The following is a 227,045-nucleotide window of genomic DNA, read 5'->3' as shown; positions in this document are numbered from 1 at the left end:
TGACCTTGCCGACGAGGATGTCACCGGCGACGACCTCGGCGCCGATGCGGATGATGCCGCGCTCGTCGAGGTCGGCGAGGACCTCCTCGGAGACGTTCGGGATGTCCCGGGTGATCTCCTCGGGGCCGAGCTTGGTGTCACGGGCGTCGACCTCGTGCTCCTCGATGTGGATCGAGGAGAGGACGTCGTCCTGCACGAGGCGCTGCGACAGGATGATCGCGTCCTCGTAGTTGTGACCCTCCCACGGCATGAACGCCACGAGCAGGTTCTTGCCCAGCGCCATCTCGCCGTTCTCGGTGGCCGGACCGTCGGCCAGGACCTGGCCCTCGATGATCCGGTCGCCCTCGTTGACGATGACCTTCTGGTTGACCGAGGTGCCCTGGTTGGACCGGGCGAACTTGGCCAGGCGGTACGTGATGTACGTGCCGTCGTCGTTCGTCGTGGTGATGTAGTCCGCGGAGACCTCCTGGACCACACCCGCCTTCTCGGCCTTGACCACGTCACCGGCGTCGGCTGCGGAGCGGTACTCCATGCCGGTGCCGACGAGCGGGGCCTCGGACTTGATGAGGGGCACGGCCTGACGCATCATGTTCGCGCCCATGAGGGCACGGTTGGCGTCGTCGTGCTCCAGGAACGGGATCATGGCGGTCGCGACCGACACCATCTGGCGCGGCGAGACGTCCATGTAGTCGACGTCGTCACCGGGGACGTAGTCGATCTCTCCGCCACGACGGCGGACCAGGACGCGGGACTCCTCGAAGCGGAACTCGTCGGAGAGCGGCGCGTTGGCCTGCGCGATGACGAAGCGGTCCTCCTCGTCGGCGGTCAGGTAGTCGACCTCGTCGGTGACCGTGCCCTCGACGACCTTGCGGTACGGCGTCTCGATGAAACCGAACGGGTTGATCCGGCCGTAGGAGGCCAGCGAGCCGATCAGACCGATGTTCGGGCCTTCCGGCGTCTCGATCGGGCACATGCGGCCGTAGTGCGACGGGTGAACGTCACGGACCTCGAAGCCGGCCCGCTCACGGGAGAGACCACCCGGGCCGAGCGCGTTGAGACGACGCTTGTGCGTCAGACCCGACAGCGGGTTGTTCTGGTCCATGAACTGGGACAGCTGGCTGGTGCCGAAGAACTCCTTGATGGAGGCGACGACCGGCCGGATGTTGATCAGGGTCTGCGGCGTGATCGCCTCGACGTCCTGGGTGGTCATGCGCTCACGCACGACGCGCTCCATACGGGCGAGACCCGTACGGACCTGGTTCTGGATCAGCTCGCCGACGCTGCGGATACGACGGTTGCCGAAGTGGTCGATGTCGTCGGTCTCGACCATGATCGAGCGACCGGACTCGGCCACCGTCTCGGTCTCGCCGGCGTGCAGCTTCACCAGGTACTTGATGGTGGCGATGATGTCGTCGGTGGTGAGCACACCGGCGTCCAGCGGCTCGTCCGCGCCGAGCTTCTTGTTCACCTTGTAGCGGCCGACCTTCGCGAGGTCGTAGCGCTTGGGGTTGAAGTAGAGGTTCTCGAGCAGCGTCTGCGCGGCCTCACGCGTCGGCGGCTCGCCCGGACGCAGCTTGCGGTAGATGTCGAGCAGCGCGTCGTCCTGGCCCTGGGTGTGGTCCTTCTCCAGGGTGGCGCGCATGGACTCGTACTCGCCGAACTCCTCCAGGATCTGCTCGGTCGTCCAACCGAGAGCCTTCAGGAGAACGGTGACGGACTGCTTGCGCTTGCGGTCGATGCGCACACCGACCATGTCGCGCTTGTCGATCTCCATCTCGAGCCAGGCACCCCGGGACGGGATGATCTTGGCGGAGAAGATGTCCTTGTCGGACGTCTTGTCGATGGAGGAGTCGAAGTAGACACCCGGCGAACGGACCAGCTGCGACACCACGACACGCTCGGTGCCGTTGATGACGAAGGTGCCCTTGTTGGTCATGAGCGGGAAGTCGCCCATGAAGACCGTCTGGGACTTGATCTCGCCGGTCTCGTTGTTGGTGAACTCGGCCGTCACGAAGAGCGGGGCCGCGTACGTGAAGTCGCGGTCCTTGCACTCGTCGATGCTGTTCTTCGGCGGCTCGAAACGGTGGTCGCGGAAGGTCAGCGACATCGACCCGGAGAAGTCCTCGATCGGGGAGATCTCCTCGAAGATCTCCTCCAGACCGGACTTCGTGGGGACGTCCTGACCGGACTCCAGAGCCGCCTCGACCCGACTCTGCCAGGCGGTGTTCCCGAGCAGCCAGTCAAAGCTCTCGGTCTGCAACGCGAGCAGGTTGGGAACCTCGAGGGGCTCCTTGATCTTTGCAAAGGAGATGCGCAGCGGGGCGGTGCTGGCGCCGTTGTTCGTATTCGCGGTCGAGGCGTTGCGCGAGGCGGCCAAGAGGGGGTCCTTCCGAGGGCTCGGACTCACTACGCGCGTACCGGCCCCTCTCTCGCGCACAGAGACAGACATTCCCAATCTGGCAAAAGGCCAGGTGAGACATGGTCTGATCGTCCGGGCTAAAGGGAGGGCATGCCCCTGGTGACGGGCAGGGGACAGCTAACAGGCAGCGCAAAGGGTCAGTGTAGCCACTTGGCACACTGATGTCCAGTGCGGGTTCTTCGAGACCCTCGTGGTTCTCAACGCCCTCGGTCCGGTAAGCCCTCAACGCACGGTCATACTGCCCACTTCGCCGTCGATCCATGCCTCGGATTCGGATCCTTGTGACGACGCGTCCTGAGAATTGCGCGCTGCGTGCGGTTCGTCAAGGCCCCCCTGCGCTTACCAGGGCGCTCGGAGACACGACGAAGATCACCATACCCCCCGGTCAGGGGGGTGCAAGGCAACCGCGGCCGCGCTCCCAGGAACGACGAAGAGCGACCACCCAGATGGATGATCGCTCTTCGGTGCGTGGGCGTTACAGCCCCGGAGGGACTCTTTCAGCCAACGCGTGCGGTCGTCGCCGACCGCGCAGTGTTACTTGACCTCGACGGAGGCGCCGGCGGCCTTGAGGGACTCGGCAGCCTTCTCCGCGGCCTCCTTGGCGACCTTCTCGAGAACGGGCTTCGGGGCGCCGTCCACGAGGTCCTTGGCCTCCTTGAGGCCCAGGGAGGTCAGCTCACGCACGACCTTGATGACCTGGATCTTCTTCTCGCCGGCACCGGTGAGGACGACGTCGAACTCGTCCTGCTCCTCGACGGCGTCGACGACAGCGGCCGGGCCGGCGGGGGCGGCGGCAACCGCAGCGGCGGCGGTGACGTCGAACTTCTCCTCGAACGCCTTCACGAACTCGGAGAGCTCGATGAGGGTGAGGGACTCGAACTGCTCGAGCAGCTCTTCCTGGGACAGCTTCGTCGCCATGTGGGCGATCCTTCCACTAATTCGGCTGGTGCCGGTATGTACTGGTGAGGCGGGCGTACGTTCGGCCCGCTACGACCGTTGCCTCAGGCGCGGAGCCTCAGGCGGCGGTCATTTCGCGAGCCGAGTTACTCGGCACCGCCCTGCTCGGCGAGCTTGACCCGAAGCGCCTCCGCGGTGCGGACGAACTTCGAGGGGAGCGCCTGGAAGAGCGAGGCAGCCTGGGACTGCTTGCCCTTGAACGCACCGGCCAGCTTGCTGAGCAGAACCTCGCGGGACTCGAGGTCCGCGAGCTTCTTGATCTCGTCGGCGGACAGCGCCTTGCCGTCAAGGACACCGCCCTTGATGACGAGGTTCGGGTTGTCCTTGGCGAAGTCACGAAGACCCTTCGCCGACTCCACCGGGTCACCGGTGATGAAGGCGACCGCCGTCGGACCGTTGAACAGGTCGTCGAGCGTAGAGATCCCGGCCTCGTTGGCCGCAATCTTGGTCAGCGTGTTCTTCACCACGGCGTACTGGGCGTTCTCACCGAGCGAACGACGCAGCGTCTTGAGCTGCGCCACGGTGAGACCCCGGTACTCGGTCAGCACAGCGGCGTTCGAGCTGCGGAACGCGTCCGTGAGCTCGGCTACCGCGGCAGCCTTGTCGGGCCTTGCCATAGAGCGTCGGCCTCCTTCCGGGTGATGAGGACCGCTCAGAAGGGGCTGGGACAAACGAAACGCCCCGGCACAGGTGCACGGGGCGTAGCTCGACCGAACGAATTCCGTGAGCGGATTCCATCCGGGAGCAATTCCACGATCACCTGCGCGGGTCGTCCGCATTGCAGCGGATCCTTCGGCCACCGCACTCTCCTGTGAGGGCACGGCAACGACCAGCGGTCTTTGGCTTCTCGAGGAGAGTACGTGAACGGGCCACCACCAAGCAAATCCGCCCGTACGGGGACGCCCGTAGAGGGACCGCGGTGAACCCCTGGGGCGCTCAGTCCCCGGTGGTCTTCAGTGCCTCGGCCATGTCCATGGTGTCCGAGGCGGGCGGCGCCTTCACCGTGACGGGCTTGCCGAAGTCGAAGAACGTGAGGGTGAGGTCGAGCTCGCCGTGCCGCCCGAAGCCCTGCATGCGCAGCCGCCGCGTACGGTCCTCGGCGTCGATCCACAGGTCCATGGTCAGCTCGTCCACGCCCAGCTTCTCGTACTGGGCGAGGCTCTTCTCGGTCCGCTGCCGGACCTTCGTCGCGTCGTCCTTGTAGGAGGCGCGGATGTCGTCGACGGTGGCCGTGCCCGTGTAGTGGGTGGTGCGGACGCCCTCGACGGTCTCGGCGCCGGCCTTCTTGAGGTCGTCGGCCGCGGCGAGGAAGCCGGTCTCGTGGGAGGGGTTGTCACGGACCTTGTCGGCCATCCCGGCGTTGGCGCCGTGCTTGCCGAACTTGATCCAGTGCTTGCCGTCCTCCCCCGCTTCGTCGGTGCCTATGTACAGCACCCCGTCGACGAACCGGAACTCGCCCGTCCCCTTGTCGGGGCCGCTGAGCACGGTGGACTTCAGACTCATGACCTGCGGCTTGACGCCGATCGCGGCCTCGCCCTCGATCCGCCCCTCCTCCGGAGTCCGGCCGGTACTGCGGTAGCGCAGGGACACGGGCTGCTCCGCCTTCTCGGCGGCCCGCGCGACGGCGGCCGCGGCGGCGGCCGAGTCACCCCCGCTCTCCGTACCGCCCACCGCCGCGCACCCGGCGACGAGCAACGCGGACAGCCCGAGGACACCCACGGAAGACCTCATCCAATTTCCCCCAGAGAACCAGCCGGAGAACCGGCCAGAGCACCACCGACCCGGCGGGTCCATGGCGAACACATGGTCTATGCACAGCAAGACCGTGAAGGTATCCCAGGGAGGCGGGAGAGGTCCCGTGAATTAAGAGCCGGCGTCGGCCCCCTGCTGCTTCATCAGCTCCGTGAAGTCCGCGGTGTCGCTCGCCGGGGGCACATCCGCGAAGACCTCGGTGCCGTAGTCGCTGTAGTACGCGGTCTGCTCATAGGCCCCCGCCGTCGTCTCGCCCTTCTCCACCTTCTTGACCAGCAGGTCCTGGTCGTCGACCCAGATGTCGACGGTCTCGGTGGTGACGCCCGCCTGCTCCAGCGTCTTCTTCAGGTCGTCGAGCTGACTCTGGCTGAGGTTGGAGTTCTTCTCGGCGAGGTCGCTCACCTCGACCGTCCCCGAGTAGTGCGTGGTCTGCCGGCCCCGCACCCGCTCCTCGCCGACCTCCCGCACATCCCCGGAGGCCAGCAGCAGCTTCACCGACTGGTTCGGGGTGGTGTTCTGCATCTGGTCCTTCAGATACGCGCCGGAGCTGCCGCCGAGGCTCTCCAGGTCGTCGTACGCGTACTTGATCCAGTGCTTGCCGCCGGCCTGCTCCGCGAAGGTGTCGCCCATCTTCGCGTAGTAGGCGTCGGGCAGATAGCGGGCCTCCATCGACGTGGTGCCGATCTGCCGCATCGTCTCGGCCATGGTGCCGCCGGTGTACGTGATGGTGAGGGTGCCGGTGAGGCCGTCGCCCCAACCGAGGGCGCCGTCGGCCGTCATCGACATCAAGGAGCCCATGGTCGTCGTCGACTCGACCTTCGCGGAGTCGGCGCCGTCGGTGGACTTCTCGGCGGTGAGCAGGGCGGCGACGGGGCTGAGCCGCGGGCTGCCGTCCCCACCCTTGTCGGAACTGCCGGACCCGCCGGAGCCGCCGGAACCGCTACAGGCGGTCACCCCCGCCACCAGCGTCATCGCGCCGATCGACAGGCCCACGCGGCGCACAGTCGCACGCTTCATTCGCCCCTCCCCCAATATTTTCCCGTGACTGCACGCTAACGCACAGCACTGACAACCGGTCGAAGACAGCTGTACGAAAAAATCGCCGTACGACAAAAAGGGACGAGCCCCGCACCTCGAAAGGTTGCGGGGCTCGTCGCCGACCGATGCGAACCGTCAGGTTCAGACCGCGGCCGGGTCCTCCTCGACGAGAAGGTTCCGGGTGCGGTTGGGGTCGACCGGGATGCCGGGGCCGATCGTGGTGCTGATCGCGGCCTTCTTGATGTAGCGACCCTTGGCGGCGGACGGCTTCAGACGAAGGATCTCGTCCAGGGCCGCGCCGTAGTTCTCCACCAGCTTGGTGTCGTCGAAGGACGACTTGCCGATGATGAAGTGCAGGTTCGAGTGCTTGTCGACGCGGAACTCGATCTTGCCGCCCTTGATCTCCGTGACGGCCTTGGCCACGTCGGGGGTGACCGTTCCGGTCTTCGGGTTCGGCATCAGACCACGCGGACCGAGCACGCGGCCGAGGCGGCCGACCTTGCCCATGAGGTCCGGGGTGGCGACGACGGCGTCGAAGTCCAGACGGCCCTTCGCAACCTCGTCGATCAGTTCGTCGGAGCCGACGATGTCGGCGCCCGCGGCCTCTGCGGCCGCAGCACGGTCACCGGTCGCGAAGACCAGGACCCGGGCGGTCTTGCCGGTGCCGTGCGGCAGGTTCACGGTGCCACGGACCATCTGGTCGGCCTTGCGCGGGTCGACACCCAGGCGGAAGGCGACCTCGACGGTGCCGTCGAACTTGCTCGTGGAGGTCTCCTTGGCGAGACGGACGGCCTCGAGCGGGGCGTAGAGCTTCTCCCGGTCGATCTTGGCGTCCGCAGCGCGGAGGGACTTGCTGCGCTTGCTCACTACTGCTCCAGTGTGTCTTGAGGAGTCGTGGTACGGGCCGAGCAGGCCCTGCCACGGTTCTGCGAAGGTGCTACGAGGCTGAGGTTCAGCCCTCGACCGTGATGCCCATGGAACGGGCGGTGCCGGCGATGATCTTCGACGCGGCGTCCAGGTCGTTGGCGTTCAGGTCGGGCAGCTTGGTCGTGGCGATCTCACGGACCTGCGCCTGAGTGATCTTGGCGACCTTGGTCTTGTGCGGCTCGCCCGAGCCCTTCTCGACACCAGCGGCCTTGAGGATCATCTTCGCGGCCGGCGGGGTCTTGGTGATGAAGGTGAAGGAGCGGTCCTCGTAGACCGTGATCTCCACCGGGATCACCCAGCCACGCTGCGACTCGGTCGCGGCGTTGTAGGCCTTGCAGAACTCCATGATGTTGACGCCGTGCTGGCCGAGCGCGGGGCCGACCGGCGGTGCGGGGTTCGCCGCACCGGCGTTGATCTGGAGCTTGATGAGCCCCGTGACCTTCTTCTTCTTGGGAGGCATTGCTCTCTCCGGGTCCTAGTGAGAGTTTTTCAGCCGTCGCATCCGGATGATCCGGATGGAGGCATACCGCACAACAATAACGGGTATCTCTGCGCGGCCAAAAACCGAGCAGGTCAGGCGAGCTGTGACAGCCCGCCTGACCTGGTCGGAGGCGTGTGTTCCAGAAGGAGCTAGTTCTTCTGGATCTGGTCGAAGCTCAGCTCGACCGGGGTCTCGCGGCCGAAGATCTCGACGAGGCCCTTGACCTTCTTCGAGTCGGCGTTGATCTCGTTGATCGTGGCCTGCAGCGTGGCGAACGGGCCGTCGGTGACGGTGACCGAGTCGCCCACCTCGAAGTCCAGCACCTGGACCTCGACCTTGCGGGCCGGAGCCGGCTTGCCCTCGGCCTCGGCGGCCTCACGGGCGGCCTTCTCCTCGGCCTCCGGGGCGAGCATCTTGACGATCTCGTCCAGGGTCAGCGGGTACGGGTCGTAGGCGTTGCCCACGAAGCCGGTGACGCCGGGGGTGTTGCGGACGACGCCCCAGGACTCGTTCGTCAGGTCCATGCGCACCAGCACATAGCCGGGGAGCTTGTTCTGACGGATGGTCTTGCGGTCGCCGTTCTTGATCTGGACGACCTCTTCCTGCGGCACCTCGGCCTGGAAGATGTAGTCCTCGACGTTCAACGAGACGGCGCGCTGCTCCAGGTTGGTCTTCACGCGGTTCTCGTAGCCGGCGTACGTGTGGATCACGTACCACTCGCCGGGGAGGGTGCGCAGTTCCTCGCGCAGGGCGACGACGGGGTCGACGGGCTCGGCCGGCTCTTCTTCCTCGGCCTCTTCGACGACGTCCTCGTCGGCTTCCTCGTCCGCGGCTTCCTCGTCCTCATCCTCGACGTGGAGCGCGGCTTCCTCGGCGGGCTCGCCCGCTTCGGCTTCGGCAGCCTCGAACTCGTCCAGGTCATCGTCCGCGCCCTCGACGATGTCGAGCTCGTCGTCCACGGACTCGACGTCCTCGTTCAGGTTCTGGTCAGACACGGTGGCTGCTTCTTCCTGGATACATAGGGGTGGAACATGCGAAAGGGGCGCCGGATACCTCGGCGCCCTTCGCTCTTGGTTCAGCCGAAGACGTACTTGGCGGCGTGGCTGAGTCCATAGTCAATCACGGTCACCAGGCCGATCATGATGACCACGAACACGATCACCACGGTCGTGTACGTCGTCAGCTGGCCGCGCGTGGGCCATACGACCTTGCGGAGCTCCGCGACGATCTGGCGGTAGAACAGCGCGAGTCGCTTCAGCGGGCCCTTCTTGGCGCGCTTGCCGCCCTTGCGGGTCTTCTTCGTCGCCTCAGGCACTTCGTCCTGGGCATCAGGCGTATCGATGGAGCCCACGGCGTCCGCCATTCGTCCTCACCTGTTCCCGGGTCGTGGCCGTGCCGCGCCCGGTCTGAGCCGCACGGCGAGTGCATTGCTGTACGTACATGCGCTGCGCACACATCCTGGCGAGGTGTGTGTAGCAGGGCCGGAGGGACTTGAACCCCCAACCGCTGGTTTTGGAGACCAGTGCTCTACCAATTGAGCTACGACCCTTTGTGTCTCCCCCAACTTACCGCATCCGCCCGGGTGCTCGGTGTGCACCTGTGACGGCGCGGCTGTTGAAGGCCAACGACGTGTGAGTGTACGTGGTCTTGAGCGCCTCGTCGAACGGAAAGTGCCCGTGGAGGCTTCGTCCGTGAAAGATCGTCCGGCGGGAACGGGGATGGAGCGGCGAATCCGGACGGATGTTCAGTGCGCTGCCCCTACATGTTCAGTAGATGAAACCCGTGTGCCGTGGTGGTTTCCGGTCTGAAACCATGGGCCCCATGAGCGCTGCAATCCCTCCCACCGAGCGCCGGGTCTCCGCCCGCGTCGGCGCGATCTCCGAGTCCGCCACTCTCGCCGTGGACGCCAAGGCCAAGGCCCTGAAGGCCGCCGGGCGTCCGGTGATCGGCTTCGGCGCCGGAGAGCCCGACTTCCCGACCCCGGACTACGTAGTCGAAGCCGCCGTCGCGGCCTGTCAGGATCCCAAGTACCACCGCTACACGCCGGCCGGCGGCCTGCCCGAGCTGAAGGCCGCGGTCGCCGCGAAGACGCTGCGCGACTCCGGCTACGAGGTCGAGACCTCGCAGATCCTGATCACCAACGGCGGCAAGCAGGCGATCTACAACGCCTTCGCCGCGATCCTCGACCCGGGCGACGAGGTCATCGTCCCGGCGCCGTACTGGACCACCTACCCGGAGTCGATCCGGCTGGCCGGCGGTGTCCCGGTGGAGGTCGTCGCCGACGAGACGACCGGCTACCGGGTCTCCGTCGAGCAGCTGGAGGCCGCGCGCACCGAGAACACGAAGGTCGTGCTCTTCGTCTCCCCCTCCAACCCGACCGGCGCGGTCTACAGCGCCGAGGACACCGAGGCGATCGGCCGCTGGGCCGTCGAGCACGGCCTCTGGGTGATGACGGACGAGATCTACGAGCACCTCGTCTACGGCGACGCCACGTTCACCTCGCTGCCGGCGATCCTGCCCGAGCTGCGCGACAAGTGCATCGTCGTCAACGGCGTCGCCAAGACGTATGCGATGACCGGCTGGCGGGTGGGCTGGATCATCGGCCCGAAGGACGTCGTCAAGGCCGCGACGAACCTCCAGTCGCACGCCACCTCGAACGTCTCCAACGTGGCGCAGGTCGCCGCGCTGGCCGCCGTCTCCGGTGACCTGTCGGCCGTCGAGCAGATGCGCGAGGCCTTCGACCGCCGCCGCAAGACCATGGTCCGGATGCTCAACGAGATCGACGGCGTGCTCTGCCCGGAGCCCGAGGGCGCCTTCTACGCCTACCCGTCGGTGAAGGGGCTGCTCGGCAAGGAGATCCGCGGCAAGCGCCCGCAGGACTCGGTCGAGCTGGCCGCGCTCATCCTGGAGGAGGCCGAGGTCGCGGTGGTGCCGGGCGAGGCCTTCGGCACCCCGGGCTATCTGCGGCTGTCGTACGCGCTGGGCGACGAGGACCTCGTCGAGGGCGTGAGCCGCATCCAGAAGCTGCTGGCGGAGGCCAGGGACTGAACCTGCTCGCGTGGGCAGATCGCGGGCCGTCTCCTTCGGGAGGCGGCCCGCTGCTTTGTGCGAGCAAGACCACTATCGGGGAAAGCGCTACCGAGACCACGCGCGCGTGCGGCAGGATCCTTGGATGGAGCGTGTACGTGATGTCTCTGAACTGCCGAAAGCCCATCTGCACCTGCACTTCACCGGGTCGATGCGGGCCACCACCGTGCTGGAACTGGCCGACAAGTACGGCGTGCGCCTGCCCGAAGCGCTGATCGAGGCGCTGACGAGCGGCGAACCGCCGAAGCTGCGGGCCACGGACGAGCGGGGCTGGTTCCGCTTCCAGCGCCTCTACGACGCGGCACGCTCGTGCGTGCGGGAGCCCGAGGACATCCAGCGGCTGGTGCGGGAGGCCGCCGAGGAGGACCTGAAGGACGGCTCGGGCTGGCTGGAGATCCAGGTGGATCCGACGTCGTACGCGCCCCGGCTGGGCGGGCTGATCCCGGCGCTGGAGATCATCCTGGACGCCGTCGAGACGGCCTCGCGCGACACCGGGCTCGGGATGCGGGTGCTGGTCGCGGCGAACCGGATGAAGCACCCGCTGGACGCCCGCACGCTGGCCCGGCTGGCCGTCCGGTACGCCGACCGTGGGGTGATCGGGTTCGGACTGTCGAACGACGAACGGCGGGGCATGGCGCGGGACTTCGACCGTGCGTTCGCGATCGCGCGGGAGGGCGGGCTGCTGTCCGCCCCGCACGGCGGCGAGTTGACGGGCCCGTTCTCCGTCCGCGACTGCCTGGACGATCTGCACGCCGACCGGCTGGGCCACGGCGTGCGGGCGGCCGAGGACCCCCGGCTGCTGAAGCAGCTCGCCGACCGGGGCGTGACCTGTGAGGTGTGCCCGGCGTCGAACGTGGCCCTGGGGGTCTACGAGAAGCCGGAGGACGTCCCGCTGCGCACCCTGTTCGACGCGGGGGTGCCGATGGCCCTGGGCGCCGACGACCCGCTGCTGTTCGGCGCCCGCCTCGCGGCCCAGTACGACATCGCCCGCCGCCACCACGCCTTCACGGACGAGGAGTTGGCGGAGCTGGCCCGCCAGTCGGTACGCGGTTCGGCGGCCCCGGAGGAGGTACGGGCGAAGCTGCTGGCGGGCGTGGACGACTGGCTGGCGTCCTGAGCTATCGGCCGGCGATGCCGGCCAGCAGGGTACGGGCCAGCCGTACCGCGAACTCGTCCGCCTCCGGTCGCTCTTCCGCCGCGGCGTAGGCGAACGCCCGCTGCGCACAGGCCCCCATCAGCAGCGAGGCGGCGGCGAACGGGTCCGCGTCCGCCCGCACCCGGCCCACGCCCTGCTCGGCCCGCAGATACGACGCGAGCTGTTCGATCGGCACGTGGGGGCCCACGCCGAGGTCCCGCATGGCCTCGTCGTGCCGCCGCTTGAGCTGGGTCTCGGCGTACAGGGAGGCCGCGATCGGGAAGCTCTGCTCGTAGAAGTGGGCAGCCTGGCGGGCGATCTCCGTGAGGTTTCCTTCCAGCGTGCCCCGGCCCGGCTCCGCGGCCAGGCTGCTCAGCAGCGGGCTCAGCCGGGGCAGCCGTTCCGCGAGGACGCGGATGAACAGCTCCTCCTTGCTCGCGAAGTACTTGTAGAGCGCCGCCTCGGAGCAGCCGGCCGCCTTCGCGATCTGCTTGGTGGTCGCGCGGGCCAGTCCGACGGTGAGCATCAGCTCGTGCGCGGCGTCGAGGATGCGCACGCGGGCCGGTCGATCCATTCGGGTTCCCCTCTTGACGGGTGAGTGAACGCTTACCCACTATAGGTGAAGCAGGGGTGAGTGAATACTCACCCACCCAACGGGGAGTGGGAGCTCGTCATGAAGTTCACCGTTTTCGGCGCCACCGGAGGCATCGGCCGGGAGATCGTCCGCCAGGCCCTGGAGGCGGGCCACGAGGTCACCGCCGTCGTACGGGACCCGGCCGGGCTCGCCGTCACCGGCGCCCGACTGGAGGTGGTCCGCGCGGACCTGACCGATCCGGAGGCGCTGCGCCCCGCCGTGGCAGGCCGGGACGCCGTCCTGTCCGGGCTCGGCGCACGCGACCGCAAGGCCGCCGGGGTCGCCACCCGGCTCACCCGTACGGTGCTGTCCGCCCTGGAGGCCGAGCACGTACGCCGACTGCTCGTGGTGAGCGCGGGCCCGGTCGGCCCCGAGCCGGCGGGCGACGGATTCCTGGACCGCACGGTGCGCGGGATCGTCTCGGCTGCCCTGAAGGACGTGTACGCCGACCTGCGCGAGATGGAGGCGGAGCTGACGCGCAGCGCCACGGACTGGACGGTCGTCCGCCCGCCGCGGCTCCAGGACAAGCCGGTCACCGGGTCGTACCGGACGGTGGTGGGCGGCTTCCCGCTCAAGGGCCGCTTCATCGGACGCGCCGACGTGGCGCACGCGATGCTCGCCATGGTGGCGGACACGGGGACGGTGAAGCAGGGGGTGGGGGTGGCCTACTAGCCAACGGGCCGAACGGGCCCTGGGGTCCCGTCCGGACAGGCCGAACGGGCCCTGGAGGCCGGACGGGACCCCAGAGGCCGGACGGACCCTAGAGGCCGGACGGGACCCCAGAGGCCGGACGGACCCTAGAGGCCGACGCCCACCATCACCGGCTCGTTGACCAGCGTGACGCCGAAGGCCTCGCGTACCCCCGCGACGACCTCGCGGGCCAGCGCCAGCAGGTCCTCCGTGGTGGCCGCGCCGCGGTTGGTGAGGGCGAGGGTGTGCTTGGTGGAGATCCGGGCGGGCCCACTGCCGTACCCCTTGGTGAAGCCCGCCTTGTCGATCAGCCAGGCCGCCGACGTCTTCGTGTGCCCCTCGCCGGCCGGGTAGGCGGGCGGCTCCACGCCGTCGCCCAGCCGCTCCCGCACACGCGCGTGGAACACCGCGAAGTCGGCGTCGGTGAGGATCGGGTTGGTGAAGAACGAGCCCGCCGACCAGGTGTCGTGGTCCTCGGGGTCCAGGACCATGCCCTTTCCGGCGCGCAGCTTCAGCACGGTCTCGCGGGCCTCGGCAAGCGGCACCCGGTCCCCTGGCTCGACGCCCAGCGCGCGTGCCGTCTCGGCGTACTTCAGGGGCGCCGACAGCCCGTCCGCGTCCTCCAGTTCGAACCGGACGCGCAGGACGACGTACCGCTCGGGGTCGGCCTTGAAGCGGCTGTGGCGGTAGGAGAAGGCGCACTCGTCGGCGGGGAGCGCGACCGTCTCGCCCGCCCGGCGGTCGTAGGCGATGACCTCGGTGATCGTCGAGGAGACCTCCTGGCCGTACGCCCCGACATTCTGGATCGGGGTGGCACCCGCCGATCCGGGGATGCCGGCCAGGCACTCGATGCCGGCGAGCCCGGCCTCCACGGTGCGGGCGACAGCATCGGTCCACACCTCGCCGGCCGCCAGTTCCAGCCGGGTCCCGACGAGTTCGCACCCACGGGTGGCGATGCGCAGTGCGGTGCCCTCGAAGCCCTTGTCGCCGATGACGAGGTTCGATCCGCCGCCGACGATCAGCAGCGGCGTGCCGTCCGCGTCGGCCTCGCGCACGGCGGCGATCACCTCGGCGTCGGTCGTCGCGGTCACCAGCCTCGTGGCGGGACCGCCCAGCCGGAAGGTGGTCAGCGGGGCGAGCGGGGCGTCCTGGAGTTCCTGCACGCGCCCAAGCCTACGAGACGGCACCGACAGCCCTGTCCGCCCGGACCGACAGCCGCGCCTGCTCTCACCGCACGCGCGCGTACAGCCCCGCCGAGGTGGACGGGGCCGTACGCGTGCGTGCCGGGTGTCTCAGCGGGCGGCGGTCTCCAGGACGGGCGCCGGCCGCTCGGTCTCGGTCCCGGCATCGGTCACGACCTGGGCCGCTCGCCGCCCGGCCGGTATCAGCAGGGCCGCGATCCCGGCAAGGGCCACCACGGCCGAGCCGGTGACCAGCGCGGGCCGCAGTCCGTCGACGAAGGCCTGGCCGGACTCGTAGCCGCCCTGCGCCGAGAAGATCGACGCCATCACCGCGACGCCGAGGGCGCCGCCGACCTCCCGCAGCGCGTTGTTGGCGCCGGAGGCGATCCCCTGTTCCTGCGGGCGGACGCTGGACATCACCAGGTTGGCGGCCGGGGCGAAGTACAGCGCCATGCCGATGCCGCTGACGATCAGACCGGGCAGTTGGACGGCGTAGGAGGCGTCGACGGTCGCCACTGCGGCCATCCAGCCGAGTCCGGCGGCCTGGAGGAAGAGCCCGGCGGCGACGACCGGCCGGCCGCCGATCCGGTCGGAGAGGATGCCGGCGATCGGCGCGACGAGCATGGGCATACCGGTCCAGGGCAGCATCCTGAGTCCCGCCTCGGTGGGCGAGTAGCCGAGCACGCCCTGCATGTACTGGCTGAGCAGGAATATCGAGCCGAACATCCCCAGGAACATCAGCAGGCTCGCGGCGTTGATCCCGGCGAAGGCACGGGAGCGGAACAGACGCATCGGCAGCATGGGGTTCTTGGCCCGCAGCCCGTGCAGGACGAAGGCGACGAGCAGGACGCCGCCCGCGATCAGACCGGTGAGCACGAGCGGGCTCGTCCAGCCGTCGGCCGGCCCGCGCACCAGGCCGTAGACGAGCCCGAAGAGGCCGCCGCTGGCGAGCAGCGTGCCGGGGATGTCGAGCGGGGAGCCGGCGCCGTACGACTCGGCGAGGCGCAGCCGGGCGAGCGGCAGCAGGGCGAGGCCCAGCGGAACGTTCAGCCAGAAGATCCAGTGCCAGGACACGTGTTCGGTGAGGCTGCCGCCGATGAGCGGCCCGGAGGCGACCGCGAGCCCGTTGACGGCCCCCCAGATCCCGTACGCCATCCCGCGCTTCGCGGCGGGCACCGCCGCCGTGAGCAGGGTGAGCGTCAACGGCATCATCACGGCCGCACCGACGCCCTGGACCGCGCGGGCGGCGATGAGGGAGTCGATCCCGGGCGCCATGGCCGCGGCGGCGGAGGCCACGGTGAAGACGGTGAGCCCGACGAGGAACATCCGGCGGCGGCCGAACCGGTCACCGAGCGCCGCACCGAACATGAGCAGCACGGCGAAGGTGAGCGTGTAGGCGCTCACGGTCCATTCGAGGTCGCCCAGCCCACCGCCGAGGTCCTCGCGGATGGACGGCAGGGCGGTGGTGACGACGAGATTGTCGAGGGCCGCCATGAACCCGGCGACGCTCGTGATGACGAGGGCCCAGACGGCTCCCCCACGGCGTTCGGTCGAACGTTCTTTCTGCTGCGACATCGCTCCCCCAACGGTTGGTCGATCTTTGGTTAGTAATGGATGACTAACTTCTGCGGTCATGGAAGTGCGCCGAAACCCCACGCTCCCCGACCGCCTACTTCTCCAGTCGGCCCTTCCGCCGAGCCGACGGATACAACCCTTCCCAGACCCGGTGCTCGGGCGCGAACCCCATGGCCACCAGGCAGTTGATGAGCATGCCGTACGCCATGAAGGTCGTCGTCTCGTTCACGTCGGCGCCGAGCGGCAGATGGGCGGTCTCCCACAGCCGCATCCATCCGGCCCGCACGGCCTCGCCGAAGGCGTGGTCACCCTCCGCCTCCGCCGCGGCCACCGCGACGTACATCTGCATCTGCATCATCAGCCGCTCGGGCTGCTCCGCGATCATCTGGGTGTACGCGTTCGCCATGGCATGCAGTGCCTCTTCGCCGCTCAGCCCCTTGCCGGCCTCCTCGAACGTACGGACCGTGTCGTCCATGCAGCGCGCCGAGGCGGCGAGGAAGATCGCTTTCTTGCCCGAGAAGAGCCGGAAGAGATACGGCTGCGAAACGCCCACCCGCTTGGCGATCGCCTCGGTGGACGTGCCGTGATAGCCGCCCCGGGCGAACTCGCTCGTCGCCGCGCGGATGACGCTCTCGCGCCGCTCTTCTGCACTCATCCTGACCACGCGACTAAGTTAGTACTCAATCACTAACTAGGTCAAGGGGTAGCTGCCGCCCCTGCAGGCAGTAAGGGGCGCCTCGCAATGGAGAGCGCCCCTTACCGCGTGCTGCGTTCACTTGTGCCCGGTATGTGCCCGGTATGCACTCGGCCCTCAGGCCAGCCGTACGACCGCCCGGGACATCCCGAGAACCTTCAGCCCGCCGCTGGTCACCGTCAGGTCGACCCGCACGGTGTTGTCGTCGAGCTTGGCGCCCACCTTGCCGGTGACCTCGATCACGGCGCCCTGGTCGTCGTTCGGGACGACGACGGGCTTGGTGAAGCGGACGCCGTAGTCCACGAGCGCACCCGGGTCGCCGCTCCAGTCGGTGACGACGCGGATCGCCTCGGCCATGGTGAACATGCCGTGCGCGATGACGTCCGGCAGGCCCACCTCCTTGGCGAACTTCTCGTTCCAGTGGATGGGATTGAAGTCCCCGGAGGCACCCGCGTACTGCACGAGCGTGGCGCGGTTCACAGGGAAGGACTGGGCCGGCAGCTCGGTGCCGACCTCGACGTCGTCGTAAGCGATCTTCGCCGTCATCGGTTCCTCACGCCTCTCCGTCGGCTGCCGCCGGCTCCGCGGCACGGGCGACGAGCTTGGTCCAGGCGGTCACGACGTGCTCGCCGGTCTCGTCGTGGACCTCGCCACGGATGTCCAGGATGTCGTTGCCCGCCATGGACTTGACGGCCTCGATGGTCGAGACGACCGAGAGCCGGTCACCGGCGCGCACCGGCCGCTTGTAGGCGAACTTCTGGTCGCCGTGCACCACGCGGCTGTAGTCGAGCCCGAGCTGCGGGTCCCGGACGACCTCTCCCGCCGCCTTGAAGGTGATCGAGAACACGAAGGTCGGCGGCGCGATCACATCGGCGTACCCGAGCGCCTTGGCGGCGTCCGGGTCGGTGTACACCGGGTTGGCGTCCCCCACGGCCTCGGCGAACTCGCGGATCTTCTCCCGGCCGACCTCATAGGGATCGGTGGGCGGGTAGCTCCGCCCGACGAAGGACTGGTCGAGTGCCATGGGCCTCGGCACCTCCTGATTGCTGTGCGTCGCTCTGCGTCGGCGTCGCTCTACTGACCGGTACGGGTCGCTCAACGACACGAGGCCGCCCCCGATCACTCGGGGACGGCCTCGTATACGAGCCTGATTTATCGCGTTTCGCGGTGCGCGGTGTGCGCGTTGCAACGCGGGCAGTGCTTCTTCATCTCCATTCGATCCGGGTTGTTACGCCGGTTCTTCTTGGTGATGTAGTTCCGCTCCTTGCACTCCACGCAGGCCAGCGTGATCTTCGGGCGGACGTCGGTGGCAGCCACAGGAGTGCTCCTTGACGAACGGATGGGACGATTAACGCATAGAAGAGTAGCCGATCGAAGGACCGACCCCACAATCGGCTACTGTCAGTAGCGGTGACCGGACTTGAACCGGTGACACAGCGATTATGAGCCGCTTGCTCTACCGACTGAGCTACACCGCTTTGATGAGATCGGGCCCCGCCTCGCGACGGGAACCTCACCCACCAGAGCCCCAATACGGAATCGAACCGTAGACCTTCTCCTTACCATGGAGACGCTCTGCCGACTGAGCTATTGGGGCGAGCGATGAAGACATTACACGGTCCGCAGCCGTTCACCCAAATCCGTTTGGCAAGGCCCTCCGGGGCCGCCCGCGGGCCCGATTCTCCAAGGTCCCGGCGGTCTCCCGAGCCCCTCCCGCACGGCTGACCACACCGGTACGACTATTGCGCTCCTCCCCGCTCGCGCCGAACCGCCCCCCTAGGCTCGACTCACTCTGCGTGATCTTGCGTCCCCCCGCGTGGCCCGCCCGATCTCGCAGTGGACCGTCGCCGAGCCCCGGGAGCGCGATGCCCGACAGCCAGCCGCAGCCGCCCCCCTCGTGGTCGTCCTCGTCCGGCACCCCGGGAGGCTCGCCGGACCCGGCCGCCCTCCTGCTGTGCGGGGCCCGACTCACGGACGGCCGGACCGTGGACGTACGGCTGGGCCACGGGCGCATCGAGGCGGTCGGCACGGCCGGCAGCCTGGCGGCCGTCCCGGTCCGCGGCGGCGCGCGCGTGGACCTCGGCGGCTACCTCCTGCTCCCGGCCCCCGCAGAGCCCCACGCGCACGCCGACACCGCGCTCACGGCCGACGCCGACGGTCCCGTCTCGTACGCCCCCGAGGACGTCCAGCGCCGTGCCACCGAGGCCGTCCTGCTGCAACTGGGCCACGGCGCGACGGCGCTGCGCGCACACGTGCGCGTGGGCGACGTCCAGGGGCTCCGCGCGCTGACCGCAGTCCTGCGGGCCCGGCGTTCGCTGCGCGGGCTCGCCGAGCTGACGGCCGTCGCGATGCCCCGGGTGCTGACCGGAGCGGCCGGGGCGGACGGCCTCGCGATATTGCGGGACGCGCTGAAGATGGGCGCCTCGGCGGTGGGCGGCTGCCCGGACCTGGACCCCGACCCCACCGGCTACGTGGAGGCCGTGCTCGAGGTCGCCTCCGAGCACGGCTGCCCGGTCGACCTGCACACCGACGCCGCCGACCCGGCCCGGCTCGCCCGCCTCGCCGCGGTGGTCGGCGGTCTGCGTCCCGGCGTCACCCTCGGCCCTTGCGCCGGCCTCGACCGTCTGCCCGCCGAGACGGCCGGCCGCACCGCCGACCAACTGGCCGCAGCCGGCGTGACGGTGGTCTGCCTCCCCCAGGGCGGCTGCGGTGCCGTCGAACACCGGGGCACGACACCCGTACGGCTGCTGCGCGCGGCCGGGGTACGGGTGGCGGCGGGCAGCGGGGCGCTGCGGGACGTCTCCAACCCGGTCGGCCGCGGCGACCCCCTGGAGGCGGCCTACCTCCTCGCCTCCCGCCACGGCCTGCGCCCCGAGGACGCCTACGACGCGGTGAGCACGCACGCGCGTGCCGCCCTGGGCCTGCCCGAGGTCCGCGTGGAGGCGGGCTTCCCGGCCGACCTCCTGGCCGTCCGCGGCGACCGGCTGGCAGGCGCCTTGTCACTGGCGTACAGCCGGATCGTGATCCACGGGGGACACGTGGTGGCCCGCACCAGCGCGGTCCGCGAGTACTGCAACTCGGCGACCACGTCCGCAACCGCGACTGAACTGGGCCTGCCGCGACAGGGGAAGCGAGGCGATCGGGGGGAGCGGGGGGAGCGGGGGGAGCGGGGGGAGCTCCCGTAACGCGCGCCGATCGGGTGACGAGTTGGGGCCGGTGCGACGGGCGCGGGGCGGGTTGCCGCAGTGCCTGGAGTGCGCGTCGAGGGCCGGCCGAAGTCGTGCGGCGGATGCGGCTGTCCGGGCGTACGGTCGGAGGCATGCGCATTGTCATCGCTGGTGGTCATGGTCAGATCGCGCTGCGGCTGGAGCGCCTGCTCGCCGCACGCGGGTACGAGGTCGCGGGGATCATCCGCAAGGCCGAGCAGGGCGACGACCTGCGGGCGGCCGGCGCCGAACCGGTCGTCCTCGACCTGGAGTCGGCGTCCGTCGACGAGGTCGCGGAGCGGCTGCGGGGCGCGGACGCGGCGGTGTTCGCGGCGGGCGCGGGACCGGGCAGCGGGGTGACCCGCAAGGACACCGTGGACAAGGGCGCGGCGGTGCTCTTCGCCGACGCGGCGATCCGTGCGGGCGTACGGCGCTTCGTCGTCGTGTCGTCCATGGGCGCGAACCCCGCCCACCGGGGCGACGAGGTCTTCGACGTCTACCTGCGTGCCAAGGGCGAGGCCGACGCGTACGTGCAGGGCCTGGACTCACTCGACTGGACCATCCTGCGCCCCGGGGCGCTCACGGACGACGCCGGCACCGGTCTGGTCCGTCTGGAGGCCCGTACCGGCCGCGGTCCCGTCCCTCGCGACGACGTGGCCGCCGCGCTGGCGGAACTGCTGGAGACCCCGGCGACGTCCGGCCTCACCCTGGAGCTGATCAGCGGCTCGGCACCGGTGTCGGTGGCGGTGAAGGCGGTGGCGGGGAACTGACGGAGGCCATCGGAAGGCCCCTCAGGAGGGCGCTAGAAGAGGGGCAGCTGGCCCGGGAACTCCGGGACTGCATACCCGTCCAACGACGGCTGCACCGCGCCCAGTTGCGCCGTCCTGCGCGAGCCCGGGCAGGAGACGAGATCCCCGCTCCCCCGCGCCCCCGGCGGGTCGTGCCGGGCGAACCGTCCGGCGACGACGGCGATCTCGCGACGGCACTCAGGGCAGGTTCTACGACGGCTGGACACGCTGGACATGTCGCCAGTGTGCCCCAGTGGGCCACGCGGGTACCCCCTGGCGGGACGCGCGCCGCTCGCCGCGCGAAAGCGCCGCCGCCTCCTTAGCATCCGTACACGTGGCACATACCTTCGAGGAACTCGTGCAGAAGCAACGCGCGGCCGACGAGGCACACGCGAGGGTCGAAGAGCTGCGGGACGCGTACGGCGCACCCACGGCCGCCCCCTGGTCGGAGCTCCAGACCGACACCTACGAAACGGCCTGGCGCGCCTGGCGCGACCTCGCCCGCGACGTCCAGTCCGCGGTGACCGAATACGCCAAGGACGAGGGCAAGGCCCGCAACGACGTGGAGGCGGAGGTGAAGAGAACGGCGAAGGGCCCGTCACCTACTGCGTAAGCAGGTGACGGGCCCTTCGCTCTCAGCGTGGCGGCGCCAGGATTCGAACCTGGGAAGGCTGAGCCGGCAGATTTACAGTCTGCTCCCTTTGGCCGCTCGGGCACACCGCCGGGGTCGCTGCCCGTTCGAACCGCTTTTCGGCGGTGCTCCCTGGCAACGACGTAAACGATACCCGATGCCCAGGGGTGCTTCGCCACCTGATTCCGCGCCGCCCGGAGGGAGCGGGGTGGCTAGGCTTGTCCGGATGCGGCCCGGGATCACGCCGGGCTCGGCGGCCACCCCCACGTACGCCGATACGCACCCGACACGCACCCCGATACAAGGAGCCACAGGACATGGCCGACTCCAGTTTCGACATCGTCTCGAAGGTCGAGCGGCAGGAGGTCGACAACGCCCTCAACCAGGCCGCCAAGGAGATCTCCCAGCGCTACGACTTCAAGGGCGTCGGCGCCTCGATCTCGTGGTCCGGTGACAAGATCCTGATGGAGGCGAACTCCGAGGACCGGGTGAACGCCGTCCTCGACGTCTTCCAGTCGAAGCTGATCAAGCGCGGGATCTCGCTGAAGGCGCTGGAGGCGGGCGAGCCCCAGCTCTCCGGCAAGGAGTACAAGCTCTTCGCGGAGATCAAGGAGGGCATCTCCCAGGACAACGCGAAGAAGGTCGCGAAGCTCATCCGCGACGAGGGCCCCAAGGGCGTGAAGGCCCAGGTGCAGGGCGAGGAACTGCGCGTCAGCTCCAAGAGCCGCGACGACCTGCAGGCCGTCATCTCCCTGCTCAAGGGCCAGGACTTCGACTTCGCCCTGCAGTTCGTGAACTACCGGTAGTCGGACGCCGGTCGGCCGACTGTCCAGTCGGCCGGCCCGTCAGCACCTTGTTCAGGGCGATGCGAGCAAGGACCGCGCTCAGTCGCGCGAGTTGCCGAACAGCAGGCGGTAGGCGATCAGGAGCACGAGCGATCCGCCGACCGCCGCGGCCCAGGTCGCGCCGTCGTAGAAGTCCTTGGCGATCGGGTGGTCGAGCCAGCGGGCCGATATCCAGCCGCCGATGAACGCGCCCGCGATGCCGATGAACGTCGTACCGATGAAGCCGCCCGGGTCACGACCCGGCAGCAGGACCTTGGCGATGACTCCGGCCAACAGCCCCAGAATGATCCAGCTGATGATGCTCATGCCCTGAACCTGCCCTTCCGTGCTGTGCCCGCACTGTCCGGGCACTGTGATGTCCCTCGCTCCGGACGGGCTGTGCTCGTCTCCGACGCGCCCCACGTCCTACGTCGCACGCGGGCTCGTGTCGTATCCATGAGGACGACGTCACTGCGGCACCCGGCGGTTCCGTCGACGACCAGGGCGATCAGTAGGGTGCGGCACATGACACAGTCCGGACCGCCCGCCGAACTGCGGCGCACTCTGGGCGTGGGCGACGCCGTCGTGATCGGGCTCGGCTCGATGATCGGAGCCGGCGTCTTCGCGGCGCTGACTCCCGCCGCGCACGCCGCCGGCTCCGGGCTGCTGCTCGGACTCGCGCTCGCCGCGCTGGTCGCCTACTGCAACGCCATGTCGTCGGCGCGCCTCGCCGCGCTGTATCCGGCCTCGGGCGGCACGTACGTGTACGGGCGCGAGCGGCTCGGCCCGTTCTGGGGGTACCTGGCGGGCTGGTCGTTCGTGGTCGGGAAGACGGCCTCCTGTGCGGCGATGGCTCTGACGGTCGGGGCGTACGTCTGGCCGGGGCAGGCGCATGCCGTGGCGGTCGCGGCGGTGGTGGCGCTGACCGCGGTGAACTACGGCGGCATCCAGAAGTCCGCCTGGCTGACGCGGGCGATCGTGGCGGTGGTCCTGGCGGTCCTCGCTTCCGTGGTGGTCGTGTGCCTGGGGTCCGACGCATCCGACGCGGGTCGGCTGGACGTCGGGGTCTCCGGTGGCGTCGGCGGCGTGCTGCAGGCCGCCGGTCTGCTGTTCTTCGCCTTCGCCGGGTACGCCCGCATCGCGACCCTCGGCGAGGAAGTGCGGGACCCTGCGCGCACCATCCCCCGCGCGATCCCCCTGGCCCTGGGCATCACGCTGGCCGTGTACGCGTGCGTGGCGGTCGCTGTCCTTTCTGTGCTGGGAGCGGGCGATCTCGGGCGGGCGGACGCGCCGCTGGCGGATGCGGTGCGGGCAGCAGGGGCGCCCGGGCTGGTACCGGTGGTGCGGACCGGGGCCGCCGTGGCCGCGCTGGGCTCGCTGCTCGCCCTCATCCTGGGCGTCTCGCGCACCACGCTGGCCATGGCCCGGGACCGGCACCTGCCCGGCGCCCTGGCCGCCGTGCACCCGCGCTTCCAGGTACCCCACCGGGCCGAACTGGCCGTGGGCGCGGTCGTCGCGGTCCTGGCCGCCACGGTGGACGTCCGAGGCGCGATCGGGTTCTCCTCCTTCGGTGTGCTGGCTTACTACGCGGTGGCCAACGCATCGGCCTGGACGCTCGATTCGGCTCCGGTGAAGCGTGCGCTGCCCGCCGTCGGGCTCCTGGGCTGCCTGATGCTCGCGTTCGCGCTGCCGGGAACTTCGGTGGTGACGGGGGCGGGAGTGCTGGCGGTGGGGGTGATCGCGTATGGAGTGCGACAGCGGCTCGGCGCCCGATAGCCGTACCCACGGCTGACGACTTACGGCAGACGGCAGACGGCAGACGGCAGACGGCAGACGGCAGACGGCAGACGGTCGCACAGTTGCGCGCGCCGATGGCCCCGGCCCCTACTGCGTCGGCATCCGATTCACCGCCGTGCGTATGCGGAACTCGGTCCAAGGGGTCATTTTCAGGTCCTCGTCCATGACGTCGTACCAGCCCGTGCCGTCGAGCCAGGTGTGCAGCCAGTCCGCGAGGCCGGGGGCGTCCACGAACCAGGCCTGGTCGGGGTCGCCGGGGTTCGGCTCGAAGAGCAGGACCGTCGCCTGTGGAGAGTGGCAGTCCACGCACGCGTACATGGCACAGCCCCAGTGGGATATCGGCAGGACGCCCTCCGGCCAGGGCCAGTCGGGATCGTCACGAACGCTTTCGCGGTTCGCTAGGTACTGGGTCACGGCGGCGGGCTCGTCGGCCGGAGTGCTGTCGAACAGGGGCAGCAGTCCGTACTCCGGGCCGAATCCGCCGTCCCCTATGCGCAGGTAGAGGTCGGCGAGCAGGGGCGGCAGGCGAAAACCGAGGGCGGCCTCGGCCCGGGCCACGGTGTCCTCGCCCACGGGATCGGGGAGCGCAGGCCGGCCCCACGGGCGGGTGGTGGCCGCCTTGGCCGCCACCCCTGCCAGCAACTGCTCGTTCTCGGTCATGCGTTCATGATGCAGGCCGCCACTGACAATCGGGTCGGCCTGTGGACAACCTGCCCGTTGTGGACAACCCGCACGATGTGGAGCGGATCGGGCGCGCCTCGTCAGCGCGACGCGAACGGCTGGTCCGTGGGCACGATTTCGCGGCCCAGCGGGAACAGCGAGACCGGGATCAGCTTGAAGTTCGCGATGCCGAACGGGATGCCGATGATGGTCAGGCAGAGGAGGAAGCCGGTGACGATGTGCCCGATGGCCAGCCACCAGCCGGCGAGGATCAGCCAGAGCAGGTTGCCGAGGCAGGAGGGCGCGCCCGCGTCGCGGCGCTCCACGGTCGTGTAGCCGAAGGGCCAGAGGGCGAAGATCCCGATTCGGAATGCCGCGATGCCGAACGGAATGCCGATGATCGTGATGCAGAGCAGCGCACCTGCGAGCAGGTAGCCGAGGAACAGCCAAAAGCCGCTCAGGATCAGCCAGATGATGTTCAGGATGGTCTTCACTGGTGTCGACCTGCCATTTTCTCGAGCCGGGCGATGCGCTCCGCCATCGGCGGATGTGTCGAGAACATCTTGGAGAGCCCCTGGCCCGGGCGGAAGGGGTTGGCGATCATCATGTGGCTCGCGGTCTCGATGCGGGGCTCCGGGGGCAGTGGAAGCTGCTTGGTGCCCGTCTCAAGCTTGCGCAGGGCGCTCGCGAGGGCCAGTGGGTCGCCGGTGAGCTGCGCGCCGGAGGTGTCGGCCTCGTACTCCCGGGAGCGGCTGATGGCGAGTTGGATGAGGCTGGCGGCCAGCGGGCCCAGGATCATGATCAGGAGCATGCCGAGGATGCCGGGGCCGTCATCGTCGTCGGAGCGGCCGATCGGGATCAGCCAGGCGAAGTTGACCAGGAACATGATCACGGAGGCCAGCGCGCCGGCGACCGAGGAGATGAGGATGTCGCGGTTGTAGACGTGGCTGAGCTCGTGGCCGATGACTCCGCGCAGTTCACGCTCGTCGAGCAGGCGCAGGATGCCTTCCGTGCAGCACACGGCGGCGTTGCGCGGGTTACGGCCGGTCGCGAAGGCGTTGGGCGCCTCGGTCGGGGAGATGTACAGGCGGGGCATGGGCTGACGGGCCTGGGTGGAGAGCTCGCGGACCATCCGGTACAGGGTGGGGGCTTCGAACTCGCTCACCGGGCGGGCGCGCATCGCGCGTAGCGCGAGCTTGTCGCTGTTCCAGTACGCGTACGCGTTGGTGCCGAGTGCGATCAGGACCGCGACGACGAGCCCCATGCGGCCGAAGAAGCTGCCGATGACGATGATGAGTGCCGACAGCCCCCCGAGGAGTACTGCGGTCCTGAGCCCGTTGTGCCGGCGGTGCACGGTACGCCCTCCAAGTCGTGCAGCAGGGGAACCCTTTGCTTGCGGATCTTGCTGTTCTCCGGTGGCACTGGTGCCGTGGTGCACCTCCAGTGCACCCTCCCGTACTGGTCAACGCCAGGCGGGAGGCACTAGTTCCCTTGTGCCTTCGGGCAGGCGTGTGGGCCGTCCGGGTGAGGGCGGATGCGTACGCGCGCGTGAAGGCTCAGAACAGGCCGGTGTCGGCGAAGCGCAGGACCAGCTGGGGTGCTCCGGAGAGGACGATGCCGAGGGCGGCGGTGAGGGTGATCGCGGCTGTCAGCGGGGCGGGGACGCGGTGTTTCTCCGCCTGGCCCTCGGGGGCACGGAAGAGCAGGGCCGTCCACTGGAGGTAGTAGTACAGGGCGATGACGACGTTGACGGCCATGACGACCGCGAGCCAGCCGAGGCCCGCGTCGACGGCCGCCGAGAAGACGGTGACCTTCGCGAAGAGGCCGATGATGCCCGGCGGCAGTCCGGCGAGGCAGAGCAGGAAGAAGGCCAGGACGAGGGCCGACAGGGGGTTTCTCGCGTACAGGCCTCGGTAGTCCGCGATCCGGTTCGTCGTGCTGGTACGGCCCACGAGGGCGGCCACCGCGAAGGCGCCCAGGTTCACAGCGGCGTACATGAGGGCGTACGCGACCGTGGAGCCGATGGCGTGCTCGGCGTCGTCGGAGTACGCGGCGGCGGCGATCGGTACGAGGAGGTAGCCGGCCTGGCCCACGGAGGACCAGGCGAGGAGTCGTACGGCGCTGTACGCGCGCGTGGCCTGTTGGCGGAGGGCGCCGACGTTGCCGACGGTCATGGTGAGGGCGGCCAGCGCGGCCAGGGCCGGGCCCCAGACGTCGGCGTACGAGGGGAAGCCGATGACGGTGACGAGGATGAGGCCGGAGAACCCGACCGCCTTGCCGACGACCGACAGGTAGGCCGCGATGGGCAGGGGGGCGCCGACGTAGGTGTCGGGAACCCAGAAGTGGAAGGGGACGGCGGCCGTCTTGAAGGCGAAGCCGATCAGGGTGAGGACCACGCCGGTCTGGGCGAGGGTGTGGAGTTGGCCGTCGACGTGCTGGATGCGGTCGGCGACCTGGGTGAGGTAGAGCGTGCCGGTCGTCGCGTACACGAAGCTGATGCCCAGAAGGCTGACGGTGGTCGCGGTGACCGACGACAGGAAGAACTTCAGGGCCGCCTCGGAGGACCTGCGGTCGCCGTGCCGGATTCCGACGAGGGCGAAGGCCGGGAGGGAGGCGACCTCCAGGGCGACGACGAGGGTGGCGAGGTCGCGGGAGGCGGGCAGCAGTGCGGCGCCTGCGGCGGAGGACAGCAGCAGGAACCAGAACTCCCCTTCGGGGAGCCTCCCGCGCGCGTCCTTCAGGGCGGTGACCGACAGAAGGGCTGCCAGCAGCGCTCCGCCGAGCACCAGGAACTGGATGACGAGGGTGAAGCGGTCGGCCGTGTAGCTGCACACGCGTGTGTCGCCGGTCAGGCAGAAGGTGGAGCGGTCGCCGTCCAGGAGGGGCAGCAGGAGGGCGGTGGAGGCCGCGAGGCCCGCGACCGAGAGCCAGCCGAGGAGCGGCTTGCGGGCGTCAGCGACGAAGAGGTCGGCGACGAGCACGACGAGGGCGACGACCGCCGCGAGGGTGGGCGGTGCGATGGCCAGCCAGTCGACGGACTGGACCATCGACTCGGCGAGGGGTTGGGCCAGGGGCTGGGCCAGGGAGCTCATCGGGTGCCTCCTGCGAGGAGCTGCTGCACGGCCGGGTCGGTCAGGCCGAGGAGGGCCTTCGGCCACAGGCCCGCGACGACGGTGAGGGCGACGAGCGGGGTCCAGGCCGCGAACTCGTAGGTCTGCACGTCGGCGAGGTGGGGGGCGTCCTGCGGGACGGCGCCCATGCAGACACGGCGGACCACGACGAGCAGGTACGCGGCCGTCAGCAGGGTGCCGAACGCGGCGATCGCGGTGAAGGTGAGGAAGGCGGGGCGGCTGAGGTCGTCGGCGGGGTCGAAGGCGCCGAACAGGGCCAGCATCTCGCCCCAGAACCCGGCGAGGCCCGGCAGACCGAGCGAGGCGACGGCGGCGAAGGCGAGGAGGCCGCCGAGGCGGGGTGTCCTGCCGTACAGGGCGGCGCCGGTCTGCTCGGCGAGGGTGTCCAGGTCGGTCGTGCCGGTTCGGTCCTTCAGGGCTCCGACCAGGAAGAAGAGCAGGCCGGTGATGAGGCCGTGGGCGATGTTGGCGAACAGGGCGCCGTTCACGCCGGTCGGGGTCATGGTCGCGATGCCGAGGAGGACGAAGCCCATGTGGCCGACGGAGGAGTAGGCGATCAGCCGCTTGAGGTCACCCTTCGCGCCCTGTTTGGCGAGTGCCAGGCAGGCCAGGGATCCGTAGATGATCCCGACGACGGCGAAGGCGGCGAGGTAGGGCGCGAAGACGCGGAAGCCGTCCGGCGCGACCGGCAGCAGAATCCGGACGAACCCGTACGTGCCCATCTTCAGCAGCACGCCGGCCAGCAGGACCGAGCCGACGGTCGGGGCGGCGGTGTGGGCGTCGGGCAGCCAGCTGTGCAGGGGCCACATCGGGGTCTTGACCGCGAGCCCGAGACCGATCGCCAGAACGGCGATGACCTGCACGGATGTGGTCAGCGACCGGCCGTTGTCAGTGGCGAGTGCCACCATGTCGAAGGTGCCCGCCTTGATTCCGATCAGGAGCAGGCCGAGCAGCATGACCACGGATCCGAGGAGCGTGAAGAGGATGAACTTCCAGGCCGCCTGGGTCCGGCCCTCGCCGCCCCAGCGGGCGATGAGGAAGTACATCGGGATGAGGACCATCTCGAAGGCGAGGAAGAACAGCAGCAGGTCGAGGACAGCGAAGGTCGCGAGGGTGCCGGATTCGAGGACGAGCACGAGCGCCACGAATGCCTTCGGGGACGGGCCCGCCGGCATCTTGAAGTAGGAGTAGAGCGCGCAGAGGAAGGTCAGCAGCGCGGTCAGGACCAGCAGGGGGAGGGAGATGCCGTCGATGCCGAGGTGGATGCGCACGTCGAGTGCGGGGATCCAGCTGATGTCCGTGCCGGCCTGCATCTTCGACGGACGGTCGTGGTCGAAGCCGAGCGCGAGGACGATCGCGGCGATGAGGATCACGCCGGTCACGGTCACGCCGTGTCGCAGCACGGCCTGCTCGGGTGACTTCCCCTTCAGTCCGGGCGGGGCGGGCAGGAGAGCGGCGACGGCCCCGAGGAGCGGGCCGACCACGATGAACGCCAGAAGGAACTGCATCACGGACTCGTTGATATCGATCACGCCTGCTCACGCTCCCGAAGCGACGAGAAGGGCGGCGACCGCCAGGACGACGGTGCCGGCGAGCAGCGCGCTCACATAGGTCTGAAGGTTGCCGGTCTGGGCGCGCCGTACGGCGGCTCCGAGCCAGCGGGGCAGCGCTCCCGCGCCGCGTACGTAGGTTTCGACGACCTCGCGGTCGAGGAACCGCACGAGGCTTGCGGCGGCCTGGACCGGGCGGACGAACAGCGTCTGATAGACGGCGTCCAGGTGGAAGCCGACGGCCGCATGGCGGTGCAGCGGGCCGAGCAGGAGCCGTCCGGGGTCCGCCGGGTCGGGGGCCGAGGCCACGTCTCCGTAGGCGGGCGCGTGCGTCGCGATGGCCTCGGCCTCGACCTGGCCCGCGTCTCCCTGCGGGTGGGCGGCGACCGCCCCGAGCGGCACGCGCGCGGCGAGCCCGGCGAGATGGCGCCAGGCGGCGTACGTGAAGAGTCCGCCGGCCAGCGCCACGCCGGTGCCGAGGACCGAGGTGGTCAGGGTCGGCGCGAGGTCGTTGCCGTCGAACCAGTCGGGGAGCGTGCGGTAGGCGAGCCCGCCCAGGGCGAGGGAGGGGACGGCCAGGACCCACAGCACCACGGTCATGGTCAGCGGCTGGCGGCCGTGGTCGGGGGCTTCGACGCCCCGGCCGCGGAAGGTCAGCAGCCACAGGCGGGTCGCGTAGGCGGCCGTGAGGAGGGCGGCGATCAGGCCGGCGACCAGGGTGATCCAGCCCGCTGCGGCGGGGGCGTGCTCGGTGTGGCCGGCGGTCACGTGCTCGGCGGCGCCGAGGACGGACTCCTTGGAGAAGAAGCCGCTGAACGGTGGGATCGCGGCGAGCGCGAGGAGCGCCACGGTCATCGTCCAGTAGGCGTCGGGGACGCGGTCGCGCAGGTGGCTCATGCGGGACATGGCGGCCAGCGAGTTGGTGCCGGCGGCGTGGATGATCACGCCGGCCGCGAGGAACAGCAGTGCCTTGAACGCGCCGTGCGAGAGGAGGTGGAAGACGGCGGCCCCGCGGTCGCCGACGGCGAGGGCGCCGGTCATATAGCCGAGCTGGCCGATCGTCGAGTAGGCGAGGACGCGCTTGATGTCGTCCTGGGCGAGGGCGGCCAGGCCCGAGCCGACCATCGTGACGGCGGCCATCGCGGCGAGGACGACCATCGCGGCCGACGAGGCCTCGAAGACCGGGAGGAGACGGGCGACGAAGTAGACGCCGGCGGCGACCATCGTCGCTGCGTGGATCAGCGCGGAGACGGGCGTGGGGCCTGCCATCGCGTCGGGAAGCCAGGTGTGCAGCGGGAACTGCGCGGACTTGCCGGCCACACCCGCGAGGAGCAGCAGGGCGACGAGGGTCGGGTGGTCGAGGCCGCCGTGCGCGACGGTGGCGAGGACCTTCGTGATCCGGAAGGACCCGGCGTCGGTGGCGAGGGCGAACAGGCCGATGAGGAAGGGGACGTCGCCGAGCTTGGTGACGAGGAAGGCCTTGATGGAGGCGGCGCGGGCCTCCGGGGTCTCCCAGTAGTGGCCGACCAGGAAGTAGGAGCAGATGCCCATGACTTCCCAGCCGACCAGCAGCACGATCAGGTCGCCGGAGTAGACGACCAGGAACATCGCGGAGGTGAAGAGGGAGACGAGCGCGGCGTAGGAGGGGTAGCGCGGGTCCTCGCGCAGGTAGCCGGTCGAGTAGATCTGCACGCAGGTGGCGACGACACCGACCAGGACGGCGACGAGGGCGGCGAAGCCGTCGATGTACAGGGCCAGTTCGATCGGGATCGAGCCGGTGGGGGTCAGTTCGGTGGCCGCGGTGACGGAGGCGCCTCCGCTCTGGCGTACGGCGACGATCGCGGCCAGTACGAGCGCGGCGAGGGTCGGCAGGACGGCGAGCGGGCGGACGAAGCCGGGTGCGGTGCGGCCGAGGAGCAGGCCGGCGGCGGCACCCAGGAACGGCAGGAGGGGGACGAGGACGGCGAGGGTGGTCGTGGTCACGCGGTGGCCTCAGCCTTCTCGGCGGCCGTTCCGGTCGCGGGGGCGTCGCTGTCGGGGCCGTCGGGCGCGGGGCTTTCGTGGCCCTCGGCGGTGTCGCGGAGCCGGTCGATGTCCGCGGTGCCGCGATTGCGGTGGACGGCGAGGACGATCGCCAGGCCGATGCCGATCTCGGCGGCGGCGATGGCGATGGTGAACAGGGTCAGGGCCTGGCCGGAGTGCAGGGTCTCCACGGCGGCTTTGCTGAGCCAGACGTCGAAGGCGACCAGGTTGAGGTTGACGGCGTTGAGCATCAGCTCGACCGACATCAGGATCAGGATCGCGTTGCGGCGGGCGAGGACGCCGTAGAGGCCGGTGCAGAAGAGAAGGGCGGAGAGGACGGCGGGATAGGCGAGGTGCATCAGCGGGTGCCTTCCTGCTCGGCCGGGTTCTTCCGAGCGTCCGGGGCGGACGAGGAGCTCCCGGAATTTCCGGAACTCTCTGTGACCGATCGGGAACTCTTGGTGGCGTCTCGGGAGTTCGAAGGGGGAGAGCTCGACTCCGTCCTCGCCTTGCGGGAGAGGACGATCGCGCCGACCAGGGCCGCGAGGAGAAGGACGGAGAGGGCCTCGAAGGGGAGGACCCAGTTCTGGAAGAGGCTCGCCCCGGTGACCTCGGTCGAGCCGGCGGCCGGGCCGTCCAGGTCGATCCAGGTGGCACGGAAGGCGTCGACGACCACCCAGATCAGGGCGGCGGCCGCGGCGACGGCGACCGTGAGCGCGGCCCAGCGGTTGCCGGAGTCCGCGTCAGGTGAGCGGCCGATGGGGGCCTTGGTGAGCATCAGACCGAAGAGGAGGAGCACGACGACGGAACCGACATAGATGAGGACCTGCACCCAGGCGATGAACTCGGCGGTGAGCAGGAGGTACTCGACGGCGAGGCCGCCGAGGGCGACCACCAGCCACAGGGCCGCGTGCACCAGCTGCTTGGTGGTGACGGTGACGAGGGCGGCGCCGAAGGTGACCAGGCCGACGAGCAGGAAGGCGATCTCGACGCCCGTCGGGGAGAGGAAGCCGTGCGCGGCCTCGGCGAGGGTCACGACTCTCCTCCCTGGGGGTCGGTGGGCTCGGCCTGGGCGGCGACTTGGGCGGCCGTCAGCTTCTCGGCGGTCTTACGGGCGGCCGCGATCTCCTTCGGCTCCTCGGCGGCGGGGTCGAGGGCGGGCGGGGCGGGGACGGTCCACATCCACTCGCGGAGCTTGTCGCGTTCGTGGGTGAGCTCGTGGATGTCGGTCTCGGCGTACTCGAACTCCGGGGACCAGAACAGGGCGTCGAAAGGACAGACCTCGATGCAGATACCGCAGTACATGCACAGCGAGAAGTCGATGGCGAAGCGGTCGAGGACGTTACGGCTGCGCTCGCGGCCACCGGGGGCGGCGGGCGGAACCGTCTCCTTGTGGGAGTCGATGTAGATGCACCAGTCGGGACACTCACGGGCGCAGAGCATGCAGACCGTGCAGTTCTCCTCGAACAGGCCGATGACGCCACGCGTGCGGGGCGGGAGATCGGGCTGGGCGTCCGGGTACTGCTCGGTGACGGTCTTCCGCGTCATCGTGCGGAGGGTGACGGCCAGGCCCTTGGCGAGGCCACTACCGGGAATGGGGGCCATGGTTACTGGATCACCACCTTGACGACGCCGGTGAGGGCGATCTGGGCGAGGGAGAGGGGGACGAGGAGAGTCCAGGAGAGCTTCTGGAGCTGGTCCTCGCGCAGCCGGGGGTAGGTGACGCGCAGCCAGATCACGACGAAGGCGAGGACGGCGGACTTGAGCAGGGTCCAGACCCAGCCGAGGCCGTCCGCGCCCCAGGGGCCGTGCCAGCCGCCCAGGAAGAGGACGGTGGTCAGGCCGCACAGGACGACGATTCCGGCGTATTCGGCAAGGAGGAAGAGAGCGAAACGCAGGCCGGTGTACTCGGTGTACGCGCCGAAGATGATCTCCGAGTCGGCGACGGGCATGTCGAACGGGGGCCGCTGGAGTTCGGCGAGACCGGCGACGAAGAAGACGATCGCGCCGGTGATCTGCCAGGGCAGCCACCACCACTCGAAGGCGTCGACGATGCCCGGCAGGGAGACCGTGCCGGCCGCCATCGCCACCGAGGCGGCGGTGAGCAGCATCGGGAGTTCGTAGGCGAGGAGTTGAGCGGCGGTGCGCAGGCCGCCGAGAAGGGAGAACTTGTTGGCGCTGGCCCAGCCGGCCATGAGAGAGCCGAGTACGCCGACGCCCATCACGGCGAGCACGAAGAAGATGCCCGCGTCCAGGACCTGGCCGACGGCTCCCTCGCCCGGGCCGACGGGGATGGCGAGAAGGACGAGCAGATACGGGAGGAGGGCTACGGCCGGCGCGAGCTGGAAGATACGGCGGTCCGCGCCCGCGGGGACGATGTCCTCTTTCTGCGCGAACTTCACGCCGTCCGCGATGAGCTGGGCCCAGCCGTGGAAGCCGCCCGCGTACATCGGGCCCAGGCGGCCCTGCATGTGGGCCATCACCTTGTGCTCGGTCTGACCGACGATCAAGGGGAAGGTGAGGAAGACGACGAAGACGACCAGAAGTCGCAGGGCGACGTCGAGAGCGTCGTTCACTGCGGACCTCCTGTGGGGTCTTCGGGGGCGAGGGCCGACTGTCCTGGGGCGGGCTGCCCGGAGGCGGGCTGTCCCGGGGCCGGCTGCTCGGAGGCGGGCTGCTCGGGGCTCGTCCGTGCGGGATCCTGCTTCGGCTCTGATCCCGACCTGGGCTCGGGCTTCGAGTCGGGCCCCGGGTGTGGCTCGGGCTTCGAGTCCGACTCCCGCTGCTGCTCAGGCCCTTGCAGCTCGGGCTCTTGCTGCTCGGGCTCAGGCTCCCGCCGCTGCTCAGACTCGGGCTTCTTCTGCGGTTCGGATTCGGGCTTCTGCTCGGGCTCGGGCTCGGCCGGTTCCCGTTCCAAGTCCGGCCTTGACGCCGACTCCGGCCCTGGCACCAACTCTGGCGTCGACTCCGGCTCCGGCTCCGGCTCCGGCTTCTGCTCCGGGGCGTCGAATGCCGGGCGGGCGTGGTGCCACGGGGCGTCGGAGCTGCGGGGGGCTGTGGAGGGGCGGGTGGGGGTGTCGGGGGATGCCGTCGGGGGCTGGGTGCGCTGGGAGGCCGAGCCCTGGGAGGCGCTGCGCGCGCGGCGCGGGCCTGCCGGGGGCTGCGGGGTCGGCTGGGTCGTCGCACCGGCCTCACCTCCGGAGGCTCCCGCGGAGTCCGAGGCTCCAGTCGTTCCAGCCGCTCCCGTTGTTCCAGCCGCTCCCGTCGCTCCCGTTGCTTCCGTCGCTCCCGTTGCTTCCGCGGGCTTCGGGTCCTCCGGTTGCTGGCGCTGTGACGTCGAGCCGGCGCTTGCGCTGCGGGCGCGGCGCGGGCCGGCCGGAGGTGAGGGAGACGGTGAGGTCGGCGTGGCCGCGCCAGGCGATGCGGCCGCCTCGGTTTCCGTCGCCGTTGCCGCCGCTGCTGCCGGTGCCTGCGCCGCCGTCGGTGCCTGTCGCGACGTCGGTGTCGTGGTCGCCGTCGGGGTCTCGGTCGGGGGCTGGCTGGCCGAGCCCTCTGCTGTTGTGCGGGTGCGGCGGGGTGGGCGGTCGGCTGTTGCTCGGCCTGCCGCTGCTCGGGTCGGGCGGGTCGGGGCCGGGGGGAGTTGGCCCTTCAGGGGGCCCCATTCGTTGGGGTCGGGGACGCCTGGGGGGAGCATCTGGCGACGCTTGGGGCCACCGTGCTCGGACTCGCCGGGCTCCTTCGCGCCGGGCCAGGCCTTGGCGACGCGGGCTGCGAGGACGAAGTCCTTGCGCAGGGGGTGGCCTTCGAAGGTCTCCGGGAGGAGGAGGTGGTTCAGGCCGGGGTGGCCTTCGAAGGTGACGCCGAACATTTCGTGCGTCTCGCGTTCGTGCCAGGCCGCGCCGGCGTAGACGTCGACGGCGGAGGCGAGGGTGGGGGCCTCGTGCGGGATCGTCGTGCGCAGGAGGAGACGGCGGACCGGGGACAGGGCTACGACATGGGCCGAGACGCGGAAGCCCGTGCCGGGTTCGTCGACCGCGCTCAGCCAGTCGAAGTAGGTGCAGGAGAGGTGGTCGCGGGCCACGCGCAGGGCGTCGGTCCAGGACGCCGGGGGGACGTCCACCGTCAGGACGTCGTACGACTCCTCGGCTGTGGCCTCGGGGCCGAAGAGTTCCGCGGCGGGGGCCGGGAGCCAGCCGATCGTGGTCATCGGGCGTCCTCCGCCGGGGACCCGGGGGCCGGGGGCCGCACCAGGCCGCTCTGCAGCGCCGCCGCCGACGGGCGGGCGGAGGTGCCGTAGCGCTCGTCCAGGGACTCCCGGGCGATCTTCTCCTGGAGCTTGAGGATGCCCTGGAGCAGCGCTTCCGGGCGCGGCGGGCAGCCCGGCACGTAGACGTCCACCGGGATGATCTGGTCGACGCCCTTGGTCACCGAGTAGGAGTCCCAGTAGGGGCCGCCGCAGTTGCTGCACGCGCCGAAGGAGATGACGTACTTCGGCTCGGGCATTTGCTCGTAGAGGCGCTTCACGGCCGGGGCCATCTTGTCCGTGACCGTGCCGGAGACGATCATGAGGTCGGCCTGGCGCGGACCCGGCGCGAAGGGGATGACACCGAGGCGGATGAAGTCGTGGCGGGCCATCGACGCGGCGATGAACTCGATCGCGCAGCAGGCGAGGCCGAAGTTGAAGACCCAGAGCGAGTAGCGGCGGCCCCAGTTCAGGATCACCTTCATCGGCTCGGGGGCGAGGCGGGCCAGGGTGCCCAGCCGCTTCGGCTCCGGGAGGAGAACAGGCTCCGACGGCGTCACGTCCATGTCAGGACGCCCTTCTTGTATGCGTACAGCAGGCCCACGGCCAGGAAGCCGAGGAAGATGAACATCTCCACGAGGGTGGTCGCGCCGTAGCCGGGGGCCGCGAAGACCGTCGCCCAGGGGAAGAGGAAGATCGAGTCGACCGCGAAGATCACGTACAGGAAGGCGTAGACGTAGTAGCGGACCTGGGTGTGGGCCCAGCCCTCGCCGACCGGGTCGACTCCGCACTCGTACGTCAGCAGCTTCTCCGGGGTGGGGACCACCGGGCGCAGCAGGCGTCCCGCGCCGAAGGCGACGGCGACGAACAGCACGCCGACGACGGCGAGCACTCCGACGACGGAGTAGGACTCGAAGTAGTCCGCCGCGAAGTGGTCGGCCGCGAAGTGGTGGTCAGCCGCGAAATCCGCCGCGACATCGACGGTCGGTTCCCGCACGTCCGTCCCTCGCTCCCCTTCGACGATCTGTATGCACTGGAGTCTAGGCCCTGATAAAGGCACGGTAAGCAGCCCGTCACAGGTCGGAATGCGGGACGGGATGCGGACGGGATTCGGGACGGGGGTTTTCCCCCGGACGAGCAAGGCAGCAGACCTCATGGCGCGCCACCTCGCAGCGCGGCAGGCTAGCCCATATGACCGCTTCCGCCAGCCACTCGGCCGCCCCCGGCGATGATCGTCCGCCCCCGGCCCGCTTCGCCTACGACCGGCAGACCTGGAAGGAGATCGCTCATCTTCTGATGAATCTGCCGATGTCGTTGATCGGGTTCACCTATGTGATGACCGTGATCGTCACCGGGGCCGCGATGACGGTCACCGTGGTCGGGTTTCCGTTGCTCGCGCTCGGGTTGGCCGGATCGCGTCTGCTGGGCCGGTTCGAGCGGGCGCGGGCGCGGCGGCTGCTGGGTGTGCGGATCGACGAGCCGAGCCCGCTGCCGTTGCGCAGGGCGGGCGGCCTGTTCGCGCGGATGTGGCTGGCGCTGAAGGATCCGGTGGCCTGGCGGGCGGTGCTGTACGACCTCGTCCGGCTGCCCTGGGGGGTGCTGACGTTCGCCGTGGTCGTGCCGTCCCTGTTCGTGCTGTGGCCGGTGCTGCCGTTCCTGGCGCGCGGGCTGGCCAACGCGGACCGGGCGATGGTGCGGGGGCTGCTGTCCCCCTCGGACGAGTTGGAGCGGCGGATCGCGGAGTTGGAGTCGGACCGCGGGATCGTGGTCGACACGGCCGCCGCCGACCTGCGGCGCATCGAGCGTGATCTGCACGACGGCGCGCAGGCCCGGCTGGTCAATCTGGCCATGGGGCTGGGCCTGGCGAAGGAGAAGCTGCTGGAGGGGCAGGCCGACGACGTCGTGGCGGCGATGGTGGAGGAGGCGCACGGCGAGGTGAAGCTGGCGCTGCAGGAGCTGCGCGACCTGGCCCGCGGGATCCACCCGGCCGTCCTGACCGACCGGGGCCTGGACGCGGCGCTGTCCTCGGTGGCCACCCGCTGCACGGTGCCGGTGAAGGTGACCGCCGATCTGACGTCCAGACCGGCGCAGGCCATCGAGGGCATCGCCTATTTCACCGTCTCCGAGCTGCTGCAGAACATCAGCAAGCACAGCCGGGCCCGGACGGCGTCGGTCGATGTGTGGCGGACGGACGACCGGCTGCTCATCCAGGTCTGGGACGACGGCCGCGGCGGCGCTCGGATCGACGGCGGGACGGGCATGCGGGGGCTCGCGGAGCGGCTGGACGCGGTCGACGGGCTGTTCGTCGTGGAGTCGCCGGTGGGAGGTCCGACGACGGTGACCGCGGAACTGCCCTGGCGGGACCGGGGGTAGGACCGGGGACAGGCCGGGGGTAGGGAAAACCCCCCTTCCAGGACGCCGACGGACTCCATGGTCCCCGTGCCCGCCGCCGAGGAGGGTTGGAGGTACGGATCGACAGCTGCGCGAGACGCGATGAGCAGTGACGAAGAGGACGGACGACGCCGATGGCCACGCAGTACGGGCAATACGACCGGTACGAGAAGTACGACGGGTACGAGCACGGCGGGTACGACGGACACGGCGGCTACGAGGAGAAGCGCGAGCGTCGGCATCTGTTGCCGACGGGGCTGCGGGAGCCGCTCACGGCGCGCCACCTGGGTGAGTTCGTCTACGTCCTGCTCGGGCTGCCGATCGGCGTCGTCCTGTTCTCCTTCGCGGTCACGATGCTGTCGCTGGGGGCGGGGCTGCTGGTGACGTTCCTCGGCATCCCGGTGCTGGCGGCGGGGCTCGCCGCGTGCCGGGGCCTCGGCGCGCTGGAGCGGGCCCGGGCGCGCGGGCTGCTCGGCCTGGAGGTGGCCGCCCCCGAGCCGCTGCGGCCGCGCGGGAGCGGCGCGATGGCCTGGATGGCGGCCGTCCTCAAGAGCGGCACGTCGTGGCGGAGCGTGCTGTACGCGGTGCTGCAGCTCCCGTGGGCGGTGTTCTCCTTCGCCGTCGCCGTGACCGTGTGGACGTGCGGCTGGGCCATGCTGACGTATCCGCTGTGGTTCTGGCTCTTCCCGATGTACGGCGGTCAGGGCGGGCTTCAGCTGTACGGCGACGAGCAGCACAGCGTCTACCTGGACAACCCTTTCGAGATCACCGTGACGGCGCTGGTGGGCCTGCTGATCACGCTGGCCACGCCGTGGATCGTGCGGGCGCTGACGACGGTGGACCGGCTGCTGGTGCACGGGCTGCTCGGGCCGTCGTCGCTGGGGGCGCGGGTGGTGGAGCTGGAGTCGGACCGAGGGGTCGTGGTGGACACGGCGGCCGCCGACCTGCGACGTATCGAGCGTGATCTGCACGACGGCGCGCAGGCCCGGCTGGTGGCCCTGGCCATGGATCTGGGGCTGGCGAAGGAGAAGCTGCGGGAGGATCCGCAGGCTGCGGCTCGGATGGTCGGCGAGGCGCACGGTGAGGTGAAGACGGCGTTGCAGGAGCTGCGGGACCTGGCGCGCGGGATCCATCCGGCGGTGCTGACCGACCGGGGCCTGGACGCGGCGCTGTCGGCGGTGGCGTCGCGGTGCACGGTGCCGGTGCGGGTGGACGTGGATCTGGTGGAGCGTCCGGCGCCGGCGATCGAGGGGATCGCGTACTTCACCGTCTCGGAGCTGCTGCAGAACATCAGCAAGCACAGCCGGGCCCGGTCGGCGTCGGTCGATGTGTGGCGGGTGGAGAACCGGCTGATGCTGCAGGTGGAGGACGACGGTGTCGGCGGGGCCGATGCCACCGCCGGGGAGTCCTCCGGGCTGGCCGGGCTCGCCGGGCGACTGGACGCGGTGGACGGGATCCTCGTCGTCGACTCGCCGGTGGGCGGGCCCACGCGGATCACCGCGGAGCTGCCCTGGCGGGGCGGCGGCCGAATCTGAGCGTCCGCCCTCGCCTCCCCCTCCTCCCCCTCCTCCCTCTCCCCCGACACCCTGCGCAGCCGTGGATCCCGCCTGCTTCTCTCTTCCTCCCGCCTGCTTTCCTCTTCTTCCCGCCTGCTTTCCTCCTGCTTCCCGCCTGCTTCCCTCCTCTTCTCGCCTTCTTGCCGCTTCTTCGCGCCTTCCTGACCCTCGACCCGCCCGATGCCGGGTGCAGACCAGCCAGATGCTGGAATGCTTGACTCGTTGACTGGTTCGACCAACGGGTGGACGGCTGGGGGGCCGAGGATCGTGGAGGACAGGGTGCGGGTGGTCATCGCCGAGGATTCGGTGCTGTTGCGGGAGGGACTGACCCGGTTGCTGACCGACCGGGGCCATGAGGTCGTCGCGGGGGTGGGGGACGCCGAGGCGCTGGTCAAGACCATTACCGAGCTCGACGACGAGGGTGCGCTGCCCGACGTCGTCGTCGCGGACGTGCGGATGCCGCCCACCCATACGGACGAAGGAGTGCGGGCCGCCGTACAGCTGCGCAAGGCGCATCCGGGGCTCGGGGTGCTGGTGCTGTCGCAGTACGTGGAGGAGAGGTACGCCACCGAACTGTTGGCCGGTTCCAGCCGCGGGGTCGGGTATCTGCTCAAGGATCGCGTGGCCGAGGTGCGGGAGTTCGTGGACGCCGTGGTGCGGGTCGCCCAAGGCGGCACGGCCCTCGATCCGGAGGTCGTCGCCCAGTTGCTCGGGCGGAGCCGGAAGCAGGATGTGCTGGCGGGGCTCACGCCACGGGAGCGGGAGGTCCTCGGGCTGATGGCCGAGGGGCGGACGAACTCCGCGGTCGCCCGGCAGCTGGTCGTCAGCGACGGGGCGGTGGAGAAGCACGTCAGCAACATCTTCCTGAAGCTCGGACTGTCGCCCAGTGACGGGGATCACCGTCGCGTTCTCGCGGTCCTCACCTACCTCAATTCCTGACGGGATGGCACTGTGCCAGGCCTCAGGTCGTCGTCAGGCGTCGCCACTCTCGTGGGCGGCGGCCGGTGCGTCTGCCGGGGCGGCATGGTGGGACGGGAAATCATGACAAGTCCGGGTGCCGGGCCGTCTCGGAGGCAGTGACGTCTTACGAATGGCCGAGGGAAGGCGACCCTTACAGACGTAGGGTTGATCCGGGAGCGCCTTGGGGAAGGCCGCTCCCGGGACAGCCGCCTCGAAGGAGGTCCAGTTCAGTGACCAGTCAGGTCAGCAGCGCAGCGGAACAGGCCGGGCAGGACGAGCAGGCCGACGGAACCGTAGTGGGAGAACAGCGCAAACCGGGCGGTGCGACGAAGGACGTACGTCGTCTCGACCGGGTGATCATCAGGTTCGCGGGTGACTCGGGTGACGGTATGCAGCTCACCGGTGACCGTTTCACGTCGGAGACGGCGTCGTTCGGGAACGATCTGTCCACCCTGCCGAACTTTCCCGCCGAGATCCGTGCGCCCGCCGGGACCCTGCCCGGCGTCTCCTCGTTCCAGCTGCACTTCGCCGACCACGACATCCTCACACCCGGCGACGCGCCGAATGTGCTGGTCGCCATGAACCCGGCGGCGCTGAAGGCGAACATCGCGGATGTGCCGCGCGGCGCGGAGATCATCGTCAACACGGACGAATTCACGAAACGCGCGATGCAGAAGGTGGGGTACGCGGCCTCGCCGCTGGAGGACGGTTCCCTCGACGGTTACCAGCTCCATCCGGTCCCGCTGACCACACTGACCGTCGAGGCTCTGAAAGATTTCGACCTCACCCGTAAAGAGGCCGAGCGCAGCAAGAACATGTTCGCGCTCGGCCTCTTGTCGTGGATGTACCACCGGCCGACCGAGGGCACCGAGAAGTTCCTGAAGTCGAAGTTCGCGCGGAAGCCGGACATCGCGGCCGCGAACATCGCGGCGTTCCGGGCGGGCTGGAACTTCGGGGAGACGACCGAGGACTTCGCCGTCTCCTACGAGGTGGCTCCGGCGTCGAAGGCGTTCCCCGTCGGCACGTACCGGAACATCACCGGGAACCTGGCTCTGGCGTACGGGCTGGTCGCCGCGTCCCGGCAGGCGGATCTGCCGCTGTTCCTGGGTTCGTACCCGATCACTCCGGCTTCGGACATCCTGCACGAGCTGAGCCGGCACAAGAACTTCGGGGTGCGCACCTTCCAGGCGGAGGACGAGATCGCCGGCATCGGGGCGGCGCTGGGCGCGGCCTTCGGCGGCTCGCTGGCGGTGACCACGACGAGCGGCCCCGGGGTGGCGCTGAAGTCGGAGACCATCGGTCTCGCGGTCTCGCTGGAGCTGCCGCTGCTGGTGATCGACATCCAGCGCGGCGGGCCGTCGACCGGGCTGCCGACCAAGACCGAGCAGGCGGATCTGCTGCAGGCGATGTTCGGGCGCAACGGCGAGGCCCCGGTGCCGATCGTGGCCGCCCGCACACCCGCCGACTGCTTCGACGCGGCACTGGAGGCGGCCCGGATCGCCCTCACCTACCGCACCCCCGTGATGCTGCTCTCCGACGGCTATCTGGCCAGCGGCTCGGAGCCCTGGCGGATCCCGGAGGTCGCGGAGCTGCCCGACCTGACGGTGCAGTTCGCGCAGGGCCCCAACCACACCCTGGACGACGGGAGCGAGGTGTTCTGGCCGTACAAGCGCGACCCGCAGACCCTCGCCCGGCCGTGGGCGGTCCCGGGCACGCCGGGCCTCGAGCACCGCATCGGCGGGATCGAGAAGGAGGACGGGACGGGGAACATCTCCTACGCCCCGGCCAACCACGAGTTCATGGTCCGCACCCGGCAGGCCAAGATCGACGGCATCGACGTGCCCGACCTCGAGGTGGACGACCCGCACGAGGCGAGAACGCTGGTCCTGGGCTGGGGCTCCACCTACGGGCCCATCACCGCTGCGGTACGGCGGCTGCGGACGGCGGGAGAGGCCATCGCGCAGGCCCATCTGCGGCACCTCAACCCCTTCCCGCGCAACCTCGGCACGGTGCTGGGGAGCTACGACAAGGTCGTCGTCCCCGAGATGAACCTCGGCCAGCTCGCCACCCTCGTCCGGGCGAAGTACCTGGTCGACGCCCGCTCCTACAACCAGGTCAACGGCATGCCGTTCAAGGCGGAACAGCTCGCCGCAGCGCTCAAGGAGGCCATCGATGACTGACGCCACGAACGGTCTGCTGCAGCTCGTCCCCAAGGCCGAGGCCAAGCAGTCCATGAAGGACTTCAAGTCCGATCAGGAAGTGCGCTGGTGCCCCGGCTGCGGTGACTACGCCATCCTGGCGGCCGTCCAGGGCTTCATGCCGGAGCTGGGGCTGGCCAAGGAGAACATCGTCTTCGTCTCCGGCATCGGCTGCTCCTCCCGCTTCCCCTACTACATGAACACCTACGGCATGCACTCCATCCATGGGCGCGCGCCGGCGATCGCGACCGGGCTGGCCGCCTCCCGGCGGGACCTGAGCGTGTGGGTGGTGACCGGGGACGGCGACGCGCTCTCCATCGGCGGCAACCACCTCATCCACGCCCTGCGACGCAATGTCAACCTGAAGATCCTGCTGTTCAACAACCGTATCTACGGACTGACCAAGGGCCAGTACTCGCCCACCTCCGAGGTCGGCAAGATCACCAAGTCGACGCCGATGGGGTCGCTGGACGCACCCTTCAACCCCGTCTCGCTGGCCCTCGGGGCCGAGGCCTCGTTCGTGGCGCGGACCATCGACTCCGACCGCAAGCATCTGACGGAGGTGCTGCGCCAGGCCGCCGCCCACCCCGGTACGGCGCTGATCGAGATCTACCAGAACTGCAACATCTTCAACGACGGCGCGTTCGAGGCGCTGAAGGACCGGCAGTCGGCGGAGGAGGCGGTGATCCGCCTGGAGCACGGGCAGCCCATCCGCTTCGGGGCGGACCGCGCGCGGGGCGTCGTGCGCGACCGGCGGACGGGGGATCTGAAGGTCGTCACGGTGACCGCCGACAACGAGGCGGACATCCTCGTCCACGACGCGCACGCGGACTCGCCCACGACCGCGTTCGCGCTGTCGCGGCTCGCCGATCCGGACACGCTGCACCACACCCCGATCGGCGTGCTGCGCTCGGCCCGTCGGCCGGTCTACGACACCCAGATGGCCGAACAGCTCGACGCGGCCGTCGAACAGCACGGCAAGGGCGATCTCGCCGCGCTGCTGGCGGGCGGGGACACCTGGACGGTCGTCGGCTGAGACAGTCGTCGCGGCACGGATCCGCTGCGGTTCACGAGGCCCGGGACTGGATTTCCCGGGCCTCGTCGTATGCCTGGCGGGCCTTCTCCACGTCGGCCATGCGGGTGTACGTCCACTGGGCCAGCCCTCGCACCTGCTCCGCGGCCTCGCGGCCGAGGTCGGTGAGCGAGTAGTCGACGCGCGGCGGGATCACCGGCTTGGCGTCGCGGTGGACCAGACCGTCGCGCTCCAGGGTCTGCAGGGTCTGGGTCAGCATCTTCTCGCTGACCGACCCGATCGCCCGGCGCAGTTCGCTGAAGCGGTGCGGGCGGCCGAGGAGGTGGATCAGGACGAGGACGCCCCAGCGGCTCGTCACATGTTCCAGGACCAGTCGGGAGGGGCACATCGCGTCGACGACCCGTGGGGCCGTGAGTGACGTGGCTGCCATGACGTCTTCACTTACTGCCATGCCAGTACCTTACTTCAAAGTGGGTACTTTCGCTGAGTTAGTGCCGCCCGTAGGGTTAGTACCAGACCCGCTGACCCCCACTAGGAGTTCCTGAGCCATGAGCATCGTCGTCACCGGAGCCACCGGACACCTCGGCCGTCACGTCGTGGAGCAGTTGCTGGAGAAGGTTCCGGCGGAGCAGATCACGGCCGTCGTACGCGACGAGGCGAAGGCCGCCGACTTCGCGGCCAAGGGCGTGAAGATCGCCGTCGCGAACTACAACGCCCCCGAGACCTTCGACGGCGTGCTCGCGGCCGGCGACAAGGTGCTGCTGATCTCGGGCAACGAGTTCGACAAGGGCCGCCCGGCCCAGCACCAGGTCGTCATCGACGCCGCGAAGGCGGCCGGGGCCGCGCTCCTCGCGTACACCAGCGCGCCGGGCAGCCTGAGCGCGGCACTGGCGGACGACCACCGCGCCACCGAGAAGGCGCTGGTCGCGTCCGGTCTGCCGTACGCGCTGCTGCGCAACGGCTGGTACCACGAGAACTACACCGAGCAACTCGCCCCGGTGCTGGAGCACAACGCGGTCGTGTCCGCCGCCGGTGCGGGCCGGGTCTCCTCCGCCTCCCGCGCGGACTACGCGGCCGCGGCCGTCGCCGTGCTGACCGGCGAGGGCCACGAGAACAAGACGTACGAACTGGGCGGCGACGAGGCGTGGAGCTTCGCCGAGTACGCGGCCGAGCTGAGCAAGCAGACCGGCAAGGAGATCGCCTACAACGCCGTTCCGGCCGAGGCGCTCATCGGCATCCTGACCGGCGCGGGACTGCCCGAGCACTTCGCCGTGATCCTGGCCGGCGTGGACGCGTCCATCGAGAAGGGCGAGCTGGTCGTGTCGAGCGGTGACCTGTCCCGGCTGGCGGGCCGCCCGACCACTCCGCTCGCCGAGGCGATCACGGCGGCCCTGAAGGGCTGACGGGCTGAAGCGCTGACGGGCTGAAGCGCTGACGAGCCGGCGAGCTGAAGGGCTCGCGGGCCGGCGGGCCCTGTAACGGGCCTTGCTCCCACCCCACCCCTGTCTGTCATGACCGTATAGCGATACGGGCATGACAGACAGGGGTGCTCGGCGTTACCTTCGTCCACGCATGCCTGACGGTGAAAGGGAGGGGCCCCGTGGCCGGGACGTCGAGGAGTGAAGGCCGGATAGGCCTGCTGAACGGCATCGCGGCGTACGGGATGTGGGGCCTGGTGCCCCTCTTCTGGCCGCTGCTCAAGCCGGCCGGTGCGACCGAGATCCTCGCCCACCGCATGGTGTGGTCCCTCGCCTTCGTCGGCGTCGCACTGCTCGTCGTACGGCGCTGGGCATGGGCCGGTGAGCTGCTGCGGCAGCCGCGCCGACTCGGTCTCGTCGTGATCGCCGCGGCCGTGATCACCGTGAACTGGGGCGTCTACATCTGGGCCGTGAACAGCGGCCATGTCGTCGAGGCGTCGCTCGGCTACTTCATCAACCCGCTGGTCACCATCGCGATGGGCGTGCTGATCCTCAAGGAGCGGCTGCGGCCCGTGCAGTGGGCGGCGGTCGGCGTCGGCTTCAGCGCGGTGCTGGTCCTGACCATCGGCTACGGCCGCCCGCCGTGGATCTCGCTCTGCCTCGCCTTCTCCTTCGCCACCTACGGGCTGGTGAAGAAGAAGGTCAACCTCGGCGGGGTCGAGTCGCTGACCGCCGAGACCGCCGTGCAGTTCCTGCCCGCGCTGGGCTATCTGCTGTGGCTGTCCGCGCACGGCGACGCCACTTTCACGACCGAGGGCACCGGGCACGCGGTCCTGCTCGCCTCCACGGGCATCGTCACCGCACTCCCCCTGGTCTGCTTCGGCGCGGCGGCGATCCGCGTGCCGCTGTCCACGCTGGGGCTGCTGCAGTACCTGGCCCCGGTCTTCCAGTTCCTGCTCGGCGTCCTCTACTTCGGCGAGGCCATGCCGGCCGAGCGCTGGGCCGGGTTCGCGCTGGTGTGGCTGGCGTTGGTGCTGCTCACGGGGGATGCGTGGCGCTCCTCGCGGCGGCCGAAGAAGGTGGAGGCGGTGCAGACGGTGGAGACGGTTCCGGTCGCGGCCTCGACGCCGCCCGCCGCAGTGGACGTCTGACCTGGGGCCTGGGGGCTCTGCCCCCGGACCCCCGCTCGGCACGCCTTGGGGGCTCCCGCTTGTCCGGAATGTGAACCCCGTGTCCTGATAGCGCTCTTGACGTGGCGTCAGTGGCGAGTTCACCATCCTGGAACCCCATTCACTGTGGAGTCTCTGTGATCCGGAGATTCCCGAGGAATTCGGAGCCCCCCACATGCAGTCACCCAAGCTCCCCAGACTCGCCAAGCGTCCCGTTTCCGGGCGTACGGCGGCTGTCGGCATCGTTTCGCTTGTCATGCTCCTGACTGGTGGATCGATAGCCGGCGCGGCTCCCGCACCCCTGGACCCCGCACCCCTGGCCGCCGCTCCCGACATCCCGCTGGCCAACGTCAAGGCTCATCTGACCCAGCTGCAGTCCATCGCCACCGCCAACGGCGGCAACCGCGCCCACGGCCGGACCGGCTACAAGGCCTCGCTCGACTATGTGAAGGCCAAGCTGGACGCCGCCGGGTACACCACCACGATCCAGCAGTTCACCTCGTCCAGCCGCGTCGGCTACAACCTGATCGCCGACTGGCCCGGCGGCGACGCCAACCAGGTGGTCATGGCCGGATCCCACCTCGACAGCGTCACGTCGGGGGCCGGAATCAACGACAACGGCTCCGGCTCGGCCGCCGTGCTGGAGACCGCGCTGGCCGTGGCCCGGTCCGGCTACGCCCCCACCAAGCATCTGCGATTCGCCTGGTGGGGCGCGGAGGAACTGGGCCTGGTCGGGTCCAGGTACTACGTCAACAACCTGTCCTCCGCGAACCGCGCCCGCATCAGCGGCTACCTCAACCTCGACATGGTCGGCTCGCCGAACCCCGGCTACTTCGTCTACGACGACGCCCCGGCCATCGAGCAGACCTTCAAGGACTACTTCGCCGGCCTCGGCATCCCGACGGAGATCGAGACCGAGGGCGACGGCCGCTCCGACCACGCCCCCTTCAAGAACGTGGGCGTGCCGGTGGGCGGCCTGTTCAGCGGTGCCGACTACATCAAGACGGCGGCGCAGGCGGCCAAGTGGGGCGGCACGGCCGGGCTGGCCTTCGACCGCTGCTACCACTCCTCCTGCGACACGACCGCCAACATCAACGACACCGCCCTGGACCGCAACGCGGACGCGCTCGCGTACGCGATCTGGAACCTGTCCGCCTGATCGCCCGGACGGGACCGGACGGACCAGACGTGCCCGACGGACCAGACGTGCCGGACTGGCCGGACTGACTGGACTGGCCGGACTCGCCGGACTCGCCGGACGACGAGGTTGCTACGCGCCTGCCTTACGGGCGCGTTCCGCCAGGCGGAGCATGCGCGCGCGGGCCGACTCCAGCTGCTCGACGTCGTCGGCGGCCGGGCCTTCCTCGGTGCTGAGCTCCGTCCACAGGCCGAGGAGCTCGGTCCCCAGGTTCAGCCCCTGCAGGGGGTCCCGTACGGCACGCCAGGCCGCCGCCGCGCTCTGGACGTTGCCGTACGCGGCCTCCGCGTCCCGGGCCCGGCGGCGGATGCGGGCCAGGTCGAGGGAGACATGGAAGGCGCGCAGCGGGTCGCCTGCCAAGTAGGCGATGTACGCGGTGAGTTCGCGTAGCCGGAGTACTTCGGGGTGCTCCGGCCCCAGCGTCCCGGACGCCTCCAGCACGGTCCGCTCCGCGAGACCGGCCGCGGTGTCTATCCGGCCCGCCCGCACGGCCTCGTTGATCTGCGCCACCGGTTCCCCGAGGAGTGCGGGGACGCCGTCGTCGCCGTGCAGGGCACGGGGATCGTCTCCCAGCACCGCCTCCGCGACGGCGTCGAAGCCGCGGGCGGGGGTGGGCTTGAGGTCGGCCTCGGCGGCGGAGACCGAGTCCGAGATGACCTCGTCGGGGACGAAGGGGGTGGGAGCAGAGGCCGTAGGGGCTGAGGCAGGGGTCGGGAGTGGGAGTGGCAGTGGGATCGGGGTCGAGATGGGGGTGGGGGTAGGGGCAGTGTCCGGGTTCGGCTGCTCGTCCATCCGCGGGGGCGGGCCGAACACGCCCGTCGGAGCGGTGACCGTGCCGAGGGCCGGGACGTCGTCCCGGGGTTCCGGCTTCGCCTCCGGCTCCCGTTCCGGCTCGGGCACCGCGCGCAGCGGGAACGTCGGGGTCGCATCGCGCACCGGCTCGGACGCCGGGCGCAGGAAGTGCGTGGGCTTGTCGTGCCGCGGCTGGGCCGGCGGCTGTTCGTCTTCGAGAGACGCGTGGGCTTCGGGGGCGGGCGCGGGGGCTTCAGGCGCGGGCTCCTCCCGTACCGCCGTCGCCGTCGCTGTCGTCACCGCCGCCGTCGCCGCCGCTGTCGTCACCGCCGCCGTCGCCGCCGCTGTCGTCACCGCCGCTGTCGCCGTCGTCACCGCTGCCGTCGCCGCCACCGCCGGGGTGCGCAGGGGCTCCGCCGTGAAGTGGCTGGAGCCGTCCGGTTCCACGCGCAGGGGGACGACGTAACCGATGCGTTCGTCGTGGACCGTGGCGAGGACCGGGTGGCCGGTGGCGAGGGCGATGCGGTGGAGGTGGCTCAGGACGGCGCGCTGGATCTCCTCGCCGTCGACCGCCGTGACCGGTACGCCGCCTATCGTCGCCGTCCCACCCCCGCGGACATGGACATCGAGCGGTGCCACCACGGCGGCCGGGCGGCCGGGGTGCTGCTGTTCCCGCTTCTTCTCGCGGCTGAGTCGAGACATCGGTTCCTCACTCGGATGCGTCGCCACGATCCGGTCGTCCAGGTACGCGTGCGTGGCACGTACTGTTGAGTCTCTCCGAGCGCTCCCGGTCCGCGCGTCACCACGACGTCACAGCCTCGTTCCAGGAACCCACGCCCCGCTCCCCGGGGCCGCCCCGGGACCACCAGGATCAGGGCGTCCCGGAGGGACGGCGACGACTGGGAGGAACACGGGGATGCGGACGACGGACGGGCAGCGGGGGCCGGAGATCTGGATCCGCGGACCGGTGGCCGCACCGGATCCGGTGCCCATGCCGTACGCGTCCACCGCCACGCCCCGACGCTTCTCGTGGGTCGCCACGCACGGCGGGGCCGGCAGCTCCACCCTCGCCGCGGTCTACGGCGGCCACGACTGCGGACGGGAATGGCCCGGCGCGGGTGATCCCCCGTCCGTGTTGCTCGTCGGCCGTACGCATGCGGCCGGGCTGGAGTCCGTCCTGCGGACCCTGGAGGTCTTCCGGCACGGGGCGGCTCCCCAGGGGCTCGACCTCGACGCGGTCGTACTCGTCGCGGACGCGCCGGGCCGGCTGCCGCGCCCGCTCGTCCAGCGGGTGCGGGTGATCGAATCGGTGATCGACGTGTACCGCGTCCCATGGGTGACGAACTGGCGTCTCGGCGATCTGGCCGGAAGCCCGCCGAGGGAGACGGAACCGCTGTCCCGGCTCACGGGGGCGGTGAGCGGGAGGGTTCGCTGAGGCCGGGCACCGGAGGCGGGCTCGTGGAGTGGCCTCCGGCCGTCGAGATCGCCGCGGGCGTGCGCGCGGGGCGGATACGGGCCGTGGACGTCGTCGGCGAGGCGCTCGCACGGATCGCCCGCGTCGACCGTTCGTTGTGCGCCTTCACCGAGGTGTGGGAGGAGCGGGCGGAGGGGTGGGCGCGTGCGGTCGACGAGCGGGTCGGCTCGGGCGGGTCGCCGCCGCTGTCGCTGCCGCTGGCCGGTGTGCCGATCGGGGTGAAGGGGCGACACGGGCTGCGTGCGGCGGCCCCGTTGATCGCCGCCGGATGCGTGCCCGTGGGGGCGACCGCCGTACCCGGCCCCGGCACCCCCTGGCAGACCTGGGGCCTCGGAGCCCACGGCCGTACCGTCAATCCCTGGCGCGCCGACCGCACACCGGGCGGCTCCTCGGCCGGCTCCGCGGCGGCGGTGGCCGCCGGCCTGGTCCCCCTCGCGACCGGCAGCGACGGCGCGGGCTCGGTACGCATCCCGGCCGCGTGGTGCGGCGTGATCGGCCTCAAGACGACCAACGGACGACCGCCGCCCGGGGACGGCACGGGGCTGACCGGGAACGGCACGGGGCTGACCGCGCCCGGTGTGCTCGTGCGGTACGCGGTGGACGCCGAGGCGTGGTGGCGGGTCATGGTTCCGGGGGCGCAGGCGGGGGCGGGGGCGGAGTTCCCGGGGCGGGCCTCGGGTTCAGTGGCGGGTTCAGTCGCGGGCTCCGCAGCGGGCGAAGGGGCGGGCTCCGAGGTGGGCGGAAGGGCGGGCTCCGCGGCGGGCGGAAGGGCGGTTCCGGTGCCGCCGCCGACCGCCGTCTTCTCCCCCGACCTCGGCTTCGCCGATCCCGACCCCGAGCCGCTCGCCCTCGCCCGCGCCGCCGCCGAGCGCCTCGCCGAGGCCGGTGTCGTCCGACTGCTGCCGTCCGACGCGCCCCTGCGGCTGGCGGACCCCGGCCCGGCCTGGCTCGCGCTGCGCACCCCGGGCTCGGACCTCCGCGCGGCCGAACGGGTCCGGAAGGCGAACGACCTGCTGCTGGCCGACCTCTTCTCCGGCGCCGACCTGCTGCTGACGCCCACGACCCCCAACGCCGCGCACGGTCACGAAGGCCCCGGCGACCGGTACTCGACGGCGCTGACCTGGGCGTTCAACCTGAGCGGGCACCCGGCGATCAGCCTCCCGGCGGGGGTCGGCCCGGACGGCTGTCCGTTGGGGTTGCAGATGGTCGCGGCGCACGGCGGGGAGATGTCGCTACTGGCAGCCGCGCGAGCGTCCCGAGCCGAGCCCGCCCGCCCCGAGAGCCCCCAGAGCTCCCGGAGCTGACCGAACCCACCGAACCCACCGAACCCACCGCGATAAATGATTGCGTGCACATTTAATGCAGAGGCATAATATCGTCGTACGCCGACTATCTGGGGGATCGGATCATGACGACGCACCGCAGCTTCCTGTTCGTACTGGGCAGCAGCCGGCCGGACGGCAACACCGAGTCACTCGCCCGCAAGGCCGCCGAGCAACTGCCCGCCGACGTCGAGCAGACGTGGATCAGCCTGGCCTCACATCCGTTGCCCGACTTCGCGGACCTGCGGCACGACAGCGACCATGTCCGCCCCACGGAGGGCAGCACGGCGCTGCTGCTCGACGCCACGCTCGCCGCGACGGACATCGTGATCGCGTCCCCGCTGTACTGGTACTCGGTCTCCGCGCAGACCAAGCGCTACCTGGACCACTGGTCGGGCTGGCTGCGCACCCCCGGCCTCGACTTCAAGGCGACACTCACCGGGCGCACCCTCTGGGGCGTCACCGTGCTCGCGGACGACCAGCCCCTGGTCGCCGACCCGCTCGTCGGCACGCTCAACAACTCGGCCGCGTACCTGAAGATGCGGTTCGGCGGGGTGCTGCTCGGCAACGGCAGCAAGCCGGACGACGTCCTGAAGGACACCGAGGCGCTGGCCCGCGCGAAGACGTTCTTCGCACAGGAGACGCCGATGGCCCGTTTTCTGTACGAGAGCGAGCAGTCCCGCTGACGCCCACGCAGTGACGCCCACACCGTGATGTCTTACGCGGTGATGTCCTTCGTCGTGAAGCGCGCCCAGGCCGCCGAGCCGAAGACGGCCGCGTAGAGGGCCTGGAGGCCGAGGTTCTTCTGCAGTTCGTCCCAGTAGACCGGCTCGCGCATGAGGTCGGCGAAGGACAGCCAGTAGTGCGAGAAGAAGTACGGCTGGAGCGCGTGGAGTTGGGGGATCTGGTCGAGGATCTGGATCGTGATCAGCAGACCCACCGTCGTGGCCATCGCGGCGATACCGCTGCTCGTGAGCGTGGAGACGAACAGACCGAGCGCCGCCACGCCCATCAGGGACGCGGCGACGACCAGGGCGATCAGCAGCGCCCGGAGCAGTCCGTCGGCGAAGTCGATCCGGGTGCCGGAGATCGTCGTCAGGTCGCCCAGTGGGAAGAGCAACGCGCCGACCGTCAGCGCCGACAGCGCGACCACGAGTGTGGCCGCCAGACAGAAGGTCATGACGGTCGCGTACTTGGCCAGCAGGAGGCGGGTGCGGCCGGCGGGGGCGACGAGGAGGTAGCGGAGCGTCCCCGCGTTCGCCTCTCCGGCGATCGAGTCGCCCGCGACGACGCCGATCGCCATCGGCAGGAAGAACGGCAGCGTCACGGCCAGCGCGGTGAAGACCAGGAACAGGCCGTTGTTGGTGACCTGCAAGATGAACGCGGGACCCCCGCCGCCCCCGCCTCCTCCGCCGCCACCACCGGGGCCGGCGGACGAGCCGTCGCTCGTCTCGATCTTCACCGCGATCCCGACCAGGATCGGCACCGCCGCCAGCACGCCCAGCAGCGCGAGCGTGCGCCAGCGCCTGAAGGTGGTCAGCAGTTCATTGCGGAGGATTCCGAACGTCCAGGTCCAGGTCCAGGCCTGGGTCGAGGTCCGGGTAGAGGCCCGGGCCGAGGTCGGCGTCAGCGCGGAGCTCCGGCTCTCCGCTGCCCCTTCCAGCTCCTCCATTTCAGCCCGCGACATCGAAACCCTCCCCCGTGAGCGCCACGAACGCGTCCTCCAGGGAGGCCCGTTCGACGGCGAAGCCACGGACGCGGACGCCCGCCGTCACCAACGCGGCGTTCAGGTCGGCGAGATCGCGGTCCGGCGGCGGAGCCTCCGCGCTCACGAGATCCTCGCCGACGACGACGTCGCTCACTCCCTGCTCCTTCAACACCCGGGCCGCGTCCGCGGGGTCCGGGGTCGTCACCACCAGTCGGCCGCGTGTCCCCGCCGCGAGGTCCGCCACCGGGCCCTGGACGATCAGCCGGCCCTGCGCCATCACCGCCGCGTGGGTGCACACCTGCTCGATCTCGTCGAGCAGGTGCGAGGAGAGGAAGACGGTCGTGCCTTCCGAGGCCAACTCCCGGATCAGCGAACGGATTTCGCGCATTCCCTGTGGATCGAGGCCGTTGGTCGGCTCGTCGAGGACGAGCAGGCGGCGGGGCTGGAGGAGGGCGGCGGCGAGACCCAGGCGCTGTTTCATGCCGAGCGAGTACGCCTTCGCCTTCTTGCCGGCGGCGGCTGTCAGCCCAACCCGCTCCAGCGTCGCCGTGACGCGCGCACGCCGGGTGCGCGGGTCGGCGGTCGGGTCGGCGGCGTCGTAGCGGAGCAGGTTGTCGCGGCCGGAGAGGAAGCCGTAGAGGGCGGGGCCCTCGATGAGGGCCCCGACGTGCGGCAGCACGGTGCGGGCGGCCCTCGGCATGGGTTGCCCGAGGACGCGGGCCGAGCCGGCCGTGGGCTCGATGAGCCCCATCAGCATGCGGATGGTGGTGGTCTTGCCGGAGCCGTTGGGACCGAGGAAGCCGAAGACGCTGCCCGCGGGGACGGTCAGGTCGAGACCGTCGACGGCGAGTTGGCCGCCGCGGTAGCGCTTGGTGAGAGCGCGGGTGTGGATGACGGCGTCGCCATCGCCGTTCTCGCCGTCATCGTCCATGGACGCCCTCACCGAACCCCCGATCCCAGTACCCGGAGTCCCCCCGTAGTACCCGTAGTACCCGTAGTACCCCTACTTCGCCGCGTTCGCCGCCTTCACAAGGGCGTCCTTGGTGACCGCGCCGACGTAGACCTTTCCGTCGTCCGTCATCAGGGCGTTGATCAGGCGGGTGGAGAAGACGGTTCCGGAACCGAACTTGCCGCTCACCTTGTCGCCGAAGGAGTCGAGGAAGCCGCCGAGGTCGCCGCCGACCTCGGAGCCCGAGGGCACGCCCTCGCCGCCGGTGTCGAAGGTGGCGATGGAGGTCCAGCCCTCGCCGATGACGGTGGGACCGTCGGTGCCGTCGAGATCGGCCTCGAGGTCCTTCCCGAGGTCCTCACCGAGGTCGTCGGACTTGCCGGAGTGCCCGGGCACCGGCTTCACCGCGCCGCCTTCGTCCCACGCGCCGCCTTCGTCCCACGTGCCGGCCTCGTCGGCCGCGTCGGCCTCGGTGACCTTCGCGCCTTTGGGGACGGTGAAGTCGAAGGTGGAGGCGGCGGGCTTGGCAAAGCTGACCTGGGTGAAGCCCGCGTCCACGACGGCGGCGCCGCCGCTCGCCGGGGTCAGCGTGAACTTCAGCGGCAGGCCCGTCTTCGCGTCCACGGCCACGCTGATGGCACCGACCGTGGAACCGGACTGCTTGGGCTTCACCAGCAGCTTGTAGGCGTCGCGGCCCGCGACGTGGACGGTGCCGTCGACGGTCACGGACGTCGTGTCGTCGACCGCCTTCAGGGCGTCCTCGGTGAGGTCCTTGGGCGTGGCGGGAACGGGGGTCTCGGCCTCGTCGGAGCTCTCGTCGACGTTGGAGTGATAGACCTCGTTGGAGGCGCTGTCGTACCCCCACACGTCCTTGCCGTTGTGGATGAGGCTGTATTCGGCGGCGTTCTCCAGCAGCGAGAGCTTCTGCCTGTCCGGGCCGTCGGCGGCGACGCGCAGGGTGTGCGTGCCGGAGACGAGCTCGGTGAGCTTGGCGGACGGATCGGCGGACGATCCGTCACCGCCCTGCTGTGCGACGCCGGAGAGCAGACCGCTCTCCAGCCCGCCGAGGTCGGGCAGCCCGAGATCGGTGCTGACCTTCACGGTCCCGGACAGCTGCTGTACGTCCGAGGCGGCGATCTTGTCGAGGAGTTGCTGTGCGGTGATCTTCGGCAGGTCGGGGTCGCCGGAGTCGGCGAGCGCCGGGACCAGCCCGATCGTCGCCGCCGCGACACCGATCACGGTGACCGGGACGACGTACCGCAGTGCCTTGCGCCGCCCGAGGCGCAGCTCGTCGGCGTCCCCACCGGTCGCGTCCCCACCGGTCGCGCCCACGCCGGTCGTGGTGTCGTCGGATGCCTTCGGTGCCATGTGTGCCTTACCTCCGTCGTCGGCGGCGGCTGGTCATCTCGCGCTGAAGTTCCCCACCCCAAGCCGCCATTCTCACCCGAATCGGTGAGGAGTGGTGTTTTCCGTGGTTCCCATCTGACCAAATCCACTCTTCGGAAGCGTCAACCCGGGGACTCAACTCCACGTACACCTCCGGTATGACACAACGCGCCAGGACCACGCCTGTCCCGTAGGGGTTGGCGGGCCGAGACGGGGCGGAGACCGGTGGGTGGGGTCAGCCGGCTCGGTGCACCACGGCGTCGCAGAGTTCCATCAGCGCCGCCTTGGAGTCGCACTCCCGCAACGGCGCCAGCGCGGCCCGCGCGTCCTTCGCGTACCGCACCGTGTCCCGGCGGGCCTGCTCCAGCGCCGGGTGGGCCCGGAGCGCCTCCAGGGCCTCGGCGAGCCGGGCGTCGTCGCTCAGGTCGGAGTCCAGCAGCTCGCACAGGGCGATGTCCTCGGGCAGCGACAACCGCGCCGCCCGCTCCCGCAGCCGCAGCACCGGCAGCGTGGGAACGCCCTCGCGAAGATCCGTCCCGGGCGTCTTTCCCGACTCGCGCGAGTCGGAGGCGATGTCCAGGACGTCGTCCGCCAGCTGGAAGGCGACGCCCAGCCGCTCGCCGTACTGCGTCAGCACGTCGACGACCGTCTCGTCGGCGCCCGACATCATCGCCCCGAAGCGGCAGGCGACCGCCACCAGCGAGCCCGTCTTGCCGCCGAGCACGTCGAGGTAGTGCTCGACCGGGTCGCGCCCGTCCGTCGGCCCGGCCGTCTCCAGGATCTGCCCGGTGACCAGCCGCTCGAACGCCTCCGCCTGCACCCGTACCGCCTCCGGCCCGAGGTCGGCCAGGATGTGGGAGGCGCGCGCGAAGAGGAAGTCACCCGTGAGGACGGCGACGGAGTTCCCCCAACGGGCGTTCGCGCTGGGCACCCCGCGCCGCACGGCGGCCTCGTCCATCACGTCGTCGTGGTACAGCGTGGCCAGATGGGTGAGCTCCACGACCACGGCCGACGGCACGATCCCCGGCGCGTACGGGTCCCCGAACTGCGAGGCGAGCACCACGAGCAGCGGCCGGAACCGCTTCCCGCCCGCCCGTACGAGGTGCTGGGCGGCCTCCGTGATGAACGGAACCTCACTCTTGGTGGCCTCGAGCAAGCCTTCCTCGACAGCCGCCAATCCGGCCTGGACATCGGCTTCCAGAGCCTGGTCCCGCACGCTCAGCCCGAACGGCCCGACGACGGTCACGAGGGGTCTCCTGTCTGCTGGTGTCTACTGGCGGTTACGCGGTTTGTCGATAGGTCGCTGCCATCACTCAAGTCAGCGTATCCGGTCACGTTTCGATCACCGATAGCCCCCACGTCCTGCAGGCTCGAATGGGCCCGCCGAGGAGGCGTCCCGCCGGGCCGGCCGACGCCGGATCCGGCCCGAAATGTTTCTGATCAGCCCATATGAACGAACGCCTATCGAGTTACCAGGTAGTAGTGATCCATACGGTCGAGCGATCCGGGGACGTCCCACGACCGTTTCCCGCCACGCGCGGACAGGCGCGCCGCCCGGCGCCCCGCGCCGCGAGGCCTCCCGCATCGCCGGACCGGCGAAATCCATGAGCGGCAAAATGGACACAAGGGAACACATAGCAGCAAAGTAAGGCTAATTCCAAGCCTGCCTCTTTGCCGTTTCCTTTAACTATGAGTTGGGAATAATGCCCGATTCGCCAGTCTTGTGATTGCTGGTGAGTTGGCTCACTCCCGACGCCATGCCGCCTCCCGCACGTCACTCGCCGTTTCCCCGCGCCCCCCAAGCAAGTTGGGGCTTTGCACCCACAAAGGATCAAGCACCCCATAGGCCACAGACCAAGGTCAATAGGGGTGATCTGTGAATCCGCTACTTGTTCCGGACATGTGCTCTCGCATACGTTCCCGGCCTGTCGGGCGGACGCCGAATCCTGCCGCCGCCCGAAACACCCATCGAGAACCGCACGGCAGGAGCGGGGGAACCAGGTAGGCCGCCGAGCCGAAATTCAGGACGTCTTGGATTTTCAGGATGTTTTGGACACTTCGGTACGGCTTGGGGTGAAGTCGCATCCGTCAGGACGCGGCCGGGCAGCTCCCGCCCGAACCCGACAGCTCACCTCGCAGGCGCCGGAGAGGAACTTCGTCATGTCCGCTGCCGCTCAGCCGCGCCGCACCCGCCGTACCCGTCTCGCCCGCACCATCGCCGTCGCCGCCACCGGCGCGGCCGTGCTCGCCCTCCCGATCATCGGCTCCACCACCGCCTCCGCGGCGACGCCGACCGTCGTCACCGCCTCCAGCCTCGGCTACGCCAACAACCTCGACGGCTGGATCCGCGCCTCGCTCCATGTCATGGCGCAGCACGGCATCCCGGGGACGTACAACGGCATCTACCGCAACGTCATCCGCGAGTCCTCCGGCAACCCCTACGCCATCAATCTCTGGGACTCCAACGCGGCCGCGGGCATCCCGTCCAAGGGGCTGCTCCAGGTCATCGACCCGACCTTCCGCGCCTACCACGTCGCCGGCACGTCGTGGAACTCCTACGACCCGGTCGCCAACATCACCGCCGCCTGCAACTACGCGGCCGCGCGCTACGGCTCGATCGACAACGTGTTCGGCGCGTACTGACAGAACCCCCTACGGGCCCTACGGGACCTACGGGACCTACAAGGAGCTACGAGCCCTACGGGAACATTCGTTCGAGGACGACGGCCACGCCGTCGTCCTCGTTCGACGTCGTCACCTCGTCGGCCACGGCCTTGAGCTCGGGGTGGGCGTTGGCCATGGCGACACCGTGCGCGGCCCAGTCGAACATCGGGATGTCGTTGGGCATGTCCCCGAACGCGACGGTGTCCTCGGGCCGCAGACCCAGGTGCTCGGCGGCCAGGGCCAGGCCCGTCGCCTTGGTGATCCCGCAGGGCTGCAGCTCGACCGTGCCCGGCCCCGACATGGTGACGGTGGCGAGCGAGCCGACCACCGAACGGGCCGTCGCCGCCAGCTCGTCGTCGGACAGGGTGGGATGGCGCAGCAGCACCTTGCTGATCGGCTCGCACCACAGGTCGTCGCGTCGGTCGACGCGCAGAGCGGGCAGTGTCGGGTGCGGCATCCGGTAGCCCGGCTCGATGAGCGTCAGCCCGTCGACGCCGTCCTGGTCGACGGCCGCGTACAGCTGCCCGACCTCCGCCTCGATCTTGCCGAGCGCGGTCTCCGCCAGCTCCCGGTCCAGGGTGACCGACCACAGCAGACGGTCCGCGCCGGCGTCGTACAACTGCGCGCCCTGTCCGCACACCGCGAGCCCCCTGCTGTGCAGGCGGTCGAGGAGCGGCCGGACCCGGGGCGCGGGCCGTCCCGTCACCACCAGGTGGCGTGCGCCGGCGGCCGTCACCCGCGCGAGCGCGTCGAGCGACCGGTCGGAGAAGGTGTCGTCGCCGCGGAGCAGCGTTCCGTCCAGGTCGGTGGCGATCAGGGCGTACGCGGTGCGCGCGGCATATGCGAGGGGTGCGGCCATGATCAGAGAATACGGATCCCGCGCCCCCCGGGTTCGACGCAAACCGAACGACGGCCAGGTCCTGCCCTGTTCTGCCAACTCCCCTTTAAAAGAAACGGCTTTCTGGCGCGTTGCCGGGTAGCGGACGGTTAAAGGCCTCTGCACCGATTGGCAACAACATGGGACGCTACCTACCGCGACGCCCGGGTGGAGCGGTACCGTCCAGGTGTCCAGGGGGGACTTGATCGGGGGGTCAGGTTGAGCAGTGGGCGCATTCGTGTGCTGAGGCCACAGGACCTCGGCCAGGGGGAGAGGGAGCGGTGGCGCGCGCTGCGCGCCGCGTCGACGCTTCCACGAAACCCCTTCATGGAACCGGAGTTCACCGACGCCGTGGGCCTCGTGCGGCAACGCGCACGTGTGGCGGTGGTCTATGAGGGGCGCGAGCCGGTCGGCTTCCTGCCCCACGAGCGGGGCAGGCTCGGCCAGGGCCAGGCTCTCGCGTACGGCGTCTCGGACGCACAGGGCGCGGTGCTGGCCCCGGGCCTCGGACTGAACGCCGCCGAACTGATGCGGGCGTGCTCCCTGACGAGCTTCGCCTTCGACAACCTGGAGGCGGAGCAGGGGCTGTTCCTCCCGCACGCGGCCGAGGAGTACGCCGCCTATGTCATCGACGTCGAAAAGGGTTACGAGACCTACGAGTCCGTACTGCGCGCGCAGTCGCCGAAGTTCCTGAAGACGACCCTAGCCAAGGAGCGCAAGCTCGGCCGGCAGGTCGGGGAGCTGCGGTTCGTGTTCGACGAACGCGACCCGGCCGCGCTGCGCACGCTCATGGCCTGGAAGTCCGCGCAGTACCGCAGGACCGGCCGCCGGGACCGGTTCGCCCAGGAGTGGATCACCCGGCTCGTGGCCGCGCTGGCCGAGACACGCGCACCGGACTGCTCCGGCACGCTGTCCGTCCTCTACGCGGGTGAGCGGCCCATCGCCGCGCACTTCGGACTGCGTTCGTCGACCGTCCTGGCCTGCTGGTTCCCGTCGTACGACCCGGAGTTCGCGAAGTTCTCGCCCGGTCTCGTGCTGCATCTGCGGATGGCCGAGTCGGCCGCCGCGGAGGGCATCGGCCTGCTCGACCTGGGGCGCGGCGCGGCCGAGTACAAGGACTCGCTGAAGACCGGGGAGATACCCGTGTTCGAGGGGGCGTGGACGCGTCCGGGGGTGGGCGCCGCGCTCTACTGGCTCAGCCGTGAACCGTCCCGCCGTGCGCACCACTTCGTGCGCAACCGGCCGCGGCTCGCCGCGACGGCCGCACGGGCCTTGAAGGGCGCGGGCCGGCTGCGCCGGTCATGACGGTCATGGAACTAGGGGGGTTCGTGTTCCGCGCAAGAGGTGTGCCGCACGCGATCGTGCAGCAGGAGATCGTGCAGCAGGAGATACAGAGGTTCCTCGACATCCGGCCGGTGCAGATCGCCGAGCTCGAACTGGGCGAGGGGGGCGTGCTCAGACCCGGCCCGGGCAGCCCGCCCCTCACGCACGGCGAGGTGTTCGTGCTGGTCAGGAGGGGTGGGCGACCGGTCGGAACGCTGCTCGGGCATGTGTCGGAGGGCGCCGACCCGAAGGCCGTCCTCATGGATCTCGCCGCTCGTGAAACAGCCGAGGCCCCGGCGTGGCCCGCAGACCCGCCCGCCCCGACACCGATGTCGACGCCGATACCCACCTCGATGCCGATACCCACGTCGACGCCGACGCCCGTGCCGTCCACCACCGTCGTCGTCGCCACGCGCGAACGCGCCGAGAAGCTCGCCCACGCGCTCGACTCGCTCCTGGCCCAGGACCACCCCGACTTCGAGATCCTCGTCGTCGACAACGCGCCCGTCACCGACTCGACCCGGGACCTGGTCGAACACAAGTACGCCGAGCGGGTGCGGTACGTGACCGAACCGGTGCCCGGTCTCGCCGTCGCGCACAACAAGGGCGTCGAGGCCGCGCACGGCGAGGTGATCGCCTTCACCGACGACGACGTCGTGGCGGACCCGCGCTGGCTCACCGAACTCACCGCGCCCTTCGTCGCCGATCCCGGTCTCGGCTGCACCACCGGCCTGATCCTGCCGGCACGGCTGCGCACCCCTGCCCAGGTCCTCCTGGAGAGCCACGGCGGCTTCGCCAAGGGCTTCACGGCACGCACCTACGACCCGCACGACCCGCCCGCCGACGAGCCGCTGTTCCCCTTCACCGCGGGCCGCTTCGGCTCCGGCGCCAGCATGGCCTTCCGTGCGGAGGTGCTACGGGCGGTCGGCGGCTTCGACCCGGCGACGGGTGCCGGCACGCGCGCGCGTGGCGGCGACGACCTCTACGGGTTCGTCCGTGTCCTGGCCGCGGGCCACCGGCTGCACTACACCCCGCAGGCCCTGGTCTGGCACCACCACCGGGAGACCTGGCGGGACCTGGAGACCCAGGCGTACGGCTACGGCGCCGGCCTCACCGCCTATCTCACGGCGATCCTCGTCAACCGCCCCGGCCTGCTGCCCGCCTTCCTGGCCCGGCTGCCCCGCGGGCTGGCCTACGCCCGAACGCTGACGGCGAGCCGGGAGGCGGAGGGCTCCTCAGGAAAGGCGGAGGGCTCCTCAGGAGATACGGGGGGCGCACCCGGCGGCCACGACGACCGGACGCACGCCTGGCCCGGACGGCTGTCCCGGCTCCAGCGGCGCGGCATGCTCTACGGGCCGGTGGGCTACCTACGGGCCCGGCACGCGCTGCGAGGCGCTGCACGATCGAGCGGTGCGGGCTGATGGCGGGGGCCGCGCACAGAGCCGGTGCGGGCAGCGAGGACGGCGCGGGCCGCGAAGACGGCGGAGTCGGCGGAGTCGGCGCGGGCCGCAAAGGCGACGGGGTCGGCGGAGTCGGCGCGGGCCGCAAAGGCGACGGGGTCGGCGGGGTCGGCGGGGGCCGCAAAGGCGACGGGGTCGGCGGAGTCGGCGCGGGCCGCAAAGGCGACGGGGTCGGCGGAGTCGGCGCGGGCCGCAAAGGCGACGGGGTCGGCAACAGCATCCCCGTGTTCCTGTACCACGCCGTGATGGAGGATCCGCCCGACTGGATCGCCGAGTTCACCGTCAGTCCGAAGCAGTTCGGCGCGCACCTGGACGCCGTCGTCGACAGCGGCCGTACGCCCGTCACGATCAGCGCGCTGGCCGACCACCTCGCGGGGCGGGCGCCGCTGCCGCCCCGGCCGGTGCTGCTCACCTTCGACGACGGCTTCGCCGACCTGCCCGGTGCGACCGCCGAGGCGCTGGCCGGTCGCGGGCTGTCGGCCACCGCCTATCTCACGACCGGCGCCATCGCCCCCGGCGGGCGCAGTCTGCTGCCGCCCGCCCCGATGATGACGCTGGCGCAGGCCCCGCGGCTGGAGCAGTACGGGATCGAGGTCGGCAGCCACACCGTCACGCACGCGCAGCTGGACACACTCGCGCCCCGGGCGCTCGCGCACGAGCTGAGGGAGTCGCGCTCGGTGCTGGAGGACGCCCTCGGCCGCCGCGTCCGCCATCTCGCCTACCCGCACGGCTACAACAGCGGCCGGGTGCGGCGCATGGCGGCCGCCGCGGGCTACGACACGGCCACCGCCGTGCGGCACGCGCTCAGTTCGGACCGCGACGAGCTCTACCGCATCGCCCGGCTCATCGTGCGCCGCGGCCACACCCTCGCCGACGTCGAGGGCTGGCTTGCGGGCTCCGGCGCCCGGGTCGCCCCGTATCGCGACGGGCCGAAGACGGTCGGCTGGCGGTGGTACCGCCGCGCCCGCGCCGTCGTGCAGGGGCCGATGTTCGCAGGTTGAGCAGGGTTCGACGATTTTGGTGTGAAAAGAAGAGAAAATTCCTATAGTTGACTTGAGGGAGGGGAGCCTCGACGTGCCACAACACGTGCCCGTACCGAGCACCGAGAGCAGCGAGCTGCCCACCCCCGAGCTCTCCACCGGACCGGGCGGTCCGGCCCCGGTCGGACGCAACGACCGCGGTTCGCGGGGGAGGTGGCGGATCCCGCGCCGACCGCCGGACGCGGCCCTGCTGACCCTGCTGCTCGCGACCGGGCTCTGGGTGTACGCGCTGCCCCGCATCGGCTTCCGGGAGATGGGCGACTACGGCCTGCTGGACCGCCTCCCGGCCGCCTACTACCTCTCGCTGCTGGTCCTCACGGCGGGCTTCGTCCTCAGTCTGCGGCGGGCGGGCACCGCGCCCTGGTGGCCGGCCGCGCACTGCGCCGCGCTGCTGTTCGCGCTCAAGGCGCCGCCGGCGGTGCTGTACGACGCGGTGCGCTACCCGTGGGCCTCCAAGCACGACGCGATCGTCAACACGCTGCTCGCCAACGGTGAACTGCGACCGGGCGCGTCGCTCTCGGGCAACATGTCCGCCTACGACCAGTGGCCGGGGTTCTTCACGCTCAACGCGGGCCTGGTGCGGGCCTTCGGCGTGCAGAGCGCCGCCGCCTACGCCAACTGGGCGCCGATCGTCGTCGGCCTGCTCATGATGCCGGTGCTGGTCCTGATCTACCGCACCTTCTGTGAGGACTGGCGGCTGATCTGGGCCGCCGTCTGGATCTTCCAGCTCGCCAACTGGGTGGGCCAGGACTACTTCGCCCCGCAGGCGCTCGCCTACCTGCTCCATCTGACGGTCCTCGCGGTGGTGCTGCGGCACTTCGTGCGGCCGGGCTCCGCCGGACGGCTGCGGGACCGCACCTACCTCGACCCGGTAGCCGCCCCCGTCCCGCCGCCCACGGGGCCCCGGCAACGCGCGGTGTGCGTGGTGATCCTGGCTCCGCTGATCGCCGCCATCAACGCCACGCACCAGCTCACCCCGGTGATGCTCACCATCTGTCTGCTCGCGCTCAGCTTCACCCGCCGCTACCGCAACTACGGGCTGCTGGTCGTCGCCGCGCTGCTGATGCTCACCTGGGACCTGACCATGGGGCGGCCGCTGTTCGTCGAGACGCTCTCCACCATCAAGAAGTCGATCGGCGAGCTGACGGAGAACTCCCGCGCGGGCTACGCGGGGCAGCTCACCGGCCCCGGCCCCGAACTCGCGGGCACCGCCAACGTGGCGATGGTGCTCGCCATCGCCGTCCTCGCCGGGGCCGCCGTGGTGCTGCGGCGCCGACTGACCCGTAGCGCACTGCCGCTGCTGCTGGTGTCCGTCGCCCCGGTGCCGCTGTTCGCCGTCAACGACTACGGCGGCGAGATGCTCTTCCGCGTCTATCTGTTCGCCCTGCCCGGTGGGGCCTTCTTCGCCGCCGCCGCACTGGTGCCGGCCGTCGCGGGGACCCACCGCAGCAGGGCGAAGGCGCTGCGGCGCAGGATCGCGGCCGTCGCCCTGCCGGCCGTCCTGCTGGTGCTGCTGGCCGGCTTCCTGCCGTCGTACTACGGCAAGGAGAAGATGTTCTACACGCCGCCCGAGGAGACCGCGCTGGTCACCAAGACCCTGGACGACGCGCCGGACGGCTCGCTGATCCTCGCCACCAGCGGTTCCTTCCCACAGGCGCTCCACCGCTACGACCGACTCGACCACTGGTTCTTCGCCGAACAGGCGCTGCCGGAGAACGAGAAGATGCTGAAGGATCCGGCCGCCTACCTCGCCGCAGGAATCCCGCCGGGCGAGAAGGCGTATGTCGTCCTCACCCGCACCCAGGACATCTACACCGCCGGAGAGGGTCTGCTGCCGCCCGGCGGCTTCGAGACGCTGCGTCGGAAGCTGTCCGTCTCGCCGCTCTTCCGGACCGTCGAGAGCCATCCGTACGGCGTCGTCCTGGAGTACCGCCCAGCCACTCCGTGACCGACCCCGATGACTGACCCCAAGGTGATCGAAGTGACGACCCCGAACTCCGCGGACATCGACAGTGCCGACGGCATCGACAGCGCCGAAGAGAACAAGGGCGCGATGGGCACCATGCGCACAAGGGTCACCTCGACTCACCTCAGAGTCCTCGTCGCGGCCTCGGGCTGGCTCGCGCTGGCCGCCACCGCCGTTCCCGGCCCCTCTCCGCTGCGCTGGATCCCGGTCCTGCTCTTCGTCCTGTTCGGCCCGGGCTGCGCGGCGCTGTATCCGCAGCCGGGCGGGCTGGCCTCCGGCGCCAGACTGGAGGCCATCGCGCTCGCCGCGCCCGTCAGCCTCTCGCTCGGCGTGCTCACCGCCACCTCGCTGTTCCTGGTGCAGGGCTTCTCGATGACCGCCTTCCTCGTCTCGCTCGCCGGCTTCACCACGGTCACCGCGGCCCTGCCGGGGCTGCCGCTGCCCGCCGCCCGGCGCGGCGCGGTCGAACGGGCCAAGGTCAGGCGCAGGCCCTCCGCCGGCAGTGACATATGACAGGACGACACCGGCTGCGCGGACCACGCAAGCCGTCCGAGTCGTACGGGATGAGGGGCATGGGCACCGGTCCGGGGAGCGGGATGGACTCAGGGGGTGGCATGGGGGGTGGCATGGGGGGCTCGAGGCGCACCTACACGGCCGTGGTGCTGGTGGCGGTGGCCGCGCTGATCGCCTGGCTCGGCATCTGGGCCAGCCGGACCGAGGACCCGGAGTCCCGCGTGGACGCCCTGCCCGACAACGCGGCCTCGGGTGAGCTGCCCACCGGTCCCTGCGCTCCCACCGACGCTCTGATCCCGCCCTGCGGCGCCTGGTGGGGCGCCGCCGTGCCGTACGCCGAGAACGGCTCGCTCGAGGACGCCGTGCTCGGCTTCGAGAAGCGGATCGGCCGAAAGCTCGACCTCGTCTACAACTACCACGACATGTCGGGCACCAAGCTCGACGGGGAACTGCTCACCCCCGAGGAACAGGAACTCGGCAAGGACCGGCTGCTGATGCTGGCCTGGGAGTCCACCGTCTGGACCGAGCCGCACCACGAGAACTGGACGGAGACCCAACTCGGCTGGAAGAACATCGCCTCCGGGAAGCTCGACAAGAAGATCCTGGATCCGCAGATCCAACGCATCAAGGCCTACGGCAAACGGGTCTTCCTCTCCTTCGACCAGGAGACCGACGCCCGCATCAAGGAGGGCGCCGGCACCCCGGCGGAGTTCGTCGCGGCCTACCGCCATGTTCGCGACCGGTTCCGTGAACTGGGCGCCGACAACGTCGTGTGGGTGTGGACCGTCTCCGGCTACCTCGGCAGCGCGGCCGACATGAAGGCGCTCTACCCCGGCGACGAGTACGTCGACTGGATCGCCATGGACCAGTACAACTACTACCAGTGCCACGGCACCACCGACTGGAAGGACTTCCTGCGCAGCCAACAGCCCAGCTACGAGTGGCTGCGCGAGAACATCAGCGACGAAAAGCCGGTGATGCTCGCGGAGTTCGCCACCGCGCCGGACGCCGGCGCCCCGCAGCGCCAGCGTGACTGGTACACCCAGATCCCCGCCGCCGTGAAGAAGCTCCCCGAGGTGAAGGCGCTGGTGCACTGGAACCGGCCGACCTCCGAGCAGGCCGCGTGCGATCTGACCGTCAACAAGGGCCCGGGTCTCGAGGGCTACCGCGAAGCGGGCAAGAACGGCTACTTCCACCAGCCGGTCCCACCCCGCTGACAGCCTTCCCTCCGACAGCCCTCCCGCCGGCAGCAGCCCTGGCCCCCCTGACAGCCGTCACATCACGACCGTCACACCGGCGGCCGTCACACCGGCGGCCGTCCCGCCGGTAGCCGTCTCGTCGGCAACTCTTCCACGGTCCCGCTCCTGCTTCCGCTCCCACTACCGCTCTCGTCGGCAGCTCTCCGTTCGGCGCCGACGGCTCTCCCGTCGGCAGCGGCAGCGCTCCCTTCGACAGCGCTCCGCGCCCGGTCCGCCACGGCCGCCTTGGCACGGGCCCGGGCGGAAAGCGACGCGGCCACTGCGGCGACCCCTGCGGCAAGGACCAGGACGACGAACGCGGGCACGGCGACCGGCGCAAGCTCCTGCCGCCACACCCAACCGCCGAGCGCGAGGAGGTAGAGGACCCCCCAGCGCCCCGGCCACGTCAGGCGCCTGCCCACGCGCGTGAGCAGCAGCCACAGCGGTATGAGGGACAACAACTGCGCGACCGGCGGTGCCCAGCGCAGCAGCGGCTCGGGCCCGTCGAGCCCCACCCCCTCCGCGAGGAAACGGGCCGTCTCCGCGTACAACGTCCCACCCACCGGCGTCGGTTCCCAGCCGAAGGCCACGGGTACGGCGTACAGGGCGAGCAGGACCGAGCCCAGCGCCGTCCCCGGCAGCCACGCGCCGCGCGCGGACCGCAGCGTCACCGAGCCGACGAACACCACCAGCAGCAGCCCACCCGCGACGAGCCCCGCGAGCGGCAGAGCCGCCAGCAGCTGCCGCCCGGTCAGTACGTCCGCGGACGGGCCGTCGAGCCACGGCAGATCGCGCAGCGCCGTCCAGTAGACGCCGGTGGCCACACCGAGCAGCCCCCATAGGACGCCTGCCGTCCACCGCTCCCTGGCCGGGGCCGTGGCCCGGGCCCCGGCCGACGAGTCACGGTCCACCGCGGCCTCCCCGATCAGCCCGTCCTGCCCCTCGCTCTCCTCCTCCGCCCCGGATCCGTGCGGCCGCACGATCAGCGCCAGCGTGTCCGCCTGCAGCGCCTCGCGTTCGTACCCTGGCCGCCCTATGAACAGCGTGACCGTGTCCTCGTCGACGCCCTCACGCTCGTACGCCGCCCGGCGCGCCCAGTTCGTGCCGTATCCGGCGGTGGCGTTCAGCCGCGCCCAGCGGGTGCCGTAGGCCGGGGCTGCGCCGGACCGGCCGGCGGGCACGCGGTCGGTCCGGCGCAGCGCCGAGCGCAGACCGAAGGCGGAGACGACGGCGATCAGGGTCATGCTGAGCAGCACCGCCCAGCCCGCGCCCGCGATCCCGGCCGGGGCGAACAGCACGGCCGCGCTGCCCAGCACCAGCGTGCACATGGCGCCCTGGAGCGCGGCGAGCACTCCGGTCCGGCCCTGCACGCGCAGCACCCCGATGTAGAGCTCGACCACGACCCGGGGCAGCGCCCCCGCCGCCAGCAGCCTCAGGACGGTGGTGCCGTGCTCCGCGTAGTCCTCGTTGAACGGCAGCAGGATCTGCGGGGCGAACAGCACCAGCACCAGCACCACCGGCACCAGCAGCAACGTCATCCTGCGCAGCGCCCCCCGCACGCCGTCGGCGAGATGGCGCGGGTCGTGCGAGGCGTGCGCGGTGAGCGAGGAGGCCATGTTGATGGCCATGAACTCCATCGTGCCGCCGACGGTGTACGCCACGTAGAAGTAGCCGTTCTCCGCCGCGCTGAAGCGCACGGCGACCATCACCGGCAGCAGGTTGATCATCGCGAGGCTGAACAGCGCGCCCAGCGAGTCCCCTGCCAGGAAGCGGCCCATCTCGCGCAGTTGCGGCGGTTCCAGATCGCGGTCGGCGGCGGCCTGGCGCGGGATCAGCCGACGGAAGATCAACCAGCCCAGCGGGAGCGTCGAGAACGCGATCGCGACGGCCCACGACACGAAGATGCCGAGCACCGGCAGCGCGGTCGCGAAGAAGACCAGCAGGATCAGCTTGCCGATCGAGAACACCGCGTTGCCGACGGGCACCCACCCCGATCTGCGCAGCCCGGTGAGCACCCCGTCCTGGAGCGTGAGCAGCGCCCATGCCACGCACGCGACGACGAACGTCGCCCCCGCGGCCGCCGTGCCGAGCGGCGCGTACGTCGCCCCCCACAGATCGAGAGTCAGCAGGAAGACGAAGGCGGCGACGGCGACGACGACCGAACTGGCCGCGTACGCCCGCCACACCAGCGAGCCGGTGGCCCGACCGGCACGCGGCACGAAACGGACGACGGCGCCGATCATCGTCGTCGCCGTGATGCTGGCGAGCAGCCGCATCGCCGCGATCGCGGCCGAGCCCTGCCCGACCGCCTCCTCGGAGTAGTAGCGCGCGGCCACCAGCCAGAAGCCCAGGCCCAGCACGGCGGAGACGCCCGTGCTGAGCATCAGGAAGTAGGCGTTCCGGAACAGCGAGTCGGAGCCGCGGCCACTGTCGGCCGGCGCCGGACCGGTCGTCTCCTTTCCGGCGGCCGACGCCGACGGCTCGGGTACCTGGATCTCGGCCTGCGTCTCAGCCACGGGTCGGCTCCAGCCCTCCCGGCGCCTCGGCCGGCCGTATACCGGATGCCTGGAGCACCTCGACGACCTGTCTGGCCCGCAGCGGATCCACGGGCAGCGCGTGCCGGGCGAACCAGCGGGCGCCGGCGGGATCGGGCGAGGGGTCGGTGAAGGCGGGACCCGCGTAGTCGTCCAGCGGCGGGTCATAGAGATACCCGACGACGATGCCCCGCCGCGCGAGTGCCGCCCTCGCGGCATCCCGGTCGGCGACGAACAAGGGCACCCGGAACAGGGGTTGGACGCGGTCGGCACGGGGTGTGCCGGGCTGTGCCCACGGTGTGGACGACAGCAGCTCCGTGCCCGCCCGGCAGGCGGCCAACACCTCGTCCAGGTGGTCGAGCTTGCGGGCGATGCGGCCCGCTCTCAGCGGTCCTGAACGCAGCCGGTAGTCGTGCATGTCGACGCGGATCCACGAATCGTGTGCGGCCAGGTCCGGCGCGGCCTCGACTGCTCTGGTCAGCTCGGCCGACCGGAGCGGCATCCGGATCCCTTCCCGTTCCATCAGCCCGAGCAGTCGCATCGTGGCCCAGGCGGCCCGCCGCAGCCGCAGCCCCCGCACGGTCGCCTCCGCGTAGGGCCGGACGGTGTAGGCGAGTTCCGCCGTGAACCGCCCCGGCAGCAGCAGGTCCTCGCAGGTCTTCTCCAGGGCCTCGCGCAGCCCCGGGTCGGCACAGGCAAGGAACCCCCCGGCCTTGGCGCCGACATGCTTGGACAGGCTGAAGGCGGACGCGTCGCCCCAGGCCCCGACCGGCCGGCCACCCACCTCGCTGCCGATCGCGTGCGCCCCGTCCTCGAACAACGGGATGCCCAGCGCGTCGCACTTCTCCCGCAGGCGCGGCGTGTCGTCCGGATTGCCGTACAGATTCGTCGTGAGCACTCCGGACAGCGAGCCCCACACCTCGTCGGGCACCGCATCGACGTCGATCGACGCGTCCAGCGGGTTCAACGGCGCCTGCACGGGCCGCAGTCCGGCCGCAAGCACGACGAAGAAGATCACGTCGTCGTTGACCGGCGACATCAGCACGCGTCCGCCAGGCGGGCACCAGTGGCGCAAGGCCACGAAGAGCCCGAATCTGCACGACGGCACGTACACGCATTCCCGGCCGAGTCTGTCGCGCATGGTCGCTTCCAGCCGCTTCGGCCGTGAGCCACGCCGCGCCGACCCGAGGCCGGCCTCCCCTATGGCCATCCGTCCCCCAGTTGTGCCTGGGGAAGGCCCCCTCCCCGAGGCCTTCCAGCACCCGCCCAGAGTCTCCCCTTTCGCACCGCTCCGTCAAGAATGCGACCCGGCCCGTGGACGGCTTCCGATGAGCGTCCGGACGCGGCGCGCTGCGGGCCGAACCGCCTCGCCGGCCCGGCACCCATGTCACTTCCACCAGGTCAGCCGTAACCTGTGGCGCGGCTCGGCGCACCCGCGCGACATCCGCTCGGCGTCCGGCGAGCACAACCTGGCGAGTTTCAGAGAGCGCACGAAAGAGAGGCAGTACCCGATGCCCCCCTTCGACCTTCCCGAGGGCGATCCCTTCGGTCCGCACAATCTCCCGTACGGCGTCTTCTCCCTCCCGGGCTCCGCGGCGCGGACCGTCGGCGTCCGGCTCGGCGACCATGTCCTGGACGTGGGCGCGGCGGCCCGCGCGCTCGGCTCGCCCCACGCCGAGCTGCTCACGGCGCCGACCCTCAACCCGCTCCTGGCGGCGGGCCGCACGGTCTGGTCGCAGGTGCGCCGCGACCTGACGGAGTGGGTGACGGACCCGGCCCACCGCCCCACCGTCGAACCCCTCTTCCGCCCTCTCTCCTCGGTGACTCTGCACCTCCCCTTCGAGGTCGCCGACTACGTCGACTTCTACTCCTCCGAACACCACGCCCGGAACGCCGGCGCGATCTTCCGCCCGGACGCCGCTGACACGCTCCTGGCCAACTGGAAGCACCTGCCGATCGGCTACCACGGCCGGGCGGGCACGGTCGTGGTCTCCGGCACGGACGTCGTCCGCCCGTCGGGCCAGCGCAAGGCGCCCACCGACCCGGCCCCCGTCTTCGGCCCGTCCGTGCGGCTCGACATCGAGGCCGAGGTCGGCTTCGTCGTCGGCGTGCCCTCGCGCCAGGGCACACCGGTCGCACTGACCGACTTCCGCGACCACGTCTTCGGTCTGTGCCTGCTCAACGACTGGTCGGCCCGTGACATCCAGGCCTGGGAGTACGTACCCCTCGGCCCGTTCCTCGCCAAGTCGTTCGCCACATCGGTCTCGGCCTGGATCACCCCGCTCGACGCCCTGGAGAGCGCGCGGGTGACGCCCCCGGAGCGGACCCATCCCCTCCTCCCCTACCTGGACGACGCGGCCGCCGAACCCGCCGGCTACGACCTGCGCATCTCCATCGCGCTCAACGGTCACGTCGTCTCCGAGCCGCCCTTCTCCAGCATGTACTGGACGGCCGCCCAGCAACTCGCCCACCTCACGGTCAACGGAGCCTCGCTGCGCACCGGCGACCTGTACGGCTCGGGCACGGTGAGCGGCCCGAACCCCGGCCAGCTGGGTTCCCTCCTGGAGCTGACCTGGAACGGACGTGACCCGCTGGAACTCCCCGATGGGAAAAGGACCTTCCTTGAGGACGGTGACCTGGTGACCCTGTCGGCGTGGGCCCCGGGCCCCGGCGGTGCTCGGGTGGGCCTGGGCGAGGTGAGCGGGCGGGTGACCGCCGGGTGACGGGACGGGAGACAGGACGCGAGACAGGGCAGGTGGCGGTGTAGGTGACGAGACAAATGACGGGACAAGTGATGGGACGGGTGAAGCGACAGGTGACAGGGCGAGTGACGGCACTGGGAACTCGGCCGGCAACCGGGCGGGAGACCTGGCAGGGCTGCCGGGGCTGAATCGGAGCGTCGTCGTGGGCTGACTCCCGGAGCAACCCCCGTCATACTGGCGGCGGGCACGGTCCTGCTGCCGAGCCCGCCGCCCGCGGCAGGCCGCACACACGCGGGTACGCGGTACGCACCCCGCGCGCACGTGGCGCACGGCCCTTTCCCGACCAGGATTTTCCCGACCAGGATCCGGAGCCCATGGCATGACCGTCTGCCTGCTCCTGCTGAGCGTCGTCGCCCTGACGGCCGCTGTGCCGGCCCCGCGTGCACTGACCCGCTCCGCATGGCCTGAGCGGGAACCCGTGGTCGCACTGTGGGTGTGGCAGTGCCTGGTCGCCACCGTCCTGCTGTGCTGCCTGACGGCCCTGACGCTGGGCGCCGCAGCCGTCTTCCACACCGTCCGCGCGCAGGTCTTCGCACCGGCGCCGCCTGCCGTCACCGAGGCGTACGACCTCGCCGCCGCCCCGCTGTGGGCCGTGACCCTGACCCTGCTGCTGGCCTGTGGAGCCGGCTGGACCACCGCGATGCTGGCCCGCGAACTCGTCGATGCGCGCCGGCGTCGCGGCCAGGCCAGGGCCCACCTGCGTGAACGCGCCCCCGACCTGCCGGCGGGCCTGCCGTCCGCCCGGGGCCCGCTGCTCGTGCTGGAGGACGAGTATCCCGACGCCTGGTGGATGCCCGGCAACCCACCCCAGTTGATCGTGACCACCGGCGCCCTGCACCGCCTGACCTCCCACCAACTGGACGCCGTCCTCACCCACGAACGCGGCCATGCCCGCGCCCACCACGACTGGCTGCTCCACCTCTCGACCGCCCTTGCCACCGGATTCCCCCGCATTCCGCTCTTCTCCCATTTCTGCGACCAGACCCACCGCCTGGTCGAACTCGCCGCCGACGACACCGCGTCGCGCCGCTGCGGTCACCTGACCACGGCGCTGGCTCTGATCGAGCTGAACCAACACCGGGGCGTCCTGTCCTGCGCCTCCAGTCACCGTCTCCTGGGCGAGCGCGTCGACCGCCTGCTCGAACCGCCCCCACGCCTGCTCCGCAGACACCGGGCGCTGACGACGACAGTGGCCGCGCTGGTCCCCCTGCTGCCGCTGCTGATCACCTTCGCCCCGGGGCTGACGGCGTTGTCCTGAACTGGCAGATCTTGCTCAAGAACCGCTGGTTTTCCCAGGTCAACGCCTCATCTGACGTTCCGGTAGGTGGCGCAACACTCCGGCAACACCGGTTTTCCTACCGACTCGCTATGGTTCGAAACATGCCACCCACCGAACGCATCCGAGAGCACGCCGGCCAGGGCGCGACCACCGTCGCCGCCCACCGCGCGCGCCGCCGGCTGCGCGCGGACCAGGCCCGTCAGCTCGCCGACGTCCTGCGCCGTCAGCTGCTCACCGGCGCTTTCCCGGCCGGCGCGCTGCCCCACGAGTCGACCCTCGCCACCGACTACCGCGCCTCGCGCAACACCGTCCGCGAGGCGCTGGACCTCCTCCGGGCCGAGGGCCTGGTGGAACGCCTGCCGGGGGTCGGCACGGTCGTCGTGGCGCAGAAGTACCCGCACGGACTGGACCGGCTGATGGGCCTCGCGGAGACCCTGCACGAGCACGGCCACGTCACCAACGAGGTCCGCACGATGGGCCCCGTAGCCGCCCCCACCCCGGTGGCCGACCGCCTCCACGTCCCACCCGGCACCGACGTCCTCTACATCGAACGGCTGCGCCGACTGGGTGGCATCCCCCTCTCTCTGGACCTGACCTACATCCCGCTGGACCTCGGCACCGCCTTGCTCGGCGCCGACCTGGAGAACACCGACGTCTTCCGCCTCCTGGAGGCCGTCACCGGGCAGCGCCTCGGCCACGCCGAGATCACCCTTGAGGCGGTGACCGCGGACGCCCACTCCGCCGCCGTGCTGGAGGCACCGCGCGGCGCGGCCGTCCTGATGCTCGAACGCCTCACCCACCTCGCCGACGGACGCCCGGTGGACCTGGAGTTCATCCGTTTCCGCGGCGACCGGATCTCGATGAGCGGCCTGCTGCACCGCTCCCTCTGACAACTCCCACCGGCCTCCCCCTCGGCCCCATCTCCGCCCTCACCTCCAGCCTCGCTTCCGCGCTCTTCGCTGCCCTCTTTTCCGCTCTCACCCCTTCATCGTTCGGCAACGCCTCACCGGTTCACTGCCGCTCGGGATTTCTCAGAATTTCTCGGGACTTTTCTGGAGACAGCCATGACCTTGGCGCCCCAGCGGGCCGACGTGCCCGTGACCATCGACGAGTCGAAGTGCATCGACGGCTGCACCCTCTGTGTGGACATGTGCCCGCTGGACTCCCTCGCCATCGACGAGACCAACGGCAAGGCCTACATGCACGTCGACGAGTGCTGGTACTGCGGGCCGTGCGCGGCTCGCTGTCCCACCGGAGCCGTCACGGTCAACATGCCCTACCTGCTCCGGTGAAAGGCGCGAACTCCGATGAAACCCAGGAAACCCACGCAGTCGAGGCAGCCCATGCAGCTGATGAAGGCCAAGGCAGTCGCCGCGGCCGCCGCGCTCCTGCTGCTCCCCCTCACCGGATGCGGCAGCGCCGAGGCCGGTAGCGGATCCACGGTCACCGTGACCGTCGGCTACCAGTCCAAGACCATCAACACGGTCACAGCCGGCACCCTCCTCCGTTCGCTCGGCTACTTCGAGAAGCAGCTCAACGCCCTCGGCGACGGCACCACCTACAAGGTGGACTGGCAGGACTACGCCACCGGCGCCCCCATCACCGCGCAGATGACCGCCGGGAAGATCGACATCGGCTCGATGGGCGACTTCCCGCTCCTCATCAACGCCGCCCGCGGCAAGCAGCTCGGCAAGCCCACCCACCTGGTCTCGGTCACCGGCTACAACCTCCGCGGCGGACTCAACACCGTCGTCACCGCACCCGACTCCAAGCTCGCCTCCATCGAGGACCTCAAGGGCAAGAAGGTCTCCACCAGCGTGGGCTCCGCCGCCGACGGCACCCTCGTACGGGCCCTGCAGCGGGCCGGAATCGACCCGAACAAGGGCATCGAGAAGCTCAACCAGCAGCCGGCCGTGGGCGCGTCGGCGCTCTCCGCGGGCAGCGCGGACGCACTCTCGCAGTTCGTCGCCTGGCCCGGTCTGCTCGCCTACCAGGGCAAGGCGAAGGCCCTCTACGACGGCGCCCAGCTGGACCTGCCCACCTTCCACGGTGTCACCGCGCGCGAGGACTTCGCGCAGAAGCGCCCGGCCGTGCTGGAGGCGTTCCTGAAGGCGCAGGCGGAAGCCACCGCCTACCTGAACGACCACCCCGTGGCCGCCGCCGAGAGCGTCGCGAAGGCCACGAGTCTGCCCGCCGAGGTCGTCTACCTCTACAACGGCGCCCACGGCATCTCCACCTTCGACCCGGCCGTCAAGCCCCAGCTCGTCTCCGCCCTCAAAGAGGACGTGTCGATCCTGAAGGCGGCGAAGCTGACCGGGGACGTCGACGTGGACTCCTTCGTCGACGACCAGTACGTGAAGAAGGCGCTCGGCTCGTCGTACGCCGAGCAGCTCGCCGCCGCGCCCGCGCCGGCCGCGAGCGAGGTGTGGCCGAAGGGCGCCGAGGAGACCCTCGCCTTCAAGACGCCCGCCGAGCTGCTGACCTACATCGCGCGGCACAAGGACGGAATCCGCGCCGCCTATGTCCCCGACGCCACCACCGGCACCCTGTGGTTCGCCGACAAGGCGATCTGGGTGGCCGACGGCGCGACCCTGCTGCCGTTCGTCGCCCCCGCGACCGCGCAGGCCTACGTCGACGCCCACGGCGGCGCCCGGGTCGTCACATACGCCGACGCACTGGGGCGGGCGTCGTGATCCGGTATGCGCTCAGGGTGGCCTCGGTGGCGGCCGCTCTCGGCCTGTGGCAGCTCCTGACCAGCCTGAACGTCGACCTGTGGTTGCGCTTCTCGCAGTTCCCCACGGTCGCCGACGTGGCCCGCGCCTTCGCCGACCGCCTGGCCGGCGACGACTACTGGACTGACCTCACCGACAGCCTCACCCGCATCCTCACCGGCTTTTTCCTGGCCGCCGTCCTGGGCGTGGCCACGGGCGTGCTCGTGGCGCGCTCGCGGCTCGCCGAGGACGTGCTCGGACCGATCCTCGAAGTCGTCCGCCCGATCCCCGCGATCGCCCTGGTCCCCGTCGCGATCCTGCTCTTCCCGTCCAACGAACAAGGCATCGTCTTCATCACCTTCACGGCCGCCTTCTTCCCCGTCCTCGTCTCCACCCGGCACGCGGTCCGTGCGCTGGCCCCCGGGTGGGAGGAGGCGGTGCGCACCATGGGCGGCGGCCGGTGGCGGATCCTCGGCTCGGTCGTCCTGCCGGGCGCGCTGCCCGGCATCTTCGGCGGCCTGTCGGTCGGCATCGGCGTGTCGTGGATCTGCGTGATCTCCGCCGAGATGATCTCCGGTCAGTACGGCGTCGGCTACCGCACCTGGCAGGACTACACGGTCGTCGACTACCCGGGCGTGTTCGTCGGCATGGTCACGATCGGCGTGCTCGGCTGGGCCACCTCCACCGCGGTGGAACTGCTCGGCCGCCGCCTGACCCGCTGGCTGCCCCGCACGTCGTACGTCCCCGTAGGCCGGCCCCGGGCGAGGAGCCTCCGGCCGGTCGCTTCGGCGCCGGCCGCCCCCGCCGCCGTCCGCACCGGACCCGAACCCGAGGAGGCGCGCGATGAGCACCTCGTCTGAGACCCGCGAGACCACCGATGAGGCCACCGGTTCGACCACCGACTCGGACATCGCCACAACCGTCGGCGCAGCCGCACGCGGCACGCGGCTCACTCTCCGGGCTGCGACCCTCGGCCGTCCCGACGCCGTCGCCCTGGAGGCCGTCGACCTGGACGTCGCGCCGGGCGAGATCCTCACCGTCGTCGGCCCCTCGGGCTGCGGCAAGTCCACGCTGTTGCGCACACTGGCCGGGCTGCTGCCCCCGCTGGCCGGGGCCGTGGAGCAGGACGGCCGGCCGATCGCCGGGCCGGCGGCGGACCGCGCCCTGGTCTTCCAGGAGGACGCCCTGCTCCCCTGGCGCACCCTGCTGGCCAACGTCGAACTGCCCCTCGCCATCCAGGGCTCGCCGCGCGCGGAGCGCAGAAGGCAGGCCCACGCCTGGCTCGAACGGGTCGGCCTCGCCGACCGCGCCCGGCAGCTGCCGCACCGCGTCTCCGGTGGCCAGCGCCAGCGGGCGCAACTGGCCCGGGCCCTCGCCGCGGGTCCGCGCGCCGTCCTCATGGACGAACCCTTCGGCGCCCTCGACGCCCAGACCCGCGCCGGCATGCAGGACCTGCTGGTGGAGGTGCTGCACGGCACGGGAGCGACCGTCGCCTTCGTCACCCACGACGTGGACGAGGCCCTGTTCCTCGGTGACCGCGTGGCCCTGCTCGGCGCGGGCCGCCTCCTCTCCGTCCGGGACGTGCCCCGCCCGCGCGACCGCACCGCCCGTGACGACCCCGCGCGCGTGGCGCTGCGCCGCGACGTCCTGACCTCACTGAGCATCTGAAAGGCACCCCGGTGGACACCCCCCTGCAGATCCCCGCGCTCGGCGATGCCGAGGAGCTGACCTGCGACGTCCTCGTCATCGGAGGCGGCACTGCCGGCACCATGGCGGCCCTGACCGCCGCCGAGCACGGCGCGGACGTGCTGCTCCTGGAGAAGGCCCACGTCCGCCACTCCGGGGCACTCGCGATGGGCATGGACGGCGTCAACAACGCGGTCATCCCCGGTCGCGCCGAGCCCGACGACTACGTCGCCGAGATCACCCGCGCCAACGACGGCATCGTCGACCAGTCCACCGTCCGCCAGACCGCCACCCGCGGCTTCGCCATGGTGCAGCGCCTGGAGTCGTACGGCGTGAAGTTCGAGAAGGACGAGCACGGCGACTACGCGGTCCGCCAGGTCCACCGCTCCGGTTCGTACGTGCTGCCGATGCCGGAGGGCAAGGACGTCAAGAAGGTCCTGTACCGACAGCTGCGGCGGCGCGAGATGCGGGAGCGGATCCGCATCGAGAACCGGGTGATGCCGGTGCGCGTGCTGACGTCCCCGGAGGACGGGCGCGCCGTGGGAGCGGCCGGCTTCAACACCCGTACGGGGCAGTTCGTCACCGTCCGCGCGGGCGGGGTCATCCTCGCGACCGGTGCCTGCGGCCGCCTCGGCCTGCCCGCCTCCGGCTACCTGTACGGCACGTACGAGAACCCCACCAACGCCGGCGACGGCTACGCCATGGCCTATCACGCGGGCGCCGAGCTGACCGGCATCGAGTGCTTCCAGATCAACCCGCTGATCAAGGACTACAACGGCCCCGCCTGCGCTTATGTCGCCAACCCCTTCGGCGGCTACCAGGTCAACCGGCACGGCGAGCGCTTCGTCGACTCCGACTACTGGTCGGGCCAGATGATGGCCGAGTTCGCGGCGGAGGTCGCGAGCGACCGGGGCCCGGTGTACCTGAAGCTGAGTCACCTCCCCGAGGAGTCGATCTCCGCCCTCGAGTCGATCCTGCACTCCACCGAGCGCCCGACCCGGGGCACCTTCCACTCCGGCCGCGGCCATGACTACCGCACCCACGACATCGAGATGCACATCTCGGAGATCGGCCTGTGCGGCGGCCATTCGGCCTCGGGCGTACGGGTGGACGAGCACGCGCGTACGACCGTCCCTCGACTGTACGCCGCCGGCGATCTGGCCTGCGTCCCGCACAACTACATGATCGGCGCGTTCGTCTTCGGCGATCTCGCCGGTGCGGACGCGGCCCGGTACAAGGCGTACAGCGGTCAACTTCCGGTTGACCAACTGCGCGAGGCGCACGAGCTCGTCTACCGCCCGCTGCGCAACCCGGAGGGCCCGCCGCAGCCCCAGGTCGAGTACAAGCTGCGCCGCTTCGTGAACGACTACGTGGCTCCGCCGAAGTCGGGCGCGCGGTTGTCGTTGGCCCTGGAGGCTTTCGAGCGGATGCGTGACGACATCGCCGAGATGGGGGCCCGCACCCCGCACGAGCTCATGCGCTGCGCCGAGGTCGGCTTCATCCGCGACTGCGCGGAGATGGCCGCGCGCGCCTCCCTGGCCCGTACGGAGTCCCGCTGGGGCCTCTACCACGACCGTCTCGACCACCCGCATCGGGACGACGCCTCCTGGTTCCACCACCTCGATCTGCACAAGTCCCCCTCTGGTGCGATGGAGTTCACGGCCCGACCCGTGGCTCCGTATCTGGTTCCGGTCGACGAGTTCACCCCCGTCGGCGGTCCTTCCCGGCATCTCGGCGAGGTCCGCCCCGAGGACGTGGCCACGGCCGGTTCACGGGATGTGGCACCCGTCGCCGCCGGGGCCGAGACAGCCGCCCCGCAGCCGACGACGGACCACCCCTCTGTGGCTTCGACGCCCGAGCCCGGCGCCGAGCCCGCCCTCGATCAGTCCTCCTCAGGCCTCTCCTCCTCCCGTCTCCTCGAACTCGTCGCGCTCGCCGAGGAGGAGCCCGAACTCGCCGCCCTGCTTCCCTACCTGACCGACCCGGCACCCGCCGTCCGACGCGAGGCCGTCGCCGTCCTCACCGAGACCGTGCCCGTGGGCACCGGCCCCGCCCTCGCCGAGGCACTGCGCGACCCGGCCGCCGAGGTCCGCGCCGCCGCCGCGGCCTCGCTGCGGGAGCTGGTCGAGACCCTGCCCGCGGAACCGGCCCTGCGTGACGGTCTCACCGACGCCCTCGCGGAGTCCGACCCCGTGGTCCGCGCCGCGGCCCTGGACGTGCTGCGCGCGCTGCGTCTCGGTGACGCCGCCCTGTTCGCCGGCTCTCTCTCCGACGCCGACATCGCCGTCCGTATCGAAGCCGTCCGCGCCCTCGTCTCCGTCGACGCCGCCGACGAGCTGGCCCGTGCGGCAACCGCCGACCCGTCCCGCGAGGTCCGCGTCACGATCGCCAAGTCCCTGGCCACGGTGGCGGCCGGCCGCCTGAACGCCTCCGGGCCCGGCGCGCTGTCCGGTTCCGGTGTCGCCCTCGAGCACGACGTCGTTCACACGGCCCTGGTCGGTCTCGTCGGCGACCCCGACGCGCTGGTGCGCGGCGCCGCCTACGCGGCGTTGGGCACCACCGGCTGCCCGGCGCCGCTCGCCGCCCGGGCCGTGACCGCGCTGGCCGACCCGGCCTGGCAGGTGCGTGCAGGCGCCGCGACCGCGCTGTCCGTGGCCCACCCCGACACGGCCGTCCCTGTCCTGGCCAAGACGCTGGCCGACCCGAACGCCGACGTCCGCAAGGCCGCCGTCCTCGCCCTGACCCGCCACCGTGCCTCGCAGACGGCTCGTGCGGCCCTGGCCACGGCGACGACGGACTCGGACGCGGACGTCAGGGCGTATGCGACGCGCGCCCTATGAGAGACGCGGCGAGCCGGGGACGGTGACCGACGACAGGCAGGGGACAGGGACCGGCGGCCGCCCGCGTCCTCTCCCCTTCCTTTTCCTTCCGCAGATCCCCTCGACCTGTCCCGTCCCCTATATCCAGTCCTCGGGCTCCGGCTCCGCGTCCATCTCGGGCCAGTAGTCCGGGTCACTCGGATCCGTCCGGGCCGTCCGGGCATCCCGAGCGGCGCCAGGAGTGGCACCCACCGCCGGCACGGGAGCGGCCGTAGCCGGTGTTCCTCCGGGTGCCCCGCCCAGTGCGGCCAGGACCTCGATCACGCCCTCGCCGTACGTCACCAGCTTCTTCTCGCCGACGCCGCTGATCCCGCCGAGCTGTTGCACCGATGTCGGCCACGCCGTGGCGATCTCCCGGAGCGTCGCGTCGTGGAAGATCACGTACGCCGGGACGCCCTGCTCACGGGCCTGTTCGGCACGCCAGGCGCGCAGTGCCTCGAAGGCGGGCAGCAGTTCCTCGGGCAGCTCGGCCGCGGCGGCCTTGGGCTTGCTCCGCCCGGAGGAGGAAGAGCCCGACGCCTTCGACGTCGCGGGCCTCTTCGGCTCCTTGCGCAGCGGCACGTCCCGCTCGCGGCGCAGCACCGCCCCGCTGTCCTCCGTCAGCACCAGCGTGCCGTACTCCCCCTCGATGGCGAGCAGCCCCTGCGCCAGCAACTGCCGTACGACACCGCGCCATTCGCCTTCGGCGAGATCCTCGCCGATGCCGAACACCGACAGCTGGTCGTGGTCGAACTGGATCACCTTGGCCGTGCGCTTGCCCATCAGGATGTCGACGATCTGCACGGCGCCGAACTTCTGCCCGCGCTCCCGCTGCAGACGCACCACCGTCGACAGCACCTTCTGGGCCGCGACCGTGCCGTCCCAGGTCTCCGGTGGCGTCAGGCAGGTGTCGCAGTTGCCGCAGCCCGCCGGGGCCGGTTCCTGGCCGAAGTAGGCGAGCAGTTGTCCGCGGCGGCACTGGGCGGTCTCGCAGAGCGCCAGCATCGAGTCCAGGTGGGCGCCGGCCCGCCGTCGGAAGGCCTCGTCGCCCTCGCCGGACTGGATCAGCTTGCGCTGCTGTATGACGTCGTTGAGGCCGTAGGCCATCCATGCCGTGGAGGGCAGGCCGTCGCGGCCGCCTCGCCCCGTCTCCTGGTAGTAGCCCTCGATCGACTTGGGCAGGTCGAGGTGGGCCACGAACCGCACGTCCGGCTTGTCGATGCCCATGCCGAAGGCGATCGTCGCGCACACCACCAGGCCGTCCTCCCGCAGGAACCGGGACTGGTGCGCCGCGCGCGTGCCCGCGTCCAGACCCGCGTGGTACGGCACCGCCTCGACGCCGTTCTTGGAGAGGAACTCGGCTGTCTTCTCGACCGAGTTACGCGAGAGGCAGTACACGATGCCCGCGTCGCCCGCGTGTTCCTCGCGCAGAAAGCTCAGCAGCTGCTTCTTGGGGTCGGCCTTGGGCACGATCCGGTACTGGATGTTGGGCCGGTCGAAACTCGCCACGAAGTGGCGGGCCGACGGCATGTTCAGCCGCTGGGTGATCTCCTGGTGCGTCGCGTGGGTGGCCGTCGCCGTGAGCGCGATCCGCGGGACGTCCGGCCAGCGCTCGCCCAGGAGGGACAGGGACAGGTAGTCGGGGCGGAAGTCGTGGCCCCACTGGGACACACAGTGCGCCTCGTCGATCGCGAACACGGCGATCTTGCCGCGTGAGAGGAGGTCCAGGGTGGACTCCAGACGCAGTCGCTCGGGTGCCAGGTACAGCAGGTCCAGCTCGCCGGCGAGGAACTCGGCCTCGACGACCCGCCGCTCGTCGAAATCCTGCGTCGAGTTCATGAACCCGGCGTTCACGCCGAGCGCCCGCAACGCGTCCACCTGGTCCTGCATCAGCGCGATCAGCGGCGAGACGACGATTCCCGTGCCGGGTCTGACCAGGGCGGGGATCTGGTAGCACAGCGACTTGCCGCCGCCGGTCGGCATCAGGACGACCGCGTCCCCACCGGCCACGACGTGCTCGATGACGGCTTCCTGTTCGCCACGGAAGGCGTCGTACCCGAAGACCCGGTGCAGCGCGGCCAGCGCCTCGCTGTCGGTCTGCTCCGGTGTCCCGGTGATCCCTGTCATCTCGCTGATCCCGCCCGTCGCGCCCATCGTCTGGTCCCCCGTACGTCGTCTCTCGACCACTGCCTCCACGATAGGGGTCCGCACTGACACCGCCGGAGTTATCCACAGACCCGATCCAGTGACTCTGCGTGACGGCGGGCGGAAATCCCCGAACTCGATCACCCGTACGACGCCAGTGGGCCCGGCCCCCACCTGGGGAACCGGGCCCACCGCACGCACACCCGCAGGTCAGCGCACGAACACTCCCGCCTGGTTCGCCAGGTCCAGGAAGTACTGCGGCGCCACACCGAGCACCAGCGTGACCGCGACGCCCACGCCGATCGCCGTCATCGTCAGCGGCGACGGAACGGCGACGGTCGGGCCCTCGGGCCGCGGCTCGCTGAAGAACATCAGCACGATCACCCGGATGTAGAAGAACGCCGCGATCGCCGAGGAGATCACACCGACCACGACCAGCGGTGCCGCACCGCCCTCCGCCGCTGCCTTGAACACGGCGAACTTTCCGGCGAATCCGCTGGTCAGCGGGATACCCGCGAAGGCGAGCAGGAACACCGCGAACACGGCAGCCACCAGCGGCGAGCGTCGGCCGAGCCCCGCCCACTTCGACAGGTGCGTCGCCTCGCCGCCGGCGTCGCGCACGAGGGTGACCACCGCGAACGCTCCGATCGTCACGAACGAGTACGCGGCCAGGTAGAAGAGGACGGACGAGACGCCGTCCGGGGTGGTCGCGATGACACCCGCGAGGATGAATCCGGCGTGCGCGATGGACGAGTACGCCAGCAGGCGCTTGATGTCGGTCTGCGTGATCGCGACGATCGCGCCGCCGAGCATGGTGACGATCGCGACGCCCCACATGACCGGCCGCCAGTCCCAGCGCAGTCCGGGCAGGACGACGTAGAGCAGACGCAGCAGCGCGCCGAACGCGGCCACCTTGGTCGCCGCCGCCATGAAGCCGGTGACCGGGGTCGGTGCGCCCTGGTAGACGTCGGGCGTCCACATGTGGAACGGCACCGCGCCCACCTTGAACAGCAGTCCCATGACGATCATCGCCGCGCCGACGAGGAGCAACGCGTCGTTGCCCATGGTGTCGGCGAGCGCCGGGTTCACGTTCTGGACGGTGCCGTCGACGACCTGCGCGATGGTGCCGTAGGACACCGACCCCGCGTACCCGTACAGCAGTGCGATACCGAAGAGGGTGAACGCGGAGGCGAACGCGCCGAGGAGGAAGTACTTGACCGCGGCCTCCTGCGACATGAGCCGCTTGCGGCGGGCCAGTGCGCACAGGAGGTACAGCGGCAGCGAGAAGACTTCCAGGGCGATGAAGAGGGTCAGCAGGTCGTTGGCCGAGGGGAAGACCAGCATTCCGGCGACCGCGAACAGCAGCAGCGGGAAGACCTCGGTGGTGGTGAAACCAGCCTTGACCGCGGCCTTTTCGCTGTCGCTTCCCGGCACGGACGCCGCCTGGGCGGCGAAGGAGTCGACCCGGTTGCCGTGTACCTCGGGGTCGAGCCGCCGTTCGGCGAAGGTGAACAGGCCGACCATGGCTGCCAGCAGGATCGTGCCCTGCAGGAAGAGGGCCGGTCCGTCGACCGCGATCGCGCCCATGGCCGCGATGCGTGCCTTCGTGGTGCCGTACCCGCTCTCGGCCAGCGCGACCACCGCGGCGAACGCGGCGGCCAGCGCCACGACGGAAACGAACAGCTGTGCGTAATAACGGTGCTTGCGCGGCACGAACGCCTCGACCAGCACTCCGATGATCGCCGCGCCCACGACGATCAAGGTGGGCGACAATTGCCCGTATTCGATCTTCGGCGAGTCGATCTTCGAAATCGGGTCGGTCGCGGCTGCCGCCGTTGTCCACAGGCTGTGGACGGCTGATGCGCTCACTTGGCCGCCTCCACCTCGGGCTGGGGGTCCTTCTTCTGGACGTCGGACAGGGTCTGCTTGACCGCCGGGTTCACGATGTCCGTGACGGGCTTCGGGTAGACGCCCAGGAAGATCAGCAGCGCGATCAGCGGGGCGACGACGACGAGCTCACGCACGCGTAGGTCCGGCATCGCGGAGACCTCGGACTTCACCGGACCCGTCATCGTCCGCTGGTAGAGGACGAGCGTGTACAGCGCGGCAAGGACGATGCCGAAGGTGGCGATGATGCCGATCGCCGGGTAGCGCTCGAACGTGCCGACCAGGACGAGGAACTCGCTCACGAAGGGGGCGAGTCCCGGCAGCGACAGCGTCGCCAGGCCGCCGATCAGGAAGGTGCCGGCGAGAACCGGGGCGACCTTCTGCACACCGCCGTAGTCGGCGATGAGCCGCGAGCCGCGCCGCGAGATCAGGAAGCCGGCGACCAGCATCAGGGCGGCTGTAGAGATGCCGTGGTTGACCATGTAGAGCGTCGCGCCGGACTGGCCCTGGCTGGTCATCGCGAAGATGCCCAGGATGATGAACCCGAAGTGCGAGATCGACGCGTACGCGACCAGCCGCTTGATGTCCCGCTGCCCCACGGCGAGCAGCGCCCCGTAGATGATGCTGATCACCGCGAGGACGAGGATGACGGGCGTCGCCCACTTGCTGGCCTCCGGGAAGAGCTGGAGGCAGAAGCGGAGCATCGCGAAGGTGCCCACCTTGTCGACGACCGCCGTGATGAGGACGGCGACGGGGGCGGTGGCCTCGCCCATGGCGTTGGGCAGCCAGGTGTGCAGCGGCCACAGCGGCGCCTTCACCGCGAAGGCGAAGAAGAAGCCGAGGAACAGCCAGCGTTCGGTGTTCGTCGCCATGTCGAGCGTTCCGTTGGCACGGGCCTCGGCGATCTCCGCGAGCGAGAAGTTCCCGGCGACCACATAGAGGCCGATCACCGCGGCCAGCATGATCAGACCGCCGACCAGGTTGTACAGGAGGAACTTCACGGCCGCGTACGACCGTTGGGTGGACGCCGTCTCCTCGCCGTGCTCGTGGGCCCGGTCCCCGAAGCCGCCGATGAGGAAGTACATCGGGATGAGCATGGCTTCGAAGAAGATGTAGAAGAGGAAGACGTCGGTCGCCTCGAAGGAGATGATCACCATCGCCTCGACGGCCAGGATCAGGGCGAAGAAGCCCTGTGTCGGCCGCCAGCGCCCCGCAGCGAAGCTGCTGAGAGATGCGTCGCCCGTCTCCAGCGGGTCGGCGTCGTGCCAGCCCGCGAGGATGATGAACGGGATCAGCAGCGCGGTCAGTGCGACGAGCGCGACCCCGATGCCGTCCACGCCCAGCTCGTATCTGACCCCGAAGTCCGCGATCCAGGAGTGGGATTCGGTGAGCTGGTAGCGGGCGCCGTCCGGGTCGAACCGGACCAGGACGACGATCGCCAGGACGAGCGTCGCGAGGGAGAAGAGCAGCGCCAGCGCTTTGGCGGCGTTGCGCCGGGCGGCCGGGACGGCGGCCGTGGCGACCGCCCCGATCGCCGGGAGCGCCGCCGTCGCTGTCAGCAGAGGAAAGGACATCGGTATCAGACCGCCCTCATCAGCAGGGTCGCGGCGATGAGGACCGCCGCACCGCCGAACATCGAGACCGCGTACGACCGCGCGAAGCCGTTCTGCAGCAGGCGCAGTCGCCCGGAGAGGCCGCCGACCGAGGCCGCCGTGCCGTTGACGACGCCGTCGACCAGGGTGTGGTCGACGTAGACCAGGGAGCGCGTGAGGTGCTCGCCGCCGCGGACCAGCACGACGTGGTTGAAGTCGTCCTGGAGCAGGTCGCGCCGGGCGGCCCGGGTGAGCAGCGACCCGCGCGGGGCGACGACCGGGATGGGGCTGCGGCCGTACTGGGCGTAGGCGATGGCCACGCCGATCACCAGGACCACCATCGTGGAGAGGGTGACGGTGAGGGCGCTGACCGGGGAGTCGCCGTGGGAGTGCCCGGTGACCGGCTCGAGCCAGTGCAGGAAGCGGTCGCCGATGCTGAAGAACCCACCGGCGAAGACCGATCCGAACGCCAGCACGATCATCGGGATCGTCATGGACTTCGGGGACTCGTGCGGGTGCGGCTCATGGCCGTCCGCGTCGGGCTGCCAGCGCTTCTCGCCGAAGAACGTCATCAGCATCACGCGCGTCATGTAGTACGCGGTGATGGCCGCGCCGAGCAGGGCGCATCCGCCGAGGATCCAGCCCTCGGTGCCGCCCTTGGCGAACGCCGCCTCGATGATCTTGTCCTTGGAGAAGAAGCCGGACAGTCCCGGGAAGCCGATGATGGCGAGGTAGCCGAGGCCGAAGGTGACGAAGGTGATCGGCATGTACTTCCTGAGGCCGCCGTACTTGCGCATGTCGACCTCGTCGTTCATGCCGTGCATGACCGAGCCGGCGCCGAGGAACAGCCCGGCCTTGAAGAAGCCGTGCGTCACCAGGTGCATGATCGCGAAGACGTAGCCGATGGGGCCAAGGCCCGCGGCCAGCACCATGTAGCCGATCTGCGACATGGTCGAGCCGGCCAGCGCCTTCTTGATGTCGTCCTTCGCGCAACCGACGATCGCACCGAAGAGGAGCGTGACGGCGCCGACGACGGTGACGACCAGCTGCGCGTCGGGGGCGCCGTTGAAGATGGCCGCCGAGCGGACGATCAGGTACACGCCGGCGGTCACCATCGTGGCCGCGTGGATGAGGGCCGAGACCGGGGTCGGGCCCTCCATCGCGTCCCCGAGCCAGGACTGCAGCGGCACCTGGGCGGACTTGCCGCAGGCCGCGAGCAGCAGCATCAGGGCGATGGCGGTCAGCCGGCCCTCGCTCGCGTCACCGGCGATGCCGGGCTCTCCTTCCGCCCCGAGCAGCGGGCCGAAGGCGAACGTCCCGAAGGTGGTGAACATCAGCATGATGGCGATCGACAGGCCCATGTCACCGACACGGTTGACCAGGAAGGCCTTCTTCGCGGCGGTGGCGGCGCTGGGCTTGTGCTGCCAGAAGCCGATGAGCAGGTAGGACGCGAGGCCGACGCCCTCCCAGCCGACGTACAGCAGCAGGTAGTTGTCGGCGAGGACGAGGATCAGCATCGCCGCGAGGAACAGGTTCAGGTAGCCGAAGAAGCGGCGGCGCCGCTCGTCGTGCTCCATGTACCCGATCGAGTACAGGTGGATCAGCGAGCCGACGCCCGTGATCAGCAGCACGAACGTCATCGACAGCTGGTCGAGGCGGAACGCGACGTCCGCCTGGAAGCTCTCGACCGGAATCCAGCTGAACAGGTGCTGTGTCAGCGTCCGGTGTTCGGCGTCCTTGCTCAGCAGGTCACCGAAGAGGACGACACCGAGCACGAAGGAGACGGTCGACAGGAGCGTGCCGATCCAGTGGCCGACGGCGTCGAGCCGACGGCCGCCGACCAGGAGGACGGCCGCTCCGAGCAGGGGCGCCGCGATGAGCAGCGCGATCAGGTTCTCCACGTTTCTTCCGACCCCTTACAGCTTCATCAGGCTGGCGTCGTCGACCGAGGCCGAGTGGCGGGAACGGAACAGCGACACGATGATCGCGAGTCCGACCACGACCTCCGCGGCGGCGACGACCATCGTGAAGAAGGCGATGATCTGGCCGTCGAGATTGCCGTGCATCCGGGAGAAGGTGACGAACGCGAGGTTGCAGGCGTTGAGCATGAGCTCGATGCACATGAAGACGACGATCGCGTTGCGCCTGATCAGTACTCCCGTCGCCCCGATCGTGAACAACAGGGCCGCGAGGTAGAGGTAGTTGACGGGGTTCACTTCGACGCCTCCTCGGTCCGCCGGGAGTTCGGCTTGAGGTGCGGCGGCTCGATCGCGGCCCGCTCCAGACGCTCCTCGGCGCGCTGTTCCAGGGCTTTGAGGTCGTTGAGCGCCTCGGTGGACACGTCCCGGATCTGACCGCGCTCGCGCAGGGTCTTGCTGACCGTGAGCTCCGACGGGGTGCCGTCCGGCAGCAGGCCCTGGATGTCGACGGCGTTGTGCCGCGCGTACACGCCCGGCGCCGGCAGCGGCGGTACGTGCTTGCCCTCGCGGACGCGCTCTTCGGACAGCTCCCGCTGGGTCTTGGCCCGCTCGGTGCGCTCCCGGTGGGTGAGCACCATGGCGCCGACTGCCGCCGTGATGAGCAGGGCGCCGGTGATTTCGAACGCGAAGACGTACTTGGTGAAGATGAGGGCCGCGAGGCCCTCCACATTGCCGTTCGCGTTCGCCTCGGCGAGGCCGTTGAACTCCGTCAGGGAGGCGTTTCCGATGCCGGCGATCAGCAGGATGCCGAAGCCGAGCCCACTGACCAGGGCCAGCCAGCGCTGCCCCTTGATGGTCTCCTTCAGGGAGTCCGCCGCGGTGACGCCGACGAGCATCACCACGAACAGGAACAGCATCATGATCGCGCCGGTGTAGACGACGATCTGCACGATGCCCAGGAAGTAGGCACCGTTGGCGAGGTAGAAGACCGCCAGGATGATCATGGTGCCGGCGAGACAGAGCGCGCTGTGCACGGCCCTCTTCATGAAGACGGTGCACAGGGCGCCGATCACCGCGACGGTGCCCAGCACCCAGAACTGGAAGGCCTCGCCGGTGGAGGTGGAGTAGGCGGCGAGCTGCGCGGTCATGCCTCCACCTCCTGATCCTCGGGCTTCTCACCCTTGGAAGTGGCCACCTGGCGTTCCGTGCCGGGCGCGGCCTCCGTCACCAGACCCCGGTAGTAGTCCTGCTCGTCCGTGCCCGGGTAGATGGCGTGGGGCGAGTCGACCATGCCGTCGTCCAGGCCGGCGAGCAGCTGCTCCTTGGTGTAGATCAGGTTGGCCCGGCTGGAGTCGGCGAGCTCGAACTCGTTGGTCATCGTCAACGCGCGCGTGGGGCACGCCTCGATGCACAGGCCGCACAGGATGCAGCGGGCGTAGTTGATCTGGTAGACGCGCCCGTACCGCTCGCCCGGCGAGTAGCGCTCCTCGTCGGTGTTGTCCGCGCCCTCCACATAGATGGCGTCGGCGGGGCAGGCCCAGGCGCACAGCTCGCAGCCGACGCACTTCTCCAGGCCGTCCGGATGGCGGTTGAGCTGGTGCCGTCCGTGGAACCGGGGAGCTGTGGTCTTCTGCTGCTCCGGGTACTGCTCGGTCAGCCGCTTCTTGAACATGGCCTTGAAGGTCACGCCGAAGCCGGCCACGGGGTTCTGGAAACCGGGATCGGTCTCCTTGGGCTCCTCAACCATCGGACGCCTCCTTTCCATCCATTGATCCGTCACTCACAGTGTCCACTCCGCCACTGACAATGAGCTCCCGCTCCCGGCGCGGACTGCGCCTGGGCACCGGCGGCAGCTCCTGTCCCGGCAGCGGCGGGACGGGGAATCCGCCCGCCATCGGGTCGAAGCCGGCGGGCTCGGCGGGAGCCTGGGCGTCCTTCCCTCCGCTGCGGAACATGTCCACCAGGAAGGAGAGCAACAACAGGACCAGGACACCGCCTCCGACGTAGAGGGCGATGTCGGCGAAGTCGTAGTTCTCGTTGCGCAGGGTCCGCACGGTCGCGACGAGCATCAGCCACGTGACCGAGACCGGGATCAGAACCTTCCAGCCGAGCTTCATCAACTGGTCGTAGCGGACGCGGGGCAGGGTGCCGCGCAGCCAGATGAAGAAGAACAGCAGCAACTGCACCTTGACGACGAACCAGAGCATCGGCCACCAGCCGTGGTTCGCGCCCTCCCAGAAGGTGCTGATCGGCCAGGGAGCCCGCCAGCCGCCGAGGAAGAGGGTGGTCGACACGGCGGAGACCGTCACCATGTTCACGTACTCGGCGAGCATGAACAGCGCGAACTTGATCGACGAGTACTCGGTGTTGAAGCCGCCGACCAGGTCGCCCTCGGACTCCGGCATGTCGAAGGGGGCGCGGTTGGTCTCGCCGACCATCGTGACGATGTAGAGGATGAAGGAGACCGGCAGCAGCAGGATGTACCAGCGGTCCTGCTGCTGTTCGACGATGGTCGACGTCGACATCGACCCCGAGTAGAGGAACACCGAGGCGAACGCGGCGCCCATGGCGATCTCGTAGGAGATCATCTGCGCGCAGGACCGCAGACCGCCCAGCAGCGGATAGGTGGAACCGGAGCTCCAGCCCGCCAGCACGATGCCGTAGATGCCGACCGACGCGACCGCCAGGATGTAGAGCATCGCGATCGGCAGGTCGGTCAGCTGCATCGTGGTGCGCTGGCCGAAGATCGAGATCTCGTTGTCGGCCGGGCCGAAGGGGATCACCGCGATCGCCATGAAGGCCGGGACGGCCGCGATGATCGGTGCGAGGACGTACACCACCTTGTCCGCGCGTTTGACGATGAGGTCTTCCTTCAGCATCAGCTTCACGCCGTCGGCGAGCGACTGAAGCATGCCCCAGGGGCCGTGCCGGTTGGGTCCGATGCGCAGCTGCATCCAGGCGACGACCTTGCGCTCCCAGACGATGGAGAACAGCACGGTCACCATCAGGAAGGCGAAGCAGAAGACCGCCTTGACGACGACGAGCCACCAGGGGTCGCGGCCGAACATCGAGAGGTCTTCAGCGGCCAGGTACGGGCTCATGCCTCCACCTCCTTGGGGGCGTCGGCGGCGAGCGTCGCCGGGCCGATACGGACGAGGGAGCCGGGCGTGGCCCCGGCGTCGGACGCGACGCCCCCGCCGGTGGAGTTCAGCGGGAGCCAGACCACCCGGTCGGGCATCTCGGTGATCTGCAGCGGGAGCTCGACGACCCCGGCGGGCCCGGTCACGGCGAGCACGTCGCCGTCCTTGACGCCCGCCTCGGCGGCCGTGGCGGCCGACACACGCGCGCGTGCGGCGTGCCGGGTCCCGGCGAGCGCCTCGTCGCCCTGCTGGAGGACCCCCTGGTCGAGCAGCAGCCGGTGCCCGGCGAGGACGGCCTCACCGGCAGCGGGTCGCGGCAGCTGAGCCGCGGTTTCCAGCGGTTCGGTGGCCCGGGGGCCGTCCCAGGGGCCGAGTCGGTCGAGCTCCGCGCGCGTGGTGCGCAGATCCGGCAGACCGAGGTGGACGTCCATGGCGTCGGCGAGCATCTGCAGCACGCGCGCGTCGGCAGGCGCCCGACGGGTCATCTGGTCGGGCTTCAGCGCGGCCTCGAAGAAGCGGACCCGACCCTCCCAGTTGAGGAAGGCGCCCGCCTTCTCGGCGACCGCGGCCACCGGGAGGACGACGTCGGCGTGCTCGGTGACCTCACCGGGCCGCAGCTCCAACGACACCACGAAGCCGGCCTCGGCAAGCGCCTCACGCGCGCGTACCGGGTCGGGCAGATCCGCGACCTCCACGCCCGCGACGAGCAGCCCCTGGAGTTCGCCGGACGCGGCGGCCTCGACGATCTGCCCGGTGTCCCGGCCGTAGCGGTGCGGGAGTTCGGCGAGGCCCCAGGCCGCGGCTACCTCCTCACGCGCGCGTGGGTCGGTGGCCGGACGACCGCCCGGCAGCAGCGACGGCAGCGCGCCCGCCTCGATGGCGCCCCGCTCCCCCGCCCGGCGCGGAATCCACACCAGGCGGGCGCCGGTCGCCGAGGCGGCCCGGGCGGCTGCGGTGAGACCACCGGCCACACCGGCCAGCCGCTCGCCGATGACGATCACCGCGCCCTCGGCCCGCAGCGCCTCGGCGGCCTTGCCGCCCGCGGCCTCCAGGCCGACACCGCTCGCGAGCGCGTCCAGCCACTCCGTCTCGGTGCCCGGAGCGGCCGGCAGCAGCGTGCCGCCCGCCTTGTCCAGGCCCCGGGTGGCGTGCGTGGCCAGGGAGAACACCCGCTGCCCGTGCTGCCGCCAGGCCTTGCGCAGCCTCAGGAAGACGCCGGGCGCCTCTTCCTCCGACTCGAACCCGACCAGCAGGACGGCGGGCGCCTTCTCCAGGAAGGTGTACGTGACCCCCGTACCGTCGAGGTCGCGGCCGCGGCCGGCGACGCGGGCGGCCAGGAAGTCCGCCTCCTCGCTGCTGTGCACGCGCGTGCGGAAGTCGATGTCGTTGGTGTCGAGCGCCACGCGCGCGAACTTGCTGTACGCGTAGGCGTCCTCGATGGTGAGGCGGCCTCCGGTCAGGACACCGGTCCGGCCGCGCGACGCCAGCAGCCCCTGGGCGGCGATCTGCAGTGCTTCCGGCCAGGACGCCGGTACGAGGTCTCCCTCGGCGTTGCGCACCAGAGGCGTCTCGAGCCGGTCCCGCTGCTGGGCGTAGCGGAACGCGAACCGCCCCTTGTCGCAGATCCACTCCTCGTTGACCTCGGGGTCGTTGGCTGCCAGCCGCCGCATGACCTTGCCGCGCCGGTGGTCGGTGCGTGTGGCGCAGCCGCCGGAGCAGTGCTCGCACACGGAGTGCGAGGAGACGAGGTCGAAGGGGCGGGAGCGGAATCGGTACGCCGCCGAGGTCAGCGCGCCGACCGGGCAGATCTGGATGGTGTTGCCGGAGAAGTACGACTCGAACGGGTCGCCCTCGCCGGTCCCCACCTGCTGCAGCGCGCCCCGCTCGACCAGCTCGATCATCGGGTCGCCGGCCACCTGGTTGGAGAACCGGGTGCAGCGGGCGCACAGCACACACCGCTCACGGTCGAGCAGCACCTGCGTGGAGATCGGGACGGGCTTCTCGTAGGTCCGCTTGCGGCCCTCGAAACGGGACTCGGACTGGCCGTGCGACATGGCCTGGTTCTGCAGGGGGCACTCGCCGCCCTTGTCGCAGACCGGGCAGTCCAGCGGGTGGTTGATGAGGAGCAGTTCCATCACACCGTGCTGTGCCTTCTCGGCCACGGGCGAGGTGAGGTGAGTCTTCACCACCATGCCGTCCGTACACGTGATCGTGCAGGATGCCATGGGCTTGCGCTGGCCCTCGACCTCGACGATGCACTGGCGGCAGGCGCCGACCGGGTCGAGCAGAGGATGGTCGCAGAAGCGGGGGATCTCGATGCCGAGCTGCTCGGCGGCCCGGATGACCAGGGTGCCCTTGGGCACGCTGATCTCGGCGCCGTCGATCGTCAGCGTCACGAGATCTTCCGGCGGGACCGCCGCCTCGCCGCCCCCGGAGGGAGCGCTGGTGGTCACCGTCATGCGTTCACCTCCGTGTGCTTGTCGGCCCAGGCCGTGGACTTGGCGGGGTCGAAGGGGCAGCCGCGGCCCGTGATGTGCTGCTCGTACTCCTCGCGGAAGTACTTGAGCGAGGAGAAGATCGGCGAGGCGGCGCCGTCGCCGAGGGCGCAGAACGACTTGCCGTTGATGTTGTCGGCGATGTCGTTGAGTTTGTCGAGGTCGGAGAGGGCGCCCTTGCCGGCCTCGATGTCGCGCAGCAACTGCACGAGCCAGTACGTGCCTTCGCGGCACGGGGTGCACTTGCCGCAGGACTCGTGGGCGTAGAACTCGGTCCAGCGGGTGACGGCACGCACGACACAGGTCGTCTCGTCGAAGCACTGCAGAGCTTTTGTGCCGAGCATGGAACCCGCGGCGCCCACTCCTTCGTAATCAAGAGGGACGTCGAGGTGCTCGTCGGTGAACATCGGCGTCGAGGAGCCGCCCGGCGTCCAGAACTTGAGCCGGTGCCCGGGTCGCATGCCGCCGCTCATCTCCAGGAGCTGGCGGAGGGTGACGCCGAGCGGGGCCTCGAACTGGCCGGGGTTGGCGACATGCCCGCTCAGCGAGTAGAGCGTGAAGCCCGGGGACTTCTCGCTCCCCATCGACCTGAACCATTCTTTGCCGTTTTGCAGGATCGCGGGAACCGACGCGATCGACTCGACGTTATTCACCACAGTCGGGCACGCATAGAGGCCCGCGACCGCAGGAAAGGGGGGACGGAGCCGCGGTTGACCACGGCGGCCTTCGAGCGAGTCGAGCAGTGCGGTCTCCTCACCGCAGATGTACGCGCCGGCGCCGGCGTGCACGGTGAGTTCGAGGTCGAGTCCGCTGCCCAGGACGTTCTCGCCGAGGTAGCCCGCCGCGTAGGCCTCGCGCACGGCCTCGTGCAACCGTCGCAGAACGGGAACGACTTCACCACGCAGATAGATGAAGGCATGAGACGACCTGATGGCATAACACGCGATCACAATGCCCTCGATGAGGCTATGCGGGTTCGCGAAGAGGAGCGGGATGTCCTTGCAGGTCCCCGGCTCCGATTCGTCGGCGTTGACAACTAGATAGTGCGGTTTTCCATCCCCCTGCGGAATGAACTGCCATTTCATTCCGGTCGGGAATCCCGCGCCGCCTCGCCCTCGCAGACCGGAGTCCTTGACGTACGCGATCAGGTCGTCCGGCGACATGGCGAGCGCCTTGCGCAGGCCCTCGTATCCTTCGTGCCTTCGGTAGACGTCCAGGCTCCAGGACCGGTCCTCGTCCCAGAAGGCCGACAGCACGGGTGCGAGCAGCTTCTCGGGGCTGCTGCCTTTCAGCTCGGGTGCCAAGGTCATCACTCCCCCTCCTCGGCGGTAGGCCCTGCCGGGTGGGCTGGGTCGGAGGCCGATGTGTCCTGCGGCGCGTCGTGCGAACTCAGGTGCTCGGTGGGCGACGGCTTGTGCACCGCCCGGTCCTGCGGCTCGTCGTGCGGCCCGCCGTCCCGTGGGTGGACCACGCGCGCGGGTGCGGTCTCTCCCCTTGCCAGGCGAAGACCCACCAGCGACGCCGGTCCCGCACTGCCGCTCGCCTCGACGGCCCCGTCCCGCTCGTCGGGGAAGCCCGCCAGGATCCGGGCGGTCTCCTTGAAGGTGCACAGCGGCGCACCCCGGGTCGGTGACACCGTGCGGCCGGTCCGCAGGTCGTCCACCATGTGCTTCGCGCTCTGCACGGTCTGGTTGTCGAAGAACTCCCAGTTGACCATCACGACCGGCGCGAAGTCGCAGGCCGCGTTGCACTCGATGTGCTCCAGAGTGATCTTTCCGTCGTCGGTGGTCTCACCGTTGCCGACACCCAAGTACTCCTGGAGCTCTTCGAAGATCGCGTCGCCGCCCATCACCGCGCACAGCGTGTTGGTGCAGACGCCCACCTGGTAGTCACCGCTGGGGCGGCGCCGGTACATGGTGTAGAAGGTGGCGACGGCGATGACCTCGGCCGTGGTCAGGTCCAGCACGTCCGCGCAGAACCGCATCCCGGTGCGCGTGACATGTCCCTCCTCCGACTGCACGAGGTGCAGCAACGGCAGGAGCGCGGACCGGGAGTCGGGGTAGCGGGCGATGATCTCGCGCGCGTCCGCCTCCAGCCGGGCTCGGACGTCGTCCGGGTAGGCGGGCGCGGGCAGTTCGGGCATGCCCAGGCTGACGCCCCGCTCGGAAGAAGAGGTGGTCACCGGTCGACGCCTCCCATCACGGGGTCGATGGACGCGACGGCGACGATGACGTCGGCGACCTGGCCGCCTTCGCACATCGCCGCCATGGCCTGCAGGTTGGTGAAGGACGGGTCCCGGAAGTGGACCCGGTAGGGGCGGGTGCCTCCGTCGGAGACGGCGTGCACCCCGAGCTCGCCCTTGGGCGACTCGACGGCCGCGTACGCCTGTCCCGGCGGTACGCGGAAGCCCTCGGTGACCAGCTTGAAGTGGTGGATCAGGGCCTCCATGGAGGTGCCCGTGATCTTCTTGATGTGGTCGAGGGAGTTACCGAGACCGTCGGGGCCCAGGGCGAGCTGGGCGGGCCAGGCGATCTTCCGGTCGGCGACCATGACGGGCCCGGGCTGCAGCCGGTCCAGGCACTGCTCGACGATCCTGAGCGACTGGCGCATCTCTTCCAGGCGGATCAGGAAGCGGCCGTAGGAGTCGCAGGAGTCGGCGGTCGGGACGTCGAAATCGTAGGTCTCGTAGTCGCAGTAGGGCTGTGCCTTGCGCAGGTCGTGCGGCAGGCCGGTGGAGCGCAGGATCGGGCCGGTGGCGCCGAGGGCCATGCAGCCGGCCAGGTCGAGATAGCCGACGTCCTGCATGCGGGCCTTGAAGATGGGGTTCCCGGTGGCGAGCTTGTCGTACTCCGGGAGGTTCTTCTTCATCTTCTTCACGAACTCGCGGATCTGGTCCACCGCGCCCGGCGGCAGGTCCTGGGCGAGTCCGCCGGGGCGGATGTACGCGTGGTTCATCCGCAGGCCCGTGATGAGCTCGTAGATGTCGAGAATCATTTCACGATCACGGAATCCGTAGATCATGATCGTGGTGGCGCCGAGTTCCATGCCACCGGTGGCGATGCACACCAGGTGGGAGGACATCCGGTTCAGCTCCATCAGGAGCACCCGGATGATCTTGGCTCGCTCGGTGATCTGGTCCTCGATGCCGAGGAGCTTCTCGACGGCGAGACAGTAGGCGGTCTCGTTGAAGAAGGATGTCAGGTAGTCCATGCGCGTCACGAACGTGGTGCCCTGCGTCCACGTGCGGTACTCGAGGTTCTTCTCGATGCCGGTGTGGAGGTAGCCGATGCCGCAGCGGGCCTCGGTGACCGTCTCGCCCTCGATCTCCAGGATCAGGCGGAGCACCCCGTGGGTGGAGGGGTGCTGGGGGCCCATGTTGACGACGATGCGCTCGTCGTCGGCCCGGGCCGCGGACTGGACGACCTCGTCCCAGTCGCCGCCGGTGACCGTATATACGGTGCCCTCGGTGGTCTCGCGCGCCGAAGCGGACGCGGCTGCTGACTGCGTGTTGCTCACGAGTACGACCTCCGCTGGTCCGGAGCCGGGATCTGGGCGCCCTTGTACTCGACGGGGATGCCGCCGAGGGGGTAGTCCTTGCGCTGCGGATGGCCCTGCCAGTCGTCCGGCATCATGATCCGCGTCAGGGCCGGGTGGCCGTCGAAGACGATTCCGAAGAAGTCGTAGGTCTCGCGCTCGTGCCAGTCGTTGGTCGGATACACCGAGACCAGGGACGGGATGTGCGGGTCGGCGTCCGGAGCGCTGACCTCCAGGCGGATCAGCCGGTTGTGGGTGATCGAGCGCAGGTGGTAGACGGCGTGCAGCTCGCGGCCCTTGTCGTTCAGGTAGTGCACGGCGCTGACGCCGGTGCAGAGCTCGAAGCGCAGGGCCGGGTCGTCGCGCAGGGTGCGGGCCACCCGGAGCAGGTGCTCGCGCTCGATGTGGAAGGTGAGCTCGTCGCGGTCGACGATCGTCTTCTCGATCGCGTTGTCGGGCAGGAGACCCTGCTCCTCCAGGGCGCCCTCGAGTTCGTCGGCGACCTCGTCGAACCAGCCGCCGTAGGGTCGGCTCGCCGCCCCCGGGAGCCGGACCGAGCGGACCAGACCGCCGTAGCCGGAGGTGTCGCCGCCGTTGTTGGCGCCGAACATTCCGCGCTGGACGCGGACCTCCTCGCCGCCCTGGCCACGCTGGCCGGGGAGGTTGGAGGCGGAGAGGTCCTTCTCGGGGTTCACCCCGTTCGAGGAGCCGTTCGCGCCATGGGTGCCGTTCGCGTCGCTCACCGCAGCAGCCCCTTCATCTCGATCGTGGGCAGGGCCTTGAGCGCCGCTTCCTCCGCCTCGCGGGCCGCTTCCTCGGCGTTCACGCCCAGCTTGGAGTTCTGGATCTTGTGGTGGAGCTTGAGGATGGCGTCCATCAGCATCTCGGGGCGCGGCGGGCAGCCCGGCAGATAGATGTCGACGGGGACGATGTGGTCGACGCCCTGGACGATCGCGTAGTTGTTGAACATGCCTCCGGAGGACGCACACACGCCCATGGAGATGACCCACTTCGGGTTCGGCATCTGGTCGTAGACCTGCCGGAGCACCGGCGCCATCTTCTGGCTCACCCGGCCGGCGACGATCATCAGGTCCGCCTGGCGGGGCGAACCTCGGAAGACCTCCATGCCGAAGCGCGCCAGGTCGTAGCGGCCGGCGCCGGTGGTCATCATCTCGATGGCACAGCAGGCGAGGCCGAACGTGGCGGGGAAGACGGACGCCTTGCGCACCCAGCCCGCGGCCTGCTCGACGGTGGTCAGCAGGAAGCCGCTCGGCAGCTTTTCTTCGAGTCCCATGGCTAAAGGCCCCTCAGTCCCATTCCAGGCCGCCGCGCCGCCATACGTACGCGTACGCGACGAAGACGGTGAGCACGAAGAGCAGCATCTCCACGAGCCCGAAAACACCCAGGGCGTCGAAGGTGACGGCCCAGGGGTAGAGGAAGACGATCTCGATGTCGAAGACGATGAAGAGCATCGCCGTCAGGTAGTACTTGATGGGGAAGCGCCCGCCGCCCGCCGGCGTGGGGGTCGGCTCGATCCCGCACTCGTAGGCGTCGAGCTTGGCCCGGTTGTACCGCTTCGGACCGATCAGCGTGGCCATGACCACGGAGAAGATCGCAAAGCCTGCCCCGAGGGCTCCCAGTACGAGGATGGGCGCATACGCGTTCACCGCTCCTCGCTCCTCTCAGTCGGCACTGACTGCTGGCGATGGCGTCGGACTCACATCAGCCCCACCGGCCCCACGAACCCCGCCCTTCCCGACGAAGATCGCGAACATGTGAAGCAGGTCACAAGCCCAACTGCCTCGCATCTTATGCCCGCCGCTCTGTGATCTGCGACACGGGGTATTACACAAGCTTTGTGATCTCCACCACCTGACGAAGGATCATGAAGTCATATCAGCGGTGATCTTCGTACGCGAAGCGTCAGAGTGATCACAAGAAGTGACATTTGCACTCGTCGCCGCAGGCCACAAGGGGAGTCTCAATATCAAGAAGCTTCCCTTGCATGCAAATTGGAGATGGACTCGGGGTCCTGATAGTGGGGCGCATTCACACATGAGAGGGAGCCATGGTCGAGGTGTGGACGCGTGCACGCGTTCACGAGCGGAATCGATCGCACCGCATGCGCGAGACGCGCCCCTTCCGGTAACCGTTCCGTGACCTCCGCCACATTCATGAGAGGCCCATAAGAAGGGGGCTTGGCCAACGGTCTCAACCGGTGGTAGGTGGCGGGCAATCCGGGCGTAACGACGAAAGCCCATGATCACAGGCTTGATCACCCGAGTCCGCAATGTCCGTTACGGCGTCAATAAAGAACCCCAGGCAGGGAATTTGGGGCACCTGTTGAACAACTGTGGCGCAGCACACGTTTCTTGTAGGTATGGAGGAGCCCCTGATACCGGTTGGACTCATGTCCCACACCGCTCACATACGCAGCCACCGGAAACCCCGCCGCAGCGCGTCGACGATCGCGATGCGGGCCGGAGTCGCCAGTGGTGTCCTCGGCACGCTGGCCGTCGCCACGGCGGCCGGTACGGCCAACGCCGCCGAGCCGGTGACGCAGACGCTCGAACTGCCTGTGCTCACGGGCGACCTGGCCGCTCAGGTCGCACAGTCCGCTCAGGCCACGCAGCAGGCCGCGGCGAACTACCAGTTGCAGGCCGAGCGCGACGCGGCCGCCGCAGCAGCAGCCAAGGAGGCCAAGAAGGACCTCGCCGACGCCAAGGCCGAGGCGACGAAGAAGGCCGAGGCCGCCCGTAAGGCCGCCGCCGAACGCGCCACGCGCGCCGCCGAGCGGACCGTGCTCTCCACGTCGGCGAGCGACAGCAGCAGTTCCAGCAGCACGAGCACGTCCAATGCGACGGGTTCGGCCGCGGCCGTCATCGCCTTCGTGAAGGCGCAGATCGGGGACGCGTACGTCTCCGGCGGCACCGGCCCCAACTCGTGGGACTGCTCCGGGCTCATGCAGACGGCCTTCAAGCAGGTCGGCATCAGCCTGCCGCGCGTCTCGCAGGACCAGTCGACCTTCGGCACCCAGGTCTCCCTGGACAACCTGCAGCCGGGCGACATCCTCTACTGGGGCAGCGCGGGCAGCGCGTACCACGTCGCCGTGTACGTCGGCGACGGCATGTTCGTCGGCGCGCAGAACCCGTCCACCGGCGTGGCCGAGAAGCCGCTGTCGTACGACCCGCCGACCGGAGCGGTGCGGGTGCTCTGACACCCCCCAGGCGCCCCTGAGGGCGCCTCACGCACGCAAGGGCCGCAGCCGCTCGGGGGCAGCGGCCCTTCGGGCTCCCTCCTGCCACGCTCGACCCAGCCGGCCGCTCCGCTGACACCGCCGGCCCCACGGGCTGCCCTCAGCGCCCTCTCAGGCACGCTGGGGCGCTCCTCTGACGCCCGCTGCGCCGCGCCGACCGCTCCCCTGCGTCCTGCGCTGCCCTGGCGCTCAGGCGCGCCAACAAGGCCCCGCTGACGCGCACAGCCGCACCAACGCCCTCCTGGCACTGGTGGGTCACTCGTGGATTCACTCGTGGGTGTGCCCGGCGTCGGCCTGGCATGCTCGGCGGGCGGGTCGGGGGACTCCTCGGCTCGTCCGTGAGTCGAAGGAGAGAACGTCATGCCACGCGTGTTCGTGCAGGGGCGACCCGTCGCCTCGTATCCCCCGCTCGCGCCCGAGGCCCGGCGCGGCTCGGTGCGGCGGGTCACCGAGGTCGGTGAAGAGGTGCTGCACAAGTCCTGCCGGGATGTCACCGAGTTCGGGCCCGACCTGGCCGCGCTCATCGACGACATGTTCCTCACGATGTACGTCGCCGACGGGGCCGGACTGGCGGCGAACCAGGTCGGCGTCGGTCTGCGGCTGTTCGTCTACGACTGCTGGGACGACGAAGGTGTCCGACATGTCGGACACATCGTCAATCCGGTGCTGGACCGGCTCGACCCGGTCGGGCGACGGCTGCTGAACGAGGGCGAGGGGTGCCTGTCGGTGCCGGGCGCCGTCATGGACGTACCGCGGCCGGACCGGGCCGTGGTGCGGGGGTACGACCGGGAGGGCCGGCCGCTGGTCGTCGAGGGGCGTGGGTACTTCGCGCGGTGCCTGGAGCACGAGAGCGACCATCTCGACGGCCAGGTCTATCTGGACCGGCTCTCCAAGAAGGGCCGGAGGGAAGCGCTGCGGCAGGTGGCGGACCGGCGGGAAGAGGTCTTCGCACGCCGGGCCGCCAAGGTCGAGGCCCTGAGCAGGGACCATGGCCATGACCCGTCCTAGGCAGGACCTGCCCTGGGCAGCACCACCCGTCCTGGCCAGGACCTGCGCCAGGCAGGACTTGCCGAGGCAGGACCTGTCCCATGCGTCCGTCAGGCCTTCGGGGCCACCTTGCTGAGGCCGTTGATGATGCGGTCCATCGCGTCGCCGCCCGTGGGGTCCGTCAGGTTGGCGAGCATCTTCAGGGTGAACTTCATCAGCAGCGGGTGGGTCAGTCCGCGCTGGGTCGCGATCTTCATGACCTTCGGGTTGCCGATGAGCTTCACGAAGGCGCGGCCCAGCGTGTAGTACCCGCCGTAGGTGTCCGCCAGGATCTGCGGGTAGCGCTGCAGGGCGAGTTCGCGCTGGCCGGGGGTGGCGCGGGCGTGGGCCTGGACGATGACGTCGGCGGCGATCTGGCCGGACTCCATGGCGTAGGCGATGCCCTCGCCGTTGAAGGGGTTCACCAGGCCGCCGGCGTCGCCGACCAGGAGCAGCCCCTTGGTGTAGTGGGGCTTGCGGTTGAAGGCCATGGGGAGGGCGGCGCCGCGGATCGGGCCGGTCATGTTCTCGGGGGTGTAGCCCCAGTCCTCCGGCATGGACCCGCACCAGGCCTTGAGGACCTCGCGCCAGTCGAGTTCCTTGAAGGAGTCGGAGGTGTTGAGGACCCCGAGACCCACGTTGCTCGTCCCGTCGCCCATGCCGAAGATCCAGCCGTAGCCGGGGAGCAGACGGTCCTCGCCCGGGCCCCGGCGGTCCCACAGCTCCAGCCAGGACTCCAGGTAGTCGTCCTCGTGGCGCGGGGAGGTGAAGTAGGTACGGACGGCGACGCCCATCGGGCGGTCCTCGCGGCGGTGCAGGCCCATCGCCAGCGAGAGGCGGGTGGAGTTGCCGTCGGCGGCCACCACGAGCGGGGCGCGGAAGGTGACTTCGCGTTTCTCCTCGCCCAGCTTGGCGTGCACACCGGTGATGCGGCCGGTGCGGTCGTCGATGATCGGGGCGCCGACGTTGCAGCGCTCGTAGAGGCGGGCGCCCGCCTTCTGGGCCTGGCGGGCGAGCTGCTCGTCGAAGTCGTCACGCTTGCGGACGAGCCCGTAGTCCGGGTAGGAGGCGAGATCCGGCCAGTCCAGCTGGAGGCGGACGCCGCCGCCGATGATGCGCAGCCCCTTGTTGCGCAGCCAGCCGGCCTCCTCGGAGATGTCGATGCCCATGGCCACCAGTTGCTTGGTGGCGCGCGGGGTGAGGCCGTCGCCGCAGACCTTCTCGCGCGGGAACTCGGTCTTCTCCAGGAGGAGTACGTCGAGTCCGGCCTTGGCGAGGTAGTAGGCGGTCGTGGAGCCGGCCGGCCCCGCGCCGACGACGATCACGTCGGCGGTGTGCTCGGAGAAGGGCTCGGCGTGGGGCTCGTTCACGGCGGTCACGGCGGGATCTCCCCAAGTTCGGAATCTACGTGCCGACCGGCACTGGACATGGGCAGTCTATTCAGCAGAATTGATCACCCGGCTGAAGGGCTGCCCCGTGAACCGAACTCTCCCCGTAGTACGGCTGCGTGTTCCCACGGACGAGGACGCGGTCACATGGCACCGGGTCTTCGACGACCCTGACGTCATGGAGTTCCACGGCGGCAGATCCGCGGAGCTGTCGGTCTACGAGGAGCTCACCGCCCGCCAGCGCCGGCACGACGCCGAGCACGGCTTCTGTCTGTGGACGATGCTGGACCACGACGACCGGGTCATCGGGTTCACCGGCGCCCAGCCGTGGCCGCGCGAGTGGGGCCCCAAGGGGGAGATCGAGATCGGCTGGCGACTCGGGCGGGAGCACTGGGGGCAGGGGTATGTGACGGCGGCCGCGCAGATGACGCTGGAGCGGGTGCGGGCGGCCGGGGTGCCGGGGGTGGTGGCGATGGTCGACGCGGGCAACGCACGGTCCGTCGCCGTCACCCAGCGGCTGGGCATGCGGCTCGCGGAGGTCTTCACGACTCCCGAGTCGAAGCGTGAGGGGCACTGCTACCGACTGAGCTGGTGATCACCAAAAGTCACCCCCTGTAGTCGTTGGCCACGGAAAGACACCTGACGCTTCCGGACGCCACCCCCGGGCGGTTACCCTTCCAGTACCGCTGGGGGTGACATCTGTGCTCATACCACCCAAAACACCCGAAGTGCGCGTGCCCAGGTTCATCGGCCTGATGGCCATGGACGCGCGCGAGGCGGCCACGGCGCAAGGCGTGCTGCTGGCCGCACCGGACCGGCCCGATTTCCACCGCGCGGTCGTCGACTACGTCGTACGGCAGTACCCGCCGCCAGGCGTCGAGGTGCCGCGCGGCTCGGTCGTCAGCGTGTGGTTCGACTTCTCCGAGGGAGAGGGCGGCGGAGGCGCGGGCGTGCGGGAGCCGCGCGTGCCGAGACCGGGCGGCGGCGGACTGCAGCGCGAGCTGGACCGGTCCGGGGATCGGGATCGTCCCTTCGAGGCGATCACCGGTTGACGGCCGGGCGCCAGACCGGCCCTTTCCGCCACCCCGGGGCTCGCTCAGGCCTCCTTGAAGCCTCGGTGCAGGGTCACCACGCCGCCCGTCAGGTTGCGCCAGGCGACCTTCGACCAACCGGCCTTGCGCAGGTGCTCGGCGAGGGCGGGCTGGTCGGGCCAGGCGCGGATGGACTCGGCGAGGTAGACGTAGGCGTCCGGGTTGGACGAGACCGCGCGGGCCACCGGGGGCAGGGCGCGCATCAGGTACTCGGTGTAGACGGTCCGGAAGGGCGCCCAGGTCGGGTGCGAGAACTCGCAGATCACGACGCGTCCGCCCGGCCGGGTCACCCGGTACATCTCACTGAGGGCGGCGTCGAAGTCCTGCACGTTGCGCAGGCCGAAGGAGATGGTGACGGCGTCGAAGGTGTCGTCCTTGAAGGGCAGCCGCGTCGCGTCCCCGGCCGTGAACGGCAGCCAGGTGTGCCGCCTCTTGCCGACCTGGAGCATGCCGAGGGAGAAGTCGCAGGGGACGACGTAGGCGCCGGTCTGCGCGAAGGGGAGGGAGGAGGTGGCCGTGCCCGCGGCGAGGTCCAGGATCTTCTGGGCGGGGCGCGCGTCGACCGCCTTCGCGACCTCCTTGCGCCACCTGCGGTCCTGGCCGAGCGACAGGACGTCGTTGGTCACGTCGTACCGTTCCGCCACGCGGTCGAACATCGAGGCGACTTCATGGGGCTGCTTGTTCAGGGAAGCGCGAGTCACCCGCCCATTGTGGCAGCCCCGCCCTCACCGGCTCACGGCAGGAGCCTCGGCTTCTTCCGTGCCGCCACGTCCTCGACCCACCCGCACAGCAGCACGAAGACGCCGATCAGCAGCCAGCCCACGCCGAACATGAACCACTGGCTGTCGAGCGGCAGGTACTTCTCGAACGCGGGGACGTTCCAGAACTGGTCGACCAGCGGCACGGCCAGGATCAGGGCGATCTCGTGCCAGAGGTAGATCGTCACCGCGCGCGCGTTGAAGACGGTGACGATCCGGTTCGTGCGCCGGAAGCGGGTCAGCCAGGCGAAGTCGATCCCGAAGTAGGCCTTCGCCCACATCAGCAGCATGACGAAGCCGGCCGACCAGAAGGCCTGCGCGAGGGGGTTCTCGTCCAGGTCGTAGGTGCCGAACTCGGCCTGGTGCGTGAAGGCGTACCAGCCGCCGAAGGCGATCGCCGCCAGCGACACCACGACCACCAGAGCGGGCTTCATGCGCTGCAGGACGCCGTCGCGGTGCGCGAAGCCGAGCATCCAGCAGAAGAGGTACGTCGAGAGGTCCCACATCGCGGTGCCGACGCGGTTGTCCGGGCCGGCCCAGACGAAGGTCAGGACCAGGATCGGCGCGAGGGACAGCGCCAGCACGGGGATCGGGGCGAGCCGGAACAGCCGCAGCAGGAGCGGCGAGAGCAGCACGAACCAGAGGTAGGTCCGCAGGTACCAGAGGATCTCCCAGGCCTGCTCGCCCCAGGCGTTGCCGGGCGGGTCGCCCAGCGGCACGATCCAGTAGACGATCTCCCAGTTCGGCATCCAGTCGTGGATCAGCATCGCCAGAACGACGAAGACGCCCCAGAACCAGAAGGGCGGGAGGAGCCGACGCAGGCGGCTCTTCACCACCTTCGCCGCCGGACGCTCCAGGGACTTCGCCATCAGGGTGCCGGCCAGTCCGAACATGACCCCCATGGACGGGAAGACCATGCCGGCCCAGGCCCAGCCGAACGTGTGGTACGCGACGACTCTTATCAGGGCGAGGGCGCGGAGGGTGTCGAAGTAGCGGTCCCGCTGGGGAGCAGCGAGCTTGGGCGGGGACTCGTCCAGTACTTCCTTGCCAGCGGCGGGAGCCTCCCGCTCCGACTCCGGCTCCGGCTCCGGCTCCGGTGCCGGCTCCGGCTCCGGTGCCGGCTCCGGTGCCGACTCCGACTCCGCAGTCGGAGGCTCCACGGTGGGCAGGGTCGCCGTCTCGTCGACGGCGACGCCCTGCCCGTACTCCACGTACTCCGAGTGCTCCGTGTACTGGCTGTACTGGCTGTACTGGGTGGTCTGCGCGTACTGGGCGTACTCCGAATACTCCCCGTACTCCCCGTACTCCCTGTACTCCGGGTGCCCTCTGGACTCCGAGTACTCCGAGTACTCCGGGTGCTCCTGGGGATACGGCTGCTGCTGCACGTACTGCTGCGGCTGTCCGTTCCCGTCGTAGCCCTCGTACCCGGACGGGTACTGCTGTTGCCCGTGCCCCTGGTCGTACGGGTATCCCTGCCCGTGTCTCTGACCGTATCCCTGCTGCTCCCAGCTCATCAGCTCACCCCGGCCGGGGTGCCGACCTCGCCCGTGCGCTTCAGCTTCTGCCAGCGCAGGCGGCCGCCGGTGAGGGCGGTGATGCAGGAGTGGATGAGGACGAGGTACATCATCTGGCGGTAGGCCAGCTGCTGGAGCGGCATCATCAGCAGGTAGCGGTACTTCTCCCGGTCCAGGCGGAACGCGTAGGCCGCGCAGACCAGTTGGATGCCGAGGACCGCCAGCCAGGCCAGCAGGGCGGCCTGGAAGTCGATGAAGATCATCGAGTAGACGGTGAAGACGTCGATGAGCGGGGCGAAGACCGGTGTGATGATCTGGAAGAGGACCACCAGGGGCATGCCTACACGGCCGAAGCGGCCCGAGGGACCCTTGTCCGTCAGGGACTTGCGGTGCTTCCACAGGGCCTGCATGGTGCCGTAGGACCAGCGGTAGCGCTGGGACCACAGCTGCTTCAGGGAGCCCGGCGCCTCCGTCCAGGCCTTGGCGTGCTCCTGGTAGACGACCTGCCAGCCCCCGCGGTGCATGGCGATGGTGATGTCGGTGTCCTCGGCGAGGGTGTCCTCGCTCATGCCGCCGACCTCCAGCACCGCGTCCCGGCGGAACGCGCCGATCGCGCCGGGGATGGTCGGCATGCAGCGCAGCAGGTCGTACATACGGCGGTCGAGGTTGAAGCCCATCACGTACTCGATGTGCTGCCAGGCGCCGATGATCGTGTCGCGGTTGCCGACCTTGGCGTTGCCGGCGACCGCGCCGACCTTCGGGTTGGCGAAGGGCTGCACGAGGTGGTGCACGGCCTCCGGCTCGAAGACCGTGTCGCCGTCCATCATCACGACGATGTCGTAACTGGCGTTGCGGACACCGTTGTTGAGGGCGGCCGGCTTGCCCGCGTTCTCCTGGCGGATGACGCGGACGTTGGTCATGCCGAGGGCCCTCGCCGCCTCGCGCGAGATCTCGGACGTGCCGTCGGTCGAGCCGTCGTCCACGACGATGATCTCGATCGGGTGGGTGCTCTTCGCCAGCGACTTGAGGGTGTTGGCGATGCACTCCTTCTCGTTGTACGCAGGGACGATCACGCTCACCGGGCGGGTGATGGTCGGTCCCCAGCTGAAGCGGCGCTTGTTGCGCAGTCTGTAGTGGCGGCGGGCCAGGATCAGCATCATCCCGAAGCGGCCCATGACGGCCACGCCGACGACCATCAGTCCCACCGACAGCGTCGGCACGGTCCACTCGGCGAGGGTGACGGCCGCGATGAGGGCCTTGCCCTCGTAGAGGGTCACGCCGGTGGCCTCGCGGTGGGCGGCCTGCAGGCGGTCGATGGTCCCGCCCGCCCCGCCGCTTCCGCCCTCGGCTCCGATGCCGCCCTCGGTCCCGGCGCCGTTGCCGGTGCCGCCGGGTATGTTGCCGGGCTGCTCCCCGGTCGCCCCGCCGGCCGCGGCCGCCCCGCCCGCTGCGGCCGTCGCGCCCGCGCTCGGCGTCGCGTCGGCGCCCGCGGCCTGCTGCTGCCCCGTGCCGGAGGCCTCGCGCGCCGCTGTGTTCTGCTCCTCGATCACACCGCTGATGGTGGTGAAGGTGTAGCCCGCGGCCCTCATCTTCTTGATGTAGGTGGGCAGCGCCTTGATCGTCTGCGAGCGCTCGCCGCCGGCGTCGTGGAAGAGGACCGACGCGCCCTTGCCGTCCTCGGGCGTGGCCCCCTCGATGATCTTCGAGACGCCCGGCTTCTTCCAGTCGTCGCTGTCCGTGTCGACGAAGACGCTGGTGTAACCGTCGGCGCCGAGCTCCTTGTAGACGGGATAGCTGTAGTTGTCGATGGCGTCCGTCTCGGAGGAGTACGGGGCGCGGAAGAGCGTCGTCGTGATGCCGGCCGCGCCGGCGAGGGCGAGCTGGGTCTGCTCCATCTCACGGTCGACGCGGGTGTCGGACTGGTAGGAGAGATCGACGTGGGTGAAGGTGTGGATGCCCACCTCGTTGCCCTGCTCGACCATGTCGTTCACGATGCCCGGGTAGCGCGAGACCATCGAGCCGACCACGAAGAACGTGGCGGGCACGTCGTACTCCTGGAGGATCTCCAGCACCTGCGGCGTCCAGGTCGGGTTCGGGCCGTCGTCGAAGGTCAGCGCGATCGTCTTGTCGGGCACCGAGATCGTGGTGGCCTGGCCGCCCTGGAAGGACAGGATGGGCCCGCCGTCGAGGATGTCCTCGGGCACCTTGCTGGCGCTGGCCCCGGTGCGCACTCGCTGGTCGCCGCCGACCTCGGCGCGCAGATAGCCGTCGAGGAGCATCACCATGGTCAGCGCGAGCAGAAGCAGCAGGGCGAGGATGACACGCGGTTTCTGCAGCGCCGCGGCCTTGCCCGCGGCCCGCTCGATGCGGCTCGGGGCACGGCGGCGGCCGCGGGAGGAAGTAGTCGTCGTCATGGCAGTGGCTGCGCTCCGGTCAGTTGGCGGCCGCGGAGGCGCTCGCGGTCGGGGCGGAGCTCGGCGGCTCGCCGGTGGCGACGCCCGACGGCGGGGTGCCGCTGGGCTTCGAGGGCGGGGTGCCGACGCCGCCCTGCGGCTGGACGCCGCCGGGGCCGGAGTTCTGGGAACCGCCCGGGCCGCCTCTGCCGCCGAAGGGCAGCAGCGAGGACGGGGTCAGCGAGGTGCCCCAGCCCATGAAGGCGGCTCCGAGGACGACGGCGTACACGAGGCAGCCCACGCCCATGAGAAGACCGATCCGGCGCAGCATCTTCGACCTGCGTCCGGAGTTGTCAACGAACACGGGCCCCTCGGCGGAGGCGACGTCACGTTTGCGGTCGCGACGGCTGCCGCGAGAGGCGGCACGGCTTTCGATGGCAGGATCGGATTGCATTCCCCGGATATTAGAGAGCCTTTATGTGGCGTCTACTCTGAACCACTTGTGAGAGACCAATGAGAAACGCGTGAACCTGTCTCTTCCCTGAGAGAACCTTGAAAGCCCTGCGCAACATCGATCTCCCGTGCGAGGGTTGATTGTCCCTTTTGGGCGGGTGACTATCACCTTTTGCGCGCTTGCGTCCATGACCTGCCTGTGTGTCCACTGTTCCCGCGCGATCCGCCCACATGTGAGACATTTCCAATTCGGGAACGCCTTTTGTTTCCGTCCTGAGACAGAAATCACGAGAGCGGGTGCATACGCAATGAGGAGTTTCCTGATGCCGACGGCTGGGGTCACCTGCCTGTTTGCCCTGGCCGTATCGGGATGCTCCGCGGGCTCCGACAGCACGTCGGACGCGGCGCCCGCGGCCACCGAACGGGCGAGCAGCAGCCCCTCCCCATCGGAGAGCGCGAGCTCATCCAGTACCAGCACCTCCTACGCGCCGTATGTGAGCGCGGGGGAGGCGTCGGACAACGACTCCGCCGGTTCGCCGACGACGTACAACCTGGCGTTCGTCATCGGCAGCGGCAGCGGCTGTACGCCGAAGTGGAACGGCACGCACGCCATCGACGACGCGACCGTGAAGTCCCGGATCGCGGCGCTGACGGAGTCGGGCGCCACGGTGCGCGTCTCCTTCGGCGGGGCTTCCGGCGACGAACTGGCGGCCACCTGCGACAGCGCGTCCGCACTCGCGGAGGCCTACGGCGCGGCGCTCGACGCGGCCGGCTCCACCCAGGCCGACTTCGACATCGAGGGCGACGAACTGACCGACTCCGCCTCGGTCGCCCTGCGTTCCGAGGCGATCGCGGCGTTGCAGAAGGAGCGCACGGACCTGGAGGTCTCCTTCACGCTCCCGGTGATGCCCTCCGGACTGGACGCCGACAGCCTGGCGCTGCTGGCGTCCGCGAACAAGTACGACGTCCAGGTCTCCACCGTCAACCTCATGACGATGAACTACGGCGAGTCGTACTCCGGCGACATGGGCGGGTACGCGATCACCGCGGCGACGGCCGCGCAGGCACAGCTCAAGGAGGTCTTCGGCACGACGGACGTCAACGCGTGGAAGGCGATGGCGCTGACCTCGATGATCGGCACGAACGACGTCGACAACGAGACGTTCACGCTCGAGGACGCGGCGCAGGTGCGGACGTTCGCCAAGGAGAAGGGCATCTCGTGGGTGTCCATGTGGTCGACGTTCCGGGACCAGCAGTGTGAGGAGGGCACCGACACGGACGACGCACTGACCAACTGCAGCGGCGTCGACCAGGAGGCCGGAGCCTTCGCGGAGGCGTTCTCGGAGTAGCCCCGCCCCCGCTTCAGCCCCTTGGGGTCGGCCTAGCGCCGTCGGTACACGAGGCGGCCCTCGACCACCGTCGCCACGCAGGTTCCCGCGCCGGCGGTGGCGAGGGCCGTCTCGTCGGGGACGTCGAAGAAGGCGAACCGGGCGGCGGAGCCGCGCTCTCTCGGCCGGGCGAACTCCACCGGCAGGCCGCACGCGTACGGGTCCAGTGAGGGCGTACCGCCGGGCTGCCCGATCCGGCCGATGGTCGCCAGGCCGGACCGGCGTACGGCGTCCCGCACCGCGCGGCGGGCCGGTTCGCCGTCCTCGCAGGCCGCCGCGACCGTGCCGTGGGCCAGCATGCGCTGCACGCCGCGCCGGGCGCTCGCGCCCCAGCGGGCGTCGTCCGGGGCGAGCGCCGTGAGCGCGTCCCCGGTCAGCGGCGCGGTGCCCAGTTCGTCGGCCTCCCGCGGATCCGGGTGGTAGGCCCCGTCCAGCAGCTCCGTGCCGTGCAGGTTGATCAGACCGGGCGTGAGGATGCCGGGCCACCGGCGCACCCTGGCCCGCGGAAACGCCTCGACGAGTTGCTCCAGCGGGCCGGCCTCGGCGACCCAGGCGCCTTCGACGGCGAGCGCCCGGCCCCTGGAGTCGGAGTGAATCGTCAGCACAGCAGCCCTAGTCGGAACTCATCGAAAGCCAATGGGAGGCGAAAGCCCATGGGAGCGAAAGCCCATGGGAGCGAAGGCTAGTTGGAGGCGAGCAGCTTCAGTTCGGGGTGGGCCGTGCCGCCCGCGATCGCCGTGGACGAGATGTGGGACATGACCCGCTCGTCGACGGGGTCGTTCGCCGGGTCGTCGTGGACCACGAGGTGCTCGTACGTCGTGGCGCGCTGCGCGGGGACGCGGCCCGCCTTCCTGATCAGGTCGATGATCTCAAGGCGGTTGGAGCGGTGCTTGGCGCCGGCCGACGAGACGACGTTCTCCTCCAGCATGATCGAGCCGAGGTCGTCCGCGCCGTAGTGCAGGGAGAGTTGGCCGACCTCCTTGCCGGTGGTCAGCCAGGAGCCCTGGATGTGCCGGATGTTGTCCATGAACAGCCGGGCGATCGCGATCATCCGCAGGTACTCGAAGAGCGTCGCCTGGGTGCGGCCCTTCAGATGGTTGTTCTCGGGCTGGTAGGTGTACGGGATGAACGCGCGGAAGCCGCCCGTCCGGTCCTGCACGTCACGGATCATCCGCAGGTGCTCGATGCGCTCGGCGTTGGTCTCGCCGGTGCCCATCAGCATGGTGGACGTCGACTCGACGCCCAGCCCGTGCGCGGTCTCCATGATCTCCAGCCAGCGCTCGCCGGACTCCTTGAGGGGCGCGATGGCCTTGCGGGGGCGCGCGGGGAGCAGCTCGGCGCCGGCGCCCGCGAAGGAGTCGAGACCGGCCGCGTGGATGCGCGTGATCGCCTCCTCCACGCTCACCTTCGAGATCCGCGCCATGTGCTCGACCTCGGACGCGCCCAGGGAGTGGATCACCAGCTGCGGGTACGCCTGCTTGATGGCGGCGAAGTGCTTCTCGTAGTACTCGACGCCGAAGTCCGGGTGGTGCCCGCCCTGGAACATGATCTGGGTGCCGCCGAGTTCGACGGTCTCCGCGCAGCGGCGCAGGATGTCGTCCAGATCGCGCGTCCAGCCCTTGGCGGTGTCCTTCGGGGGCGCGTAGAAGGCGCAGAACTTGCACGCCGTGACGCACACGTTCGTGTAGTTGATGTTCCGCTCGATGATGTACGTCGCGATGTGCTCGGTGCCGGCGTACATACGGCGGCGTACGGCGTCGGCGGCGGCGCCGAGCGCGTGCAGCGGGGCGTCGCGGTAGAGGTCGAGGGCCTCTTCCGGCGTGATCCGCCCACCGGCCGCGGCACGGTCGAGCACGGACTGAAGGTCGGCCTTCTCGGTCACCGGGGGCGTCCCTTTCGTCAAGGATCAAGGGTTCTGGACGGACCGAACCAGCCTACGCCAGCACTCCGACAAGCCCGACTTCAGGCCGTGTACGCGCCGATCAGCAGCCCCGCGAAGGTCCCCGCGAGCATGAACGGCCCGAACGCGATCAACGTCTTGCGTCCCGCCCGCCCGATGACGACCAGCGCGCCCCCGTACAGCGCGCCGAACAGGAACGCGGCGAACGTGCCCAGCATGACCGTCGCCCAGCCGTACCAGCCGAGGACGGCGCCCGTCCCGAGCGCCAGCTTCACATCGCCGAAGGCCATCCCGCCGGGGTTGACGAGGTGCAGCACGAGATACGCGCCGCCCAGGGCGAGCGCGCCCAGCAGGGCCGTCGTCCAGCGGCCGGCGTGCTCGGGCAGCAGCGCGACCGGGCCCAGCAGGGCGAGGGCGGCGGCCGCGAGCGGCAGGGTGAGCGGATCGGGCAGCCGCCGCACCCGCACGTCGACGACGCCCAGCAGCACCCCGACCGGCGCGAGCAGCAGCCAGACGGCCAGCTCGGGCCGGGTGCCGGTGGCGAGGGCGAGGGCGGCGCAGAGGAGCGCGGTGAGGGCGGGCAGGAGGAGCGCGCCGGGGGCGTACGAGGCCCGCCCGGGAGCGGAGGCCGCCTGCCCGGGCTCCTCCACCCGCTCCGCGCACCGCGTGCAGTGCGCGCGCCCGAGCCAGCCGCCGAGCGGGTGCCCGGCCGGGCAACTCTCCCGCCAGCCGCCGTCCCGCTCCTCCCACGGCGTGGCGAAGCGGTAGGCGGCGCGCGGCAGCAGCGCCCCCGCCGCGGCGCCCCAGAGCGCGGCGACGGCGGCGAGCACCAGGTCGCTGGGAGGCGTGCTCACCACCACCGGCCCACCACCGTGCCCACGCCCGTGCCCCCACCCGTGTCCACCACCGTGCCCGCGGCCGTGCTCACCGCCGTGCTCACCGACTCCCCCGCGCGGTCCTGCTCTTCCCCTTGCCCTTCTTGCGGAGCCGCTTCAGCCGGGCCTGCTCCTGCGCGCGCTGCGCCGACGTCACCGCGCCGCGGCGGCGGTACCAGAGCCAGCCGAGCAGGGCCGCCGTGGCCGCGTAGGCCAGCAGGGCGCTGCCGGTGCCCGGGATGTAGTCGCACATGGCGCCGCCCGAACCGCAGTTCCTGCCGGGCAGTGCGCCGAGGACGTACATCATCGCGCCGAACGCGGCCGTCCAGCAGAGGGCGCCCCCGATCGAACGTCCGATCCGCACCGGCCGGGTGCGGCCCCGGTTGCGCTCCGGGGCGGAGAACCACGCGCCGCCGACCCAGCCGGCCACCGACAGCAGCCCGAGCCCGGCGCCGACCGTCCAGCCGCCGCCGGGCACGTCCACCAGCACCGGCGCGGTCACCCGCACGAACCACTTCCACAGGCCCATCCCGATGACGAGGACGGCGAGGAGGGCCACGAGGAGGAGGACGCCTCCGGCGATACCCCAGCCGTCCCGGGCCCGGAGCCGCTTCCCGCCGCCGTCGCTGCTCCCGGTCCTTGCCATCTGTTCCCCCTGTTCCCTCTGTTCCCTCTGTTCCCCCATGTGGGCTACTCGACCTTCGACATCCGCGCCACCGGGTTGCCCTCGGCCGCGCTGTCGGAGGCGTATGTCAGGTCGTCGCCGGTCGGGGTGAGCGTGATCGTGTGGGCCTGCGGATTGCAGCCGCCGTGGTTGCTCTGCGCCCCCACCGACTCGGCGACGACCTGCGTCTGCGTCACCTGCTTCAGCGTCAGCAGGTCGACGCAGACTCCGCCGAGCACGTCCGTCTGCCGGAGCTCTCCCAACTCCTCTCCCACGTCCGCCTGTCGGACCGTCACCCGGAAGGTGCCCATCGGCAGGGCGCCGTCGAGGCCGTTGCCCTGGCCCTGCCAGGTGCCGACGTAGTTCGCCGGGAGGGTGGCGGGTGACGCGCCGTCGGCGGGGCCGCCGCTCGCGGCGGCCGTCGAATCCGCTGTCGAGTCCGCCGTCGGTTGCGCCGAGTAGGAGTCGCTGCCGGCGGCGGAGTCCTGGTCGCGGTCGCCCGGCAGCAGGTCGAACAGGAAGACCGAACCGACCGTCACCGCCGCCAGCGCTCCCGCGACCGCCAGCGCGACGGTGCAGCTCAGCCGACGCCCGCGCCCGCCCTCGCCCGCCGTGGCGGAGGCGGCCACGGTGACGGACACCTTGCCGGGGGCGGCCGGCGGCTCGGCGTCCCGCGGCTCGGGCACCGACACCGGAACGGAGGCCGGAGCGGAGGTCGGCCCGGAGGCCGGTGCGTCCATCACCGGCGGCGGGCCGAACTCGCCGGACGTCACCGCCGCACTGCTGAACGCCACCGGCCCCGACGCGACCGGGGCCACAGCCGCCCCCGCCGCCGTCCCCTCCAGGTTCAGCAGTTGGACGGCGCTCCGCCCGACCTGCTGCACCAGCGCACCCGGCAGCCAGCCGTCCGCCACGAGTCGGGCCGCGCCTTCGGGAGCGAGCCGTCGGGCGAGGTCGGCCGGGGCGGGTCGGGCGGCGGGGTCCTTGGCGAGGCAGGCCTCGACGACTTCCCGCAGGTCACCCCGCAGCAGTCCGCCTTCCGGTTCGCCCAGCTCCGGCGGTTCGTGGACGACCCGGTAGAGGAGGGCGGCCGAGGAGTCCCCGGGGAACGGGGGCTGCCCGGTCGCCGCGTAGGCCAGCACCGCGCCGAGGGAGAACACGTCGGCCGCGCCGGACGCGCCCCGGCCGAGGATCTGTTCGGGGGCCATGTAGCCGGGCGAGCCGACCGAGACGCCGGTCGAGGTGAGCGAGGCGGTGCCGTCGGTGGCGCGGGCGATGCCGAAGTCGATGAGCAGCGGGCCGTCGACTGTCAGAAGAACGTTGGACGGCTTCACGTCCCGGTGCACCAGGCCCAGTTCGTGCACGGCGGCGAGCGCCTCGGCCAGGCCCGCGCCCAGCACCCGCACGGAGTGGTGCGGGAGGGGCCCGTCGGAGACGACCGCCGCGGCCAGGGACGGGCCCGCCGCGTAGCCGGTGGCCACCCAGGGGACGGCCGCCTCGGGGTCGGCGTCCAGGACCGGCGCGGTCCACGCCCCGCCGACCCGTCTCGCGGCGTCGACCTCGCGCCGGAAGCGGGCGCGGAACTCCTCGTCGAGCGCGAGATGCGGGTGCACGATCTTGACGGCGACCGTGCGGCCGCCGGCGCTGCGGCCGAGGAAGACACGGCCCATCCCGCCGGAGCCGAGTCGCCCGAGCAGCCGGTAGGGCCCCACGGTCGTGGGTTCGTCGTCTCCGAGCGGCTGCATGGCCGTCCACCCCTCCCCCGTGCACAGCACGTTGCGCAGCACCTTGTGCAGCGCCTTGTGCAACGTGCTGTGCAGCAGATTACGCAGATAGGGGCCGGAGCAGTTCCACCTTCACGTCGGCCGGGAAGCCCGTCGTCGGGCCGACGCGGCGGGCGAACTCGGCCACGGCCGCCAGTTGGGCCTCGCCGAAGCGGAAGTCGAGGGTGGTGAAGTACTGCTCGAGAACGTGTTCGTCGAACTCCTCCCAGCGGGCCGCCTGCTCGGCGACCTTGCCGACCTCGTCCAGGGAGAGGTTGCGGGAGTCGAGGAAGGCCTGGTGGACCTGGTGGGTGATGACCGGCTCGCGCTCCAGGTACTCGCGCCGGGCCGCCCACACCGCGAAAACGAAGGGCAGACCGGTCCACTCCTTCCAGAGCGCACCGAGGTCGTGCACCTCCAGGCCGAGCCGCGGTCCGTCCAGCAGGTTGGCCCGCAACGCCGCGTCGCCGATGAGCACGGCGGCCTCGGCCTCCTGCATCATCAGGCTGAGGTCGGGCGGGCAGGTGTAGTAGTCCGGGCGGACCCCGAAGCGGTCGGCCAGGAGCAGCTGGGCCAGGCGCACTGAGGTGCGGGAGGTCGAGCCGAGTGCGACCCGTGCGCCGTCCAGCTCCTCCAGCGGGACCTGCGAGACGATCACGCAGGACATCACCGGGCCGTCGCAGCCGACGGCGATGTCGGGGAAGGCGACCAGGTCGTCGGCGTTCCTGAGGAACTCGACGAGGGTGATCGGACCGACGTCGAGGTCGCCGTGCACCAGCCGCTCGCTCAGCTTCTCCGGGGTGTCCTTGGTGAGCTCGAAGTCGAGGAGGGTGCCGGTTCTCGCGAGCCCCCAGTAGAGGGGCAGGCAGTTGAGGAACTGGATGTGGCCGACGCGCGGCCGGGTGCGAGAATTGTCCACATCGTGAGGCTAGACCCCGTCCCGGGCGCGCCGGACTCCGACCCCCGAGCGCCCTCCGGGTCAACCTCTTTCGGGGATCTTCAAACATCCGGGTGACGTGATCTTGACCTCTATTGCATTCGGCAGCCTGCGTGCTAGGCTCGCCGCAAGTTGCAGTTTGGTTTCCCTTGCAGTACAGAGCCTGCGGAGCATGTAACCGCGGGCTCTCGTCGTTTTCAGACGTATGCAGTTGTGCGGCACTTGCTTTCACGCTTGCAGGGTTCTGGAGCAGGGCAACCCTTTGGGCCCAAGGAGGGCTTATGGCTACCGGAACCGTGAAGTGGTTCAACGCCGAAAAGGGCTTTGGCTTCATCGCCCAGGAAGGCGGCGGCCCCGACGTCTTCGTCCACTACTCCGCGATCAACGCGCAGGGTTTCCGTTCGCTCGAGGAGAACCAGCAGGTCTCCTTCGACGTGACGCAGGGCCCGAAGGGTCCGCAGGCGGAGAACGTCACTCCCGTCTGAACCTCCCTCACACCCGTGAGATCGCAAGTCTGAGAGCAGTACCCAAGGAGCCCTGTGCCTTTCGGCACGGGGCTCCTGCCTTTGCCCCGGCATAGCCATACCCATTCCTCAGACGTGCTGCATGACCAGGATGAACGTGGTGCCCGGCGTCAGCGCCTCGTACGAATGCGGCACATCCCCGCGGTAGGTCATGTAGTCCCCGGGGTCGAGTTCCACCGTCTCCCCCGCCGGTCCGGCCTTCACCCTCCCCGTGCTCACGATCAGGTGCTCCACCGTGCCCGGAATATGCGGCTCCGAATCCCGGACGGCCCCGGGCTCGACCCGCAGGTGGTAGATGTCCCGCCGTGCGCCGGGCGGGCTGGCGGACAGCAGGGTGCCCGCGAACTCGGCCTTCTCGGAGACGACGGTCGACCCCTCCCCCGCCCGGATCACCTGCACGGACGGCGCCGGCGGCTCGACGAGCGCGCTGAAGGGCACGCCGAGCGCCACGCCCAGCGCCCACAGCGTCTCGACGCTCGGGTTCCCGCTCGCCGCCTCCAGCTGGGACAGCGTGGACTTGGCGATCCCGGCCCGCTTGGCCAGCTCGGACAGGGAGAGCCCGGCGCGGGTGCGCTCGCGCCGCAGGGACGCGGCGATCCAGTCCAGGGGGAGTCTGGGCGGGCTTCCGGCCGGCTCGGACATCTCGTTCGCTCCATCGGTACGATCGTTCGCCTTGACGAACTCGGATGCTTCTGTTCATTGTAGAGAACATGCGTACGGCAGAACGAACACCCTGGTGGCGATCCAAGCGGGCCGGCCGCCTGATCCGGCTCACCCGGCCGATCCGGCTCACCCGGGACGCCCGGCTGACCCGGCTCACCCGGGACGCCTCCCTCATCTGGGTAGCCAGCGGCGTCGTCGGCCTGTCCTTCGGCGCCATCTCCGTGGCCGGCGGGCTGCCGGTCTGGGCGCCCGTGGTGATGTCCCTGGTGGTGTATGCGGGCTCCGCCCAGTTCAGCGCGGTCGGCATCCTGATCGCCGGGGGCGGTCCGCTCGCCGCCGCCGCGACCGGGCTCCTGCTCAACACCCGCAACGCCGCGTTCAGCCTCGCGGTCGCCGACCTCCTCGGCCCCGGCCGGGCGACCCGGCTCCTCGGCGCGCACCTGGTGACCGACGAGACGGTCGCGTTCGCCCTCGCCCAGCCGGACCCCGCCCGCCGCCGCGCCGCGTTCTGGATCTCCGGCCTCGGTCTGTTCGCCGTCTGGAACACGGGCGTGCTCGTCGGGGCCCTCGCCGGAAGCACCCTCGGCGACACCGCCGTCTACGGGCTGGACGCCGCCTTCCCGGCCGTCCTCGTCGCCCTGGTCCTGCCCGCACTCCGCAAGGACGCGAGCCTGCGCCGACCGGCGGCCCTCGGCGCGGTCCTGGCGCTCGCGGCGACGCCCTTCGTTCCGGCCGGGGCGCCGGTGCTGCTCGCCCTGGCCGGCCTGACCGTATACGGGTACGGCCGTCAGGAGGTCGCGGCATGAGTGCGACGGTGGCCGTGATCCTGATGCTGGCCGTCGGGACGTACGCCCTCCGGCTGGTCGGCCCCGTGCTGCACGGGCGGCTGGAACTGCCCGCCCGGGTCCAGGAGCTGCTCTCCGCCGGGGCGGTGGTCCTGCTGGTCGCGCTGCTGGCGACGGGCGCGCTGACCGAGGACGGCGGCTTCGCCGGGTGGGCGCGTCCGGCCGGGGTGCTGATCGCCGGGGTTCTGGCCTGGCTGAGGGCGCCGTTCGCGGTGGTGGTGCTGGCGGCTGCGGCGACGGCCGGGGGGCTGCGGGCGCTGGGGGTGGCTTAGAGCTGGGGATGGCTTGAAGCTGAGGGTGGCTTGGACAAGGGCGCGTTGTCGGTGGGGGGTGGCTTGGAAGGGACCCGTTGTCGGTGGGGGCGGCTAGGGTCCCCGCCCATGACGGACACCGACGCCACAGCCGCAAGCCCTGCCGCCGCCTCCGCCCCCACCGAGCCCGCCACCCCTGCCTCCGCCTCCACCCCCGCCTCCGCCTCCACCCCCGCCAAGCCCGCCACCCCTACCGTCCCAGCCGAGACCGCCGTCCCCGCCACGCCGTCCACCCCTCCCACGCCGTCCGCCCCTCCCGCCCCCTCCACTCCGGACTTCCTCACGGCCACCCGCACCTTCTACGACGCCATCGCCGACGACTACGCCGACCTCTTCCGTGACGAGGTCGCGGCTCAGCCGCTGGAGCGGGCCGTGATGCGGGCGTACTCCGAGCTCGTCGGCGCCGGCGGCCGGGTGGTCGATCTCGGGTGCGGGCCCGGCCGGATCACCGGATTCCTCGCCGCCCTGGGACTGTCCGTGTCGGGGCTCGACCTCTCGGAGTCGATGCTGGCGATCGCGCGGCGCGAGAACCCGGGGATCCGGTTCGAGCAGGGCTCGATGCTGAAGCTGGACGGCCATGCGGACGGCTCCCTCGACGGCGCGGTCAGCTGGTATTCCTCCATCCACACCCCTGTGGACGAACTCCCCGCCCTCTTCGCCGAGTTCCACCGGGTCCTCGCCCCCGGCGGCCACCTCCTCCTCGGCTTCCAGGTCGGCGACGTGCCCCGCCGCCACGACCGCCCCTGGGGTCACCCGGTCGCCCTCGACTTCCTACGGCGCCGTCCGGAACAGATGGTCGAACTGCTGACGGCGGCCGGTTTCACCGAGCAGTCCCGCACGGTACGGGAGCCGAACACCGACCGCGGGGAGAAGGTCCCGCAGGCCTTCCTGATCCTGCGCAAGCCGCTGTAGCGCCGGACGGGCGCCAGGACCTGTCCCAGGACCGGGTCGCGGCCGCCGGGTCCAACGACGGCCCTCCGCAAGCAACTTGGCGACAACATCGCGGCGCCGGTTTGGGCCTGGATCCCAATCGAACCCGGGTACGATCGGCGCCTCAGGGCTGCCGAATGCGTTCGGCGGCCCTCTCCCGGATGCTGGAAGGACGCGAAACAGTGCAGTCTCCGCTGCCCCGCCGGTCGAAGGGACCGTCGGCGATCGCCGCGGCGTCGGCTGCCGTCGCGCCACCGGGCCGCACCGGCGCCGAGGACGATTCAGCGTCCTCCCCGGAGTCCGAGGCCGCAGCGCCTCCGATGTCCGAGGCGGCGGCCGCGTTCGCGGCGGAGGCCGCCTCCACGCCACCGACCGGGACGGCCACGCCCCGATCCCAGACGGCACCTCGGACCACGACCGCGCCTCCAGCCCCGTCCCCAACCCCAACCCCGTCCCCGTCCCCGTCCCCGTCCCCTGGTCGGCGGCGGTTGTCGCGGCCGGTGCTGCTGGCGGGGGCCGCTGTGCTCGTGGCCGCCCTGATCGGTGGCGCGGCCTTCGTGGGGACCGACGACGGTGACGGTGACTCGCGGTCGGCGACCTCGATGCCGGGCGGCGGCCTGGCGGACAACGCGCGGGGCACCGGGCCGGACGCGAGCGCGCCGAGCGGGTCCGGCTCGGCCTCGGCGTCGACCGCACCGTCCGCGTCGCCGTCGCCCGGCGCCACGAGCGCGTCGCCGAAGGCGTCGGCCACCGGGTCCGCCAAGAACGCCGGCGCCGGCGCGCCCACGCAGGCCGGGCCGTCCACCGGCCAGGACGCCGACACCGACTCAGGCGCAGGCACCGACGTGGCCGCCGCCGGGGCGGGCGGCAGCGACGACGGCCCCTCCTGCACCTCGGCCGCCGGTTCCGGCCCGCTCACCGACTACTCGGCGTGCGTGTCCTCCGGAACCGTCACGTTCAAGGTGACCTTCCACTCGGCGAAGCCCTTCTACCACGTGTTCATCGACACCGACGGCAACACCAGGACCGGCTACCAGCTCCCCTACCCCTCCCCCTCGGCCCTCGGCGCCGACTACATGATCGAGAACGGCGGCCTCTTCCGGAGCCGGTCGACGGACTGGAGCTGGACGGAGACCTCGGCCCACCCCACGAGGACGGTCAGCGGCGGCACCCAGACCTGGGTCCTGCCGCTGAGCAAAATCGGTTCACCGTCCCGCACCCAACGGGTGGAGTTCCACGCCGGTTCCGACTACACCGCCGTCATCACCTTCAACCCGGCGTAGGCGTGTTCAACCCTGCGTAGGCGTGTTCAACCCGGCGTAGGCGTGGCCGCGAGATCGAGGGCCGCGATGTACCCGAAGGTCATCGCGGGCCCGATCGTCGAACCGGCGCCCGCGTAGCTGTGGCCCATGACGGCCGCGCTGGCGTTCCCGGCGGCGTACAGCCCGGGGACGACGGAGCCGTCCGCCCGCAGGACCCGCGCCCGGGCGTCCGTGCGCAGACCGCCCTTCGTGCCGAGGTCGCCGGGGACGATCCGGAAGGCGTGGAACGGGGGCAGCCAGAGCGGTGCGAGGCAGGAGTTGGGCAGCACGGACGGGTCCGTGTAGTAGTGGTCGTAGGCGCTGTCGCCGCGTTTGAAGTCGGTGTCCCTGCCCTGCAGGGCGAGGGTGTTGAACCGGTCGACGGAGGCGCGCAGGGCGGCGGCCGGGACGCCGATGGAGGCCGCGAGGGCGTCCAGGGTCCAGGCCTTGTGGGCGGCGCCCGAGGTGTACCAGTCGGCGGGGAACGCGAAGGTCGGGGCGACGTCCTTGAAGAGGTACCGGTTGCGGTAGTTCTGGTCGACGACCAGCCAGGCCGGGATGTCCGGGGCGGTCGGGTTTCGGTCGTACATCGTGTGGACGACGTCGCTGTAGGGGGCGGCCTCGTTGACGAAGCGGGCGCCGGCCTGGTTGACCAACAGGCCGCCGGGGAGGGTGCGTTCGGCGAGGCAGAAGTACGGGTCGCCGGGTAGCGGGATGGCGGGCCCCCACCAGGCGTCGTCCATCAACGCGAGGGCCCCTCCGGCCCGTTGGCCGGCGCGGATCCCGTCCCCCGTGTTCTCCTTCGCCCCGACCGTCCACTCGGTGCCGATCGGCTGGCGCTGGTACTGCGCCCGCATCGCCGCGTTGTGCTCGAACCCGCCCGAGCCGACGACGACCCCCCGCCGCGCCCGCACGAGCCCCGGCACGCCGTTGCGGGTGACGACGGCCCCGGCGACCACGCCTCCCTCCACGAACAGGTCGGTGAGGGGGGTGTTCAGCCATACCGGCACCTGGGCGGCGAGCAGTCCGGCGCGCAGGCCTGCGGCCAGTGACTGGCCCATGGTGAGCGGCTTCTGCCCGAGCAGGGCGGCTTTCGTCCCGCGTGCCAGACACTCGGTGGCGACGGCGGCCCCCTTGAGGCTGACGGCGGCCAGCGCGAGCCACTTGTAGTCGGCGCTGAACACGACCATGCCGGCCGGGACTTCGAGGTACGGGGGGTTGAGCCGGGCGAGTTCGGCGCCGAGGAGGTTGCCGTCGAGCTGATCGGGCTCGATGGACCGCCCGCCGGGCAGCCCGCCGGACAGTTCGGGGTAGTAGTCGCTGTACCCCTCCATCCAGCGGAAGCGCAGCGGGCTGTTGGCCATGACGAAGGAGAGCATGGCGGGCCCGTGCGCGAGGAAGGCGGCCTGCCGGTCGGCGGGAACGTCCGCCCCGACGACGGCGGCGAGATAGGCGGCCGCCTTCGCGGGCGTGTCCGGCACCCCGGCGGCCAGGATGACGGAGTTGTTCGGGATCCAGATCCCGGCGCCCGACCGGGCGGCGGACCCCCCGAAGGTAGGCGCCTTCTCGACGACGACACACGTCAGTTGCCGCTTGGCGGCCGTGAGCGCGGCGGTCATCCCGGCGGCCCCGGACCCGATGACGACGACGTCATAGGTACCGAGGAGCGGAAGATCGGCCGCCCGCGCCCCTCCACCGGCGACCGCAAGCCCGGCACCGGCGGTGGCCGCCCCGAGCACGGCCCTACGGGAGGGCAGTCCGACAGGTCTCGCAGGTTCCGCGCTCGTGTTCATGGCCCACTCCAGCCCGCAGAAAACGCATGGATGAATGAATTCGGGTGCGGAGCCCGGAATGTCCCGCGAGGGTCTTGTGAAGTCAATGGCCGTGCAACGGCGACGTAAGACGCGTAGGGCGCGGCGATGCGCCACCACCTCGCCTCGACGTGATCGCGCACCGCACTTGAGTTGAACACGTTCAAAAACTCTGCGAGGGTGTGACCATGAGATGGCCTCTCGCAGGCGCGTCACTCGCGTCGTCCGTCGCGTTGATCGCCGCACTGAGCGCATGCACCACCGGCCTCGCCGGTCCCTACCAGTACTACAACGGCACCGGGCTGCACGACGCCAAAGCGGCTGAGGCCGTCGGGACCTGGGAGTGCGTCGAGGGAACACGGCTCACCCTCCGCCCGGACGGGACCGCGGCCTTCCGGCAACTCGACGGCCAGGACTTCGACTTCGACGACGCCTGGCGCGTGACCGGCACGGGGACCTGGGAACTGGCCGACCACTCCGGAGGCCAGACGATCAGCCTCACCATGACGACCCGGACGGCGGTCGGGACACGCTCCGCCACACCGGCGCCCACGGAGTCGCCCGAGGTGCCCTCGGCCTACACCTGGCGGTTCTACGTGGACCGCGATGCCCACAACAAGCTCGTGCTGTTCTTCTTCTACAGCGATCCCGACGCCGGGAACACGTATGCGATGCAGCGCGCGCACGGTTAGCGTGGTCGGGTGATCGACGACACCGTGCGACTGCGCCCCGTCCGCGAGGACGACCTGCCGATGCTGGAACTGTTCATGGTCGACCCCGAGGCCGCCGGGCCGTTCGCGTGGTTCGGCTGGACGGACCCCGGGCGCTTCAGGCGCCGCTGGACCGAGAACGGACTGCTCTCCGCCGACGGCGGTCAATTGATGGTGACGACCGACACGGACACGCTCGGCTTCGTGGCCTGGCGCAAGGTCGTCACCGTGCCCCACTCGTACTACTGGAACATAGGCATCCAACTGCTGCCGCAGGCCCAGGGACGCGGCGTCGGCACCCAGGCCCAACGCCTCCTGGCCCGCTACCTGTTCGCGCACACGCCCGCCGCGCGGATCGAGGCGCACACCGAGGTGGAGAACTTCGCCGAGCAACGCGCCCTGGAGAAGGTCGGTTTCACCCGCGAGGGCATCCTGCGCAGCGTCATTTTCCGGGACGGGCGCTGGCGCGACAGCGTGTCCTACAGCGTCCTGCGGGACGACGCACCCTGAGCGAACGGCAGTTCGGGGAGGACGGGTGCCGTTCACGAGCGGCGTCTTCTCCTACTGCTTCTCCTACCGCTTCTCCTACTGCTGCGCGTACAGGCCCTCCACCTGGTCCGCGAAGTCGTTCAGGATCGCCTCGCGGCGGAGTTTCATCGACGGGGTGAGGTGGCCGGAGAACTCCGTGAAGTCCGTCGGGAGGATGGCGAAGCGGCGGATGGACTCCGGGCGGGAGACGAGTTTGTTGGACTCGTCGATCGCGCGCTGGAGTACGGCGTTCAGATCCGCGTCGTCGATCAGGAGCTCCGCCGGGACCGGGTGCTTGCCGTTCATCTGACGCCAGTGGGTGAGGCCGTCGGGGTCGAGGGTGAGGAGGGCGGAGACGTAGGGGCGGCCGTCGCCGAGGACCATCGCCTGGGAGATCAGGGGGTGCGAGCGCAGCCAGTTCTCCAGGGGCGCGGGGGCCACGCTCTTGCCGCCCGCGGTGATGATCATCTCCTTCTTGCGGCCCGTTATGGTCAGGAAGCCCTCGTCGTCCAGTTCGCCCAGGTCGCCGGTGGCCAGCCAGCCGTCGGGGGCCGCCGGGACCACTCCCCCGGCCGCCGGGTCCCAGTAGCCGCGCAGGACGTGTTCGCCGGCGATGAGGATCTCGCCGTCCGCGGCTATGCGGATCTTCGTGCCGGGCAGCGGCCAGCCCACCGTTCCCAGGCGGGGTTTCATGGGGGGCGTGACCGTCGACGCGCCGGTGGTCTCCGTCAGGCCGTAGCCCTCGTAGATCTCGATCCCCGCGCCCAGGTAGAAGGAGGAGAGGCGACGGCCCAGCGGGGAGCCGCCGCAGATCGCGTGGCGGACCCGGCCGCCCATGGCGTTGCGGATGCGGCGGTAGACCAGCGGGTCGTAGAAGGTGCGGGCGGCGCGGAGGGTGGCCGCCGGGCCGGAGCCGTCGCCGGTCTTCTGGGCCTCCACCGCCTCGCCGTAGCGGCGGGCCACGCCGACCGCGCGGTCGAAGGAGGACAGCCGGCCGCCCGACTCCGCCCGTGCGCGGGCCGTGTTGAAGACCTTCTCCAGCATGTAGGGGATGGCCAGCAGACAGGTGGGTCTGAAGGCCGCCATGTCGGGCAGGAGTTCGTCCGCCTTCAGGCTCGGGGCGTGGCCCAGGCGGACCCGGGCGCGGACGCAGGCGATGGCGACCATCCGGCCGAAGACGTGGGACATGGGGAGGAAGAGGAGGACGGAGAGCTCGTCGTCGTTCTTCGACTTGAAGACCGGGTAGAGGAGTTCGATCGCGTTGTCGACCTCGGCGAAGAAATTGCCGTGGGTGAGCGCGCAGCCTTTGGGGCGGCCGGTGGTGCCGGAGGTGTAGACGAGGGTGGCGAGCGTGTCGGGGACGAGCATCCCGCGACGGATCTCGACCTCGGCGTCCGGGATGTGCTCGCCCGCCTCGATCAGCCGGTCCACATGGCCCTTCTCCATGACCCAGAGGTGGTGGAGGTCGGGCAGCCGGTCGAGTTCGGGGCCGAGCGCTGCTGCCTGACCGGCCGTCTCGGTGACCAGGGCGACCGCGCCGGAGTCGTGGAGGATCCAGCGGGTCTGGAAGACGGAGGAGGTGGGGTAGATCGGGACGGTGACCAGCCCGGCCGCCCAGGCCGCGAAGTCGAGCAGCGTCCACTCGTATCTCGTGCGGGCCATGATGGCGAGCCGGTCGCCGGGGGCGAGGCCCTCCGCGATCAGCCCCTTCGCCACCGCGTGGACCTGGGCCGCGAAACGTTCCGCCGTGATGTCGGCCCACTCGCCGTCCTGCGCCTTGCGGCTGAGCACCACCGCCGCGGGGGCGGCGGCCGCGTTGTCGTAGGGCAGGTCGGCGAGCGAGCCGTACGTCACCGGGCGCGCGAGGGCCGGGACGGACGCCTCCCGTACGGCGCCGTCGAGTCGTCGGGTCTCGGGTGCGACGAGGGTGGGGGGAGCGTCGAAGTCGGCGAAGGCCGACCCTGCGGCTGAAGCTGAAGACGGGGTGGACACGGGCGGCTCCCTGGGCGTGCAGCTACGAAACTGCTTGCTGCATTTACGTACGTGCTTCGCGCACCGACGCGTTCAACCGGGTGTGCCCCCTATGAAAGGGGTTACCGCCGGTTAGGTAGGGGATCGTACGGCGCTCACGTGTGGAGCCTGTGCGTGTTCCGGGATGTTTCGGGGCTAGGGCTGTGCAATCTCGGGGGTTATATGAGGATCCTTCACGTTCGTTCCAGAATCGCGGTGACGCCCTGTCCGCCCGCCGCGCAGATCGAGATCAACCCCCTTGCGGGACCGCCCTGTTCGGCGAGCAGCTTGGCGAGCGTCGCGACGATGCGGGCGCCGGTCGCGGCGAACGGGTGGCCGGTCGCGAGGGAGGAGCCGGCGACGTTCAGCCGGTCCCGGTCCACGGTTCCGAGGCCCCGCTTCTCCCAGGCCGCGAGCGTCGCCAACACCTGGGAGGCGAACGCCTCGTGGACCTCGACGAGATCGAAGTCGGCCAGGGTCAGACCGGTCCGCTCCAGCATGCGCGGGACGGCGTAGGCGGGGGCCATCAGCAAGCCGTCCTCGCCGCCGGCCACATCGCCGCGCACGAAGTCCACGGCCGTCGTCTCGTACGCGGTCAGATAGGCGAGCGGCTCCAGGCCCCGCGCCTCGGTCCACTCCTCGGAGGCGAGGAGCACGACGGCCGCGCCGTCCGTGAGCGGGGTCGAATTGCCCGCCGTCATGGTCGGGTCGGGGCCGTCGGTTCCGTACACCGGCTTCAGGCGGGCCAGTTGCTCGACCGTGGAGTCGGGGCGCAGGTTCTGGTCGCGGGCCAGGTCGCGGAAGGGGACGACCAGGTCGCCGAAGAAGCCCCGCTCGTAGGCGGCGGCGAGCCGCTGGTGGCTGGTGGCCGCCAGTTCGTCCTGCGCCGCGCGCTCGACGCCCCAGGCGCGGGCGGTGATCGCCGCGTGCTCGCCCATGGACAGGCCGGTGCGCGGTTCGGCGTTGCGCGGGATGTCGGGGATCAGATGGGCGGGGCGGATCTGTGCGAGGGCCTTGAGGCGGGCGCCGGTGGACTTCGCCCGGCGGGCCTGAAGCAGGATGCGGCGCAGCCGGTCGTTGACGCCGAGCGGGGCGTCGCTGGTGGTGTCGGCGCCGCCCGCGATCGCGGACTCGGTCTGGCCGAGGGCGATCTTGTTGGCGGCGGCGATCACGGCCTGGAGACCGGTGCCGCAGGCCTGCTGGATGTCGTAGGCGGGGGTGCGGGCGTCCAGCTTCGAGCCGAGGAGGGTCTCGCGGGCCAGGTTGAAGTCCCGGCTGTGCTTGAGGACGGCGCCGGCCACGAACTCGCCCACCACGCCCGGGACGTCGAGGGCGTAACGGTTCACCAGCCCGTTCACCGCGGCCGTCAGCATCTCCTGGTTGGAGGCGGTGGCGTAGGGGCCGTCGGAGCGGGCGAAGGGGATGCGCGTGCCGCCGACGATCGCGACGCGGCGGGCCCTCGGGGGCTCGATGGGGGTCAGCTGCTTCGGCGTCGACTCCACGAGTCTCAGCCGTGACGGCTCCGACGGTTCCTGGGCACTCATCTCGACCTGCTCCTCGCCCTTGACCTAGACTTACCCACGGTAACCTTACTCCGGAGTAAGCAAGTGTGCCGAGCCCGTGGGAGACGAACATGGCCGACCGCTATCTGAGCTTCACCGCCACCGCACCCGGCCGCTTCCTCACTCGACGGCTCGGCCTTCCGCAGCCGGCGGCGCTCAGGCGCTGGTCACCCGAACACCCGTCCCTCACAGGCAGTTTGCTCCACCTTACGGCCGGGACGACCGCCCTTGATCTCGCACCGGTCCTGGCCCGCACCGGGCTGCCCCTCGACGGCTCCGCCGACCCCGCCGCGGTCGTCCTGGACGCGACCGGCGTCCGGGACGTCGAGACGCTCGCCGAGGTGCACGCGGCCCTGCACCCGGTCGTGCGGTCGGTCGCGGCGAGCGGGCGCGTCGTGGTCCTCGGCTCGCCCCTGGACGCCGCCGCCGACGACCACCACCGGGCGGCCGTCCAGCAGGCCCTGGAGGGGTTCGTGCGCTCCCTCGGCAAGGAGATCGGGCGCGGCAGGACCGTGAACCTGGTCCGGCTGACCGACGCGTCCGCCGCCGAGTCCACCCTGCGCTTCCTCCTCTCCCCCAGGTCGGCGTACGTCAGCGGCCAGGTGATCGGGGTGGGGGCCGAGGGGCCCGAAGGAACCGTCGACTGGGCGCTTCCGCTCGCCGGTCGCACCGCGCTCGTCACCGGCGGTGCGCGCGGCATCGGCGAGGCGGTCGCCGAGACCCTCGCCCGGGACGGCGCGCATGTCGTCGTGCTCGACATACCGCAGGCCGAGGCGGACGCCCGCCGGGTCGCCGAGCGGCTGTGCGGCAGCGCCCTCGCCCTCGACATCACCGCCGCCGACGCGGGCGAGCGGATCGCCGCCGAACTCCCCGACGGAATCGACGTGTTGATCCACAACGCGGGGATCACCCGGGACCGGCGACTGGTCAACATGCCCGCCGAGCGCTGGGGTTCGGTGCTCGACGTCAACCTCGCGAGCGTGCTGCGCACCACGGACGCGCTGCTCGCCAAGGGGGCCCTGCGGACCGGCGGCCGGATCGTGGCCACCGCCTCCATCGCCGGGCTCGCGGGCAACGCGGGGCAGACGAACTACGGCGCGAGCAAGGCGGGGATCGCCGGTCTGGTCCGCTCCCTCGCGCCGCGCGCGCTCGCCGGGCACGGGGTCACGGTGAACGCGGTGGCACCGGGCTTCATCGAGACGAAGATGACGGCCGCGGTCCCGCTGTTCATCCGCGAGGCGGGCCGCCGGATGAACTCACTCGCGCAGGGAGGGCTGCCCGTGGACGTCGCCGAGACCACCGCCTGGCTCGCCCATCCGGCGTCCGGCGCGGTGAACGGGCAGGTCGTGCGGGTGTGCGGCCAGAGCCTGCTGGGGGCGTGATGACCTCGCTGCGGAGCACGCCGTCGCTGGGGCCGCTGCTCGCGCGGGGCGCGCTGCTCTCACCGTTCAAGAGACCCCGCCCGGGAGCCGCGTTCGCCGGGGACCGCCTGGTCGTGCCCGAGCTCCGCGTCGACGTCGACCGGCTGTCCTGCTACGAGCGGGTGTGCGGGTTCGCCACCGGCGGCGACGGCCTGCCGATCACCTACCCGCACGTCCTGGGCTTCCCGCTGGCCATGCGCATCATGAGCGGCCGGGACTTCCCGCTCCCGCTGCTGGGCCTCGTCCACACGTCGATCGACATCACCCGCCGGCGCGCGCTCGCGTCCACGGACGCCTACGAACTCTCCGTGCACATCGCCGAGTTGGCACCGCATCGACGGGGGACGCAGGCGTCGGTCGTCACGGAGCTACGGGCGCGGCCCGGCGGGGCGGTGGTCTGGGAGTCGACGAGCGCCTATCTGGCCCGGCACCGCACCGGGACGTCCGCCGAGCCGAGGGAAGCCGCACCGGAACCGACCCCGGAGCGGGAGCCGCTGCCGGTGCTGGACGAGTGGCGGCTCGGCGGGGATGTGGGACGCCGGTACGGGGCCGTCTCCGGCGACCGCAACCCCATCCATCTGCATCCGCTCACCGCCCGCCTCTTCGGCTTCCCCCGCGCCATCGCGCACGGCATGTGGACCGTCGCCCGCTGCCTCGCCGCCCACGGCACCCCGTCGGCCGTCCACGCCCACGCCGACTTCCGGGCCCCGGTCCTGCTGCCGGGGACGGTGGCGTTCGCCTCGGACGGCGAGCGGTTCGAGCTGCGCGGGACCGGTCGGGCGGGCCGGGTCCACGTGAGCGGCCGCGTGGACCCGCTCAGGGACCCCGGGGGTCCTCCTGCTCAGGAGCCGTCGTCGTCCTCGTAGGGATCGGCCTTGCGGGTGAACCTGGCGTAGGGGGACGCATCCATTCGGTCCTCTTCCTCCTGGCTCGGCATCGGCCAGGTCCGCGGCCAGGGGTTGGGGAACCGGCCCTCCCGTATCGCCCGGCGGGCCGCCCGCGTGTTGCGGTACTGGAGCGGGATCACGGTCAGGGGCAGTTCCTCGCCCGTCGTGCGCGACCGGGCCCGGACCGGGCGTACGTAGGGCCGCCCCGGGCCGCGCGCGATCCAGTCGGCGAGGGAACGCTCGACGTCACCGAACGGATGGGCGATCACCAGCACGATGTCGTCGTGGTCCATGGGCTAGCCCTCCTGCGGGGACTCCGGCGGGGACCAGGGATGACCTTCCATCAGGTTGCCCAGGCCCGCCCAGGCGAAGTTCATCAAGGTCGTCGTCGCCTGGCGGGCCGTGATGCCGTCGGCGGTGTTGGCCCAGGTGGCGAGGGACTCGGCCGCGCCGACCAGGGCCTCGGCGAGGCCGGCGACCTCGCGTTCGGGGAGGTCGGGATCCCGGTGCGCCTCACGGGCGGCGACGGCGATCAGCTGCGTGACGAACGCGACGATCTCCTCGCGCATCGCGGCGGCCTCGGCGGCGAAGGTCTCGCCGTGGGTACGGGCCTGGAGGTGCACGACGGACCAGGCGTGCGGATGGGCCGCGGTGTGCGCGAAGAAGGCCAGCAGCCCGTCCCAGAGCTGTCGGTCGGCGGGCAGATCGGTGCGGACGCCGGACCGCACCGCGGCCACCAGCGCCGCCGCCTCCCGGCGGATGCAGGCGGTGAAGAGCTCGTCCTTGGAGTTCAGGTACAGATACACCAACGGCTTCGACACGCCCGCGAGTTCGGCGATCTCGTCCATGGACGCGGCCATGTACCCGCGCCGCCCGAAGATCTCCACGGCGGCATCCAGCATCTGCTGCTCACGGACCGCACGCGGCATCCGCTTGGTCTTCACGGCACCCATGGGACCAGCCTAGTTCGGCCCGGACGGGAGCAACTCCCTTACGACGTCTGCCCCTGCGCGTGGGCCGAGTCGATCGCCTCGTCCTCCTGGGAGCGGTTGGCCTCCAGGTTGGCCTTCATACGGTCCACCCGCTCCACGACCGTCACCGAGGCGCGGTCGCGCTCCTTGCGCAGCACGACGAAGCTGATCGGCGCGGAGATCACCAGCGAGAGCAGGATGATCCACATGCCGTTGGAGTCGCCGAGGCCGCGCGGGAAGACGCCCGAGTAGACAAGGCCCCCGACGACCACGAGGCAGCCGGCGAGGACACCGAGACGCATCAGTGTGTAGCGGAGCATGTCAATCCACTCTTCCGATTCCAAAAGGGGCCGTCGTCCAGTGAAGCATGCCCGGCGGTCGATCTCGCAGCGGGGTTCAGCCCAACGGCAGCAGCATGATGACGTCGTCGCGGTGGTCGTCGGGAGCGACCCTGATCGCGCCGGGTATCCGGCCGACCTCCTGGTAGCCGCAGGAGCCGTAGAAGCTCTCCAGGCCGAGTCCGCCGCGGCAGGAGAGCCGTATCGCGTCGATGCCGTCGAAGCCGCGGGCCGCGTCGGCGGCGGCCGCCAGCAGGCCACGGCCGTACCCCTGGCCCTGGTGACGGGGGTGCACCATCACCGTGTACAGCCAGACCCAGTGCGTCTGGAGCCGGTGCGTGTTGAAGGCGAAGAACGCGGCCGCGACGACCTCGCCGGCGGCGTCCCGCCCGACGAGCAGCCGGTGGCGGCCCTCGGCCATCGCCGCGAGGTGCTTGACCAGCTCCGGCCGGACCGCCTCACGGTCCACCGGCGGCACGAAGCCGATGGCTCCGCCGGCGTTGGAGGCGTCCGTCCAAAGGTCGAGAATGCCGTCCCGCAGGTCGGGGGTGAGGGCGGGGTCGAGGGTGAAGGCAAGGGCCACGACAGGCTCACACCCGCATCGGCTGCGGCGACTCCCGGCGCGCCGGGTCCGGGCCGTCGTACTCGCGGATGATCTCGTAGCGCGTGTTGCGCTCCACCGGGCGGAAGCCGGCGTCCCGGATGAGGTCCAGCAGGTCGTCGCGGGTCAGCTTGTTGGGCGTGCCGTAGTTGTCCGCGTCATGGGTGATCTTGTACTCGACGACCGAGCCGTCCATGTCGTCCGCGCCGTGCTGCAGCGCCAGCTGCGCCGTCTGGACGCCGTGCATGACCCAGAAGACCTTGACGTGCGGGACGTTGTCGAAGAGGAGCCGGGAGACCGCGAAGGTCTTCAGGGCCTCGGCGCCGGTCGCCATCTGGGTCCGGGCCTGCAGCCGGTTCCGGACCTTCCCGTCCTTCATGTCCACGAAGTCGTGCTGGTAGCGCAGCGGGATGAAGACCTGGAAGCCGCCGGTCTCGTCCTGGAGCTCGCGCAGCCGCAGGACGTGGTCGACCCGGTGCTTCGGCTCCTCGATGTGGCCGTACAGCATGGTGCACGGGGTCTTGAGACCCTTCTCGTGCGCCAGGCGGTGGATGCGCGACCAGTCCTCCCAGTGCGTGCGGTGGTCCACGATGTGCTGGCGGACCTCCCAGTCGAAGATCTCCGCGCCGCCGCCGGTCAGCGACTCCAGGCCCGCGTCGATCAGTTCGTCCAGGATCTCGGAGGCCGACAGCCCGCTGATCGTCTCGAAGTGGTGGATCTCCGTCGCCGTGAACGCCTTCAGCGAGACGTCCGGGAGCGCCGACTTCAGTTCGCGCAGCGAGCGCGGGTAGTAGCGCCACGGCAGGCTGGGGTGCAGGCCGTTGACGATGTGCAGCTCGGTGAGGTTCTCGCCCTCCATCGCCTTGGCGAGCTTCACCGCCTCCTCGATGCGCATCGTGTACGCGTCCTTCTCGCCCGGCTTGCGCTGGAACGAGCAGTAGGCGCAGGACGCGGTGCACACGTTCGTCATGTTGAGGTGACGGTTGACGTTGAAGTGCACGACGTCGCCGTTCTTGCGGGTGCGCACCTCATGGGCGAGCCCCCCGAGCCATGCCAGGTCGTCCGACTCGTACAGCGCGATGCCGTCCTCACGGGTCAGCCGCTCACCGGCCCCGACCTTCTCCTCCAGCTCGCGCTTCAGCCCGACGTCCATGCCCGCACCACACCTTTCTCCGACGACATCCCCACCGTACGGCTACACCTCTTCGGGCAGCTCTCCGACCCGGTTCTCCCACTTCGTGGAGAGCACGATCGTGGTACGGGTCCGGGACACGCCCTTGGTCCCGCTGAGCCGCCTGATGATCTTCTCCAGGCCGTCGACGTCGTTCGCCCGCACCTTGAGCATGAACGAGTCGTCGCCGGCGATGAACCAGCAGTCCTCGATCTCGCTCAGGTCCTTCATCCGGTTCGCCACGTCCTCGTGGTCGGCGGCGTCGGAGAGGGAGATGCCGATGAGGGCGGTGACGCCGAGGCCGAGCTGGGCCGCGTTCACCGTGGCGCGGTAGCCGGTGATGACACCGGCCGCCTCCAGCCGGTTGATGCGGTCGGTGACGCTGGGTCCCGACAGACCGACGAGGCGCCCCAGCTCCGCGTACGAGGCCCGGCCGTTCTCCCTCAGGGCCTGGATGAGCTGCCTGTCCACCGCGTCCATGCGAATCGAAGCCTTCCGATCAAAGTTCCTGAAGAGAATCAAAGTTCCTGAAGAGACAAGACAAGACGGTGCTCAGCCGGCCCGCGTTCCGCCGAGTTCGCCGTCCCACCGCCGGTACAGCCCGTGCGCGACCCCCGCCGCGTCGAGCACCCGGCCGGCGACGAAGTCGACCAGGTCCTGAATGTGGGTGGCCCCCGCGTAGAAGGCCGGGGAGGCGGGCACGACGCTCGCGCCCGCGTCGTCCAGGGCGACGAGATGACGCAGCGTCTGCCCGTTCAACGGCGTCTCGCGGACGGCGACGACGAGTGCCCGGCGTTCCTTGAGCGTCACGCTCGCCGCCCGCTGGAGCAGGTCCTTCGACAGCCCGAGGGCGACTCCGGCGACGCAGGCGGTCGAGGCGGGGACGATCAGCATCCCCTTCGCGGGGTACGACCCCGAGGACGGCCCGGCGGCGAGATCCCCCGCGCCCCAGTACCGCACCCGGTCGAGAGCCGCGTCGGTCGGCTCGAATGCGTCGGGCTTTCCATCGGCCCCCCGCGCCAGCCATTCCCGCAGGTCGTCCCGCCAGTGCGCGTCCCGGAAGGAGATCTGGGTCTCGTCGAGCAGCGTGAGCCGCGAGGCCCGGCTGACCACCAGGTCCACGCTCTCGCCCCCGGCGAGCAGTGCACGCAGCACGGCGGCGGCATAGGGCGTACCGGACGCCCCGGACACCCCCACGATCCAAGGCACGCGCTGCGTTTCTCCTGCGTTCACACCTTGAGCGTACCGGTGAGCGCGGAGGTCTTCAGGACCGGTGGGCCCTAGTGAACGGGGGTGGCTACACGCTGAGCCCCCGCACCAGGAGATCCAGCAGCGCGCACCCGAAGAGGGCGATGCCGATGAAGCCGTTGACGGAGAAGAACGCCCTGTTCAGACGGGACAGGTCGTGGGGTCGCACGATCGTGTGCTCGTAGAGGAACGCGCCGGCGACGACGACCAGGCCCAGCCAGAAGAACGCGCCCGCGTCGGTCAGCAGCGCGTACCAGACCAGCAGGGCCGTCGTGATCGCGTGGCAGACGCGCGCGCCGCGGATCGCCGCCGGGATGCCGAAGCGGGCCGGCACCGACATGACGCCGGTCTCCCGGTCGGTGTCGACGTCCTGGCAGGCGTAGATCAGATCGAAGCCGCCGATCCAGATGCCGACGGCGAGCCCGAGGACGACCGCCTCCCAGGACCACTCGCCGGTGATCGCCAGCCAGCCGCCGATCGGCCCCATCGCCTGGGCGAGCCCCAGGATGGCCTGCGGGAAGTTCGTGAACCGCTTGCCGTAGGGGTAGACGACCATCGGGATGACCGCGACGGGGGCCAGCGCCAGGCACAGCGGGTTGAGCAGCGCCGCCGAGCCGAGGAAGATCACGACGGCGATCAGCGCGCCGGTCCAGGCGTGGCGGACGGACATCGCGCCGGTGACCAGCTCGCGGTGGGCCGTCCGCGGGTTCCGGGCGTCGATCTCGCGGTCGATGATCCGGTTGACGGCCATCGCGAAGGTGCGCAGGCCCACCATGCAGATCGTGACGAGGAGCAGCCGTCCCCAGTGGATGTTCCCGTCCAGCCGGAACATCGCCGTCAGCGCGGCGATGTAGGCGAAGGGCAGCGCGAAGACGGAGTGCTCGATCATCACCAGGCGCAGGAAGGCCTTGGTGCGCCCCGGCTGTGGGAGCGCTGCGGAGGCGGAGCTCACAGGCCGTACTCCTTCCAGCGGCGGTCGACCGTGGCCGCCGTCTCCGGGTCGGAGACGACCATCTCCGGCCAGCCCCCGTCGCGCGTGTAGCCCTCCTCGGGCCACTTGCGCGTCGCGTCGATGCCCGCCTTGCCGCCCCAGAACTGCTGGTAGGAGGCGTGGTCGAGATGGTCGACGGGGCCCTCGACGATGCTGAGGTCGCGGGCGTAGTCCGTGTTGCCGAGGGCCCGCCAGGCGACCTCGTGCAGGTCGTGGACGTCGCAGTCGGCGTCGACGACCACGATCAGCTTGGTCAGGGACATCATGTGCGCGCCCCAGACCGCGTGCATGACCTTCTGCGCGTGCTTGGGGTACTTCTTGTCGATCGAGACGATCGCGCAGTTGTGGAAGCCACCGGCCTCGGGCAGGTGGTAGTCCACGATGTCCGGGACGATGATCTTCAGCAGGGGCAGGAAGAAACGCTCCGTCGCGCGGCCCAGCGGGCCGTCCTCGGTCGGCGGGCGGCCTACGACGATCGACTGGAGGAGCGGCCGGTGTCGTGTCGTCACGCAGTCGATCTTCAGCGCCGGGAAGGGCTCCTGCGGGGTGTAGAAGCCGGTGTGGTCGCCGAAGGGGCCCTCCGGGAGCATCTCGCCCGGCTCCAGCCAGCCCTCCAGGACCACCTCAGCCTGCGCCGGCACCTGCAACGGCACGGTCTTGCAGTCGACCATCTCGATCCGCTTGCCCGCGATGAACCCGGCGAAGAGGTACTCGTCGATGTCACCGGGGAGCGGGGCGGTGGAGGCGTAGGAGACGGCGGGCGGGCAGCCGAAGGCGATCGCGACCGGCAGCCGCTCGCCCCGGCGCGCCGCGACCTGGTAGTGGTTGCGACTGTCCTTGTGGATCTGCCAGTGCATGCCGATCGTGCGCTTGCCGTGGCGCTGGAGGCGGTAGAGGCCGAGGTTGCGGATGCCGCTCTCGGGGTCCCTGGTGTGGGTGAGCCCCAGGTTGAAGAAGGAGCCGCCGTCCTGCGGCCAGGTGAAGAGGGCGGGCAACCGGTCGAGGTCCACCTCGTCGTCATGGAGTACGACCTCGTGGACCGGGGCGTCCGCGGACTTCACCTTCTTCGGCGGGACGTGCGTCATCGCGCCGAGCTTGCCGAACGCCTCGCGCACGCCCACGAAGCCGTGCGGCAGCTCGGGTCGCAGCAGGCCGCCGATCTTCTCGCTGATCTCGGCGTACGACTTGAGCCCGAGGGCCTTCAGGAGCCGTCGGTCGGTGCCGAACACGTTCATCGCGAGGGGCATGCTCGACCCCTTCACGTTCTCGAAGAGGAGCGCGGGGCCGCCGGACTTCTGGACCCGGTCGACGATCTCCCCGACCTCCAGATACGGATCGACCTCGGCCTTGACGCGCTTGAGGTCGCCTTCGCGTTCCAGTGCCCTGAGCAGGGAACGAAGATCGTCGTAAGCCATGTGTCCCAGTATCGGCCACCGGCTACCCTGGCCCCGTCACCGGGGCCGTCCCAAGCCCTGCCGCCGTCACTTGGGGGAACCCGCCACCATGCTCAGGTATCTGCCGTTCCTGCTGGTCCTGGCGCTGTGGATCTATGCCTTCATCGACTGTCTGAACACCCCCGAGGAGGAGGTGCGCGGGCTGCCGAAGGTGGTCTGGGTCATCATCATCCTGCTCTTCGGCGAGGTGCTCGTCGGTCCGGTCGCCTGGCTGGTGGCCGGAAAGGTGCGGCACGCCCCGGCAGGCAGTGCGGCGGGCGGCACGGCCAGGACCCGCCGCACCGAGTGGGTCGCCCCGGACGACAACCCCGAGTTCCTGAAGTCGCTCAAGGACAGCGACGGGAACAAGGGGGACAAGGCAGACACGGCGAAGGACGACGACGCCCTCCTCAAGGACTGGGAGGCCGATCTGCGCCGCCGCGAGGAGGAGCTGAAGCGCCGCGAGTCCGGCGAGGACCCGCAGCCGCCGGCGTAGGGACAGCGATTCGACGAACTCTCAGCGCGCGTACGAACCGAGGCCGATCAGGCAGTACACGTACTCGTTGACGGCCGCTCCGTTGAGTGTGTAGCTGTACGAGAACGCGTACTGCGTCCGGGAGTTGGCCTCGCACTTGCTCATGTCCGAGGTGAACGGGAACGTCTGGATCACCTTGTAGTGCGCGTCGGACGCCGAGCAGGACACCTCCTCCACGTTGTTGACCGGCTGCGCGACCGTGGAGTCCGGCAGCGTCCCGTTGAGGCAGGTCCCGGACGTGTAGGGGTCGGGGGCCGCAGCCTCGGTCTCGTCCGCGTAGGGGTCGTCCGTATAGGGATCCGTGGTGTACGGATCCGTGGTGTACGGATCGTCGGTGTACGGGTCCGCGGTGTACGGGTCGTAGGGGGTGTAGGAGGTATCGGGGCTGTACGGCTCGTACGTCGAGGTGCTGCCCGGGGAGCCGACGGTGTCGCCGTCGTCGCCGCCCGAGTCGATCAGGACCACCACGAACACGAGCGCGGCGACGGCCCCGAGCACGGTGAGCACCTTGCGCACTTGACGACCCGAGCCGATGACCCGGATGCGCAGCAGCACCTCCTGGTCGCCGATCCAGGCCCGGACGAGGTCGCCGTCCCGGGCCGGCGGGATACGCACTTGGACGGAGCCGACGTCCAGCGGGACGGTGAGGACGACACCGGCCGCGGCCTGCTGTCGCGTGAGCGATATGGGAATCTCCGGCAAGGACACGCGCCCAGTGTGAACCGGCTTGCGCCACAATCGAAGTGCTTTTCTAGAAATCGGCTCTAGAAATCCATGTGCTCTACTCTGACTGGGACAGCAGCACGATCAAGGACACCTGTTCGATGAGCACCAAGCAGCGCCCCAAGCAGCAACGCGGCGAGGTCACCGCCGAGTTGCTCCTGGACGCCGCCTTGCGCGTGTACGCCGCCGAAGGGGAACAGGGCTTCACGGTCAACGCCGTCACCAAGGCCAGCGGGGTCAGTCTCGGCAGCCTCTACCACCACTTCGGCAGCCTCGACGGTCTGCTGTCCGCGCTGGCGCAACGCTGGCTGGACCGGCTGCTGGACGAGCTGGCCACGGCCCTCGCGGGCTCGCGCACGGCCCGCACGGGCATCCGCGCGATCGTGCGGACCTATCTGGCGTTCGTCCGCGACCACCGGGACGCGGCGCGGCTCCTGCCCCGGGAAGCCGGGCTGCCGGCCTTCGCCCACTGGATCCAACCCCGCATCGAAGCAGGGGAGTTGGCCCCCCTCCCGTTGCCCCTTGTCGAGTCCCTCGTGCTCGGTCCGGTCATCGGGGTGGCCCGCCGCTCGCTGTCCGGCGTCGACGACGTCGACCTCGACGAGGCGGCACGGCTCCTGCCCGACCGCATCTGGCGGTCGCTGAGCCCATGACACGCCGACCATGACGCGACTGCGCTCCGTCGACCTCGCCCGGCTCGCCGGGCTCTCGACGCAGCAGATCCGCAACTACGAGGACGCGGGCGTCCTCCCGCCGGCCGAGCGGACGGCGTCCGGCTACCGCACCTTCACGGAGCTGCACCGGCAGGCGCTGCTGGCCTACCGCGCGCTGGTGCAGGGCTACGGCCCGGTGCCGGCGGCCCGGATCATGCGGACCCTGCACGAGGGCGACACCCCGGCCGCGCTCGCCCTCGTCGACGCGGCCCACGCCGCCCTGCACGAGGAGCGCGGCGCGCTGCGGGCGACGGGCGAGGCCTTGGAGGCGCTGCGGGCGGAACCCGCGCCGCCGCCGCACCATGGGGCGAGCCTGCGCATCGGAGAGGTGGCCCGGCTGCTCGGCGTGCGGACGTCCGCGCTGCGGGTGTGGGAGGCGGCCGGGCTGATCGACCCGCCGCGCGAACGCGGGACGCGCTACCGGCTCTACGGCCCCGCCGACGTCCGGGACGCCCGGATCGTGCACAGTCTGCGCCGCGGCGGCCATCTGTTCGCGCAGATCGGGCCGGTGCTGACGGAGCTGCGCCGGGAGGGCGGCAGCGAGACGGCGCTGCGGTCGGCGCTCGCGGCCCGCGCACAGACGCTGACGGCCCGCACCCGCGCGATGCTGGCGGGGGCGGGCCGTCTCCACGCGTATCTGGATGTCGTCAGCGCAGCCGGGACGACGACAGGATCGACAGCAGATGGGCCGGAACCATCAGCCAGGTGATCGCGGCGATGGCGGCCAGCGCCCAGCGGGTCGGCTCGATGCCGCCGGTCGCCACGTCGGCGAACGCCACGACGAGGAGGACCAGCGAGGCCTCGATGCCGTTGGTCACCCGGTGGATCTTGAAGGCGGCGGCGAGGCGACGCACCGACGCGACGCCCTGCGAACGCGGCGCGGCGGCCTCGTCGTCGGCGACGGGGAGCCCACGCCGGGCCCGGGCGACGTCCACCAGGTCGGTAGAGGCCTTCAGCAGCACCACGCCGAGCGCGGTGACGAGTCCGAGCGACACCCAACCGTTGAACCCGTTCCACTCCCCCAGCCCGGACTCGGCGGCCCGGAAGCCGAAGCCGATCATCAGCGCCGCGTCGGCCAGATACGCGCCGAGCCGGTCGACGTAGATGCCGGTCGCGCTGTTCTGCCCCTTCCAGCGGGCGACCTCGCCGTCCACGCAGTCGAAGAGCAGGAACAGCTGCATGAGAAGAGCGGCGAGGACGGCCCCGGCCAGGCCCGGGATCAGCAGGGCCGCGCCCGACAGCACCCCGCACGCCACCATCGTCCAGGTCAGCTGGTCCGGGGTGACGCGGGTGCGCACCAGTTGGCGGGTGAAGCGCAGGGATATCCGCCGCATGTACAGCCGGCCCGCCCAGTGTTCGCCGTTGCGGCTCGCCAGCTTGGCCTGCGGCTGACAGACCTCCCGCAGCTCCTCCAGCACCGGAGCAGCAACCATGAACGTTCCTTCCACGCGACCCGGCCCAACTGCCGCACGCGCGGCGGTGATCGGCACAGGGTACCCACTGCCTAGGGGGTGCACTGCGTGTAGGTGTCGATGTCGTCGGCGGGCGGCCTGTACGTCGTCTCGAACCTGGGGTCTGTCTGGACGAGGCGGGTGAAACGCTGCTTGAAGTGGGAATACCACTCGTCCTTCATGAATTCGCGCAGCGCCCCTTGCAGTCGCCTGCACATCGCCAGGTTGTGCTTGGCCAGGCCGATCCCGTACATCTGCTTCTTGCCGACGTTGATCTTGTCCACGACGCGTACGTCGTCGTAGATCTCGGCGAAGCCGTAGAGGATGACCCGGTCCGTCCATACGGCGTCGACGTTGCCGTCCCTGAGTTGCTGGACGCAGGCGTTGTAGTCCTCCGCGTCGTCGTAAATGATGGCGTCCTTGTCGAGCGGATTCTTGGGGCCGGCCTTCGATGTCGAACCCTTCACGGTGCAGATCTCCTTGCCGGCCGTGTCCTTCTCGTCCTTGATCTCCTTGTTGTCGGCGCGCACCAGCAGGCCCTGCTCGGTCTTCAGATAGGGCCCCACGAAGTCGATCTGTTCGAGTCGCTCGTCCGTGATGGAGTAGGTCGCGATCACCAGTTGGACGGAGCCCTTGGCAAGCACCTTCTCTCGGTCCTTCGACGACACGTCGTCCAAGTCCGGTTCGAAGCCGATGCGTTCACCGAGGAAGTCGGCGAGCTCCTTTTCGAACCCCGCGTACTCGTGCGCCGAAGGGTCGAACTGGTTGAAGCCGGGCTGGTCGATCTTGACGCCGATGTCGAGGGTCTTGGGGACGACCCAGGGGCTCGGGCTCGCCGACGTCGCCGTCGCCGACGCCGGTGCGGAGGGCACCGCCGGGACGGCGTCGCCGCCGGACTCCTTCTCCTTGGTGCAGGACGCGGTCGTGAGCGCGACGAAGAGCGCGGCGGTGAGACACAGACGTGTCGGCAAGTGCATGTACGGATCCTTCGGGGGGAGAGAAATGCAGGCAGGCGGCGTCAGGATTCGAGGACCGCGCTTCTCACGGCGACACGGATCCGGCATGCGTGATCGGTCCGGAGTTCGACGTGCAGGTGTATGGAGTTGTGCCTGTCACTGATCGGCACCGTCACGGCCTTGTCGTCGAAGGGGATGTTCAACCCGGCGGGAAGCGCGGTTCCGGTGAGGCGCAGGCTGCTTCTGGGCAGGCAGCTCGTGCCGCTGCCACGATCGGGATCCGTCCCGCTGAACGTCAGGTGCAGGGTGTCGCGGTCCTCCGGCAGTTGCACAGAGAACTCGAAGGCCTCTTCGTGGGTCGCGATGACCTCCTTGACGTCCTTCGCGCCTATCTTGAAGGTCGCTTTGTCGGTCACATCGATGGGCTGATGGATCTTGCAGTAGGAGATGAACAGGGCGGTGGCGGTGCAGACGACGGCGAGCACCACCACGACGACGGCGGTCTCCTTGCCGTTCAGGGTGGAGAAGGAAGCCGCCAACATCCCCAGCAGCACCGCGGCCACGCCGAAGCTGACCGTGCTGTACAGGGTGCGTTCATCGCCGGTGCCCCAGTCCTCCCAGATATAGGAGGACGCGCCGAAGAGGGTGGCGACGAGGAACGCCGCCACGAGCCACCAGCGCGCCGAGCGGCCTTCGTCCGCGGGCTGCTGGGCCGGGCCTGGCGCGGCGGCCCCTGTGGCGGCCGGTGCGGTTGTCGGTGCGGTTGTCGGCTGTGTGGGGGTCGCCCCGGAAGCGACACCGGCGGAGCGCCGGTCTGAACGTCGACGCCTACCGAACATGAGGTTCTCCGAGAAGGCTGCACTCTGCGGGACGCGTGGGTCAGGTACGCACGCCGGGACGCCGGGAGCTTGGTGCTTCCCGGGGTACGACACCGTAACGGCCTCTTTGGGCGTTACGTCGCGCTTTCCGGGAAACGAGGAATTTTCGGATTAAGGCGGCCTGTCCGCAGCAGACTGGAGTCATGGACCCCATGGATCAGGTGACGGCGAGGGCCTGGCTGGCCGTCGCAGTGGAGGAGGCCCGCGCCGGGCTCGCCGAGGGCGGCATCCCGATCGGGGCCGCGCTGTACGGCCCGGACGGCACGCTGCTGGGGCGCGGCCACAACCGGCGCGTGCAGGACGACGACCCTTCCGTGCACGCGGAGACGGCCGCGTTCCGCGCGGCGGGGCGGCAGCGCTCGTACCGCGGCACGACGATGGTCACGACCCTCTCGCCATGCTGGTACTGCTCCGGGCTGGTCCGGCAGTTCGGCATCTCCCGGGTGGTCGTCGGCGAGGCGGTCACGTTCCACGGCGGGCACGACTGGCTGGCGGAACACGGCGTGGAGATCGTGCTTGTGGACGACCCCGAATGCGTGGAGATGATGCGCGACTTCATCAAGAGCAACCCGGCACTGTGGAACGAGGACATCGGTGAGTAGCCCGAGCACCCCGAGCAACCCGCGTATCCCGACCATCGACCTGCGGCCCTGGCTGGACGGCGAGCCGGAGGCCCGCGCCGCCATCGCCCGTACGGTCGACGACGCTCTCCAGACCGCCGGATTCCTCCTCATCACCGGCCACGGCGTCGATCCCGCCCTGCGCGACCGCATCCGGGCGGCGTCCCGGGCGTTCTTCACGCTTCCCGTCGAGGTGAAGGAGCAGTACACCGCGAAGGTCGGCGGACGGGGATGGCTGGGGCCCGGCGCGGAGGCCAACGGCTACTCGGAGGGGACCGAGACCCCGCCGGACCTGAAGGAGTCCCTGACCTTCGCCACGCACGAGCCCTTCGACGACCCCGTAGTCAACGCGGAGTGGTACGCGCCCAACGTCTGGCCGACGGAGGTCCCGGAGCTGCGCACGCTCTGCGAGGAGTACCTGGACCGGATGGGCGAGCTGGAGAAGCGGCTCCTCTCCCTGCTCGGGGAGGCCCTCGGCCTCGAACCCGACTTCTTCTCCCGGCACATGGACCACCCGACCTACGGCTTCAACATCAACTGGTATCCCGGGACGGACGTCATCGGCGAACCGGAGCCCGGCCAGTTCCGCATCGGTCCCCACACCGACTTCGGCACGGTGACGATCCTCGACCGGCAGGCCGGCAAGGGCGGGCTCCAGGTCTGGACGGACGAGGGCGGCTGGGAGGACGCGCCCTTCGACCCGGACGCGTTCACCATCAACCTCGGCGACCTCATGGCCCGTTGGACCGGTGACCGGTGGCGGTCGGGACGGCACCGTGTGCTGCCTCCGCCCGCCGACGCGCCCACCGAGGAGCTCATGTCCCTCGTCTACTTCGGCGAGTGCACCCCGGGGACGGTCGTGGAGTCCGTCCCGGCGCCGGTCGGGCGGGTGGCGTACGAGGCGGTCAGCTCACATGTGTACCTGCGGGAGAAGCTGGACTCGATCACCGTGGACTGATCACTCCTGGAGCCCCAAGAAGGCTGTGTGGTAGCGCCGTTGATGGCGGCTGAGCAGGACGTTCGCGTCGGTCTCGGCGCTGCCGTCGTGGCGGGCGCGGGCCTGCGCGCGCAGCGCGGCCAAGTCCGCGCAGGCGGCGCAGTCACGGACGGGAACGGGCACCTCCGGCGGGTACAGGGAACGGGAGTTGGCGGCACGGACGCCTGCGGCTAGGCGCTCGGCGGGGGTGGCGGGGCGGATCGCCTCCGGGCGGGCCTCCCACTCCCGTCCGCCCCCGAGGGGGCGCAGCAACGCGTAGGGGCCGGCCTTGCCCCGGTACTCGCCGACCCTGTCCGACCTGGGGTCATAGACGACCGTTCCCGTTTCGAACTGGCTCTCGGTGTGTTCGATCATGCCCCGTCCATGCCCTCTCCGTACCGACCGCGTGACTCTGGGTGTACAGAGCGTCGCGTGCGGGCACCGTGCGTATCAATGCACGACGCGTGCCAAGGTGCACTTGTCACGGAGGGGGACGACCTGTGGCCACCAACGCCGTTCTGTTCGGAGAGCTGTTACGCCACTTCCGCGAGGGCGCTCTGCTGACGCAGGAGGCGCTGGCGAGCGCGATCCCGTGCGACCGGTCGCTGGTGGCAAGGGTGGAGGCGGGAACGCGGGTCCCGCAGGAGCCGTTCGCGAAGAAGTGCGACGAGGTGCTGGGTTCAGGTGGGGCGTTGACCCGGTTGTGGGGGCGCATCGACTGGTACGCGCAGGTGGAGCACCCGGATTGGTTCCAACGCATGGTGGCGATGGAGGCAAACGCTGTCGCGCTGCATGTGTACCAAGTCATGGTGGTGCCAGGCCTGTTGCAGACACCGGAGTACGTGCGAGCACTGCTCTCCCTGCGAGCCAGCGGCGACCTGCTCGAAAGCCGGGTCAGGGCCCGGCTGAGCCGACAGCCACGCTATTTCGCCGAAGGCGGGCCCACGTACGTCGCCTTGGTGGACGAGAGCGGTCTGCGCAACCCGGTGGGCAGTCCCGCCGTGATGCGGGATCAGTGCGCGCACCTGCTGCGCGTGGGACAACTCCCCAACGTCCGTATCCAGGTGATCCCAGCCAACCGCTTCGACATCAAGCGCCCCGACAAGTCGATGTTGCTGTTCACGATGCCGGACGGTGAACGCTGGATCTACTCGGAATCGCGGACTCGCGGCCACTTCCACAACGATCCGGAAGACTTCGCCGAGTACAGCCAAATCTATGATGTCCTCAGGGCAGATACTCCGTCTGCTCGCGAATCCGCCGCTCTGATCGGCAAGCTGATGGAGGAGTACGGCGACCATGAACCAGAAGCAGTTGAGCGCGGCAACCTGGATAAAGAGCAGCTACAGCGGCATCAACTCGGGCGACTGCCTCGAATTCGCCCCCGAGTTCACCTCCGTCATCCCCGTCCGCGACAGCAAGAGCCCTGACGGGGATGTCCTGCTCATCCAGCGGAGCGCCTGGGCCGCGTTCGTCGGCGGCGTTGCGGAACTTTCGTAACTCAACGGACATCACGCGATCTGGCTAATACCAACTCCCCCTCCTTACCCTTGCGTTGGGAACCGGGCCTGGGGGAGGTGCGCGGTGCACAGACGGTTGTACGGGCGTGGTGCGCTGTTCGACGTCGAGCCGCCCGGTCTCGTACCGCGACTCGTCGGGATCCGTCCCTACGAACTCCACGCGGAGAAGCTCGAACACCCCACCGGCCCGCCCCTGTTGGTGCTGGCGGGCGGTCGGGGGCTGGGCAAGAGCGCGGTGCTCGCCGAGCTGTGGGACGCCTACACGGATCACACCCGCCGGGGCGAGGCCCGTCGGCGTACTCCGGTCGCGTTGATCGACTGCGAGGACGAGCAGTTCGCGCGGCCGCCGCACGAGGAGAGCCCGGAGTCCTGGTCGCCGGTGTGGCAGGCGCTGCTGGTGGTCGCCGAGCAGTTGACGGAGCCGGTGCGGGCGGCCGGACAGCTCACCTTCCCCCGGCTGACGGCGGGCCTGGTCGCCGTCCGGGCGAGCGACTGGAGCGGGCGGACCGACTCGGACCGTATCCGACGTGAGCTGGTGCGGATCCTGCTGCTGAACGAGCGGGCCTCGCGGTTCAGCCTGGCCGGGCGGTGGGCGGCGAAGGTCGCGTCGAAGGTGATCGCGGCGGCGAGCGGGGGCGGCCCGTTCGTGGCGGCGACGGTCGAGGCGACGCTGGAGGCGCTGTCCGAGGGGGTCACGCACCGCAAGGAGCAGCGCCCGGCCACCTGGTACCGCTCGTATCCGAACGCGGGCGGCAACGCCAAGCGGGGCCTGCTGCTGCTCGCGGGGAACTTCCGGGCGGGCGGCACCTCGCGGGAGCACGCCGAGCGCTGGCTGGTGCGGGCGCTGCTCGCCGACCTGGCGGAGGCGTACTCGGGGATCGGCTCGCATCTCACCCGCCTGGGCCGGCCGCTCGTGCTGCTGGACAACGCGCGTAGTGGTCCGGGGCCGGGGCTGCTGGACGCCGTCCTGCGCGACCGGGCCGACGGGGTAGTCGACCAGGTGGTGTGGGTGGCGACGGTCCGGGGTGCGGACCATCCGGCGCTCGGGGACGCCGTACGGCGGGCGCTGCCGGAGGTCGCGCGGGCCACGGACTGGGAGCCGGGCAGCTCGCCCTCCTCGCGGGCGCTGCTCGTGCCGCTGCCGCCGCTCTCCCCCGACGACACCCTGCACATCGTCGGCGCGGTCTGCGACGACGTCGAACTGCCGCCGCGACTCCCGCACGCCACCCACCGGTTGACCGGCGGGAACCCGCTGGGGATCGTGCTGCTCGCGACCGCCGCCCGGCAACACCCGGAGTCCGCCGCCTCGTTGGGACGGCTGCTCACGGAGAAGGTCAGGATGGAGGAGGGGCAGGCCGACGAGGGCCGTCCCGTCTACGCCGAGTTGCTGGCCCGACTGGTCCCCGAGGACCGGCTCGACGAGCTGACGGTCCTGGCCGCCGCGCACGGCCACGACTCCGCCGTCGCCCTCGCGCACGCCCAACTCCCGGACGACTTCGGCTCGTCGGGCGTTCGGTCCCTGCGGGCGCGACTCGCCGAGGAGGGGCTGACGGCCGAAGCGGGTCACTTCGTCGGCGACCCCTTCATCCGCACCCTGCTGCTGCTCCGTCTGCACCACCGCCACGCCGACCACGCCAAGTGGCGCGAGGTCCACGAGACGATGATCGCCCACTTCGCGCCCGGCCTCGGTTTCCGGACCCCGCATCCCGGTGTCGACGCCTTCCGCCTGTACCACGAGCTCGCGCTCGGCGACACGGACGCGGCGGTGGCCTATCTGCGCGACGCCTTCGCCACCCTGCGCACCCGCACCTGGCTGGAGACGCTCCGCTTCCTGGCGTCCGCGCCCTACTTCCACGCCCACGACTCCGAGGGCCGGGACGCGGACGGCCGGGACGACCGTCGGTCGGCGATCGCGCTGGGCCGCACGGACGCCGGCCGGACGCCGCCGGAGGGTGTGAACGCGGCCCTGCATCTGCGGATACGGCGGCTGCTGCACGCGGTCTGGCAGGTGACCGACCCGCTGGTGCTGCCGGACCCGAGGGTGTGCGGGCGGCTGGGGTTCGAGCTGCTCCAGCTGTCCGACCTGCGGCCGGCCGGGGGCGCGCTGCTGTTCGCGACCTCCCAGGCCTGGCCCGAGGACGCCCTCGCGGGCCGCCCGCTGCACATACCGGCCGAAGACGGAGACGGTGACGGGGACGGCGACGGGGACGGGGTGGCGTGATGGCGGCGGACGGGGTCAGAAGCCCGCTGGTGCGGTGGCTGCGGGAGGTCTGGGAGATCCGCCTCTACCGCTATCTGACGGTGCTGGTCACGGCGGCCGTGGTGACCGGGCTGGTGTTCGCCGTGCTGGCGGTCACCGACGAGGACCGTTCGTGCGCGCCGGGGGTGGCCCGTCCGGCCGACAGCGACGAGTGCGTGGGCGTGGCCACCGGCGCGTACGACTTCGGGCACGCCCAGCTGCGGGACGTGGTGAAGGCGATCGACCGGGAGAACGACCGGCTCAAGGCGGGCGGTTACGTCACGGTCGCGCTGATGCTCCCGTACACCGCGTCCACCCCCTCGACGCTGAGCGACATCCAGCATGAGCTGCAGGGCGCGTACCTGGCGCAGTGGCAGGCCAACCACACCTCCAACGGCCAGGCTCCGCTGATCCGTCTGGTGCTCGCCAACCCGGGTGCCACCAGCGAGCACTGGACGGTGATGGTCGATCAGCTGGAGCGGATGGCGCAGGGGGCCGACCGGCTGCGCGCGGTGACCGGGGTCGGTCAGAGCACCGACAACAACAAGAAGGCGGTCGCGGAACTGACCCGGCGGGGCATCCCGGTGGTCGGCGCGTCCATCACCGCCGACGACCTCGCCAACGGGCAGAACGGCAAGGACCCCTTCCCCGGGCTGGCCCGGGTCTCCCCCACCAACACCGACGAGGCGCGTGCCCTGGCCTCCTTCGCCAAGGTCGACGCGGGACGGGCGCTGCTGGTCTACGACAAGCCCGGCGACCCGTACACGCGCACTCTGCAGTCGTCGTTCGCCGCGCTGCTCAAGGGCTCGCCCTACGAGCCGCAGCCGTTCACCCCGCCCGCCGACCGCACCCAGGAGGGCACCACCGCGAACACCTTCCGGCAGATCACCCACCTGGTGTGCGACACCTCGGCGGCGACCGACACGATCCTGTTCGCCGGGCGGCACACGCAGTTGCGGCAGTTCGTCAACGCGCTGGGCACCCGGGGCTGCCAGGACCGCAAGTTCACCGTGCTGACGGGCGACGAGGGCTCCTACCTGTCCGGCGACAAGAAGCTGGACCGCACCGCCCTCACCCACAACCTCGCCGTCCGCTACACCGCCCTCGCCCACCCGGACGCCTGGACGAAGTCACCCGCGGGTTCCGTCGGCGGATCGGCGGCGGACGCGAAGGTCCTCACCGACCTGCTCGCCCGCAGCGCCCGTGAGCCGGTCGGCCCGATCGGCGGGATCGGTCTGGAGGACGGCCAGCTGATCATCGGCTACGACGCGATGACGCTGGCCGTCCACGGCATCCGCGAGGCCACCCCCGACGGCGGGACGGTCCCGCCGCTGGCGGACGTCGGCCTGCAGTGGCCGCAGGTCAAGGGCTCGCTGCGGGTGAACGGGGCGAGCGGCTGGATCTGCCTGGACGTGCACGGCAACCCGTACGACAAGGCCGTCCCGATCGTGGAGCTGCACGCGGACGGCGGCTCACGCTTCGTCCGGATCGCCTGGCCGGAGGGGAAGCCGCCGGGGAAGGAGTGCCTGCCGCCGTCCTAGCGGCTCCGACCGCCGTCCTGGAGCTCAGGAGCCTTCCAGGGTTTCGATCAGGCGTTCGAATCTGGCGCGCCAGCCGGGTTCGGTGCCGCCGTCTCCCAGTCGCCCCTGGAACTCGTGGGTGAAGCGCAGCAGGGAGCCGTCGTCCCCGTCCCGCTCCAGATGGAACCGGATCCGGCCGCCGCCCTCCACGGTGTACTCGGCGACCCGGTCCACGTCCCACGCGGTGACCTGGCCCTCCCCCAGGCCCCGCAGGGCGACCGCGCCGCCGAGCCGGTGTTCGAGGACGTCCACGGGCGTCCACCACAGCGCGAGCCCCTCCGGGGTGGTCAGCGCGGGCCAGACCGTCTCCACGACCCCCGGGAGCCGCACCAGGAAGTGCAGGATGTGCGTGTTCCCGTGGGTCTGGCTGGTGCCCTGTTCGACGGAACCGGTCATGACACCAGCCTGACCCGTGGGAACCGGTTCCGCACGGTTACGGGCGCTCGCCCGCCTTGTCGACGACGGCGCGGCGCAGGACGGCAGTGTCGCCGAGCACTGTCCCCTTCTTCAGTCCCTTGTAGTTCTGGGTGAGGGTCGCCCGCTGCCCGAGAAGTTCGTGCGTCTTCTTGTCAAAGGTCCACACGAAGCGGATGGGCAGCTTGGTGTCCGTGCGCATGATCCCGACGCCGTGCCGCCCTCGGGCGTCGACCGAGTCCTCGTCCACCCTCACGCCGGGGGTGCGGGTGACGGCCTGGTAGAGCGCGGCGCGCTGCGCCGACGGCACGATCGAGCCACTCAGCAGTTTTCCGGCCAGCTGCAGCACGGCCTGGTGCTCGTCATAGGTCCCGTACAGCGTGGGCCCGACCCAGGCGGCGTTGTAGATCCGCACGGACGATTCGACCAAATAGTCGTACATCGCGTCCGGGTCGGTGGGCAGGGACTTCAGGAAGTTGTAACTGAAGCTGTCGCCGTAGATCTCCTGTCCCGGCTCCCCGGCCGAACGGAGCAGCTCGCTGCCGTCCCTGTCGTCGCGCACCATGGTCTTGCGGGTGCCGTCCACGGAGACCCAGACCTCTGTGCGGTGCAGGCGCACGCGGACCAGCTTCTTGTCCAGCCCGGTCTCGTAGAAGGACTGCTCGCTCTCGACATAGACGAACTGGTCGTTGCGGATCCTGCCGTCCCCGTCCTGGCGCTCAGCCGCCGGCGTGTTGCGCAGTCCCGCGTCTGCGCCGCCGAACGAGGGCAGCACGGTGAACGTGACGGAGGCGACGGTCGCCACTGCCGCCGCCGCGAGCGCGGGGCCCATCCACCGCTTCCGCGGTTTCGCGACGGCTTCGTCGGTGTGCCGGATCTCGGTCATCAGATGCTCCTTGAGGAGTCGGTGACGGCCCGGCGGAAGGTCCTGTTCAGGCAGCTGGTTCATCGGCTTCCCTCCCTCATGGGCCTGACCGCCGAGGTGCGGTCTTCACCTCTCATCTGTCCGCGCACGGCGGGCGGTTCCATATGTTTCGCGAGCTTTGCCCGCGCCCGCGAGAGCCGTGATCGCACGGTGCCCACGGGCACTCCCAGCGCCTCGGCCGCCGCCTCGTACCCGAGGCCCGACCACACGCACAGCGCCAGCACCTCGCGCTCGGCGCGCCGCAGCCTCGCCAGCGCGGTGCGCACGGCGGCCAGTTGCACGGCGTCGTCCACCCGGCCCGCCACCTCGTCGGCGAAGTCCCGCAGCGTCTCCTCGCGCGGCAGCCGCGCCACCGCGGCCGCGTGTCTTCGGGCCGCGCGGCGGACGTTGCGGGTGACGTTGGTGGCGATGCCGAGCAGCCAGGGGCGCGGGGAGCCGCCGTCCTCGTCCAGCCGCTCGCGCAGCCGCCAGGCGTCCAGGAAGGTCAGCGAGACGATCTCCTCGGCCGTCGTCCACTCCCCCGTGAGCCGATAGGCGTGGTTGTAGACGGAGCGCGCGTAGGCGTCGAAGAGCGCGCCGAAGGCGTCGTGGTCCCCCGCGCGGATGCGTTTCCTCAACATGCTCAGATGCGTATCCACACCCCTCTACCTGTCCGTACGACAAAGGCCGGTTCCTGTGACGTGGGTCACGAGAACCGGCCTTGGTCGGTGCGGGGTTCAGACTCCGGCGTACGAGTGCTTGCCGGAGACGAAGATGTTGACGCCGTAGTAGTTGAACAGCCAGCAGCCGAAGGCGATCAGGGCCAGGTAGGCGGCCTTGCGGCCCTTCCAGCCGGCCGTGGCGCGGGCGTGCAGATAGCAGGCGTAGCCGACCCAGGTGATGAACGCCCAGGTCTCCTTGGGGTCCCAGCCCCAGTAGCGGCCCCACGCGTCGCCCGCCCAGATCGCGCCCGCGATGATCGTGAACGTCCACAGCGGGAACACCGCCGCGTTGACCCGGTAGGCGAACTTGTCGAGCGAGGCCGACGCGGGCAGCCGGTCAAGGACCGAGTCCGCGAACTTGCCGGGCTTGCCGCCGGTCGCCAGCTTGTTCTCGTACGAGTCCTTGAACAGGTACAGGACCGTGGTGACCCCGCCCACGTAGAACACCGCTCCGCACAGGATCGCGGTGGAGACGTGGATGTACAGCCAGTACGAGTGCAGCGCCGGGACCAGCTGGTCGCTCGCCGTGTAGAGGACGGTGACCGCGAGGCCCAGGTCGAGCAGGACCGAGGTGATCAGGAACAGCCCGAGCCAGCGCACGTTCTTCTTCAGCGCCAGCAGCGTGAGGTACACGCCGACGGCCACCGTGGAGAAGGTGATGTTGAACTCGTACATGTTGCCCCAGGGGGCCCGCTCCACCGAGGCCGCGCGGGCGATCACGCCGCCCAGCTCGACCAGGAACGCGAGCACCGTGAGGGAGATGGCGATCCGGCCGTACATGTCGCCCTGCTCGTCACCACCGTGCGCGCCGGGCCCGTCGGGCACGTCACGCGCGCCGGCCGCGGAGCGCACGACGACCTGCGGGCGCTCCAGGACGGCGGTGCCGCCGTTCTTCTGGACGGTGACGGCCGGGCCCTTGGCCTTGGCCTTCGCCTCGGGCGTGAGCGCGGCGGCGGTGCGGCCGACCTTGCTGCGGCTGCCGAGGAGCCACTCCGCGATGTACGCGAAGAAGGCCAGGGTGTAGACGGCCATCGCGGAGTAGATCAGCGTGTTGCTGATGCTCGCGAGATTCTCGTTGGTGGCGGCGGCGAGAGTCATTTCTCAGCCCCTTCGGCAGATACGGCTTGAGGATCGGAGGGATCGGAGGAATCTGTGGGGACGGGCGCGCCCGGGGCCCGGTCGTAGAGGATCCCGGCGAGGTCGCCGAGTTCCTCGGGCACCTTCGCGGACTCGCTGCGGCCGAGACCGGCCATCTCGACGACCGTCACCCCGTCGTCGCCGCGCACGGCACGCACCCACACCCGGCGGCGCTGGATGAACAGGGAACCCGCCAGGCCGAAGATCGCGACGGTCGCGCCGCCCAGCGCCCACCCGCTCGCGGGCTGCTGGGTGACCTGGAAGTTCGCCCACTGCCGGGTGCCCTCGTAGGTGATCGAGCCCGCGCCGTTCGGCAGGGTCATGGTCTCGCCGGGCTTGAGGTTCTCCCGCACCTGCGCGCCCTTGGAGTCCTTGAACTCCTTCATGTGCGTCTTGTCGAGCTGGTACACGCTCTGCGGGATGCCCGAGTTGACGCCCAGATCACCGTGGAACGGGGTCAGGTTCAGCACCGGGTTGTTCAGCGCCGGGAACGTCGAGGCGGTCTCCATGCCCTGCGTGTACGTCGGCAGGAAGAAGGCCGAGATGCCCAGCTGCTCGCTGAGCCCCTTGGCGTCCCGGTAGCCGTCGAGGACCTTGATCACGCCGGTGGACGTCACATTGGAGTCCAGCGGCAGCAGCGGTACGGCGTCGCTGTAGACGACGTTGCCCTTGCCGTCGCGGACGGTGACGAAGGGCGCGTAGCCGTGCGCGGTGAGGTAGACCTTCGAGTCGCCGATCTCCAGCGGCTCGTTGACCTTGACGAGGGTCTTCCGGCCCTTGCCGTAGGCCCCGACGCGGTAGGTGATGGCGGCCTGGTAGACGCGCGGGGTGCCGGTGTTCGGGCCGCTCTTCTCGTAGGTGCCGGTGAACTTGTTCAGATCGAAGCTGAACGGCGTCAGGTCGTCGGTGCTGAAGAGGGTGCCGGACTTGAAGTCGTCGTAGGAGATGAGGGTGTTGGAGAAGCCGTCGCCCTCGACGATCAGCTTGTTGCCCTCGGTCTTGAAGAGCTGGCCCCAGGCGAAGGCGACCAGCATCACGATCAGCGCGATGTGGAAGGCCAGGTTGCCGACCTCGCGGAGGTAGCCCTTCTCGGCGGCGACGGCGTCCCCGGTGAGCTGCGCGCGGAAGCGGCGCTTCTTCAGCAGGGCGAGCGCGGCCTCGCGGACCTGCTCCGGCTCCGCCTGAGTGCGCCAGGTCGTGTACGCGGGCAGCCGGGTCAACCGCTTCGGCGCGCCCGGCGGGCGGCCGCGCAGCTGGCCCACGAACTGCCAGGTGCGGGGCACGATGCAGCCGATGAGGGAGATGAACAGCAGGATGTAGACCGAGGAGAACCAGGCCGAGCTGTAGACGTGGAAGAGGCCGAGCCGGTCGTAGATCGGCCCGAGCGTGTCGTGCGCCTGACGGAAGTCGGCGACCTTCGTGTCGTCCGTGCCCGACTGCGGGATCAGCGAACCGGGGATCGCGCCGAGCGCCAGCAGCAGCAGGAGCAGCAGCGCGACCCGCATGGAGGTGAGCTGACGCCAGAACCAGCGCGCCCAGCCGAGCACGCCCAGGCCGGGCATGTTCGCGAGCGAGTCGGCGGGCGCGGTGGACAGCTGGGAGCCGGCGGCCCCGAGATCCTGGTCGTCGGTCTTCGTCCCGTCGACCGTGGTCGTCCCGTCGACCGGGGTCGTCTCGTCGGTCGTCGTGGTCTTGCTCATCGATCAGATCCCCACAGTGAAGCCGGCGGACCAGGACTGGATGTCCTGCACAAGGCGGTCCCACGCACCGGTCAGCAGCAGCAGACCGGTCACGATCATCATCGTGCCGCCGATCCGCATCACCCAGACGTAGTGACGCTTGACCCAGCCGAAGGCGCCGAGCGCCTTGCGGAAGGCGACCGCGGCGAGCACGAAGGGCAGGCCGAGGCCGAGGCAGTAGGCGACGGTCAGTATGGCACCGCGGCCCGCGCTCCCCTGCTGGGAGGACAGGGCGATCACGGAGGCGAGGGTGGGGCCGATGCACGGGGTCCAGCCGATGCCGAACAGCGCGCCGATCAGGGGGGCGCTGACCAGTCCGGCGGCGGGCCGCTGATGGAAGCGGAACTCCCGTTGGGTCATCCAGGGCATCAGGCCCATGAAGAAGACGCCCATGACGATCATGAGCACGCCGAGCACCTTGGACAGGACGCCCTGGTTCTCCTGGAGCGTCTGACCGAAGTAGCCGAACAGGGCCCCGCTGGAGACGAACACCGCGGTGAAGCCGAGCACGAACAGGGAGGCGCCGGCGACCATCCGGCCGCGGCGGGCCTCGGCGAGGTCGGTGCCGGTGACTCCGGTGACGTACGACAGATAGCCGGGGACGAGCGGCAGGACGCACGGGGAGAAGAAGGAGACGAGACCGCCGAGGACGGCGACGGGCAGGGCGAGCAGCAACGCGCCGTTGAGCACGGTGCCGTTGTAGCCGTCCGCGGCGAGCAGGGTGACCGCGCTCACGTCACTTCTCCGCGAGGACGGGAGCGATCATCTTGCGCAGCCGCTCCTCGCTGAGCGCGGCCAGCGAGCGGGCGGCGATCTTCCCCTCCCGGTCTATGACCAGCGTGGAGGGGATGGCCTGCGGGTTGAGGGTGCCCTTCTTGAAGCGGAGCATCAGCTGCCCGGTCGGGTCGTACAGACTCGGGTAGGTGACGCCGAACTGCTTGTCGAAGGCGACGGCGTTGGCGGCCTTGGTGTCGCGCGTGTTGATGCCGACGAACTGGACGCCGTCCGCCTGGAGGTCCTGGTAGACCTTCTGGAAGCCCGGCGCCTCCGCACGGCACGGGGAACACCAGGAGCCCCACACGTTGAGGACGACGATCTTGCCCTTGTAGTCGGCGACGTCGAGCTGCTTGCCGTCGACGGTGTCGCCGGACAGGTCGGGGGCCGCGGCGCGCTCCCCCTTCTCCGCGGTGGAGATGCCGTCCTTGCCCATCACGAAGTTGGTGTCACCGCCTCCCCCGGCGGTGCCGCCGGAGGTGCACGCGGACAGCAACAGTGCGGCGACGGCTGTGCCGGCGGCCGTGGTCAGGGCGGCACGGCGCGAGCGGATCGAGGGGGTCGAGCACAGGGGGGCGCGGCTGGCGGCACTCATGTGAAAAGTTTCGCATGCCCGTTCTGGGGATCTTGCGCACCCCCCTTGCGGGCGGAAACCCGCATTTCAGGCGGCGGATGCGGAGGGGCCGGCGGAGCCGGAGGAGCTGGTGGAGCCGGGGGTGTTGTTGTCCTTGAGGAACGCCTTCCAGCCGGCGGCCGGCTGCTGCCCGACGTCGAGGGTGCGCAGCTGCTCCAGCACCTCCGGCTTCTGGACGTCCATCCAGTCCACGAACTGCCGGAAGGAGACCAGCCGGACGTCCGCGCCCTTCTCCTTCTCCGCCGCGATGTACTTGAAGGACTCCTCGACGGCGTCCATGTAGATGCCGCCGTTCCACTGCTCGAAGTGGTTGCCGACGAAGAACGGCGCACGGTTCGACTCGTATGCCCGCTTGAATCCCTGTATGTACGCCTGCGCGGACTGCTTGCGCCAGCCGGGGTAGTTGTGGCTGGGCGCCTTCGTCGAGTTGATCGACTGGTTGGCGAGCATGTTGTAGTCCATCGACAGGACCTCGAAGCTACGGCCGGGGAACGGTATCTGCTGCAGCGGCAGATCCCAGATGCCGTCCTTCTTCTGCGGCCACACCTGACGCCCGCCCGGCGAGGAGGCGTCGTAGCGCCAGCCGAGGGCGCGGGCGGTGGGCAGCAGGTTGTCCTGGCCGAGGAGACAGGGCGTGCGGCCGCCGACGAGTTCCTTGTCGTAGTCGAAGGGCAGCGCGGCCTCCTCCGTCCAGCCGGTGTTGGTCCGCCAGTTCTTCACGAACGACTTCGCCTGGTCGATCTCGCTGCGCCACTGCTTGGCCGTCCAGTTGCCGACCGTCCCGTGCCCGGAGCAGAAGTGCCCGTTGAAGTGGGTGCCTATCTCGTGACCCTCGAGCCAGGCGCGGCGGATGTTGGTGAGCGTCATCCTGACGTGCTCGTCGGTGAGGTAGCCGATGTCGGAGGCGCCGCGCGGGTTGTTCGGCGGGTCGTAGAGCCGCTTCTTCGACTCGGGCAGCAGATACAGCCCGGAGAGGAAGAAGGTCATGCTCGCGCCGTGCTCCTTGGCGAGGTCCAGGAAGCGCGGGAAGAGACCGTTGCCGACCTCGCCGGCGCCGTCCCAGGAGAAGACGACGAACTGCGGCGGCTCCTGGCCGGCCTCCAGCGGCACGGGCTTGTCCGGCTGGTGGGGCTGCTTGCCGGTGAAGGAGGTGGAGCCGTCGCCGAGGGGGCGCGCGGTGGCCTTGGGGCTACCGGAGGGACTCTTGCTCGATCCGCCCGACTTGGAGCCGTCGGCGGGGCTGGGGTCCGAGCTCGTGAGACTGCCGCAGCCCGTGAGTCCGGCAGCGGCGGCGGCCCCGGCACCGAGCCCCAGTGCTCCCCTTCGCGTGATCGTGCGCATGGCGTCCTCGTTCGTCAGTGCCTCTGGTGGTCACCCATTCAGAGGACACGACGAACGAGGGGGTTCCGCCGGTTGTTCCGGATTCGGTAACAGACAATCCGATTTAAGCCACGAGGTGGGAGGGGCGGTGAAGGTCGTGAAGGAAGGTGGTGGCCAGGCCCTGTCCGGCCCGACCGGTCCTAGGCTCCGAAGGCCTTGCTCTTGCCCTTCACGGGCTTGGCGCCGGCGCGCAGATGGACCGGCACGAGGTCGATGGCGGGCTCCGCGTAGCCGACGGACACGATCCGGTCGCCCTGGTACGTGAAGGTCGTCAGCGAGGCGAGCGTGCACTGCCGTTTGCGCGGGTCGTGCCACAGCCGCCGCCGCTCGACGTAGGACCGCACGATCCAGATCGGCAGCTGATGGCTGACCAGCACGGCCTCATGGCCGCGTGCCGCGTCCTTGGCCGCGTCGAGCGCGCCCATCATGCGGACGACCTGGTCCACATACGGCTCGCCCCACGACGGCTTGAACGGGTTGACGAGATGCTTCCAGTTCTCCGGGTTCTTCAGGGCGCCGTCGCCCACCCCGAAGGTCTTGCCCTGGAAGACGTTGTCGGCCTCGATGAGCCGCGGGTCGGTGGCCAGGTCGAGACCGTGCGCCTTGGCGATCGGCGTCGCCGTCTCCTGCGCCCGCTCCAGCGGGGAGGCGACCACATACGTGACGTCGCGGGGCGCGAGGTGCTCGGCGACCCGGTCGGCCATCTGCCGGCCCAGCTCGGAGAGGTGGTAACCGCCGAGCCGGCCGTAGAGGACGCCGTCGGGGTTCTCGACCTCGCCGTGCCGCATCAGGTGGACGACGGTGAGGTCGCTGTTGCTCTTGGGGCTGGTCATGCTGCTGTGGCCTCCGCAGCCGCTCGGGCCGCCGCCGGAAGGGCGTCGGCGATTCTCTGGACGGCCGCGTCGTCGTGGGCCGTGGACACGAACCAGGACTCGAAGGACGACGGCGGCAGATAGACGCCGTTCGCCAGCAGCGAGTGGAAGAAGGCGTTGAAGCGGAACGACTCCTGCGTCTTCGCGTCCGCGTAGTTGCGGACGGGCCGGTCCGTGAAGAAGACGGAGAACATGTTGGAGGCGCTCTGCAGCGTGTGCGCGACGCTCTCCTTGGTCAGCGCCTCCGACACCAGCGACTGGATCCGGCTGGAGACGGCGTCGATCCTGGCGTACGCGTCCTCGTCGAGCAGCCGCAGCTGGGCGAGCCCGGCGGCGGTGGCGACCGGGTTCCCCGAGAGCGTGCCGGCCTGGTAGACGGGCCCGGCGGGCGCGAGGTGCGCCATGATGTCGGCCCGCCCGCCGAACGCGGCGGCGGGGAAGCCCCCGCCCATGACCTTCCCGAAGGTCATGAGATCCGGCCGCACCCCGTCGATCCCGAACCAGCCGCTCCGACTGGTCCGGAACCCGGTCATGACCTCGTCGGAGATGAAGAGCGCGCCGTTGTTCGCGCAGGCGTCCTTGAGCCCCTGGTTGAACCCGGGCAGCGGCGGCACGACGCCCATGTTGCCCGGCGAGGCCTCGGTGATCACACAGGCGATCTCACCGGGATGCCGGTGGAAGGCCTCCTGCACGGCTTCCAGGTCGTTGTACGGCAGGACGATGGTGTCGGCGGCCTGGGCTCCCGTGACACCGGGGGTGTCGGGCAGCGCGAAGGTGGCCACCCCGCTCCCGGCCGAGGCGAGCAGCGAGTCCACATGCCCGTGGTAGCAGCCGGCGAACTTGATCACCTTGGCGCGCCGGGTGAAGCCACGGGCGAGCCGGATGGCCGACATGGTGGCCTCGGTACCGCTGGAGACGAGCCGCACCTGCTCCAGGGGCGCGATGCGCTCGACCATCTCCTCGGCGAGCGCGACCTCGCCCTCACCGGGGGTGCCGAAGGAGGTGCCGCGGGAGACGGCGTCCTGGACGGCCGCGATGACCTCGGGGTGGGAGTGCCCGAGGATCATGGGACCCCAGGAGCAGACCAGGTCGACGTACTCCCGGCCGTCGGCGTCGGTCAGATACGGCCCCGTACCGGACACCATGAACCGGGGCGTTCCCCCCACGGCGCGGAAGGCACGCACCGGGGAGTTCACCCCGCCGGGCGTGACGACGGACGCGCGGTCGAACAGCGCCTGCGAGACAGGCGCATCGTATGAATAGGGCAGTTCGCTCATGACCTGCGGCTTCTCCGACCTTCTCCGACTTGCTGGGCTCCGGTGCCAATGACCTCCCAGGGTAGGCCAGCGACTACGAAGGCAGCCGAGCCCCGCCCCGGGCCGGGGGGCCTGGGCCCCTTCCCCTCTCATCCTCCACTCGGCCATCTGCGAAACTGAGTCGGAACGGGCCTGATAGACGTAGCTCACACCGACCGTGTGTCGAGGGGCTGCGAAGATCCTGCGGACAGGTGTTTCAACGCACGTTTCGGCGAGCGACCGTGGGGGAGGTCACTGACACGATGATCGGGTTGCGCGGCGGGACCACGCGGCCTAGAAAAGCAGTCGGGTGGAGATATGCATCGCGGTGGCGGACTGGGCGAGGGGACTGACGATCTGGGTCCTCGACGTGCCCAGCGGGGAAGGCACCGGCGCGACGCGGAGGAAGCAGGCGAAGCGCGTCGGACACAGGCACAAGATGTACCGAATGAGCCCGAACGGATCGACCGGCGTGTTGACCAACGGGTCGACCGCCTCCGGGCGGGGAGCAGGAATGGTGGTCGGGTGGGGGTGACGTACAAGTACTTCGGCGCGCCGGACGGCGCGACCGCGGCCCGTGTGCCGATCTCGATGCGCCCCGAGGAACTCGGCGGCGACGAGCTCGGCATGAACGGCATGTTCACCAAGATCAAGCCGGAGACGATGGCCGCGATGGTCCTGACCGGCATCGAAGGCGTCCCGCTCCACAAGGTGCCCCCACTGGAACTGGTCGTCCTGCACCCCGACTACGCGGTCGTGAAGCTCCCCATGACGGTGGTCGACCCGCTCCGCGACATCGGCGAGGAAGCGGTCGGCGCGGCAGCCTTCATCTGGTCCACGGTCCCGGACCGCGGCGGCCCCCGAGACGCGTTCAACGTCTACCAGCTGCTCCACGAATGGCAGGACTTCAGCCACCGCCTGCACGAGGCAGGCCACCAGCCTTATTGCCTGGTCTGGCCCTGAGCCGAGGTTCTGCACGAAAGCGGGCGGGGTAGCGGGCGGGGTTCTCGAACCCCGCCCTTGTCACGCGCCCGGTCGGCTACACCGGGATGATCTCCGGCCACCACGGAGGGACGTTTCCCTCGCAGATCGGTGACGGGTAGGAATCCAGGACACCGATCCACGCGATCATTCCCCAGGCGATGCCCACGCTCGCGCAGATTGCAGCGGCGTATGCCCATTTCATTCCTCTGGTGCCGAGGAATTTAAGAATGAGGCCCCATACCGAAGAGAGCAGGGCCCATATCAGAAGAAAGCAAAAAAGCAGGACCGCGCCGTTGGCCGAGCCGTTGCCGACGTCGCATGAGCGCCAGATGCCGGCGACCGCCCAGACCGTCGCCCCTGCCACCATCCCACCGGCGCCCAAAGGCAACAGGCACCCGACGCGGCGAGTGGCAGCCTCCATGATGTCTCCTCAATGCATGGTTCGAACGAAAAAAAGCCTGGGCGCCGCCAACGTTAGCGGCACCCAGGCTGGACGGTCTACGAGTGCCTCACCTGCGTAGCACCCTTGTCATACAGTTCCTTGACCGTGTCGACTATGGCCGAGTGGAACTGCTCTCGCGTCAGGTCGACTCCGTACTCCTCGTACAGTTCGACCCCTGCTCTCATCGTGATCTGGTCGCCGATGTCGTTTTCGCCGACCAGGAGCGGGTCCGCGACGGAGGCGCCGTCAATCAGGGTCTTCTCGTCGATCCCGGCCGCGGCTCCCACGTAGCCGTAGTGGACGTTCGACCAGATGTCGTAGTACGCCTCCAGGTCGGTGCCGGGAACGCTGGTGAAGAAGTCCGACTCGGCCAGGTCGAACTTCGCGGCGAGCTTCGGCTTGTGGTCCCATTCGCAGATCTTCGGGCATACCTTGGCGGTCCACATGGCGAGTGCCGCCTGTGTATCCGCGCCCATATTCCGGCCGAATGCGTCGTACCACTTCCAAGGCCGCAAAAGCCCCTTGATGCCCTTGACGTCGTCCGACACCACATTCGTCTTGAGTTCCGAGAACATATAGCTCTCGATCTCGTTGTAAAGCTCCTCGTTGCCGGACTTCTTCTTGGGAAGCGGCTCGGGGCCCTTCTGGAACGTGACGGAGGCGACGGACTTGTTGCCCGTCTTCTTCACCGTCACCGTCATCGTTCCCACGATGGGGATGTAGACGGAGTAGGTCTTCGTGGAGTGGTAGACCCAGGTCCCGTTCGGGCCCATCGTCATGTAGTCCCGGTAGCTGCCGCCCTTGCCGTCGCTGCACCCGCGCTCGCAGTCCGTGATCGGCCGCAGGCCGGTCGGGTCGGACTTGGTGACGGGGGTGTTGTTGGCGTAGGCGTAGCCGTTGAGGGACTCGTGGTCGTCGGGGGCGAGGACGGGGTCGACGGAGAGGAAACGGCCGACGGCCGGGTCGTACTCACGGGCGCCGATGTGGGTCAGGCCGGTGCCCGCGTCGGCGGGTTTGCCCAGGAAGCCCTTGTCGTCGGGCCAGGCCGAGGGCGTCGTGCCGCGGGCCTCGCCGAAGGGCTTGGTGTAGCGGCGGGTGACGGCCTGGGTGGTGGCGTCGATCGTCATCGAGGCGGTGCCGTGGTGGTCGTCGACCATCCAGGACAGACCGGTCTCGGTGCGGACGGCGGTGGCGTCGCCCGACGGGTAGTACCGCTGGGCGGCGAACTTCTTGGCGGCCGTGTCGTAGTGGAGTTCCTGACCGGCCAGGTAGAGGACGGTCTTGACGGAGCCGCGGCGGATCAGGAGTTCGCCGTTGGCGTCGTAGAGGTAGTCGGTGGTCTCCGTGCCCTGGGTGAGCTGGGCGAGTTCTCCTTCGATGTCCCAGACGAGGCTCTGCGCGGCGCCGGTGACGCCGTAGCGCTTGGTGGTGTTGCCCTGGTCGTCATAGGTGTACGACTTCGCGGCAGCGCTGCCCACGGTGACGGAGGTCAGCGTGTGGGGCTGGCCGCCGCCGGTGGCGTTGACGGCCGGGTAGCCGTAGGCGGTCGTGGTGTCACCGGTGGCCTTGTGCTCGATCTGGGTGTCGCGCAGGCCGCCCGGCTTGTAGGTCCAGGAGTTCCAGTACGGGGCCGGTCCGCCGAGAGCGCTCGACGAGCGGGCGGTGGCGCAGTCGTTGGAGGACGGGGTCCAGGCCTCGGTCAGTCGGCGGTAGCCGTCGTAGGCGAAGCACTGGGTGTCCTTGCCACCCACCTTGTCGGTGATCGACTTGACGTTGCCGCTGGCGTCGTAGGCGTAGTCGACGTCGCTGGTGTAGCCGGTGTTGGTCTGGTCGACGGTGTGGGAGTTGGCCAGTCGGCGCGTGCCGTCCTCGTAGCGGTTGAGGATCTGGAGCTGCTTGGCATCGGTGGAGGTGCCCAGGCGGGTCTCCTCGATCTCGCCGTACGGGGAGTAGCCGATGTTCTGGACGTAGTCGGTCATGCCCTCGGTGCCGGTGAGCATGCCGAGGTCGTTGTAGCTGTTGCCGACGGTCTCGGCGGGCAGGCCGCCCGCCGCGGGCATCGAGGTGGACTGGACGGTGCCGTCCCTGTTGTAGACGGACGTGGTGGTGAAGGTCTGCGGCGCGCCGGCGACGACCAGGGCGTCGGTGGCGGCGATGACGGTCTTGGTGCCCTTGGTGCGGCCGAGCGCGTCGTAGCCGGTGAAGACCTGGGAGTAGATCTTGCCGGTGGTGCCGCCGACGTACCGGATCGCGGCCGTCGGGAGACCCTTGGCCAGGCTGTCGAAGGTGAACTTGGTCAGGCGGTGGTCGTCGTCCTTGACGCCGTCCCAGGTGCCGACCTTGCGGCCCAGCTCGTCGTAGTCCGTGATCAGGGTGCGCGAGACGCCGTTCACCAGCGACGTGGTGCTGATCGGCTGGTCGGCGTCGTTGTAGGCGGTGGTGACCGTGCCCTTGTCGGGGTCGACGGAGGTGGTCTTGCGACCGCGCAGGTCGTAGTCGTACGACCAGACGGAGCCGTCCGGGCCGGTCATCTTCTCGACCTTGCCGTCGGGCGTGTACGCGTACAGCGTGCGGCTGTAGTCGCTGCCGGTCGGGGCGGGGCCGCCGTACTCACGGCGCTCGACGGTCCTGCCGCGGGCGTCGGTGACGACCAGCGTGCCGGTGCCGCCCGTGGCCGCGGTGACGGCGGTGCGGTCGCCCTGGTAGGCGGTCTTGGTGCGCCACTTCTCCTGGTCGTAGACCCGGAAGACCGTCTCCGTGGCACGGCCGGCGGCGTCGAAGACCGTCTCGGTGGAGGCGGGGACGGAGCCGGGGAAGGTGTTGGCGAGCGTGCCCGAGGGCGCGTTGTTGTCGTGGACCTGCTCGTTGGTGATGTAGGCGAGGCCGCGGTCGTCGTAGAGGGTCTCGGAGATCACCCGGCCGCCGTTCGGCGCGGGCGTCTGCTTCTGGCGGGAGCGCAGCAGACCGTCGAAGATCTCGTAGGAGCTGTTGTAGGTCTTGCCGTCGTTCTTGAGAGCGTCGGTGCGGACCCAGGTCTCCTTGTCGTTGTTGATGCTGTAGGCGTAGACGATGCTGGCGGCGTCCCCGAGCCCGCGGGAGCGGTTCGGCTTCCAGACCGAGACCAGGCGGCCGAGCGCGTCCAGGGACCACTCGGTGACGTTGCCGTTGGCGTCGGTGGTCTTGGTGGCCGTGCCCCAGGCCGGGTCCACCTCGGCGGTGGAGGCGTAGAGCTTCGCGTCGATGGTCGTCTTGGACGTCAGCGGGCCGTAGCCGGTGTCGTCGGGGACGTAGGTGTTCTTGACCGTCTGGTTGAGGGCGTTGGTCGCGGTGGCCGGACGGCCCAGCTTGTCGTAGGTGGAGCCGGAGACCTGCTGGTAGACGGGCTTCTTGTCGGTCGCGCCGTAGCTCGCGACCCGGTAGGAGGCGCTGACCTCGCCCTTGGTGGGCGCCACGCCGACCGCCTGGCCGTCGTAGGCCTTGGTGATGTCGGAGACGGCGTGGTCGGGGATCGTCGGCGTGGTCGCGCAGGAGACCGAGTAGGTCTCGGTGCGCGAGACCGCATTCACCAGCCAGGCCGAGGTGTTGCGCGCGTAGCTGGTGCGCACACACGTCTCGTCGCCGGTCTTGGCCGCGTCGCCGCTGTCGTCCACCGTGAGCAGCATGCCGTACGTGGTGTCGTACGTGGACTTCTGCTTGACCGTGCGGGTGCCGGTGGAGGTCGTGGTGCGGTTGGCGGTCTCACCGGGCTGGACGATCCAGGAGTCGGTGGTGCCCCAGCTGTAGGTGTGGCTGCCGGTCTTGTGGGACCAGGGCGTGTTGATCGTGCCGCTGACCTCTTCGGCGCCGTTGTAGACGATCGTCTCGCGGACGAAGCCGGCGTACTGGCGGGAGTCGTCGAGTGCGGTGCCGGCGGAGTCGGTGACCTTCTCCACCCGGGAGGTGCCGTCGAGTTCCTTCTCGCCGTTCAGGCCACGCATGTAGAGCGTGGACTTCTTGGAGCGCGGGCCCTCGTCGGTGTCGCCGGAGGTCTCGACGACCTTGCCGTAGCCACGCCACTGCGACCAGGTGCGGTTGGACGCCTTGGTCAGGCCCTCGTCGTCGGCGTAGGCCCAGCCCGCGCCGCCCTGGTAGTCGTAGTACGTCTCGCCGGTGTCGCCGTGGCCGTAGGGGTCGTCCTGGAAGACGGAGGTGACCACGTACTTGTGGAACCAGTCGAGGACCGGGGTCGCTCCGGACTGGGACCACTTGACCGGGAAGCAGCGGCGGGTGTTCTTGTCGACGTCCGCCGGCATGCTGGAGCCCCAGATGCAGTCGGGGCCGGAGTAGTTGGCGGTGAGGGTGGAGCCGGTCTCGGACTTGATGGTCCGCACCCGCCACTTGATGTAGCGCAGGGTGTCCGGGCCGCTGCCCTCGACGTGGTTGGAGAGCTGGATGCCGCCGAAGACCACCGGCGGCATCGCGGCGGCCGTGGTGTTGGCCTTGCCGGTGTTCTGGATGGACTTCAGCCACAGGCTCGCCGAGGAGGCGTCGCCGGTGTCGGGGAAGCTCTGGTCCAGGTGCCAGGTGTCGACGTCGCGCTGGGTGGTGCCGGCGCCGGTCCACACCGAGGTGGTGACGTCGGTGAGGCGCTTGCGGGTGAAGAACGCCGGGCCGATCTGGGTGGTGCACTTGGTGCTCGCCGCGCAGATCATGTCGAAGGGCACGTCGGGCCAGTTGGCCTTGGTGTCCTTGGTCAGGTCGGTGCAGCCGCCCGAGACGACGCAGCGCTCGGCGTAGGCGAAGCGGACCTGCTGGGCGGCGGGCTTGGCGTAGATCAGGTCGCTGCGCAGGCCGTACTCGATGCGGTTGAGGTAGCCGCCGCGGGTGTAGGCGGTGCCGTTGACGGCGGTGTCGGCGTTCTTGGAGTAGTAGTTCGTCTCCTTGCCGTACCAGTACGTGGAGGCGTTGCCGTGGGTGTCGACGACGTAGTCCAGGTTCCAGCGCCAGGCCTGGTTGCAGAAGGAGTCGGCGAAGCCGGTGGACTTGTAGCAGGGCTCCCCGGAGTCGTCGCCGAAGACCGGGACGGTGAACACCGAGTTGGTGACCGGGTCGTCGGCGGCGGTGCCGTTGTCGCTCCAGCCGGGCAGGCGCTGCTTGCCGAAGAAGTACTGGGTGCCGGACACGTCCGTCACCTTCCAGTACTCGGTGTTGTCGTCGCCGTTGCCGGTGGCGCCGGTCAGGTGCTCGACGCGGGTGCCGTCCTCGTTCTTCAGCTTCCACGAGCCGCCCGACGCCTCGGACAGGGCCGCGGCGTCACAGGCAGCCTTGTCGGCGCAGGCGTTGACCAGCTCCACGGCCTTGCCGTTGAGGACCAGCGTGGAGTTGGCGTACTTCCAGCACAGGTCGCCCTTGCCGGACTGGCCGTCTTCCTTGCAGGAGCCGTACTTGCGCTCGATGTAGGACTCGGTGATCGAGAAGCCTTCGCCGACCACCGAGGTCTGGCTGTTCTCCCCGGCCGTGCGGCCGTCCACCGAGGCGGAGTCGTAGGAGATCGACAGGTTCGGGGACGGGCCGGCCGTCGCCGGGGGAACCCGCAGCGGGTAGTTCCAGGTGAAGTCGCCCGTGCTGCCGCCGGCCTCCCAGGTCGCGGTCGGGGACAACGGGGTGGCGCTGTAGTCGCCCCCGCCGCCCGAACTGTCCGCAGCCGCAGCCAGCAGCATCGGGGTACGGGTGCTGACGGTGCCGGTCACGGTCTGGGACGCGGCGTCGTTTCCCGCGCCCGGCACTGGGGTCTGGGTGCGGCAGGCCTTCTTCTCCGGGGTGGTCAGCGCACACGCCGGGAGCGTCACCAGGCTCAGCCGGGGGCCGAAGTTACCGCCGTAGACGTCCTTGAAGGAGGCGTAGCTCAAGGAGACCCGGAGCTTGTCGCTGTCGCCCTTGCCGGACACGGCTGCCGCCGGTGCGACGGTGAGCAGGACGCCGTTGACGCCCGCCTTCTTCGCCGCCGCCGAGGACTGGACGCCGAGCGCCACCCGTTCGGCCGGGCCGGAGGCCACCGCCCGCTTCTTCGCAGCCTTGGCCGCCGGGGCGGCCGGCACCTGGGCCAGCCTGATCCCGAGCCCGCCCACGCTGACCGCGGCCTCGCCGGTCGCCGCGACCTCGGCCGTGGCCTTGCCGGGCCCCGGCCAGGCGGCCTTCTTCACCCGCTCACGGGTCTGCTGGGCGGCAGGGGCAGCCTTGTCCTTCGGGGACTTGGAGACGCCGGCCCTGAGCACGCCGACCTTGTCGATCTTCGCGTCGGCCGGATCCTCCAACTTCCTGCCGGCCGCCGGAGTCTGGGCCTGGGCGGCGAAGTCGTACCCCGAGGGAGTCACGAGCTGTGGGAGGAGGGACAGGGAGAGGACGAGCCCGCCACGGCCGAGCCAGCGGCGGACGACCGCCCCTGGCAAGCGTTTGCGGAAGGGTCTTGGAGACACGGTGATTTCCCCCGGTGTTCGGAAACGGGAATGGTCAGGCGAAAGAGGCAGCGCGAGGCAGGGCAGGGCGGGCAACTGCGCCCGCCCTGCCCGTCCCTCGGCTGCTACTGCTCGGTGTTGCGCCGGTCGGCAATCGCGTCGGTGGAAGTGGCTCCGGCCCAGACGCGGACGCTGTCGATCGCCCCGGGGAAGTAGCGCGCGGCGGCGCCGTTGATCTTCGCCCGGCCGATCTCGAACGCTCCGCCGCCCTGCCAGGGGGCCGAGTAGGGCACCCCGTCCTCGTCACCCATCAGGGCGCTGTCGACGTAGAGCTTGAGCGCGCCGAGCTTGGAGGTGTCGTCGGGGTCGGCCGCCGCCTGGGCGTCGTGGACGACCGTCAGCATGACCGGCACGCCCAGCTGGGCCGTGGTCAACGCGTCGGACTCGTTCTCGGTCCAGACCGCCCCGGTGCCGTCCTTGTCGGGACGGCCGAACGTCCACCGGCCCTGGGTGCTGCCGGCCGGCTGCTCGTACCAGACGCCCCAGGAGGACTGGCTCGTCCCCGACTGGCCGAACACCTGCACCGCGTACGACTTACTGGTGTCGGCGAGCTTGGCCGGGTCCAGCGTCACCCAGGCGGTCGCGGTGAAGGAACCGGAGTCGTCGACGACCGGACCGGTGGCCGTGGCGTACGCGCTGGTGCCGTTCAGGGTCATCCGCTGCGTGGTCGTGACCTCTTCGCCGATGTCCGGGTCGCCGGTGGTGAACTGGGTGAGCGCGGCCCCGTTGAGGGTGAGATTGCGGCCGAAGCCGCTGGTGTCCTTGACCGTGCTGCCGGTCGCGTTGGCGATGTCCGTGGCGTCCCACTTGGCGACGAGCGTCGGGACCGGGTCCCCTGAGGTGCCGTCGCTGAGGTCCTCGTCCTCCAGCCAGGCCTCGTGGGCGACCTCGGTGTCCGCGAGCGCACGGGACCAGACCTTCACCTCGTCGATGGTTCCGGCGAAGTTCTCCTTGCCGGCTGCGGCGTGCCACAGCCGTCCGACCTGCAGGTTTCCGGACGCCTTCCACGGGGTCACCGTGAACGGCGTCGGATTGCCCTGCGGAACGCCGTTGACGTAGAGCTGGATGGTCTGCGCCGCCGCGTCGTAGACGCCGGTCAGGTGGGTCCAGACGTTCAGGACGGGCGGCTTGGTGCCGATGGAGCGGGTGATGGCGGGTTCGACGACGTCCGTCTGGTGGCGGTTGAAGATCCAGGCGTTGTACGCGGTGGAGTAGTACAGCTGGAACCCGGAGGCGTTCGTGCCGGCCTGGGACAGGACGGTGTAGTTGACGTCCTTCTTCGTCAGCCGCGCCCAGGCCGAGACGGTGAAGGACTTGGTGGTGTCCAGGACCGCGCCGGAGGTGGCGAGGTAGGCGCTCGTGCCGTTGAGCTTGGCCGCGCCGGAGCCGCTGCGGGCGAGCGGGTCCCAGGTCGCCCCCGAGGAGGTCAGCGGGTGCTGGGTGGCGGTGGTGGAGTCGGTCAGGGCGTTGTCCAGGTGCCAGATCCCCGAGGGCTGCTCGGCGCCCTTCACCAGGAAGCTGTAGTACCCGGTGAGCGAGCTGTGGCCGGCCGCGTCGTAGCCCCAGACCTGGACGGTGTTCTCACCGGCCTGGTTCGGCGTGATCGACTGGGTGTGCGCCGCGCCCTTGGCGACGGGGATCGGCGGGGAGACCGCGCCGCTGTTCAGCTTCCACTTGTAGCTGACGACGTCCGACTGGATGCCGGCGGTGTTGGGGTTGGTGTCCGCGGGGGTGAAGGTGAACTTGCCCGGCGTGCCCACCCCGCCCGCGGCCGGGTCGGTCTCGGCCGGCTTGTAGACGCCGTCCGCGCTGGTCACCACCGGGGGCGGCGGCGAATCGGTGTCGACGCGGAAGTAGCACCAGGAGGACCAGGCCGAGTCCAGGACCCCGGTCACGCCCCGGTCCGTCTTGTAGTACGCCTGCGTCTTGACCCGCATCCGGTAGTCCGTCTGCGCGGCAAGCGCGGTGGAGGTCGCGTTGCGGGGGGCGTTGTCGGCCACCCACGCGCCGTCCGGCGAGGCCGCGTACCAGGCGCGGCTGGAGCCGTCGGCCTTCCACACCTCGAACAGGGCGCGCAGCTGGGAGTTGGCGGCGTCGGCCGACTGCACCGTGGCGAGCATCTTCGGCGTGGTGTCGCTGGTGGCGAAGGGCAGCGTGGAGGCGTTGCAGGCCCGGCCGGTGGTGCCCTGCTGGACGCCGTACGAGGTCGGCTTGCCCGGGTAGGAGACGTAGGTGACCGACAGCTTGGCGTCGTTGCGGAACCGCGCCCAGGCGCCTCCGTCGGACTCGTCGTGCGCGGTCAGCGAGAAGGTGATCTGCGACTCCTTGTTCGCGGCGTAGGACGCGAGGGTCGTCGTCAGGTTCTCGTTGGTCTCCTCGTCCACGTTGTCGCTGAAGCGCACCCAGTTCGCGGGCTGCGACGGGCTGCACAGGCCGCCCCGCCCGTAGGCCACGTTCCGGTCGCCCATCAGGTCCACTCCGGTGGGGCGGGACGACCAGGTGGTGCTGGAGGCGATGCCCTTGTTCACACGGCTGAGGTCGTACCAGTGCGGATCACAGGTGAAGGTCCACTCCTGGTACACCTCCATCGTCGCGTCCAGGATCTTCTTTCCGTGGATCGACGAGAGCGGGTACTCGAAGTACATGCGCTGGGTGTACGGGCTGTTGGAGCAGAGGTAGCCGGCGTAGTTGGAGCAGCGCCCCACGCCTTTGTCCCCGTCGAACTTCCAGTACTTGGTGCCGTTGGAGGCCAGCGCCGTCCAGTCGCCCAGCGCGATGCCCTTGGTGGGCGGGTCGATGTAGAGCGGGAAGACGGTGTCGTCGCCGTGCAGCAGGGCCGGGTCGGGTGTGATCTCCAGGGCGGTGGCGGTGACCTTGAGCGGGAGCTCGGCCGCCGCGTCGCCGCTGCTCGGGGCCTCGACGGGGGCCGGCTCGCCCTCGGCGGCGGGCAGCGGGGTCGCTTCGTCCGCCGTCTCCGTCGAGGCGGCGGTGCGGACGAGTTGCGTGCTCACGCCGGTCGTCGCGGCGCCGTCGGCCGGGGTGTCGCCGGCCGAGTCCCACATCTGTCCCGCCGGGCTCTGGAAGACCGGGGCGCCGTCGCCGTCGCGTGCGACGAAACCGCCGTCGGCCGTCGGGGCGATGTCCAGGCCACCGGCGGAGAGGGTCATCCTGATCGTCGCGAGCGCCGGGTTCTTCGCCGCCTCCGCGGTCTTGACCACGAGCACCGAGGTGTAGCCGGAGCTCAGCGCGGTCAGTCGCAGGTCGACGTCCGGAAGGACTCCGGCGTAGGTGGCGGTGGCGCCGTCGAGCCGGGGCGCGGGGAGCGTGGTCGGCCAGCCGAACCGCAGTTCGTGCCCGTCGTCCTCGAGAGTGACCAGTCCGTGCCCGCTGCCGCCGCCCGAGAAGGTGAGGTCGGCCGTCGTGTTCCTCGCCCGCACCGAGCCGTCGGCCTCGCGCACGAGGGTGGTGTCGATGGCGGCCCAACTGCCGTCGTCCTGCCGGGCCCGGACCGGGGCCGCGTTCATCTCCTGTGTGAAGGTGCCGTCCGGGTTGGCGAAGACCTGGGACGACTCGTCGGTCGCCGCGTCCACGGCCACCCGCTCACCGGTCTTCGCCGCGCGGGCGCTCGCCTCCGACTCCGGAGTCCGGTCCGCCGCCACCGAGGCCGTCGCGTCGTCGGCGGCTGCGGGAGTCACCCCGGCCGCCGGAACCACACCCCCCAGAAGTGCGACGGCTATCGCCCAACTCCTGGCTCTTCGACGCCAATCGCGTTGCCGTGTCTGAGTGAACACGGACCCCCCCGTCTTCTTAATTTTTCATTACAAGAAAGCTGCGAGGATCATGTGTTGGCCAAAACATGACCGTCAATAGTGTCGTGCGTCACATTGACCTCTCCCGTTGCAGCTGCCGGTCCTCCAAACAACTCCGACCCTGGTTCGAACAACACCGCACAATGAACGATGATCTGATGGTCACTCACGACAGTTCCTCCAGTGGTGGGACGCGAGTCCAGGACGGAGTCAGGGATCATGAGCTCTTCCCACGGCGAGGGCAGCAGCGCCTCTTTCAAGATCGACACGACCAAGCCCCATCCGGCCCGGATGTACGACTACTTCCTGGGCGGGAAGGACAACTACGAGGTCGATCAGGAAGCCGCCGAGAAGTTCATCAAGGCGGCTCCGGAGGTGCGGCTGGCCGTGCGGGCCAACCGGAGCTTCATGCACCGCGCCGTCCGGCACGTCGTCGCCGAGGGCGGTATCCGCCAGATCCTCGACATAGGCACCGGCCTGCCGACCGAGCCCAACGTGCACCAGATCGCGCGGGCCATCGCCCCCGAGACCCGCGTCGCCTACGTCGACAACGACCCGATCGTCAGCACGCACTCGATGGCTCTCATCGGCGACGACGACACGGACACCTCCGTCGCCCTGGCCGACCTGCGCGACCCCCGGGCCATCCTCGACCACCCCGACGTGCGCAAGCTCATCGACTTCGACCAGCCGGTCGCCCTGCTGCTGGTGGCGATCATGCACTTCATCACCGAGGCGGAGGACCCGGACGCCCTCCTCGCCACCTACCGCGACGCGCTGCCCACCGGCTCCTACCTGGTCCTGTCGCATGCGACGGGCGACCTCCACGAGGACGGGCGCAAGGACGCGGCCGCCGTCTACAAGAGCGCCACCGCCAGCATGAACCCCCGGCCCCGCGCCCGCGTCCTCGACTTCTTCGGCGACTTCACCCTGATCGAGCCGGGCCTGGCCCTGGTCCCGGACTGGCGTCCCGACGAGCCGGCCCAGCCCGACACCCCGCCGATCGGCATCTACGGCGCAGTGGCCCGCAAGAACGGCTGAGACCCCTCGTCCGCACGAGGGCTCTCACCGCAGCGGGGTCGTCTCCAGGGCCTCGTGGGCCTGGCGTTCCGCCGGGGCCGCGGTCTGTTCCGCGACCCGGCGGAAGGTGTCCTGGGCGGGCCGGGCCGGCCAGTCGGGGGGCAGGTGGCGGGCGGGGAGTCGGGGGTCGGTGCGGATCGTCCAGAGCCACTCGCTGACCAGCCGCAGTCGGATGCCGATCGGGTCGTCGCCCGGGCCGGCGTTCAGATGGGCGGTCCAGCGCTTGTCGAAAGAGACGTAGCGGGCGGCGATGCTCTCCAGGTCCCAGGTGTCGCGGATCATGAGGCCGATGTCGATGCCCTCGTCGGCGGAGGCGTGGAAGATCTTGACGTGGGCGGTCAGGCCGAGTTCGGCGACCACAGCGGCGACGTCCACCCTCCCCGGCGCGATCCACAGCCCGCTGTACAGCGCGCCGAACCCGGACCAGGCGAGCCGTGAGCGCAGGTCGTGGCGCTCACGCTGGCGCGACTCGGGAAGCGAGAAGCCCAGCAGCGTCCAGTCGCCGTCCCAGTCGTCGTTGACCGCGCTGTCGCGCCAGATGCGGGTGCGACCGTCCCACAGGACGCGCGTCGCCTGCTCGGTCAGGCCGAAGTACATCCTGCGGCCCTCCCGCTGCCGCCGCAGCAGCCCCCGGCTGACCATGCGGGTCAGCGTGGACCGCACGGCCTGTTCACCGACCCCGACCCGGCCGAGGACGTCGATGATGCTGCCCGAGTAGACGCACAGGTCGCCCTCTTCCAGCACATGGTTGCCGAAGAAGGCGAGCATGAGCGACTGCGGGCGCAGTTGCGGAGCAGCGCCTTCAGAGGTGTCCGGCATGTTGTCCGGGATGTCGTCGTCCTCCACGGGGGAAAGGGTACGGCCGTCCGCCGCACCCACCGGCGGGCGGGCGGCCGTACGGGGTCAGCGGCCGTCGGGTCCGTCGGCGGGGTGCGCGAGGTCGTACGGGCGGAGGTACGGGGTCGGCCGGTAGGAGACGTAGCGGGTGGGCGTGCTCGGATCGGCCGCCGTCGCACGGGAGTTGAGGGACTGCGGGTCGGTGCCCTGCCAGCGGCCGGCGGTGAGACGGACCTCCAGGGTGTGCAGCGCGGCGAGCTGCTCGGCGGGGCTGAAGGTGCAGTGGCCGGCGTTGTCGACGTACGCCTGGCGGAGGAGGGCCGAGGAACCGGCGGCCGTGACGGCCCGGCGCAGGGCGCTCTCCGTCTGGACCGGGACGAGGGCGTCGCCGATGGTGTGCACGGACAGCTGCGGCTTGGCGAGTTCGCCGGTGAAGGAGCTGGTGTCGCGCATCCACTCGACGGCCGCCGGGTCGGCGCCGATGCGCGGGGCGCGGTTCAGGGCGGCCAGGTCGGCGCGCAGGGAGAGGTCGGCCGCCTTGTACAGCTCACCGACCTCCTTGCGGACGGAGGACTGCCCGAGCAGCCTCGCGTAGTCGACCCCGGTGTTCCAGGACATGTTGCCGCCCGCCCGCGCCTCGGCCTCCTGCCGCCGGTTGAAGCCGGCGTTCAGCAGGCCCTTGACCGCGGCGTACTGGTTGACCTGCTGCGCGTCCCAGTCCGTCGCGGCCGGCCGGGTCTGCGTCGGCTGGTTCCAGACGGGGATGTTGTGCAGGGCGGCGGCGAGCGCGATACGGGCCCGGCCGGCGGCCGTCGTCTGCGCGGACTCCACGACGGCGGTGAGGGCGCCGGCCGTGGCGGTGGCGGCCGCCTGGTCGGGCAGGCCGGTCAGCGGGACGTCGGAGCCGGGCGCGAGCAGCGTCTTGATCGCGAAGACGGGGTCGAGGGTGTTGTTCCAGTTGGCGACGCCGCCCTGGACCAGCCCGCACAGGGCGATCGAGCCGTCGATGCGGTCCGGGTGGCGCTCGGCGATGGCGGTGGTGACCAGTCCGCCGTACGACCGTCCCCACGCGATGGTGCGACCGGCCGCGCCGAAGCGGTCGGTGAAGGCGGAGAGGGCGGCGAGCTGGTCGGGGACCGCGTCCGTGACCGCCCAGCCCGTGGTGGCGTAGGAGGAACCGACGAGCGCGTAGCCCTTCGCGAGGAGCAGGACCTTCGTGGCGTCGTCCGGGGCGTCCTGGGCGGGGTTGGCGGGGCCGGCCGCGTAGCCGTGGCTGAAGAGGAGAACGGTGCCGTTCCAGGCGGCGGGCACGTCCATCATGTACGTGGCGCCGGAGGGGAGTCGGCCTTCGACGTGGCTCGTGTCCGCCGCCGTCGCCGTCGTGGCGGGGAGGGCGGTGACCGCGAGCAGCAGGGCTGCGACTAAGGCGGTACGGGTGCAGGTGCGGGGCGTCATGCGGTGATCTCCTGGGTGTGGGGGGCGTCGGAGTCTGCGGTGGTCGCGTCGGCGGTGTCGGCGAGGGACGTCCGGCTGGTCTCGCGTACGAGAAGGACGGTCACGGCGGTCACGGCCGCGCCGCCGCACAGCAGCAGCGCGACGGGAGTGCTGTCGCCGCTCCCCGCCACCAGGCTCCCCGCGATCATCGGGGAGAATCCGGCGCCGATGAGGGTGGCGCCCTGGTAGCCGAGGGAGGCGCCGGTGTAGCGGACCCGGGTGCCGAACATCTCGGTGAGCAGCGCGCCCAGCGGGCCGTACATCATGGACTGGGCGATGCCGTGGCCGAGGACTACCGCGAGGATCAGCAGCCCCGGCGACTTCGAGTCGACGAGCGCGAGGACGGGGAAGGCGAGAGCCGCCGAGGCGAGGGCGCCGACGAGGACGACCGGGCGGCGGCCGACCCGGTCGGAGAGCGCGGACGCGCAGGGCAGCACGACCAGGGCGACGGCGGCGGACACCGTGAGCGCGGTGAGCACCTGGGGGCGGGCGTAGCCGATGCCGGTGGCGTAGGCGATGAGGTAGCTGGTCAGCAGCGACTGGGCGGTGAAGGCACCGATGCCGACCCCGCAGGCCAGCAGCACGGGACGGGGGTGCCGCAGCACGTCGAGGATCGGCAGCCGGGACTCGGCGCGCTCCTTCTTCACCGCGGCGAAGAGCGGGCTCTCGACGACCTTGAGGCGGACGAAGAGTCCGACGCCGAGCAGCACCACGCTCAGCAGGAACGGCACACGCCAGCCCCAGGCCGCGAACTCGTCCTCGGGGAGGGTGACGACCAGCGTGACGACGGCGGTGGAGAGCAGGGAGCCGAGCGGGGCCCCCATCTGCGTGAAACTGGACCACAGTCCGCGCCGCCGCTCGCCCGCGTGCTCGACGACCATCAGCGTGGCGCCGCCCCACTCACCGCCGATGGCGATGCCCTGGACGACGCGCAGGGTGATCAGCAGCACCGGTGCCCACACGCCGATCGTGTCGTACGTGGGCAGCAGGCCGACGAGGAAACTCGCGCCGCCCATCAGGCCCATGGTGAGCAGCAGCATCGACTTGCGGCCGAGCCGGTCGCCGAAGTGCCCGAAGAGGATCCCGCCGAGCGGGCGGGCGACATAGCCGGCGGCGAAGGTGCCGAACGCGGCGACGGTGCCGACGGCCGGATCGGCGCCGGGGAAGAAGAGCTCGCCGAAGACGAGGGCGGCGACGGTTCCGTAGACGAGGAAGTCGTAGAACTCCACGGCGGTGCCGAGCAGTCCGGAGGCGGCGACCATACGCAACTGCCGGGTTGATGCGACGGGGGACGAAGGCATCGCGGTCTCCCTTGAGCGGGGGAAGGACACCGAGAAGTTAGGCCTTCATTTAACCGCCGTCAATAAAATGCACAACATTGGCCGGGCGGCGACGCGCCTGAGGGCGGTGGCACCGGCCACCGCCCTCGGAAACGGTTCCTACAGCAGATCCACCAGCGTCGCCCGCGCCCGCGCCACGCGCGAACGGACCGTGCCGACCGGGCAGTCGCTCGCCCGAGCCGCCTCCGCGTAGGGCAGGCCGGCCAGTTGCGTGAGGACGAACGCCTCCCGCCGCTCGTCCGGCAGCGAGGCCAGCAGATCCAGCAGGACGACGCCGTCGTCGAAGCCGGGCAGGTCGCGCGGCTGGACGCGCTCCGCGGCGACCTGCCAGTCCGGGACGTCGGAAAGCCGGGGGCGGGCGGCGGCGTACCGATGGCTGTCGACCACCGCCCGGCGGGCGATGGACAGCAGCCAGGACCGCGCCGAGGAACGGCCCTCGAACCGGTGCAGGCTGCCGAGGGCGCGCAGGAAGGTGTCCTGGGCGAGGTCGTCGACGGCCTGGGGGTCGGCGCACAGATGGGCGACGTAGCGCAGGACGTCGCGGTGCAGAGCGCGGACGAACTGCTCGACGGCGTCCGCGTCACCGGCACGGGCGGCGAGCGCCCACGCCGTTATCGACTCGTCCCGGGAGGCGTGGGACGCCTGGGACGGCTTTGGGGCAGTACTGATCACCTGGTGTCCTTCTCGGATCATCCATGAGGGAACGCCTGAGGGCATGTGCCGGAACATGGGTCAGGCCATGTGTCAGGGCATGCGTCAGGGCATGTGTGAGGGCATGAGGAAGAGACAGCCGTCGGCAGCCGTATGGCGTCAGGCGGCGGCAGCGGTCCTCAGGGGTGGGCCCCTCGTGGTGATCGCGTAGGTGAGAAGGAGAAGCCGCGGCGCGCGCTCCGATCCGCGGCGGCTGAACCGGACGCGCGGGCGCTCCGGGGTGACGGGCAGGGCGAGCAGCAGTCGCAGCGGCGCGGCCAGCCATCCGGCCACCGCCCGCAGGATCCGGAACACGGCCCTCTCGCCGTGGGCCAGCCACAGCCCGCACAGCAGCGCGGCGAGCAGGTGGGCGGCGAGCATGCCGAACGAGGACGAGCCGCCCATGCCGACGGCCTCACCCAAAGGGTCCGTGTGGCCCATGTGCTCCATGTGCCCTGCATGGCTCATGCGGCCCATACCGGCCATGTCCATGGAGTCCATCTCCATGGCCCCGGCCGATGGTTGCCGTTCCGTCAGTGAGAACGCCGTGTGCAGGACCGTCTGGGCGGCGAGCACGACCGTCACGATGAGGGGGAGTCCGCGTTCCCGGCCCGCCAGGCTCCAGCCGGCGGCGCCGGTGAGGGCCACGCTCGCGGCCAGCGCCCACGCGGGCACCTCGGAGCCGGACATCATCACGTGCCCCAGGGCGGCGAGCAGCACGCAGACGGCCGCGAACAGCGCGGCCCGTAGCGTGCGAGAACACCACCCAGCGGCCATGGCGACACATCCTCGCATCCGGACAACGGTCGTCGTGCGGGGGTACGGAATTCACCCCGGTCCGCACCTCAATCGGCGGCTGTGACCTGCCTCACCTCACACCCGCCGTCCGCACCGCCGTCAGCGCCAGCGCCCGCGCCGTCTCCACCACCTCCCGGAGGGACACCTGTTCGCGTGCGCTGTGGGCGACGCCGATGTCCCCCGGCCCGAACTGCACCGTCGGGATCCCGGCCCCGGCGTAGAGCCGCAGGTCGCTCCCGTAGGTGGCCCCGCGTTCGCGCGGTCGCGCCGCGCCGGTCGCGTCGGCGTACGCGTCCGCGACGACGTCCCGCAGCGGATGCCCGGCCGCCAGCCGGCCGCTCGCGAACTGGCCGCCGGGCCAGGTCACGGTCGCCGGATGCGCGCGCAGCCAGTCGTCCTGCGCGCAGGCCTCGGCCACGCACCGCTCCAGCGCCGCCCGCGCCACGCCAGGGTCCTCCCCGAGCCGCACCCCGAGCCGCCCCTCCGCGACCAGCAGATCGGGCACGCTGCTCGCCCAGTCCCCGGAGCGCACGGTGCCGACGGACAGGGAGTACGGGATCGGGTACTCGGCGAGCAGCGGATCCGGGTCCCGGTTGCGCTCGCCCTCCAGCCGGGCCAGCGCCCGGTGCAACGGCAGGTAGGCGTCGATCGCGCTGACCCCGGCCTCCCGCGAACTGGCGTGGGCGGCCTTGCCGGGGACGGTGATCCGGAAGGTCAGCGCGCCCGCGTTGGCGGTGATCACCGTCCGCGAGGTGGGTTCGGCGATGACGCAGGCGTCGCCGCCGTACCCGCGCCGCAACGTGCCGAAGGCACCGAGTCCGCCGTCCTCCTCGCCGACGACGAAGTGCACGGCGACCCGTCCGCGCAGCCGCACCCCGGCCGCCCGGATCGCGGCCAGCGCGCCCAGGTGGGCCGCAAGCCCGGCCTTCATGTCGCACGCGCCCCGCCCGTGCACGAGGTCCCCGGTGACCCGTGGCACGAACGGGTCGCCGTCCCAGGCGGCGGGGTCGCCGGGCGGGACGACGTCCACATGGCCCTGCAGGATCAGCGTCGGCCCGTCACCGTCCCCGGGGGTGTGGCCCACCAGTCCCCAGGCCTCGTCGCGCGGGGCCTCGGCGCCGGGGAAGTCGGGGTCGGCGCGCAGGGCGGGCAGGTCCATGGACCACAGGTCGACGTCGAGCCCGAGCCGCTCCAGCCGCCCGGCGAGGTGATGCTGGATCTCGGACTCGGCCGGGCTCCCGCCGACGCTCGGTATCGCGATCAGCTCCGCCAGCGTCCGCCCGACGGCCTCCTCGTCCACCGCCGCCAGCACCGCGGCCTCCCGGTCATCGAGCACGCCCCACTCCCTCCGTCACCGGCGGACCGCTCCCGCCACCGCAGAAGGCATACCTGCTCACCGCGGCCCGCTGCTACGCGGGGGACGCTACGCCGTGTCCGGCGGCCCGCCGCCCACCGTGAACCCGATCACCGAGCCGCCGCCCGCCCGCCGGAAGGCGAACGGCCCGCCCCCGTGGGCCAGCGCCACCTCGCGCACGATCGACAGGCCGAGGCCGGAGCCGGGCAGGGAGCGGGCGTCGGCGGCGCGGTAGAAGCGGTCGAAGACCCGGGTCAGGTCGGCCTCGGCGATGCCGGGCCCGCGGTCGAGGACCTCGACGCGGACGACGCCCGGCCGGGCGGGCCCGGTGACGGCGATCTCGACCGGCGCCCGCCCCTCGCGGTCGAACTTGGTCGCGTTCTCCACCAGGTTGGACAGCGCCCGCTGGAGCATGCCCGGCCGCCCGTGGGTGGTGGTGGCGCCGCTCACCCGGAGCACGACCTGCCGTCCGGTGCGGCGCCGGGCGAGGCCCGCGACCTCCTCCGCGATGTCGGCGAGGTCCAGCTTGCGCGGCGGCTCGGTGTCGGACTGGCCGGCCGCGAGATCGACCAGCTCGTTCACCAGGTCGGTCAGTTCACGGGCCTCCTGGCCCAGATCCGCCACCAGCTCGGCGCGGGCGTCGGGCGGCAGCTCGTCGATGCGGTGCAGCAGCGAGATGTTCGTCCGCAACGACGTCAGCGGCGTGCGCAGCTCGTGCCCCGCGTCCTGGACGAGCCGCCGCTGGTCCTCCTCCGACTGGGCGAGCCGGCCCAGCATGCGGTCGAAGGCTCGGCCCAGCCGGCCCACCTCGTCGTAGCCGGTGACCGGCACCTGCACGCCGAGCCGGCGCGTGCGGGCGACGTCCTCGGCGGCGGTCGTGAGGATGACGAGCCGGTGGGTGATGCGCCGGGCCAGCCACCAGCCGAACAGCCCGGCGGCCGTCACCACGGCGGTCATCAGGACGAGCGTGCGCTGCTGGAGCGCCCGCAGCAGGTCCTCGGTGTCGCTGAACTCCTGCGCCACCTGCACCGCGCCCCGGCCGCCGCCCAGCGAGACGGTCGCGATGCGGTAGACGTCGCTGCCGACGTCCACGTCCTTGTGCTCGATGATCCGCCCGGACGTCGCGGCGGCGGCGATCGTGCGGTCGGCGGCCACGACCGGCAGCCCGGGGGTGCCGTGGTCCACGACCGAGCCGGCCGGGCCCAGCACCTGCACGTCCGTCCGGGCCGGCCGCACGAGGTCGTGGCCCGGCGCGGCCGAGGAGAAGTCCTCCGGCGCCATCCGGGTGTCGCGCACCTCGTCCCGCAGATCCTGCACGACCTCGTCGAACACCGTCTCCTGGTCGACCCGGACCAGCCGGGCGGCCGCCGAGTACGACAGGACGCCGATCAGGACCGTGACGGCGGCGGTGACGGCCGCGAAGGACACCGCGAAGGTGGTGCGCAGCGACACCAGTTTCGGCCGCGGCCGGGACACGACCCGACGCAGCCGACGCATCAGGTCCGGACCGCTCACCCGCTCGCCCCTCAGTCCTCCCGCAGCACGTAACCCACCCCGCGCACGGTGTGGATCAGCTGCGGGGCGCCCGGCTGGTCGAGCTTGCGGCGCAGGTAGCCGACGTAGACGGCGAGGTTCTTGGAGCCGGGCCCGAAATCGTAGCCCCAGATCCGGTCGTAGATCGTGGAGTGGTCCAGGACGATCCCGGCGTTGCGCACGAGCAGCTCCAGCAGCTCGAACTCGGTCCGGGTCAGCTCCAGCTCCCGCCCGGCCCGCCAGGCCCGCCGCGCCTGCGGGTCCATCCGCAGCCCGGCCGCCTCCAGATACCGCTGCTCGGGCAGCTGCTTGGGGACGTCGGGCACCACGGGCGTCGCGGCGTCGGGGTTGGTCCGGCGCAGCAGCGCCCGCAGCCGGGCGAAGACCTCCTCGACGTCGAACGGCTTGACGACGTAGTCGTCGGCGCCCGCGTCGAGACCGGCGATCCGGTCGGCGGTCTCCACCAGCGCGGTCAGCATCAGGATGGGCGTGCGGTCCCCTTCGGCGCGCAGCACCCGGCAGACCTGAAGGCCGTCGATCCCGGGCATCATCACGTCGAGGAGGAGCACGTCCGGCGGATTCTTGTGGGCGTGCGCCAGCGCCTCGACCCCGTCGGCGACCGCGGTGACCCGGTAGCCCTCCAGGGACAAGGCGCGTTCCAGGGCGTTGCGGATGGCACGGTCGTCTTCGGCGAGCAGCACGGTGGGAGGCACCGACCCAGTCTGCCAAGGCCTCCGGCGGTTGGGCGGTCCGGACGGTCCTACGATCACCCTTCTTACTTGGCTCTCACCGTCCGGGTGGGCGTTCCTGGGGGCTGCCGCCCCCAGATCCCCGCCTCGGCCTGAACGGCCTCGTCCTCAAACGCCGGACGGGCTGGTGAGCGCCGCCAGCTGGTCCGCGAACGGCACCACCGTGAACTGCTCCTTCACCGGAGCCGACGGAGTCATCTGCGCCGCCAGCTCCCCCGCCGCCCGCTCGATCCGCTCGGGCAGGCCCTCGGCGCCCCAGTCCTCCGAGGCCGCGTAGACGGCCGTCGGCATGACGACGGCCCGCAGGTAGGAGAAGAGCGGCCGCAGGGCGTGCTCGAGGACCAGCGAGTGCCGAGCCGAACCACCCGTGGCGGCGATCAGCACCGGCTTGCCGGCCAGCGCGTCCGGGTCGAGCACATCGAAGAAGGACTTGAACAGTCCGCTGTACGACGCGCTGAACACCGGCGTGACGACGATCAGCCCGTCCGCCGCCGTCACCGCATCGAGCGCGGCCGCCAGCTTCCGGCCGGGGAAACCGCTGGTGAAGTTGTGGGCGATCTCGACGGCGAGGTCGCGCAGCTCCACGACCTCCACCTCCGCCGAGGTCCGCCCGGCGGTCGCGGTCGCCAGCCGGTCGGCCAGCAACCGGGTCGACGACGGGACGCTCAGCCCCGCCGAGACGACGACGAGCTTCATGCGACGTTCACCCCTTCCCGGGTGGCCTTGACCAGCGAGGCGTGGGTCGGCGCGTCCGGCACATCGGCCGGCCGGCCGATGGCGAACTCCTTGCGCAGCACCGGCACGACCTCCTCGCCGAGCAGGTCGAGCTGCTCCAGCACGGTCTTCAGCGGCAGCCCCGCGTGGTCCAGGAGGAACAGCTGACGCTGGTAGTCGCCGGCGTACTCGCGGAACTTGAGGGTCTTCTCGATGACCTGCTCGGGCGTGCCGACGGTCAGCGGGGTCTGGTCGGTGAAGTCCTCCAGGGACGGCCCGTGACCGTAGACCGGCGCGTTGTCGAAGTACGGCCGGAACTCACGGACGGCGTCCTGCGAGTTCTTCCGCATGAACACCTGGCCGCCGAGCCCGACGATGGCCTGCTCGGGCGTGCCGTGCCCGTAGTGCGCGTACCGGGCCCGGTACAGCTCGACCATCTGCTTGGTGTGGTCGGCGGGCCAGAAGATGTTGTTGTGGAAGAAGCCGTCGCCGTAGAACGCGGCCTGCTCGGCGATCTCGGGTGACCGGATGGACCCGTGCCAGACGAACGGCGGCACGTCGTCGAGCGGCCGGGGCGTCGAGGTGAACCCCTGCAGGGCGGTCCGGAACTTCCCCTCCCAGTCCACGACGTCCTCGCGCCACAGCCTGCGCAGCAGGGCGTAGTTCTCGATGGCGAGGTTGATGCCCTGCCGGATGTCCTGCCCGAACCAGGGGTACACCGGGCCGGTGTTGCCGCGCCCCATCATCAGGTCCACCCGGCCGTCGGCCAGGTGCTGGAGCATCGCGAAGTCCTCGGCGATCTTCACCGGGTCGTTGGTGGTGATGAGGGTGGTGGAGGTGGAGAGGATCAGCTTCTCCGTCTGCGCGGCTATGTAGCCGAGCATCGTGGTCGGGGACGACGGCACGAACGGCGGGTTGTGGTGCTCGCCGGTGGCGAAGACGTCGAGGCCGACCTCCTCGGCCTTCAGCGCGATGGCGACCATGGCCTTGATCCGCTCGCGCTCGCTCGGCGTACGGCCCGTCGTGGGGTCCGGCGTGACATCGCCGACGCTGAAGATCCCGAACTGCATGGTCGCTCACCCTCCAGGTTGTTTACGCTTCAACTATACCTGCAGAACGGCGCCCCCTCCCCGGCTATTCCCACCCCGGTCGTCCCGCCCGGCGGCCGAAGACCCCCGCCCCGGTCACCCCGCCCCCGTCATCTTTGCCCCCGTCCCGTGGACGTCACTTCCCGTACGGATCCCGGCCGGTCCGCGCGAGCAGCCGCTCGAACTCCGACGCCCCCTCCGCCACCGCCACCGGCTCCCCGAACACCCCCATCTTCCGGGCCGTCGGCTCCAGCTGTGCGACCGCGCCCGCCAGCTCCGCCACCACCGCGTCGTCGGCCGCCCGGTACTCCTGGCCCGTGGCCCGCGCCAGATCCCACAGGTGCACGGTCAGATCCAGCAACGCCATCGAGCCGACCAACCGGGCCGGCATGTCCATCGCCCCGGTCGTGCCCTCCTCGGCGCCGGGCACGGACCACGCAGCCACCAGCCGGTCCGCCTCCGCGAGCAGTCCCGCCCGCCAGTCGGACTCCTCTCCCACCCGGTCCGGGGCCTCGCCGAAGTCCGACGCCTCCTTCGCCGCCAGCCGCTGGAACTGCACGAGCACCTGGAAGACATGGTTGACCAGGGCCTTCACGTCGTACTCCGCACAGGGCGTGGGAGCGGCCAGCGTCGCGTCCGCAATGCCCCGCACCACCGGCACGGCCCGCTCCCGCGCCAGGCCCAGCAGCTCACCGATGCCGTACGCCTTCGCACGGTCCGCGTTCTCGCTCGTGTTCGCGTTCGTGTCCATGCCTCGACCGTACGGACGCCGGACCCCGCCCATCTTGAAGAAACGCGACGTACGATCCGGACATGGCCGCCCCCCGCCGCGACACCCGCGGGATCGTCGACCCGGCCGGCCTGCTGACCCGTGTGCGGTTCCGCCGCCACCGGCCCGCCGAGCCGCTGCGCCGCCATGTCGAGACGTACTGGTTCATCGACTGGGACCTGCCCGAGCCCTACGCCTCCCACGTCGTCCCGCACCCCTCCGTCAACCTCACCTTCCAGTGGGACGCCGACGACGGCCCGCCCTACGGCGAGCTGACCGGCGTCGCACTCGGCCTCTTCACCCGGAAGCTGACCGGACAGGGCCGGGTGTGCGGGGCGAAGTTCCGGCCCGGCGGCTTCCGGCCCTACGCCCCCGACGTGCCCGTCTCGCACTGGACCGGCCGCGCACTGCCCGCCCGGGACGTCTTCCCGCGAGCCGACGACGCCACCGCCCGGTCGGTCGTCACCCCCGCCGACGACCTCGACCGGATCGCCGCGCTCGACGCCTTCCTGCTCTCCCTCGACCCCGCGCCCGACCCCCGGGCCGACCACGCCATGGACCTCGTCCAGCACGTGCGCACCGACCGCAGCCTGCGCAGGGTCACCGACCTGGCCGACCAGGAGGGCGTCTCCGTGCGACTCCTCCAACGCCTCTTCGCCGGCTACGTGGGCGTGAGCCCCAAGTGGGTCATCCTGCGCTACCGCATCCACGAGGCCCTGGAGCGCGCCGAGACCGAGGAGGCGCTGGACTGGCCCTCCCTCGCGGCCGACCTGGGCTATGCCGACCAGGCGCATCTGATCCGCGACTTCAAGGCGACGATCGGCGTACCGCCCACGGCCTACGCACCCGCCTCAGCCAAGCGGTAGCACTGACGCTCAGCCAAGCGGTAGCGCGTCCATGTAGGCGTTCGTCGGCTTCCGGATCTTCTGCACGCTCCGCACGTCCAACGCCACCGGCGCCGACGAGGTCCCCAGCTTCCCGCCCGCGTGCCAGACGCCCGTGACCGCCACCCATGTGTCCGCCTCGGGCGCGGCCACCCCGTACATCCGCACCTTCAACGTCGTGGCGTCCGCCGCGCAGCAGCTGACCAGGATCCGCGTCAGATACCACCCGTCCGCGCCGTCACCGGCGGGGGACGCGAACCCGGTCAGCTGCACCGCCCGCCCCTTCACGGCCAGGCTGCGGTCCTGCTGCACCCGCTGCGTGAAGTCGGTCAGCGTGATCGGCAGCGGCGAGGTCGCGGGCAGCGGATCGAACCCGTCGTCGTCCACCGCCGCGACGGCCTTCGCCGGCTCCCGCGAGGCGGTGTACGACCCGAGCGCGGGCGGCGCGTAGAACAGCAGGCTCAGCACCGGCAGGAACAGCAGCCAGGCGACCCGGGGCACCCGAGAGTGATCGTGCCCGTGGTCCTGGTGCTCGTGGTGGTCCTGGTGCTGCTCCTGGTGCTCCTGGCGGTCGTCGGCCCGCCGCCGCCTGACGGCGGTCCACGCCTCGACCGCCCCCAGGACCACCAGCACCACCCCGGCCGCGACCAGCAACGGCCGCATCCCCGGCTTCACATACCGGAGGTACTCCTCGGTGAACAGCGAGGTCCGCAGCAACCCGACCCCGCTCAGCACCAGCAGCACGACCTGCACCAACCGCTTCACAGCAGCACCCCTCCCACGATCACGCTGCACACCACCGCGACCACCGTCGTGGCCGCCGAGAACCGCCACGCGAAGGCCCGCCCGAACGTCCCCGCCTGCAACGCGATCAGCTTCAGATCGACCATCGGCCCCACCACCATGAACGCCAGCCGTGCCGTCGGCGAGAACCCGCTCAGCGAAGCCGCCACGAACGCGTCCGCCTCGCTGCACACCGCCAGGACGATCGCCAGCGCCGCCAGGAACAGCACCGACAGCCACGGCGAACCGGAGAACGTGTCCAGCACCGACCGCGGCATCGCCACATTGAAGGTCGCCGCCGCCATCGCGCCCACCACCAGGAAACCGCCCGCGTGCAGAAAGTCGTGCTGGAAGCCCTGCCGGAACTCCGTCCACCGGCTGTGCCCGGCCTGATGCCCGGTGTGCCGCACGGCCGGCCGCAGCCACTCCGACCTCCCCAGCCAGAGCCACAGCCAGCCCATCGCGGCCGCGGTGACCAGCGAGGCCGCCAACCGGGCCAGCACCATCTCCGGACTGCCCGGAAACGCCACGGCCGTCGCCGTCAGCACGATCGGATTGATGGCCGGAGCGGACAGCAGAAAAGCGAACGCGGCCGCCGGCGCGACCCCCCGCCCGATCAGACTGCTGGCCACCGGCACCGACGCGCACTCGCACCCCGGGAGCACCACCCCCGCCAGCCCCGCCACCGGCACCGCCAGCGCCGGCCGCTTCGGCAGCAGCCGCTGGAACACACTCGCCGGCACGAACGCGTTGATCGCCCCCGACAGCGCCGTGCCCAACAGCAGGAACGGCAGCGCCTGCACGATCACGGCCAGACACACCGTCCGCCACGCCTGCCCCGCCGGCTCGTCCAACGACCGCCCCACGAGCACCAGCAGCACACCCGGCAACACGGCCGCGCCCAGCAGCAACAGCGGCCAGTGCCGCGGCAGTTCACGCCCCGGACGACCACCGCCCCGAACCTCCTCGGCCACCCCCGCCGAGGACGCCCGTATCTCCGTCTCCTGCATCCCGCCCCCAGAAGTCCCCTGCGTCACTCGACCGTCCCGGCCGCAGGACCAGCACGACCCTAGACCCGACTGCCCGACCCCGACTTCCCGGCCCCGACGCCCAGGGCCTGCCCGGCCCTAGATCCGGCCCTCCCGCAACCGCACGACCTGCTCCGCGCCGAACTCCACCGTCCGCCGCATATGCCCCACGATCACCGCGAGTTCGGCGTCCGCGAGATCGTCGAAGAGCGGCATCCAGTCGCCGCCCAGCCGCTCCCACATCCGCCCGAACTCCGCGATCCGCTCCGGCACCGTCGCCACCAGCACCCGCCGCCGATCGGCCGCGTCCCGCTCCCGGACGACGTAACCCGCCCGCTCCAACCGGTCCACCAGCCGGGTCGCCGACCCGGTGGTCAGTCCCGTCAGCTCGGCGACCCGGCCCGTCGTCACCGGCTCCCGCTCCAGCGTGAGCAGGTTCAGACACTGCAGATCGGTCGGATGCAGCCCCAGACGGTCGGCGAGCGCCTGGTTGAACAGGGCATACGCGGCCATGTACCGGCGGGAGACCACGGACAGCTCGTCCAGCAGCCGAGACCGCACGTTCCCCGACATCGCTTCCCTTCGCCGGCGCCGCCGTCGGCTGCCGTCCGCAGATGGTACGACGACGCACCGACCCCACGGGCGTCAGAAGAAGTCGGAGCAAGTCCGAGGAAGTCAGAAGAAGTAGGCGTCCCCGGTGTCCAGCACCAGCACCTGCTGCCGGTCGTTGGACCGATTACGGTCCACTGCCCCACCGCCCCACAAGGTGTCGACCGCCATCGTCACCTCCGCCGGCCGCCCCCGCAGCCACACCCGCAACGCCAGCTGCTCCCCCAGCCCGTCCGCGGCCAGCGCCCCCGTCCGGCACACCACCTCCTGGCGACCCGTGCGCGCACACCCGGCCGGCAGCCACTGCTCCCCCGCCGCCAACGGCACCGACCAGCGCAGCCGCACCGTCGAGTCGGCGACGGCGCCCGGACCGTGGTTGCGCGGAGTCAGCCGTACGTCGACCCGGCCTCCGTCCATGACCGCGAAGCCGTGATACGACAGGTCGGCCTCGGTCTCCTCCCCCACCGCGTGCGCGGGCACGACACCCGCGCCCACCGCCAGCACGGCACCCGCACCCCACACCACGACACCCCGCAACCTGCGCATGGCACCACTCCTAGATCAGAAACCGCCGGAAACAGCCGGAAACAACCAGGCCCTATGCAGGGGATGTATCCCACGCCCGGCGCCCCGCAGGCGCCCTCCAACAGGTGACAGCGCACGACCGTGCGGAACTCCGACCATGTGATCCGCCTCGTCGGCAGGGCGCTCATCATGTAGACGCCCCGAGGGAACCGAGCAGCAGCGGCATATCCTGGCGAAAGCCAGCCGTACACACGTCCGAGGAGCGCTCATGCCCGCCGCCGCCCCGTCCGCACCCTCCCGCATCGCGATCGTCACCGGTGCGAGCAGCGGAATCGGCGCCGCCACCGCCCGGCAACTCGCCGCGGCCGGTTACCGCGTGGTCCTGACCGCCCGCCGCAAGGACCGTATCGAGGCGCTCGCGGAGGAGATCAACGCGGCCGGCCACCAGGCGACCGCCTACCAGCTGGACGTGACCGACCGCGCCGCCGTGGACGAGTTCGCCACCGCCTTCAAGACCATCGGCGTCCTCGTCAACAACGCGGGCGGCGCACTCGGCGCCGACCCCGTCGCCACCGGCGACCCCGCCGACTGGCGCACGATGTACGAGACGAACGTCCTCGGCACCCTGAACATCACCCAGGCACTCCTGCCCAAGCTGGTCGCGAGCGGCGACGGCACGGTGGTCGTCGTCTCCTCCACCGCCGGACACGGCACGTACGAGGGCGGCGGTGGCTACGTCGCCGCCAAGCACGGCGCCCACGTCCTCGCCGAGACCCTCCGCCTGGAGATCGTCGGCCGGCCGGTCCGCGTCATCGAGATCGCCCCCGGCATGGTCAAGACCGACGAGTTCGCCCTCACCCGCTTCAACGGCGACGAGGACAAGGCGGCCAAGGTCTACGAGGGCGTCGCCGAACCCCTCACCGCCTCCGACGTGGCCGAGACGATCACCTGGGCGGTGACCCGCCCCAGCCACGTCAACGTGGACCTCCTGGTCCTGCGCCCCCGCGCCCAGGCATCGAACACCAAGGTCCACAGGGACCTGTGATGCCCCCGGAGGACACCACGGACCCGGCGGCGGACCCGCAGAACGCACTGAAGGCGCAGGAACAACGCCGCCTCGCCCAGGAGACCAGGGACGAACGCAAGATGTGGGCGTTCCTGGCCTACTTCCTCTTCGGCATCCACTTCATCGCGTTCGTCATGATCTACGCGGTCCGCCACGCGAAGTGACGCTCAGGGCGCCGCACAGGTCGGATCGTCGACGATCACCGCGTTGGCCGGGATGACGACGACCTCGTCGTCATCGTCGGCCTGCACGGACTTGGTCGTGGCGTAACCCCGCTTCCCCTTCCCCACACACTTCGTGGCAAGGTTCCCGAACCCGTCCGGGAAGTTGAACACCTCGGCCGGACTGTCCTCCCCACGCTGCTCCGCCACCGGGGCATCGGCCTTGCCGCGCTCGTCGTAGTACTCCTGCGAACAAGCGCCGAGCGCGAGAACGAGAACGGCCGCAAGGCCGACGGCCCTCACCCGCCGCACGTCTTGTCCTCCACGATCTGCACGTTGGACGGACCGGTGGCGTTGGTCGTCACATACGCCCGAAACCCGTGCCCCACACACTTCGTGGCGAGGTTCCCGAACCCGTCGGGCATGTTGAACACCTCGGCGGGAGTGTCGTCCCCCGCCTTCCCCTGCACCGGCGCGTCGCCCCTCCCCCGCTTGTCCTCATACCCCTGCGAACAACCGGCGAGCAGACCCCCCACGACGAGCACGCACACCACAGCGCAAATCCGCTTCATCAGACACCCCCGTGTCAACGCCCCGAACTGGCCTATCCAAAGACAGCACCGCACCCCAGTTCGGTTCCCCGGTTCCCCGGTTCCGCCGGGGGCGTCTCGCTCCGTCAGCCCTTGACGCAGACGACCTGCTTCAGCTTCGCGACGACCTCCACCAGGTCCCGCTGCTGATCGATGACCTGCTCGATCGGCTTGTAGGCACCCGGGATCTCGTCCACGACGCCGGAGTCCTTACGGCACTCCACGCCCTGGGTCTGCTCCTCCAGGTCCTTCGTCGTGAAGCGGCGCTTGGCCGCGTTGCGGCTCATCCGCCGACCGGCCCCGTGCGAAGCCGAGTTGAACGACTTCTCGTTGCCGAGACCCTTCACGATGTACGAACCCGTGCCCATCGAACCCGGGATGATCCCGTACTCGCCGGAACCGGCCCGGATCGCGCCCTTGCGGGTCACGAGCAGGTCCATGCCTTCGTACCGCTCCTCGCTCACGTAGTTGTGGTGGCAGGAGATCTCCGGCTCGAAGTTCGGCTTCGCCTTCTTGAACTCCTTGCGGACCACGTCCTTCAGGAGCGCCATCATGAGCGTGCGGTTGTACTTCGCGTACTCCTGGGCCCAGAACAGGTCGTTGCGGTACGCCCCCATCTGCGGCGTGTCCGCGACGAACACGGCAAGGTCGCGGTCGATCAGCCCCTGGTTGTGCGGAAGCTTCTGCGCCACGCCGATGTGGTGTTCGGCCAGCTCCTTGCCGATGTTCCGGGAGCCGGAGTGGAGCATGAGCCAGACCGAGCCGTCACCACTGATGCAAACCTCGACAAAGTGGTTTCCGGATCCGAGCGTTCCCATCTGCTTCGTGGCACGTTCCTGACGGAATTTGACCGCTTCGGCCACCCCATCGAACCGCCCCCAGAAGTCGTCCCACCCCCCGGTGGCCAGCGCATGGAACCGTCCCGGCTCGACGGGGCTGTCATGCATCCCCCGCCCCACCGGAATGGCCTGCTCGATCTTCGACCGCAGCCGCGACAGATCCCCCGGCAGGTCGTTCGCCGTCAAGGACGTCTTGACCGCCGACATCCCGCAGCCGATGTCCACGCCCACCGCCGCAGGGCACACCGCCCCCTGCATCGCGATGACCGAGCCGACTGTCGCGCCCTTGCCGTAGTGGACGTCCGGCATGACCGCCAGGCCCTTGATCCACGGCAGGGTCGCCACGTTGCGCAGCTGCTGCAGCGCACCCTCCTCGACCGACGTCGGATCGGCCCACATACGGATGGGTACCTTCGCGCCCGGCATTTCCACGTACGACATGTCGTCCTCATTCCCCCGGAACAACTACAGAAGTCAGTAATCGCAAAACCGGAGCCAAGATCCGCCAAATCGGACGGCGGACCGGCATCCACGGTGTCGCGTGCGATACACATTGTCTGCAGGGGCCACCCCCGCCCGGCAAGCGAATAACCAGCGGGGACACTGGACCACCCGCCACCGAAAAAGCGACTCACCGTCGAGCCTGACCTTCGAGAGGAGCCGACCGTGCAGCGGAAGGCGTACGTACCCGGCGTCGTCGCGCTCCTCGCGGCGCTGCTGGCCGGCTGCACCGGCGGTTCGAAGGAGGGCGGTTCGACGGACAACTCCAACCCGGGCGAGGCCGGCACCGCCACCACCGCCGCGCAGCCCGGCAAGTACGCCACGCTCCCGGAGGCGTGCGGCGTCGTGGACCGGTCCACGCTCGACTCCCTGCTCCCCGGCATCAAACAGCTCGCCGACGAGACTCAGCGCGAGACGGCCTACGCGGGTGAGGCGACGCTGACGTACGACACGGACCGCAAGGTGGGCTGCCGTTGGAAGGTGGAGTCGACGGACGCCACCGACCATCTCTTCGTCGACTTCGAACGCGTCGTCTCCTATGACAACGCCGTCAGCGACGACAGCCAGGCCGAGACACTCTTCGCGACGAAGGTGACGGCTGCCGACCTCCCGGCCCCGGTCGCCTCCTCGCCGACCACCACCGGGTCCCCGTCCACGACCACGTCCACGACCACGGGCCCCTCCTCCGCGGCGACCCTCTCGCCCTCCGCCTCGACCGCCTCCGCGTCCCCTTCTTCCTCCGCCTCCCCCTCGCCGTCCTCCTCCGCCGACATCCAGCCCCGGCTGCTGGACGATCTGGGCGACGAGGCGTTCGTCGACGATGCGCTCAGCAGTTCCGGTTCGACGGCCAAGCAGCGCACCGTGACTGTGGCGTTCCGCACGTCGAACGTCATCGTGACCATCGAGTACGAGGAGCAGCCGGCGACCGTCGGTGTCGTGCCGGACAGTGAGGAAATGCAGGACAAGGCCCGGAAACTGGCCGCGCAACTGGCCGACTCCCTGGCCGGCTGAGGCCACTTCGGTCCCGTCCGCACCTCCCTCGTAAAGCATTCGAAGGGGAACCGCACAGCTTCTTCACCGCGTACCGTGGCCCCTCGGACCCGATCCGACCGCAGGAACCACGAGCGTCATGAGTGAAGGAACCATGCAGCGACGAGCCCAGCGTGACGGCCAGTTTGACCAGTGCGAGCAGCGTGCCGAGCGAGTGAGGCGTGCCGGAGGGCGCAGCGGCAGCCGCCTTCTCGCCGCAGCCGTGGCCGTCCCGGTGATGCTGTTCGCCGCGGGCTGCTCCTCCGACTCCGGCTCCGGCTCCGATGACGGCGCGCAGGACACGAGCGCGTCGGCCGGCTCCGGTACGGACTCGGCCGCGAGCGCCGCGCCGACCGTGCAGGCGGCGGCGTACAAGACGCTGCCGAAGGCGTGTGCGGTGCTGCCGAAGAAGACGCTGACCGAGTTGGTGCCGAAGGGTGCGGCCTCGGGCAAGGAGGGGACGTCCAGCGACACCGCGGCCCGAACCAGTTGTTCCTGGTCGAGCCTGGCGAACAACGGTGTGAAGGGCTCCCAGTTCCGCTGGCTGAACGTGTCCTTGCTGCGTTTCGAGTCGGACGCGACGACGGGCGACGGCGAGTCGCAGGCGAAGACGTACTACGCGAAGCAGGTCAAGGAAGCCCAGGCGGTGTCGGGCGCGAAGAACGCGAAGTCGCAGGCGGTCGCGGGGACGGGCGACGAGGCGACGCTGGTGGCGTACGACCTGAAGAAGACGGAGGGCGCCTTCAAGCAGCAGACGGTCGTGGCGCGGGTCGAGAACGTCGTGATCACGCTCGACTACAACGGCGCCGGTCTGGCGGGCGAGAAAACGCCGAGCGCGGACACGTTGACGAAGTCTGCGGAGAAGGCGGCGAAGGAGGCGGTGGCCTCGGTGCAGTCGGCCAACGGCGAGGGCACCGGCGGCGGTTCGGGTACGTCGACGTCGAGCCCGGCCCCGTCGAAGACGGCCTCCTCGGGGGCGTCGGCCACGTCGGCTCCGAAGGCGACGCCTTCCCCGTCGGCGTCGGCCACGGGGAAGGCCACGACGGCCGCGGCGGCTCCGAAGGCTTCCGCTTCCGCGAAGAGCTGACGGACCGGCAACGCGTGCGCCGCACACATGTGCCACCCTGTTGCGCGCAAGAACACGCAAGGGGAGGGGAGTACGGGTGTCGGAGCGAATAGAGCTGACCCGGACGCACCGCGTTCTCATCGGCGTGGTCGTGACCGGCGCCGTGATCATCGCCGGCATCGGCTTCGCCGGTTCGTACGCGGCGGTCCGGGAACTGGCTCTGGAGAAGGGCTTCGGGAAGTTCTCCTACGTCTTCCCGATCGGCATCGACGCGGGTATCTGTGTCCTGCTGGCCCTGGATCTGCTGCTGACCTGGATCCGCATCCCCTTCCCGCTGCTGCGGCAGACGGCGTGGCTGCTGACGGCGGCGACGATCGCGTTCAACGGCGCGGCCGCCTGGCCGGACCCGCTGGGCACGGGTATGCACGCGGTGATCCCGATCCTGTTCGTGGTCGCCGTCGAGGCGGCCCGGCACGCGATCGGCCGGATCGCGGACATCACGGCGGACAAGCACATGGAGGGCGTGCGCATCACGCGCTGGCTGCTCTCCCCGGTGCCGACGTTCCTGCTGTGGCGCCGGATGAAGCTGTGGGAGCTGCGGTCCTACGACCAGGTGATCAAGCTGGAGCAGGAACGTCTCGTCTATCAGGCGAGGCTGCGTTCCCGCTTCGGCCGCGCCTGGCGCCGCAAGGCCCCGGTGGAGTCGCTGATGCCGCTGCGGCTGGCCCGTTACGGCGTCCCGCTGGCGGAGACGGCCCCTGCGGGTCTGGCGGCGGCGGGCATAGAGCCGGCCGTGCTGCCTCCGGCCCCCGTGCCGGTCGCGGCGCCGATTCCGGTGTCCGCGTCCGCGCCTCAGCCGGAACTGGCGGCGGCCCCTGCGCCCCAGCAGGCACAGCAGCTCCAGCAAGGGCAACAGCTCCAGCAAGGGCAGCAGCCGCAGCAGGTCGACTACCCGCCGGAGGACGATCAGAGCCCCTGGTTCCAGTCGCCGCACGAGGTGGCGTACCAGGGCGGCTACGACCCCAGCTACGACCCCACACAGCAGCAGCAGTACACCCAGTGGATGGAAGAGCAGCGGCGGGCCGAGCAGTACCAGGACCAGTACCAGGAGGAGCCCCCGGTCCAGGAACCCTCCCCGGAGGAGACCGGCAGCTTCCCCATCCCGGTGGTCCCGGGCCGCAGCCGCGAGCTGGGCGAGGGCGGCGGCTCCGAGCCGGACGAGGACGCCTTCTACCAGGTCTTCCGCGAGTCGATAAAGAGCGGGAACGGAGCACCGACCGTCAAGGGGTTCATCGTCGATGTCGAGGCGATATACGACATCACCCTCCCCGAGGCCGAGGCCAAGCGGATGGTGAACCGCTTCTCCAACCGTCTCAACGCCGAACTGGCGGACGAGCACATCGCATGAGAAAGCGCCCGGTGCCCCACGGCACCGGGCGCTTTCCTCACGGCGTCACTGCCCGAGCAGGGCCCGCACCCGTTCCTGTCCCACCGCCAGCAGCAGTGTGGGCAGCCGCGGCCCCGTGTCCCGCCCGACCAGCAGGTGGTAGAGCAGGGCGAAGAACGTCCGCTGGGCGGTCTTGATCTCCGGCGGGAGCTCCTTGGGCGTGGCGTCCGCGGAGAACCCGGCCTGCACCTTGGGCACGCCGTAGACGAGGTGGGTGAGCCCGTCCAGGGACCAGTGGTCGGCGAGTCCGTCGAGCAGGAGCCGCAGGGACTGCTGGGTGGCCTCGTCGAGGGACTTCAGCAGTTCGGCGTCCGCCTCCTCGCGCACGATGGTCCGCTGGTCGGCGGGGACGTGCGTGTTGATCCAGGCCTCGGCCTTGTCGTACCGCGGCCGGGCCTCGTCCAGGGCGGCGAGCGGGTTCTCGGGGTCGAGGTCGCTCAGGATGCGCAGGGCCTGGTCCTGGTGTCCGGCGGTGATGTCGGCGACGGAGGCGAGCGTGCGGTACGGCAGTGGACGCGGGGTGCGCGGCAGCTCACCGCCGGCCGTGCCCACCGCACGCGCGTGTGCCGCGACGTCGGCCGGGAGGGCGGCCCCCTCCGCGACCTTGGCGTCGAGCTTGTCCCACTCGTCGTAGAGCCGCTGGATCTCCTGGTCGAAGGCGATCTTGAAGGACTGGTTGGGCCGGCGGCGGGCGTAGAGCCAGCGCAGGATCTGCGGTTCCATGATCTTCAGCGCGTCGCCGGGGGTGGGCACGCCGCCCTTGGACGACGACATCTTGGCCATGCCGCTGATGCCGACGAAGGCGTACATGGGCCCGATGGGCTGCTTGCCGCCGAAGATGCCGACGATCTGGCCGCCGACCTGGAAGCTGGAGCCCGGGGAGGAGTGGTCGACGCCGCTCGGCTCGAAGACGACGCCCTCGTACGCCCAGCGCATGGGCCAGTCGACCTTCCAGACCAGCTTGCCGCGGTTGAACTCGCTGAGCCGGACGGTCTCGGCGAAGCCGCAGGCGGTGCAGGTGTAGGACAGCTCGGTGGTGTCGTCGACGTAGGAGGTGACCGTGGTGAGGTCCTTCGCGCAGTTGCCGCAGTAGGGCTTGTACGGGAAGTAGCCGACGGACCCGGCCCCGGACGAGCCGTCGTCCTCGGCCGCCGCGCCCGAGCCCTCGGCGGCCTCGAGCTCGGCCTCGTCGAGCGGCTTCTGCTGCTGCTTCTTCGCCGCGGCGGCCGGGGCCTTCTTGGTGCGGTACTGGTCGAGGATGGCGTCGATGTCGGCGCGGTGCGCGACGGCGTGCAGGATCTGCTCGCGGTAGACGCCGGAGGTGTACTGCGCGGTCTGGCTGATCCCGTCGAACTCGACGCCGAGTTCGGCCAGCGACTCGACCATCGCGGCCTTGAAGTGCTCGGCCCAGTTCGGGTGGGCGGAGCCCCGCGGCGCCGGGACGGAGGTCAGCGGCTTGCCGATGTGCTCGGCCCAGGTGTCGTCGACGCCGTCGAGGCCGGCCGGCACCTTGCGGTAGCGGTCGTAGTCGTCCCAGGAGATCAGGTGGCGGACCTGGTGGCCGCGGCGGCGGATCTCGTCGGCGACGAGGTGCGGGGTCATGACCTCGCGGAGGTTGCCGAGGTGGATGGGGCCGGAGGGGGAGAGTCCGGACGCGACGACGACAACCTGAGCGGTAGCGACTGATGACTCAGCGCCGGGGGCTCGGCGCTCCGACTCCTCGATGACCTCATCCGCGAAACGGGAGACCCAGTCGGTGGTCTCGGTGCTCTGAGCCACGATCGGCACGTCCTCTTGATTCTGGAAGCGTTGATGGGAGTCCCGCATGGGGGTCCCCAGGTAATGAGGGGTCCCACGCTCATGGGGTTCCCATTCTCCCAGACGGCCCCGCGCCCGGGAAAACCGCTTTACCCCCCATGGGATACTGGCCGTGTCTATGCGTCCCCACGAGGAGAACGGCACCCACTCCTATGGCCCCGGTCACGTCCCTCAGCGACTCCGTCGAACAGCGTCTCGCGTCCGCCCTCTCGGCCACTCTGCCGGAGGCCGCCGGCTCGGACCCGCTGCTGCGACGAAGCGACCGGGCCGACTTCCAGGCCAACGGCATCCTGGCGCTGGCCAAGAAGGCGAAGGCGAACCCGCGGGAGCTGGCGACGCAGGTCGTGGCGAACGTGACGACCGGTGATGTGATCGGGGAGATCGAGGTCTCCGGCCCCGGCTTCCTGAACGTGACGATCACCGACCGGGCGATCACCGAGAACCTGGCCGCGCGGTACGCGGACGAGGCCCGCCTCGGCGTGCCGCACGCCGCGCAGGCCGGCACGACGGTGATCGACTACGCGCAGCCGAACGTGGCGAAGGAGATGCACGTCGGCCATCTGCGGTCGGCGGTCATCGGCGACGCGATGGTGCAGATCCTGGAGTTCACCGGCGAGAGCGTGGTCCGCAGGCACCACATCGGCGACTGGGGCACCCAGTTCGGCATGCTCATCCAGTATCTGGACGAGCACCCGCACGAGCTGGACCACAAGGAGTCGCAGGTCAGCGGCGAGGAGGCGATGTCGAACCTCGACCGCCTCTACAAGTCCGCGCGCAAGCTGTTCGACGCGGACGAGGAGTTCAAGACCCGGGCGCGTCGCCGGGTGGTCGACCTCCAGGCGGGCGACCCGCACACGCTGGCGACCTGGCAGAAGTTCGTGGACGAGTCGAAGATCTACTTCTTCTCGGTCTTCGAGAAGCTGGACATGGAGATCCGCGACGAGGACATCGTCGGCGAGTCGGGTTACAACGACATGCTGGCGGAGACCTGCCGGCTGCTGGAGGAGTCCGGGGTCGCGGTCCGCTCCGAGGGCGCGCTGTGCGTGTTCTTCGAGGACGTGAAGGGCCCGGACGGCAATCCGGTCCCGCTGATCGTCCAGAAGTCGGACGGCGGCTACGGCTATGCGGCGACGGACCTGTCGGCGATCCGCGACCGTGTCTTCAACATCAAGGCGAGCTCGCTCATCTACGTCGTGGACGCACGCCAGTCGCTGCACTTCAAGATGGTGTTCGAGACGGCGCGCAGGGCGGGCTGGCTGAACGAGGACGTGAAGGCGCACCAGTTGGCGTTCGGCACGGTCCTCGGCAAGGACGGCAAGCCGTTCAAGACCCGTGAGGGCGAGACGGTCAAGCTGGTCGACCTCCTCGACGAGGCGGTGGGCCGGGCGACGGCCGTGGTCCGGGAGAAGGCGGAGAAGGTCGGCCTGACCGAGCCGGAGATCGTGGAGAACGGCCGGTACGTGGGCATCGGCGCGGTGAAGTACGCCGACCTGTCGACGTCGGCCGTGCGGGACTACAAGTTCGACCTGGACCAGATGGTCTCGCTGAACGGCGACACGTCCGTGTACCTGCAGTACGCGTACGCCCGTATCCAGTCGATCCTGCGCAAGGCCGGCGAGACCCGCCCGGCCGCTCACCCGGAGCTGGAACTGGCCCCGGCGGAGCGGGCGTTGGGCCTGCACCTGGACCAGTTCGCGGAGACGGTGTCGGAGGTCGCGGCGGCGTACGAGCCGCACAAGCTGGCGGCGTACCTGTACCAGCTGGCCTCGCATCTGACGACGTTCTACGACCAGTGCCATGTGCTGTCGGCCGACAACCCGCCGGAGGTCGTGGAGAACCGCCTCTTCCTGGTGGACCTGACGGCCCGCACGCTCCACCTGGGCATGGCCCTGCTGGGCATCAGGACCCCCGGGAAGCTCTGACGCACCTGACGCACGACGAACCGCGGCCCGTCCTCCACCCCCGAGGAGAACGGGCCGCGGCCGCATGTGGCGGCGTACGTCGGACGGTGCGTCGCGCGGTGGGTCAGGCGGCGAACCGCTTGAACGCCGCGCGGGTGCCGGCGCCGGCGATGCCGTCGATGGCGCCGGTGTAGCCGTAGCTGTCCTTCAGGAGCCGCTGGAGCGCCTTGATCGTGTTGGGGCCGGGGTCGCCGTCGATGGAGTCGTTGTAGCCCCAGTACTGCGCGAGGCAGCGCTGGAACGCCTTCCAGCTGTTGGTGCCCAGCTGTCCGTCGATGGAGCCGGTGTAGCCCCAGTACTCGGCCAGCCACCCCTGGACGTTCTTGGCCTCGGCGGAGGTGAGTCCGAAGTTCTCCGTCGCGAGGATGGTGGCGTCGGCGCTCACCGCCGTCTTGGCGGCGGATGCGGGGGCCGCGTAGCTGGTACCCGCGGCCGCCAGGGTCCCGGCGGCGATGCCGGCGACGGCGGTGAGGCTGACGATGGTCCTGGCCAAGACGTTCGGTCGCATGTGTTCCTCTTTCGGCTTGCGGCTTTCGGCTTTCGGTTCGTCGGTGACGACAAGAGAGTGCGGGGCGGTCGGCGACGGCCGCCACAGCAGCCGCGCAAGTGACGGCTTCCTGGGACGTCCCACCCCCTGACCTGCGCGAACACCGCCGCCCTGGACGGCCTCGCGGGACGGCTGTGGCAGACGTGGTTCCGCTCATGCAGAATCGACGAAGCGGGGGGTCGCTGATCATGGCCATGACCATCTGGGGGGACCCATGTCGCGCCGCAACGCGCTGCCCGACGAACTCGACCCGAACGCCCGGCAGTTGGTGGAGCACTTACGCCGACTGAAGGACCACAGCGAGCTGAGCATGCGTCAGCTGGCGACGAAGACGGGGTACAGCCAGAAATCGTGGGAGCGGTATCTGGGCGGCAGGTCGCTTCCGCCGCGCGAGGCCGTGGAGACACTGGCCCGGATCTGCGGCGACGACCCGGTCCGTCTGCTCGCGCTGCACGAGGTGGCCGCCGACACCTGGCCCGGCCCACGCCCGACCGCGTCCCCGACGTCCCCGTCATCCCCCTCCGAGTCGGAGCCGCCCGCCGAGTCGGATCCGCCCGCCACCACTGCCGGGCAGCCCGCCACCACTGCCGAGCAGCCGGCCGCCGTGGGCACGCGCGTCCCCGGACGCTCGCTGCGCATCGCGCTCGGGGCGGGCGCGGTCGCCCTCGTCCTGGCCGTCTCCTCGACCGTCCTCCTGGTCCTACGTCTCAACGACGACGACGGCCGACACGCGGCCGCCGCCGTCCCGTCCACCGCCCCGGCGTCCTCGCACGCTCCGGTGTACACCTGCGCGATCGAGCGGACCGACGGCCTCTGGTACGCGGGCATCAGCCGCACCCAGAACACCGAGATCTTCTACGGCAGCGTCGGCCCCGATGTGGCCGAGGCGCAGTGCCTGCTGCGCCGGGCGGGCATCTCGCCGGGCGGCATCGACGGGGAGTTCGGCCCGCTGACCCAACGCGCGGTCAAGGCCATGCAGAAGCGGTCCGGTCTGATCATGGACGGCATCGTCGGACCGAAGACCTGGAAGGCGCTGCGCGGATGACCTCGTCACCGGGAGGCGCGCGACTGACGGCGGCGCTGAAGGAGCTGAAGGACCGCACGGGCCTCAGCCTGGCCCGCCTCGCCGCCGAGACCACGTTCAGCAAGTCCTCCTGGGAGCGCTACCTGAACGGCAGGTCGCTGCCGCCTCGCCAGGCGGTGCAGGAGCTGTGCCGCCTGGCCGGAGAGCCGGACGGACGATGCCTGGCGCTGTGGGAGATCGCGAAGTCGGAGGAGTCGGGCCGCCCGAAGGACCCGCCCCGGACACCGCCCCAGCCATCGCCCCCACTGCCACCCCCACTACCGTCCCCGTCCCCGTCCCCGTCCCCCTCCGAGCCTCCCGCCCCGTCCCCGTCCCCGGAAGAAAGCGCTCCGGTTCCGGTCGGGCATCGGGGTGCGGCGGCCGCGGCGATCCTCGCGTCGGTGTGCGCGGTGGTGTTCGGGGCCGTCGCCCTGACGCTCGTCCTCCTCCCGGAAAAGAACCCCGCGCCCCGGCCGTCGGCGACCCGGTCCACCGGCGGCCCGCAGTGCAGGGCGACCACGTGCGAGGGCAAGAAACCTGCCGCCATGAACTGCGCGGGCTCGCCGGACACGCTCGCCGAGCACGTCACCGCGACCGGAGCCTCCATCCAGCTGCGCTACAGCAGGGTGTGCGGGACGAGTTGGGCGCGGATGTGGGGTGCGCGGATCGGCGACCGCATCGAATCAGGGGCGGCCGCGAGCGCCGGCCGCCCCCACACCGCACGGGTCGAGAACAAGGTCGAGGCGGACACCTACGTCACCACGGGCATGACCGCGACCGTCCTCGGCACGGTCGTCGAGGCCTGCTTCCTGCCGGTGGCGGGCGGCGCGAAGGAGTGCTTCGAGGCCCGGGCGGCCCATGGGTGACATGCCGATCGGCTGCCCGCCGATCGGAGGCGCGGGCGGCGCGGGCGGTGTGTCAGAGACTGAGCACGGCCCGCAGCGCCGTGTCGACGCTCTCCATCTCGTCCACGGGGACGTCTCCGTGGTACTTGCCGTCCTCGAAGCGGGTCAGGCGGAAGTTGTACAGATCCGGGGCCACGACCATCCCCCGTAGCGGCATCGACACCCGCACGGTGACCAGCGACTCCGGCCGCTCCCCCGAGGTGTCGAGCAGGGCGCACAAAACAGCGCCCGAGTGCAGTTCGGCCACATGGTCGTTCTGCACGACGACGACCGTGCGATCCCGGCCCACCGTGGAGACTGTCCACACCTGTCCACGCTTGAGTTGTCCCACCCCGTGAGCTTACTGGGCGGGGCGCGCGAACTCGCACCACACCACCCTCTCGAGCGCCCGCTCTCCCACCGGCGGCGCCGGATCTCCTCCGAGGCCGGCTCTCCCCGGGAACGCCGAAGGGGCGGTGCCCGGGAATCCCCGGGCACCGCCCAACTCTCAGAACGACAGGAGCCCTGGGCCCTACGGCGTCAGATCTCCTCCGGCGTCAGATCTCCTCCGAAGCCAGATCCCCCGGAAGCCGGTCCCCCGCGGCGGCCTGCACCGCGCGGAGCCTGTCCAGGTCCTCCTCGATCAGCATGAGCGTCTCGAAGGCGTAGGCCGCCCCGGCCGCCGACGCGCCCTGCATGACCTCGGAGTACAGCACCCACAGCCCCTCCCGCGCGGCGGCGACACAGGCCTCGGCCACCGGGCCGCCCGAGTCCACGGCCGGGCCGAGGATACGGAGCACCCAGCCGAGCGTCTCCCGTCGGGCGGGCTCGGACAGGGGGCCCGTCAGGGCGGCGAAGGCCACCGAGACGAAGGCCGAGGACACCGGGAGAAGCTCGTCGGCCGGGGTCATGACGTGGTCGTGGAGGGCGGTGAGGAATGCCTCGCCGCCGCCGTGGGCCTCGTCCAGGGTGATCAGATCTCTGATCCTGGGCGGGAGGTGTGCGGCGCTTTCGCCGCAGCCGCACTCCATCCGCTCCCAGTCGAACTTCAGCAGCTCGATCTCGAAGAGGCTGTTGTCGACAGGACTGTCGTCGGCAGGACTCTTCTCGACAGGACTGCTCAAGGGGTTCGTCACCGCTTCTAGTCTCCCCACGGGCCACCCGGATCGCCTTGGATGCCGGGCACGAAGTTGCCTTCACGGTCGGGATAGTCAGCCTGACATCTGACGCACACCTTCCGTAGGACGGCCGTCCAGTTCCGTTCGGCGTCGCGGGCCAAGGTATACGCATTGGTGAAGATCACCTCGTCCGGGTTTCCGCCCAGGGCGAGCAGCGCGTTGCCCTCCGCGCAGTACCCGCCGCCCGAGGAGGCGCAGACCGAGTCTCCTGTGCGGGTGTTCACGGCGCCGACGTAGGTACGGCTCCGCGTCCGGGCGCTGGCGCCGAGCACCGCGTAGGTCGGGACCCGTGCCTCGACCTCCGCGAGACGGTCGTCGAGGTTCCAGTTCGCCGGCGCGGAGTCCACGTCGACGAGCGGAGGACGGTCGTTGGCCTCGCCCCGGGTGCTGGGCACACCGCCCGAGCCGCCGCCACCGCCGCCGCCGTTGCCGGCCTTGCCGGAACCGCCGCCGCCGCTGGATCCGCCGCTGCCGCGCGAGGACCCGCCGGAGTTGCCGCCCGGCTTGGACCCGCCGCCGCCACCGGAACCCTTGCTGGTGGAGACCTTCGGCGCGGCCTTCGCCTGCGCCTGCTTCTGGACCGCGTTACCGGTCTTCTTCGTCTGGGCGACCGCCTTGTCGGCGGTTCTCTTCGCTTGTTCGGCCGCCTTTTTCTTCGCTCGTTGAGCTGCTTCCTTCTTCGCTCTCTCGATCGCCGCCTTCTTGGCCCGCAGGGCGGCCGCCTCGGCGGCCTTCGCCGCCTTCAGGACCAGTTCCGCCGCCTTCTTCGCGGCGCGGAAGGACTCGATCGCCTTGATCGTGCGGTTGACGGCCTTCAGGACGGACGGGATCTTGCCCAGCTTGGTCCAGGGGATCGCCCCGATGATCAGGCTGCCGCAGGACCACATGTCGCCGCCGAAGCAGGCCATGGCGTCGTTGATGCCGATGAAGTCCTTCAGCGTCTCCCAGGCGACCGCGAGGATCACCGAGGTGAGGGACTTGCCCATCATCGACTGGGCCTGCGCGACCTGCGCCGCCGACAGACCCGCGCCCGCCAGTGCCGCCGCCCGCTCCGAGGCGGTCAGGCTGATGGCCAGACCGGTCGGGTCGGACATCGTCACCGGGTTGTTGTGGGCGTAGGCGTAGCCGTTGGACTGCAGGACGTCGTTCAGGTCCACGACCGGGTCGGCCGACAGGAAGCGGCCCACCACCGGGTCGTACAGGCGTGCGCCCAGCGGCTGGAAGCCGGAGGCATCGTCACGCGCCGCGCCCAGGAAGCCCGTGCGGGACTGGTAGTTGAGGCCGACCGTGCCGGCGCCGCGCTGGTTGCCGAAGGGGTCCTGCTTGCGGATGCGCACCGGCATCGAGGCGTTCAGGCCCACTTCCACGTAGGCGCTGCCCTGGTGGTCGCCCGCCAGCGCGACCAGCGTCTCGGGGCCCAGCCCGTACGCGTACCGCATCACGGCGCCGCCCGGCGCCGAGTAGGTGCGCTGGCTGTTGATCAGTGCGCCGCCCGCCGCCACGGTCACCTCGGTGTCGCTGAGGTGGAGCGTGGCCTGCTTGCCCTGGATGGTCAGCAGACGCGTGCCGTCGGGGCCGTAGATGTGCCGGGTGTCGTTCTGCGGGGCCCAGCGCTGCTCGGCCTTGGCGGCGTCGCAGGCGGCGAGCACGATCGGGGTGGTGTTCGCCGAGTTGGCGTCCTTCACCGCGAGGCACAGCTCCGAGTCGGCATGGATCAGCTGACCGGACGGGGTGCGCTTCAGCTGCTGCGCCGAGGTGCCGTTGCACTTCTGTACCTGCGCCGCCGAACCGACCGCGTTCGCCGCCGGCTGCACACACCAGTCGTCGTAGACGGTGAGCGTGCCCTTGTTCGAGTCCGTGCCCGGCGCCGGTGTGAAGCGCCAGCTCTGGGCCTGGGTCACATTGCAGGGGTACAGCTGGATGCCCTGGGCGGCCGAGGCCACCCCGCTCTTCAGGTCGAGGCATTTGTCCGCCAGACCGACGTACGGCGTCTTGCCGCCCTGGCCCTGGCCGGCGATCCGGTCGACCTTGCCGTCGTAGGTCCAGGAGAGTTCCTGCTTGTCGCCGTTCTGGAGGGAGGTGATCGTCTTGGTCTCGCCGGTCAGCTCGTACAGCCGCTCGGCCTCGGCGGTCACATCGACGCCCTGCGGCGTCTTGTACTTCTTCGACACCTTGGTCAGGGCGCGCGGCTGGCTGCCGTCGGCCTTGCCGTACGTGTAGGAGGTGACCGCGTCCCGCCCGGTGTCACCGGCGAGGTTCTTCTCGGTCAGCGTCTTGCGGTTGCCGACCAGGTCGTACTCGTACTCCTGCCAGTAGCCGGAGTTGTCCTTGCCGGCGTCCACGTTCAGGGAGCCGTCGGAGTTCTTCGGCGTGGTGCAGGACTTCTGGTCCTTGGCGGTCCAGGCCGTCTTGAGCTGGCCGAGCGGGTCGTACGTGAAGCACTGGCGCTCGGTGGCGAGGCCGACGGCCTGCTCGTGGATCGAGGTGACGTTGCCGGCCGGGTCGTAGGTGTACCCCCGCTTGGAGACGAGGTTGTCGGCGACGACGTTCTTGTCGACGGTCTGCTCGCGGTAGACCGACTGGTCCGTCAGCTCGCCGCTCGACTCGTCGTACGTCGACTGCGTCCACACCCGGTACGGCTGCGCGCCCAGCGTCGAGCGCAGGACCTGGCCATAGGGGTCGTAAACGGTTTCCGAGCCGTACCAGTCCTTGCCCGACAGCGAGAGCGGCTTGCCGTCCTCGTTGTAGCGCACGACCAGGTTCTCGGAGGCGAAGCGGCCCGCCTTCGGGAGCGTCGCCTCCTGGAGCATGCCGGTGTCGGTGTACGCGTAGCCGTAGCTGTACGTCAGGTCCAGACCCCAGGTGTCCTTGGCGGACTGCGGCAGGGTCAGGGTCGTCGAGATCGGCTGGTAGTCCTTGGTGTAGCCGTCGATCCGCTGCGAGTACGCCTCACCGTCGGTGTAACGGGTCGCGAGGTACGGCATGCCCTTGCCGCCGAGCGCCTTGTCGTACTCGTACGTGGACAGCAGGGTGCCGTCGGAGCCGTTCAGACGCTGCTCGGTGGGGCGGGAAAGAACGTCGTAACCGTTCCAGACGACGAAACCGCGCGCGTTCTTCGTCGTCGACACGCGGTCACGCGCGTCGTACTTGGTCTCCGTGGTGCCCGTGTCCGGGTCGGTGGCCGTGAGCTGACGGCCCCGGTGGTCGTAGGTCCAGGTCCACGGGTGCGCGGCGGCGGCCGAGCTGGTCGCCTTCTCCATGCGGCCGTGCTTGTCGTACGCGTACCGCATCGACGTGAAGCCGCCCGGGGCCTCGGGGTTGAAGGTGTCGACGCGGGCGGTGCGCCCGAGGGCGTCGGTGTACACGCGGTAGGAGGAGGCGCCGGTCGGGTTGACGACCTTGGACCAGTCCTGGCCGTACTCGTAGCGGGTGGCCCGCTCCGGGACCGGCTGGGACGAGGACTCCTGGGTCAGCGGGTCGGTGACCTTGAGGACCGGGGTCTCCGTCACCACACGGCCGAGACCGTCGTACGCGTAGCGCGTGATGTTCGGTACGGCGGTGTCCGCGAGCGGGCTGAACAGCTCGCCGAACTTCGCCTCGTGGGTGAGGTAGGAGTTGTTGGTCTGCCAGACCTCGCCCGAGCTGTTGTAGAGGGTGTCGGTGATCAGATGACCGCCGCCGTCGGCCTCCTCCTGCGTCTGGCGTTCCCGGCCGAGACCGTCGTAAAGGGTTACCGACGTTTCCACGCGGTTCTCGTGACCGCGCGCGTAGGTGGTGACGTACGGCGGCTTGCGGTCGGGGTTGTCCTCGTCGTACTTCGGGATGGTGTAAACGGCCCTGAAGTCCGGCACGGCCGAGGCCGACGGGGTACGGCCCGGCGCCCACGCCTCGACCAGCCGGCCCAGCGGGTCGTACCTGGCCTCGCTGACCAGGCTGTTGGCGTCCGTCGTCTTCAGGGACGTGCCCCGGCCCGGCTCCAGCTCCTGCGTCTGGGTGTGGCCGGCCGCGTTGGTCTGGGTGACCGTGAAGACCTGGCCGGTGGGCGGGGTGAAGGTGATCGAGGACGGCTTGTCGTCCGGGTCGAACTGCTTGACGACGCGGCCGACGGCGTCGAACTCGGTCCGGCCCTCGCTCTGGAAAGCGGTTCCGTCGCCGTTCAGCGACCACGTCTTCCACGCCTCGCCGAGGCTGCCGGCGCCGAGCGCGACGTTGTAGTCCTGGCCGTCGTACGCCGTACGGGCCGCGCCGCTCAGCGTCTTCAGGTCGCCGAAGGCGGCGGCGGCGCAGGTCGTCGGCGAGACCAGGACCTGCTTGCTGAGGCCGATGAGGTGCTTGGCCGTCTGGTGGACGTACTCGAGCTTGGTGCAGGACTCGTCGCCCGTCTTGCCGGTGTCGCCGAGCGACTCGACGAGGGTGGGCAGTCCGTACTCCGGCTCGTACGTCGTCGTCGACTTGACGACGCGCTGGGTGCGGGTGTCGTCGCCGGTCCCGGAGGAACGCGTGTACGCGTACTCCTCGGGCTCGGTGACGCGCCAGGCGCGCAGCGCGGTCAGGCCGTCGTCGCGGTTGCGCCGGGCGAGTTCGGTGGCGGCCGGGACGGTGACGCTGCGCGACAGCCAGTCGGTGTCGGCGTCGGAGGCGTTGGTGTAGGTCAGTTCCTCGGCGATACGGCCGGCGAACGGCTCGAGGTCCTTGGCGATCTCGGCGCCGGTGATGTCCTTGACCGGGATGTCGTCGCCCATGCCGCGGAAATAGCGGGTAACCGATTTCGACTTCTTGCTGCCGATCGCGGGCTCGTCCGTGCCGGTGATCACCGCGGTCTGCTCGAAGCCCGCGAACTGCGAGTAGGTGCGCGTGGACTTCTTGGTGAACTCGGCCTCGGCGAGCTTCCAGCCCGCGTTCTTGTACTGGTACGCGGTCTGCGTGGCGAACGCGCCGTCGACGTTGGGGAGTTCCTCGACGGTGTCCACGACGTACTTGTGGAACCAGTCGATGTCCTCGACCTCGGAGTCCGGGTGCCAGAACGACGGGTAGCACAGCCGCGTGTTGGCCTTCAGCTCCGCCTTGTCGTCCTTGCCGGGCAGCCCGACGCCGGTCCGGCACTGGCCCTCGGGTTGTTTGTACGTGACGACGGTCTCGCCGCCGTACTCGTTGATGACGCGCCCGACCCGCAGCCGGGAGAAGCCCGGACGCGAGTCCTCCTTGACGCGGTTGGGCATGTCCTCGGCGTTGGACTCGAAACGCACCGCGTTCAGAGTCGCGCTCGCGCCGCCGCGGTCGTAACCGGTGCGCTGGACCGACTCCAGCCACAGGGCCGTGTTCGGGCCGGTCTTCAGGACCGGGAAGTTCTGTGTGAGGGCGTACGCGTCGACCTTCTGGCGCGCGGTGCTGCCCGCGACGCGCTGGGTCTCGGTGGTGATGGAGGTCAGCCGCTTACGGGTCCAGAAGGACGGGCCCGCGTTCCAGCACATCTTCTTCGACTGGCAGCGCAGGTCGGCCGGGGTGTCGTACCAGATGCGGTACTTGCCCGGGTCCTTGTCGGTGAAGTTGGCTTCCGTGCACTTGGCGTCGTCGATGCAGCGCTCGGCGACCGCGAAGGAGACCCGGGAGGTGGCGGGGGCGGTGAAAACGCTTCCCAGGGTGTTGCGCTGGCCGTAGTCGATGTGGTCGAGCCAGCCGCCCCGGTCGTACTTGACCGGGTCCTTGAAGTTGAAGTTGCGGGCGTAGTAGTTGTCCTCCTTCTTCCACCACAGGGACATGGCGTTGCCGTGGACGTCCTCGACGTAGTCGAGGTTCCAGCGCCAGCCCTGGGTGCAGGCGGAGGACTTCCAGTCGTCGGCCTTGTAGCAGTCCTCGTCCTTGTGGTTGCCGTACACCGGGACCGTCAGGACGGAGTCGGTGACGTCCTGGCCGGAGGACCAGCCCGGCAGCTTGTGCTTGCCGAAGTGGTACTTGGTGCCGTCGCGCGTGGTGACGACCCAGTACTCGCCGTCCTTCGCGCCGTTGCCGCTGGTGTTGTCCGTGATCCGCTCGACCTTGGCGCCGTCGCCGTTGGCGGTGGTCCACTTGCCGCCCGCCCACACCAGCTCGGTCGTCGAACCGCCGAGGGAGAGCGTGGCGTTGTCCGAACCCCAGCACAGGTCGGCCGTGCGATGGGTCTTGTTGTTCGACCCGTCCTTCTTGGAGTCCTCACGGCAGTTGGCGTAGGTGCGGGTGATCGAGCCGGGGTTGTAGTCCCAGCCGTCGCCGATCCAGGACGCCTGGTTGTTCGTCGCCGAGGTGCGGCCGTCCACCGTCTGGGAGGAGTAGCTGAGGCTCACCTTCGGCGTCGGACCGCCCGCCGACTCCGGGACCTGCACCTGGTAGCCGTAGGTGAAGGCGCCCGAGGAGGAGCCTGCCGACCACGAGCCCGAGGACAGCAGCGGGGTGGCGGTGTAGTCGCCGGAGGCGGAGGAGCCGGTGTCCATGGCGCCGACGACCTGGGGGCCGGAGGCGTCCACGGCGGGCAGGACCGTGCTCGCGGCGCCGCTCGTCCTCGCGGCCGCGGTGCGCACGGACGCGCCGGAGGTCGTCGCCTCCGCGCCTGCGTTGCCGCCGAGCAGCTCGGCGACCGGGACCGAGCCCGAGAGGATCTTGCGGGTGGTCGCCTGCTTGGCGGCCTTGGTCCGGGTCGGGGCCTGACTGGCGGGGACCAGCTCGACCGAGCTGACCAGCCGTTCGGCCGTGTCCTCGGCCTTGCCGGACATGGTCGCGGCGCCCTCGGGCGCGCAGTCGCCGGTGCCGGGGGCGTCCAGGACGCAGTCGGGCAGCAGCATCAGGCCGAAGCGGTCGGCGGCCTGGGGGCCGTAGAGGTCGGCGAAGGCGGTGGTGTCGACGGCGACCGCGACCTGCGCGGCCGGGTCGGCCGTGGCCGGCGGCGTGATCCGCATGATCAGACCGGAGACGCCCGCGTCCTGGGAGGTGTCCGGCGGGGCCAGGTCGACCTTCCAGTCGCCGGCGAGGGCGGCCGGGGCGGTGCCCTCGGGGACGCCGACGGCGATCGGCAGATCGTCGACCGGGACGGTGGCGCCGGGTGCGGAGTCGGCCGTCAGCGTGGCGACGCCGGTGTCCTGCGTCCACGGGGTGACGGCGGTCGGCGCGTACGGGTCGACGGGGACCTCGGGTGCCGTGGTGATCGTCTTGTCGGCCTCCTCGTCACCGTCGATCTCGGTGCTCTCGGGGAGGTCGGGCAGGTCGATCGTCCGGGTCATCCCGGGGCCGGGTACCGCCCACGCCTCCCCGCCCAGGCTTGTCACCGTCAGCGTCGAGGACAACAAAAGGACGGTCGCCACGCGGCCGAGCCGCCGGCGCCGTCGTAGTGACTCCGTCAGGGCGGGGCGTGGGCGCCCCAGCCATGACAGTGGACCTTGAGCACGCATACGCGTCGACTCCACCCAGGCGATGCAAACAACAGAGGTGGTCAGCACCTTCTGTCATGACCGCCACACGCATCAAGGCAGTTGAAGTGGACGGAAAGGGTCCTTTTGAGAGGTCCGTCACAGGCGATTTCCGAACAGAAGCGCACACCGATTGACCAATGCGAAAGTCGCCCGAAATCCGACCCCATGAATACACAACAGATGGACAAGGAGCGCTTTTTCGACATCAGGGACTGAGGGTCAAGTCCCCGCCAAGTGATCATCACGGATTTATAAAATCTTCATATATGGACGGCCTGTGCAAAGCGTGTGATCGTGTGCCGCGCCCATGTCCTCATCCGCCTGGACCACACGGGAGTAGACCGCCGTGTCCGCGCCGCCTCGCTTTCTCAGTCCCCTCGTGCGCACGCGCACCCGGCTGACCCTCACCCTCGGCCTGGTACTGGCCGCCCTGACCGCTGCCCTGCTCCCCTGGTGGCACCCCGACGACCCGTCGACTGCCCGGTCGCGCAAGCCTGCCGAGGCCCGACAGGCCGACACGGGCCCGCGCGACGAGGCCGCCGCCTCGGCCGAGGCCAGGCGCACCGGCAAGGAGGTGGCCGTGGACACCGCGACCACCGCCACCGAACTGACCTGGGCCCGGCCGGACGGCCAACTGCGCACCCGGATCACCGCGTTGCCCGAACGGGCGAAGAACGCGGCCGGCACGTGGGCGCCTATCGACAACCGACTGCGCCGCACGGCCGACGGCATCCGCCCGGTCAACCCGGCCCAGCCGGTGCGCTTCTCGGCGGGAACGGCCGACGCGGACCGCGCGGACCGCTCGTACGCCCGGCAGCCCCTGACCGCCGCCGAAGACACCTTCCTGGCCGAGACCGTGCTGGGCGGCCACACCGTCTCCTACACCTGGCCGGGCCCGCTGCCCGAGCCGGTGCTCGACGGACCGCGCGCCCTCTACTCCGAGGTGCTGCCCGGCGTGGACCTGCTGCTGGTCGCCCGGGAGGAGGGCGGCTTCGCGCAGCTGCTCGTCGTCAAGACCCGCGAGGCCGCGAAGAACCCGGCGCTGGCGACGGTGTCGTACGGCCTGAAGTCGCCCACGGCCCGCTTCCGTCACGACGCGAAGGCGAGCCGGGTCCTGGTCCTGGACGCCGCGGGCAAGGAGGCCGGGTCCATCCCGACCCCGTTCGCCTGGGACTCCGCCGGCCGTGACCCGGAGCTGCCCGCGGACAGCGCGGCGCACACCTCGGTGGCCACGCCCGCCGACGTCCTGAAGCTGTCCGGGCTGAGCGGCGTCGAGCCGGGCGCCCGGCAGGCGCCGACCCCGACACGGCTGGACGGCGACGGCACCGGCACGGCGCGGCTGAACCTGCGCGTCGCTGAGACAGGCCTGCTCAGCGACCCGGACGTGCAGTTCCCGGTGTTCGTCGACCCGCCGCTGATCTCGGGCTGGCTGGCCTGGACGGTGGCCTACAAGCCGTACCCCAACTCCAGCTTCTGGAACGGCACCAACTTCAGCTCGGGCACCTCGGACGCCCGGGTGGGCCGCGAGAACGACACGAACGGCACGGCCCGCTCGTTCTGGCGGATGAACTACAGCAGCAGCCTGAAGGGCGCGTCGATCACCTCGGCGACCTTCAAGGTGCTCAACAACCACTCCTGGTCGTGCACCAAGCGGGAGTTCCAGTTCTGGCTGACCGGTTCGATCTCGTCCGGCACCACCTGGAACAAGCAGCCGAGCTGGTCGGACGAGATCCAGCGCAAGTCCTTCGCGCACGGCTGGTCGTCCGCCGACTGCCCGGACGAGTACGAGGCGTTCAACGTGAAGTCGGCCGCGCAGACGGGCGCCGACAAGGGCTGGTCCAACATCACCTTCGGAATGCGGGCCACCAGCGAGAGCGACACCCAGACCTGGCGGAAGTTCAACGCCAAGTCGGCGACCATGGAGGTCGCCTACAACCGCAAGCCCGCCGTGCCGAGCAGCGTCACCAGCACGCCCGGCGGCGCCTGCAACACGAGCGCGGCGGGCGCGACGGTCGGCAAGACCAACGTGGTCCTGTCGGCGAAGTCCACCGACCCCGACGGCAACCTCGCCGGACTGCGCTTCCGGTTCTGGAAGTCGGGCGCGGCCGTGCCCGCGGGCACGCTGGTGACCAGCCTCTCCGCCGGCAAGGCCACGCTGACGATCGCGTCCAGCACCCTGGTCGACAAGGGCGTCTACTACTGGAACGTACGGGCCGAGGACTCGGGTGACGGCCGCTCCGCGTACTACCCGGCGAGCGGCAACTGCACGCTCACCGTGGACGGTTCGGGTCCGCCGCCGCCGACGGTGGAGAGCGACGTCTTCCTGGAGGCCACGGACGACGGCTCGACCTGGGCGACGATGGAGTTCGGCAAGACGGGCCCGGTGACCCTCACCTCCACCGGCGCGACGAAGATCCGGTACGCCATCGACGGCCTGGGCTGGAAGGACGCCCCGGCACCCGTGGCGGGCGTGTCGAGCGTCCCCGACCTGGCGCCGAAGCACGCGGGCCCCAACACCCTGAACGCGATCGCCTACGACTCGGCCGGCAACCCGAGCAAGACCACCGACTACTCCTTCTACGTCCCGCCGAGCGCCGTCGCCGACAGCCCCGGCGACACCAGCGGCGACGCCATCGCGGACCTGCTGGCGGTGGACGCGTCCGGCAAGCTGATCAACTGCCCCGGCAACGAGGGCGGCGAACTCGACACCTGCCTGGACGCGGCCTACTCCTCGGCCGGCGGCCTCAACCCGCCGGGCCACTGGTACAACGCGACCACCGGCAAGGCCGCCCTGATCACCCACTACGGGGACGCCTACCCCGGCGACGGCACGACGGACCTGTTCGCGGTGACCCCGGACGGCGGCTTCCACCTCTACCCGGGCGACGGCTACGGCAGCTTCGACGTGGACAAGCGCCTGAAGGTGCTCCTCCCGTCCAACGCCCCGGCCCCCTCGACCTGGACCCAGATCAAGGCGGTGGGGGACATCACCGGCGACAAGCTCCCGGACGTGGTCCTGCGCGCCGGAGCCGCCTTCTGGACCCTCTCGGGCTACACCGGCGGAAAGTTCCAGGCGGCCACCCAGATGAACGCCGACGCCTGGGCCCGCCGGGACATCGTCAACGTCGCCGACATCAACGACGACCTCACGCCCGACCTGCTGTGGCGCAACCTGGACAACGGCAACATGTACGTCCGCCACGGCAAGCCCGGCACCGTCAGCGGCAGCGTCGACCTCGAATCGCTCAAGCTGGCCTCCAACTCCCTCAACGGGGACGTCGCCTACGGCACCAGCTGGACCGAGGCCGCCGTGTCGACGGCCCTCGGCATCCCCGACGTCAACAACGACGACATCCCCGACATCTGGGCCCGCTTCGCCGCCGACGGACAGATGCGCATCTACAACCCGTCGAGGACCAACACGAATCCGGCCGTGAAGATCGTCCTGACCCTGGACTGGAGGACGGTCAAGGCCCTCGGCTGACCCGCCCGTCGCGGCGAAACCCGACCGAGCCCCGGTCATCCCCGCGAGGGGGTGGCCGGGGTTCGCCGTCCGCCCGCTCGACTGCCCGTGCCGATGTCAGTGCCGACCCTTACAGTCACCACCATGGCGACTCTTCCCAACCCGCTGCCCAAGCTGGCGTCCGACCCGAGCGGGCGTTCCCTCGGGCTCCAACTCCCGCCCGGGAGACTGATCGACGCGACCTGCGACGGTCCGTGGCACGAGCCGTTGCTGTGGCACTCGGAGCAGTCGGCGTCCTCCGGCAACTGGACGGCCCTGGGCGCACCGGCGGCACGGGCGGGGCTGCTCCCGGTCCTGGTCGACCTCGGCGGCTCCCAGGGCGGCCCGAGGGAATGGGAGTTGATGCCCGACGAGGTCTCCTACCCAGGGGACCACGACGCGGAGGAGGTCCTCGCGGAGTACTGGGAGGAGTGCGCGGCGCAGGGCGAGGAGTGGCCGGGCCTCGCCGCCTCCCCCGCCCTGAAGGCGGACCCCGACGCACGCGCCGCCCAGATCGCCGACACCCTTGCGGAGCAGGGGCCTTCCTGGTTCAGGTCGCCGTACCTCGCACTGGTCCCCGCCCGGCGCAGCGCCGACGTCCCGACGGCCGTCGGCTGGTCCGGCCCGGCCAACCACGAGAGCGACACGGCACGTCTGAGCGCCGTCCTGCGCTCCTGGGAGGACCGCTTCGGCATACGGGTCGTCGGCCTCGGCTTCGACGTCCTCGCCGTGTCCGTCGCGGCCCCGCCCACCACGGTCGAGGAAGCCGAGCAGATCGCCGCCGAGCACTTCGCGTTCTGCCCGGACAACGTCCTCCAGGGCCCGGGCACCCTGGCGGCCTACGCCCAGCAGCTCGTCGGCGAGCCCTCCTGGACCTTCTGGTGGGACTGACCCGCGCCTAGGGCCTTGTCCTAGCCGGTGAGCCCGCGCCCCAGCCTGCGCAGCCCCTCCCCGATCTCCTCCGGCGTCTGCGTCACGAAGCACAGCCGCAGCGTCGACCGGTCGGGCTCACCGGCGTAGAAGGGCGCGCCGGGCACATAGGCGACGTCCTGCGCGACGACCTGCGGGAGCAGCGCGGCGGTGTCGTACGACTGCGGCAGCCGGGCCCAGAGGAACATGCCGCCCTCGGGCCGGTTCCACCGCGACCCCGGCGGCAGCGCCTCGCCCAGCCCGGCCAGCATGGCGTCCCGCCGCTCGCGGTACACGGCGGCCACCCGCGCCACATGGGCGTCGAGGTCGTCGACGGCCAGGTAGCGGGCGGCGGCGAGCTGGTTGACGGTCGGGGTGTGCAGGTCGGCGGCCTGCTTGGCGACCGCGCAGGCCCGCCGCAGCTCCGCGGGGGCACGCAGCCAGCCCAGCCGTATGCCGGGGGCCATGACCTTGGAGAAGGAGCCGAGCAGGACCGTGCGGTCGCGGGCGTCGGGATGGGCGGCGATCCAGGGCAGGCGCTCGCCGTCGTAACGGAGTTCGCCGTAGGGGTCGTCCTCGACGATCCACAGGCCGTGCCGGGCGGCGACGGAGGCGAGGGCGGCACGGCGCTCGGCGGGGAGGGTGCGGCCGGTGGGGTTCTGGAAGGTGGGGACGGTGTAGAGCAGCTTCGGCCGTTCCCGGACGACCAGTTCCGCGAGCGCTTCGGGGTCCGGGCCGTCCGCGTCCTCGGGCACGGCGAGGATCCTCGCCCCGGCCAGTCCGAAGACCTGGAGGGCGGCCAGATAGCAGGGGGCCTCGACGAGGACCGTGTCGCCGGGGTCGAGCAGCGCGCTCGCGAGCAGGGACAGCGCCTGCTGGGAGCCGGTGGTGACGAGCAGGTCGTCGGCGGTCGTGGGCAGTCCGCGTGCCGTCGTCCGAGCGGCGAGCCGCTCCCTCAGCTCCGGCTCGCCCTCGGTCGTGGAGTACTGCAGGGCCTGCGCCGGGGCCTCCTCGAGCACGTACCGGAACGCGGCGGCGACGCCCGCACGGTCGAACAGTTCGGGCGCGGGCAGCCCACCCGCGAAGTTGATCACCTCGGGGCGGGCGGTGACGGCGAGGATGTCCCGCACGGGCGAGCCGCCGATCGACCGGGCACGCCCGGCCAGCGCAGGGACGGGGACGGAGACGGGAGCGGAGACGGGAGCGAAGGTCATGCGACGCACCCTAGAGAGATGGATGCGGTCTACACACGGGTTTCTGACATATGGACGACCGTCACGGGCGTCCCACGACCCGTCCCAGACGAGCACTGTTTCCGCAGGTCAAACGCCATGGGACCGAACCGGCGTCCCGACTTGCCCGTCGAACATGGCAGTCCACGGGCGATACGGCCCAGGCTGGCCCCATGCCCACACGCCGTACCCGCCGCCGCGTCCGTCCGCTGGCCGCCGCCCTGACCGCCGTCGCCGTGCTCACCCTGACCGCGTGCGACGACGGCCAGGGCCTGCGCGACGAGGGCCCGTCGAGCCCCGCCACCCTGAACGGCTCCGCCCCCCTGCCCGGCTCCTACGGCGTGTCGAACGACCCCGCCGGCCCCCACGCGGAGCCGCCGAGCGGGAACTCGTAGGCGGGCCGCCCGTTGTTGCCGCTGGTGCGGAACGGCTTGCCGTCGTCGTCGAGGGTCAGCGTGCCGTGCCGTGACCCGCTGGACCAGGACAGCTCCAGCTGCCAGCTCACGTCGTACGCGGAGGCGTCGGCGCTCACGTAGTAGATCTCCGGGTCGGACGCGCTCACCGAGAACGGGAAGTCGGGGTGCCCCGCCTCGGGCACCAGCGCGGGCCGCGCCGCGTCGAGGGCGACGGTGAAGTAGCGCGTCGGCACCCCGCCGCCGCAGCCGACCCCGGGGTAGCCCATCGCGAAGTCGCTCCACGCGAGCGGCGAACGCTTCGCCACCGTACGGACCTTGACGTCCTCCACGACGACGGTCTCCGCGCCGGTCCCCTGCACGGTGAACTCCAGGAGCTGGCTCCCCGAGGACACGGCCCCGTGCGCGGCCACCCAGGCGGGCGCGTCCTGTTCGAGGGGCGGCGGGGCGACCTGCCCCGGCTCCCGGTCGATCAGGTAGTGCTGCGAGCAGGGGCTCTCCCAGGCGTAGGGCCGAGCGCTGACGGTCAGGGGGACGGCGTCGAAGTCCTGCGCGCCGCTGCCCGCCGCCGCAGCCGACGGCGTGGCCGCGGCCGACGGGGACGCGGACCCCGAGGCCGAGGCGGAAGCGGAGCCGGAAGGCGAGGCCGAGGCGGAGGCGGACGGCGAACCGCTCGCCGCCCCCTTCCCCTGCACGGATGCGGCCGCCCCCACGGGACTGCCGTCGGAGTCCCCGTCCCGCCCCGAGCCACCGGACGGCAGACTCAGCGAGAGCGCGAGGGCGACGGAACCCAGACCGGCCACGACCCCGACACCGGCGAGCAGCAACGGCCGACGCCTCCTCCACCCCCGCCCGCCGCTCTCCTGCGGGACGACGCCGACGTCCACGACCCCGACATCCACGACGCCGACGTCCACAACGGCCGCATCCGTCTCACCCGCACCCGCATCCGCACCCGCACCGCCCGCCTCCTCCGCCGCTTCCGCGACGACGCTCGGGTCCGCGACGGGGTCCGCGGCGGGGTCCGCGCCGTCACCCCCGCCCGCGCCGCCACCACCGTCGGCGGCCGGCTTCCTCCCCCGCACCGCATCCGCCAGCACCCACCGCCGGTGCAGCTCGACGAGCTCCTGCGGGGATGCCTTGCAGAGCCGGGCCAGTCGCTCGACGGGGGCGTAGTCCGTGGGGACGGCGTCCCCGTTGCAGTAGCGGTGCAGCGTCGACGTACTCATGTGGAGCCGCTTCGCGAGCGTCCCGTAACTGAGCCCGGACCGCTCCTTCAACTCCCGCAGCAACTCCGCGAACTCGGCCGTAGACACCGTTTCCCCACTCCCCATGTCCCATCCCGGCGTTCCAGGGATGGCGCGTTTGCCCAGGTCAGACCCATTGCCAGCGTTCCAGCATCCCGGATGACCCGCCAGGCATGGCGGCTGGGACGGATCCCCTCCCAAGCTGTAGCCATCCAAGCACGTCGCTTCAACCCGCCATCCCGGAAGAGGACTTGACCATGCGCATCCGCCGCACCCGCCACCTGCTCGCGCTCACCGCCCTGACGGCCCTCGCACTCACGGCCTGCGAGAACGGGACGGGCGTCCAGGACGAGGGCGCGTCGCAGCCGGCATCGTCGACGACGAAGCCCACCGCGGCCCAGCCGACCCCCGCCACGGACGCGACCACCGACGCCGGCACGACGACCGGAACGGGGACGGGCACGACGACCGGAACGGGCTCCGGCACCTCCACCACCCCGGCGAAGAACCCGCCGGCTGCGGCCGCCGGGGCGACGAAGGCCGCCGACGACACGGACCCCGCGAACCGAGTCACGTGCAACGGCTCGAACACCAAGGTCACCGCGCAGACCCTCACGCGCCCCCTGAACCACATGCTGCTCACGGTCACCAACACCGGCAGCAAGATGTGCGACCTCTACTACTACCCGGCCCTGAAGTTCGACGGCGCACAGTCGGTGCCGCCGGTGGACGAGGACACGCAGCCGCAGGCCGTGACGACCCTCGCGCCCGGCGAGTCCGGCTACGCGGGCGTGCGACTGTCCGCCGCCGACGGCAGCGGCGAGGGCGGCACGACCTCCAAGAACCTGACGGTCTACTTCCAGGGCAGGAACCCGGGCAGCGACGGCGGCGCGTCCGCGAAGCCGTCACTGCCCGCCGGCGGCGTCTACTACGACAGCTCCCTGACGGTGACGTACTGGCAGCAGAGCATGCAGGACGTCCTGTCCTGGTGACCCGCGCAAGCGGCAGGCAGGGAGTACGGGGGCTGGGCGGGGAGCTACCGCAGCTTCTGGGCCGCCTCGGTGGCCCAGTAGGTGAGGATGTTCCGCGCCCCGGCCCGCTTGATGCCGGTCAGCGTCTCGAAGATCGCCCGGTCCCGGTCGACCCAGCCCTTCTCGGCGGCGGCCTCGATCATCGAGTACTCGCCGGAGATCTGGTAGGCGGCGACGGGCACGTCCACCGCGTCCGCGACCCGCGCCAGGATGTCGAGGTAGGGCCCGGCCGGCTTGACCATGACCATGTCGGCGCCCTCTTCCAGATCGAGCGCGAGCTCGCGCATCGACTCCCGGGCATTGGCCGGATCCTGCTGGTAGGTCTTCCGGTCCCCCTTCAGCGAGGACCCGACGGCCTCCCGAAAAGGCCCGTAGAAGGCGGACGAGTACTTGGCGGTGTAGGCGAGGACGGCGACGTCCTCCCGCCCGATCTGGTCAAGGGCATCGCGGACGACCCCGATCTGCCCGTCCATCATCCCGCTGGGCCCCACCACATGCGCCCCGGCGTCGGCCTGCACCTGAGCCATCTCGGCGTACCGCTCCAGGGTGGCGTCGTTGTCGACGCGCCCTTCGGAGTCCAGCACCCCGCAGTGCCCGTGATCGGTGGTCTCGTCGAGGCACAGATCGGACATCACCAGCAGCTCATCGCCGACCTCGGCCCGAACATCCCGAAGGGCGACCTGAAGGATCCCGTCCGGATCGGTCCCGGCCGTCCCGATCGCGTCCTTCTTGGACTCCTCCGGCACCCCGAAGAGCATGATCCCGGAGACTCCCGCCTGCACGGCCTCCAGCGCGGCCTTCTTCAGACTGTCGCGCGTGTGCTGCACGACCCCGGGCATGGCCTGGATCGGCACCGGCTCGCTCACGCCCTCCCGCACGAACGCGGGCAGGATGAAATCCGCCGGGTGCAGCCGGGTCTCCGCGACCATGCGCCGCATGACGGGAGTGGTCCGCAGCCGACGAGGCCGCGAACCGGGAAAGGATCCGTACATCGTCATACACCTAACGCTACGCCCGCCCCGACAATGCCCTTGCCGACGCCCAGTCGGGCTACCGCCCTTCCAGCCCGTCCGGCGTTTGAGGACGAGGCCCGTTCAGGGCCGAAGGGGGGTCTGGGGGCGCAGCCCCCAGGGGTGGGAACGGGGTGGGAACGGGAAGGGGCGGCGGGGGCGAAAGCCCCCACCGCCCCACCCGCACACCGCTACCTCAGGTAGCCCTGCGGCGCCGAGCCCCCGGCCTCCGCTCGCTGGGCCGGCTCACCTGGTCGCCTGCCTCCTGCGCAGCCGCCCGCCGCCGCAACCCGTAGTCGGCCAGCGCCTCCGCGAGCTTGTGCACGGAGGGCTCCGGAGCCATCACGTCCACCCGCAGCCCATGCTCCTGAGCGGTCTTGGCCGTGGCCGGCCCGATGCACGCGATGACGGTCACGTTGTGCGGCTTGCCGGCGATCCCGACCAGGTTGCGCACCGTGGACGACGAGGTGAAGAGAACGGCGTCGAACCCGCCCCCCTTGATCGCCTCCCGGGTCTCCGCCGGCGGCGGCGAGGCCCGCACGGTCCGGTAGGCGGTGACGTCGTCGACCTCCCAGCCCAGCTCGATCAGCCCGGCGACCAGCGTCTCCGTGGCGATGTCCGCCCGCGGCAGGAACACCCGGTCGATCGGGTCGAAGACCGGGTCGTACGGCGGCCAGTCCTCCAACAGCCCCGCCGCGGACTGCTCGCCGCTGGGCACGAGATCCGGCTTCACGCCGAACGCGATCAACGCCTTCGCGGTCTGCTCGCCCACCGCCGCGACCTTGATGCCCGCGAAGGCCCGGGCGTCGAGCCCGTACTCCTCGAACTTCTCCCGCACGGCCTTCACCGCGTTCACCGAGGTGAACGCGATCCACTCATAACGCCCCGTCACCAGGCCCTTAACGGCCCGTTCCATCTGCTGCGGGGTCCGCGGCGGCTCGACGGCGATCGTCGGCACCTCGTGCGGCACGGCCCCGTACGACCGCAGCTGGTCGGAGAGCGACACCGCCTGCTCCTTCGTACGCGGCACGAGCACCTTCCAGCCGAACAGCGGCTTGGACTCGAACCACGACAGCTGGTCGCGCTGGGCGGGTGCGGAACGCTCACCGACCACGACTATCACCGGTCGGCCGCCCTCGGGCGAGGGCAGCGCCTTCGCCTGCTTCAGGGTCTGCGCGATCGTGCCGAGGGTGGCCGTCCACGTGCGCTGCCGGGTCGTCGTCCCGGCCACCGTGACCGTCATCGGCGTATCGGGCTTGCGCCCCGCCGACACCAGTTCCCCGGCGGCCGAGGCCACGGAGTCCAGAGTCGCCGACACGACGACGGTGCCGTCGGACGCTCCGACCTCGGTCCAGCAACGGTCCGAAGCCGTCCGCGCGTCGACGAAGCGGACGTCCGCGCCCTGCGCGTCCCGCAGCGGCACACCGGCGTACGCGGGCACGCCGACGGCGGCCGCGACACCGGGTACGACCTCGAAGGGGACACCGGCCGCCGCGCACGCGAGCATTTCCTCCGCCGCGTACGTATCCAGTCCCGGGTCCCCGGACACCGCACGGACGACCCGCCTGCCGCCCCGCGCGGCCTCCATGACAAGATGTGCGGCATCGCGCACAGCGGGTACCTCAGCGGTTGTTGACTTACCGTCAACAATCGTCGGGAGGGGCGCGCCCGTGCCCGGAAGAGGGTCCGACGAAGGACCCGCTTCCGCGTTCACGACGGTGACGCCCGGCCTCGTGTGCGCCCGTACGACGTCGAGCACCTCGTGCTCGGCGACGAGGACGTCCGCGTGCGCCAGCGCCTCGACGGCGCGCAGAGTCAGTAGTCCCGGATCCCCGGGTCCGGCACCCAGGAAGGTGACGTGCCCGTGTTCAGGACCAGCGGCTGGAAGGGTGGTGGGGCTCACTGTGCTCGCTCCCCCATCAGACCGGCCGCGCCCTGGGCAAGCATCTCGGCGGCGAGTTCGCGACCGAGCGCCGTTGCCCGGTCGTGCGTCTCGGGCACGGGACCGGTGGTGGACAGCTGCACCGTACGAGTGCCGTCGGTCGTGCCGACGACGCCCCGCAGGCGCATTTCTCTGACAATCTGCCCGTCGGCCAGCAGGTCGGCCAGCGCGCCCACAGGGGCGCTGCAACCGGCCTCCAGGGCGGCGAGCAGGGACCGTTCGGCGGTCACGGCGACCCGGGTGAACGGGTCGTCGAGCTCACCGAGTGCGGCGACGAGGTCCGCGTTGACCGCGGCGCATTCGATCGCCAGTGCTCCCTGGCCGGGAGCGGGCAAAACCGTGTCTATCGACAGGAAGTCGGTGACCTCGTCGAGGCGGCCCATGCGGCTCAGGCCGGCCGCGGCCAGCACCACCGCGTCCAGCTCGCCGTCGTGCACGTACCGGATCCGCGTGTCGACGTTCCCGCGGATCGGCACCGTCTCGATGTCCAGCCCATGGGAGCGCGCGTACGCGTTCAGCTGCGCCATGCGGCGCGGCGAACCGGTGCCGATGCGTGCCCCGCGCGGCAGGTCGGTGAACTTCAGCGCGTCCCGGGCGACGATCACGTCACGGGGGTCCTCGCGCACCGGTACGGCGGCCAGGACGAGGTCCTCGGGCTGCGCGGTCGGCAGGTCCTTCAACGAGTGAACCGCGAAGTCGACCTCGCCTTTGGCCAGCGCCTCGCGCAGCGCGGTCACGAAGACTCCCGTGCCGCCGATCTGTGCGAGCTGCTCGCGGGAGACATCGCCGTAGGTGGTGATCTCGACGAGCTCCACGGGCCGTCCGGTCACCTGGCTCACGGCGTCCGCGACCTGCCCGGACTGGGCCATGGCGAGTCTGCTTCGCCTCGTCCCCAGTCTCAGTGCCTTACTCATGCCGTTCATGCCGGCCCTCGGTTCTCTGCGTTCTTCTCGGTGCTGTCCTCGGCCCGGGACACGGCGGCCACCGATTCCGGGTCGAGGTCGAACAGGGTTCGCAGCGCGTCCGCGTACCCGGCGCCGCCGGGCTCGGCCGCGAGCTGCTTGACCCGTACGGTCGGCGCGTGCAGCAGCTTGTCGACGACCCGCTTCACGGTCTGCGTGATCTCGGCGCGGTGCTTGTCGTCCAGCCCGGGCAGCCGCCCGTCGAGCCGGGCGATCTCGTTCGCCACCACATCGGCGGCCATGGCACGCAGGGCGACCACGGTCGGCGTGATGTGCGCGGCCCGCTGCGCCGCGCCGAACGCGGCGACCTCGTCGGCGACGATCCGCCGCACCTGGTCGACGTCGGCGGCCATCGGCGCGTCGGCCGAGGCCTCCGCCAGCGACTCGATGTCCACCAGCCGCACCCCGGCGAGCCGGTGCGCGGCCGCGTCGACGTCCCGCGGCATCGCGAGGTCGAGCAGGAAGAGGACGGGCTGCGGGCGGACGGGCGTGGGAGCCGACTCGGGCCGACGGCGCTCGGGGATCCGGCCGACGGTGGCTGCCGTCGCGGCGAGCGCGGTGATCAGCTCGGCGTCGGCCTCGGGGCTGCGGCGGGCGGCGAGCCGCCGGTCCACGGTCGCGTTGTCGACCCAGGCGGCGTGCTGCTCCAGCGTGGCCGCGTCCATGCCGGCCACGGCGGCCTCCCCCATCACGGAGAAGCCGGACGTCGGCTGCACGGGAGCCTGCTGGACGGCGGCCAGGTCGAGCGGACAACCCTCCTCGGTCCCGACGGAGGTGGGCGGCAGCGGCCGCACGTCGTCCGTCGCCGGGGCCTCGGCGTCAAAGACGGTGAAGGCGGCGGGCACGCCCGTGCGGCCCTCGACGGCCGTGGCGACCGCCTCCGCCGTCAGGACCAGACCCGTCGCCCCGGTACAGGAGACGGCCACGTCGGCACGTGTCAGCTCGGCCGGCACCGATTCCATCGGTACCGCACGGGCCGACACGCCCGTGCCGTCGGCTTCGACGAGTATCTGGGCGAGCCGCTCGGCGCGGTCGAGGGTCCGGTTGGCGACGACGACCTCGGCGACCCCGGCGCGCGCGAGGGTGGCGGCGGCCAGCGAGGACATGGAGCCGGCGCCGATGACGAGGGCCCGCTTGCCCCGCGCCCAGTCCTGCACGTCCCCGCCCGCGGCCAGCTGCTCCAGGCCGAAGGTGACCAGGGACTGCCCGGCGCGGTCGATGCCGGTCTCGGAGTGAGCGCGCTTGCCCACCCGCAGGGCCTGCTGGAACAGGTCGTTCAGCAGCCGCCCGGCGGTGTGCAGCTCCTGCGCCCGGGCCAGCGAGTCCTTGATCTGCCCGAGGATCTGCCCCTCGCCGACGACCATGGAGTCCAGCCCGCAGGCCACCGAGAAGAAGTGGTGGACGGCCCGGTCCTCGTAGTGCACATAGAGGTAAGGGGTGAGCTCCTCCAGGCCGACGCCGCTGTGCTGGGCGAGCAGCGTGGACAGCTCGGCGACGCCCGCGTGGAACTTGTCCACGTCGGCGTACAGCTCGATCCGGTTGCAGGTCGCGAGGACGGCGGCCTCGGCGGCCGGTTCGGCGGCGACCGTGTCCTGGAGCAGCTTGAGCTGGGCGTCCGTGGACAGCGAGGCCCGCTCCAGCACGCTCACGGGTGCGCTGCGGTGGCTCAGCCCGACGACGAGGAGACTCATGCCGGCATCACGGCGGGTACGTCCCCGTCGGGCCCCTGGTCGGCGGAGTCGTCGCGGCTGACGGGCGCGGCCACGGCGGCTTCGTTCGCCGCGGCCTCCTCGCCGGCCTTGCGCTGCTCGTGGAAGGCGAGGATCTGCAGCTCGATGGAGAGATCGACCTTGCGCACGTCGACGCCGTCCGGCACGGACAGCACGGTCGGCGCGAAGTTCAGGATGGAGGTGACCCCGGCGGCCACGAGCCGGTCGCAGACCTGCTGGGCGACGGCCGGCGGAGTGGTGATCACGCCGATCGACACGCCGTTGTCGGAGATGATCTTCTCCAGGCCGTCGCTGTGCTGCACGGAGATCCCGGCGACCTGCTTCCCGGCCATCGCGGGATCGGCGTCGATGAGCGCCGCGACCCGGAATCCACGCGAGGCGAACCCCCCGTAATTGGCGAGCGCCGCGCCGAGGTTACCGATCCCGACGATCACAACCGGCCAGTCCTGGGTGAGACCCAGCTCACGGGAGATCTGGTAGACCAGGTACTCGACGTCGTAGCCGACACCCCGCGTTCCGTAAGAACCCAGGTAGGAGAAATCCTTGCGCAGCTTGGCGGAGTTGACCCCCGCCGCGGCCGCGAGCTCCTCGGAGGAGACCGTGGGTACCGAGCGCTCCGACAGTGCGGTCAGCGCGCGGAGGTACAGCGGAAGCCGGGCGACGGTGGCCTCGGGAATCCCTCGGCTACGGGTCGCCGGTCGGTGAGTTCGGCCAGTTGCCACGGTGCTCCTGCGGGTAGAGCGGGGCTGCAGGCGGTCACACGTACCCGGACCGCCCCGTCGACAGCAGGCTATGTCTTTGTGAACGCGTGCACAAAGATGGTGTCCGATTTGCCCGCCCAACGTGACCGGGGTCACGCGCGTCATTCCAGGGGGCAAAACCGCCACTCTCCTCGTGAATCCCGCCCCCGAGACAAAACCGCCATCGATCCTAAACGACGTTCGGTACAGCCTTGTACTGCTTGGTCAGTTCGGCCAACCGGCTCACCCGGTCAGCTCCTTGCGCAACCGCCCCTCGTCCACCCGCCAGAACGTGTGCTGACGGCCGTCCACGAGCACCACCGGGATCTGCTCCCAGTACTGGTCGTACAGTTCCCGGTCCTCGGCGATGTCCTTCTGCTCCCAGGACACACCGAGTTCCGCGCAGACCTTTTCGATCACGAGCTCCGCGTCGTCGCACAGATGACAACCGGACTTGCGAATGAGCGTGACCGACCGCTCGCGGGGGTCGGCCTTACGTCGAAAGAGGGGAGTCATACCGCCATTCTCGCGCTTCTTTAACGGCGCGGTCGCGGAGAGTTCACACCCTTCGAACCTCGCGCCTGCGGAACCGCCGAACAGACTGGCTATGCTCACGCCATGGCCGCTCTAGGATGGCTCACTCCCCGTAGGCGCTCCGCCACGGCGCGGAGCGTGTTGGCAGGCGAGGCCTCGGCGGAGGCAGCCCGCAAGTCCACGCAGGAAGCACAGGACGCGCTCGACACCCAGGACACCCTGGACGCTTCCGACCGGGAACCGCAGTTCCCCGTGCACGGCGACGCGCTGGCCGCCGCCTTCTTCGACCTCGACAACACCGTGATGCAGGGCGCCGCGCTCTTCCACTTCGGCCGCGGCCTGTACAAACGGAAGTTCTTCGAGACCCGCGACCTGGTCCGCTTCGCCTGGCAGCAGGCATGGTTCCGGCTGGCCGGCGTCGAGGACCCCGAACACATGCAGGAGGCCCGCGACTCGGCGCTGTCGATCGTCCAGGGCCACCGCGTCGCCGAGCTGATGTCCATCGGCGAGGAGATCTACGACGAGTACATGGCCGAGCGCATCTGGCCGGGCACCCGCGCCCTCGCCCAGGCCCACCTGGACGCCGGCCAGAAGGTGTGGCTCGTCACGGCGGCCCCGGTCGAGATCGCCCAGGTGATCGCCCGCCGCCTCGGCCTCACCGGCGCGCTGGGCACGGTCGCGGAGTCGGTCGACGGCGTCTACACCGGCAAGCTGGTCGGCGAGCCCCTGCACGGCCCCGCGAAGGCGGAGGCGGTACGCGCACTGGCGGCGGCGGAGAACCTGGACCTCTCCCGCTGCGCCGCCTACAGCGACTCCCACAACGACATCCCGATGCTGTCCCTCGTCGGCCACCCCTACGCCATCAACCCCGACACCAAGCTCCGCAAGCACGCCCACAAGCTCGACTGGCGGCTGCGCGACTACCGCACGGGCCGCAAGGCGGCGAAGGTCGGCATCCCGGCGGCGGCCGGCGTGGGCGCGGTGGCCGGTGGCACGGCGGCGGCCATCGCCCTGTCCCGCCGACGGCGGTAACCCGACCCGGGACCAGGCACACAAGACGCACGAGAAGCGGCCGAGGCGGTTGTAGTACCGCCTCGGCCGCTTTCGTCATGCCGCCCGACAACACCCCACACCCACGAGCAAACCCGGCCAATCCAACGGTCGTACCCCCGTAACCCCACATCCAGTCCTGTTGTCCGCGCACAGCCACAACACGCCCCGTACCGACCCGAAACTCGAACCGTTTCGATCAACAATCTGTCACCCTACGCAACTTGATCGAGCGTCAATAGGCCACAGAAGCGACGTAATCGATGATTTGAGCAACTCGGTGTAGCAGGGCCTGCACGAAGCGTTATTCTCCTCAAACGCAATCCGGTACCCCTCCTGTCGCTACGACGGGTGAACGGTTCCGTACTGCACGTGATGGAAGCTCTGCCTCTGGGAGTCCCGTGTACCCACACGTCGGGGTTGACACCTCGGGCCTGGCTACGCTGCGCGCAACGGTCGCTACGGTCCAGGACCTGTTGCGCGGCTTCGTCCCCACCGCGTACGCCGTCCCCGCCTTCGCCGCCGCACCCGTCGGCCCGTGCTACGCACTGGCCGACGGCACCGCCGCGGTCGGCAGACGAGGACGCACGGCCGGCGCGCCCGCGGCCCGCCGACCCGCCGCCGACAGCGACAGCGCCCGGATGATGGACCTCGTCGAACGCGCCCAGGCCGGCGAGGCCGACGCGTTCGGACGCCTGTACGACCAGTACAGCGACACGGTCTACCGCTACATCTACTACCGAGTCGGCGGCAAGGCGACCGCCGAAGATCTCACCAGCGAGACGTTCCTGCGCGCCCTGCGCCGCATCGGGACGTTCACCTGGCAGGGCCGCGACTTCGGCGCCTGGCTCGTCACCATCGCCCGCAACCTCGTCGCCGACCACTTCAAGTCGAGCCGCTTCCGGCTCGAGGTGACGACCGGCGAGATGCTCGACGCCAACGAGGTCGAGCGCTCCCCCGAGGACTCCGTCCTGGAGTCCCTCTCCAACGCCGCGCTGCTGGACGCCGTGCGTCGGCTCAACCCCCAGCAACAGGAGTGCGTGACCCTGCGCTTCCTCCAGGGCCTGTCCGTCGCCGAGACCGCGCGCGTGATGGGCAAGAACGAGGGCGCGATCAAGACCCTCCAGTACCGGGCCGTCCGCACCCTCGCCCGTCTCCTCCCGGAAGACGCCCGCTGACCCCGCCCCTTCCTCTCTCTTCCCGCACTCTCCCTGCCCACCGCCGACGCCACACACTCCGTGACGCCAACTCACCTTCAGCGAAAGTCCGTTGCCTTCCCGATCCGATCATCCGCAGTCCGTAACCCAAGTGCCGCGCCAGTCGTTGTGCGGGATACAGGCTCCCTGTGGTCACCTCCCGGCCGACCCCGATCACTCGATCGTGTGGACCCGGCCGGGAGCGTGCAACCCTCAGGACCCCCGGGGAGTCGACCGTCATGACGAGAGGAGGTGCCGCCAGTGATCGCGAACGTATCGGCGCACCGGCGGGCGAACGCCTTCGCCCAGGCCCTGGAGGAGCAGTCCGACCAGGGCACGGCGGCCGAGCAGACCGAAGGATCGCCACCGGCACCGGCCGCTGCGGACCAGACCGGGCAGGGCCAGCTACTGGCCCTCGCCACGAGTCTCGCCGAGCTGCCCAAGCCGGAACTCGACCCCGAGGTCAAGGTCGTCCAGCGGGCCCAGTTGGTCGCCGCAATGGAGGCCATGCTGCAGGCGGGCGCCGCGGGAGGCGAAGCATCGGACCCTTCGGTGCCGGAGCAACGCTCCCACCGGGCCAGGGGCACTCACCGGGCCGGTCCCCTGGGCAAGTTCCGACCACGTTCCCGCCTCGCCAAGGGCCTCACCGCGGGCGGCCTCAGCGTCGGCGTCGCGGCGGGCGCCTTCGGCGGCGTGGCCGCCGCGAGCTCCGACGCCCTCCCGGGCGACGGGCTCTACGGGCTGAAGCGAGGCATCGAGGACTTCAAGCTCAACTACCTGGCCGACGGGGACGGCGAGCGCGGACGCACATATCTCGACCAGGCCTCCACCCGGCTCAGCGAAGCCCGCCGGCTCATGGAACGGGGCCGCAGCGGCGACCTCGACCACGAGTCCCTCGGCGAGATCCGCCGCGCCCTGAACGGCATGCAGCACGACGCCTCGGAAGGCCACCGCCTTCTCCACGAGGCGTACGAACGCGACCCGAACTCCCTCGGCCCCATCCAGGCCCTGGAAGCCTTCTCCCGCTCGCACCGCGAGGTGTGGGGCGCCCTGCGCGACCGTCTGCCGGTCCAGCTCGGCGACGTCAGTCAGCAGGTCTCGTCGGTCTTCGAGGCCATAGACGAAGAGGTCGCCCCGCTGCAGTCCCTGCTCCCGCAACCCCCCGCCCAGAGCGGCGGCGGCACCCGCCAGGGCGGCCCCGGCTCGACATCCACCGGCGCCTCCGACACCGACCACTCGACCACCCCCGGCACCGGCGCCGACACCTCCGAGGGCACCGGCAGCAGCGCCGGCAGCCCCAGCAAGTCCTCCACCTCGGGCAGCACCGGCGACGACGGCCTCCTCGGCGGCAACACCGGCGGCCTGCTCGACCCCCCGAAGGACACCGGCGCCACCGCCCCGACGACCAGCATCCCCACCACCCAACCGGACGTCACCCTCCCACCCCTCCTCCCCGGCCTGCTCCCAGGCCTGGGCATCGACAGCGAGGACGCGGAGTAACACCAGCACCAGCACATGCGACGGCGGTGGGGTTGCCCTTCTGTGGGCGCCGGCCTCGGTGAGCTCCGCGGCGAGTTCGGCGGCGCCCGGGGCTTCGGGGCCGCGTCGGCTGGTGAGCAGCAGGCTGCGCA

203 protein-coding genes, 4 tRNA genes, 1 pseudogene and 1 riboswitch (1 of these 209 running past the window's edge) are annotated in these 227,045 nt (G+C 70.5%); of the genes and pseudogenes, 75 read left to right on the top strand and 133 right to left on the bottom strand.

The window, feature by feature from the left end; genetic code table 11:
- The 10 genes from rpoB to ABZ725_RS01045 all read right to left on the bottom strand — a co-directional run.
- On the bottom strand, nucleotides 1-2,377 hold the 5' portion of the coding sequence (gene rpoB / locus ABZ725_RS01090) for a DNA-directed RNA polymerase subunit beta (protein WP_358800761.1). It extends 1,109 nt beyond the left edge of the window; only the first 2,377 of its 3,486 coding nucleotides appear in the window; the start codon lies at nucleotides 2,375-2,377; its stop codon lies off the left edge, out of view.
- A 576-nt stretch (nucleotides 2,378-2,953) separates the two neighbouring features.
- Nucleotides 2,954-3,337 carry a 50S ribosomal protein L7/L12 gene (gene rplL / locus ABZ725_RS01085; protein ID WP_351903891.1) on the bottom strand — a complete coding sequence of 128 codons (384 nt, stop codon included), beginning with the start codon at nucleotides 3,335-3,337 and terminating at the stop codon, nucleotides 2,954-2,956.
- Nucleotides 3,338-3,462: 125 nt separating this feature from the next.
- Nucleotides 3,463-3,993: a 50S ribosomal protein L10 gene (gene rplJ / locus ABZ725_RS01080; protein WP_351903894.1), complete on the bottom strand. Its 531-nt coding sequence runs from the start codon at nucleotides 3,991-3,993 to the stop codon at nucleotides 3,463-3,465.
- Nucleotides 3,994-4,312: 319 nt separating this feature from the next.
- Nucleotides 4,313-5,107 (bottom strand): hypothetical protein, encoded by a 795-nt coding sequence (locus tag ABZ725_RS01075; RefSeq protein WP_358800760.1) that lies wholly within the window; start codon nucleotides 5,105-5,107, stop codon nucleotides 4,313-4,315.
- 132 nt (nucleotides 5,108-5,239) lie between these two features.
- Nucleotides 5,240-6,145, bottom strand: a complete 906-nt coding sequence (locus ABZ725_RS01070; RefSeq protein ID WP_358800759.1) for a hypothetical protein — start codon at nucleotides 6,143-6,145, stop codon at nucleotides 5,240-5,242.
- Between the two features lie 162 nt (nucleotides 6,146-6,307).
- Entirely contained in the window at nucleotides 6,308-7,033 is a 726-nt protein-coding gene (rplA, locus tag ABZ725_RS01065; protein WP_351903903.1) for a 50S ribosomal protein L1, read from the bottom strand.
- Nucleotides 7,034-7,118: 85 nt separating this feature from the next.
- The gene (rplK, locus tag ABZ725_RS01060; protein WP_006383482.1) at nucleotides 7,119-7,553 is read right to left on the bottom strand and encodes a 50S ribosomal protein L11; all 435 of its coding nucleotides are present in this window, start codon (nucleotides 7,551-7,553) and stop codon (nucleotides 7,119-7,121) included.
- Nucleotides 7,554-7,723: 170 nt separating this feature from the next.
- On the bottom strand, nucleotides 7,724-8,569 hold the full coding sequence (gene nusG, locus ABZ725_RS01055; protein ID WP_351903908.1) for a transcription termination/antitermination protein NusG: 846 nt from the start codon (nucleotides 8,567-8,569) through the stop codon (nucleotides 7,724-7,726).
- An 80-nt stretch (nucleotides 8,570-8,649) separates the two neighbouring features.
- A complete protein-coding gene (gene secE, locus ABZ725_RS01050; RefSeq protein ID WP_351903911.1) occupies nucleotides 8,650-8,937 on the bottom strand; it encodes a preprotein translocase subunit SecE in 288 nt (95 codons plus the stop codon).
- Between the two features lie 113 nt (nucleotides 8,938-9,050).
- A tRNA-Trp gene (locus ABZ725_RS01045) sits at nucleotides 9,051-9,123 on the bottom strand.
- A 272-nt stretch (nucleotides 9,124-9,395) separates the two neighbouring features.
- Here ABZ725_RS01045 and ABZ725_RS01040 point away from each other — a divergent pair.
- Nucleotides 9,396-10,622 carry a pyridoxal phosphate-dependent aminotransferase gene (locus ABZ725_RS01040; RefSeq protein ID WP_358800758.1) on the top strand — a complete coding sequence of 409 codons (1,227 nt, stop codon included), beginning with the start codon at nucleotides 9,396-9,398 and terminating at the stop codon, nucleotides 10,620-10,622.
- Nucleotides 10,623-10,746: 124 nt separating this feature from the next.
- A complete protein-coding gene (locus ABZ725_RS01035; RefSeq protein ID WP_358800757.1) occupies nucleotides 10,747-11,778 on the top strand; it encodes an adenosine deaminase in 1,032 nt (343 codons plus the stop codon).
- 1 nt (nucleotide 11,779) lies between these two features.
- Here ABZ725_RS01035 and ABZ725_RS01030 read toward each other — a convergent pair whose 3' ends face one another.
- Complete coding sequence (locus ABZ725_RS01030; RefSeq protein WP_358800756.1) at nucleotides 11,780-12,370, bottom strand: helix-turn-helix domain-containing protein; 591 nt, start codon at nucleotides 12,368-12,370, stop codon at nucleotides 11,780-11,782.
- 99 nt (nucleotides 12,371-12,469) lie between these two features.
- Between ABZ725_RS01030 and ABZ725_RS01025 the strand changes: the two genes are divergently transcribed.
- Nucleotides 12,470-13,102 carry an NAD(P)H-binding protein gene (locus tag ABZ725_RS01025; protein WP_358800755.1) on the top strand — a complete coding sequence of 211 codons (633 nt, stop codon included), beginning with the start codon at nucleotides 12,470-12,472 and terminating at the stop codon, nucleotides 13,100-13,102.
- A 125-nt stretch (nucleotides 13,103-13,227) separates the two neighbouring features.
- Here ABZ725_RS01025 and ABZ725_RS01020 read toward each other — a convergent pair whose 3' ends face one another.
- The 8 genes from ABZ725_RS01020 to ABZ725_RS00985 all read right to left on the bottom strand — a co-directional run bounded on the left by ABZ725_RS01020 (nucleotide 13,228) and on the right by ABZ725_RS00985 (nucleotide 18,167).
- Entirely contained in the window at nucleotides 13,228-14,283 is a 1,056-nt protein-coding gene (locus ABZ725_RS01020) for a UDP-N-acetylmuramate dehydrogenase (RefSeq protein ID WP_358800754.1), read from the bottom strand.
- A 129-nt stretch (nucleotides 14,284-14,412) separates the two neighbouring features.
- The gene (locus ABZ725_RS01015; protein ID WP_358800753.1) at nucleotides 14,413-15,876 is read right to left on the bottom strand and encodes a DHA2 family efflux MFS transporter permease subunit; all 1,464 of its coding nucleotides are present in this window, start codon (nucleotides 15,874-15,876) and stop codon (nucleotides 14,413-14,415) included.
- 94 nt (nucleotides 15,877-15,970) lie between these two features.
- A complete protein-coding gene (locus ABZ725_RS01010) occupies nucleotides 15,971-16,540 on the bottom strand; it encodes a helix-turn-helix domain-containing protein (RefSeq protein ID WP_358800752.1) in 570 nt (189 codons plus the stop codon).
- Between the two features lie 147 nt (nucleotides 16,541-16,687).
- Entirely contained in the window at nucleotides 16,688-17,116 is a 429-nt protein-coding gene (locus ABZ725_RS01005) for a MaoC family dehydratase (RefSeq protein WP_351903936.1), read from the bottom strand.
- A 7-nt stretch (nucleotides 17,117-17,123) separates the two neighbouring features.
- Nucleotides 17,124-17,594, bottom strand: coding sequence for a MaoC family dehydratase N-terminal domain-containing protein (locus ABZ725_RS01000; RefSeq protein WP_351903939.1), 471 nt, complete (start codon nucleotides 17,592-17,594; stop codon nucleotides 17,124-17,126).
- A 128-nt stretch (nucleotides 17,595-17,722) separates the two neighbouring features.
- Nucleotides 17,723-17,887, bottom strand: a complete 165-nt coding sequence (gene rpmG / locus ABZ725_RS00995) for a 50S ribosomal protein L33 (RefSeq protein WP_018834916.1) — start codon at nucleotides 17,885-17,887, stop codon at nucleotides 17,723-17,725.
- Nucleotides 17,888-17,975: 88 nt separating this feature from the next.
- Nucleotides 17,976-18,048: transfer RNA gene (locus ABZ725_RS00990), tRNA-Met, on the bottom strand.
- Between the two features lie 46 nt (nucleotides 18,049-18,094).
- A tRNA-Thr gene (locus ABZ725_RS00985) sits at nucleotides 18,095-18,167 on the bottom strand.
- A gap of 268 nt (nucleotides 18,168-18,435) precedes the next feature.
- Here ABZ725_RS00985 and ABZ725_RS00980 point away from each other — a divergent pair.
- A complete protein-coding gene (locus ABZ725_RS00980; RefSeq protein WP_358800751.1) occupies nucleotides 18,436-19,755 on the top strand; it encodes an amidohydrolase family protein in 1,320 nt (439 codons plus the stop codon).
- A gap of 134 nt (nucleotides 19,756-19,889) precedes the next feature.
- The gene (locus tag ABZ725_RS00975; RefSeq protein WP_358800750.1) at nucleotides 19,890-20,546 is read left to right on the top strand and encodes an SDR family oxidoreductase; all 657 of its coding nucleotides are present in this window, start codon (nucleotides 19,890-19,892) and stop codon (nucleotides 20,544-20,546) included.
- A 32-nt stretch (nucleotides 20,547-20,578) separates the two neighbouring features.
- Here ABZ725_RS00975 and ABZ725_RS00970 read toward each other — a convergent pair whose 3' ends face one another.
- Nucleotides 20,579-20,791, bottom strand: coding sequence for a hypothetical protein (locus tag ABZ725_RS00970; RefSeq protein ID WP_351904307.1), 213 nt, complete (start codon nucleotides 20,789-20,791; stop codon nucleotides 20,579-20,581).
- Between the two features lie 107 nt (nucleotides 20,792-20,898).
- Here ABZ725_RS00970 and ABZ725_RS00965 point away from each other — a divergent pair, with 107 nt between their 5' ends.
- Nucleotides 20,899-21,177 (top strand): hypothetical protein, encoded by a 279-nt coding sequence (locus tag ABZ725_RS00965; protein ID WP_358800749.1) that lies wholly within the window; start codon nucleotides 20,899-20,901, stop codon nucleotides 21,175-21,177.
- 28 nt (nucleotides 21,178-21,205) lie between these two features.
- Here the strand turns inward: ABZ725_RS00965 and ABZ725_RS00960 are convergent.
- Nucleotides 21,206-21,287: transfer RNA gene (locus ABZ725_RS00960), tRNA-Tyr, on the bottom strand.
- A gap of 225 nt (nucleotides 21,288-21,512) precedes the next feature.
- On the opposite strand from ABZ725_RS00960, the gene ABZ725_RS00955 reads away from it, so the two are divergent.
- Nucleotides 21,513-22,001, top strand: coding sequence for a YajQ family cyclic di-GMP-binding protein (locus ABZ725_RS00955; protein ID WP_351903952.1), 489 nt, complete (start codon nucleotides 21,513-21,515; stop codon nucleotides 21,999-22,001).
- 78 nt (nucleotides 22,002-22,079) lie between these two features.
- On the opposite strand, the gene ABZ725_RS00950 is transcribed toward ABZ725_RS00955, so the two are convergent.
- On the bottom strand, nucleotides 22,080-22,346 hold the full coding sequence (locus ABZ725_RS00950) for a GlsB/YeaQ/YmgE family stress response membrane protein (protein WP_351903955.1): 267 nt from the start codon (nucleotides 22,344-22,346) through the stop codon (nucleotides 22,080-22,082).
- Nucleotides 22,347-22,544: 198 nt separating this feature from the next.
- On the opposite strand from ABZ725_RS00950, the gene ABZ725_RS00945 reads away from it, so the two are divergent.
- A complete protein-coding gene (locus tag ABZ725_RS00945; RefSeq protein WP_358800748.1) occupies nucleotides 22,545-23,795 on the top strand; it encodes an APC family permease in 1,251 nt (416 codons plus the stop codon).
- A 108-nt stretch (nucleotides 23,796-23,903) separates the two neighbouring features.
- On the opposite strand, the gene ABZ725_RS00940 is transcribed toward ABZ725_RS00945, so the two are convergent.
- The 13 genes from ABZ725_RS00940 to ABZ725_RS00880 form a co-directional block, all read right to left on the bottom strand.
- Nucleotides 23,904-24,476 (bottom strand): SMI1/KNR4 family protein, encoded by a 573-nt coding sequence (locus tag ABZ725_RS00940; protein WP_358800747.1) that lies wholly within the window; start codon nucleotides 24,474-24,476, stop codon nucleotides 23,904-23,906.
- Nucleotides 24,477-24,577: 101 nt separating this feature from the next.
- Entirely contained in the window at nucleotides 24,578-24,970 is a 393-nt protein-coding gene (locus ABZ725_RS00935) for a YccF domain-containing protein (protein ID WP_351903964.1), read from the bottom strand.
- The gene (htpX, locus tag ABZ725_RS00930; RefSeq protein ID WP_358800746.1) at nucleotides 24,967-25,830 is read right to left on the bottom strand and encodes a zinc metalloprotease HtpX; all 864 of its coding nucleotides are present in this window, start codon (nucleotides 25,828-25,830) and stop codon (nucleotides 24,967-24,969) included. Before htpX ends, ABZ725_RS00935 begins: the two co-directional genes overlap by 4 nt.
- 202 nt (nucleotides 25,831-26,032) lie before the next feature.
- Nucleotides 26,033-27,568 carry an NADH-quinone oxidoreductase subunit N gene (locus ABZ725_RS00925; RefSeq protein ID WP_358800745.1) on the bottom strand — a complete coding sequence of 512 codons (1,536 nt, stop codon included), beginning with the start codon at nucleotides 27,566-27,568 and terminating at the stop codon, nucleotides 26,033-26,035.
- Nucleotides 27,565-29,139: an NADH-quinone oxidoreductase subunit M gene (locus ABZ725_RS00920; RefSeq protein ID WP_358800744.1), complete on the bottom strand. Its 1,575-nt coding sequence runs from the start codon at nucleotides 29,137-29,139 to the stop codon at nucleotides 27,565-27,567. Before ABZ725_RS00920 ends, ABZ725_RS00925 begins: the two co-directional genes overlap by 4 nt.
- 6 nt (nucleotides 29,140-29,145) lie before the next feature.
- Nucleotides 29,146-31,140 carry an NADH-quinone oxidoreductase subunit L gene (locus ABZ725_RS00915; RefSeq protein ID WP_358800743.1) on the bottom strand — a complete coding sequence of 665 codons (1,995 nt, stop codon included), beginning with the start codon at nucleotides 31,138-31,140 and terminating at the stop codon, nucleotides 29,146-29,148.
- A complete protein-coding gene (nuoK, locus tag ABZ725_RS00910) occupies nucleotides 31,137-31,538 on the bottom strand; it encodes an NADH-quinone oxidoreductase subunit NuoK (protein WP_358800742.1) in 402 nt (133 codons plus the stop codon). The genes ABZ725_RS00915 and nuoK (ABZ725_RS00910) overlap by 4 nt, the downstream gene beginning before the upstream one ends.
- Nucleotides 31,538-32,215: an NADH-quinone oxidoreductase subunit J gene (locus ABZ725_RS00905; RefSeq protein WP_358800741.1), complete on the bottom strand. Its 678-nt coding sequence runs from the start codon at nucleotides 32,213-32,215 to the stop codon at nucleotides 31,538-31,540. Before ABZ725_RS00905 ends, nuoK (ABZ725_RS00910) begins: the two co-directional genes overlap by 1 nt.
- Nucleotides 32,212-32,784, bottom strand: a complete 573-nt coding sequence (locus ABZ725_RS00900; RefSeq protein ID WP_358800740.1) for an NADH-quinone oxidoreductase subunit I — start codon at nucleotides 32,782-32,784, stop codon at nucleotides 32,212-32,214. Before ABZ725_RS00900 ends, ABZ725_RS00905 begins: the two co-directional genes overlap by 4 nt.
- 2 nt (nucleotides 32,785-32,786) lie before the next feature.
- Nucleotides 32,787-33,755, bottom strand: a complete 969-nt coding sequence (locus ABZ725_RS00895) for a complex I subunit 1 family protein (RefSeq protein ID WP_351903984.1) — start codon at nucleotides 33,753-33,755, stop codon at nucleotides 32,787-32,789.
- Nucleotides 33,752-35,386 carry an NADH-quinone oxidoreductase subunit C gene (locus ABZ725_RS00890; protein WP_358800739.1) on the bottom strand — a complete coding sequence of 545 codons (1,635 nt, stop codon included), beginning with the start codon at nucleotides 35,384-35,386 and terminating at the stop codon, nucleotides 33,752-33,754. The genes ABZ725_RS00895 and ABZ725_RS00890 overlap by 4 nt, the downstream gene beginning before the upstream one ends.
- On the bottom strand, nucleotides 35,383-35,988 hold the full coding sequence (locus ABZ725_RS00885) for an NADH-quinone oxidoreductase subunit B family protein (RefSeq protein ID WP_358800738.1): 606 nt from the start codon (nucleotides 35,986-35,988) through the stop codon (nucleotides 35,383-35,385). The genes ABZ725_RS00890 and ABZ725_RS00885 overlap by 4 nt, the downstream gene beginning before the upstream one ends.
- On the bottom strand, nucleotides 35,979-36,419 hold the full coding sequence (locus tag ABZ725_RS00880) for an NADH-quinone oxidoreductase subunit A (RefSeq protein WP_351903992.1): 441 nt from the start codon (nucleotides 36,417-36,419) through the stop codon (nucleotides 35,979-35,981). The genes ABZ725_RS00885 and ABZ725_RS00880 overlap by 10 nt, the downstream gene beginning before the upstream one ends.
- A gap of 194 nt (nucleotides 36,420-36,613) precedes the next feature.
- Here ABZ725_RS00880 and ABZ725_RS00875 point away from each other — a divergent pair, with 194 nt between their 5' ends.
- From ABZ725_RS00875 to ABZ725_RS00855, 5 genes are all read left to right on the top strand, one after another.
- Nucleotides 36,614-37,795 (top strand): sensor domain-containing protein, encoded by a 1,182-nt coding sequence (locus ABZ725_RS00875; RefSeq protein WP_358800737.1) that lies wholly within the window; start codon nucleotides 36,614-36,616, stop codon nucleotides 37,793-37,795.
- Nucleotides 37,796-37,947: 152 nt separating this feature from the next.
- The gene (locus ABZ725_RS00870) at nucleotides 37,948-39,348 is read left to right on the top strand and encodes a sensor domain-containing protein (protein ID WP_358800736.1); all 1,401 of its coding nucleotides are present in this window, start codon (nucleotides 37,948-37,950) and stop codon (nucleotides 39,346-39,348) included.
- Nucleotides 39,349-39,636: 288 nt separating this feature from the next.
- On the top strand, nucleotides 39,637-40,308 hold the full coding sequence (locus tag ABZ725_RS00865; RefSeq protein ID WP_358800735.1) for a response regulator transcription factor: 672 nt from the start codon (nucleotides 39,637-39,639) through the stop codon (nucleotides 40,306-40,308).
- Nucleotides 40,309-40,559: 251 nt separating this feature from the next.
- Nucleotides 40,560-42,509 carry a 2-oxoacid:acceptor oxidoreductase subunit alpha gene (locus tag ABZ725_RS00860; protein WP_358800734.1) on the top strand — a complete coding sequence of 650 codons (1,950 nt, stop codon included), beginning with the start codon at nucleotides 40,560-40,562 and terminating at the stop codon, nucleotides 42,507-42,509.
- Entirely contained in the window at nucleotides 42,502-43,563 is a 1,062-nt protein-coding gene (locus ABZ725_RS00855) for a 2-oxoacid:ferredoxin oxidoreductase subunit beta (RefSeq protein ID WP_358800733.1), read from the top strand. The genes ABZ725_RS00860 and ABZ725_RS00855 overlap by 8 nt, the downstream gene beginning before the upstream one ends.
- 31 nt (nucleotides 43,564-43,594) lie before the next feature.
- Here the strand turns inward: ABZ725_RS00855 and ABZ725_RS00850 are convergent, their stop codons facing one another.
- On the bottom strand, nucleotides 43,595-44,011 hold the full coding sequence (locus ABZ725_RS00850; protein WP_358800732.1) for a helix-turn-helix domain-containing protein: 417 nt from the start codon (nucleotides 44,009-44,011) through the stop codon (nucleotides 43,595-43,597).
- 97 nt (nucleotides 44,012-44,108) lie between these two features.
- Here ABZ725_RS00850 and ABZ725_RS00845 point away from each other — a divergent pair, with 97 nt between their 5' ends.
- The 3 genes from ABZ725_RS00845 to ABZ725_RS00835 all read left to right on the top strand — a co-directional run bounded on the left by ABZ725_RS00845 (nucleotide 44,109) and on the right by ABZ725_RS00835 (nucleotide 47,306).
- Nucleotides 44,109-44,963, top strand: a complete 855-nt coding sequence (locus ABZ725_RS00845; protein ID WP_351904013.1) for an NAD(P)H-binding protein — start codon at nucleotides 44,109-44,111, stop codon at nucleotides 44,961-44,963.
- Nucleotides 44,964-45,160: 197 nt separating this feature from the next.
- Complete coding sequence (gene rarD, locus ABZ725_RS00840; protein ID WP_358800731.1) at nucleotides 45,161-46,129, top strand: EamA family transporter RarD; 969 nt, start codon at nucleotides 45,161-45,163, stop codon at nucleotides 46,127-46,129.
- 274 nt (nucleotides 46,130-46,403) lie between these two features.
- Entirely contained in the window at nucleotides 46,404-47,306 is a 903-nt protein-coding gene (locus ABZ725_RS00835; protein ID WP_358800730.1) for a M28 family metallopeptidase, read from the top strand.
- A gap of 111 nt (nucleotides 47,307-47,417) precedes the next feature.
- Here ABZ725_RS00835 and ABZ725_RS00830 read toward each other — a convergent pair whose 3' ends face one another.
- A complete protein-coding gene (locus tag ABZ725_RS00830; RefSeq protein WP_358800729.1) occupies nucleotides 47,418-48,839 on the bottom strand; it encodes a tetratricopeptide repeat protein in 1,422 nt (473 codons plus the stop codon).
- A gap of 214 nt (nucleotides 48,840-49,053) precedes the next feature.
- Here ABZ725_RS00830 and ABZ725_RS00825 point away from each other — a divergent pair, with 214 nt between their 5' ends.
- The 3 genes from ABZ725_RS00825 to ABZ725_RS00815 all read left to right on the top strand — a co-directional run bounded on the left by ABZ725_RS00825 (nucleotide 49,054) and on the right by ABZ725_RS00815 (nucleotide 51,619).
- Nucleotides 49,054-49,572: a hypothetical protein gene (locus ABZ725_RS00825; protein ID WP_351904025.1), complete on the top strand. Its 519-nt coding sequence runs from the start codon at nucleotides 49,054-49,056 to the stop codon at nucleotides 49,570-49,572.
- 23 nt (nucleotides 49,573-49,595) lie between these two features.
- Nucleotides 49,596-50,915, top strand: a complete 1,320-nt coding sequence (locus tag ABZ725_RS00820; protein WP_358800728.1) for an amidase family protein — start codon at nucleotides 49,596-49,598, stop codon at nucleotides 50,913-50,915.
- A gap of 104 nt (nucleotides 50,916-51,019) precedes the next feature.
- A complete protein-coding gene (locus tag ABZ725_RS00815) occupies nucleotides 51,020-51,619 on the top strand; it encodes an NAD(P)H-dependent oxidoreductase (protein WP_358800727.1) in 600 nt (199 codons plus the stop codon).
- 32 nt (nucleotides 51,620-51,651) lie between these two features.
- Here the strand turns inward: ABZ725_RS00815 and ABZ725_RS00810 are convergent, their stop codons facing one another.
- The 4 genes from ABZ725_RS00810 to ABZ725_RS00795 all read right to left on the bottom strand — a co-directional run bounded on the left by ABZ725_RS00810 (nucleotide 51,652) and on the right by ABZ725_RS00795 (nucleotide 56,222).
- Nucleotides 51,652-52,620 carry an ABC transporter permease gene (locus ABZ725_RS00810; protein ID WP_358800726.1) on the bottom strand — a complete coding sequence of 323 codons (969 nt, stop codon included), beginning with the start codon at nucleotides 52,618-52,620 and terminating at the stop codon, nucleotides 51,652-51,654.
- Nucleotides 52,607-53,572, bottom strand: a complete 966-nt coding sequence (locus tag ABZ725_RS00805) for an ABC transporter ATP-binding protein (protein ID WP_358800725.1) — start codon at nucleotides 53,570-53,572, stop codon at nucleotides 52,607-52,609. Before ABZ725_RS00805 ends, ABZ725_RS00810 begins: the two co-directional genes overlap by 14 nt.
- 72 nt (nucleotides 53,573-53,644) lie before the next feature.
- Entirely contained in the window at nucleotides 53,645-54,958 is a 1,314-nt protein-coding gene (locus tag ABZ725_RS00800; protein WP_358800724.1) for a DUF2092 domain-containing protein, read from the bottom strand.
- Nucleotides 54,959-55,211: 253 nt separating this feature from the next.
- Nucleotides 55,212-56,222, bottom strand: coding sequence for a polyprenyl synthetase family protein (locus ABZ725_RS00795; RefSeq protein ID WP_351904043.1), 1,011 nt, complete (start codon nucleotides 56,220-56,222; stop codon nucleotides 55,212-55,214).
- 681 nt (nucleotides 56,223-56,903) lie between these two features.
- A riboswitch (cyclic di-AMP (ydaO/yuaA leader) is annotated at nucleotides 56,904-57,131 on the top strand.
- A gap of 5 nt (nucleotides 57,132-57,136) precedes the next feature.
- On the opposite strand from ABZ725_RS00795, the gene ABZ725_RS00790 reads away from it, so the two are divergent.
- Nucleotides 57,137-57,619, top strand: a complete 483-nt coding sequence (locus ABZ725_RS00790; RefSeq protein WP_351904046.1) for a transglycosylase SLT domain-containing protein — start codon at nucleotides 57,137-57,139, stop codon at nucleotides 57,617-57,619.
- 55 nt (nucleotides 57,620-57,674) lie between these two features.
- Here the strand turns inward: ABZ725_RS00790 and ABZ725_RS00785 are convergent, their stop codons facing one another.
- On the bottom strand, nucleotides 57,675-58,499 hold the full coding sequence (locus tag ABZ725_RS00785; protein ID WP_358800723.1) for an HAD family hydrolase: 825 nt from the start codon (nucleotides 58,497-58,499) through the stop codon (nucleotides 57,675-57,677).
- Between the two features lie 258 nt (nucleotides 58,500-58,757).
- Here ABZ725_RS00785 and ABZ725_RS00780 point away from each other — a divergent pair, with 258 nt between their 5' ends.
- The 6 genes from ABZ725_RS00780 (at nucleotide 58,758) to ABZ725_RS00755 (ending at nucleotide 66,036) form a co-directional block, all read left to right on the top strand.
- Entirely contained in the window at nucleotides 58,758-59,822 is a 1,065-nt protein-coding gene (locus tag ABZ725_RS00780; protein WP_358800722.1) for a GNAT family N-acetyltransferase, read from the top strand.
- A 110-nt stretch (nucleotides 59,823-59,932) separates the two neighbouring features.
- The gene (locus tag ABZ725_RS00775) at nucleotides 59,933-61,261 is read left to right on the top strand and encodes a glycosyltransferase (protein ID WP_358801346.1); all 1,329 of its coding nucleotides are present in this window, start codon (nucleotides 59,933-59,935) and stop codon (nucleotides 61,259-61,261) included.
- A 284-nt stretch (nucleotides 61,262-61,545) separates the two neighbouring features.
- On the top strand, nucleotides 61,546-62,301 hold the full coding sequence (locus tag ABZ725_RS00770; protein WP_358801345.1) for a polysaccharide deacetylase family protein: 756 nt from the start codon (nucleotides 61,546-61,548) through the stop codon (nucleotides 62,299-62,301).
- A 73-nt stretch (nucleotides 62,302-62,374) separates the two neighbouring features.
- Complete coding sequence (locus ABZ725_RS00765) at nucleotides 62,375-64,288, top strand: hypothetical protein (RefSeq protein ID WP_358800721.1); 1,914 nt, start codon at nucleotides 62,375-62,377, stop codon at nucleotides 64,286-64,288.
- Between the two features lie 33 nt (nucleotides 64,289-64,321).
- On the top strand, nucleotides 64,322-64,819 hold the full coding sequence (locus ABZ725_RS00760; protein ID WP_358800720.1) for a hypothetical protein: 498 nt from the start codon (nucleotides 64,322-64,324) through the stop codon (nucleotides 64,817-64,819).
- A 113-nt stretch (nucleotides 64,820-64,932) separates the two neighbouring features.
- On the top strand, nucleotides 64,933-66,036 hold the full coding sequence (locus tag ABZ725_RS00755) for a glycosyl hydrolase (RefSeq protein WP_358800719.1): 1,104 nt from the start codon (nucleotides 64,933-64,935) through the stop codon (nucleotides 66,034-66,036).
- An 86-nt stretch (nucleotides 66,037-66,122) separates the two neighbouring features.
- Here the strand turns inward: ABZ725_RS00755 and ABZ725_RS00750 are convergent, their stop codons facing one another.
- Both ABZ725_RS00750 and ABZ725_RS00745 read right to left on the bottom strand, forming a co-directional pair.
- Nucleotides 66,123-68,573: a lipopolysaccharide biosynthesis protein gene (locus ABZ725_RS00750; protein WP_358800718.1), complete on the bottom strand. Its 2,451-nt coding sequence runs from the start codon at nucleotides 68,571-68,573 to the stop codon at nucleotides 66,123-66,125.
- On the bottom strand, nucleotides 68,566-69,801 hold the full coding sequence (locus ABZ725_RS00745; RefSeq protein ID WP_358800717.1) for a DegT/DnrJ/EryC1/StrS family aminotransferase: 1,236 nt from the start codon (nucleotides 69,799-69,801) through the stop codon (nucleotides 68,566-68,568). The genes ABZ725_RS00750 and ABZ725_RS00745 overlap by 8 nt, the downstream gene beginning before the upstream one ends.
- 301 nt (nucleotides 69,802-70,102) lie before the next feature.
- On the opposite strand from ABZ725_RS00745, the gene fahA reads away from it, so the two are divergent.
- The 8 genes from fahA to ABZ725_RS00705 all read left to right on the top strand — a co-directional run bounded on the left by fahA (nucleotide 70,103) and on the right by ABZ725_RS00705 (nucleotide 79,869).
- A complete protein-coding gene (gene fahA / locus ABZ725_RS00740; RefSeq protein ID WP_358800716.1) occupies nucleotides 70,103-71,314 on the top strand; it encodes a fumarylacetoacetase in 1,212 nt (403 codons plus the stop codon).
- Nucleotides 71,315-71,672: 358 nt separating this feature from the next.
- Nucleotides 71,673-72,611, top strand: a complete 939-nt coding sequence (locus ABZ725_RS00735) for a M56 family metallopeptidase (RefSeq protein WP_358800715.1) — start codon at nucleotides 71,673-71,675, stop codon at nucleotides 72,609-72,611.
- 122 nt (nucleotides 72,612-72,733) lie between these two features.
- Nucleotides 72,734-73,522, top strand: coding sequence for a GntR family transcriptional regulator (locus tag ABZ725_RS00730; protein WP_358800714.1), 789 nt, complete (start codon nucleotides 72,734-72,736; stop codon nucleotides 73,520-73,522).
- A gap of 174 nt (nucleotides 73,523-73,696) precedes the next feature.
- Nucleotides 73,697-73,924, top strand: coding sequence for a ferredoxin family protein (locus tag ABZ725_RS00725; RefSeq protein WP_351904079.1), 228 nt, complete (start codon nucleotides 73,697-73,699; stop codon nucleotides 73,922-73,924).
- 60 nt (nucleotides 73,925-73,984) lie between these two features.
- Nucleotides 73,985-75,325, top strand: coding sequence for an ABC transporter substrate-binding protein (locus ABZ725_RS00720; RefSeq protein ID WP_358800713.1), 1,341 nt, complete (start codon nucleotides 73,985-73,987; stop codon nucleotides 75,323-75,325).
- Nucleotides 75,322-76,203 carry an ABC transporter permease gene (locus ABZ725_RS00715; RefSeq protein WP_358800712.1) on the top strand — a complete coding sequence of 294 codons (882 nt, stop codon included), beginning with the start codon at nucleotides 75,322-75,324 and terminating at the stop codon, nucleotides 76,201-76,203. Before ABZ725_RS00720 ends, ABZ725_RS00715 begins: the two co-directional genes overlap by 4 nt.
- Complete coding sequence (locus ABZ725_RS00710; protein WP_358800711.1) at nucleotides 76,187-77,011, top strand: ATP-binding cassette domain-containing protein; 825 nt, start codon at nucleotides 76,187-76,189, stop codon at nucleotides 77,009-77,011. Before ABZ725_RS00715 ends, ABZ725_RS00710 begins: the two co-directional genes overlap by 17 nt.
- A gap of 56 nt (nucleotides 77,012-77,067) precedes the next feature.
- Nucleotides 77,068-79,869 carry a fumarate reductase/succinate dehydrogenase flavoprotein subunit gene (locus ABZ725_RS00705; protein WP_358801344.1) on the top strand — a complete coding sequence of 934 codons (2,802 nt, stop codon included), beginning with the start codon at nucleotides 77,068-77,070 and terminating at the stop codon, nucleotides 79,867-79,869.
- A gap of 117 nt (nucleotides 79,870-79,986) precedes the next feature.
- Here the strand turns inward: ABZ725_RS00705 and recQ are convergent, their stop codons facing one another.
- From recQ to ABZ725_RS00630, 15 genes are all read right to left on the bottom strand, one after another.
- A complete protein-coding gene (gene recQ, locus ABZ725_RS00700) occupies nucleotides 79,987-82,041 on the bottom strand; it encodes a DNA helicase RecQ (RefSeq protein WP_358801343.1) in 2,055 nt (684 codons plus the stop codon).
- A 201-nt stretch (nucleotides 82,042-82,242) separates the two neighbouring features.
- On the bottom strand, nucleotides 82,243-83,901 hold the full coding sequence (gene nuoN / locus ABZ725_RS00695; RefSeq protein ID WP_358800710.1) for an NADH-quinone oxidoreductase subunit NuoN: 1,659 nt from the start codon (nucleotides 83,899-83,901) through the stop codon (nucleotides 82,243-82,245).
- A complete protein-coding gene (locus ABZ725_RS00690; protein ID WP_358800709.1) occupies nucleotides 83,898-85,493 on the bottom strand; it encodes an NADH-quinone oxidoreductase subunit M in 1,596 nt (531 codons plus the stop codon). The genes nuoN and ABZ725_RS00690 overlap by 4 nt, the downstream gene beginning before the upstream one ends.
- 5 nt (nucleotides 85,494-85,498) lie before the next feature.
- Complete coding sequence (nuoL, locus tag ABZ725_RS00685; RefSeq protein WP_358800708.1) at nucleotides 85,499-87,412, bottom strand: NADH-quinone oxidoreductase subunit L; 1,914 nt, start codon at nucleotides 87,410-87,412, stop codon at nucleotides 85,499-85,501.
- A 15-nt stretch (nucleotides 87,413-87,427) separates the two neighbouring features.
- A complete protein-coding gene (gene nuoK, locus ABZ725_RS00680; protein WP_020130147.1) occupies nucleotides 87,428-87,727 on the bottom strand; it encodes an NADH-quinone oxidoreductase subunit NuoK in 300 nt (99 codons plus the stop codon).
- Nucleotides 87,724-88,578, bottom strand: a complete 855-nt coding sequence (locus ABZ725_RS00675) for an NADH-quinone oxidoreductase subunit J (RefSeq protein WP_351904097.1) — start codon at nucleotides 88,576-88,578, stop codon at nucleotides 87,724-87,726. The genes nuoK (ABZ725_RS00680) and ABZ725_RS00675 overlap by 4 nt, the downstream gene beginning before the upstream one ends.
- Complete coding sequence (gene nuoI / locus ABZ725_RS00670; RefSeq protein ID WP_358800707.1) at nucleotides 88,575-89,177, bottom strand: NADH-quinone oxidoreductase subunit NuoI; 603 nt, start codon at nucleotides 89,175-89,177, stop codon at nucleotides 88,575-88,577. The genes ABZ725_RS00675 and nuoI overlap by 4 nt, the downstream gene beginning before the upstream one ends.
- The gene (nuoH, locus tag ABZ725_RS00665) at nucleotides 89,170-90,531 is read right to left on the bottom strand and encodes an NADH-quinone oxidoreductase subunit NuoH (RefSeq protein ID WP_358800706.1); all 1,362 of its coding nucleotides are present in this window, start codon (nucleotides 90,529-90,531) and stop codon (nucleotides 89,170-89,172) included. Before nuoH ends, nuoI begins: the two co-directional genes overlap by 8 nt.
- Nucleotides 90,528-93,029 (bottom strand): NADH-quinone oxidoreductase subunit G, encoded by a 2,502-nt coding sequence (locus ABZ725_RS00660; RefSeq protein ID WP_358800705.1) that lies wholly within the window; start codon nucleotides 93,027-93,029, stop codon nucleotides 90,528-90,530. Before ABZ725_RS00660 ends, nuoH begins: the two co-directional genes overlap by 4 nt.
- Nucleotides 93,026-94,378, bottom strand: a complete 1,353-nt coding sequence (gene nuoF, locus ABZ725_RS00655; RefSeq protein ID WP_351904109.1) for an NADH-quinone oxidoreductase subunit NuoF — start codon at nucleotides 94,376-94,378, stop codon at nucleotides 93,026-93,028. Before nuoF ends, ABZ725_RS00660 begins: the two co-directional genes overlap by 4 nt.
- Complete coding sequence (gene nuoE / locus ABZ725_RS00650) at nucleotides 94,375-95,247, bottom strand: NADH-quinone oxidoreductase subunit NuoE (protein WP_358800704.1); 873 nt, start codon at nucleotides 95,245-95,247, stop codon at nucleotides 94,375-94,377. Before nuoE ends, nuoF begins: the two co-directional genes overlap by 4 nt.
- Complete coding sequence (locus ABZ725_RS00645; protein WP_358800703.1) at nucleotides 95,244-96,581, bottom strand: NADH-quinone oxidoreductase subunit D; 1,338 nt, start codon at nucleotides 96,579-96,581, stop codon at nucleotides 95,244-95,246. Before ABZ725_RS00645 ends, nuoE begins: the two co-directional genes overlap by 4 nt.
- On the bottom strand, nucleotides 96,578-97,342 hold the full coding sequence (locus tag ABZ725_RS00640) for an NADH-quinone oxidoreductase subunit C (RefSeq protein WP_358800702.1): 765 nt from the start codon (nucleotides 97,340-97,342) through the stop codon (nucleotides 96,578-96,580). Before ABZ725_RS00640 ends, ABZ725_RS00645 begins: the two co-directional genes overlap by 4 nt.
- Nucleotides 97,339-97,893 carry an NADH-quinone oxidoreductase subunit B gene (locus ABZ725_RS00635; RefSeq protein ID WP_055635348.1) on the bottom strand — a complete coding sequence of 185 codons (555 nt, stop codon included), beginning with the start codon at nucleotides 97,891-97,893 and terminating at the stop codon, nucleotides 97,339-97,341. Before ABZ725_RS00635 ends, ABZ725_RS00640 begins: the two co-directional genes overlap by 4 nt.
- 13 nt (nucleotides 97,894-97,906) lie before the next feature.
- Nucleotides 97,907-98,266, bottom strand: a complete 360-nt coding sequence (locus ABZ725_RS00630) for an NADH-quinone oxidoreductase subunit A (protein ID WP_129307483.1) — start codon at nucleotides 98,264-98,266, stop codon at nucleotides 97,907-97,909.
- Nucleotides 98,267-99,009: 743 nt separating this feature from the next.
- Between ABZ725_RS00630 and ABZ725_RS00625 the strand changes: the two genes are divergently transcribed.
- Complete coding sequence (locus tag ABZ725_RS00625; protein WP_351904122.1) at nucleotides 99,010-99,816, top strand: C40 family peptidase; 807 nt, start codon at nucleotides 99,010-99,012, stop codon at nucleotides 99,814-99,816.
- 399 nt (nucleotides 99,817-100,215) lie between these two features.
- Nucleotides 100,216-100,863 (top strand): peptide deformylase, encoded by a 648-nt coding sequence (def, locus tag ABZ725_RS00620; RefSeq protein WP_358800701.1) that lies wholly within the window; start codon nucleotides 100,216-100,218, stop codon nucleotides 100,861-100,863.
- Between the two features lie 89 nt (nucleotides 100,864-100,952).
- Here the strand turns inward: def and ABZ725_RS00615 are convergent, their stop codons facing one another.
- Complete coding sequence (locus ABZ725_RS00615) at nucleotides 100,953-102,251, bottom strand: geranylgeranyl reductase family protein (RefSeq protein WP_351904325.1); 1,299 nt, start codon at nucleotides 102,249-102,251, stop codon at nucleotides 100,953-100,955.
- Between the two features lie 106 nt (nucleotides 102,252-102,357).
- Between ABZ725_RS00615 and ABZ725_RS00610 the strand changes: the two genes are divergently transcribed.
- Complete coding sequence (locus tag ABZ725_RS00610) at nucleotides 102,358-102,864, top strand: GNAT family N-acetyltransferase (protein ID WP_358800700.1); 507 nt, start codon at nucleotides 102,358-102,360, stop codon at nucleotides 102,862-102,864.
- A gap of 133 nt (nucleotides 102,865-102,997) precedes the next feature.
- Nucleotides 102,998-103,321 carry a PASTA domain-containing protein gene (locus ABZ725_RS00605; protein WP_358800699.1) on the top strand — a complete coding sequence of 108 codons (324 nt, stop codon included), beginning with the start codon at nucleotides 102,998-103,000 and terminating at the stop codon, nucleotides 103,319-103,321.
- A 44-nt stretch (nucleotides 103,322-103,365) separates the two neighbouring features.
- On the opposite strand, the gene ABZ725_RS00600 is transcribed toward ABZ725_RS00605, so the two are convergent.
- Genes ABZ725_RS00600 through ABZ725_RS00585 form a run of 4 tightly spaced genes read right to left on the bottom strand, consistent with a single transcriptional unit; the run spans nucleotide 103,366 to nucleotide 108,479 of the window.
- Nucleotides 103,366-104,061: a demethylmenaquinone methyltransferase gene (locus ABZ725_RS00600; protein WP_358800698.1), complete on the bottom strand. Its 696-nt coding sequence runs from the start codon at nucleotides 104,059-104,061 to the stop codon at nucleotides 103,366-103,368.
- 32 nt (nucleotides 104,062-104,093) lie between these two features.
- Nucleotides 104,094-105,632 carry an acyltransferase family protein gene (locus tag ABZ725_RS00595; RefSeq protein ID WP_358800697.1) on the bottom strand — a complete coding sequence of 513 codons (1,539 nt, stop codon included), beginning with the start codon at nucleotides 105,630-105,632 and terminating at the stop codon, nucleotides 104,094-104,096.
- Nucleotides 105,632-108,046, bottom strand: coding sequence for a bifunctional polysaccharide deacetylase/glycosyltransferase family 2 protein (locus ABZ725_RS00590; RefSeq protein WP_358800696.1), 2,415 nt, complete (start codon nucleotides 108,044-108,046; stop codon nucleotides 105,632-105,634). The genes ABZ725_RS00595 and ABZ725_RS00590 overlap by 1 nt, the downstream gene beginning before the upstream one ends.
- A gap of 19 nt (nucleotides 108,047-108,065) precedes the next feature.
- Entirely contained in the window at nucleotides 108,066-108,479 is a 414-nt protein-coding gene (locus ABZ725_RS00585) for a hypothetical protein (RefSeq protein ID WP_358800695.1), read from the bottom strand.
- Nucleotides 108,480-108,786: 307 nt separating this feature from the next.
- Between ABZ725_RS00585 and ABZ725_RS00580 the strand changes: the two genes are divergently transcribed.
- Nucleotides 108,787-109,827: a chitinase gene (locus tag ABZ725_RS00580; protein ID WP_358800694.1), complete on the top strand. Its 1,041-nt coding sequence runs from the start codon at nucleotides 108,787-108,789 to the stop codon at nucleotides 109,825-109,827.
- 32 nt (nucleotides 109,828-109,859) lie between these two features.
- Here ABZ725_RS00580 and ABZ725_RS00575 read toward each other — a convergent pair whose 3' ends face one another.
- The 6 genes from ABZ725_RS00575 to ABZ725_RS00550 all read right to left on the bottom strand — a co-directional run bounded on the left by ABZ725_RS00575 (nucleotide 109,860) and on the right by ABZ725_RS00550 (nucleotide 115,987).
- Nucleotides 109,860-110,471, bottom strand: a complete 612-nt coding sequence (locus ABZ725_RS00575; RefSeq protein WP_358800693.1) for a hypothetical protein — start codon at nucleotides 110,469-110,471, stop codon at nucleotides 109,860-109,862.
- A 77-nt stretch (nucleotides 110,472-110,548) separates the two neighbouring features.
- Nucleotides 110,549-111,748 carry a cyclic dehypoxanthinyl futalosine synthase gene (gene mqnC, locus ABZ725_RS00570; RefSeq protein ID WP_351904150.1) on the bottom strand — a complete coding sequence of 400 codons (1,200 nt, stop codon included), beginning with the start codon at nucleotides 111,746-111,748 and terminating at the stop codon, nucleotides 110,549-110,551.
- A gap of 80 nt (nucleotides 111,749-111,828) precedes the next feature.
- Nucleotides 111,829-112,620, bottom strand: coding sequence for an A24 family peptidase (locus tag ABZ725_RS00565; protein WP_358800692.1), 792 nt, complete (start codon nucleotides 112,618-112,620; stop codon nucleotides 111,829-111,831).
- Between the two features lie 82 nt (nucleotides 112,621-112,702).
- Entirely contained in the window at nucleotides 112,703-113,287 is a 585-nt protein-coding gene (locus ABZ725_RS00560; RefSeq protein WP_358800691.1) for a hypothetical protein, read from the bottom strand.
- A gap of 44 nt (nucleotides 113,288-113,331) precedes the next feature.
- Entirely contained in the window at nucleotides 113,332-115,050 is a 1,719-nt protein-coding gene (locus tag ABZ725_RS00555) for a protein kinase (RefSeq protein WP_358801342.1), read from the bottom strand.
- Nucleotides 115,051-115,129: 79 nt separating this feature from the next.
- On the bottom strand, nucleotides 115,130-115,987 hold the full coding sequence (locus ABZ725_RS00550; RefSeq protein WP_358800690.1) for a menaquinone biosynthesis protein: 858 nt from the start codon (nucleotides 115,985-115,987) through the stop codon (nucleotides 115,130-115,132).
- 299 nt (nucleotides 115,988-116,286) lie between these two features.
- Between ABZ725_RS00550 and ABZ725_RS00545 the strand changes: the two genes are divergently transcribed.
- Nucleotides 116,287-116,490, top strand: a complete 204-nt coding sequence (locus ABZ725_RS00545; protein ID WP_003974443.1) for a cold-shock protein — start codon at nucleotides 116,287-116,289, stop codon at nucleotides 116,488-116,490.
- A 108-nt stretch (nucleotides 116,491-116,598) separates the two neighbouring features.
- Here ABZ725_RS00545 and ABZ725_RS00540 read toward each other — a convergent pair whose 3' ends face one another.
- Nucleotides 116,599-117,171 (bottom strand): XRE family transcriptional regulator, encoded by a 573-nt coding sequence (locus ABZ725_RS00540; RefSeq protein WP_358800689.1) that lies wholly within the window; start codon nucleotides 117,169-117,171, stop codon nucleotides 116,599-116,601.
- Nucleotides 117,172-117,239: 68 nt separating this feature from the next.
- On the opposite strand from ABZ725_RS00540, the gene ABZ725_RS00535 reads away from it, so the two are divergent.
- The 3 genes from ABZ725_RS00535 (at nucleotide 117,240) to ABZ725_RS00525 (ending at nucleotide 119,260) form a co-directional block, all read left to right on the top strand.
- Complete coding sequence (locus tag ABZ725_RS00535; RefSeq protein ID WP_358800688.1) at nucleotides 117,240-117,998, top strand: AzlC family ABC transporter permease; 759 nt, start codon at nucleotides 117,240-117,242, stop codon at nucleotides 117,996-117,998.
- Entirely contained in the window at nucleotides 117,995-118,309 is a 315-nt protein-coding gene (locus tag ABZ725_RS00530; protein ID WP_358800687.1) for an AzlD domain-containing protein, read from the top strand. Before ABZ725_RS00535 ends, ABZ725_RS00530 begins: the two co-directional genes overlap by 4 nt.
- Nucleotides 118,310-118,657: 348 nt before the next feature.
- On the top strand, nucleotides 118,658-119,260 hold the full coding sequence (locus ABZ725_RS00525; RefSeq protein WP_358801341.1) for a methyltransferase domain-containing protein: 603 nt from the start codon (nucleotides 118,658-118,660) through the stop codon (nucleotides 119,258-119,260).
- 142 nt (nucleotides 119,261-119,402) lie between these two features.
- Here the strand turns inward: ABZ725_RS00525 and ABZ725_RS00520 are convergent, their stop codons facing one another.
- Entirely contained in the window at nucleotides 119,403-119,663 is a 261-nt protein-coding gene (locus ABZ725_RS00520; protein WP_358800686.1) for a hypothetical protein, read from the bottom strand.
- 142 nt (nucleotides 119,664-119,805) lie between these two features.
- Between ABZ725_RS00520 and ABZ725_RS00515 the strand changes: the two genes are divergently transcribed.
- Nucleotides 119,806-120,561 carry a hypothetical protein gene (locus ABZ725_RS00515; protein WP_358800685.1) on the top strand — a complete coding sequence of 252 codons (756 nt, stop codon included), beginning with the start codon at nucleotides 119,806-119,808 and terminating at the stop codon, nucleotides 120,559-120,561.
- Between the two features lie 26 nt (nucleotides 120,562-120,587).
- On the opposite strand, the gene kstD is transcribed toward ABZ725_RS00515, so the two are convergent.
- Nucleotides 120,588-122,372: a 3-oxosteroid 1-dehydrogenase gene (kstD, locus tag ABZ725_RS00510; RefSeq protein ID WP_358800684.1), complete on the bottom strand. Its 1,785-nt coding sequence runs from the start codon at nucleotides 122,370-122,372 to the stop codon at nucleotides 120,588-120,590.
- Between the two features lie 206 nt (nucleotides 122,373-122,578).
- Between kstD and ABZ725_RS00505 the strand changes: the two genes are divergently transcribed.
- Entirely contained in the window at nucleotides 122,579-123,082 is a 504-nt protein-coding gene (locus ABZ725_RS00505; protein ID WP_358800683.1) for a hypothetical protein, read from the top strand.
- Between the two features lie 9 nt (nucleotides 123,083-123,091).
- Nucleotides 123,092-123,610, top strand: a complete 519-nt coding sequence (locus ABZ725_RS00500) for a GNAT family protein (RefSeq protein WP_358800682.1) — start codon at nucleotides 123,092-123,094, stop codon at nucleotides 123,608-123,610.
- 75 nt (nucleotides 123,611-123,685) lie between these two features.
- Here the strand turns inward: ABZ725_RS00500 and ABZ725_RS00495 are convergent, their stop codons facing one another.
- The gene (locus ABZ725_RS00495; RefSeq protein WP_358800681.1) at nucleotides 123,686-125,620 is read right to left on the bottom strand and encodes an AMP-dependent synthetase/ligase; all 1,935 of its coding nucleotides are present in this window, start codon (nucleotides 125,618-125,620) and stop codon (nucleotides 123,686-123,688) included.
- Between the two features lie 212 nt (nucleotides 125,621-125,832).
- A complete protein-coding gene (locus tag ABZ725_RS00490) occupies nucleotides 125,833-127,119 on the bottom strand; it encodes an acetyl-CoA C-acetyltransferase (RefSeq protein WP_358801340.1) in 1,287 nt (428 codons plus the stop codon).
- 152 nt (nucleotides 127,120-127,271) lie between these two features.
- Between ABZ725_RS00490 and ABZ725_RS00485 the strand changes: the two genes are divergently transcribed.
- Together ABZ725_RS00485 and ABZ725_RS00480 are read left to right on the top strand one after the other, a co-directional pair.
- The gene (locus ABZ725_RS00485) at nucleotides 127,272-128,582 is read left to right on the top strand and encodes a 3-oxoacyl-ACP reductase (protein ID WP_358800680.1); all 1,311 of its coding nucleotides are present in this window, start codon (nucleotides 127,272-127,274) and stop codon (nucleotides 128,580-128,582) included.
- Nucleotides 128,582-129,487, top strand: coding sequence for a MaoC/PaaZ C-terminal domain-containing protein (locus ABZ725_RS00480; protein WP_358800679.1), 906 nt, complete (start codon nucleotides 128,582-128,584; stop codon nucleotides 129,485-129,487). Before ABZ725_RS00485 ends, ABZ725_RS00480 begins: the two co-directional genes overlap by 1 nt.
- On the opposite strand, the gene ABZ725_RS00475 is transcribed toward ABZ725_RS00480, so the two are convergent.
- The 9 genes from ABZ725_RS00475 to ABZ725_RS00435 form a co-directional block, all read right to left on the bottom strand.
- On the bottom strand, nucleotides 129,463-129,801 hold the full coding sequence (locus ABZ725_RS00475; RefSeq protein ID WP_358800678.1) for a hypothetical protein: 339 nt from the start codon (nucleotides 129,799-129,801) through the stop codon (nucleotides 129,463-129,465). The genes ABZ725_RS00480 and ABZ725_RS00475 overlap by 25 nt on opposite strands.
- Nucleotides 129,802-129,804: 3 nt before the next feature.
- Entirely contained in the window at nucleotides 129,805-130,461 is a 657-nt protein-coding gene (locus ABZ725_RS00470) for a TetR/AcrR family transcriptional regulator (RefSeq protein WP_351904192.1), read from the bottom strand.
- A gap of 38 nt (nucleotides 130,462-130,499) precedes the next feature.
- A complete protein-coding gene (locus ABZ725_RS00465; protein WP_358800677.1) occupies nucleotides 130,500-130,799 on the bottom strand; it encodes a DUF4229 domain-containing protein in 300 nt (99 codons plus the stop codon).
- A gap of 76 nt (nucleotides 130,800-130,875) precedes the next feature.
- Complete coding sequence (locus tag ABZ725_RS00460) at nucleotides 130,876-131,400, bottom strand: GNAT family N-acetyltransferase (RefSeq protein WP_358800676.1); 525 nt, start codon at nucleotides 131,398-131,400, stop codon at nucleotides 130,876-130,878.
- Between the two features lie 7 nt (nucleotides 131,401-131,407).
- Nucleotides 131,408-132,571: an aminofutalosine synthase MqnE gene (gene mqnE / locus ABZ725_RS00455; RefSeq protein ID WP_358800675.1), complete on the bottom strand. Its 1,164-nt coding sequence runs from the start codon at nucleotides 132,569-132,571 to the stop codon at nucleotides 131,408-131,410.
- A gap of 42 nt (nucleotides 132,572-132,613) precedes the next feature.
- On the bottom strand, nucleotides 132,614-133,069 hold the full coding sequence (locus ABZ725_RS00450) for an Lrp/AsnC family transcriptional regulator (protein WP_319672767.1): 456 nt from the start codon (nucleotides 133,067-133,069) through the stop codon (nucleotides 132,614-132,616).
- Nucleotides 133,070-133,141: 72 nt separating this feature from the next.
- Entirely contained in the window at nucleotides 133,142-133,798 is a 657-nt protein-coding gene (locus tag ABZ725_RS00445) for a UbiX family flavin prenyltransferase (RefSeq protein WP_358800674.1), read from the bottom strand.
- Nucleotides 133,799-133,886: 88 nt separating this feature from the next.
- Nucleotides 133,887-134,789 (bottom strand): menaquinone biosynthesis prenyltransferase MqnP, encoded by a 903-nt coding sequence (gene mqnP / locus ABZ725_RS00440; RefSeq protein WP_358800673.1) that lies wholly within the window; start codon nucleotides 134,787-134,789, stop codon nucleotides 133,887-133,889.
- Nucleotides 134,786-136,243 carry a menaquinone biosynthesis decarboxylase gene (locus ABZ725_RS00435; RefSeq protein ID WP_358800672.1) on the bottom strand — a complete coding sequence of 486 codons (1,458 nt, stop codon included), beginning with the start codon at nucleotides 136,241-136,243 and terminating at the stop codon, nucleotides 134,786-134,788. Before ABZ725_RS00435 ends, mqnP begins: the two co-directional genes overlap by 4 nt.
- An 88-nt stretch (nucleotides 136,244-136,331) precedes the next feature.
- Between ABZ725_RS00435 and ABZ725_RS00430 the strand changes: the two genes are divergently transcribed.
- Nucleotides 136,332-136,757, top strand: coding sequence for a PLD nuclease N-terminal domain-containing protein (locus ABZ725_RS00430; protein WP_358800671.1), 426 nt, complete (start codon nucleotides 136,332-136,334; stop codon nucleotides 136,755-136,757).
- A 21-nt stretch (nucleotides 136,758-136,778) separates the two neighbouring features.
- Here the strand turns inward: ABZ725_RS00430 and ABZ725_RS00425 are convergent, their stop codons facing one another.
- Nucleotides 136,779-137,504, bottom strand: coding sequence for a hypothetical protein (locus tag ABZ725_RS00425; protein WP_358800670.1), 726 nt, complete (start codon nucleotides 137,502-137,504; stop codon nucleotides 136,779-136,781).
- 116 nt (nucleotides 137,505-137,620) lie between these two features.
- On the opposite strand from ABZ725_RS00425, the gene ABZ725_RS00420 reads away from it, so the two are divergent.
- Complete coding sequence (locus ABZ725_RS00420; RefSeq protein WP_358800669.1) at nucleotides 137,621-138,172, top strand: TetR/AcrR family transcriptional regulator; 552 nt, start codon at nucleotides 137,621-137,623, stop codon at nucleotides 138,170-138,172.
- A gap of 10 nt (nucleotides 138,173-138,182) precedes the next feature.
- Nucleotides 138,183-138,941: a MerR family transcriptional regulator gene (locus ABZ725_RS00415; protein ID WP_358800668.1), complete on the top strand. Its 759-nt coding sequence runs from the start codon at nucleotides 138,183-138,185 to the stop codon at nucleotides 138,939-138,941.
- Here the strand turns inward: ABZ725_RS00415 and ABZ725_RS00410 are convergent.
- The 3 genes from ABZ725_RS00410 to ABZ725_RS00400 form a co-directional block, all read right to left on the bottom strand.
- Nucleotides 138,880-139,665 (bottom strand): CDP-alcohol phosphatidyltransferase family protein, encoded by a 786-nt coding sequence (locus tag ABZ725_RS00410; RefSeq protein ID WP_351904226.1) that lies wholly within the window; start codon nucleotides 139,663-139,665, stop codon nucleotides 138,880-138,882. The genes ABZ725_RS00415 and ABZ725_RS00410 overlap by 62 nt on opposite strands.
- Before the next feature lie 71 nt (nucleotides 139,666-139,736).
- Nucleotides 139,737-140,660, bottom strand: a complete 924-nt coding sequence (locus ABZ725_RS00405; RefSeq protein WP_358800667.1) for a transporter substrate-binding domain-containing protein — start codon at nucleotides 140,658-140,660, stop codon at nucleotides 139,737-139,739.
- A gap of 41 nt (nucleotides 140,661-140,701) precedes the next feature.
- Nucleotides 140,702-141,307: a hypothetical protein gene (locus ABZ725_RS00400; RefSeq protein ID WP_358800666.1), complete on the bottom strand. Its 606-nt coding sequence runs from the start codon at nucleotides 141,305-141,307 to the stop codon at nucleotides 140,702-140,704.
- A gap of 353 nt (nucleotides 141,308-141,660) precedes the next feature.
- Between ABZ725_RS00400 and ABZ725_RS00395 the strand changes: the two genes are divergently transcribed.
- Entirely contained in the window at nucleotides 141,661-142,119 is a 459-nt protein-coding gene (locus ABZ725_RS00395; protein WP_358800665.1) for a nucleoside deaminase, read from the top strand.
- Nucleotides 142,112-143,095 carry a 2-oxoglutarate and iron-dependent oxygenase domain-containing protein gene (locus ABZ725_RS00390; protein ID WP_358800664.1) on the top strand — a complete coding sequence of 328 codons (984 nt, stop codon included), beginning with the start codon at nucleotides 142,112-142,114 and terminating at the stop codon, nucleotides 143,093-143,095. The genes ABZ725_RS00395 and ABZ725_RS00390 overlap by 8 nt, the downstream gene beginning before the upstream one ends.
- Here ABZ725_RS00390 and ABZ725_RS00385 read toward each other — a convergent pair whose 3' ends face one another.
- Complete coding sequence (locus ABZ725_RS00385) at nucleotides 143,096-143,488, bottom strand: hypothetical protein (RefSeq protein WP_358800663.1); 393 nt, start codon at nucleotides 143,486-143,488, stop codon at nucleotides 143,096-143,098.
- 125 nt (nucleotides 143,489-143,613) lie between these two features.
- On the opposite strand from ABZ725_RS00385, the gene ABZ725_RS00380 reads away from it, so the two are divergent.
- The 4 genes and pseudogenes from ABZ725_RS00380 to ABZ725_RS00365 all read left to right on the top strand — a co-directional run bounded on the left by ABZ725_RS00380 (nucleotide 143,614) and on the right by ABZ725_RS00365 (nucleotide 148,413).
- A complete protein-coding gene (locus tag ABZ725_RS00380; protein ID WP_358800662.1) occupies nucleotides 143,614-144,543 on the top strand; it encodes a helix-turn-helix transcriptional regulator in 930 nt (309 codons plus the stop codon).
- Nucleotides 144,497-144,613, top strand: a pseudogene (locus ABZ725_RS00375) (DUF397 domain-containing protein); the annotation flags it as partial. The gene ABZ725_RS00380 and the pseudogene ABZ725_RS00375, both read left to right, overlap by 47 nt.
- Nucleotides 144,614-144,697: 84 nt before the next feature.
- Nucleotides 144,698-146,854: a hypothetical protein gene (locus ABZ725_RS00370; protein WP_358800661.1), complete on the top strand. Its 2,157-nt coding sequence runs from the start codon at nucleotides 144,698-144,700 to the stop codon at nucleotides 146,852-146,854.
- A complete protein-coding gene (locus ABZ725_RS00365; RefSeq protein ID WP_358800660.1) occupies nucleotides 146,854-148,413 on the top strand; it encodes a hypothetical protein in 1,560 nt (519 codons plus the stop codon). Before ABZ725_RS00370 ends, ABZ725_RS00365 begins: the two co-directional genes overlap by 1 nt.
- A 24-nt stretch (nucleotides 148,414-148,437) precedes the next feature.
- Here the strand turns inward: ABZ725_RS00365 and ABZ725_RS00360 are convergent, their stop codons facing one another.
- The 10 genes from ABZ725_RS00360 to hemL form a co-directional block, all read right to left on the bottom strand.
- Nucleotides 148,438-148,848 (bottom strand): SRPBCC domain-containing protein, encoded by a 411-nt coding sequence (locus ABZ725_RS00360; RefSeq protein WP_358800659.1) that lies wholly within the window; start codon nucleotides 148,846-148,848, stop codon nucleotides 148,438-148,440.
- Nucleotides 148,849-148,885: 37 nt separating this feature from the next.
- Nucleotides 148,886-149,815, bottom strand: coding sequence for a CU044_5270 family protein (locus ABZ725_RS00355; protein WP_358800658.1), 930 nt, complete (start codon nucleotides 149,813-149,815; stop codon nucleotides 148,886-148,888).
- Complete coding sequence (locus ABZ725_RS00350; protein ID WP_358800657.1) at nucleotides 149,812-150,411, bottom strand: RNA polymerase sigma factor; 600 nt, start codon at nucleotides 150,409-150,411, stop codon at nucleotides 149,812-149,814. The genes ABZ725_RS00355 and ABZ725_RS00350 overlap by 4 nt, the downstream gene beginning before the upstream one ends.
- Nucleotides 150,412-150,507: 96 nt before the next feature.
- Nucleotides 150,508-151,590, bottom strand: a complete 1,083-nt coding sequence (gene ccsB / locus ABZ725_RS00345) for a c-type cytochrome biogenesis protein CcsB (protein WP_351904256.1) — start codon at nucleotides 151,588-151,590, stop codon at nucleotides 150,508-150,510.
- A complete protein-coding gene (locus ABZ725_RS00340) occupies nucleotides 151,587-153,329 on the bottom strand; it encodes a cytochrome c biogenesis protein ResB (RefSeq protein ID WP_358800656.1) in 1,743 nt (580 codons plus the stop codon). The genes ccsB and ABZ725_RS00340 overlap by 4 nt, the downstream gene beginning before the upstream one ends.
- 3 nt (nucleotides 153,330-153,332) lie before the next feature.
- Complete coding sequence (locus ABZ725_RS00335; protein ID WP_358800655.1) at nucleotides 153,333-154,103, bottom strand: cytochrome c biogenesis protein CcdA; 771 nt, start codon at nucleotides 154,101-154,103, stop codon at nucleotides 153,333-153,335.
- Nucleotide 154,104: 1 nt separating this feature from the next.
- Entirely contained in the window at nucleotides 154,105-154,737 is a 633-nt protein-coding gene (locus ABZ725_RS00330) for a TlpA disulfide reductase family protein (protein ID WP_358800654.1), read from the bottom strand.
- A 66-nt stretch (nucleotides 154,738-154,803) separates the two neighbouring features.
- Nucleotides 154,804-156,117, bottom strand: a complete 1,314-nt coding sequence (locus tag ABZ725_RS00325; RefSeq protein WP_358800653.1) for a hypothetical protein — start codon at nucleotides 156,115-156,117, stop codon at nucleotides 154,804-154,806.
- Between the two features lie 179 nt (nucleotides 156,118-156,296).
- Entirely contained in the window at nucleotides 156,297-156,989 is a 693-nt protein-coding gene (locus tag ABZ725_RS00320) for a histidine phosphatase family protein (protein ID WP_351904270.1), read from the bottom strand.
- Nucleotides 156,986-158,305: a glutamate-1-semialdehyde 2,1-aminomutase gene (gene hemL / locus ABZ725_RS00315; protein WP_358800652.1), complete on the bottom strand. Its 1,320-nt coding sequence runs from the start codon at nucleotides 158,303-158,305 to the stop codon at nucleotides 156,986-156,988. Before hemL ends, ABZ725_RS00320 begins: the two co-directional genes overlap by 4 nt.
- Before the next feature lie 543 nt (nucleotides 158,306-158,848).
- Between hemL and ABZ725_RS00310 the strand changes: the two genes are divergently transcribed.
- Complete coding sequence (locus tag ABZ725_RS00310) at nucleotides 158,849-159,286, top strand: hypothetical protein (RefSeq protein ID WP_010353923.1); 438 nt, start codon at nucleotides 158,849-158,851, stop codon at nucleotides 159,284-159,286.
- Between the two features lie 76 nt (nucleotides 159,287-159,362).
- On the opposite strand, the gene ABZ725_RS00305 is transcribed toward ABZ725_RS00310, so the two are convergent.
- The 3 genes from ABZ725_RS00305 to ABZ725_RS00295 form a co-directional block, all read right to left on the bottom strand.
- Nucleotides 159,363-159,728, bottom strand: a complete 366-nt coding sequence (locus ABZ725_RS00305; RefSeq protein WP_358800651.1) for a hypothetical protein — start codon at nucleotides 159,726-159,728, stop codon at nucleotides 159,363-159,365.
- Between the two features lie 77 nt (nucleotides 159,729-159,805).
- Nucleotides 159,806-166,204, bottom strand: coding sequence for a polymorphic toxin type 44 domain-containing protein (locus tag ABZ725_RS00300; protein ID WP_358800650.1), 6,399 nt, complete (start codon nucleotides 166,202-166,204; stop codon nucleotides 159,806-159,808).
- A gap of 104 nt (nucleotides 166,205-166,308) precedes the next feature.
- A complete protein-coding gene (locus ABZ725_RS00295) occupies nucleotides 166,309-169,839 on the bottom strand; it encodes a LamG domain-containing protein (RefSeq protein WP_358801339.1) in 3,531 nt (1,176 codons plus the stop codon).
- Nucleotides 169,840-170,271: 432 nt separating this feature from the next.
- On the opposite strand from ABZ725_RS00295, the gene ABZ725_RS00290 reads away from it, so the two are divergent.
- Nucleotides 170,272-171,093, top strand: coding sequence for an SAM-dependent methyltransferase (locus ABZ725_RS00290; RefSeq protein ID WP_358800649.1), 822 nt, complete (start codon nucleotides 170,272-170,274; stop codon nucleotides 171,091-171,093).
- Nucleotides 171,094-171,117: 24 nt separating this feature from the next.
- Here ABZ725_RS00290 and ABZ725_RS00285 read toward each other — a convergent pair whose 3' ends face one another.
- The 11 genes from ABZ725_RS00285 to ABZ725_RS00235 form a co-directional block, all read right to left on the bottom strand.
- A complete protein-coding gene (locus ABZ725_RS00285) occupies nucleotides 171,118-171,951 on the bottom strand; it encodes a PaaX family transcriptional regulator C-terminal domain-containing protein (RefSeq protein ID WP_358801338.1) in 834 nt (277 codons plus the stop codon).
- An 84-nt stretch (nucleotides 171,952-172,035) separates the two neighbouring features.
- Nucleotides 172,036-173,424, bottom strand: coding sequence for a prolyl oligopeptidase family serine peptidase (locus tag ABZ725_RS00280; RefSeq protein WP_358800648.1), 1,389 nt, complete (start codon nucleotides 173,422-173,424; stop codon nucleotides 172,036-172,038).
- Nucleotides 173,421-174,764 (bottom strand): MFS transporter, encoded by a 1,344-nt coding sequence (locus tag ABZ725_RS00275; protein WP_358800647.1) that lies wholly within the window; start codon nucleotides 174,762-174,764, stop codon nucleotides 173,421-173,423. Before ABZ725_RS00275 ends, ABZ725_RS00280 begins: the two co-directional genes overlap by 4 nt.
- A gap of 138 nt (nucleotides 174,765-174,902) precedes the next feature.
- Complete coding sequence (locus ABZ725_RS00270; RefSeq protein ID WP_358800646.1) at nucleotides 174,903-175,496, bottom strand: sigma-70 family RNA polymerase sigma factor; 594 nt, start codon at nucleotides 175,494-175,496, stop codon at nucleotides 174,903-174,905.
- Nucleotides 175,497-175,613: 117 nt separating this feature from the next.
- On the bottom strand, nucleotides 175,614-176,270 hold the full coding sequence (locus ABZ725_RS00265; protein ID WP_358800645.1) for a hypothetical protein: 657 nt from the start codon (nucleotides 176,268-176,270) through the stop codon (nucleotides 175,614-175,616).
- A 91-nt stretch (nucleotides 176,271-176,361) separates the two neighbouring features.
- Nucleotides 176,362-177,627: an ArgE/DapE family deacylase gene (locus ABZ725_RS00260; protein WP_358800644.1), complete on the bottom strand. Its 1,266-nt coding sequence runs from the start codon at nucleotides 177,625-177,627 to the stop codon at nucleotides 176,362-176,364.
- Nucleotides 177,628-177,714: 87 nt separating this feature from the next.
- Nucleotides 177,715-179,142 carry a HAMP domain-containing sensor histidine kinase gene (locus ABZ725_RS00255; RefSeq protein ID WP_358801337.1) on the bottom strand — a complete coding sequence of 476 codons (1,428 nt, stop codon included), beginning with the start codon at nucleotides 179,140-179,142 and terminating at the stop codon, nucleotides 177,715-177,717.
- A 29-nt stretch (nucleotides 179,143-179,171) separates the two neighbouring features.
- Nucleotides 179,172-179,891, bottom strand: coding sequence for a response regulator transcription factor (locus ABZ725_RS00250; RefSeq protein ID WP_358800643.1), 720 nt, complete (start codon nucleotides 179,889-179,891; stop codon nucleotides 179,172-179,174).
- 144 nt (nucleotides 179,892-180,035) lie between these two features.
- Complete coding sequence (locus ABZ725_RS00245; RefSeq protein WP_358800642.1) at nucleotides 180,036-180,623, bottom strand: FMN reductase; 588 nt, start codon at nucleotides 180,621-180,623, stop codon at nucleotides 180,036-180,038.
- On the bottom strand, nucleotides 180,620-181,711 hold the full coding sequence (locus ABZ725_RS00240) for an LLM class flavin-dependent oxidoreductase (protein ID WP_358800641.1): 1,092 nt from the start codon (nucleotides 181,709-181,711) through the stop codon (nucleotides 180,620-180,622). Before ABZ725_RS00240 ends, ABZ725_RS00245 begins: the two co-directional genes overlap by 4 nt.
- A gap of 154 nt (nucleotides 181,712-181,865) precedes the next feature.
- Entirely contained in the window at nucleotides 181,866-182,480 is a 615-nt protein-coding gene (locus ABZ725_RS00235; protein ID WP_358800640.1) for a TIGR03086 family metal-binding protein, read from the bottom strand.
- Between the two features lie 62 nt (nucleotides 182,481-182,542).
- Here ABZ725_RS00235 and ABZ725_RS00230 point away from each other — a divergent pair, with 62 nt between their 5' ends.
- A complete protein-coding gene (locus tag ABZ725_RS00230) occupies nucleotides 182,543-183,364 on the top strand; it encodes a helix-turn-helix transcriptional regulator (RefSeq protein WP_358800639.1) in 822 nt (273 codons plus the stop codon).
- A gap of 9 nt (nucleotides 183,365-183,373) precedes the next feature.
- Here the strand turns inward: ABZ725_RS00230 and ABZ725_RS00225 are convergent, their stop codons facing one another.
- The 4 genes from ABZ725_RS00225 to ABZ725_RS00210 form a co-directional block, all read right to left on the bottom strand.
- Nucleotides 183,374-184,147, bottom strand: coding sequence for a TIGR03943 family protein (locus ABZ725_RS00225; protein WP_358800638.1), 774 nt, complete (start codon nucleotides 184,145-184,147; stop codon nucleotides 183,374-183,376).
- Nucleotides 184,144-185,175 (bottom strand): permease, encoded by a 1,032-nt coding sequence (locus ABZ725_RS00220; protein WP_358800637.1) that lies wholly within the window; start codon nucleotides 185,173-185,175, stop codon nucleotides 184,144-184,146. The genes ABZ725_RS00225 and ABZ725_RS00220 overlap by 4 nt, the downstream gene beginning before the upstream one ends.
- 117 nt (nucleotides 185,176-185,292) lie before the next feature.
- On the bottom strand, nucleotides 185,293-185,766 hold the full coding sequence (locus ABZ725_RS00215) for a MarR family winged helix-turn-helix transcriptional regulator (protein WP_351918762.1): 474 nt from the start codon (nucleotides 185,764-185,766) through the stop codon (nucleotides 185,293-185,295).
- A 102-nt stretch (nucleotides 185,767-185,868) separates the two neighbouring features.
- A complete protein-coding gene (locus tag ABZ725_RS00210; RefSeq protein ID WP_358800636.1) occupies nucleotides 185,869-186,348 on the bottom strand; it encodes a hypothetical protein in 480 nt (159 codons plus the stop codon).
- A gap of 247 nt (nucleotides 186,349-186,595) precedes the next feature.
- Between ABZ725_RS00210 and ABZ725_RS00205 the strand changes: the two genes are divergently transcribed.
- Complete coding sequence (locus ABZ725_RS00205) at nucleotides 186,596-187,372, top strand: SDR family NAD(P)-dependent oxidoreductase (protein WP_358800635.1); 777 nt, start codon at nucleotides 186,596-186,598, stop codon at nucleotides 187,370-187,372.
- Entirely contained in the window at nucleotides 187,372-187,557 is a 186-nt protein-coding gene (locus tag ABZ725_RS00200) for a hypothetical protein (RefSeq protein WP_358800634.1), read from the top strand. The genes ABZ725_RS00205 and ABZ725_RS00200 overlap by 1 nt, the downstream gene beginning before the upstream one ends.
- Nucleotides 187,558-187,560: 3 nt before the next feature.
- Here the strand turns inward: ABZ725_RS00200 and ABZ725_RS00195 are convergent, their stop codons facing one another.
- The 3 genes from ABZ725_RS00195 to ABZ725_RS00185 all read right to left on the bottom strand — a co-directional run bounded on the left by ABZ725_RS00195 (nucleotide 187,561) and on the right by ABZ725_RS00185 (nucleotide 189,424).
- Nucleotides 187,561-187,866, bottom strand: coding sequence for a hypothetical protein (locus tag ABZ725_RS00195; RefSeq protein ID WP_358800633.1), 306 nt, complete (start codon nucleotides 187,864-187,866; stop codon nucleotides 187,561-187,563).
- A complete protein-coding gene (locus ABZ725_RS00190; RefSeq protein WP_358800632.1) occupies nucleotides 187,854-188,126 on the bottom strand; it encodes a hypothetical protein in 273 nt (90 codons plus the stop codon). The genes ABZ725_RS00195 and ABZ725_RS00190 overlap by 13 nt, the downstream gene beginning before the upstream one ends.
- Before the next feature lie 104 nt (nucleotides 188,127-188,230).
- Nucleotides 188,231-189,424 (bottom strand): RtcB family protein, encoded by a 1,194-nt coding sequence (locus ABZ725_RS00185; RefSeq protein ID WP_358800631.1) that lies wholly within the window; start codon nucleotides 189,422-189,424, stop codon nucleotides 188,231-188,233.
- Nucleotides 189,425-189,649: 225 nt separating this feature from the next.
- Here ABZ725_RS00185 and ABZ725_RS00180 point away from each other — a divergent pair, with 225 nt between their 5' ends.
- The 3 genes from ABZ725_RS00180 (at nucleotide 189,650) to ABZ725_RS00170 (ending at nucleotide 192,987) form a co-directional block, all read left to right on the top strand.
- The gene (locus ABZ725_RS00180; protein ID WP_358800630.1) at nucleotides 189,650-190,495 is read left to right on the top strand and encodes a DUF3558 domain-containing protein; all 846 of its coding nucleotides are present in this window, start codon (nucleotides 189,650-189,652) and stop codon (nucleotides 190,493-190,495) included.
- 118 nt (nucleotides 190,496-190,613) lie between these two features.
- Nucleotides 190,614-191,600 carry a DUF3558 domain-containing protein gene (locus ABZ725_RS00175; RefSeq protein WP_358800629.1) on the top strand — a complete coding sequence of 329 codons (987 nt, stop codon included), beginning with the start codon at nucleotides 190,614-190,616 and terminating at the stop codon, nucleotides 191,598-191,600.
- A gap of 76 nt (nucleotides 191,601-191,676) precedes the next feature.
- On the top strand, nucleotides 191,677-192,987 hold the full coding sequence (locus ABZ725_RS00170; protein WP_358800628.1) for a DUF2637 domain-containing protein: 1,311 nt from the start codon (nucleotides 191,677-191,679) through the stop codon (nucleotides 192,985-192,987).
- Between the two features lie 45 nt (nucleotides 192,988-193,032).
- Here ABZ725_RS00170 and lysS read toward each other — a convergent pair whose 3' ends face one another.
- On the bottom strand, nucleotides 193,033-194,814 hold the full coding sequence (lysS, locus tag ABZ725_RS00165) for a lysine--tRNA ligase (RefSeq protein ID WP_358800627.1): 1,782 nt from the start codon (nucleotides 194,812-194,814) through the stop codon (nucleotides 193,033-193,035).
- A gap of 182 nt (nucleotides 194,815-194,996) precedes the next feature.
- On the opposite strand from lysS, the gene argS reads away from it, so the two are divergent.
- Nucleotides 194,997-196,766 carry an arginine--tRNA ligase gene (gene argS, locus ABZ725_RS00160; protein ID WP_358800626.1) on the top strand — a complete coding sequence of 590 codons (1,770 nt, stop codon included), beginning with the start codon at nucleotides 194,997-194,999 and terminating at the stop codon, nucleotides 196,764-196,766.
- 103 nt (nucleotides 196,767-196,869) lie between these two features.
- Here the strand turns inward: argS and ABZ725_RS00155 are convergent, their stop codons facing one another.
- Nucleotides 196,870-197,313, bottom strand: a complete 444-nt coding sequence (locus ABZ725_RS00155) for a peptidoglycan-binding domain-containing protein (RefSeq protein WP_358800625.1) — start codon at nucleotides 197,311-197,313, stop codon at nucleotides 196,870-196,872.
- A 253-nt stretch (nucleotides 197,314-197,566) separates the two neighbouring features.
- Here ABZ725_RS00155 and ABZ725_RS00150 point away from each other — a divergent pair, with 253 nt between their 5' ends.
- Both ABZ725_RS00150 and ABZ725_RS00145 read left to right on the top strand, forming a co-directional pair.
- Nucleotides 197,567-198,397 carry a peptidoglycan-binding protein gene (locus ABZ725_RS00150; protein ID WP_358800624.1) on the top strand — a complete coding sequence of 277 codons (831 nt, stop codon included), beginning with the start codon at nucleotides 197,567-197,569 and terminating at the stop codon, nucleotides 198,395-198,397.
- Complete coding sequence (locus ABZ725_RS00145) at nucleotides 198,394-199,281, top strand: DUF2690 domain-containing protein (RefSeq protein WP_358800623.1); 888 nt, start codon at nucleotides 198,394-198,396, stop codon at nucleotides 199,279-199,281. Before ABZ725_RS00150 ends, ABZ725_RS00145 begins: the two co-directional genes overlap by 4 nt.
- 52 nt (nucleotides 199,282-199,333) lie before the next feature.
- Here the strand turns inward: ABZ725_RS00145 and ABZ725_RS00140 are convergent, their stop codons facing one another.
- The 3 genes from ABZ725_RS00140 to ABZ725_RS00130 all read right to left on the bottom strand — a co-directional run bounded on the left by ABZ725_RS00140 (nucleotide 199,334) and on the right by ABZ725_RS00130 (nucleotide 207,808).
- Nucleotides 199,334-199,651, bottom strand: a complete 318-nt coding sequence (locus ABZ725_RS00140; protein ID WP_351918729.1) for a type II toxin-antitoxin system PemK/MazF family toxin — start codon at nucleotides 199,649-199,651, stop codon at nucleotides 199,334-199,336.
- A gap of 205 nt (nucleotides 199,652-199,856) precedes the next feature.
- Complete coding sequence (locus tag ABZ725_RS00135; RefSeq protein WP_358800622.1) at nucleotides 199,857-200,435, bottom strand: hypothetical protein; 579 nt, start codon at nucleotides 200,433-200,435, stop codon at nucleotides 199,857-199,859.
- Between the two features lie 5 nt (nucleotides 200,436-200,440).
- Nucleotides 200,441-207,808 (bottom strand): ricin-type beta-trefoil lectin domain protein, encoded by a 7,368-nt coding sequence (locus ABZ725_RS00130; RefSeq protein WP_358800621.1) that lies wholly within the window; start codon nucleotides 207,806-207,808, stop codon nucleotides 200,441-200,443.
- A gap of 487 nt (nucleotides 207,809-208,295) precedes the next feature.
- On the opposite strand from ABZ725_RS00130, the gene ABZ725_RS00125 reads away from it, so the two are divergent.
- Together ABZ725_RS00125 and ABZ725_RS00120 are read left to right on the top strand one after the other, a co-directional pair.
- A complete protein-coding gene (locus ABZ725_RS00125) occupies nucleotides 208,296-211,400 on the top strand; it encodes a DNRLRE domain-containing protein (RefSeq protein WP_358800620.1) in 3,105 nt (1,034 codons plus the stop codon).
- A 123-nt stretch (nucleotides 211,401-211,523) separates the two neighbouring features.
- Nucleotides 211,524-212,309, top strand: coding sequence for a DUF4253 domain-containing protein (locus ABZ725_RS00120; RefSeq protein ID WP_358800619.1), 786 nt, complete (start codon nucleotides 211,524-211,526; stop codon nucleotides 212,307-212,309).
- Nucleotides 212,310-212,329: 20 nt separating this feature from the next.
- Here ABZ725_RS00120 and ABZ725_RS00115 read toward each other — a convergent pair whose 3' ends face one another.
- Entirely contained in the window at nucleotides 212,330-213,541 is a 1,212-nt protein-coding gene (locus ABZ725_RS00115) for a PLP-dependent aminotransferase family protein (RefSeq protein WP_358800618.1), read from the bottom strand.
- 191 nt (nucleotides 213,542-213,732) lie between these two features.
- Between ABZ725_RS00115 and ABZ725_RS00110 the strand changes: the two genes are divergently transcribed.
- On the top strand, nucleotides 213,733-213,954 hold the full coding sequence (locus tag ABZ725_RS00110; protein ID WP_358800617.1) for a hypothetical protein: 222 nt from the start codon (nucleotides 213,733-213,735) through the stop codon (nucleotides 213,952-213,954).
- Here ABZ725_RS00110 and ABZ725_RS00105 read toward each other — a convergent pair.
- Nucleotides 213,894-215,306 carry a helix-turn-helix transcriptional regulator gene (locus ABZ725_RS00105; protein WP_358800616.1) on the bottom strand — a complete coding sequence of 471 codons (1,413 nt, stop codon included), beginning with the start codon at nucleotides 215,304-215,306 and terminating at the stop codon, nucleotides 213,894-213,896. The genes ABZ725_RS00110 and ABZ725_RS00105 overlap by 61 nt on opposite strands.
- 170 nt (nucleotides 215,307-215,476) lie before the next feature.
- On the opposite strand from ABZ725_RS00105, the gene ABZ725_RS00100 reads away from it, so the two are divergent.
- Nucleotides 215,477-216,211, top strand: a complete 735-nt coding sequence (locus tag ABZ725_RS00100) for a DUF4232 domain-containing protein (protein ID WP_358800615.1) — start codon at nucleotides 215,477-215,479, stop codon at nucleotides 216,209-216,211.
- A 44-nt stretch (nucleotides 216,212-216,255) separates the two neighbouring features.
- On the opposite strand, the gene hemB is transcribed toward ABZ725_RS00100, so the two are convergent.
- The 6 genes from hemB to ABZ725_RS00070 all read right to left on the bottom strand — a co-directional run bounded on the left by hemB (nucleotide 216,256) and on the right by ABZ725_RS00070 (nucleotide 223,150).
- On the bottom strand, nucleotides 216,256-217,248 hold the full coding sequence (gene hemB / locus ABZ725_RS00095; protein ID WP_358800614.1) for a porphobilinogen synthase: 993 nt from the start codon (nucleotides 217,246-217,248) through the stop codon (nucleotides 216,256-216,258).
- A 208-nt stretch (nucleotides 217,249-217,456) separates the two neighbouring features.
- Nucleotides 217,457-219,163 (bottom strand): bifunctional uroporphyrinogen-III C-methyltransferase/uroporphyrinogen-III synthase, encoded by a 1,707-nt coding sequence (locus ABZ725_RS00090; protein ID WP_358800613.1) that lies wholly within the window; start codon nucleotides 219,161-219,163, stop codon nucleotides 217,457-217,459.
- On the bottom strand, nucleotides 219,160-220,116 hold the full coding sequence (gene hemC / locus ABZ725_RS00085; RefSeq protein WP_358800612.1) for a hydroxymethylbilane synthase: 957 nt from the start codon (nucleotides 220,114-220,116) through the stop codon (nucleotides 219,160-219,162). The genes ABZ725_RS00090 and hemC overlap by 4 nt, the downstream gene beginning before the upstream one ends.
- A 5-nt stretch (nucleotides 220,117-220,121) precedes the next feature.
- On the bottom strand, nucleotides 220,122-221,855 hold the full coding sequence (locus ABZ725_RS00080; protein ID WP_358800611.1) for a glutamyl-tRNA reductase: 1,734 nt from the start codon (nucleotides 221,853-221,855) through the stop codon (nucleotides 220,122-220,124).
- On the bottom strand, nucleotides 221,852-222,616 hold the full coding sequence (locus ABZ725_RS00075) for a redox-sensing transcriptional repressor Rex (protein WP_358800610.1): 765 nt from the start codon (nucleotides 222,614-222,616) through the stop codon (nucleotides 221,852-221,854). The genes ABZ725_RS00080 and ABZ725_RS00075 overlap by 4 nt, the downstream gene beginning before the upstream one ends.
- Before the next feature lie 261 nt (nucleotides 222,617-222,877).
- Entirely contained in the window at nucleotides 222,878-223,150 is a 273-nt protein-coding gene (locus ABZ725_RS00070; RefSeq protein ID WP_358800609.1) for a glutaredoxin family protein, read from the bottom strand.
- 102 nt (nucleotides 223,151-223,252) lie between these two features.
- Here ABZ725_RS00070 and ABZ725_RS00065 point away from each other — a divergent pair, with 102 nt between their 5' ends.
- The 3 genes from ABZ725_RS00065 to ABZ725_RS00055 all read left to right on the top strand — a co-directional run bounded on the left by ABZ725_RS00065 (nucleotide 223,253) and on the right by ABZ725_RS00055 (nucleotide 226,914).
- Complete coding sequence (locus ABZ725_RS00065; protein WP_358800608.1) at nucleotides 223,253-224,200, top strand: HAD-IB family hydrolase; 948 nt, start codon at nucleotides 223,253-223,255, stop codon at nucleotides 224,198-224,200.
- Between the two features lie 419 nt (nucleotides 224,201-224,619).
- Nucleotides 224,620-225,396, top strand: coding sequence for an ECF subfamily RNA polymerase sigma factor, BldN family (locus tag ABZ725_RS00060; RefSeq protein WP_358800607.1), 777 nt, complete (start codon nucleotides 224,620-224,622; stop codon nucleotides 225,394-225,396).
- A gap of 279 nt (nucleotides 225,397-225,675) precedes the next feature.
- Nucleotides 225,676-226,914, top strand: a complete 1,239-nt coding sequence (locus tag ABZ725_RS00055) for a DUF5667 domain-containing protein (RefSeq protein ID WP_358800606.1) — start codon at nucleotides 225,676-225,678, stop codon at nucleotides 226,912-226,914.
- Nucleotides 226,915-227,045: the final 131 nt, after the last annotated feature.

The sequence above is a fragment of the Streptomyces sp. NPDC006872 genome, from assembly GCF_040635845.1.
In the GTDB taxonomy this organism is placed as follows: domain Bacteria; phylum Actinomycetota; class Actinomycetes; order Streptomycetales; family Streptomycetaceae; genus Streptomyces.
The sequence above is the reverse complement of the archived record's forward strand: the minus strand, read 5'-3'. Positions and strand labels throughout refer to the sequence as shown.

What these genes read in the sequence shown, in the direction of transcription:
- rplL (WP_351903891.1), bottom strand. Translation starts at nt 3,337, where the DNA reads ATGGCGACGAAGCTGTCCCAGGAAGAGCTGCTCGAGCAGTTCGAGTCC.
- rplJ (WP_351903894.1), bottom strand. Translation starts at nt 3,993, where the DNA reads ATGGCAAGGCCCGACAAGGCTGCCGCGGTAGCCGAGCTCACGGACGCG.
- ABZ725_RS01075 (WP_358800760.1), bottom strand. Translation starts at nt 5,107, where the DNA reads ATGAGGTCTTCCGTGGGTGTCCTCGGGCTGTCCGCGTTGCTCGTCGCC.
- ABZ725_RS01070 (WP_358800759.1), bottom strand. Translation starts at nt 6,145, where the DNA reads ATGAAGCGTGCGACTGTGCGCCGCGTGGGCCTGTCGATCGGCGCGATG.
- rplK (WP_006383482.1), bottom strand. Translation starts at nt 7,553, where the DNA reads ATGCCTCCCAAGAAGAAGAAGGTCACGGGGCTCATCAAGCTCCAGATC.
- secE (WP_351903911.1), bottom strand. Translation starts at nt 8,937, where the DNA reads ATGGCGGACGCCGTGGGCTCCATCGATACGCCTGATGCCCAGGACGAA.
- ABZ725_RS01040 (WP_358800758.1), top strand. Translation starts at nt 9,396, where the DNA reads ATGAGCGCTGCAATCCCTCCCACCGAGCGCCGGGTCTCCGCCCGCGTC.
- ABZ725_RS01035 (WP_358800757.1), top strand. Translation starts at nt 10,747, where the DNA reads ATGGAGCGTGTACGTGATGTCTCTGAACTGCCGAAAGCCCATCTGCAC.
- ABZ725_RS01030 (WP_358800756.1), bottom strand. Translation starts at nt 12,370, where the DNA reads ATGGATCGACCGGCCCGCGTGCGCATCCTCGACGCCGCGCACGAGCTG.
- ABZ725_RS01025 (WP_358800755.1), top strand. Translation starts at nt 12,470, where the DNA reads ATGAAGTTCACCGTTTTCGGCGCCACCGGAGGCATCGGCCGGGAGATC.
- ABZ725_RS01015 (WP_358800753.1), bottom strand. Translation starts at nt 15,876, where the DNA reads ATGTCGCAGCAGAAAGAACGTTCGACCGAACGCCGTGGGGGAGCCGTC.
- ABZ725_RS01005 (WP_351903936.1), bottom strand. Translation starts at nt 17,116, where the DNA reads ATGACGGCGAAGATCGCTTACGACGACGTCGAGGTCGGCACCGAGCTG.
- ABZ725_RS01000 (WP_351903939.1), bottom strand. Translation starts at nt 17,594, where the DNA reads ATGGCACTCGACCAGTCCTTCGTCGGGCGGAGCTACCCGCCCACCGAT.
- ABZ725_RS00980 (WP_358800751.1), top strand. Translation starts at nt 18,436, where the DNA reads ATGCCCGACAGCCAGCCGCAGCCGCCCCCCTCGTGGTCGTCCTCGTCC.
- ABZ725_RS00975 (WP_358800750.1), top strand. Translation starts at nt 19,890, where the DNA reads ATGCGCATTGTCATCGCTGGTGGTCATGGTCAGATCGCGCTGCGGCTG.
- ABZ725_RS00955 (WP_351903952.1), top strand. Translation starts at nt 21,513, where the DNA reads ATGGCCGACTCCAGTTTCGACATCGTCTCGAAGGTCGAGCGGCAGGAG.
- ABZ725_RS00950 (WP_351903955.1), bottom strand. Translation starts at nt 22,346, where the DNA reads ATGAGCATCATCAGCTGGATCATTCTGGGGCTGTTGGCCGGAGTCATC.
- ABZ725_RS00945 (WP_358800748.1), top strand. Translation starts at nt 22,545, where the DNA reads ATGACACAGTCCGGACCGCCCGCCGAACTGCGGCGCACTCTGGGCGTG.
- ABZ725_RS00940 (WP_358800747.1), bottom strand. Translation starts at nt 24,476, where the DNA reads ATGACCGAGAACGAGCAGTTGCTGGCAGGGGTGGCGGCCAAGGCGGCC.
- ABZ725_RS00925 (WP_358800745.1), bottom strand. Translation starts at nt 27,568, where the DNA reads ATGAGCTCCCTGGCCCAGCCCCTGGCCCAACCCCTCGCCGAGTCGATG.
- nuoK (WP_358800742.1), bottom strand. Translation starts at nt 31,538, where the DNA reads ATGCACCTCGCCTATCCCGCCGTCCTCTCCGCCCTTCTCTTCTGCACC.
- ABZ725_RS00900 (WP_358800740.1), bottom strand. Translation starts at nt 32,784, where the DNA reads ATGGCCCCCATTCCCGGTAGTGGCCTCGCCAAGGGCCTGGCCGTCACC.
- ABZ725_RS00890 (WP_358800739.1), bottom strand. Translation starts at nt 35,386, where the DNA reads ATGACCACGATCGGCTGGCTCCCGGCCCCCGCCGCGGAACTCTTCGGC.
- ABZ725_RS00885 (WP_358800738.1), bottom strand. Translation starts at nt 35,988, where the DNA reads ATGGACGTGACGCCGTCGGAGCCTGTTCTCCTCCCGGAGCCGAAGCGG.
- ABZ725_RS00875 (WP_358800737.1), top strand. Translation starts at nt 36,614, where the DNA reads ATGACCGCTTCCGCCAGCCACTCGGCCGCCCCCGGCGATGATCGTCCG.
- ABZ725_RS00870 (WP_358800736.1), top strand. Translation starts at nt 37,948, where the DNA reads ATGGCCACGCAGTACGGGCAATACGACCGGTACGAGAAGTACGACGGG.
- ABZ725_RS00855 (WP_358800733.1), top strand. Translation starts at nt 42,502, where the DNA reads ATGACTGACGCCACGAACGGTCTGCTGCAGCTCGTCCCCAAGGCCGAG.
- ABZ725_RS00850 (WP_358800732.1), bottom strand. Translation starts at nt 44,011, where the DNA reads ATGGCAGTAAGTGAAGACGTCATGGCAGCCACGTCACTCACGGCCCCA.
- ABZ725_RS00845 (WP_351904013.1), top strand. Translation starts at nt 44,109, where the DNA reads ATGAGCATCGTCGTCACCGGAGCCACCGGACACCTCGGCCGTCACGTC.
- ABZ725_RS00835 (WP_358800730.1), top strand. Translation starts at nt 46,404, where the DNA reads ATGCTCCTGACTGGTGGATCGATAGCCGGCGCGGCTCCCGCACCCCTG.
- ABZ725_RS00830 (WP_358800729.1), bottom strand. Translation starts at nt 48,839, where the DNA reads ATGTCTCGACTCAGCCGCGAGAAGAAGCGGGAACAGCAGCACCCCGGC.
- ABZ725_RS00825 (WP_351904025.1), top strand. Translation starts at nt 49,054, where the DNA reads ATGCGGACGACGGACGGGCAGCGGGGGCCGGAGATCTGGATCCGCGGA.
- ABZ725_RS00815 (WP_358800727.1), top strand. Translation starts at nt 51,020, where the DNA reads ATGACGACGCACCGCAGCTTCCTGTTCGTACTGGGCAGCAGCCGGCCG.
- ABZ725_RS00810 (WP_358800726.1), bottom strand. Translation starts at nt 52,620, where the DNA reads ATGTCGCGGGCTGAAATGGAGGAGCTGGAAGGGGCAGCGGAGAGCCGG.
- ABZ725_RS00805 (WP_358800725.1), bottom strand. Translation starts at nt 53,572, where the DNA reads ATGGACGATGACGGCGAGAACGGCGATGGCGACGCCGTCATCCACACC.
- ABZ725_RS00800 (WP_358800724.1), bottom strand. Translation starts at nt 54,958, where the DNA reads ATGGCACCGAAGGCATCCGACGACACCACGACCGGCGTGGGCGCGACC.
- ABZ725_RS00790 (WP_351904046.1), top strand. Translation starts at nt 57,137, where the DNA reads ATGTCCGCTGCCGCTCAGCCGCGCCGCACCCGCCGTACCCGTCTCGCC.
- ABZ725_RS00785 (WP_358800723.1), bottom strand. Translation starts at nt 58,499, where the DNA reads ATGGCCGCACCCCTCGCATATGCCGCGCGCACCGCGTACGCCCTGATC.
- ABZ725_RS00770 (WP_358801345.1), top strand. Translation starts at nt 61,546, where the DNA reads ATGGAGGATCCGCCCGACTGGATCGCCGAGTTCACCGTCAGTCCGAAG.
- ABZ725_RS00755 (WP_358800719.1), top strand. Translation starts at nt 64,933, where the DNA reads ATGGGGGGCTCGAGGCGCACCTACACGGCCGTGGTGCTGGTGGCGGTG.
- ABZ725_RS00745 (WP_358800717.1), bottom strand. Translation starts at nt 69,801, where the DNA reads ATGGCCATAGGGGAGGCCGGCCTCGGGTCGGCGCGGCGTGGCTCACGG.
- fahA (WP_358800716.1), top strand. Translation starts at nt 70,103, where the DNA reads ATGCCCCCCTTCGACCTTCCCGAGGGCGATCCCTTCGGTCCGCACAAT.
- ABZ725_RS00735 (WP_358800715.1), top strand. Translation starts at nt 71,673, where the DNA reads ATGACCGTCTGCCTGCTCCTGCTGAGCGTCGTCGCCCTGACGGCCGCT.
- ABZ725_RS00730 (WP_358800714.1), top strand. Translation starts at nt 72,734, where the DNA reads ATGCCACCCACCGAACGCATCCGAGAGCACGCCGGCCAGGGCGCGACC.
- ABZ725_RS00725 (WP_351904079.1), top strand. Translation starts at nt 73,697, where the DNA reads ATGACCTTGGCGCCCCAGCGGGCCGACGTGCCCGTGACCATCGACGAG.
- ABZ725_RS00720 (WP_358800713.1), top strand. Translation starts at nt 73,985, where the DNA reads ATGAAGGCCAAGGCAGTCGCCGCGGCCGCCGCGCTCCTGCTGCTCCCC.
- ABZ725_RS00710 (WP_358800711.1), top strand. Translation starts at nt 76,187, where the DNA reads ATGAGCACCTCGTCTGAGACCCGCGAGACCACCGATGAGGCCACCGGT.
- recQ (WP_358801343.1), bottom strand. Translation starts at nt 82,041, where the DNA reads ATGGGCGCGACGGGCGGGATCAGCGAGATGACAGGGATCACCGGGACA.
- ABZ725_RS00690 (WP_358800709.1), bottom strand. Translation starts at nt 85,493, where the DNA reads ATGTCCTTTCCTCTGCTGACAGCGACGGCGGCGCTCCCGGCGATCGGG.
- ABZ725_RS00675 (WP_351904097.1), bottom strand. Translation starts at nt 88,578, where the DNA reads ATGACCGCGCAGCTCGCCGCCTACTCCACCTCCACCGGCGAGGCCTTC.
- nuoI (WP_358800707.1), bottom strand. Translation starts at nt 89,177, where the DNA reads ATGGTTGAGGAGCCCAAGGAGACCGATCCCGGTTTCCAGAACCCCGTG.
- nuoH (WP_358800706.1), bottom strand. Translation starts at nt 90,531, where the DNA reads ATGAGCCCGTACCTGGCCGCTGAAGACCTCTCGATGTTCGGCCGCGAC.
- ABZ725_RS00660 (WP_358800705.1), bottom strand. Translation starts at nt 93,029, where the DNA reads ATGACGGTGACCACCAGCGCTCCCTCCGGGGGCGGCGAGGCGGCGGTC.
- ABZ725_RS00635 (WP_055635348.1), bottom strand. Translation starts at nt 97,893, where the DNA reads ATGGGACTCGAAGAAAAGCTGCCGAGCGGCTTCCTGCTGACCACCGTC.
- ABZ725_RS00625 (WP_351904122.1), top strand. Translation starts at nt 99,010, where the DNA reads ATGTCCCACACCGCTCACATACGCAGCCACCGGAAACCCCGCCGCAGC.
- def (WP_358800701.1), top strand. Translation starts at nt 100,216, where the DNA reads ATGCCACGCGTGTTCGTGCAGGGGCGACCCGTCGCCTCGTATCCCCCG.
- ABZ725_RS00595 (WP_358800697.1), bottom strand. Translation starts at nt 105,632, where the DNA reads ATGAGCTGGGAGCAGCAGGGATACGGTCAGAGACACGGGCAGGGATAC.
- ABZ725_RS00590 (WP_358800696.1), bottom strand. Translation starts at nt 108,046, where the DNA reads ATGACGACGACTACTTCCTCCCGCGGCCGCCGCCGTGCCCCGAGCCGC.
- ABZ725_RS00585 (WP_358800695.1), bottom strand. Translation starts at nt 108,479, where the DNA reads ATGCAATCCGATCCTGCCATCGAAAGCCGTGCCGCCTCTCGCGGCAGC.
- ABZ725_RS00580 (WP_358800694.1), top strand. Translation starts at nt 108,787, where the DNA reads ATGAGGAGTTTCCTGATGCCGACGGCTGGGGTCACCTGCCTGTTTGCC.
- ABZ725_RS00560 (WP_358800691.1), bottom strand. Translation starts at nt 113,287, where the DNA reads ATGGCAAGGACCGGGAGCAGCGACGGCGGCGGGAAGCGGCTCCGGGCC.
- ABZ725_RS00555 (WP_358801342.1), bottom strand. Translation starts at nt 115,050, where the DNA reads ATGCAGCCGCTCGGAGACGACGAACCCACGACCGTGGGGCCCTACCGG.
- ABZ725_RS00545 (WP_003974443.1), top strand. Translation starts at nt 116,287, where the DNA reads ATGGCTACCGGAACCGTGAAGTGGTTCAACGCCGAAAAGGGCTTTGGC.
- ABZ725_RS00540 (WP_358800689.1), bottom strand. Translation starts at nt 117,171, where the DNA reads ATGTCCGAGCCGGCCGGAAGCCCGCCCAGACTCCCCCTGGACTGGATC.
- ABZ725_RS00535 (WP_358800688.1), top strand. Translation starts at nt 117,240, where the DNA reads ATGCGTACGGCAGAACGAACACCCTGGTGGCGATCCAAGCGGGCCGGC.
- ABZ725_RS00530 (WP_358800687.1), top strand. Translation starts at nt 117,995, where the DNA reads ATGAGTGCGACGGTGGCCGTGATCCTGATGCTGGCCGTCGGGACGTAC.
- kstD (WP_358800684.1), bottom strand. Translation starts at nt 122,372, where the DNA reads ATGAACACGAGCGCGGAACCTGCGAGACCTGTCGGACTGCCCTCCCGT.
- ABZ725_RS00505 (WP_358800683.1), top strand. Translation starts at nt 122,579, where the DNA reads ATGAGATGGCCTCTCGCAGGCGCGTCACTCGCGTCGTCCGTCGCGTTG.
- ABZ725_RS00485 (WP_358800680.1), top strand. Translation starts at nt 127,272, where the DNA reads ATGGCCGACCGCTATCTGAGCTTCACCGCCACCGCACCCGGCCGCTTC.
- ABZ725_RS00480 (WP_358800679.1), top strand. Translation starts at nt 128,582, where the DNA reads ATGACCTCGCTGCGGAGCACGCCGTCGCTGGGGCCGCTGCTCGCGCGG.
- ABZ725_RS00475 (WP_358800678.1), bottom strand. Translation starts at nt 129,801, where the DNA reads ATGGACCACGACGACATCGTGCTGGTGATCGCCCATCCGTTCGGTGAC.
- ABZ725_RS00470 (WP_351904192.1), bottom strand. Translation starts at nt 130,461, where the DNA reads ATGGGTGCCGTGAAGACCAAGCGGATGCCGCGTGCGGTCCGTGAGCAG.
- ABZ725_RS00465 (WP_358800677.1), bottom strand. Translation starts at nt 130,799, where the DNA reads ATGCTCCGCTACACACTGATGCGTCTCGGTGTCCTCGCCGGCTGCCTC.
- mqnE (WP_358800675.1), bottom strand. Translation starts at nt 132,571, where the DNA reads ATGGACGTCGGGCTGAAGCGCGAGCTGGAGGAGAAGGTCGGGGCCGGT.
- ABZ725_RS00450 (WP_319672767.1), bottom strand. Translation starts at nt 133,069, where the DNA reads ATGGACGCGGTGGACAGGCAGCTCATCCAGGCCCTGAGGGAGAACGGC.
- ABZ725_RS00435 (WP_358800672.1), bottom strand. Translation starts at nt 136,243, where the DNA reads ATGGCTTACGACGATCTTCGTTCCCTGCTCAGGGCACTGGAACGCGAA.
- ABZ725_RS00430 (WP_358800671.1), top strand. Translation starts at nt 136,332, where the DNA reads ATGCTCAGGTATCTGCCGTTCCTGCTGGTCCTGGCGCTGTGGATCTAT.
- ABZ725_RS00420 (WP_358800669.1), top strand. Translation starts at nt 137,621, where the DNA reads ATGAGCACCAAGCAGCGCCCCAAGCAGCAACGCGGCGAGGTCACCGCC.
- ABZ725_RS00415 (WP_358800668.1), top strand. Translation starts at nt 138,183, where the DNA reads ATGACGCGACTGCGCTCCGTCGACCTCGCCCGGCTCGCCGGGCTCTCG.
- ABZ725_RS00410 (WP_351904226.1), bottom strand. Translation starts at nt 139,665, where the DNA reads ATGGTTGCTGCTCCGGTGCTGGAGGAGCTGCGGGAGGTCTGTCAGCCG.
- ABZ725_RS00405 (WP_358800667.1), bottom strand. Translation starts at nt 140,660, where the DNA reads ATGCACTTGCCGACACGTCTGTGTCTCACCGCCGCGCTCTTCGTCGCG.
- ABZ725_RS00395 (WP_358800665.1), top strand. Translation starts at nt 141,661, where the DNA reads ATGGACCCCATGGATCAGGTGACGGCGAGGGCCTGGCTGGCCGTCGCA.
- ABZ725_RS00385 (WP_358800663.1), bottom strand. Translation starts at nt 143,488, where the DNA reads ATGATCGAACACACCGAGAGCCAGTTCGAAACGGGAACGGTCGTCTAT.
- ABZ725_RS00365 (WP_358800660.1), top strand. Translation starts at nt 146,854, where the DNA reads ATGGCGGCGGACGGGGTCAGAAGCCCGCTGGTGCGGTGGCTGCGGGAG.
- ABZ725_RS00360 (WP_358800659.1), bottom strand. Translation starts at nt 148,848, where the DNA reads ATGACCGGTTCCGTCGAACAGGGCACCAGCCAGACCCACGGGAACACG.
- ABZ725_RS00355 (WP_358800658.1), bottom strand. Translation starts at nt 149,815, where the DNA reads ATGAACCAGCTGCCTGAACAGGACCTTCCGCCGGGCCGTCACCGACTC.
- ABZ725_RS00350 (WP_358800657.1), bottom strand. Translation starts at nt 150,411, where the DNA reads ATGTTGAGGAAACGCATCCGCGCGGGGGACCACGACGCCTTCGGCGCG.
- ccsB (WP_351904256.1), bottom strand. Translation starts at nt 151,590, where the DNA reads ATGACTCTCGCCGCCGCCACCAACGAGAATCTCGCGAGCATCAGCAAC.
- ABZ725_RS00340 (WP_358800656.1), bottom strand. Translation starts at nt 153,329, where the DNA reads ATGAGCAAGACCACGACGACCGACGAGACGACCCCGGTCGACGGGACG.
- ABZ725_RS00330 (WP_358800654.1), bottom strand. Translation starts at nt 154,737, where the DNA reads ATGAGTGCCGCCAGCCGCGCCCCCCTGTGCTCGACCCCCTCGATCCGC.
- ABZ725_RS00325 (WP_358800653.1), bottom strand. Translation starts at nt 156,117, where the DNA reads ATGCGCACGATCACGCGAAGGGGAGCACTGGGGCTCGGTGCCGGGGCC.
- ABZ725_RS00320 (WP_351904270.1), bottom strand. Translation starts at nt 156,989, where the DNA reads ATGACCAGCCCCAAGAGCAACAGCGACCTCACCGTCGTCCACCTGATG.
- hemL (WP_358800652.1), bottom strand. Translation starts at nt 158,305, where the DNA reads ATGAGCGAACTGCCCTATTCATACGATGCGCCTGTCTCGCAGGCGCTG.
- ABZ725_RS00305 (WP_358800651.1), bottom strand. Translation starts at nt 159,728, where the DNA reads ATGGAGGCTGCCACTCGCCGCGTCGGGTGCCTGTTGCCTTTGGGCGCC.
- ABZ725_RS00290 (WP_358800649.1), top strand. Translation starts at nt 170,272, where the DNA reads ATGAGCTCTTCCCACGGCGAGGGCAGCAGCGCCTCTTTCAAGATCGAC.
- ABZ725_RS00285 (WP_358801338.1), bottom strand. Translation starts at nt 171,951, where the DNA reads ATGCCGGACACCTCTGAAGGCGCTGCTCCGCAACTGCGCCCGCAGTCG.
- ABZ725_RS00280 (WP_358800648.1), bottom strand. Translation starts at nt 173,424, where the DNA reads ATGACGCCCCGCACCTGCACCCGTACCGCCTTAGTCGCAGCCCTGCTG.
- ABZ725_RS00275 (WP_358800647.1), bottom strand. Translation starts at nt 174,764, where the DNA reads ATGCCTTCGTCCCCCGTCGCATCAACCCGGCAGTTGCGTATGGTCGCC.
- ABZ725_RS00270 (WP_358800646.1), bottom strand. Translation starts at nt 175,496, where the DNA reads ATGATCCGAGAAGGACACCAGGTGATCAGTACTGCCCCAAAGCCGTCC.
- ABZ725_RS00265 (WP_358800645.1), bottom strand. Translation starts at nt 176,270, where the DNA reads ATGGCCGCTGGGTGGTGTTCTCGCACGCTACGGGCCGCGCTGTTCGCG.
- ABZ725_RS00255 (WP_358801337.1), bottom strand. Translation starts at nt 179,142, where the DNA reads ATGCGTCGGCTGCGTCGGGTCGTGTCCCGGCCGCGGCCGAAACTGGTG.
- ABZ725_RS00245 (WP_358800642.1), bottom strand. Translation starts at nt 180,623, where the DNA reads ATGAAGCTCGTCGTCGTCTCGGCGGGGCTGAGCGTCCCGTCGTCGACC.
- ABZ725_RS00240 (WP_358800641.1), bottom strand. Translation starts at nt 181,711, where the DNA reads ATGCAGTTCGGGATCTTCAGCGTCGGCGATGTCACGCCGGACCCCACG.
- ABZ725_RS00235 (WP_358800640.1), bottom strand. Translation starts at nt 182,480, where the DNA reads ATGGACACGAACGCGAACACGAGCGAGAACGCGGACCGTGCGAAGGCG.
- ABZ725_RS00230 (WP_358800639.1), top strand. Translation starts at nt 182,543, where the DNA reads ATGGCCGCCCCCCGCCGCGACACCCGCGGGATCGTCGACCCGGCCGGC.
- ABZ725_RS00220 (WP_358800637.1), bottom strand. Translation starts at nt 185,175, where the DNA reads ATGCAGGAGACGGAGATACGGGCGTCCTCGGCGGGGGTGGCCGAGGAG.
- ABZ725_RS00215 (WP_351918762.1), bottom strand. Translation starts at nt 185,766, where the DNA reads ATGTCGGGGAACGTGCGGTCTCGGCTGCTGGACGAGCTGTCCGTGGTC.
- ABZ725_RS00210 (WP_358800636.1), bottom strand. Translation starts at nt 186,348, where the DNA reads ATGCGCAGGTTGCGGGGTGTCGTGGTGTGGGGTGCGGGTGCCGTGCTG.
- ABZ725_RS00205 (WP_358800635.1), top strand. Translation starts at nt 186,596, where the DNA reads ATGCCCGCCGCCGCCCCGTCCGCACCCTCCCGCATCGCGATCGTCACC.
- ABZ725_RS00200 (WP_358800634.1), top strand. Translation starts at nt 187,372, where the DNA reads ATGCCCCCGGAGGACACCACGGACCCGGCGGCGGACCCGCAGAACGCA.
- ABZ725_RS00190 (WP_358800632.1), bottom strand. Translation starts at nt 188,126, where the DNA reads ATGAAGCGGATTTGCGCTGTGGTGTGCGTGCTCGTCGTGGGGGGTCTG.
- ABZ725_RS00185 (WP_358800631.1), bottom strand. Translation starts at nt 189,424, where the DNA reads ATGTCGTACGTGGAAATGCCGGGCGCGAAGGTACCCATCCGTATGTGG.
- ABZ725_RS00175 (WP_358800629.1), top strand. Translation starts at nt 190,614, where the DNA reads ATGAGTGAAGGAACCATGCAGCGACGAGCCCAGCGTGACGGCCAGTTT.
- argS (WP_358800626.1), top strand. Translation starts at nt 194,997, where the DNA reads ATGGCCCCGGTCACGTCCCTCAGCGACTCCGTCGAACAGCGTCTCGCG.
- ABZ725_RS00155 (WP_358800625.1), bottom strand. Translation starts at nt 197,313, where the DNA reads ATGCGACCGAACGTCTTGGCCAGGACCATCGTCAGCCTCACCGCCGTC.
- ABZ725_RS00150 (WP_358800624.1), top strand. Translation starts at nt 197,567, where the DNA reads ATGTCGCGCCGCAACGCGCTGCCCGACGAACTCGACCCGAACGCCCGG.
- ABZ725_RS00145 (WP_358800623.1), top strand. Translation starts at nt 198,394, where the DNA reads ATGACCTCGTCACCGGGAGGCGCGCGACTGACGGCGGCGCTGAAGGAG.
- ABZ725_RS00120 (WP_358800619.1), top strand. Translation starts at nt 211,524, where the DNA reads ATGGCGACTCTTCCCAACCCGCTGCCCAAGCTGGCGTCCGACCCGAGC.
- ABZ725_RS00115 (WP_358800618.1), bottom strand. Translation starts at nt 213,541, where the DNA reads ATGACCTTCGCTCCCGTCTCCGCTCCCGTCTCCGTCCCCGTCCCTGCG.
- ABZ725_RS00110 (WP_358800617.1), top strand. Translation starts at nt 213,733, where the DNA reads ATGCCCACACGCCGTACCCGCCGCCGCGTCCGTCCGCTGGCCGCCGCC.
- ABZ725_RS00105 (WP_358800616.1), bottom strand. Translation starts at nt 215,306, where the DNA reads ATGGGGAGTGGGGAAACGGTGTCTACGGCCGAGTTCGCGGAGTTGCTG.
- ABZ725_RS00100 (WP_358800615.1), top strand. Translation starts at nt 215,477, where the DNA reads ATGCGCATCCGCCGCACCCGCCACCTGCTCGCGCTCACCGCCCTGACG.
- hemB (WP_358800614.1), bottom strand. Translation starts at nt 217,248, where the DNA reads ATGACGATGTACGGATCCTTTCCCGGTTCGCGGCCTCGTCGGCTGCGG.
- hemC (WP_358800612.1), bottom strand. Translation starts at nt 220,116, where the DNA reads ATGAGTAAGGCACTGAGACTGGGGACGAGGCGAAGCAGACTCGCCATG.
- ABZ725_RS00080 (WP_358800611.1), bottom strand. Translation starts at nt 221,855, where the DNA reads ATGAGTCTCCTCGTCGTCGGGCTGAGCCACCGCAGCGCACCCGTGAGC.
- ABZ725_RS00070 (WP_358800609.1), bottom strand. Translation starts at nt 223,150, where the DNA reads ATGACTCCCCTCTTTCGACGTAAGGCCGACCCCCGCGAGCGGTCGGTC.
- ABZ725_RS00065 (WP_358800608.1), top strand. Translation starts at nt 223,253, where the DNA reads ATGGCCGCTCTAGGATGGCTCACTCCCCGTAGGCGCTCCGCCACGGCG.